At 64.5% G+C, this 227073-nt stretch carries 213 protein-coding genes, 6 rRNA genes and 12 pseudogenes (1 of these 231 only partly in view); 86 read left to right on the forward strand and 145 right to left on the reverse strand.

The features are described 5' to 3' along the window. Positions 1–23: 23 nt before the first annotated feature. The 3 genes from rrf (ACQCS0_RS00005) to ACQCS0_RS00015 form a co-directional block, all read right to left on the reverse strand. A 5S ribosomal RNA gene (rrf, locus tag ACQCS0_RS00005) occupies positions 24–140 on the reverse strand. 236 nt (positions 141–376) lie between these two features. Beyond that, a 23S ribosomal RNA gene (locus tag ACQCS0_RS00010) occupies positions 377–3524 on the reverse strand. Between the two features lie 548 nt (positions 3525–4072). After that, a 16S ribosomal RNA gene (locus ACQCS0_RS00015) occupies positions 4073–5596 on the reverse strand. The 16S, 23S and 5S rRNA genes sit together here, the layout of an rRNA operon. A gap of 63 nt (positions 5597–5659) precedes the next feature. Between ACQCS0_RS00015 and ACQCS0_RS00020 the strand changes: the two genes are divergently transcribed. Continuing rightward, positions 5660–6016 (forward strand): hypothetical protein, encoded by a 357-nt coding sequence (locus tag ACQCS0_RS00020; RefSeq protein WP_426938968.1) that lies wholly within the window; start codon positions 5660–5662, stop codon positions 6014–6016. A gap of 288 nt (positions 6017–6304) precedes the next feature. Here the strand turns inward: ACQCS0_RS00020 and ACQCS0_RS00025 are convergent, their stop codons facing one another. From ACQCS0_RS00025 to ACQCS0_RS00035, 3 genes and pseudogenes are all read right to left on the reverse strand, one after another. Further along, positions 6305–6739, reverse strand: coding sequence for a class I SAM-dependent methyltransferase (locus ACQCS0_RS00025; RefSeq protein WP_354156525.1), 435 nt, complete (start codon positions 6737–6739; stop codon positions 6305–6307). A gap of 279 nt (positions 6740–7018) precedes the next feature. Then, positions 7019–7380, reverse strand: a pseudogene (locus ACQCS0_RS00030) (ISL3 family transposase); the annotation flags it as partial. Positions 7381–7625: 245 nt separating this feature from the next. Further along, on the reverse strand, positions 7626–7838 hold the full coding sequence (locus ACQCS0_RS00035; RefSeq protein WP_354224852.1) for a hypothetical protein: 213 nt from the start codon (positions 7836–7838) through the stop codon (positions 7626–7628). A gap of 14 nt (positions 7839–7852) precedes the next feature. Here ACQCS0_RS00035 and ACQCS0_RS00040 point away from each other — a divergent pair, with 14 nt between their 5' ends. After that, positions 7853–7984, forward strand: coding sequence for a hypothetical protein (locus tag ACQCS0_RS00040; RefSeq protein WP_354224854.1), 132 nt, complete (start codon positions 7853–7855; stop codon positions 7982–7984). Positions 7985–8434: 450 nt separating this feature from the next. Here ACQCS0_RS00040 and rrf (ACQCS0_RS00045) read toward each other — a convergent pair. From rrf (ACQCS0_RS00045) to ACQCS0_RS00055, 3 genes are all read right to left on the reverse strand, one after another. Then, positions 8435–8551 (reverse strand): 5S ribosomal RNA (gene rrf / locus ACQCS0_RS00045). Positions 8552–8787: 236 nt separating this feature from the next. After that, positions 8788–11934, reverse strand: a 23S ribosomal RNA gene (locus ACQCS0_RS00050). A 550-nt stretch (positions 11935–12484) separates the two neighbouring features. Continuing rightward, positions 12485–14006, reverse strand: a 16S ribosomal RNA gene (locus ACQCS0_RS00055). A 63-nt stretch (positions 14007–14069) separates the two neighbouring features. Here ACQCS0_RS00055 and ACQCS0_RS00060 point away from each other — a divergent pair. After that, a complete protein-coding gene (locus ACQCS0_RS00060) occupies positions 14070–14426 on the forward strand; it encodes a hypothetical protein (RefSeq protein ID WP_426938968.1) in 357 nt (118 codons plus the stop codon). A 295-nt stretch (positions 14427–14721) separates the two neighbouring features. Here the strand turns inward: ACQCS0_RS00060 and rpsN are convergent, their stop codons facing one another. The 5 genes from rpsN to ACQCS0_RS00085 all read right to left on the reverse strand — a co-directional run bounded on the left by rpsN (position 14722) and on the right by ACQCS0_RS00085 (position 17015). Beyond that, entirely contained in the window at positions 14722–15027 is a 306-nt protein-coding gene (gene rpsN, locus ACQCS0_RS00065) for a 30S ribosomal protein S14 (protein ID WP_026266887.1), read from the reverse strand. A gap of 4 nt (positions 15028–15031) precedes the next feature. After that, entirely contained in the window at positions 15032–15199 is a 168-nt protein-coding gene (gene rpmG / locus ACQCS0_RS00070) for a 50S ribosomal protein L33 (RefSeq protein WP_013602737.1), read from the reverse strand. Further along, complete coding sequence (gene rpmB, locus ACQCS0_RS00075) at positions 15199–15435, reverse strand: 50S ribosomal protein L28 (RefSeq protein ID WP_056342125.1); 237 nt, start codon at positions 15433–15435, stop codon at positions 15199–15201. The genes rpmG and rpmB overlap by 1 nt, the downstream gene beginning before the upstream one ends. Before the next feature lie 252 nt (positions 15436–15687). Next, complete coding sequence (locus tag ACQCS0_RS00080) at positions 15688–16449, reverse strand: SGNH/GDSL hydrolase family protein (protein WP_354156515.1); 762 nt, start codon at positions 16447–16449, stop codon at positions 15688–15690. A gap of 74 nt (positions 16450–16523) precedes the next feature. After that, a complete protein-coding gene (locus tag ACQCS0_RS00085; protein WP_354156516.1) occupies positions 16524–17015 on the reverse strand; it encodes a MarR family transcriptional regulator in 492 nt (163 codons plus the stop codon). Between the two features lie 82 nt (positions 17016–17097). Between ACQCS0_RS00085 and ACQCS0_RS00090 the strand changes: the two genes are divergently transcribed. Further along, positions 17098–17385, forward strand: a complete 288-nt coding sequence (locus tag ACQCS0_RS00090) for a YciI family protein (RefSeq protein WP_354156517.1) — start codon at positions 17098–17100, stop codon at positions 17383–17385. 78 nt (positions 17386–17463) lie between these two features. Here the strand turns inward: ACQCS0_RS00090 and ACQCS0_RS00095 are convergent, their stop codons facing one another. Both ACQCS0_RS00095 and ACQCS0_RS00100 read right to left on the reverse strand, forming a co-directional pair. Further along, positions 17464–18765, reverse strand: coding sequence for an ISL3 family transposase (locus ACQCS0_RS00095; protein WP_354156530.1), 1302 nt, complete (start codon positions 18763–18765; stop codon positions 17464–17466). A gap of 141 nt (positions 18766–18906) precedes the next feature. Next, positions 18907–19356, reverse strand: coding sequence for a TOBE domain-containing protein (locus tag ACQCS0_RS00100; protein ID WP_354224771.1), 450 nt, complete (start codon positions 19354–19356; stop codon positions 18907–18909). Between ACQCS0_RS00100 and ACQCS0_RS00105 the strand changes: the two genes are divergently transcribed. Beyond that, positions 19355–19501, forward strand: a complete 147-nt coding sequence (locus tag ACQCS0_RS00105) for a hypothetical protein (protein WP_354224775.1) — start codon at positions 19355–19357, stop codon at positions 19499–19501. The two genes, ACQCS0_RS00100 and ACQCS0_RS00105, sit on opposite strands and share 2 nt — an antisense overlap. 48 nt (positions 19502–19549) lie before the next feature. On the opposite strand, the pseudogene ACQCS0_RS00110 reads toward ACQCS0_RS00105, so the two are convergent. From ACQCS0_RS00110 to ACQCS0_RS00135, 6 genes and pseudogenes are all read right to left on the reverse strand, one after another. Continuing rightward, positions 19550–19896, reverse strand: a pseudogene (locus ACQCS0_RS00110) (ATP-binding cassette domain-containing protein); the annotation flags it as partial. A 23-nt stretch (positions 19897–19919) separates the two neighbouring features. Beyond that, on the reverse strand, positions 19920–20744 hold the full coding sequence (locus tag ACQCS0_RS00115) for an ABC transporter permease (RefSeq protein ID WP_354156323.1): 825 nt from the start codon (positions 20742–20744) through the stop codon (positions 19920–19922). Between the two features lie 66 nt (positions 20745–20810). Beyond that, the gene (locus ACQCS0_RS00120; RefSeq protein ID WP_426939968.1) at positions 20811–21614 is read right to left on the reverse strand and encodes an ABC transporter permease; all 804 of its coding nucleotides are present in this window, start codon (positions 21612–21614) and stop codon (positions 20811–20813) included. Positions 21615–21682: 68 nt separating this feature from the next. After that, complete coding sequence (locus ACQCS0_RS00125) at positions 21683–21913, reverse strand: hypothetical protein (protein ID WP_354156321.1); 231 nt, start codon at positions 21911–21913, stop codon at positions 21683–21685. Between the two features lie 272 nt (positions 21914–22185). Beyond that, on the reverse strand, positions 22186–22353 hold the full coding sequence (locus ACQCS0_RS00130) for a hypothetical protein (protein ID WP_354156320.1): 168 nt from the start codon (positions 22351–22353) through the stop codon (positions 22186–22188). A gap of 224 nt (positions 22354–22577) precedes the next feature. Further along, positions 22578–23441, reverse strand: a complete 864-nt coding sequence (locus ACQCS0_RS00135) for an SGNH/GDSL hydrolase family protein (RefSeq protein WP_354156319.1) — start codon at positions 23439–23441, stop codon at positions 22578–22580. Positions 23442–23868: 427 nt separating this feature from the next. Between ACQCS0_RS00135 and ACQCS0_RS00140 the strand changes: the two genes are divergently transcribed. Together ACQCS0_RS00140 and ACQCS0_RS00145 are read left to right on the forward strand one after the other, a co-directional pair. Then, entirely contained in the window at positions 23869–24150 is a 282-nt protein-coding gene (locus tag ACQCS0_RS00140; protein ID WP_354156318.1) for a hypothetical protein, read from the forward strand. A gap of 205 nt (positions 24151–24355) precedes the next feature. Continuing rightward, positions 24356–24793: a glycoside hydrolase family 16 protein gene (locus tag ACQCS0_RS00145; protein ID WP_354156326.1), complete on the forward strand. Its 438-nt coding sequence runs from the start codon at positions 24356–24358 to the stop codon at positions 24791–24793. 236 nt (positions 24794–25029) lie between these two features. On the opposite strand, the gene ACQCS0_RS00150 is transcribed toward ACQCS0_RS00145, so the two are convergent. The 8 genes from ACQCS0_RS00150 to ACQCS0_RS00185 all read right to left on the reverse strand — a co-directional run bounded on the left by ACQCS0_RS00150 (position 25030) and on the right by ACQCS0_RS00185 (position 36175). Next, on the reverse strand, positions 25030–26070 hold the full coding sequence (locus ACQCS0_RS00150) for a siderophore-interacting protein (RefSeq protein ID WP_354224773.1): 1041 nt from the start codon (positions 26068–26070) through the stop codon (positions 25030–25032). Beyond that, on the reverse strand, positions 26067–26882 hold the full coding sequence (locus tag ACQCS0_RS00155; RefSeq protein WP_354156316.1) for an ABC transporter ATP-binding protein: 816 nt from the start codon (positions 26880–26882) through the stop codon (positions 26067–26069). Before ACQCS0_RS00155 ends, ACQCS0_RS00150 begins: the two co-directional genes overlap by 4 nt. Before the next feature lies 1 nt (position 26883). Next, the gene (locus ACQCS0_RS00160) at positions 26884–27867 is read right to left on the reverse strand and encodes an iron ABC transporter permease (RefSeq protein ID WP_354156325.1); all 984 of its coding nucleotides are present in this window, start codon (positions 27865–27867) and stop codon (positions 26884–26886) included. 122 nt (positions 27868–27989) lie between these two features. Beyond that, positions 27990–29111, reverse strand: coding sequence for an iron chelate uptake ABC transporter family permease subunit (locus tag ACQCS0_RS00165; RefSeq protein WP_354156315.1), 1122 nt, complete (start codon positions 29109–29111; stop codon positions 27990–27992). Between the two features lie 10 nt (positions 29112–29121). After that, a complete protein-coding gene (locus ACQCS0_RS00170) occupies positions 29122–30213 on the reverse strand; it encodes an iron-siderophore ABC transporter substrate-binding protein (protein ID WP_354156314.1) in 1092 nt (363 codons plus the stop codon). 180 nt (positions 30214–30393) lie between these two features. Next, a complete protein-coding gene (locus tag ACQCS0_RS00175; protein ID WP_354156313.1) occupies positions 30394–33873 on the reverse strand; it encodes an ATP-binding protein in 3480 nt (1159 codons plus the stop codon). Continuing rightward, a complete protein-coding gene (locus ACQCS0_RS00180; RefSeq protein ID WP_354156312.1) occupies positions 33870–34712 on the reverse strand; it encodes a DUF4194 domain-containing protein in 843 nt (280 codons plus the stop codon). The genes ACQCS0_RS00175 and ACQCS0_RS00180 overlap by 4 nt, the downstream gene beginning before the upstream one ends. Before the next feature lie 2 nt (positions 34713–34714). After that, complete coding sequence (locus tag ACQCS0_RS00185; RefSeq protein ID WP_354224680.1) at positions 34715–36175, reverse strand: DUF3375 family protein; 1461 nt, start codon at positions 36173–36175, stop codon at positions 34715–34717. Positions 36176–36492: 317 nt separating this feature from the next. Here ACQCS0_RS00185 and ACQCS0_RS00190 point away from each other — a divergent pair, with 317 nt between their 5' ends. The 3 genes from ACQCS0_RS00190 to ACQCS0_RS00200 all read left to right on the forward strand — a co-directional run bounded on the left by ACQCS0_RS00190 (position 36493) and on the right by ACQCS0_RS00200 (position 39756). After that, entirely contained in the window at positions 36493–36792 is a 300-nt protein-coding gene (locus ACQCS0_RS00190; protein ID WP_354156310.1) for a hypothetical protein, read from the forward strand. Positions 36793–36855: 63 nt separating this feature from the next. After that, a complete protein-coding gene (locus tag ACQCS0_RS00195; protein ID WP_354156309.1) occupies positions 36856–38886 on the forward strand; it encodes an acyl-CoA dehydrogenase family protein in 2031 nt (676 codons plus the stop codon). A gap of 51 nt (positions 38887–38937) precedes the next feature. Then, positions 38938–39756 (forward strand): hypothetical protein, encoded by an 819-nt coding sequence (locus tag ACQCS0_RS00200; RefSeq protein ID WP_354156308.1) that lies wholly within the window; start codon positions 38938–38940, stop codon positions 39754–39756. An 85-nt stretch (positions 39757–39841) separates the two neighbouring features. Here ACQCS0_RS00200 and ACQCS0_RS00205 read toward each other — a convergent pair whose 3' ends face one another. Continuing rightward, complete coding sequence (locus ACQCS0_RS00205; protein ID WP_354156307.1) at positions 39842–40243, reverse strand: YchJ family protein; 402 nt, start codon at positions 40241–40243, stop codon at positions 39842–39844. Between the two features lie 230 nt (positions 40244–40473). On the opposite strand from ACQCS0_RS00205, the gene ACQCS0_RS00210 reads away from it, so the two are divergent. Both ACQCS0_RS00210 and ACQCS0_RS00215 read left to right on the forward strand, forming a co-directional pair. Then, positions 40474–41229, forward strand: coding sequence for a hypothetical protein (locus ACQCS0_RS00210; protein ID WP_354224678.1), 756 nt, complete (start codon positions 40474–40476; stop codon positions 41227–41229). Positions 41230–41320: 91 nt separating this feature from the next. Then, on the forward strand, positions 41321–42325 hold the full coding sequence (locus tag ACQCS0_RS00215; protein WP_354156305.1) for an aldo/keto reductase family protein: 1005 nt from the start codon (positions 41321–41323) through the stop codon (positions 42323–42325). A gap of 482 nt (positions 42326–42807) precedes the next feature. Here ACQCS0_RS00215 and ACQCS0_RS00220 read toward each other — a convergent pair. Then, positions 42808–43344: pseudogene (locus ACQCS0_RS00220) on the reverse strand (cytochrome c oxidase assembly protein); the annotation flags it as partial. 81 nt (positions 43345–43425) lie between these two features. Between ACQCS0_RS00220 and ACQCS0_RS00225 the strand changes: the two are divergent. From ACQCS0_RS00225 to ACQCS0_RS00245, 5 genes are read left to right on the forward strand one after another with little or no spacing between them, the layout of a single operon-like run. Continuing rightward, positions 43426–44196 carry a phosphatase PAP2 family protein gene (locus ACQCS0_RS00225; protein ID WP_354156304.1) on the forward strand — a complete coding sequence of 257 codons (771 nt, stop codon included), beginning with the start codon at positions 43426–43428 and terminating at the stop codon, positions 44194–44196. 25 nt (positions 44197–44221) lie between these two features. After that, positions 44222–44920, forward strand: a complete 699-nt coding sequence (locus ACQCS0_RS00230; RefSeq protein WP_354156303.1) for a VTT domain-containing protein — start codon at positions 44222–44224, stop codon at positions 44918–44920. A gap of 4 nt (positions 44921–44924) precedes the next feature. Next, the gene (locus ACQCS0_RS00235; RefSeq protein ID WP_354156302.1) at positions 44925–45593 is read left to right on the forward strand and encodes a response regulator transcription factor; all 669 of its coding nucleotides are present in this window, start codon (positions 44925–44927) and stop codon (positions 45591–45593) included. Further along, positions 45586–46584: a HAMP domain-containing sensor histidine kinase gene (locus tag ACQCS0_RS00240; protein ID WP_354224676.1), complete on the forward strand. Its 999-nt coding sequence runs from the start codon at positions 45586–45588 to the stop codon at positions 46582–46584. The genes ACQCS0_RS00235 and ACQCS0_RS00240 overlap by 8 nt, the downstream gene beginning before the upstream one ends. Before the next feature lie 43 nt (positions 46585–46627). Continuing rightward, positions 46628–47008, forward strand: a complete 381-nt coding sequence (locus ACQCS0_RS00245; protein ID WP_164204101.1) for an RNA-binding S4 domain-containing protein — start codon at positions 46628–46630, stop codon at positions 47006–47008. A 1-nt stretch (position 47009) separates the two neighbouring features. Here the strand turns inward: ACQCS0_RS00245 and ACQCS0_RS00250 are convergent, their stop codons facing one another. Continuing rightward, on the reverse strand, positions 47010–47516 hold the full coding sequence (locus ACQCS0_RS00250; protein WP_354156300.1) for a hypothetical protein: 507 nt from the start codon (positions 47514–47516) through the stop codon (positions 47010–47012). Between the two features lie 118 nt (positions 47517–47634). Between ACQCS0_RS00250 and ACQCS0_RS00255 the strand changes: the two genes are divergently transcribed. Then, entirely contained in the window at positions 47635–48252 is a 618-nt protein-coding gene (locus ACQCS0_RS00255; RefSeq protein ID WP_354156299.1) for a uracil-DNA glycosylase, read from the forward strand. Positions 48253–48284: 32 nt separating this feature from the next. Here the strand turns inward: ACQCS0_RS00255 and ACQCS0_RS00260 are convergent, their stop codons facing one another. Together ACQCS0_RS00260 and ACQCS0_RS00265 are read right to left on the reverse strand one after the other, a co-directional pair. Continuing rightward, a complete protein-coding gene (locus tag ACQCS0_RS00260) occupies positions 48285–49529 on the reverse strand; it encodes a HipA domain-containing protein (RefSeq protein WP_354156298.1) in 1245 nt (414 codons plus the stop codon). Continuing rightward, positions 49526–49792, reverse strand: a complete 267-nt coding sequence (locus ACQCS0_RS00265; protein ID WP_354156297.1) for a helix-turn-helix transcriptional regulator — start codon at positions 49790–49792, stop codon at positions 49526–49528. The genes ACQCS0_RS00260 and ACQCS0_RS00265 overlap by 4 nt, the downstream gene beginning before the upstream one ends. Positions 49793–50315: 523 nt before the next feature. Here ACQCS0_RS00265 and ACQCS0_RS00270 point away from each other — a divergent pair. The 9 genes and pseudogenes from ACQCS0_RS00270 (at position 50316) to ACQCS0_RS00310 (ending at position 59080) form a co-directional block, all read left to right on the forward strand. Next, positions 50316–50738 (forward strand): annotated as a pseudogene (locus ACQCS0_RS00270) (alanine:cation symporter family protein). Next, positions 50683–51631: pseudogene (locus tag ACQCS0_RS00275) on the forward strand (alanine/glycine:cation symporter family protein). Before ACQCS0_RS00270 ends, ACQCS0_RS00275 begins: the two co-directional pseudogenes overlap by 56 nt. Positions 51632–51793: 162 nt before the next feature. After that, entirely contained in the window at positions 51794–52528 is a 735-nt protein-coding gene (locus ACQCS0_RS00280; protein ID WP_354156296.1) for a FadR/GntR family transcriptional regulator, read from the forward strand. A gap of 29 nt (positions 52529–52557) precedes the next feature. Beyond that, complete coding sequence (locus ACQCS0_RS00285; protein ID WP_354156295.1) at positions 52558–53631, forward strand: asparaginase; 1074 nt, start codon at positions 52558–52560, stop codon at positions 53629–53631. Positions 53632–53638: 7 nt separating this feature from the next. Then, complete coding sequence (locus tag ACQCS0_RS00290; RefSeq protein WP_354156294.1) at positions 53639–55063, forward strand: aspartate ammonia-lyase; 1425 nt, start codon at positions 53639–53641, stop codon at positions 55061–55063. Positions 55064–55086: 23 nt separating this feature from the next. Then, entirely contained in the window at positions 55087–56622 is a 1536-nt protein-coding gene (locus tag ACQCS0_RS00295) for an amino acid permease (RefSeq protein WP_426939969.1), read from the forward strand. Between the two features lie 177 nt (positions 56623–56799). After that, entirely contained in the window at positions 56800–57048 is a 249-nt protein-coding gene (locus ACQCS0_RS00300; protein WP_354155703.1) for an SCO4226 family nickel-binding protein, read from the forward strand. Positions 57049–57144: 96 nt separating this feature from the next. Further along, the gene (locus ACQCS0_RS00305; protein ID WP_354155702.1) at positions 57145–57633 is read left to right on the forward strand and encodes a universal stress protein; all 489 of its coding nucleotides are present in this window, start codon (positions 57145–57147) and stop codon (positions 57631–57633) included. Positions 57634–57763: 130 nt separating this feature from the next. Next, positions 57764–59080, forward strand: coding sequence for a GNAT family N-acetyltransferase (locus ACQCS0_RS00310; protein ID WP_354155701.1), 1317 nt, complete (start codon positions 57764–57766; stop codon positions 59078–59080). Positions 59081–59149: 69 nt separating this feature from the next. Here ACQCS0_RS00310 and ACQCS0_RS00315 read toward each other — a convergent pair whose 3' ends face one another. Together ACQCS0_RS00315 and gluQRS are read right to left on the reverse strand one after the other, a co-directional pair. After that, positions 59150–59761 carry a bifunctional (p)ppGpp synthetase/guanosine-3',5'-bis(diphosphate) 3'-pyrophosphohydrolase gene (locus ACQCS0_RS00315; RefSeq protein WP_185261923.1) on the reverse strand — a complete coding sequence of 204 codons (612 nt, stop codon included), beginning with the start codon at positions 59759–59761 and terminating at the stop codon, positions 59150–59152. Between the two features lie 9 nt (positions 59762–59770). Continuing rightward, positions 59771–60688 (reverse strand): tRNA glutamyl-Q(34) synthetase GluQRS, encoded by a 918-nt coding sequence (gluQRS, locus tag ACQCS0_RS00320; protein WP_354155700.1) that lies wholly within the window; start codon positions 60686–60688, stop codon positions 59771–59773. 326 nt (positions 60689–61014) lie between these two features. Here gluQRS and ACQCS0_RS00325 point away from each other — a divergent pair, with 326 nt between their 5' ends. Further along, positions 61015–61473 (forward strand): Lrp/AsnC family transcriptional regulator, encoded by a 459-nt coding sequence (locus tag ACQCS0_RS00325; protein WP_354155699.1) that lies wholly within the window; start codon positions 61015–61017, stop codon positions 61471–61473. A 171-nt stretch (positions 61474–61644) separates the two neighbouring features. Here ACQCS0_RS00325 and ACQCS0_RS00330 read toward each other — a convergent pair whose 3' ends face one another. Then, entirely contained in the window at positions 61645–62100 is a 456-nt protein-coding gene (locus tag ACQCS0_RS00330) for an Lrp/AsnC family transcriptional regulator (protein WP_282330248.1), read from the reverse strand. A 105-nt stretch (positions 62101–62205) separates the two neighbouring features. Between ACQCS0_RS00330 and ACQCS0_RS00335 the strand changes: the two genes are divergently transcribed. Continuing rightward, positions 62206–62859 carry a LysE family translocator gene (locus ACQCS0_RS00335; protein ID WP_354155698.1) on the forward strand — a complete coding sequence of 218 codons (654 nt, stop codon included), beginning with the start codon at positions 62206–62208 and terminating at the stop codon, positions 62857–62859. A gap of 3 nt (positions 62860–62862) precedes the next feature. On the opposite strand, the gene ACQCS0_RS00340 is transcribed toward ACQCS0_RS00335, so the two are convergent. The 5 genes from ACQCS0_RS00340 to ACQCS0_RS00360 form a co-directional block, all read right to left on the reverse strand. Continuing rightward, complete coding sequence (locus ACQCS0_RS00340; protein WP_354155697.1) at positions 62863–63828, reverse strand: hypothetical protein; 966 nt, start codon at positions 63826–63828, stop codon at positions 62863–62865. Positions 63829–63863: 35 nt separating this feature from the next. Then, the gene (locus tag ACQCS0_RS00345; RefSeq protein WP_426939970.1) at positions 63864–64364 is read right to left on the reverse strand and encodes a DUF456 domain-containing protein; all 501 of its coding nucleotides are present in this window, start codon (positions 64362–64364) and stop codon (positions 63864–63866) included. A 120-nt stretch (positions 64365–64484) separates the two neighbouring features. Then, on the reverse strand, positions 64485–65684 hold the full coding sequence (locus ACQCS0_RS00350) for a malic enzyme-like NAD(P)-binding protein (protein WP_354155695.1): 1200 nt from the start codon (positions 65682–65684) through the stop codon (positions 64485–64487). A gap of 290 nt (positions 65685–65974) precedes the next feature. Then, entirely contained in the window at positions 65975–66583 is a 609-nt protein-coding gene (locus tag ACQCS0_RS00355; RefSeq protein WP_354155694.1) for a TetR/AcrR family transcriptional regulator, read from the reverse strand. Positions 66584–66685: 102 nt separating this feature from the next. Further along, on the reverse strand, positions 66686–67990 hold the full coding sequence (locus ACQCS0_RS00360) for an MFS transporter (protein WP_354155693.1): 1305 nt from the start codon (positions 67988–67990) through the stop codon (positions 66686–66688). 140 nt (positions 67991–68130) lie between these two features. Between ACQCS0_RS00360 and rraA the strand changes: the two genes are divergently transcribed. The 4 genes and pseudogenes from rraA (at position 68131) to ACQCS0_RS00380 (ending at position 71069) form a co-directional block, all read left to right on the forward strand. After that, positions 68131–68628 carry a ribonuclease E activity regulator RraA gene (gene rraA, locus ACQCS0_RS00365; RefSeq protein ID WP_354155692.1) on the forward strand — a complete coding sequence of 166 codons (498 nt, stop codon included), beginning with the start codon at positions 68131–68133 and terminating at the stop codon, positions 68626–68628. A gap of 128 nt (positions 68629–68756) precedes the next feature. Then, positions 68757–70406, forward strand: a complete 1650-nt coding sequence (locus tag ACQCS0_RS00370; RefSeq protein WP_354155691.1) for an MDR family MFS transporter — start codon at positions 68757–68759, stop codon at positions 70404–70406. 95 nt (positions 70407–70501) lie between these two features. Then, positions 70502–70815: pseudogene (locus ACQCS0_RS00375) on the forward strand (MFS transporter); the annotation flags it as partial. Positions 70816–70847: 32 nt separating this feature from the next. After that, positions 70848–71069 carry a hypothetical protein gene (locus ACQCS0_RS00380; protein WP_354155705.1) on the forward strand — a complete coding sequence of 74 codons (222 nt, stop codon included), beginning with the start codon at positions 70848–70850 and terminating at the stop codon, positions 71067–71069. A 109-nt stretch (positions 71070–71178) separates the two neighbouring features. Here the strand turns inward: ACQCS0_RS00380 and ACQCS0_RS00385 are convergent, their stop codons facing one another. From ACQCS0_RS00385 to ACQCS0_RS00395, 3 genes are read right to left on the reverse strand one after another with little or no spacing between them, the layout of a single operon-like run. Further along, complete coding sequence (locus ACQCS0_RS00385; protein ID WP_354155690.1) at positions 71179–72342, reverse strand: mannitol-1-phosphate 5-dehydrogenase; 1164 nt, start codon at positions 72340–72342, stop codon at positions 71179–71181. Further along, positions 72342–74396 carry a PTS mannitol transporter subunit IICBA gene (locus ACQCS0_RS00390; protein WP_354155689.1) on the reverse strand — a complete coding sequence of 685 codons (2055 nt, stop codon included), beginning with the start codon at positions 74394–74396 and terminating at the stop codon, positions 72342–72344. Before ACQCS0_RS00390 ends, ACQCS0_RS00385 begins: the two co-directional genes overlap by 1 nt. A gap of 49 nt (positions 74397–74445) precedes the next feature. Then, positions 74446–75174 carry a TetR/AcrR family transcriptional regulator gene (locus tag ACQCS0_RS00395; RefSeq protein WP_354155688.1) on the reverse strand — a complete coding sequence of 243 codons (729 nt, stop codon included), beginning with the start codon at positions 75172–75174 and terminating at the stop codon, positions 74446–74448. 159 nt (positions 75175–75333) lie between these two features. Here ACQCS0_RS00395 and ptsP point away from each other — a divergent pair, with 159 nt between their 5' ends. Next, positions 75334–77019 carry a phosphoenolpyruvate--protein phosphotransferase gene (gene ptsP, locus ACQCS0_RS00400; protein ID WP_354155687.1) on the forward strand — a complete coding sequence of 562 codons (1686 nt, stop codon included), beginning with the start codon at positions 75334–75336 and terminating at the stop codon, positions 77017–77019. Positions 77020–77080: 61 nt separating this feature from the next. Further along, positions 77081–77359, forward strand: coding sequence for an HPr family phosphocarrier protein (locus tag ACQCS0_RS00405; RefSeq protein WP_354155686.1), 279 nt, complete (start codon positions 77081–77083; stop codon positions 77357–77359). Here ACQCS0_RS00405 and ACQCS0_RS00410 read toward each other — a convergent pair. Beyond that, positions 77325–78110, reverse strand: a complete 786-nt coding sequence (locus ACQCS0_RS00410) for an alpha/beta hydrolase (RefSeq protein ID WP_354155685.1) — start codon at positions 78108–78110, stop codon at positions 77325–77327. The two genes, ACQCS0_RS00405 and ACQCS0_RS00410, sit on opposite strands and share 35 nt — an antisense overlap. Positions 78111–78160: 50 nt before the next feature. Between ACQCS0_RS00410 and ACQCS0_RS00415 the strand changes: the two genes are divergently transcribed. Next, entirely contained in the window at positions 78161–78556 is a 396-nt protein-coding gene (locus tag ACQCS0_RS00415; RefSeq protein WP_354155684.1) for a helix-turn-helix domain-containing protein, read from the forward strand. Positions 78557–78607: 51 nt separating this feature from the next. Here ACQCS0_RS00415 and ACQCS0_RS00420 read toward each other — a convergent pair whose 3' ends face one another. After that, positions 78608–79825 (reverse strand): helix-turn-helix domain-containing protein, encoded by a 1218-nt coding sequence (locus tag ACQCS0_RS00420; RefSeq protein WP_354155683.1) that lies wholly within the window; start codon positions 79823–79825, stop codon positions 78608–78610. Between the two features lie 233 nt (positions 79826–80058). On the opposite strand from ACQCS0_RS00420, the gene ald reads away from it, so the two are divergent. After that, positions 80059–81177 carry an alanine dehydrogenase gene (ald, locus tag ACQCS0_RS00425; RefSeq protein WP_354155682.1) on the forward strand — a complete coding sequence of 373 codons (1119 nt, stop codon included), beginning with the start codon at positions 80059–80061 and terminating at the stop codon, positions 81175–81177. A 158-nt stretch (positions 81178–81335) separates the two neighbouring features. Here ald and ACQCS0_RS00430 read toward each other — a convergent pair whose 3' ends face one another. The 6 genes from ACQCS0_RS00430 to ACQCS0_RS00455 form a co-directional block, all read right to left on the reverse strand. Then, positions 81336–82406 carry a Gfo/Idh/MocA family protein gene (locus ACQCS0_RS00430; RefSeq protein ID WP_354155681.1) on the reverse strand — a complete coding sequence of 357 codons (1071 nt, stop codon included), beginning with the start codon at positions 82404–82406 and terminating at the stop codon, positions 81336–81338. Positions 82407–82533: 127 nt separating this feature from the next. After that, entirely contained in the window at positions 82534–84252 is a 1719-nt protein-coding gene (locus ACQCS0_RS00435; RefSeq protein ID WP_354155680.1) for an ABC transporter family substrate-binding protein, read from the reverse strand. Positions 84253–84301: 49 nt separating this feature from the next. After that, the gene (locus tag ACQCS0_RS00440) at positions 84302–86533 is read right to left on the reverse strand and encodes a dipeptide ABC transporter ATP-binding protein (RefSeq protein WP_354155679.1); all 2232 of its coding nucleotides are present in this window, start codon (positions 86531–86533) and stop codon (positions 84302–84304) included. Beyond that, positions 86530–87504, reverse strand: a complete 975-nt coding sequence (locus tag ACQCS0_RS00445; RefSeq protein WP_354155678.1) for an ABC transporter permease — start codon at positions 87502–87504, stop codon at positions 86530–86532. The genes ACQCS0_RS00440 and ACQCS0_RS00445 overlap by 4 nt, the downstream gene beginning before the upstream one ends. A gap of 2 nt (positions 87505–87506) precedes the next feature. After that, positions 87507–88490: an ABC transporter permease gene (locus ACQCS0_RS00450; protein ID WP_354155677.1), complete on the reverse strand. Its 984-nt coding sequence runs from the start codon at positions 88488–88490 to the stop codon at positions 87507–87509. A gap of 361 nt (positions 88491–88851) precedes the next feature. Beyond that, complete coding sequence (locus ACQCS0_RS00455) at positions 88852–89460, reverse strand: helix-turn-helix domain-containing protein (protein WP_354155676.1); 609 nt, start codon at positions 89458–89460, stop codon at positions 88852–88854. A 122-nt stretch (positions 89461–89582) separates the two neighbouring features. Between ACQCS0_RS00455 and ACQCS0_RS00460 the strand changes: the two genes are divergently transcribed. From ACQCS0_RS00460 to ACQCS0_RS00480, 5 genes are all read left to right on the forward strand, one after another. Next, positions 89583–90140, forward strand: a complete 558-nt coding sequence (locus ACQCS0_RS00460) for an NADPH-dependent FMN reductase (protein ID WP_354155675.1) — start codon at positions 89583–89585, stop codon at positions 90138–90140. 216 nt (positions 90141–90356) lie between these two features. After that, positions 90357–91211 carry a hypothetical protein gene (locus ACQCS0_RS00465; RefSeq protein ID WP_354155674.1) on the forward strand — a complete coding sequence of 285 codons (855 nt, stop codon included), beginning with the start codon at positions 90357–90359 and terminating at the stop codon, positions 91209–91211. Between the two features lie 56 nt (positions 91212–91267). After that, a complete protein-coding gene (locus ACQCS0_RS00470) occupies positions 91268–92572 on the forward strand; it encodes a PLP-dependent aminotransferase family protein (protein ID WP_354155673.1) in 1305 nt (434 codons plus the stop codon). A 53-nt stretch (positions 92573–92625) separates the two neighbouring features. Then, positions 92626–93054, forward strand: a complete 429-nt coding sequence (locus ACQCS0_RS00475; protein WP_185261955.1) for a universal stress protein — start codon at positions 92626–92628, stop codon at positions 93052–93054. Between the two features lie 157 nt (positions 93055–93211). Continuing rightward, positions 93212–93559, forward strand: a complete 348-nt coding sequence (locus ACQCS0_RS00480) for a hypothetical protein (RefSeq protein ID WP_354155672.1) — start codon at positions 93212–93214, stop codon at positions 93557–93559. A gap of 12 nt (positions 93560–93571) precedes the next feature. On the opposite strand, the gene ACQCS0_RS00485 is transcribed toward ACQCS0_RS00480, so the two are convergent. The 5 genes from ACQCS0_RS00485 to ACQCS0_RS00505 form a co-directional block, all read right to left on the reverse strand. Beyond that, positions 93572–94180: a phosphatase PAP2 family protein gene (locus ACQCS0_RS00485; RefSeq protein ID WP_354155671.1), complete on the reverse strand. Its 609-nt coding sequence runs from the start codon at positions 94178–94180 to the stop codon at positions 93572–93574. Positions 94181–94208: 28 nt separating this feature from the next. Beyond that, a complete protein-coding gene (locus ACQCS0_RS00490; protein WP_354155670.1) occupies positions 94209–95699 on the reverse strand; it encodes a 2-oxo acid dehydrogenase subunit E2 in 1491 nt (496 codons plus the stop codon). Between the two features lie 66 nt (positions 95700–95765). Next, on the reverse strand, positions 95766–96746 hold the full coding sequence (locus ACQCS0_RS00495) for an alpha-ketoacid dehydrogenase subunit beta (protein WP_354155669.1): 981 nt from the start codon (positions 96744–96746) through the stop codon (positions 95766–95768). Then, a complete protein-coding gene (locus ACQCS0_RS00500) occupies positions 96746–98026 on the reverse strand; it encodes a thiamine pyrophosphate-dependent dehydrogenase E1 component subunit alpha (protein ID WP_354155668.1) in 1281 nt (426 codons plus the stop codon). The genes ACQCS0_RS00495 and ACQCS0_RS00500 overlap by 1 nt, the downstream gene beginning before the upstream one ends. 149 nt (positions 98027–98175) lie before the next feature. Continuing rightward, positions 98176–99294 (reverse strand): histidinol-phosphate transaminase, encoded by a 1119-nt coding sequence (locus tag ACQCS0_RS00505; RefSeq protein ID WP_354155667.1) that lies wholly within the window; start codon positions 99292–99294, stop codon positions 98176–98178. A gap of 83 nt (positions 99295–99377) precedes the next feature. On the opposite strand from ACQCS0_RS00505, the gene ACQCS0_RS00510 reads away from it, so the two are divergent. Next, positions 99378–99806 (forward strand): phage holin family protein, encoded by a 429-nt coding sequence (locus ACQCS0_RS00510; protein ID WP_354155666.1) that lies wholly within the window; start codon positions 99378–99380, stop codon positions 99804–99806. Between the two features lie 9 nt (positions 99807–99815). Here ACQCS0_RS00510 and ACQCS0_RS00515 read toward each other — a convergent pair whose 3' ends face one another. Together ACQCS0_RS00515 and ACQCS0_RS00520 are read right to left on the reverse strand one after the other, a co-directional pair. Then, positions 99816–101255, reverse strand: a complete 1440-nt coding sequence (locus ACQCS0_RS00515) for a hypothetical protein (protein ID WP_426938993.1) — start codon at positions 101253–101255, stop codon at positions 99816–99818. Continuing rightward, complete coding sequence (locus ACQCS0_RS00520) at positions 101255–101557, reverse strand: hypothetical protein (protein WP_354155664.1); 303 nt, start codon at positions 101555–101557, stop codon at positions 101255–101257. The genes ACQCS0_RS00515 and ACQCS0_RS00520 overlap by 1 nt, the downstream gene beginning before the upstream one ends. 189 nt (positions 101558–101746) lie before the next feature. Here ACQCS0_RS00520 and purB point away from each other — a divergent pair, with 189 nt between their 5' ends. The 6 genes from purB (at position 101747) to ACQCS0_RS00550 (ending at position 107191) form a co-directional block, all read left to right on the forward strand. After that, on the forward strand, positions 101747–103189 hold the full coding sequence (purB, locus tag ACQCS0_RS00525) for an adenylosuccinate lyase (protein WP_354155663.1): 1443 nt from the start codon (positions 101747–101749) through the stop codon (positions 103187–103189). Between the two features lie 179 nt (positions 103190–103368). Then, positions 103369–104040, forward strand: a complete 672-nt coding sequence (locus ACQCS0_RS00530) for a histidine phosphatase family protein (protein ID WP_354155662.1) — start codon at positions 103369–103371, stop codon at positions 104038–104040. 97 nt (positions 104041–104137) lie between these two features. Then, positions 104138–104641 carry a GNAT family N-acetyltransferase gene (locus ACQCS0_RS00535; RefSeq protein ID WP_354155661.1) on the forward strand — a complete coding sequence of 168 codons (504 nt, stop codon included), beginning with the start codon at positions 104138–104140 and terminating at the stop codon, positions 104639–104641. A gap of 76 nt (positions 104642–104717) precedes the next feature. Then, on the forward strand, positions 104718–105152 hold the full coding sequence (locus tag ACQCS0_RS00540) for an acyl-CoA thioesterase (protein WP_082575848.1): 435 nt from the start codon (positions 104718–104720) through the stop codon (positions 105150–105152). A gap of 107 nt (positions 105153–105259) precedes the next feature. Then, complete coding sequence (locus tag ACQCS0_RS00545) at positions 105260–105886, forward strand: thymidine kinase (protein ID WP_354155660.1); 627 nt, start codon at positions 105260–105262, stop codon at positions 105884–105886. Positions 105887–106411: 525 nt separating this feature from the next. Next, positions 106412–107191: an ACT domain-containing protein gene (locus ACQCS0_RS00550; protein WP_354155659.1), complete on the forward strand. Its 780-nt coding sequence runs from the start codon at positions 106412–106414 to the stop codon at positions 107189–107191. A gap of 80 nt (positions 107192–107271) precedes the next feature. Here ACQCS0_RS00550 and ACQCS0_RS00555 read toward each other — a convergent pair. Continuing rightward, a pseudogene (locus tag ACQCS0_RS00555) lies at positions 107272–107889 on the reverse strand (IS1634 family transposase); the annotation flags it as partial. Between the two features lie 69 nt (positions 107890–107958). On the opposite strand from ACQCS0_RS00555, the gene ACQCS0_RS00560 reads away from it, so the two are divergent. Next, positions 107959–108756 carry a LysR family transcriptional regulator substrate-binding protein gene (locus tag ACQCS0_RS00560; protein ID WP_426939971.1) on the forward strand — a complete coding sequence of 266 codons (798 nt, stop codon included), beginning with the start codon at positions 107959–107961 and terminating at the stop codon, positions 108754–108756. 97 nt (positions 108757–108853) lie between these two features. Here the strand turns inward: ACQCS0_RS00560 and ACQCS0_RS00565 are convergent. The 5 genes and pseudogenes from ACQCS0_RS00565 to ACQCS0_RS00585 form a co-directional block, all read right to left on the reverse strand. Next, positions 108854–109048, reverse strand: a pseudogene (locus ACQCS0_RS00565) (2-oxo acid dehydrogenase subunit E2); the annotation flags it as partial. Positions 109049–109593: 545 nt separating this feature from the next. Beyond that, a complete protein-coding gene (locus ACQCS0_RS00570; RefSeq protein ID WP_354155655.1) occupies positions 109594–109800 on the reverse strand; it encodes a hypothetical protein in 207 nt (68 codons plus the stop codon). A 310-nt stretch (positions 109801–110110) separates the two neighbouring features. Next, positions 110111–111550 carry an amino acid permease gene (locus tag ACQCS0_RS00575; RefSeq protein ID WP_354155654.1) on the reverse strand — a complete coding sequence of 480 codons (1440 nt, stop codon included), beginning with the start codon at positions 111548–111550 and terminating at the stop codon, positions 110111–110113. 234 nt (positions 111551–111784) lie between these two features. Next, positions 111785–111958 (reverse strand): annotated as a pseudogene (locus ACQCS0_RS00580) (M18 family aminopeptidase); the annotation flags it as partial. Further along, entirely contained in the window at positions 111894–112232 is a 339-nt protein-coding gene (locus ACQCS0_RS00585; RefSeq protein ID WP_354155653.1) for a hypothetical protein, read from the reverse strand. The gene ACQCS0_RS00585 and the pseudogene ACQCS0_RS00580, both read right to left, overlap by 65 nt. A 487-nt stretch (positions 112233–112719) precedes the next feature. On the opposite strand from ACQCS0_RS00585, the gene ACQCS0_RS00590 reads away from it, so the two are divergent. The 5 genes from ACQCS0_RS00590 to ACQCS0_RS00610 all read left to right on the forward strand — a co-directional run bounded on the left by ACQCS0_RS00590 (position 112720) and on the right by ACQCS0_RS00610 (position 117876). After that, on the forward strand, positions 112720–114078 hold the full coding sequence (locus ACQCS0_RS00590) for an MFS transporter (protein WP_354155652.1): 1359 nt from the start codon (positions 112720–112722) through the stop codon (positions 114076–114078). Between the two features lie 109 nt (positions 114079–114187). Beyond that, positions 114188–114871: a GntR family transcriptional regulator gene (locus ACQCS0_RS00595; RefSeq protein ID WP_354155651.1), complete on the forward strand. Its 684-nt coding sequence runs from the start codon at positions 114188–114190 to the stop codon at positions 114869–114871. Next, on the forward strand, positions 114868–115683 hold the full coding sequence (locus tag ACQCS0_RS00600; RefSeq protein WP_354155650.1) for an aspartate/glutamate racemase family protein: 816 nt from the start codon (positions 114868–114870) through the stop codon (positions 115681–115683). Before ACQCS0_RS00595 ends, ACQCS0_RS00600 begins: the two co-directional genes overlap by 4 nt. A 10-nt stretch (positions 115684–115693) precedes the next feature. Continuing rightward, positions 115694–117139 carry an amidohydrolase family protein gene (locus tag ACQCS0_RS00605; protein WP_354155649.1) on the forward strand — a complete coding sequence of 482 codons (1446 nt, stop codon included), beginning with the start codon at positions 115694–115696 and terminating at the stop codon, positions 117137–117139. Positions 117140–117147: 8 nt separating this feature from the next. After that, positions 117148–117876 (forward strand): aspartate/glutamate racemase family protein, encoded by a 729-nt coding sequence (locus ACQCS0_RS00610; RefSeq protein ID WP_354155648.1) that lies wholly within the window; start codon positions 117148–117150, stop codon positions 117874–117876. 48 nt (positions 117877–117924) lie between these two features. Here ACQCS0_RS00610 and ACQCS0_RS00615 read toward each other — a convergent pair whose 3' ends face one another. From ACQCS0_RS00615 to ACQCS0_RS00635, 5 genes are all read right to left on the reverse strand, one after another. After that, the gene (locus tag ACQCS0_RS00615) at positions 117925–118842 is read right to left on the reverse strand and encodes a diacylglycerol kinase family protein (RefSeq protein ID WP_354155647.1); all 918 of its coding nucleotides are present in this window, start codon (positions 118840–118842) and stop codon (positions 117925–117927) included. A 49-nt stretch (positions 118843–118891) separates the two neighbouring features. Next, on the reverse strand, positions 118892–120265 hold the full coding sequence (locus ACQCS0_RS00620) for an NAD(P)(+) transhydrogenase (Re/Si-specific) subunit beta (protein WP_354155646.1): 1374 nt from the start codon (positions 120263–120265) through the stop codon (positions 118892–118894). After that, positions 120262–120627 (reverse strand): NAD(P) transhydrogenase subunit alpha, encoded by a 366-nt coding sequence (locus ACQCS0_RS00625; protein ID WP_354155645.1) that lies wholly within the window; start codon positions 120625–120627, stop codon positions 120262–120264. Before ACQCS0_RS00625 ends, ACQCS0_RS00620 begins: the two co-directional genes overlap by 4 nt. Beyond that, positions 120627–121835, reverse strand: coding sequence for a Re/Si-specific NAD(P)(+) transhydrogenase subunit alpha (locus ACQCS0_RS00630; RefSeq protein ID WP_354155644.1), 1209 nt, complete (start codon positions 121833–121835; stop codon positions 120627–120629). Before ACQCS0_RS00630 ends, ACQCS0_RS00625 begins: the two co-directional genes overlap by 1 nt. Before the next feature lie 216 nt (positions 121836–122051). Then, entirely contained in the window at positions 122052–123128 is a 1077-nt protein-coding gene (locus ACQCS0_RS00635) for an ATP-dependent DNA ligase (RefSeq protein ID WP_354223359.1), read from the reverse strand. Positions 123129–123367: 239 nt separating this feature from the next. Between ACQCS0_RS00635 and ACQCS0_RS00640 the strand changes: the two genes are divergently transcribed. Then, entirely contained in the window at positions 123368–123604 is a 237-nt protein-coding gene (locus ACQCS0_RS00640) for a hypothetical protein (protein ID WP_354155642.1), read from the forward strand. An 87-nt stretch (positions 123605–123691) separates the two neighbouring features. On the opposite strand, the gene ACQCS0_RS00645 is transcribed toward ACQCS0_RS00640, so the two are convergent. The 3 genes from ACQCS0_RS00645 to ACQCS0_RS00655 all read right to left on the reverse strand — a co-directional run bounded on the left by ACQCS0_RS00645 (position 123692) and on the right by ACQCS0_RS00655 (position 125426). Further along, positions 123692–123979, reverse strand: coding sequence for a MoaD/ThiS family protein (locus ACQCS0_RS00645; protein ID WP_354155641.1), 288 nt, complete (start codon positions 123977–123979; stop codon positions 123692–123694). Continuing rightward, positions 123972–125108, reverse strand: coding sequence for an exo-alpha-sialidase (locus ACQCS0_RS00650; protein WP_354155640.1), 1137 nt, complete (start codon positions 125106–125108; stop codon positions 123972–123974). Before ACQCS0_RS00650 ends, ACQCS0_RS00645 begins: the two co-directional genes overlap by 8 nt. 117 nt (positions 125109–125225) lie before the next feature. Next, positions 125226–125426 carry a hypothetical protein gene (locus tag ACQCS0_RS00655; protein WP_282330364.1) on the reverse strand — a complete coding sequence of 67 codons (201 nt, stop codon included), beginning with the start codon at positions 125424–125426 and terminating at the stop codon, positions 125226–125228. A 274-nt stretch (positions 125427–125700) separates the two neighbouring features. Between ACQCS0_RS00655 and ACQCS0_RS00660 the strand changes: the two genes are divergently transcribed. The 6 genes from ACQCS0_RS00660 to ACQCS0_RS00685 all read left to right on the forward strand — a co-directional run bounded on the left by ACQCS0_RS00660 (position 125701) and on the right by ACQCS0_RS00685 (position 131254). Beyond that, on the forward strand, positions 125701–126441 hold the full coding sequence (locus ACQCS0_RS00660) for a hypothetical protein (protein ID WP_354155639.1): 741 nt from the start codon (positions 125701–125703) through the stop codon (positions 126439–126441). A 102-nt stretch (positions 126442–126543) separates the two neighbouring features. Beyond that, positions 126544–127269: a class F sortase gene (locus tag ACQCS0_RS00665; RefSeq protein ID WP_354155638.1), complete on the forward strand. Its 726-nt coding sequence runs from the start codon at positions 126544–126546 to the stop codon at positions 127267–127269. A gap of 56 nt (positions 127270–127325) precedes the next feature. Continuing rightward, positions 127326–127844, forward strand: a complete 519-nt coding sequence (locus tag ACQCS0_RS00670; RefSeq protein ID WP_354155637.1) for a universal stress protein — start codon at positions 127326–127328, stop codon at positions 127842–127844. A 333-nt stretch (positions 127845–128177) separates the two neighbouring features. Further along, positions 128178–128525 carry a metal-sensitive transcriptional regulator gene (locus ACQCS0_RS00675; RefSeq protein WP_354155636.1) on the forward strand — a complete coding sequence of 116 codons (348 nt, stop codon included), beginning with the start codon at positions 128178–128180 and terminating at the stop codon, positions 128523–128525. Between the two features lie 62 nt (positions 128526–128587). Beyond that, entirely contained in the window at positions 128588–128818 is a 231-nt protein-coding gene (locus ACQCS0_RS00680) for a cation transporter (protein ID WP_354155635.1), read from the forward strand. 24 nt (positions 128819–128842) lie between these two features. Continuing rightward, positions 128843–131254: a heavy metal translocating P-type ATPase gene (locus ACQCS0_RS00685; protein ID WP_354155634.1), complete on the forward strand. Its 2412-nt coding sequence runs from the start codon at positions 128843–128845 to the stop codon at positions 131252–131254. A gap of 20 nt (positions 131255–131274) precedes the next feature. On the opposite strand, the gene ACQCS0_RS00690 is transcribed toward ACQCS0_RS00685, so the two are convergent. Then, positions 131275–131547, reverse strand: coding sequence for a DUF2277 domain-containing protein (locus ACQCS0_RS00690; protein ID WP_282330314.1), 273 nt, complete (start codon positions 131545–131547; stop codon positions 131275–131277). 71 nt (positions 131548–131618) lie between these two features. Between ACQCS0_RS00690 and ACQCS0_RS00695 the strand changes: the two genes are divergently transcribed. Next, the gene (locus ACQCS0_RS00695) at positions 131619–131885 is read left to right on the forward strand and encodes a WXG100 family type VII secretion target (RefSeq protein ID WP_426939972.1); all 267 of its coding nucleotides are present in this window, start codon (positions 131619–131621) and stop codon (positions 131883–131885) included. 77 nt (positions 131886–131962) lie between these two features. Here ACQCS0_RS00695 and ACQCS0_RS00700 read toward each other — a convergent pair whose 3' ends face one another. Next, positions 131963–132967 carry an EamA family transporter gene (locus ACQCS0_RS00700; RefSeq protein WP_426939973.1) on the reverse strand — a complete coding sequence of 335 codons (1005 nt, stop codon included), beginning with the start codon at positions 132965–132967 and terminating at the stop codon, positions 131963–131965. Between the two features lie 71 nt (positions 132968–133038). Between ACQCS0_RS00700 and ACQCS0_RS00705 the strand changes: the two genes are divergently transcribed. Beyond that, positions 133039–133584: a CGNR zinc finger domain-containing protein gene (locus ACQCS0_RS00705; RefSeq protein ID WP_354155631.1), complete on the forward strand. Its 546-nt coding sequence runs from the start codon at positions 133039–133041 to the stop codon at positions 133582–133584. Positions 133585–133662: 78 nt separating this feature from the next. Here ACQCS0_RS00705 and ACQCS0_RS00710 read toward each other — a convergent pair whose 3' ends face one another. The 4 genes from ACQCS0_RS00710 to ACQCS0_RS00725 form a co-directional block, all read right to left on the reverse strand. After that, positions 133663–134034, reverse strand: a complete 372-nt coding sequence (locus ACQCS0_RS00710) for a hypothetical protein (protein ID WP_426939001.1) — start codon at positions 134032–134034, stop codon at positions 133663–133665. A gap of 105 nt (positions 134035–134139) precedes the next feature. Then, positions 134140–134730, reverse strand: coding sequence for a hypothetical protein (locus tag ACQCS0_RS00715; protein WP_354155629.1), 591 nt, complete (start codon positions 134728–134730; stop codon positions 134140–134142). 25 nt (positions 134731–134755) lie between these two features. After that, the gene (locus ACQCS0_RS00720; protein ID WP_354155628.1) at positions 134756–136108 is read right to left on the reverse strand and encodes an MATE family efflux transporter; all 1353 of its coding nucleotides are present in this window, start codon (positions 136106–136108) and stop codon (positions 134756–134758) included. Positions 136109–136168: 60 nt separating this feature from the next. After that, complete coding sequence (locus ACQCS0_RS00725) at positions 136169–136366, reverse strand: hypothetical protein (protein WP_426939974.1); 198 nt, start codon at positions 136364–136366, stop codon at positions 136169–136171. A gap of 22 nt (positions 136367–136388) precedes the next feature. Here ACQCS0_RS00725 and ACQCS0_RS00730 point away from each other — a divergent pair, with 22 nt between their 5' ends. Next, positions 136389–137357, forward strand: coding sequence for an acyl-CoA thioesterase (locus tag ACQCS0_RS00730; RefSeq protein WP_426939975.1), 969 nt, complete (start codon positions 136389–136391; stop codon positions 137355–137357). Between the two features lie 24 nt (positions 137358–137381). Here the strand turns inward: ACQCS0_RS00730 and dnaB are convergent, their stop codons facing one another. Further along, positions 137382–138764, reverse strand: coding sequence for a replicative DNA helicase (gene dnaB / locus ACQCS0_RS00735; protein ID WP_058930676.1), 1383 nt, complete (start codon positions 138762–138764; stop codon positions 137382–137384). A gap of 688 nt (positions 138765–139452) precedes the next feature. Here dnaB and ACQCS0_RS00740 point away from each other — a divergent pair. Both ACQCS0_RS00740 and ACQCS0_RS00745 read left to right on the forward strand, forming a co-directional pair. Then, entirely contained in the window at positions 139453–139908 is a 456-nt protein-coding gene (locus tag ACQCS0_RS00740) for a hypothetical protein (protein ID WP_426939003.1), read from the forward strand. 2 nt (positions 139909–139910) lie between these two features. Beyond that, positions 139911–140483 carry a hypothetical protein gene (locus ACQCS0_RS00745; RefSeq protein ID WP_185262009.1) on the forward strand — a complete coding sequence of 191 codons (573 nt, stop codon included), beginning with the start codon at positions 139911–139913 and terminating at the stop codon, positions 140481–140483. A 73-nt stretch (positions 140484–140556) separates the two neighbouring features. Here the strand turns inward: ACQCS0_RS00745 and ACQCS0_RS00750 are convergent, their stop codons facing one another. Together ACQCS0_RS00750 and ACQCS0_RS00755 are read right to left on the reverse strand one after the other, a co-directional pair. Further along, the gene (locus ACQCS0_RS00750) at positions 140557–141183 is read right to left on the reverse strand and encodes an FMN reductase (protein WP_354155624.1); all 627 of its coding nucleotides are present in this window, start codon (positions 141181–141183) and stop codon (positions 140557–140559) included. Positions 141184–141394: 211 nt separating this feature from the next. Further along, positions 141395–141652, reverse strand: a complete 258-nt coding sequence (locus ACQCS0_RS00755; RefSeq protein ID WP_426940209.1) for a PhzF family phenazine biosynthesis protein — start codon at positions 141650–141652, stop codon at positions 141395–141397. Positions 141653–141800: 148 nt separating this feature from the next. On the opposite strand from ACQCS0_RS00755, the gene ACQCS0_RS00760 reads away from it, so the two are divergent. Both ACQCS0_RS00760 and ACQCS0_RS00765 read left to right on the forward strand, forming a co-directional pair. After that, entirely contained in the window at positions 141801–141995 is a 195-nt protein-coding gene (locus ACQCS0_RS00760; protein WP_354223333.1) for a hypothetical protein, read from the forward strand. A gap of 138 nt (positions 141996–142133) precedes the next feature. After that, positions 142134–142919 carry a tyrosine-type recombinase/integrase gene (locus ACQCS0_RS00765; protein ID WP_426939976.1) on the forward strand — a complete coding sequence of 262 codons (786 nt, stop codon included), beginning with the start codon at positions 142134–142136 and terminating at the stop codon, positions 142917–142919. A 53-nt stretch (positions 142920–142972) separates the two neighbouring features. Here ACQCS0_RS00765 and ACQCS0_RS00770 read toward each other — a convergent pair whose 3' ends face one another. The 6 genes from ACQCS0_RS00770 to ACQCS0_RS00795 form a co-directional block, all read right to left on the reverse strand. After that, positions 142973–143584, reverse strand: a complete 612-nt coding sequence (locus tag ACQCS0_RS00770) for a DUF305 domain-containing protein (RefSeq protein ID WP_354155622.1) — start codon at positions 143582–143584, stop codon at positions 142973–142975. Positions 143585–143981: 397 nt separating this feature from the next. Then, positions 143982–146111 carry a heavy metal translocating P-type ATPase gene (locus tag ACQCS0_RS00775; protein WP_426939977.1) on the reverse strand — a complete coding sequence of 710 codons (2130 nt, stop codon included), beginning with the start codon at positions 146109–146111 and terminating at the stop codon, positions 143982–143984. Between the two features lie 57 nt (positions 146112–146168). After that, positions 146169–146486, reverse strand: coding sequence for a heavy-metal-associated domain-containing protein (locus ACQCS0_RS00780; protein WP_426939978.1), 318 nt, complete (start codon positions 146484–146486; stop codon positions 146169–146171). 338 nt (positions 146487–146824) lie between these two features. Further along, positions 146825–147205: a sulfocyanin-like copper-binding protein gene (locus ACQCS0_RS00785; protein WP_426939979.1), complete on the reverse strand. Its 381-nt coding sequence runs from the start codon at positions 147203–147205 to the stop codon at positions 146825–146827. Positions 147206–147210: 5 nt separating this feature from the next. Further along, positions 147211–147396, reverse strand: a complete 186-nt coding sequence (locus ACQCS0_RS00790; RefSeq protein ID WP_426939980.1) for a hypothetical protein — start codon at positions 147394–147396, stop codon at positions 147211–147213. Continuing rightward, positions 147393–147650, reverse strand: a complete 258-nt coding sequence (locus ACQCS0_RS00795; protein WP_354223296.1) for an SHOCT domain-containing protein — start codon at positions 147648–147650, stop codon at positions 147393–147395. Before ACQCS0_RS00795 ends, ACQCS0_RS00790 begins: the two co-directional genes overlap by 4 nt. A gap of 104 nt (positions 147651–147754) precedes the next feature. On the opposite strand from ACQCS0_RS00795, the gene ACQCS0_RS00800 reads away from it, so the two are divergent. After that, positions 147755–147982: a hypothetical protein gene (locus tag ACQCS0_RS00800; RefSeq protein WP_354156456.1), complete on the forward strand. Its 228-nt coding sequence runs from the start codon at positions 147755–147757 to the stop codon at positions 147980–147982. Positions 147983–148077: 95 nt separating this feature from the next. Here ACQCS0_RS00800 and ACQCS0_RS00805 read toward each other — a convergent pair whose 3' ends face one another. From ACQCS0_RS00805 to ACQCS0_RS00815, 3 genes and pseudogenes are all read right to left on the reverse strand, one after another. After that, on the reverse strand, positions 148078–148788 hold the full coding sequence (locus ACQCS0_RS00805) for an HAD family hydrolase (protein ID WP_354156457.1): 711 nt from the start codon (positions 148786–148788) through the stop codon (positions 148078–148080). A gap of 136 nt (positions 148789–148924) precedes the next feature. Next, positions 148925–149101, reverse strand: a pseudogene (locus ACQCS0_RS00810) (universal stress protein); the annotation flags it as partial. An 18-nt stretch (positions 149102–149119) separates the two neighbouring features. Next, positions 149120–149401, reverse strand: coding sequence for a hypothetical protein (locus ACQCS0_RS00815; protein ID WP_426939981.1), 282 nt, complete (start codon positions 149399–149401; stop codon positions 149120–149122). A gap of 126 nt (positions 149402–149527) precedes the next feature. Here ACQCS0_RS00815 and ACQCS0_RS00820 point away from each other — a divergent pair, with 126 nt between their 5' ends. The 5 genes from ACQCS0_RS00820 (at position 149528) to ACQCS0_RS00840 (ending at position 157180) form a co-directional block, all read left to right on the forward strand. Further along, positions 149528–150583, forward strand: coding sequence for a zinc-dependent alcohol dehydrogenase family protein (locus ACQCS0_RS00820; protein WP_354156458.1), 1056 nt, complete (start codon positions 149528–149530; stop codon positions 150581–150583). Positions 150584–150861: 278 nt separating this feature from the next. Next, positions 150862–151176, forward strand: coding sequence for a cation-transporting P-type ATPase (locus tag ACQCS0_RS00825; RefSeq protein WP_354156459.1), 315 nt, complete (start codon positions 150862–150864; stop codon positions 151174–151176). A 52-nt stretch (positions 151177–151228) separates the two neighbouring features. Next, the gene (locus ACQCS0_RS00830; protein ID WP_354156460.1) at positions 151229–153661 is read left to right on the forward strand and encodes a phosphoketolase family protein; all 2433 of its coding nucleotides are present in this window, start codon (positions 151229–151231) and stop codon (positions 153659–153661) included. A gap of 1 nt (position 153662) precedes the next feature. Beyond that, positions 153663–156878, forward strand: coding sequence for a beta-phosphoglucomutase family hydrolase (locus ACQCS0_RS00835; RefSeq protein WP_354156461.1), 3216 nt, complete (start codon positions 153663–153665; stop codon positions 156876–156878). Positions 156879–156928: 50 nt separating this feature from the next. Next, positions 156929–157180, forward strand: a complete 252-nt coding sequence (locus ACQCS0_RS00840) for a hypothetical protein (RefSeq protein ID WP_354156462.1) — start codon at positions 156929–156931, stop codon at positions 157178–157180. Between the two features lie 243 nt (positions 157181–157423). Here ACQCS0_RS00840 and ACQCS0_RS00845 read toward each other — a convergent pair whose 3' ends face one another. The 21 genes from ACQCS0_RS00845 to ltrA all read right to left on the reverse strand — a co-directional run bounded on the left by ACQCS0_RS00845 (position 157424) and on the right by ltrA (position 172525). Continuing rightward, complete coding sequence (locus tag ACQCS0_RS00845; RefSeq protein ID WP_354156463.1) at positions 157424–157852, reverse strand: universal stress protein; 429 nt, start codon at positions 157850–157852, stop codon at positions 157424–157426. After that, positions 157849–158445: a V-type ATP synthase subunit D gene (locus tag ACQCS0_RS00850; protein WP_354156464.1), complete on the reverse strand. Its 597-nt coding sequence runs from the start codon at positions 158443–158445 to the stop codon at positions 157849–157851. The genes ACQCS0_RS00845 and ACQCS0_RS00850 overlap by 4 nt, the downstream gene beginning before the upstream one ends. Then, a complete protein-coding gene (locus ACQCS0_RS00855) occupies positions 158442–159956 on the reverse strand; it encodes a V-type ATP synthase subunit B (RefSeq protein ID WP_354156465.1) in 1515 nt (504 codons plus the stop codon). Before ACQCS0_RS00855 ends, ACQCS0_RS00850 begins: the two co-directional genes overlap by 4 nt. After that, on the reverse strand, positions 159953–161689 hold the full coding sequence (locus tag ACQCS0_RS00860; RefSeq protein ID WP_354156466.1) for a V-type ATP synthase subunit A: 1737 nt from the start codon (positions 161687–161689) through the stop codon (positions 159953–159955). The genes ACQCS0_RS00855 and ACQCS0_RS00860 overlap by 4 nt, the downstream gene beginning before the upstream one ends. Then, positions 161689–162279, reverse strand: a complete 591-nt coding sequence (locus ACQCS0_RS00865; protein ID WP_354156467.1) for a hypothetical protein — start codon at positions 162277–162279, stop codon at positions 161689–161691. The genes ACQCS0_RS00860 and ACQCS0_RS00865 overlap by 1 nt, the downstream gene beginning before the upstream one ends. A 26-nt stretch (positions 162280–162305) precedes the next feature. Continuing rightward, positions 162306–162530 carry a V-type ATP synthase subunit F gene (locus tag ACQCS0_RS00870; RefSeq protein WP_354156468.1) on the reverse strand — a complete coding sequence of 75 codons (225 nt, stop codon included), beginning with the start codon at positions 162528–162530 and terminating at the stop codon, positions 162306–162308. A gap of 13 nt (positions 162531–162543) precedes the next feature. Beyond that, the gene (locus ACQCS0_RS00875) at positions 162544–162978 is read right to left on the reverse strand and encodes an ATP synthase subunit C (protein WP_354156469.1); all 435 of its coding nucleotides are present in this window, start codon (positions 162976–162978) and stop codon (positions 162544–162546) included. Beyond that, positions 162975–164306 carry a V-type ATPase 116kDa subunit family protein gene (locus ACQCS0_RS00880; RefSeq protein WP_354156470.1) on the reverse strand — a complete coding sequence of 444 codons (1332 nt, stop codon included), beginning with the start codon at positions 164304–164306 and terminating at the stop codon, positions 162975–162977. The genes ACQCS0_RS00875 and ACQCS0_RS00880 overlap by 4 nt, the downstream gene beginning before the upstream one ends. Then, entirely contained in the window at positions 164293–165237 is a 945-nt protein-coding gene (locus ACQCS0_RS00885; RefSeq protein ID WP_354156471.1) for a hypothetical protein, read from the reverse strand. The genes ACQCS0_RS00880 and ACQCS0_RS00885 overlap by 14 nt, the downstream gene beginning before the upstream one ends. Further along, the gene (locus ACQCS0_RS00890; protein ID WP_354156472.1) at positions 165234–165713 is read right to left on the reverse strand and encodes a hypothetical protein; all 480 of its coding nucleotides are present in this window, start codon (positions 165711–165713) and stop codon (positions 165234–165236) included. The genes ACQCS0_RS00885 and ACQCS0_RS00890 overlap by 4 nt, the downstream gene beginning before the upstream one ends. Continuing rightward, positions 165701–166168, reverse strand: a complete 468-nt coding sequence (locus ACQCS0_RS00895; RefSeq protein WP_354156473.1) for a Tn3 family transposase — start codon at positions 166166–166168, stop codon at positions 165701–165703. The genes ACQCS0_RS00890 and ACQCS0_RS00895 overlap by 13 nt, the downstream gene beginning before the upstream one ends. A 132-nt stretch (positions 166169–166300) precedes the next feature. Next, positions 166301–166756, reverse strand: coding sequence for a hypothetical protein (locus ACQCS0_RS00900; protein ID WP_426939982.1), 456 nt, complete (start codon positions 166754–166756; stop codon positions 166301–166303). A gap of 5 nt (positions 166757–166761) precedes the next feature. Then, positions 166762–166947, reverse strand: a complete 186-nt coding sequence (locus ACQCS0_RS00905; RefSeq protein WP_426939980.1) for a hypothetical protein — start codon at positions 166945–166947, stop codon at positions 166762–166764. Further along, positions 166944–167201, reverse strand: coding sequence for an SHOCT domain-containing protein (locus ACQCS0_RS00910; protein WP_354223296.1), 258 nt, complete (start codon positions 167199–167201; stop codon positions 166944–166946). Before ACQCS0_RS00910 ends, ACQCS0_RS00905 begins: the two co-directional genes overlap by 4 nt. A 288-nt stretch (positions 167202–167489) precedes the next feature. After that, entirely contained in the window at positions 167490–167942 is a 453-nt protein-coding gene (gene rplI / locus ACQCS0_RS00915) for a 50S ribosomal protein L9 (protein WP_282330324.1), read from the reverse strand. A gap of 17 nt (positions 167943–167959) precedes the next feature. Then, positions 167960–168199: a 30S ribosomal protein S18 gene (gene rpsR / locus ACQCS0_RS00920; protein ID WP_003800144.1), complete on the reverse strand. Its 240-nt coding sequence runs from the start codon at positions 168197–168199 to the stop codon at positions 167960–167962. Between the two features lie 128 nt (positions 168200–168327). Next, positions 168328–168918, reverse strand: coding sequence for a single-stranded DNA-binding protein (locus ACQCS0_RS00925; protein ID WP_354156521.1), 591 nt, complete (start codon positions 168916–168918; stop codon positions 168328–168330). Between the two features lie 73 nt (positions 168919–168991). Next, a complete protein-coding gene (rpsF, locus tag ACQCS0_RS00930; RefSeq protein ID WP_011693941.1) occupies positions 168992–169297 on the reverse strand; it encodes a 30S ribosomal protein S6 in 306 nt (101 codons plus the stop codon). A gap of 300 nt (positions 169298–169597) precedes the next feature. Next, positions 169598–170842 (reverse strand): IS110 family transposase, encoded by a 1245-nt coding sequence (locus ACQCS0_RS00935; protein WP_426939954.1) that lies wholly within the window; start codon positions 170840–170842, stop codon positions 169598–169600. A 205-nt stretch (positions 170843–171047) separates the two neighbouring features. Further along, positions 171048–171380, reverse strand: a complete 333-nt coding sequence (locus tag ACQCS0_RS00940) for a group II intron maturase-specific domain-containing protein (protein WP_426939983.1) — start codon at positions 171378–171380, stop codon at positions 171048–171050. Next, complete coding sequence (gene ltrA / locus ACQCS0_RS00945; RefSeq protein WP_426939984.1) at positions 171377–172525, reverse strand: group II intron reverse transcriptase/maturase; 1149 nt, start codon at positions 172523–172525, stop codon at positions 171377–171379. Before ltrA ends, ACQCS0_RS00940 begins: the two co-directional genes overlap by 4 nt. 1178 nt (positions 172526–173703) lie before the next feature. On the opposite strand from ltrA, the gene ACQCS0_RS00950 reads away from it, so the two are divergent. The 3 genes from ACQCS0_RS00950 (at position 173704) to ACQCS0_RS00960 (ending at position 179165) form a co-directional block, all read left to right on the forward strand. Further along, positions 173704–176397 (forward strand): AAA family ATPase, encoded by a 2694-nt coding sequence (locus ACQCS0_RS00950; protein WP_426939985.1) that lies wholly within the window; start codon positions 173704–173706, stop codon positions 176395–176397. 455 nt (positions 176398–176852) lie between these two features. Continuing rightward, on the forward strand, positions 176853–177473 hold the full coding sequence (locus ACQCS0_RS00955) for an acetyltransferase (RefSeq protein WP_354156291.1): 621 nt from the start codon (positions 176853–176855) through the stop codon (positions 177471–177473). Positions 177474–177488: 15 nt separating this feature from the next. Beyond that, positions 177489–179165, forward strand: coding sequence for a family 16 glycosylhydrolase (locus ACQCS0_RS00960; RefSeq protein WP_354156290.1), 1677 nt, complete (start codon positions 177489–177491; stop codon positions 179163–179165). Between the two features lie 48 nt (positions 179166–179213). On the opposite strand, the gene ACQCS0_RS00965 is transcribed toward ACQCS0_RS00960, so the two are convergent. The 10 genes from ACQCS0_RS00965 to ACQCS0_RS01010 all read right to left on the reverse strand — a co-directional run bounded on the left by ACQCS0_RS00965 (position 179214) and on the right by ACQCS0_RS01010 (position 189979). Then, positions 179214–180266, reverse strand: a complete 1053-nt coding sequence (locus ACQCS0_RS00965) for a hypothetical protein (RefSeq protein ID WP_354156289.1) — start codon at positions 180264–180266, stop codon at positions 179214–179216. Then, on the reverse strand, positions 180263–180478 hold the full coding sequence (locus ACQCS0_RS00970) for a hypothetical protein (RefSeq protein ID WP_354156288.1): 216 nt from the start codon (positions 180476–180478) through the stop codon (positions 180263–180265). The genes ACQCS0_RS00965 and ACQCS0_RS00970 overlap by 4 nt, the downstream gene beginning before the upstream one ends. After that, positions 180475–180816 carry a hypothetical protein gene (locus ACQCS0_RS00975; protein WP_354156287.1) on the reverse strand — a complete coding sequence of 114 codons (342 nt, stop codon included), beginning with the start codon at positions 180814–180816 and terminating at the stop codon, positions 180475–180477. The genes ACQCS0_RS00970 and ACQCS0_RS00975 overlap by 4 nt, the downstream gene beginning before the upstream one ends. Continuing rightward, the gene (locus ACQCS0_RS00980) at positions 180813–182612 is read right to left on the reverse strand and encodes a glycosyltransferase (RefSeq protein WP_426939986.1); all 1800 of its coding nucleotides are present in this window, start codon (positions 182610–182612) and stop codon (positions 180813–180815) included. The genes ACQCS0_RS00975 and ACQCS0_RS00980 overlap by 4 nt, the downstream gene beginning before the upstream one ends. Further along, positions 182612–183892 carry a polysaccharide biosynthesis protein gene (locus ACQCS0_RS00985; RefSeq protein WP_354156285.1) on the reverse strand — a complete coding sequence of 427 codons (1281 nt, stop codon included), beginning with the start codon at positions 183890–183892 and terminating at the stop codon, positions 182612–182614. Before ACQCS0_RS00985 ends, ACQCS0_RS00980 begins: the two co-directional genes overlap by 1 nt. After that, positions 183882–184712 (reverse strand): glycosyltransferase, encoded by an 831-nt coding sequence (locus ACQCS0_RS00990; protein ID WP_354156284.1) that lies wholly within the window; start codon positions 184710–184712, stop codon positions 183882–183884. The genes ACQCS0_RS00985 and ACQCS0_RS00990 overlap by 11 nt, the downstream gene beginning before the upstream one ends. 1 nt (position 184713) lies before the next feature. After that, a complete protein-coding gene (locus ACQCS0_RS00995) occupies positions 184714–185808 on the reverse strand; it encodes a hypothetical protein (protein ID WP_354156283.1) in 1095 nt (364 codons plus the stop codon). A gap of 64 nt (positions 185809–185872) precedes the next feature. Beyond that, positions 185873–188131, reverse strand: coding sequence for an Ig-like domain-containing protein (locus tag ACQCS0_RS01000; RefSeq protein ID WP_354156282.1), 2259 nt, complete (start codon positions 188129–188131; stop codon positions 185873–185875). Then, on the reverse strand, positions 188128–189099 hold the full coding sequence (locus ACQCS0_RS01005) for a glycosyltransferase (protein WP_354156281.1): 972 nt from the start codon (positions 189097–189099) through the stop codon (positions 188128–188130). The genes ACQCS0_RS01000 and ACQCS0_RS01005 overlap by 4 nt, the downstream gene beginning before the upstream one ends. Positions 189100–189127: 28 nt before the next feature. Continuing rightward, on the reverse strand, positions 189128–189979 hold the full coding sequence (locus ACQCS0_RS01010) for a glycosyltransferase family 2 protein (protein ID WP_354223274.1): 852 nt from the start codon (positions 189977–189979) through the stop codon (positions 189128–189130). A gap of 800 nt (positions 189980–190779) precedes the next feature. On the opposite strand from ACQCS0_RS01010, the gene ACQCS0_RS01015 reads away from it, so the two are divergent. Both ACQCS0_RS01015 and ACQCS0_RS01020 read left to right on the forward strand, forming a co-directional pair. Next, on the forward strand, positions 190780–190956 hold the full coding sequence (locus ACQCS0_RS01015) for a DUF7594 domain-containing protein (protein ID WP_426939502.1): 177 nt from the start codon (positions 190780–190782) through the stop codon (positions 190954–190956). 275 nt (positions 190957–191231) lie between these two features. After that, positions 191232–191555 (forward strand): family 16 glycosylhydrolase, encoded by a 324-nt coding sequence (locus ACQCS0_RS01020; protein ID WP_426939011.1) that lies wholly within the window; start codon positions 191232–191234, stop codon positions 191553–191555. Between the two features lie 200 nt (positions 191556–191755). Here ACQCS0_RS01020 and ACQCS0_RS01025 read toward each other — a convergent pair whose 3' ends face one another. From ACQCS0_RS01025 to ACQCS0_RS01080, 12 genes and pseudogenes are all read right to left on the reverse strand, one after another. After that, entirely contained in the window at positions 191756–193099 is a 1344-nt protein-coding gene (locus ACQCS0_RS01025) for a M18 family aminopeptidase (RefSeq protein WP_354156278.1), read from the reverse strand. 10 nt (positions 193100–193109) lie between these two features. After that, positions 193110–193403, reverse strand: a pseudogene (locus tag ACQCS0_RS01030) (3,4-dioxygenase subunit beta); the annotation flags it as partial. Beyond that, positions 193343–193888: pseudogene (locus ACQCS0_RS01035) on the reverse strand (sensor histidine kinase); the annotation flags it as partial. The pseudogenes ACQCS0_RS01035 and ACQCS0_RS01030, both read right to left, overlap by 61 nt. A gap of 65 nt (positions 193889–193953) precedes the next feature. Beyond that, a complete protein-coding gene (locus tag ACQCS0_RS01040) occupies positions 193954–194841 on the reverse strand; it encodes an ABC transporter permease (protein ID WP_354156277.1) in 888 nt (295 codons plus the stop codon). 14 nt (positions 194842–194855) lie between these two features. After that, positions 194856–195818 carry an ABC transporter ATP-binding protein gene (locus ACQCS0_RS01045; RefSeq protein ID WP_354156276.1) on the reverse strand — a complete coding sequence of 321 codons (963 nt, stop codon included), beginning with the start codon at positions 195816–195818 and terminating at the stop codon, positions 194856–194858. A 173-nt stretch (positions 195819–195991) separates the two neighbouring features. Beyond that, positions 195992–197488, reverse strand: a complete 1497-nt coding sequence (locus ACQCS0_RS01050) for a phosphatase PAP2 family protein (RefSeq protein WP_354156275.1) — start codon at positions 197486–197488, stop codon at positions 195992–195994. Between the two features lie 43 nt (positions 197489–197531). Beyond that, positions 197532–198728, reverse strand: coding sequence for an MFS transporter (locus ACQCS0_RS01055; protein ID WP_354156274.1), 1197 nt, complete (start codon positions 198726–198728; stop codon positions 197532–197534). After that, entirely contained in the window at positions 198725–199498 is a 774-nt protein-coding gene (locus ACQCS0_RS01060) for a DeoR/GlpR family DNA-binding transcription regulator (RefSeq protein WP_354156293.1), read from the reverse strand. Before ACQCS0_RS01060 ends, ACQCS0_RS01055 begins: the two co-directional genes overlap by 4 nt. Positions 199499–199543: 45 nt before the next feature. Further along, positions 199544–201226: an ATP-binding cassette domain-containing protein gene (locus tag ACQCS0_RS01065; protein ID WP_354156273.1), complete on the reverse strand. Its 1683-nt coding sequence runs from the start codon at positions 201224–201226 to the stop codon at positions 199544–199546. A gap of 98 nt (positions 201227–201324) precedes the next feature. After that, positions 201325–203313, reverse strand: a complete 1989-nt coding sequence (locus ACQCS0_RS01070; protein ID WP_354156272.1) for a penicillin-binding transpeptidase domain-containing protein — start codon at positions 203311–203313, stop codon at positions 201325–201327. 55 nt (positions 203314–203368) lie between these two features. Then, the gene (locus ACQCS0_RS01075) at positions 203369–204808 is read right to left on the reverse strand and encodes an NAD(P)/FAD-dependent oxidoreductase (protein ID WP_354156271.1); all 1440 of its coding nucleotides are present in this window, start codon (positions 204806–204808) and stop codon (positions 203369–203371) included. Then, positions 204801–206267, reverse strand: a complete 1467-nt coding sequence (locus tag ACQCS0_RS01080) for a glycosyltransferase 87 family protein (protein ID WP_354156270.1) — start codon at positions 206265–206267, stop codon at positions 204801–204803. The genes ACQCS0_RS01075 and ACQCS0_RS01080 overlap by 8 nt, the downstream gene beginning before the upstream one ends. Positions 206268–206438: 171 nt before the next feature. On the opposite strand from ACQCS0_RS01080, the gene ACQCS0_RS01085 reads away from it, so the two are divergent. Continuing rightward, positions 206439–207968 carry a glycosyltransferase family 39 protein gene (locus tag ACQCS0_RS01085; RefSeq protein WP_354156269.1) on the forward strand — a complete coding sequence of 510 codons (1530 nt, stop codon included), beginning with the start codon at positions 206439–206441 and terminating at the stop codon, positions 207966–207968. Positions 207969–208024: 56 nt separating this feature from the next. Here the strand turns inward: ACQCS0_RS01085 and ACQCS0_RS01090 are convergent, their stop codons facing one another. The 3 genes from ACQCS0_RS01090 to ACQCS0_RS01100 form a co-directional block, all read right to left on the reverse strand. Beyond that, positions 208025–208147, reverse strand: coding sequence for a hypothetical protein (locus tag ACQCS0_RS01090; protein ID WP_354156268.1), 123 nt, complete (start codon positions 208145–208147; stop codon positions 208025–208027). Positions 208148–208738: 591 nt separating this feature from the next. Further along, the gene (locus ACQCS0_RS01095; protein WP_354156267.1) at positions 208739–209323 is read right to left on the reverse strand and encodes a histidine phosphatase family protein; all 585 of its coding nucleotides are present in this window, start codon (positions 209321–209323) and stop codon (positions 208739–208741) included. Further along, positions 209320–210828 carry a CCA tRNA nucleotidyltransferase gene (locus ACQCS0_RS01100; protein WP_354156266.1) on the reverse strand — a complete coding sequence of 503 codons (1509 nt, stop codon included), beginning with the start codon at positions 210826–210828 and terminating at the stop codon, positions 209320–209322. Before ACQCS0_RS01100 ends, ACQCS0_RS01095 begins: the two co-directional genes overlap by 4 nt. A 207-nt stretch (positions 210829–211035) precedes the next feature. On the opposite strand from ACQCS0_RS01100, the gene ACQCS0_RS01105 reads away from it, so the two are divergent. The 5 genes from ACQCS0_RS01105 (at position 211036) to trxA (ending at position 217094) form a co-directional block, all read left to right on the forward strand. Further along, positions 211036–211536: an NUDIX hydrolase gene (locus ACQCS0_RS01105; RefSeq protein ID WP_282330366.1), complete on the forward strand. Its 501-nt coding sequence runs from the start codon at positions 211036–211038 to the stop codon at positions 211534–211536. A gap of 92 nt (positions 211537–211628) precedes the next feature. Continuing rightward, complete coding sequence (gene murJ, locus ACQCS0_RS01110; protein WP_354156265.1) at positions 211629–213764, forward strand: murein biosynthesis integral membrane protein MurJ; 2136 nt, start codon at positions 211629–211631, stop codon at positions 213762–213764. Positions 213765–213945: 181 nt separating this feature from the next. Next, positions 213946–215526, forward strand: a complete 1581-nt coding sequence (locus ACQCS0_RS01115; RefSeq protein WP_354156264.1) for an ABC transporter substrate-binding protein — start codon at positions 213946–213948, stop codon at positions 215524–215526. 247 nt (positions 215527–215773) lie between these two features. Then, on the forward strand, positions 215774–216730 hold the full coding sequence (trxB, locus tag ACQCS0_RS01120) for a thioredoxin-disulfide reductase (protein WP_354156263.1): 957 nt from the start codon (positions 215774–215776) through the stop codon (positions 216728–216730). Positions 216731–216767: 37 nt separating this feature from the next. Then, on the forward strand, positions 216768–217094 hold the full coding sequence (trxA, locus tag ACQCS0_RS01125) for a thioredoxin (protein ID WP_354156262.1): 327 nt from the start codon (positions 216768–216770) through the stop codon (positions 217092–217094). A gap of 5100 nt (positions 217095–222194) precedes the next feature. Here trxA and ACQCS0_RS01130 read toward each other — a convergent pair. The 6 genes from ACQCS0_RS01130 to yidD all read right to left on the reverse strand — a co-directional run. Then, on the reverse strand, positions 222195–223508 hold the full coding sequence (locus ACQCS0_RS01130; RefSeq protein ID WP_354155903.1) for a ParB/RepB/Spo0J family partition protein: 1314 nt from the start codon (positions 223506–223508) through the stop codon (positions 222195–222197). 65 nt (positions 223509–223573) lie between these two features. Further along, complete coding sequence (locus ACQCS0_RS01135; RefSeq protein ID WP_354155904.1) at positions 223574–224641, reverse strand: ParA family protein; 1068 nt, start codon at positions 224639–224641, stop codon at positions 223574–223576. Between the two features lie 86 nt (positions 224642–224727). After that, entirely contained in the window at positions 224728–225378 is a 651-nt protein-coding gene (gene rsmG, locus ACQCS0_RS01140; RefSeq protein ID WP_354155905.1) for a 16S rRNA (guanine(527)-N(7))-methyltransferase RsmG, read from the reverse strand. 20 nt (positions 225379–225398) lie between these two features. Next, on the reverse strand, positions 225399–225965 hold the full coding sequence (locus ACQCS0_RS01145) for a R3H domain-containing nucleic acid-binding protein (RefSeq protein WP_354155906.1): 567 nt from the start codon (positions 225963–225965) through the stop codon (positions 225399–225401). After that, positions 225965–226939: a membrane protein insertase YidC gene (yidC, locus tag ACQCS0_RS01150; RefSeq protein WP_354155907.1), complete on the reverse strand. Its 975-nt coding sequence runs from the start codon at positions 226937–226939 to the stop codon at positions 225965–225967. Before yidC ends, ACQCS0_RS01145 begins: the two co-directional genes overlap by 1 nt. Positions 226940–226955: 16 nt before the next feature. Beyond that, on the reverse strand, positions 226956–227073 hold the end of the coding sequence (gene yidD, locus ACQCS0_RS01155) for a membrane protein insertion efficiency factor YidD (protein WP_354155908.1). It continues 278 nt past the right edge of the window; 118 of the gene's 396 nt are visible here — the last part of the coding sequence; its start codon lies off the right edge, out of view; its stop codon occupies positions 226956–226958.

The raw sequence follows: 227073 nt of genomic DNA on the forward strand, positions 1-227073 counted from the left end.
GGGGTTCTCGACCTGTAATGATGTTCCGGCGGTGACCTACTCTCCCACACCCTCCCGGGTGCAGTACCATCGGCGCTGTGGGTCTTAGCTTCCGGGTTCGGAATGGGACCGGGCGTTTCCCCCACGCTATGACCGCCGTAACCCTTTTACCCGTCACACCCCGAGGGGGTGTGTGGGAAATCAGTGGTTACAACATGCTTTGCTGCAACTTTTGGTTGCAGGTGTGGTGTTGTTATTATGTTGTGTTTTTTGTTCCCTGCAACGAACCCGTGTCGGGTTTGTTGTTTGGGAACCACATAGTGGACGCAAGCAGTCTTGTTATCTTTTTACCACCCGTTGTTGCAAACCTCTTTTGAATAGGTTTACGGGGTGGTGTGTGGTGTAAGTTATCGGCCTATTAGTACCGGTCAGCTTCACGAGTCGTTAGTCCTCGCTTCCACATCCGGCCTATCAACCCAGTGGTCTGGCTGGGGGCCTCTCACACACAAGGTGTATGGAAATCTCATCTCGAAGCGAGCTTCCCGCTTAGATGCTTTCAGCGGTTATCCCATCCGAACGTAGCTAATCAGCGGTGCACTTGGCAGTACAACTGACACACCAGAGGTTCGTCCGTCCCGGTCCTCTCGTACTAAGGACAGCCCTTCTCAAATTTCCTGCGCGCGCAGCGGATAGGGACCGAACTGTCTCACGACGTTCTAAACCCAGCTCGCGTACCGCTTTAATGGGCGAACAGCCCAACCCTTGGGACCTACTCCAGCCCCAGGATGCGACGAGCCGACATCGAGGTGCCAAACCATGCCGTCGATATGGACTCTTGGGCAAGATCAGCCTGTTATCCCCGAGGTACCTTTTATCCGTTGAGCGACGGCCATTCCACAATGTACCGCCGGATCACTAGTCCCGACTTTCGTCCCTGCTCGAGATGTCTCTCTCACAGTCAAGCTCCCTTGTGCACTTACACTCGACACCTGATTGCCAACCAGGCTGAGGGAACCTTTGGGCGCCTCCGTTACTTTTTAGGAGGCAACCGCCCCAGTTAAACTACCCATCAGGCACTGTCCCTGACCCGGATTACGGGCCGAAGTTAGATGTCCAAAGTGACCAGAGTGGTATTTCAACGATGACTCCACCCGAACTGGCGTCCGGGCTTCAACGTCTCCCACCTATCCTACACAAGCCACTCCGAACACCAATACCAAACTATAGTAAAGGTCTCGGGGTCTTTCCGTCCTGCTGCGCGTAACGAGCATCTTTACTCGTACTGCAATTTCGCCGAGTTTATGGTTGAGACAGCGGGGAAGTCGTTACTCCATTCGTGCAGGTCGGAACTTACCCGACAAGGAATTTCGCTACCTTAGGATGGTTATAGTTACCACCGCCGTTTACTGGGGCTTGAATTCTCAGCTTCGCCGTGAGGCTAACCGGTCCTCTTAACCTTCCAGCACCGGGCAGGAGTCAGTCCGTATACATCGTCTTGCGACTTCGCACGGACCTGTGTTTTTAGTAAACAGTCGCTTCCCCCTGGTCTCTGCGGCCCCGATCCCCTCCCACCAGCATGTGGTGTTCAAGGTTGGGGCCCCCCTTCTCCCGAAGTTACGGGGGCATTTTGCCGAGTTCCTTAACCATAATTCTCTCGATCGCCTTAGTATTCTCTACCTGATCACCTGTGTCGGTTTGGGGTACGGGCGGCTAAAACCTCGCGTCGATGCTTTTCTCGGCAGCATAGGATCACCAAATCCCCCCGTGAGGGGGTCCCATCAGATCTCAGGCATCATGAACAGCGGATTTGCCTACCGTTCGCCCTACATCCTTAGACCGGGACAACCATCGCCCGGCTTGGCTACCTTCCTGCGTCACACCTGTTAATACGCTTGCCTCCCAGGATCAGGTCCCGCGCTCCACCAAAACCCACATCACCCCAAAAGGGTGGGCGGGCAGGTATCGGGCGGTTAGTATCCCCTGTTCAACATGGACGGTTTTTCGCCGGTACGGGAATATCAACCCGTTGTCCATCGACTACGCCTGTCGGCCTCGCCTTAGGTCCCGACTTACCCAGGGCAGATTAGCTTGACCCTGGAACCCTTGATCATTCGGCGGACGGGTTTCTCACCCGTCTTTCGCTACTCATGCCTGCATTCTCACTCGTGTAGGCTCCACCGCTGGTTTACACCGCGACTTCACTGCCCACACGACGCTCCCCTACCACTCCAGACGCCTGAACCAACCCACAAGGGGCGGCTTAGCTAATATCTGAAATCCACAACTTCGGCGGTGTACTTGAGCCCCGCTACATTGTCGGCGCGGAATCACTTGACCAGTGAGCTATTACGCACTCTTTTAAGGATGGCTGCTTCTAAGCCAACCTCCTGGTTGTCTTCGCAACTCCACATCCTTTCCCACTTAGCACACGCTTAGGGGCCTTAGTTGGTGGTCTGGGCTGTTTCCCTCTCGACTATGAAGCTTATCCCCCACAGTCTCACTGCTGCGCTCTCACTTACCGGCATTCGGAGTTTGGCTGACGTCAGTAACCTTGTAGGGCCCATTAGCCATCCAGTAGCTCTACCTCCAGCAAGAAACACGCAACGCTGCACCTAAATGCATTTCGGGGAGAACCAGCTATCACGAAGTTTGATTGGCCTTTCACCCCTACCCACAGCTCATCCCCTCCATTTTCAACTGAAGTGGGTTCGGTCCTCCACGACGTCTTACCGTCGCTTCAACCTGGCCATGGGTAGATCACTTCGCTTCGGGTCTAGATCACGCCACTGCAACGCCCTATTCAGACTCGCTTTCGCTACGGCTTCCCCACACGGGTTAACCTCGCGACGTAACACTAACTCGCAGGCTCATTCTTCAAAAGGCACGCCGTCACACCCATACAGACAAGCTGCAGATGCTCCGACGGATTGTAAGCACACGGTTTCAGGTACTGTTTCACTCCCCTCCCGGGGTACTTTTCACCTTTCCCTCACGGTACTGGTCCGCTATCGGTCATTAGGGAGTATTTAGGCTTATCAGGTGGTCCTGACAGATTCACACGGGATTTCTCGGGCCCCGTGCTACTTGGGATACTCTCCAGGCGGCACAAAACATTTCGGTTACGGGGCTCACACCCTCTCTGGCCGGCCTTTCAAGACCGTTCACCTATGCCTGCACATCACACCTCACCAGTCCGGCAGAACTGATACGGAAAGTCCCACAACCCCGCCCATGCAACGCCCGCCGGCTATCACACATGGAACGGTTTAGCCTGATCCGCGTTCGCTCGCCACTACTAACGGAATCACTATTGTTTTCTCTTCCTGCGGGTACTGAGATGTTTCACTTCCCCGCGTTCCCTCCACACACCCTATGTGTTCAGATGCGGGTCACCAGGCAGATCGCTCCCCTGGCGGGGTTTCCCCATTCGGAGACCCTGGGATCAAAGTCCGGTTATCGACTCCCCCAGGCTTATCGCAGATTCCTACGTCCTTCTTCGGCTCCTAATGCCAAGGCATCCACCGTGTGCTCTTAAAAACTTGACCACAAAAGATCAAAACGCTAATTTTCGAGAGAACCACGAAAACCACCCGGACACCACCACCACAACCCCAAAAGGCCACAGCAACAGACGCCCGGACAGATCCAGGTTCATATATTCTTGGAAATTGCTTCTTATAAAAGATGCTCGCGTCCACTATGTAGTTCTCAAACAACAACCCCAAACCACACACCCCACACACAACCCCAAAAGGTCAACCATGCGATCGATGCAGCCAGGAAACCAGAAACAAACAAACCCGACAAAACACACCACAACCCAAAAGGCCGCAGCACATCCCACCGGCCCTGTTGCCTCAGGACCCAACAGTGTGCCAAACACTAAACCACCCACCCCCAACCCACACCGTTCCAGGACACCCTCAAGAGGACATCCGTACTAGGCAAGGAAAGAAACAAGCAGCCGCTATCCGTTGATATTCCACCCTTGAGCACCCGCCGCAGAACAATCGTCTGCGCAACGGGCATATACTCCTGACAACCCCACCACACGGACAGTACATCCGGCGCGGTGGCTGTAGGTGCTCCTTAGAAAGGAGGTGATCCAGCCGCACCTTCCGGTACGGCTACCTTGTTACGACTTAGTCCCAATCGCCAGTCCCACCTTCGACAGCTCCCTCCCACAAGGGGTTAGGCCACCGGCTTCGGGTGTTACCAACTTTCGTGACTTGACGGGCGGTGTGTACAAGGCCCGGGAACGTATTCACCGCAGCGTTGCTGATCTGCGATTACTAGCGACTCCGACTTCATGGGGTCGAGTTGCAGACCCCAATCCGAACTGAGACCGGCTTTTTGGGATTAGCTCCACCTCACAGTATCGCAACCCTTTGTACCGGCCATTGTAGCATGCGTGAAGCCCAAGACATAAGGGGCATGATGATTTGACGTCGTCCCCACCTTCCTCCGAGTTGACCCCGGCAGTCTCCTATGAGTCCCCGCCATAACGCGCTGGCAACATAGAACGAGGGTTGCGCTCGTTGCGGGACTTAACCCAACATCTCACGACACGAGCTGACGACAACCATGCACCACCTGTAAACCGACCGCAAGCGGGGCACCTGTTTCCAGGTATTACCGGTTCATGTCAAGCCTTGGTAAGGTTCTTCGCGTTGCATCGAATTAATCCGCATGCTCCGCCGCTTGTGCGGGCCCCCGTCAATTCCTTTGAGTTTTAGCCTTGCGGCCGTACTCCCCAGGCGGGGCACTTAATGCGTTAGCTACGGCGCGGAAAACGTGGAATGTCCCCCACACCTAGTGCCCAACGTTTACGGCATGGACTACCAGGGTATCTAATCCTGTTCGCTCCCCATGCTTTCGCTCCTCAGCGTCAGTTAATGCCCAGAGACCTGCCTTCGCCATCGGTGTTCCTCCTGATATCTGCGCATTTCACCGCTACACCAGGAATTCCAGTCTCCCCTACATCACTCTAGTCTGCCCGTACCCACCGCAGATCCGGAGTTGAGCCCCGGACTTTCACGGCAGACGCGACAAACCGCCTACGAGCTCTTTACGCCCAATAATTCCGGATAACGCTTGCGCCCTACGTATTACCGCGGCTGCTGGCACGTAGTTAGCCGGCGCTTCTTCTGCAGGTACCGTCACTTTCGCTTCTTCCCTACTGAAAGAGGTTTACAACCCGAAGGCCGTCATCCCTCACGCGGCGTCGCTGCATCAGGCTTTCGCCCATTGTGCAATATTCCCCACTGCTGCCTCCCGTAGGAGTCTGGGCCGTGTCTCAGTCCCAGTGTGGCCGGTCACCTCTCAGGCCGGCTACCCGTCGTCGCCTTGGTGAGCCATTACCTCACCAACAAGCTGATAGGCCGCGAGTCCATCCAAAACCACAATAAAGCTTTCCACCCCCCACCATGCGATGAGGAGTCATATCCGGTATTAGACCCAGTTTCCCAGGCTTATCCCAGAGTTAAAGGGCAGGTTACTCACGTGTTACTCACCCGTTCGCCACTAATCCCCCCACAAGTGAGGTTCATCGTTCGACTTGCATGTGTTAAACACGCCGCCAGCGTTCATCCTGAGCCAGGATCAAACTCTCCGTTGAAGTAAAACAAAAACGAACACAACCAACACCCCCGGAAATAACGGAAGAAGAAAGCTGCAAAATTTGAAACCAGCTGTAAAAACCAAACCCAATCCACGGGGTGGACAGGCCTGGCCAAAACAACCAATCAATAAAACAATTGGTATCAACAAACTTGGCACACTATTGAGTTCTCAAACAACAGACACACCCGGCACCACCACAACCAAACAAACGGCCGTGGATCGCTCCGGAGCAACTTTTCAAACTTACCCGGTTTCCCGCCCCGATGCAAATCCATATTCCAGGACCCACACCAGCAGAAAACACATCCCCACCAAACAAAGGCGCCCAAAAGAACAACCAACATTTGGTCTTGAATTAGGGGGTTTGGCCGCCCGCGGTAACCAGCTCTTCGCTGTTCCCCTCGCGGCGACTTAGAAAACAATACACCCACCCAACCCCCACCGCAAATCCACCCCCACCGGCCCCTATGCCTCCAGAATCCGCGTCGTGGCGGGGAATCCGGAGGGCTCACCGGGGTCCGGTACAGTATTCGGCCAAAACGGGCTTGTGTTCACTGGATCACATCAAGCGGGGAATGGCCAGCAGCCGGGACCGCAAAGGCTGTGGTGTCTCCGGTGCCAGCTCGGAACGTCTGCCTTGTTGTAGGTTCGCCCTATCATGCGCCTGTGCGCATCCCCGTTGGCCAGGTCTCCTAAGAACGGCTCAGGCATGAGCGCTGATAGCGGTATGCGGCCGATACCCGGGATCAGTTTGCTTCTGATGCAAGATGGTTTCGAAGCCGGCGGCACAGAGCATCATGGTCAGTGCCGCCACGGGCCAGGAGTATGCAGGCGATACAACGTCTGGAAATCTCGCGATTTCGTAGCCTTCAAACAGACCTAGCAGGAGAAGCCCGCAAGGAGTCAGGCGCCGTGCCAGCTCCCGGAGAATGGAGGGAACCTGGTCGGGTGCAAAGTGGATTAGCGAGTACCAAGCCAGGATGCCGGATGCATATCCTTCGGGAACCCCGAGACTCGTGAGGGAGGCGACGCGGAACGGGATGCCGGGGAAGGATGCCTCTGCTTGCTTGATGAACGCCGACACCAAATCGATTCCTTCGACCGCCGCCCCTTGGTCCGCGAGGAACTTGGTCCAAATGGCCGGGCCCGCATCCTACATCCAGCACGGGCCCCACCAGAGGTGCGACCCAGTCAGCTACGAGCTTCAGATCAGCTGGATGAGAGGACTCCACCGACCCACATCTGGCTGTGTAATCGGCAGCTCTCTTTAAGTACGCGGTCTCAACCTCTGCGTCCGTCATGCAGCCACCTTACGGTGGGCAGCAGGAATCGATGCTTCCGGCAAGAGTTTGCCTCTTCGCGTGAGGTGCCTCTACAGGCAGGTGCGGCCGCGGTAGCCATGGATGACCTGCTGGACCCCCTCACGGATCGGGGTGAGGTCGATCACCGCGGTGACGTACTTGCCACCACGCCTGGTGTGGCGCCACACGTACCCGAAGTCGATACACCGGTGCCGGCGCATCGTGTCATTGAGGACCTTGGGACAAGCGACCAACGGCTTGTGCGCCAACTCCCGGGTCACCTTGTCCGTGCAATGCTCTCAAGCCAGCAACGTCGGCACCGCCGGTCGATCGAATCGCGGGGGCTCGACGAACCGACCGCCAGCACCGCGCGATCGGGCTCGAGCCGCTGCCCGGTGACCTTCAGACGCAACTCGTCGAGCGGACAGAACGTGTTCAGATCAGGGGGTAGCGTCGAGTACGTCGAGGTTTCCTGGATAGAAGGCGTAGGAACCTCCATCAATTGGAGCCTCGCGCCGGTCACGATCCTGTCGAAGTGATCCATGACTGAAGCTCCCTCGCGGGCACGTACTTTAAAATGCGATCTCAGACGGCACCGCTTGAGCAGGTTCTTTGGGCCGGCCGCGACGCTCCACCTTGACCACATGCCGGGCGCCGGAGCCATAATCGGTCTGGGCACCAAAGCGGTGCCGCAGAGAAGAGCCGGCGGATGGTGCCGCCGGCTCAGAGGAGTCCACGAATGACGAAGAACCTGATCTCGTTCCCCGGTGAGGCCATGGTATGCCCGAGGACGACTTGGAGGCGGTAGTCGAAGCCTCGCATGCCGTCATCGACGAGGCCAAAGCGGCGGGCGTGTACGTCTTCGGCGGCGGGATCGATGAGGGCGTAGACCCGGTGCTCGTGGCCGGCTACGGCACCGTCACCATACGGTCGCATACCCAGGCCACAAGGTGCCCAACGGCCGGTACACAGTACTCGAGCTGCCCTCGCGGGCAGCGGCACTCCAATGGGCCGCGAAGATCGCCGTCGCCTGCCGCTGCCCGCAAGAGCTCCGGCAGTTCCAGTACGACCCGGCCAGCTGACGAGGGCAACCCCAGTCAGAGTCGTCCGTGCGTCGCGCGCCCATTATGAAAGTGTGCAGCAGCGCCAGGGCTGGTGACCTCGACCGACGACACCTCGATGGCCTACTCGTCGATCGGAGTCGCTCGACCTCTGCCTTACGTCGGAGGCCAGCTCAGCCATCTCGAGCTGAGTTGGGAGCTGTCGGAGGAGCGGGCCTTCTACGAGCGCCTTGCCGAGGGTTGTCGGCTCGTACGATTACGACACTGTTGGATGCCGGCGGGTTGGGTGGGGTGCCGACCGGGGCTTGCTGCGTGTGGTGGGTGGGGTGTCGGATTTCATTGCCGGGCGGGGTTCTGTGTGCAGGCTGGCGGGTGTTTGTGGTCTTGGGCGGGTGGTTTTTGGGGGTTGGGTGGTTAACGTGGGAGAACCCCCCAACCTGGTGGTTGGGGGGTTCTCGACCTGTAATGATGTTCCGGCGGTGACCTACTCTCCCACACCCTCCCGGGTGCAGTACCATCGGCGCTGTGGGTCTTAGCTTCCGGGTTCGGAATGGGACCGGGCGTTTCCCCCACGCTATGACCGCCGTAACCCTTTTACCCGTCACACCCCGAGGGGGTGTGTGGGAAATCAGTGGTTACAACATGCTTTGCTGCAACTTTTGGTTGCAGGTGTGGTGTTGTTATTATGTTGTGTTTTTTGTTCCCTGCAACGAACCCGTGTCGGGTTTGTTGTTTGGGAACCACATAGTGGACGCAAGCAGTCTTGTTATCTTTTTACCACCCGTTGTTGCAAACCTCTTTTGAATAGGTTTACGGGGTGGTGTGTGGTGTAAGTTATCGGCCTATTAGTACCGGTCAGCTTCACGAGTCGTTAGTCCTCGCTTCCACATCCGGCCTATCAACCCAGTGGTCTGGCTGGGGGCCTCTCACACACAAGGTGTATGGAAATCTCATCTCGAAGCGAGCTTCCCGCTTAGATGCTTTCAGCGGTTATCCCATCCGAACGTAGCTAATCAGCGGTGCACTTGGCAGTACAACTGACACACCAGAGGTTCGTCCGTCCCGGTCCTCTCGTACTAAGGACAGCCCTTCTCAAATTTCCTGCGCGCGCAGCGGATAGGGACCGAACTGTCTCACGACGTTCTAAACCCAGCTCGCGTACCGCTTTAATGGGCGAACAGCCCAACCCTTGGGACCTACTCCAGCCCCAGGATGCGACGAGCCGACATCGAGGTGCCAAACCATGCCGTCGATATGGACTCTTGGGCAAGATCAGCCTGTTATCCCCGAGGTACCTTTTATCCGTTGAGCGACGGCCATTCCACAATGTACCGCCGGATCACTAGTCCCGACTTTCGTCCCTGCTCGAGATGTCTCTCTCACAGTCAAGCTCCCTTGTGCACTTACACTCGACACCTGATTGCCAACCAGGCTGAGGGAACCTTTGGGCGCCTCCGTTACTTTTTAGGAGGCAACCGCCCCAGTTAAACTACCCATCAGGCACTGTCCCTGACCCGGATTACGGGCCGAAGTTAGATGTCCAAAGTGACCAGAGTGGTATTTCAACGATGACTCCACCCGAACTGGCGTCCGGGCTTCAACGTCTCCCACCTATCCTACACAAGCCACTCCGAACACCAATACCAAACTATAGTAAAGGTCTCGGGGTCTTTCCGTCCTGCTGCGCGTAACGAGCATCTTTACTCGTACTGCAATTTCGCCGAGTTTATGGTTGAGACAGCGGGGAAGTCGTTACTCCATTCGTGCAGGTCGGAACTTACCCGACAAGGAATTTCGCTACCTTAGGATGGTTATAGTTACCACCGCCGTTTACTGGGGCTTGAATTCTCAGCTTCGCCGTGAGGCTAACCGGTCCTCTTAACCTTCCAGCACCGGGCAGGAGTCAGTCCGTATACATCGTCTTGCGACTTCGCACGGACCTGTGTTTTTAGTAAACAGTCGCTTCCCCCTGGTCTCTGCGGCCCCGATCCCCTCCCACCAGCATGTGGTGTTCAAGGTTGGGGCCCCCTTCTCCCGAAGTTACGGGGGCATTTTGCCGAGTTCCTTAACCATAATTCTCTCGATCGCCTTAGTATTCTCTACCTGATCACCTGTGTCGGTTTGGGGTACGGGCGGCTAAAACCTCGCGTCGATGCTTTTCTCGGCAGCATAGGATCACCAAATCCCCCCGTGAGGGGGTCCCATCAGATCTCAGGCATCATGAACAGCGGATTTGCCTACCGTTCGCCCTACATCCTTAGACCGGGACAACCATCGCCCGGCTTGGCTACCTTCCTGCGTCACACCTGTTAATACGCTTGCCTCCCAGGATCAGGTCCCGCGCTCCACCAAAACCCACATCACCCCAAAAGGGTGGGCGGGCAGGTATCGGGCGGTTAGTATCCCCTGTTCAACATGGACGGTTTTTCGCCGGTACGGGAATATCAACCCGTTGTCCATCGACTACGCCTGTCGGCCTCGCCTTAGGTCCCGACTTACCCAGGGCAGATTAGCTTGACCCTGGAACCCTTGATCATTCGGCGGACGGGTTTCTCACCCGTCTTTCGCTACTCATGCCTGCATTCTCACTCGTGTAGGCTCCACCGCTGGTTTACACCGCGACTTCACTGCCCACACGACGCTCCCCTACCACTCCAGACGCCTGAACCAACCCACAAGGGGCGGCTTAGCTAATATCTGAAATCCACAACTTCGGCGGTGTACTTGAGCCCCGCTACATTGTCGGCGCGGAATCACTTGACCAGTGAGCTATTACGCACTCTTTTAAGGATGGCTGCTTCTAAGCCAACCTCCTGGTTGTCTTCGCAACTCCACATCCTTTCCCACTTAGCACACGCTTAGGGGCCTTAGTTGGTGGTCTGGGCTGTTTCCCTCTCGACTATGAAGCTTATCCCCCACAGTCTCACTGCTGCGCTCTCACTTACCGGCATTCGGAGTTTGGCTGACGTCAGTAACCTTGTAGGGCCCATTAGCCATCCAGTAGCTCTACCTCCAGCAAGAAACACGCAACGCTGCACCTAAATGCATTTCGGGGAGAACCAGCTATCACGAAGTTTGATTGGCCTTTCACCCCTACCCACAGCTCATCCCCTCCATTTTCAACTGAAGTGGGTTCGGTCCTCCACGACGTCTTACCGTCGCTTCAACCTGGCCATGGGTAGATCACTTCGCTTCGGGTCTAGATCACGCCACTGCAACGCCCTATTCAGACTCGCTTTCGCTACGGCTTCCCCACACGGGTTAACCTCGCGACGTAACACTAACTCGCAGGCTCATTCTTCAAAAGGCACGCCGTCACACCCATACAGACAAGCTGCAGATGCTCCGACGGATTGTAAGCACACGGTTTCAGGTACTGTTTCACTCCCCTCCCGGGGTACTTTTCACCTTTCCCTCACGGTACTGGTCCGCTATCGGTCATTAGGGAGTATTTAGGCTTATCAGGTGGTCCTGACAGATTCACACGGGATTTCTCGGGCCCCGTGCTACTTGGGATACTCTCCAGGCGGCACAAAACATTTCGGTTACGGGGCTCACACCCTCTCTGGCCGGCCTTTCAAGACCGTTCACCTATGCCTGCACATCACACCTCACCAGTCCGGCAGAACTGATACGGAAAGTCCCACAACCCCGCCCATGCAACGCCCGCCGGCTATCACACATGGAACGGTTTAGCCTGATCCGCGTTCGCTCGCCACTACTAACGGAATCACTATTGTTTTCTCTTCCTGCGGGTACTGAGATGTTTCACTTCCCCGCGTTCCCTCCACACACCCTATGTGTTCAGATGCGGGTCACCAGGCAGATCGCTCCCCTGGCGGGGTTTCCCCATTCGGAGACCCTGGGATCAAAGTCCGGTTATCGACTCCCCCAGGCTTATCGCAGATTCCTACGTCCTTCTTCGGCTCCTAATGCCAAGGCATCCACCGTGTGCTCTTAAAAACTTGACCACAAAAGATCAAAACGCTAATTTTCGAGAGAACCACGAAAACCACCCGGACACCACCACCACAACCCCAAAAGGCCACAGCAACAGACGCCCGGACAGATCCAGGTTCATATATTCTTGGAAATTGCTTCTTATAAAAGATGCTCGCGTCCACTATGTAGTTCTCAAACAACAACCCCAAACCACACACCCCACACACACAACCCCAAAAGGTCAACCATGCGATCGATGCAGCCAGGAAACCAGAAACAAACAAACCCGACAAAACACACCACAACCCAAAAGGCCGCAGCACATCCCACCGGCCCTGTTGCCTCAGGACCCAACAGTGTGCCAAACACTAAACCACCCACCCCCAACCCACACCGTTCCAGGACACCCTCAAGAGGACATCCGTACTAGGCAAGGAAAGAAACAAGCAGCCGCTATCCGTTGATATTCCACCCTTGAGCACCCGCCGCAGAACAATCGTCTGCGCAACGGGCATATACTCCTGACAACCCCACCACACGGACAGTACATCCGGCGCGGTGGCTGTAGGTGCTCCTTAGAAAGGAGGTGATCCCCGCACCTTCCGGTACGGCTACCTTGTTACGACTTAGTCCCAATCGCCAGTCCCACCTTCGACAGCTCCCTCCCACAAGGGGTTAGGCCACCGGCTTCGGGTGTTACCAACTTTCGTGACTTGACGGGCGGTGTGTACAAGGCCCGGGAACGTATTCACCGCAGCGTTGCTGATCTGCGATTACTAGCGACTCCGACTTCATGGGGTCGAGTTGCAGACCCCAATCCGAACTGAGACCGGCTTTTTGGGATTAGCTCCACCTCACAGTATCGCAACCCTTTGTACCGGCCATTGTAGCATGCGTGAAGCCCAAGACATAAGGGGCATGATGATTTGACGTCGTCCCCACCTTCCTCCGAGTTGACCCCGGCAGTCTCCTATGAGTCCCCGCCATAACGCGCTGGCAACATAGAACGAGGGTTGCGCTCGTTGCGGGACTTAACCCAACATCTCACGACACGAGCTGACGACAACCATGCACCACCTGTAAACCGACCGCAAGCGGGGCACCTGTTTCCAGGTATTACCGGTTCATGTCAAGCCTTGGTAAGGTTCTTCGCGTTGCATCGAATTAATCCGCATGCTCCGCCGCTTGTGCGGGCCCCCGTCAATTCCTTTGAGTTTTAGCCTTGCGGCCGTACTCCCCAGGCGGGGCACTTAATGCGTTAGCTACGGCGCGGAAAACGTGGAATGTCCCCCACACCTAGTGCCCAACGTTTACGGCATGGACTACCAGGGTATCTAATCCTGTTCGCTCCCCATGCTTTCGCTCCTCAGCGTCAGTTAATGCCCAGAGACCTGCCTTCGCCATCGGTGTTCCTCCTGATATCTGCGCATTTCACCGCTACACCAGGAATTCCAGTCTCCCCTACATCACTCTAGTCTGCCCGTACCCACCGCAGATCCGGAGTTGAGCCCCGGACTTTCACGGCAGACGCGACAAACCGCCTACGAGCTCTTTACGCCCAATAATTCCGGATAACGCTTGCGCCCTACGTATTACCGCGGCTGCTGGCACGTAGTTAGCCGGCGCTTCTTCTGCAGGTACCGTCACTTTCGCTTCTTCCCTACTGAAAGAGGTTTACAACCCGAAGGCCGTCATCCCTCACGCGGCGTCGCTGCATCAGGCTTTCGCCCATTGTGCAATATTCCCCACTGCTGCCTCCCGTAGGAGTCTGGGCCGTGTCTCAGTCCCAGTGTGGCCGGTCACCTCTCAGGCCGGCTACCCGTCGTCGCCTTGGTGAGCCATTACCTCACCAACAAGCTGATAGGCCGCGAGTCCATCCAAAACCACAATAAAGCTTTCCACCCCCCACCATGCGATGAGGAGTCATATCCGGTATTAGACCCAGTTTCCCAGGCTTATCCCAGAGTTAAAGGGCAGGTTACTCACGTGTTACTCACCCGTTCGCCACTAATCCCCCCACAAGTGAGGTTCATCGTTCGACTTGCATGTGTTAAGCACGCCGCCAGCGTTCATCCTGAGCCAGGATCAAACTCTCCGTTGAAGTAAAACAAAAACGAACACAACCAACACCCCCGGAAATAACGGAAGAAGAAAGCTGCAAAATTTGAAACCAGCTGTAAAAACCAAACCCAATCCACGGGGTGGACAGGCCTGGCCAAAACAACCAATCAATAAAACAATTGGTATCAACAAACTTGGCACACTATTGAGTTCTCAAACAACAGACACACCCGGCACCACCACAACCAAACAAACGGCCGTGGATCGCTCCGGAGCAACTTTTCAAACTTACCCGGTTTCCCGCCCCGATGCAAATCCATATTCCAGGACCCACACCAGCAGAAAACACATCCCCACCAAACAAAGGCGCCCAAAAGAACAACCAACATTTGGTCTTGAATTAGGGGGTTTGGCCGCCCGCGGTAACCAGCTCTTCGCTGTTCCCCTCGCGGCGACTTAGAAAACAATACACCCACCCAACCCCCACCGCAAATCCACCCCCACACCAGGTCGAAACCCCGCCATTCCGGGCCCAAAGCCAGCATCGGCACCCAAAACCGGGCACCGTCGTCGTTCGTGACTTCTGTGTGCTGCAGCACAACGGCCATCGCCGCGGCGAGGACCTCGACGAGCTCGATCGCCAGAGGGGCGCAACCACCGAGGACAGCCCGATCACCGGAAGCCTTAAACGCAGAAGGGCCGGCAACCAAACGGTTGCCGGCCCTTCTTAAGCAGCTGGATTCAGCAGTGCTGGATTACCAGGAAGACTTGGTGATGCCCGGGAGCTCACCACGGTGGGCCATGTCGCGGAAGCGAACACGGGAGATACCGAACTTCTGGAAGGTACCGCGAGGACGGCCGTCGATGATGTCGCGGTTACGCAGACGGACGGGCGACGCGTTACGGGGAAGCTTCTGCAGGCCGAGGCGTGCTGCTTCGCGAACTTCGTCGGTCGAGTTGGGGTCAACCAGAGCCTTCTTCAGTTCGAGGCGCTTTGCAGCGTAACGCTCAACGATGACTTTACGCTGTTCGTTCTTTGCGATCATTGACTTCTTAGCCATGTGTTTAGCGCTCCTCTCGGAATTCGACGTGCTGACGGATCTTGGGATCGTACTTCTTCAGAACCATACGGTCCGGGTCGTTACGACGGTTCTTCCGCGTCACGTAGGTGTAACCCGTGCCCGCAGTCGACTTGAGCTTGATGATCGGACGTACGTCCTTGTCCTTAGCCATTAGAGCTTCACTCCCCGAGCAAGGATGGCGGCGACGACTACGTCGATGCCGCGCACGTCGATGGTCTTGATGCCCTTTGCAGAAAGCTGCAGAGTGACGTTACGGCGCAGGGACGGAACCCAGTAGCGCTTCTTCTGGATGTTCGGATCGAACCGACGCTTGTTGCGACGGTGCGAGTGCGAAATGCTGTGCCCAAAGCCCGGCTCGGCTCCGGTCACTTGGCAGTGTGCTGCCATGACTTCTCCTCAAAATTGAATGTAATGATCCGCATATCTGCTGCAGGATCATGCGGCTAAGTGCGACCCAAAGTGATCAGGGTGAACGGTTAGTCACGCAACTTGAGCCCCTAACTACCGGCTACCCTGGAGAAAATTACCGGGCCACCGGAGCAATTGCGCACGCTCCGCGCACTTAGCGCTCACCAAGTCTACGAGTTCACGCAATTAAAGACCAATCCGGGCCCGGACGGTGTATAGGAGGGCGCTGCTTCATAGGCGCGTGAGCTGCGCGTACTTGGGTGCCAGGCCGTCCCCCGAAGACTTACCAGTGACGCGGCGGACCACCCACGGTCCGGCAAATTCGCGCACCCACCGGGCGTTGGCGCGGATGGCTTCGGCCCGGTTCAGCTCGGGCACGGGGGTCATGGGCGGGACATCGATCGAGTTTTCGTGCTTCAGGACCGTGAGGACGCGGTTGGCCATGTTGGCGTGCCCGGCAGCAGACATGTGCATCCGGTCCTGGGCCCACATGCCCCAGTCGTAGTACTCGTTGAAGCGCCAGTAATCCACCAACAAGGCGCCGTGGTCCCCGGCAATGCCGCGGATCAGCTCGTTGTAGATGGCGGTGCGGCCGCGCATGGTGCTGAACACCTTGGAGCCCCGCGCGTCGAAGCCGGTGAACATCACCACAGTGGCGCCGGTGGCCGCCAGCTTGCGGATGCCGGCGTCGTATTCCGCCAGGAGATCGTCGATGTCGATCTTGGGCCGCAGAATGTCGTTGGCGCCTGCGTAAACGGTCACCAAGGTGGGGTTCAGGTCGACGGCGGCGTCCACCTGATCTGCCATGATCTGGCGAAGCTTCCTGCCGCGGATGGCCAGGTTGGCGTAGCCGAAGCCGGGATCCGCCGCGCCCAGCTGCTCGGCCACGCGGTCCGCCCAGCCGCGGACACCGTTGGGACAGCTGGGATCGTCATCCCCGACCCCCTCCGTAAAAGAGTCGCCGAGCGCTACATATCGGGTCGAAAAGTCCATGGCGTCAGTCTTTCATCTGTTGCCGGGAGCAACCAAGGCGGGCCTGCCCGGAGGGTGGCGGTCCGAGCGACGGCTTATGGCCGGCTTTCAGCCTCGCGCAGGATCCAGTGGTCATCGTCCAGCCGGGCCACGATCTTTTCGCCGATGCGGGCGAGGTCATTGACGTCGCGTTCCGTCAGGGCGTCCAGCAACTTGGCGCGGACTGCCTCCACGTGGCCCGGTGCGAGCGCCTCCAAAGTGGCCATCCCGACGTCGGACAGGTGTGCGGTGGTGACCCGGGCATCTCGGGGGTGCGGACGCCGCTCCAGCCATCCGCGCTTCTCCAGTTTGGAGACCACGTGCGAGAGCCGGGACAGCGACGAACTGGTGCGGGCGGCCAGCTGGCTCATCGGCAGGAAACGGCCCTCGGCCTCCGACAGCATGGCCATGACGTTGTAATCGAACAGGGACACCTTGCCGGCGGTGTGGAGCTGGTTGTCCAAGGCAGCCGGCAGCAGCGTGTTGATGCTCAGGAGTGCCAGCCAGGCACGTCGTTCGTCGGCGTTGAGCCAGCGCGGTTCGGTCATGCGTCCATTCTAGAAGCAGAGCGTCGTTGAGCGTTCAAGTGACGCACCGGTTCCCCTGGACCCGTCCGAGTAGGCTGGCTTTATGTTTGTTGTATCGCTGACCTACAAGGTGCCCGAAGACATTGTGGACTATCACCGCCCTGCCCACATGGCCTGGGTTAAGCAGGCGTTCGACGACGGCGTGTTCCTTGCGTCCGGACGCCTGGTTCCGGCCGTGGGCGGTGTGCTGTTGTCCAAAGCCAACCGAACCACACTGGATGCTGCGTTGGCCAAGGACCCCTTCTACAGCAACGGTGTGGCCGAGTTCGAGGTCATCGAATTCACTGCCACGACCGTGGCGGCGGGTTATGAAAACCTGCTGGACACCTAGGCCTCTGGCCCCTGGCCCCTGCGCCAGCAGGCTCCGGGAAACTGCCCTGCATTCCGGCTCTCCTGACTCTTCCGTGGGTCAATTTCGGCCGGGGAGCACCGGTTTGTGACCGCCGAGGCTGAGCATCGCGAGGGCGATGAGTGCTTCGGGTGATTTGAAGCCGAAAGCGATGCGGGTGATGAGTCTGATCTTCGTGTTCATCGATTCGACTCGTCCGTTGGAGAGCCCATGCTCGATCGCGGCGAGGATCGCGGCGCGGTGGTTGACGATGCTGCGTTGGAGCTTCACGAACGCGGGGATCCGGCACCGGCGCGCCCAGGCGACCCATTTATCGAGGGCTTCGGCGGCTTCGTCGTGGGGCAGTTTGAAGATGACCCGGAGTCCTTCCTTGAGGTAGTAGGCCCGGCCGAGGGTGGGGTTGGTCTGCACGATCCAGGCGAGCTTGACCTGCTGCTTCTCGGTCAGGTTCTCCGGGTTCTTCCAGAGCGCGTAGCGGGAGTTCTTCACACCGGCTGCGCGGGCACTGTCCGGGCGGGGCGGCGCGTCTTTCGCTGGCCGGCCGCGGCCGCGCCTGGCCTCGGTGGTCCGGGCTGCCTTTCGGGCGTCGTTCCACGCGGCCCGGCGCACCTCGTCGAGGGCTTCGGTGGCCCATTTGACGACGTGGAACGGGTCGGCGCAGCGGACCGCATTCGGGCACCGCTGGGCCACGACAACGGCGATCCACGCGGCCCCGTCGGCGGAGACGTGCGTGATCCGGGCGCAGCGTTCTGCCCCGATGGCGTCGAAGAACGTGCCCAGGGTGGCCTTGTCTTGGCCCGGGGCCGCCCAGACCAGCCGGCCGCTGTCGTGGTCGACGACGACGGTCAGATACTTGTGGCCGCGCTTGTAGGAGATCTCGTCGATGCCGATCCGCCTCAGGCCGGCGAACTGGTCGTGGAGCTTCTCCGTGTCGTTCCAGACCCGGGTGATGATCGCGCCGACAGTGCGCCAGGCGATACGCATCAGCTCCGTGATGGCGGTCTTGGACGTTTGCGTGGCCAGCCAGGCGACCTGCGCGTCGAAATGGTGGGTGTGGCCGGCCTGATGCCGGGCCCAGGGCACGGCGGCGACGCTCACGCCGTGGACCCGGCAGGACACCCTCGGGGCGTCGGCTTCCAACTCGACCCGGATCGTCCCGGCGTCCAGTGCCCGCCAGCGGCGTCGACCCTGGCCCTGGTCGTATTTCGGGCAACGGCGGCGGCAGATCCCGCACCGGTTCCGCATCGAGCCTGTCGGCCTGACAGAGGCGACCAGTATCCCCGTTTCCTCGTCCAGATCGATGGCCTCGACGACCGTTTTCTCGACACCGAGCAGAGTTCGCCATAGTCTTGCATTTCGCACGCCGTTTTCCCGTCTGAAAGTTTCTGTTCCTTGAACAGTCAGAAACCTAGACAGGAAGCGGCGTGCGTTCGTTAAGGCGCGCTGAAAACGCCCACGGAAGAGTCAGGAGAGCCTGCATTCCCGGCAGTTCCCCGGAAGTACCTACTGCTCCAGAACCAGCAGCTGCGCCTTGTCCGGCTCCCAGGTCACGAACAACTCCGCGACTGGCGCGGGCAGACCCGTCGCATCTGAACTGAGTTCGCGCCCCTGGAGCTCGTGGCCGCCGGCCGTCAGGCGGTGGCGCACCGTGGCGCCCACGTTGGTCGAGGAGACCAGGGACGCCTTGCCGCAGTTGTCCGTACTTGCCTCGGAGCTGAACTTGAGGTTTTCCGGACGGATGGACACGGCGTATTTCTCGCCGGTGACGCCGCGGTCGCGAACCCTGCCCAGGCCCAGGCCGCCGAGGTCAACCAGCGCCTCGCCATCCTTGCGTTCCAGGACGATGCACGGGATGAGGTTTGTGTCGCCCAGGAAGCTGGCCACCCAGTCTGTGAGCGGGTGGTTGTAGAACTCTTCGGGCGGGCCCGAATGGACGATCCTGCCGTCCTTCATGACCACGATCCCGGTCCGACATGGCCTCGTCCTGGTCGTGCGTGACGAAAAGGACGGAGATGCCCAGGCTCTTCTGCAGCGTCTTGATCTCTTCCTGCATGTGTTCGTGGAGCCGCTTGTCGAGGGCAGCCATGTGCTCGTCTAGGAGAAGTGCGGCGGGGTTGAACACCAGGGAGCGGGCCAGGGCCACACGCTGCTGCTGCCCGCCGGAGAGCTGGCGTGGCTTGCGGTCGTCCATCTTGCCCAGGCCCACGCGTTCCAGCGCGCTATCGGCGCGTTGTCGCCGTTCGGCCTTGGGCACCTTGCGCATCCGGAGCGCGAACTCCACGTTTTGGGGGCGCTCATGTGCGGGAAGAGGGCGTAGTTCTGGAACACGACGCCCAGGTCCCGGTCGCGGGGCGGGAGCGAAGCCACGGGCTTTCCGTCGATCAGGACGCTCCCGGACGTGTGCTCCTCGAAGCCGGCAACCATCATCATGGTGGTGGTCTTGCTGGATCCGCTCGGTCCCAGCAGGGTGACGAATTCGCCGGGTTCCACCACCAGGTCCAGTTCGTCGACGGCAACTACGTCGCCGTACGTCTTGCGGACCTGCCGGAGTTCAATGGAACCCTGCGCGGACGCCGGATGACTTGGAACAACAGCCCCAGGGTGGCCACGGTGACCAACAGAGCCGAGGACACCGCGATCTTGGGGGTCAGGTTGAACTGGATGTCGGTGAACATCTTCACGGGCAGGGTGGTGGCGCTGGGCGACTGCATAAACAGGGACATGACGGTCTCGTCGATGGAGACCGAGAAGGCGAACAGCGCCCCGGAAACCAGCCCAGGCAAGATGACCGGCAGGTAGACGTGCCGGAACACGGACAGCCATCCGGCGCCCAGGCTCTGCGCCGAATTGACCAGCGCCGGGTTCAGTTCGGCAAGGCTGGCACGCGTGGTCAAGTACACGTACGGGGTGGCGATGACGGCATGCGCCAGGCCGATGGGGAGGATGCTGCCCAGCACGCCGATCGAGATGAAGAACTGGTAGAACGCCAGCGCCAGCACCACGGTGGGGACGATCATAGGCGCCAGGATCAGCCCGACGACAGCCTGCTGGCCCGGGAAGTTGCGTCCGTGCAGGCCGATCGCCGCGGTCGCGCCGAGAATCACACCGATCACGACGGCGATCGCTGCAGATTGGAGGCTGGCCGTCAGGGCCGAGGTCCAAGCCTTATCAGCGAAGAAGCCGGCGACGGCGGCGAACGAGATTCCTTCGGGCGGGAAGGTGATGTAGCGGCTGTCGTCAAGAGCAACAGGCACCACGATCGCCGTCGGGACCACCAGGAACAGGAACACCGGAATGGAAAGCAGCGTCAGCAGTCGCTGCCGGGGATTAGTTGTCTCCATGTTGGCCTCCCGCCTTGAACACTCGCTGGTAGATGGCAACGAGGATGCTGACCAGCACTGTCAGTATCACGGCCAGGGCCGCGGCCCGGAGAAGTCGGTGAGCTGGCGCGCGTAGTAGTCGATCTGGTTGGCGATCATCATGTCGCCGGGTCCGCCCATGACAAACGGGGTGATGAAGAAGCCGGTGCTGATGATGAACACGAGCAGGCCTGCCGCGGAGATGCCCGGCGTGCTGAGCGGCAGGGTGATCCGGCGGAAGATTGAGGCTTCCTTGGCCCCGAGCGAACGCGCCGCCAGGGTAAGCCGGTCATCGATGGAGGTCAGCGAGGAGAAATTCGGGAACACCGCACACGGGAGCAGGCAGTGAACCATGCCGATGATCACGGCCAGCCGGTTGTGCAGCAGCTCAATGGGAGCATCGGTGAGGCCCACCGTCTGGAGGCAGGAGTTCACGATGCCGTTGTCCTGAAGTAGCACGGCCCGCGCGAAGTTCTTCACCAGGATGCCGGTCCAGAAGGGCAGCAGCACCACGGCGAACAGGATCACGCGGGTCACCGTGCCGGATCGCCACAGCACCAGGGCAATGACGTAGCCCAAGACCACGGTGACGATGGTGGATGCCAGGCTGACGCTAAGGGTGTTGATCAGGGAACGGACCACCAGCGGGTCTTCGAGAACGCGCTGGTAGACGTTGCCGATGAAGCTCGAGCCCACCAGTTTGCCCAGCGGGCTGAGGAACAGTACGACGTCGAAGGCCAGGATCGGGGCCAGCAGCAGCCACCAGGTGGTGCACCGCCGTCGTGGTTTCTCCTGCTCCGGCGCCGCGGCGCCACCCTCCGGACGCGCGCGTTGCAAGGTCGCGTTGCTCATGTCAAGCTCGTGGACAGCGAGACCTCACCCGAGGTGAGCTGCTGGATGGGCTCCTGGTTGGCCGCGTGTTAAAGCAGGCGGTCCTTGCCGGGGTGGTGGCCCAGCACGCGCAGGGCCCGATCGACGTCGAGCGGGTAGATCTGGCCGAACGGCACGCCGTCGACCAGGAGTGCGGCCTCCAGCACGGAGCTGTCCGAGAGCTGGTTGTAGACCGAGCGCTTGGTATCGTACTTGCCCTGGTCGAATAACTGCGCCCAGTCCTTGGGGGCCTGCGCAACGGGGATGCCTTCTGGTCCCAAGCCATCACAAACAGGAAACTCAGGTACTTGATGCCGTACTCCGCCTTGGCGTAGCCGGGCAGGCCCTTATCGCTGATGATGTCGTAGTCGAACGGCTCCAGGAGGCCTTCTGGCACGGCCGTTTCGTATTCCGGGGCGGTGATTTCCACGAGGTCCCACTGCACGTCCCCGGACTGCACCTGGGCCTTGAGGCAGGCCAGGCTGGTGTTGGCCAGCAGCGTGGTTTGGATCCCCGACTGCTTGGAGAAGGGGTCCAGAATCGTCTGGGTCAGCTAGTCATTGTAGGAGCCGCCGTAGGAGGTGACCGTGACTGTCTTGTTGGCTGCCGCGCTATCGGCGGGCTTGGCCCCGCAGCCGGACAATGCCAGGCCTGCGAATGGGGTCAACGCTGCTGCTTTCAGGAGTTTCCTGCGGTCAAAATGAAGGGAACTGTCAGTCATCGCGGTGGTGCCTCTCAAGGCTGTGGCCCTCCCGGCGCACGCCAAAGGACGCCGTGTGCCGAAGCGGCAGGTTGGGGGGATTGCGCGTTCACGCTAGCATCCCGACGGCGGCGGTTCACGCCCCCCCAAACGGTCCACGCAGCGCTGAGCGGACTATAGCTGACGCGTTGAGTCGTCGTCAGTGCCGCAACAGGATCTGTGATGTTGCACACAAGTCAAGCTGTTTACAAATCACTTGCTTTCGGGCTGTTCTTGAGCACCGCGGCCCGGTCCATCAGCTTCTTCAGCCCGCGCTTCCGCGGCACCTTGACTGGCTCCGGCCAGCGCGGCGCCAGCGCATCCCCCAGCGTGACGCCCCTGATTTTGCGGCCAAAAAGCGGCAGCACCCAGTCATTAACCCAACGACGCTGCCGTTGTTCCCACTCCCGGAGGCTGAGCCGCGCCGGCGGGTCCCAGTCCTTGAGCCGGATTTTGTGGGGCACCCCGAGCTGGTCCAGCACCTGCCCTGCGAGGTACTTGTGGCCCGCCTTGGACATGTGAAGACGGTCCGAGTCCCACATCCGCCGGTCATGGAAGGCGTCCAGGCACCAGTAATCCACCAAGACCGTCTCGTATGTCGCAGAGATCTCACGGACTCGCTGGTTGTAGACGGTGTTCCGCTTCTTCAGCAGCTCCAGAACGGCCGAGACTTTGACGTCGAAGCCCGTGAACAGGATCACCGTGGCCCCGGTCCCGGCGAGTCGCGCCACGAGGTCCTCGTACTCGTCCATCAGGGCAGCCATGTCCGTGCCGATGTCCAGGATGTCGTTTCCGCCGGCGTACAGCGTGATCAGCGTGGGCTTCATGGCCAGCGCCGGTTCCAGCTGCTCGGTGATGACGTGACGCAGGCGCTTGCTCCTGATGGCCAGGTTGGCATATTCCCACCCCGGCTCAGCCTTGGCCAGCTTCTCCGCCACCCGGTCAGCCCACCCCCGGACCCCGTTGGGCAGCCGCTCATCCCGGTCCCCAACACCTTCTGTAAACGAGTCCCCCAAAGCAACAAACACCCGCCGGCCCTCACGGTCCGAAAGTAAAGGATTAGAACCCATCCACTGAAAGTAACCACCCAAAGAAACGCCAAGGTAAACGGACAGCAACAAAATGTGCAGAAGGGTTGAGACCTAGAGGCAGAGCGCGAGGGAGCGTTTGCAGTGCCGGGTATTAGGCGTGTCCATCAAGCCGCCGCCTCTGATCATCAGCCGCTGCTCAGCCTTTGTCACATTTTTGCGACCGATGGTCACGATCAGGTAACGTTGCCCGCTGGCCCTAATGCAGGGCCCCGGGCGCCCGATCACTGGACCCCCGATGCGCCCCTTCGGCGCCTGCTAGCTCCGGCCCTGCCAAGGGGCCCAAGGATGCTTTCCGCACTCGTCATCGTCTCAAGTGCATCAGTAGTTTCTTCCAGTCCTAGCCCGGAGGTATCTTGTTCAAGAAAATAGCCATCATAACGACCATGGGTGCGTTGTCCCTGACAGGATGCGGCCTAGCCCCTACGACCGATGGGGCGCCTGCCCCATCCTCGGCTGGCCGCGCGTCCGCACCTGCCACTCCAGCCCCAACTGCCGCAGCCACGGCGTCTTCAGCCGCAGCGTCTCCGGCGCCCACGGCTTCAAGCAGCGGCCAGACCCCCGCTTCGGCGGCGGCAACCCCGGCGGCAACCGTCACCCCGCCGCCGGCGCCTGCGCTGGCCGCGGCCCCGGCCCCGGCCCCGGCGACAGTGGTGCCCCCAACCAGCCAGAGTCTCGCGACGACGGGTGACGGTGCCCAGGCAGCTACCGTCTTCGGTTGGGGCCCGGTCCTGACGGGCGACGAATTCTCCAACACCGGCGCACCGGACCGGACAAAATGGAGTGTCTATAACAGTGCTGGGCATGCCGGCAAAGGCCTGCGCAGTCCCCAGGCTTGGTCGGTTGCCAACGGCGTGGCCACCGTTAGCGGAGACGCAGCCGGCACCACGGGGGGCATGTCGGCAAAGTTCGCGGAACAAAAGTATGGTCGCTGGGAAACGCGCATGAAAACCAATTCACGGGACCCGAAATACCACCCGGTCCTGATCCTCAACAACAACGCTGCCCCGAACTGTGCCGAGATCGATTATGCCGAGGGCAGCACAGTCACCTCCGTGATGAGGTTCTTCCTGCACTACGCCTGTGGTGGAGCGGATTTCCAGACCACAACGGCGACCCCCGTCGATAGCACACAGTGGCACAACTACGCGGTGGAGTGGACCCCGGCCGGCATCAGCGGATACGTCGACGGAGTAAAGACCTTCACTGACACGAACCCGGCGCACCAGCCCTCTGTCGCCATGAAGCAGACATTGCAGCTGGATTGGTTCCCGGACGGCGCCGCCACCAAGCCCTCGCAGATGCAGGTCGATTGGGTCCGCGTCTACCGGTGAGACAGGCCTTTCCGGCTGAGGGCTCGCCGGGGAACGGTTTGGAATAGCCGCGGGGCCGACTCCCAGGGTGCCGCAAGCCTCTGAGCGGCAACGAAGTAAATGAGAAAGACCCACCGGGACCTGGCGAGTTCCAGCAGTTGCAACACCCTGACTTTCGGGAGTGGCAACGACCGTGGTTCGTTAAGGTGATGATTCATCAAGATCCCGGTGGTAGGGGAAGGGCCAGAAGCGCTCGGCTAGACCTCGGCCTTACCCTGCCGCCAGTACCCCATGAAGGCGACCTGCTTGCGGTCGATACCGACGTCGCGTACAAGGTACCGCCGCATGTCCTTGATAACGGCGGCCTCGCCGGCGATCCAGGCATAGAAAGGCATGGCGCCGGCGGGCATGGCGGGGTTCTTGGTGGCCTCGATTTCGGCTGTCTCCATCCGCGCGGGCGTCTCCCAGAGGATGTCCACGTCCACGTTGACGTCTTCGGGCTCCGGGCCCGCGCCGCCGTCGGACGCTTTGATGCCCACCCAGCCGGGAACGGGGACCGCCGCCCGCACCGCCTGCTGCAGCAGCTCGCCGTGCGGGCGTGAGCGGCCGATGGCGGCACCGCGGGCAAGCCAGGTGATGTCGATGTCGGCGTCTGTCTTGAGGTCGAGGAAGTCGCCTGCCTCCGGCACTTCCAAGAGGGCGTGGCCGCTCATGTAGGACGGCACGCTTTCGAGGATGGCGGAGATGGCGGGAATGGCGGTTTCGTCGCCGGCGAGCAGGACACGCTGGGCCATTCCGGGCCGCCACTCGATGCCGCCGTAGGCCTCGGCGGTGTAGCACTGGGCGGCACGGCTGTTGGGGCCGATGAGGGTGATCACATCGCCCGGCTTGGCGTTCAGGGCCCAGTTCGCGGCCGGACCGCCGTGGCCGTCCGCGTCCAAATGCATCACGAAGTCAACGTCAATTTCCGGATACACGGCATCAAGCCGGGACTGGCGGACCGTGTACGTGCGCATCGAGCCGCGCACAGCGGGGTCCATCGCAAGCCATTCCCGGTACCAGCCGGCCTGCTCCATTTCGAAGACCGGCAGGGGCAGTTGTGTGCCGTCGGATGCCAGGGACGGGATCATCAGTTTGATCCGGAGGTCGAGGGTGTCGCCGTTAACGCCGAAGTCCCGCAGCGAGTACCCGCCAAAGGTGATCCGGAGGAAGTTGGGACTCAGCTCCTGCACCGAGGAAACGATCACCTCGAAGGCCAGGGTCATGGGCTCGGTGGCGGCGATGTCGCGGGTCTTCATGAAACGAGCTCCAGTTCGGTTGCGGTGCTGTGGTGGCGGCCGATGGGGATAATCAGTGGCGTGCCCGAGACGGGATCGGGAATGACCCGGGACGCCAGGCCGAAGACGTCCCGGACCATCTTTTCGGTGACAACGTCAAGGGGGTCTCCCAGGGCCACAATCTCGCCGCCCTTCATGGCGATGACGTGGTCCGCGTAGCGTGCTGCCAGGTTCAGATCGTGCAGGACGATAGCCACGGTGGTGCCGCGCTTGCGGTTCAGGTCCGTGACCAGGTCCAGGACTTCCACCTGGTGCGCCAGGTCCAGGTAGGTGGTGGGTTCGTCCAGCAGGAGCACCTCGGTTTCCTGGGCCAGCGCCATGGCGATCCAGACCCGTTGGCGCTGACCGCCGGAGAGTTCATCGACGTTCCGCTCAGCGAGTTCCAGCGTTTCCGTTGCCTCGAGCGCGCGCTGCACAGCGGCGTCGTCCTCGGTGCTCCAGTGGCGGAAGAAGCCCTGGTGCGGATACCGGCCGCGGCCCACGAGGTCGCGGACGGCGATGCCGTCCGGCGCTGTGGGGTGCTGCGGGAGGAGGCCCAGGGTGCGCGCCAGTTCACGGGCCGGGCGGGCGTGGATGTCCTTGCCGTCCAGCGCGACCACGCCGGCTGCCGGTTTGAGAAGGCGGGACAGGCCGCGGAGGAGGGTGGATTTACCGCAGGCGTTGGCGCCCACGATCATGGTCACCTTGCCTTCGGGGATTTCCGCCGTGAGGCCGTCCACCACGCAGCGCTGGTCGTATTTTAGGGTGAGGTCCTGGGCGCTAAGAACGGCCATGTCAGGCATCCTTTCGGTTGGCCGTGACCAGAAGCCACAGCAGGAACGGGGCGCCGAGCGCGCCGGTGATAACGCCGACGGGCAGCACGGTGCCGTCCAGCACCAAGGGGGCAAGGTTGGCCGCGAAGTAATCGGCGGTGAGGACAATCAGCGCACCCACCAGGGCCGACGCCGGGAGGCTGGCTTTTAGGGTGAAGCGCCGGGCGATGGGCCCGGCCAGGAAGGCGACGAACGAGACGGGCCCGGCAGCCGCCGTCGCCACTGCGACGAGTGCGACGGCGGTGACCACCACGGCGAGGCGGGTGAACCCGACATGGATGCCCAGCCCGGCCGCGGCGTCCTCGCCGAGTTCGAGGATGCGCAGCGGCCCGGCGAGGGCGATGACGGCGGGGACCAGGACCAGGAGCGCGAGTGCGAGCATGCCGGCCCGGTCCCAGTTGGCGGAGTTCAGGGAGCCGTTGAGCCAGACGAGTGCGTCAGCCGCGGTGCGGATGTCCGCGCGGGTCATCATGAAGTTGACTACCGCATGCAGGGCGGCGGCGATGCCCACACCGGCCAGAACCAGCCGGTTGCCCGCGGCGTTCCCCCGGTTGCCGCCGACGGAGCCCAGTGACGGACCGCGGGAGATGGCGTAGATCAGCGCTGCGATGCCCAGCGCGCCGCCAAGCGCCGCCCCGGACACGGCGGGACCGGTGGCGCCGAAGATCACGATGGCGGTGACCGCGGCCGCGCTTGCGCCGTAGCTGATGCCGATCACGTCCGGGCTGGCCAGCGGGTTGCGGAGCATGGTCTGGAACAGGCCGCCGGAGAGCCCGAACGCTGCGCCGATCATTACGCCGATGACGGCCCGGGGCAGTTTGTTCTCCATGACGATGAAGCTTGCGCCGGGGATTTTCTCGCCGCCGGTCAAGTGCCCGATGAGGATCTTGAAAAAGTCCGGAACAGTCACGGTGTAGCTACCCAAGAGGACGTACACGGTGAACATGACCACAACGCCGAGGGCCACTGCGGCGGTCCGCCCATGTTGTGCTATCAGCTTTGGTCGTTTTAACTCGGTTTTGGCAACCGGAAGTGATAGGTCAACGGGGGGTTTGGTTTCGACGAGGTTCACAGGCCGGCCCCGTTGCCACGGCGGATGAGCCAGACGAAGACGGGCGCACCCACGAGTGCGGTCATGATGCCGGCCGGGACCTCGCCGGGAAGCAGCACGACGCGGCCGATGATGTCCGCGCCGAGCAAAAGTGCCGGCGCGAGGACCAGGGAGAACGGCAGGATCCAGCGGTAGTCGGGGCCGGTGAGTGAGCGGACCGCGTGCGGAATGACCAGACCAACAAAGCCGATGGGTCCTGCCAATGCCGTCGCGGAGCCGCACAGGAGCACGATGCCCAGTGCGGTCACCCCACGCGTCAGGCCCACACGCTGGCCGAGCCCGCGGGCGATGTCATCACCCAGCGCGAGGCTGTTGAGGATGCGGCCGGTGCCGAGAATAATGACTGCCCCGACGGCGAGGAACGGGAGGCCCGGGAGCACCATTGCCCAGTCGCGGCCGGAGATTCCGCCCACCTGCCAGAAACGGAAGTGGTCCAAGGTGTCCTGGCTGGAGACGAGAATGACACTCATCAGGGAATAGTGCCCGGCGCTGAGCGCGGCGCCGGCGAGGGCGAGCTTGACCGGCGTCGCGCCTTCCCTGCCCATGGACGCGACGAGGTAAACCACGACGGCGGAGGCTCCGGCGCCGATGAACGCGAACCAGATGTAGCCGCTCAGGGAGGTGACACCGAAAAGGTAGATGCCGCTGACCACGGCCAGCGCGGCTCCGGCGTTGACGCCCATGATGCCCGGATCTGCCAGCGGGTTGCGGGCAACGCCCTGCATAGCCGCGCCGGCCAGGCCCAAGGCACCGCCAACGAGGATTCCGAGGACGGTGCGGGGGATGCGTGCGTGGACCACGGCGTGGTCGCCGTTGGCGGCGTCGAACTGGGTGAGCGCTTGCCACACAGTGGCCAAGGAAAGGCCCCGGGCGCCGATGGCCAGGGACGCTGCGGCTAACAAAGAAAGTACGACGACGGCGGCCAGCAGCCAGGCAGCTTGCCTCGTTCTGGCCTTCCCGCCGTCGCCAGCCCCTCGACCGGCGCGAACGGACACTTGGGGCCCTCGTTGCGACCCGACCGGGGCCCCAAGTGTCCGTTCGCGCTGTCCGGCGGGTGCCGCCGTCGTACTCTCCGTCATTGGGCGGTGCTTACTTCACTGCATCCGCTGCGCGGGCGATCTGCGGGAGGAACGTGTCCAGCGCCCACGGCAGACTCAGCGGCGAGGAGGCGGAGATTGCCAGGACCAGGCTCTTGTCCGCGTCGGCAACGAACGCGCCGTTCTTGACGGCCGGAATCTGGCCCAGCAACGGGTCAGCCTTGACGGCCGCAGCGGTGGCGGCATCCTCAACCGAGCTCAGGAAGATGTCGGCCTCAAGTTCGTTGGCCTTCTCGGCGGACCACGTCACAAAGACGTCCTTGGAGCCGGCGGAAGCCTTCTCGGCGACCGGGGCCAGCTTCATCCCGATGGCTGAGAGGAACTTCGGACGGTTGTCATTGGCGGTGTAGAAGCCCGTGGACGTGAGGTCTGCGGGATCGGCGTAGCCGTAGATGAAGCTCTTGCCAGCGATCTGCGGGTACTTGGCAGCCTCGGCCTTGACGGTGGCCTCCGTGTCGGCAATGAGCTTGGTAGCCTCAGCCTCCTTGCCCAGCACCTTGCCGATGATGGAGGTTGAATCCTGCCAGGAGGTTCCGTAGGCAACCTCGGGGTGGGCCACCACCGGTGCGATCTCGCTGAGCTTTTTGTAGTCCTCTTCGGTCAGGCCGGAGTATGCGGCCAGGATGACGTCCGGGGTGAGCTTGGCGATCTCGGTGAAGTTGATGCCGTCGGCCTCGGAGAACTGGACCGGAGCCTTGTCGGAACCGAAGCTGGCGCCGAGCTCTTTCAGCGCCGCATCCTTCCACGGAGTGGAGCCCTGCCCGTTGCCGCCCCATTCGTTCTTCGGGACGCCCACCGGGACAACGCCGAGGGCAAGGGCAACGTCGTCGTTGACCCAGGAAACGGCGACTACACGCTTGGGCTGTGCCTTGACGGTGGTTTCACCGAAGACGTGCTTGATGGTGACGGGGAACTGCGAGCTGCCGGAGCTGGCGCTGCTGGCGTCCGAGGTGGAGGACGCAGGGCCGGTGGAGCAGGCGGACAGTGTGAGTGCCGCGGCGGCGAGAACGGCCGTTGCCTTGCCGGCTGATTTGAACAGCGTGCGGCGGGTGGCGCTCGGGCCGGGGAAGAGGGGGGAAGTCACGGAACTCCTTAGGTGAATGATGCGAACCTAAGTAAGGGTAGCCTAGCCTGCCCATAATTAGAAAAGCTTTGTATTGCGTAATTAATAATGTCCATCCAATAGCAACGCGGGGTCACATATGGCCCTTCCCGGCGGGAATTTGGGCGTAATGTGACCCCGCGTTGGGGTATTGGAGACGGGTCAGCGGAGCACGATGTCCACGGGGTTCGCCTCGGACCGCCACTGACCTTCCGCGCCGGGCCTGGGCCGGATCACCGGGGCGGTGAGCACGCCGGAGCGGTTGGTGCGCTTGTCCCGCAGGATCTCGGTCACCGAGCCCAGGTGCCGGGACAGGTCGATCACGTTCTCCGGGGCGGCCAGGAGCAACTGGAATCCGAACTCGTGCAGCGCCTTGATCCCGGCGCCGGCAAACTCCTCAGAGGCCAGCACAAACGCCTCATCCATCATCACGGTGCCGTAGGTGGTGAATCCCTGCTCGGCTATGCCCAGCTGATAGCTCAGCGCCGCGGCCATAATGAACGCCGTGAAGCGCTGCCGCTCGCCGCCGGACATGGAGCCGGTGTCCGCGTGCATGTAAACGTCGGTCCGCTTGCCGCCGCCACTCTTGGCGCCCTTTCCGCCTGACGCCGGCCCGGTCACGTCCCGGTGTTCCTTGCACTGGATGAACAGGTGCCCGCGGACGTCCAGCACTTCGGCGCGCCAGCGCCGGTCCTCGGGGGTGGGTGAGCCCAGCCGCTTCACGAGCGTTTCGAGGGTCTTGTACCGGGCGGTGAGCTCGGCGTCGTCGCCTCCCCCCGCTTCCGGGCCGGAACCCGCGCGGGCGGGCCGCGTGTGCCGGGCCTTCAGCGCGTTCTGGATGGCGTCCTTGAACTGCTTGGCCGTGGCCGGCAGGGTCTGCTTGATGTCCAGCTCCAGGAAGCTGCCCTCATGGAAGTTGACCTCGGACAGGATGCCGTTGAGCGGCAGGATACGGCTGGTGATGGACCGCCGCTCCTCGTCCAGCAGGTGCAGCAGCGTGCTGAACGATTCATGCGTGCGCTGGTTGAAGAACTGCCGGAACTCGGACTCCTGGGCGGGCAGGCCGTCGCTGATGATGGCGTGGTAGCGGCCTTCGAACTCCCCCGCGGCCCCGATGGAGGTGCCGTGGTCCGCGGAGATCGCGGAGCCCCACTCGCGCACAAACCCCTCGAAGATCCGGGTCAGCCGCTCGGATGTTGCCTGCCCGCGCGTCTCGGCGGCGTGTAGCTCCCCGAGCAGCGCCGTCCGGACGCGGTTGGCCAGGTTGTCCAGCTCATGCATCTCGCCGACGTCGCCGAAGTCGGTGAAGTACGGTTCCAGCGCGGTGACGGTGGCGGCCGACGGCGGCGCCTGCTCAAGGCGGGCACGCGCGGCTTCCAGCAGCGAATCGGCGGCGCTCATTTGCCGGTCCAGTGCCTTGTATTCGCTCTGCAGGACGGCTGCGGCCTCGGTGCTGGCCTGGTGCTTCTGCCGCGCGGTTTCGATGTTGGCCCGCAGCGGTTCCAGGTCGGCCTGGGCCGCGAGGGCATCCTTGAGCCGCTGTTCAATCCTGGCAAGTTCATCGGCGGCCACGGCCGCGGAGACCTGTTCCCAGGGCCGGTGGTCCTCCGCGATCCGGCGGAGGGCGTCGAGCTGCCGGCTCATGCCCTGGTGCGACTCTTCACGGCTCTGCGCCAGCTCGGCGGCCTTGGCGAGTTCCTGCTGCAGGTCCTCCACCTGGGCGGCCACGAGTTCCAGCTTGGCGGCGTTATCGAACCCGAGTACGTAGTCCTGGCGGCTGGTGAAACGGTCGTCCTTCTCCACCGTGTGCCGGTTGCGTTTGACCACGCCGCCCAGGCTCAGTCCCTTGTCCAGGGCGGCCAGCTCGTTGGGGTCCTCGACGCACGGGTAGGCGAAATCCAGGGCGATCCGCTCCCGGATCCATTCCCCGGCGTCCGCCACCGCACCGCTGGCGAGGATGTCCAGCTTGGTGAGCAGGTCGCCGTCGCGCGCGTCCTCCACGGCGAGGGCGCCGCCAGCGAGCGGCTTGGACACGTCCACCGCGCGCAGGGCGCCACGTACCTTGTTGTCGTTCAGGTAGCGGGTCACCGCGGCGAAATGTTCGCCGGGGACCAGCAACGTGGTGGCGAGGTTCCGGAGCGCGCGCTCCGCGGCGGGCCGCCACTGTTCCTCCCCATCGGCGAGGTCCATCAGCTCGCCGCCGAACGGCATCCGGTCTTCAGGAACGCCGGTGGCCGCGGCGATTGCCGCCCGGTTTTCAATGCTCGACGGCGGCAGCAGGGACTTGCGCGTCTTCAGCGACAGCAGCTCCTGCTGGGCTGCTGCCAGCTCACGCTTTTTGGTGGCGTGGCCGTCGAAGGCTTCGAAGCGGAGCTCTTGCAGGGCCTGCGAGTCATCCTTGAGCTCGGCCGACCTAGCGGCAGCCTGCTCGTGGGCCTGTTCCCAACCCGCATCGGTCCACTCCAGCTGCAGGCCGGCGTCGGACAGTGCCTTGCGGGCCGCTTCCTCGACCTGCTCGCGGAGCCGCAGGCCAAGCTTGGCGTTGTCCAGCGACTGCTCGATCGCGGAGATCGCGTTGCCGCCCTGGTTGTTGTAATCGGTCTCCAGCTGGCGCAGTGCCTTGGCCAGCCCGTCGCGGATGGAACGTTCCCCGCCGAGCTCCTTGGCTTTCACCTGGGCCAGGTCCTTGAACCGGGCAAGGGTCTTCTGGTGCACCGTGACCGCGAGCTGCTGCTTGTAGGCTTCGAACTCCTCGCCCGACAGCTCGCGGAGCCGGTTTGCGTCCAGGAGCGACTGCGCATATTCCTTGTTCAGACCTGGCACCGGGGCCAGCTGGTCGCGCTGCTGCCGCACATCCTCCAGCCGCTGCCGGATGGACATCAGGTTGCTGAACTCCTCCACCACGTCGTCCGCCGCGGCCAGCGTGGCCGGGGCGTCCAGGACCTGGTCACGGAAGAACGTATTAACGCTGCCGCCCAGGCCCTTGCCGGCCTGGATTACCCGCAGCAGGGGCAATGCCTGGTCCGAGCTGATGCCCAGGAGGCGGCGGAAACGCTCCGCGAAGGCCTTGTGCACATCGAAGATCTGGGCGTCCGGAAAGATCGTCTCCAACGCAGCTTTGGTGAAGCGCTTCTCCGCGATGTCCTCGATGGCCGGCAGGTCCAACGGCTTGCTGTCGATCACGTAGAAACGCCCGACGCTCGACTCCGTGCCGTTTTTGGGCAGGTCAAACAGTGCCGACACTGTGATGCGCGTGCCCGCGGCGTTATCGAACGTCAGCGCGACGGCGGACCAGGTGGCACCGGGGCGCTGGAACGCACTGGCCGAGCCTTCGCCCACCGCTTTGTCGCCCACCTTGCCGCGCATATAGGTAAACGTGGTCCGCTTGTCCTCCACGGCACCGCCGGCACGCTGGGCCGCGGCCTCGTTGGAGCGCGGCCGGGCATCGAAGACCCGCAGCATGGCATCAAACAGCGTGGACTTGCCCACGCCCGAGTTGCCCGTCAGCAGGGTTCCGTTCCGGTCCACGTGCATCGCGTGGGCCCCATGGAACGTGCCCCAGTTGACCACCTGCACCAAAGCCAGGCGCATCTGGCCGGGGTTCGTGAGGTCGCCCATCGGCAGCATGGTTGCGATGCTCACTTGGCTTCCTCCGTTTCGGGGGTCGAGGCCGTGGCGGCATCGTCATCCTCGGCACCCGGGTCGGAGTCGAGCTCTATCAGTGCTTCTGTGCCTGTGGGGTCCGTGGTGGCTGCAACCAGGGCTTCGATTTGGGCAGGGATGTCGCCGATGTTTTCGAAGGGGAGAGCCAGCGGGAGGGCATTGGAGATGGTGTAGACATCCTCCAGGCCTGTGGTGAGGAGCAGTTGGCGGGCCAGGAGCTTGGTGATGGCCCGGGTGACCACGTCCGAATCCCGCAGCGCGTCCTGCTGTCCGGCGGGCTGATAGTGGGCCACAAGCTCAGCGAGTTCCTCGCGGGTGATGGTGGCATCGGTCTGGGCCGTGACGTGGCGGTCCAACAGCATCCGCAGGCGGAGCAGCACGATGGTCTCCACCCGGCTCAGGGCACGCTGCTGGCGCAGGATGCTTGATCGGCCACTGCCTCCAATGGCCTCAGGATCCACCGGGCGCAGGACGGCGATCTTGCGTTCGTGGTCCAGCTGCAGGCCCAGGAACAGCTCGGACAGGCGGCTGCGCAGGATGATCTGGTTGTCCAGCAGCGTGGTCCACAGCTTCTCGTCGCGGCCGCCGTCAACGTACGGACCCTTGAGCAGCTTGACCAGCGCCTGGCGCACCTTCATCGAGAGAACCCCGGTATCGCCGGGAAACAGTGCCGCACCGTCCACAAACGTGTCCCGGGGCGTGACTCCGGCACCCCTGGTGATTGAGCCTGTCGAAATCCCTTGCGCCTCGGGCTCGAGCACTTGGGTGTCCTCGCGCTCCTCAACGGGAGGTGCCGCCGTCGTAATTTCTTCAGTCATCGTCAATCCTTCTTGAGGGTGACCACCGGCAGGTACGCCGTGCGGGTGGTGCCGTCGATCTGTTCGTAGTCCAGGCCATCCCAGCCGTCGCGGTCAAAGGCCGCGCCTTCCTGGAGGGCGTGCGAGAGGAGTGCGCGGATGGAGTTGATGTGCTGTTCCTCCGGCGGGAGCTGTCGCCAGGCCTCGGCCAGGGTGGACGCGCCGGCCACGGCGGCCCGGATGGCGTCGGGGCGCGCCTTGCCCGTTCTCGGCGAGCGCACGCGGTCGGAGTCGCTGAAGGCGATGGGGTCCGCCAGCTTGGGCGGCACGGCGAACTCGTCCGGGTCGTACAGCTTGACCATGGCCAGCGATTCGAACCCGGCGTTGAACAGCACCGGACCTCGGACCAGGCCCGGCCGTTCGCGTTCATACGGCAGGGACCTGATGGCCTGCTCGGCTTCGCGCAGCACCTTGCGGAGACGGACGGACTGGCGGAAGTCGTCGCTCTGTACGTATGTGTTCAGGCTTTCGCTTAGCTTGCCGTAGATCCGCTGGATCTGGCTGTGCTGGTGGCGGAGCTCGGCCACCAGGTTCTTAAGCGTCTCGCGGTCCTCCGGCGAAAGGTCGTCGGCGAACTGCCGGCCGAGGACTTCGCTGATGGCCGAACGGAACCGGACCTGCTGCTGCGGGTCTTCCAGGAACGCGGTGAAGGAGCGGAAGGTCCTGCCCTCGGGACTCTGCCGCAGCCGCTTGTCCGCGTCAAGGACCTGCGCCATGGTGGCACCCTTGCTCAGCGACTCCTCGATGATCTGGTTGCGTAACTCGCCCACCAGTTCCTCGATGCGGTCGCGCATCTTTTTGTAGTCGGCGGGCAAGCTGGCGGCGAGGTCCAGGATGTTCCCGGCGGCTTCCACGGCTTCGTCGTCGTCCAGGAGGCCGTCAAAGTCGCCGGAGCTGATGTCCTGGATGAGCTGCTGCCGTTCCCCGATCTCGTCCGCGAGGGATTCCAGGCGGGCACTCTGGTCCGGGTTGGTCTCATTGGCCAGCTTCTCCACGTCGCCCAGGAGCGTGCCCAGCCGGGAACCATTCAGCGTGGAACGCTCGCTGGAGAGGCTGTCCAGGAAAGCGAGCACGCGGGCGGCCGGTTCCGTGACCTCGTAAACGATCTGCCCCGACTGGTTGCGGCGGGTCAGGAAATGTTTGCGCGTCCACTCGTCCGCATAGTTCCTGCCGGACGACGTGCCGATGGCGGTACCACCCGGCCCGGGTTCCTGGCGCCGGAGCTGCTCAAGGAAGGAGTCGACGTCGGCGTGGAACTCCTCGAGCGGAAGCTGCGGACGTGTGCGGGTAAAGGATGCCTGGAGCACCGCAATCACCCAGGGCGCCGAGCGTGTCAGGGCCCAGGCGGGTCCCTTGGTAAGGAGTTCGAGGTCCCGGAGCCGGGCACTGATCGCGTCAGCGGATGACCTGGCGGAGCGGGGCACGCGCTCTCCTTCAGCTGCTGGGGGATGGGTTGGGCAGCGCGGATCGCGAAAACTGCCAACTACAAGGTTAACGCAGACCCACCACAAGCAACGCGGGGTCACTTAGCGCCCATCACAGGGGTCAACACGGGCGCGAAGTGACCCCGCGTTGGTTGGGAACGGGGCCTCCGCGACCGCTCCGTGACCTACGGCCCGGTAGCATTGCGATCCCGTATCAACCCGCTCCCGAGGTGCGCCGGGTCTGGCTGAGTCCTGCGGCAACCCCCTACGCTCATGCTACTGATCTCAACCGAAGCAACGGCGCAGCAGGGGGAACAATGCAGTTCGACTTAAGTGCAGTGGAGACGGCCACCATGGTGTTCATCGGAACCCTGGTGTTTGCCCTGGTCCTGGTGGGTTTCGTCCTGACAGCAGGCTTCCTGGCCCTGGTCATGGTTGGCGTGGGCAAGCTCGCCTGGTTCCTCGCCGCCACGACGCTGCTGACGGTGGTCCACGAGATCAACAGCGGCTGGGACAGGCTGGTCCACCACGCCTCCACCGGATCCCCGGGGGACTTCCAGGGCCAGCCATCCCCTAGCACTGGAAGCTACCCGCGGGTAATGTTGAGAGACAGCTGAGGGGTTCTCCAACCCGGCGGATCCATGGCTTGAACCGGCCATCCCGGGCAGAGGAGATACCCCATGAGCTCCGCCACTGACAGTCCCGCCACGAACCCGCCCGCCACCCATCTTCCGGCCACCGACGCCCTGGACGCCGAAGTCCCCGTCGCAACCGCCAATATCGGGTCCGGAGCCACCGCGGCGGATGCCCGCGCCCTTGCTGAAGCCTCCCGCGAGCTCGACTGGGACCGGCCCAGCTTCGCCAAGGGACTCTACCTGGGGAATTTCGACCTCAGCCTCATCCACCCCTGGCCGAAAGCGAACGCCGATGACGTGGAACGCGGTGAGGCCTTCATGGAGCGCCTCACCGCGTACGCCCGCACCATGTCCGGGCGCGTGATCGAACGCGAGGCCCGGATCCCGGACGAGTACCTCCAGGGCCTGGCGGGCCTGGGCGTCTTTGGCATGAAGATCCCGCAGGAGTACGGCGGACTCGGCCTGTCCCTGGTCTACTACGGCAGGGCCCTGGCGCTGCTCGGCAGTGTCCACCCCAGCATCGGCGCCCTGATCTCCGCGCATCAGTCCATCGGTGTCCCCGAGCCCGTGAAGGTCTTCGGCACGCCGGACCAGAAACGCGAGTACCTGCCGCGCTGCGCCGCCGGGGCCATCACCGCATTCCTCCTGACCGAACCGGACGTTGGCAGCGATCCCGCCCGGATGGGCAGCACCGCCGTTCCCACGGACGACGGCGGGAGTTACGTTCTGGACGGCGTGAAGCTTTGGACCACCAACGGCGTGATCGCCGAGCTGGTGGTGGTGATGGCCGTGGTGCCGGCCCACACCGATGCGGACGGCACCGAACACAAGGGCGGCATCAGCGCCTTTGTGGTGGAAATGGACTCCCCCGGCATCACCGTGGAGAACCGCAACACCTTTATGGGGCTGCGCGGGATCGAGAACGGCGTCACCCGGTTCCACCAGGTGCGGGTGCCCGCGGCCAACAGGCTGGGCCGCGAGGGCCAGGGCCTGAAGATCGCGCTCACCACCCTGAACACGGGCCGGCTTTCCCTGCCTGCGTTGTGCGTCGCGTCCGGCCGCTGGAGCCTGAAGATCGCCCGGGAATGGTCCAACGCCCGCACCCAGTGGGGCCAGCCGGTGGGCAAACATGAGGCCGTGGGCAAGAAGATCGCCTTCATCGCCGCGTCCGCCTTCGCCCTGGACGCCGTCTTCGAACTGTCCGCGGAACTCGCCGACGCCGGACAGAAGGACGTGCGGATCGAGGCGGCCCTGGCCAAGCTGTGGTCCTCCGAGATCAGCTGCCGGATTGCCGATGAACTGGTCCAGATCCGCGGCGGCCGAGGCTTCGAGACGGCGGACTCCCTGGAAGCCCGGGGCGAACGCGCGGTTCCAGCCGAGCAGCAGCTGCGCGACCTCCGGATCAACCGGATCTTTGAGGGCTCCTCGGAGATCATGAAGCTCCTGGTTGCCCGCGAGGCCGTGGACGCGCACCTTGCCGCGGCCGGCGATCTCGCGTCCGTGGACGCGAGCCTGCAGGACAAGGCGAGGGCCGCCGTCGGGGCTTCCGGCTTTTATGCCCGGTGGCTGCCCAAACTCGTTGCCGGCGCCGGAATGGACCCCCGGTCCTACAGCGACTTCGGCAGGCTGGCCAAGCAGCTGCGCTTTGTGGAGCGGTCCTCGCGCCGGCTGGCCCGCCAGACGTTCTACGGCATGGGACGCTGGCAGGCGAAGCTGGAGTACAAGCAAGCATTCCTGGGCCGGGTGGTGGACATCGGCGCCGAGCTGTTCGCCATGGCAGCATGCTGTTCACGGGCCGAGATGATCCTTCGCACCACGCCGGAACATGCCGCCGCTGCCTACGAACTCGCTGAGGCCTACTGTGGGCAGGCCCGGGTCCGCATCGACGAGTACTTTGACCAGCTCTGGCGGAACACCGACGACGGCGACCATATCCTTTCGCGCAAGGTCCTGGCCGGGGATTACACCTGGCTTGAGGCGGGAGTACTGGATCCGTCGGAAGGCACCGGTCCGTGGATCGCCGATGCCACGCCGGGTGCGTCAACCAAGGAAAACCTGCACCGGAAGTACCGCTAGCAACTCATAAGCATCCTTGTTATCGCTGGTCACCAGTGGTTGAGTTGACGCATGAGCAACCAAACGGACCCAGAGGACAGATTTCCGCCGACGACGCGGAACGAGAATCTACGGAATGAAACTGCTCGTGACCAAGCCTTCGCCGGTGGTGAGCCCACGCGCGCCTTGGATCAGTCGCCGGCGCCCTATGCCGAGCCGGACTACGCCGAGCAGGGCTATGCCCCGGCTGCCCAAGCGCCGGTGGCCGACTCTTCAGTGCTGGATCCCCGCCTGACTGATCCGCGCCTGACTGATCAGCAGACGGCCGTAGCCAGGGAAAAGGAACAGTTCGGCGGCATCAAGGTGGGCTCGGCCTTTTTTGGCTGGCTCGCAGCCACCGGCATGGCTGTCCTGCTCACAGCCTTTGTGGCCGCAGCCGGAACTGCCGTGGGCCTGGCGAACAACACGGACGTAAACGACGCCGCTAACCAGGTAACGACGAACGGCACCGTCGGGATGGTGGGCATCATCGTCCTGCTGGCGATCCTGTTCGTCTCCTATTACTCCGGCGGCTACGTTGCCGGCCGGATGGCACGGTTTAACGGCGCCCGGCAGGGTTTTATGGTGTGGATCTGGGCGCTGATTGCCGCGGTTGTGATTGCTCTGTTGGGCATCATCGCGGGCCAGCAGTTCAATATCCTGGCCAATCTGAACAGCTTCCCGCGAATCCCCATCAACGAAGGCGAACTGACCCTCACCAGCATCATTGCCGCCGCCGTAGTGGCCTTGGTCGCGCTCGTCGGTGCCGTGCTCGGCGGCCTGGCGGGCATGCACTTCCACCGCAAGGTGGACCGGGCAGGCTTTACCCCGGACGAAACGTACAGCGGCTGAACGTACCGCAGCTGAGCCTTAGGAGGCCGACCGCGCGCGGGTGGCGGGCATAGGGCATTTTCCCTGGCGAGACGCAACAGGGCAGTCAGGCGAGCCTCACGGCGTCGACGTAGTACCAGCGGCGGTTTTGCCGGACAAAACGGCTGGTTTCGTGGTGGACTCCACGTTCGCCGTCTTGCCGGTAGTGAGCCTTGAACTCCACGGTTCCCTCAGTGTCCAACGGGCCGCCGCGGCTTGTGGACAGGATGTCCAGGCGGCGCCACTCCATGGCCGGGTCCAGCTCCAGATCCGAAGGCGCAGTATCCGGGTGCCAGGTTTTTCGGAGGTATTCGGTGTCCAGCAGGACAAACGCGCTGTAGCGGGAGCGCATCAGCTGCTCTGCCGTGGCCGCGTCGGCCCCGCCACCATGGAACCGCCCGCAGCACTCCGCGTAAGCCTCGCCGGACAGGCAAACGCACGGGCCGGCGTTAATCGGATTCTCGGGCATGGCGCTCCTGTCTCGGTTGGCCGGACCGCATTCCGGCGGCCTGGTGGATCCCTTTCGACTATAGGGCGCGGCCGGTGTTGTCATATCCGGTAACAGCTTCGAAACAACCTCGGACGAACCCCGCCCGGAGCCCGCCGGACGGAAAAATAGTCCGTAAGGTGGTAGGGGGCTGTTGCCCGTGGTGATGAGTGCCGGGACGGACTCCGCCGCCGGCAGAGAGGAGAGATGACATGGGAGATTCAACGACGATCGCTCTCAACCTGACTTTTTTCGGCACGCTCGGCCTGGCGTTCCTGATGTTTCTGGGCCTGTTCCTGCTGGTTGTCATCACCTTGCTGCTTGCCGGCGTCGGGCGGCTGTTTGCCTTGACCGCGATGGCCTTTTTCGGCCGGCTCCCGAAAAACGAAACCCTCCCCCTGGTCCGGCTGACCGGCGAGCCCGGGCCGCCGTCGGACGCCCCTCCTGCAACGCACGACGACGGCACTGCCGTGGCCGTAGTGAGCGAGTGGCGCAAGGCCCTGCGGAACGGCCGCAATTTGCTGAAACCCTCCGAACTTCGGCCCCGCTTCCACCATGCGGTGGCGCAGCACCCGATGCTTACCGCGGCCCGCAAGGAGCCGCCGGTTCTCGCCGAGGACTGGGCCGCGGCGGTGGCCGAGGCGGATGCCCGGGCCATGGCGCGCGCCCGTGCGGCCGCCCCCGAAATCAGGATCTCGGTGCGTGATCTTCCCGGTCCCTCCGTTCCCGTATCGGAGGTGGAGGCGGTGGCTCCGCTGGTGGAGTCGGCGCTGCATCAGGACAACCCAGGACCCGAGAACGCCAACCGCGACAACCTCACCCGTGAGGCCGCCGTCACTGGGGCCGCCCGCTCGTTCACGAAGCCGCCCGTCCCCGTACCGTTGTCCCCGCTGGATACCGGATCGCTGGTGTCGCTGTCCGGCCACGCGAAGGTCCTCAAGACCAAACTGCCTGCCGACCGACGCTAGGACCGCGGGGCGCCAAGGCGTCACGAACCGTCACTGCTCACAGTCCGGAAAGCCCTTACCCTGAGCAACTATCTCGGCTAACGTGGAAACCATGGAATTCAGATACCTCGGAAACAGCGGCTTCAAAGTCTCGGAAATCACATTCGGCAACTGGCTGACGCACGGCTCACAGGTGGAGAACGACGTCGCCACCCAGTGCGTGCGGGCCGCGCTCGACGCCGGCATCAGCACCTTCGACACGGCGGACGTCTACGCCAACACTGCGGCGGAAACCGTCCTCGGCGAGGCGTTGAAGGGCGAACGCCGGGAGTCCCTGGAGATCTTCACCAAGGTCTACGGCCCTACCGGCCCCAAGGGCAAGAACGATCTTGGCCTGTCCCGCAAGCACATCATGGAGTCCATCAACGGCTCGCTCAGCAGGCTGCAGACGGACTACGTGGACCTCTATCAGGCCCACCGGTACGACTTCGAGACGCCGCTGGAAGAAACCATGCAGGCGTTCGCGGACATCGTGCGGCAGGGCAAAGCGTTGTACATCGGCGTCAGCGAGTGGACGGCGGAGCAGCTCCGCGCCGGCCACGCACTGTCCAAGGAACTGGGCTTCCAGCTGATCTCCAACCAGCCGCAGTACAACATGCTGTGGCGCGTCATCGAGGCGGAGGTGGTGCCGGCATCCGAAGAGCTGGGTGTCTCCCAGATTGTCTGGTCCCCGATGGGGCAGGGCGTGCTGAGCGGCAAATACCTGCCCGGCCAGCCTGCACCCGCGGGCAGCCGTGCCACGGATGACAAGGGCGGCGCCCGGATGATCGAGCGCTGGATGCGCGATGACGTGCTCGCCGGTGTCCAGGACCTCAAGCCGATCGCCGCGGAAGCAGGGCTCACCATGCCGCAGCTCGCGGTGGCCTGGGTCCTGCAGAACCCGAACGTTGCCTCCGCCATTGTGGGCGCGTCCCGCCCTGAGCAGCTCGCGGACACTGTGGCCGCGGCTGGCGTGACACTGGAGCCGGAGACCATGAAGAAGATCGACGACGCCATCGGCTCGCTCGCCGAACGCGATCCGGCGCACACCAAGTCCCCCGCCACCCGCGAAGCCTAGGAGCGCCGCTCCCCCGGAACTCGCCGTCACCGGGTCCACCAGCTGGCTGGGCGGCCAGGTGGCCCGGCTGCTGGCCGACGCGGGCAGCGCGCAGCGGTTTCTGGTGCGCGACGCCGGCCGCGCGCCGGAGCTCGACGGCGCCGTTCCGGCCGTCACCAGTTACGCGGACGCTGCACAGGCACGGGCCGCCCTGGCCGGGGTGCATACCCTGTTCATGGTCTCCGCCGGCCTGCACTATGCGGGTCGCTTGAGCTCAGCCTCGGCGCCCTCAAACGGGACCCCGCCATCACGGTCCCCTGGAGACCGCCGTGGAGGTTGTTTTCACCGGCACGGACGCGGGGATGCAAGGCGGTGCCCGGCAGCAGTACGCACGCAGCCTGCCCATTCGTGAGACGCTGCGGCCCGACGTCGTGCTTGCCTACGAAATGAACGGCGGCGATGGGAAGCGCCATCAGCAGGCCCAGCAACGGAACGCCAACCGTCAGCAGCGCCCCCGCCACCGGATCCGTTCTCAGGGTGAAAAAGAACGGCGTGAGGAACGTCGCAAAAAGGGCCAGGTCCAGCAGCGGGGCGGCCAGCGAATTGCTGAAGAAGCGCACCACCCGGTGGGACAGCACGGTGTTCAGCCGTACGAGGCCCGCGGTGCGAAGCGCTGCACGGGCCCAGGGAGATGGGTTCCCCAGCCCTATCAGCAGCGGCACCACAAAGAGCAGCAAGGAGATCTTCAGCGTGAACGCCCACCGCAGGTCAGCGCTGTACACACCAGGGAAGCCGCAGGTCAGGACCGTCAGGGATCCCAGACCCAGCAGGTAGAACGCAGCGGTCCGCCACCACGGCCAACGGCGGCCATTGGCCATGGCCGTCCGGACGCCGAGCCCGTACAGCACACCGGCGGAAACAATGAGGATCAGTGCGGCCCAGCCGACCCGCCAGGCGCCTAAGACAACGTCGAAGGGGGCACAGGCCAAGGCTAAGGGATGTTCCTTGGAAAACGCCGGACGATCCATGACGGGCTTCATTCTTAAGGATTCCTTAAGCGCCCTGGAACAGACTGGTCCTCAAGCGGCCAGCCGGCCGCAGAGAGCGAGCCGGAGTATTTGATGCCTGACAACGTCCACAGCCAAAGTTTGCCCCGTGCCCGCGCAGACATCGTCCGCGGTGCCCGAAACGGCGCCGGAACGCGGCTCCTTGCACTGCCGCGGCCCCGGTTGTGGGCCTTGTGGGGGATCGTCCTGGCGGCCGCGGTCGTGGTCCTTGGCATCACCGTTGCCGACGTTCCGGGTATCAGCACTGACGAACTTGGTGTGGACCAGAACCTCAGCCAGCATCACGTTGCCCTGCTGACCGGCCTGGCCATGGCCCTGAACCTGCTGTTTGGTCCTGTGGCCGGGGTTCTGCTGATCGCCGTCGTCGCACTGTTCCTGCTATTGGTGCGCCGCAGTCCCGTCAATGCTGTGGCGTTTGGCTTGGTGGCGGTGTCAGGCTGGGCGGCGAGCGAATTCTTCAAGGTCCTTGTGGCCAGGCAGCGCCCGGATTCCGCGTTGCTGTTCGATCCGCTGGCACCGGAAAACGGTGCGGACAGTTTTCCGAGCGGTCACGTCACTTTCGCCGTGACTCTTGCCTTCGCCGTGTATTTCCTGGCCCGCGGGACGCGCTGGGCAAAGTCTGCGGCCGTTGCGGGCGTGGTTGTGGTGGCCGTCGTGGCGTGGTCGCGGCTGTACATCGGCGTCCACTACCCGTCCGACGTCGTCGGGTCGGTCCTGGCGGGCACCGCGGCTGTGATCCTCCTGAGCGGGTGCTGGAACTGGCTGGCGCCCCGGGTGTGGCAGCGGGTGCCGGTGAACGCGGTCACGCGTCCATTCCTGCCCTAAGACTCTCAGCCCGCAGAAAGGCATCATGCAGACATTTCATGCACTGGCCACGGTAGCCGCCGCCTCACCACTAGATCCCGCGGGGCTCCTTGAGGGCCTGGGGCCGGCCGCCCTGGCGGTCATCGCCGGGATGGTCTTCATCGAATCCGGAGTCCTGTTCCCGTTCCTGCCCGGGGACTCGCTCCTGTTCACGGCGGGCCTGCTTCATCAGCAACTGAACCTCACGCTCCCGCTCCTGATCGGCATCGTGTCCGTGGCGGCGGTGGCAGGCGACCAAGTGGGCTATTTTCTGGGCCGGAAGTTCGGCCGCCGGTGGTTCAAGGAAGACGCCCGGATCCTGAAGACCTCGCACCTGACCCGGACCGAGGAGTTCTTCCACCGGCACGGCGGTGGCGCGGTGGTAATGGCCCGCTTTGTGCCGATTGTGCGCACGTACGCCCCGCTGGCGGCGGGAATCGCCCACTACACCTACCGGAAGTTCACCCTCTGGAACATCGTGGGCGCGGTGGCGTGGTCGGCTTCCGTGATTCTGCTGGGGTCCTGGCTCGGGCACTTCGACATCATCGCCAACAACATCGACCTCATCGCCGTGGCCATGGTCCTGGTCTCCGTCATCCCGTGGGGCGTTGAGTACCTCAAGCGCCGGAAGAACAAGGGCACCGCCAAGGAATCCGCCGAAGAATCCGAGGAACGGCCCGTGGAAGCGCTGGCCACGGAAGAATAGACCCATGACACCAGATGCCCGGCCGTCCCTGCTTCTGGTTGAGGACGATCCCGTCCTTGGCCCGCTGATTGCCGAGCTGCTGGAAGACGACTATCGGATCAGCCTGGTGGCGGACGGAAGGCTTGGCCTGGGCGCCGCCCTCGGGGAGCCCTGGGATGTCCTGGTGGTCGACCGCGGCCTGCCCGGCATGGACGGCATCGCCCTGATCAGCGCCTTGCGGGCGAAAGGGATTTCCACGCCGGTGCTGATCCTCACGGCGCTGGGTGCAACGGATGAGAAGGTCCGCGGCCTCGATGCAGGGGCCAATGACTACATGACCAAACCGTTCGACGCCGGCGAGCTGGGTGCGCGACTGCGCGCACTGACCCGCAGCTACACCCAGCCCACGGTGAGTATCGGCGACTGGGAACTGAACGCCGTCGGCCGTTCCGTGCGGTCCGTATACGGGCCGCTGGTGACGCTGACCGCGAAGGAGTGCGAGTTGTTGGCGGCCCTCGCCACGGAGCCGGACCGTATCTTCAGCCGGGATGAACTCATCAGTGCCGTGTTTCCCTCCACCGACCAGCCGAGCGTGATCGATACCTATGTCCACCACCTGCGCCGCAAGATTTCCCGGAACGTGATCCGCACTGTCCACGGCGTTGGCTACCAGATCGGGGACGGCCATGAATGAACGACGCCGGGCCGCGGCAGACCCGGACCAGGCTACGCTCCGCAAGGCCTCACTAAGGATTGCCGTACGCATCAGTGCGGCGTGCGCCGTGCTGGTCCTCTGCCTGCTTGCGGGGGCTGCGATCTACCTGACCAACCAGCTGTCCCACCCCGAGCTGCCCGGCACGTCCAGCCAGGCCGCCGATTTTGCGTACCTTGACTACAAGGACCTGCTCAAAGCCCTGATCATCGCCGGCGCGGCGGGGATCGTCCTTGCCGGAGTGATCGGCTGGTTCAGTGCCCGCAGCGCCATCGAACCGCTGGGCGCCGCGATGGCCCTGCAACGCCGGTTCGTCCAGGATGCCAGCCACGAACTGCGCACGCCGCTGGCCATCCTGGACGCGCGGATCCAGCTCGCCCAGCGCGACACTCTTCCGGAGTCAAAGCCGGGGCAGGCGCTGGCACGGATCCGGCAGGACACCTCAGCCCTGACGGCAATTGTCAACGAACTGCTGTTGGCCGCAACGGGAGACACTGCAGAAACCCCGGGGGAACCCATTGATGTGGCGGGGGTGGTGGAGTCCGTGGCCGAGAGCGTCCGGACCATCGCTGACGGCCAGGATGTCAGCGTAGCTGTAACGGCGGACGCGCATCCGCTGGCGAGGATCGACGAAAGCAGTTTGCGCCGCGCCATTCTGGCCCTGGCTGACAACGCGCTGGCGCACACGCCGGCAGGCGGGACCATCACCCTCGCCGCGGCAGCGAGCCAGCGCAGCGCGGTGATCACGGTGACGGATACGGGAAGCGGGATCTCCGGCGTCGAGCGTGACAGGATCTTCGAGCGCTTCGTCAGGACACCGCGTCAGGACGGAACCAGGGCGCAACGCAGCTTCGGCATCGGGTTGGCGCTGGTCCGCGATGTGGCCACCGCCGCCGGCGGGACGGTGGAGATCGCCGGCACGGGCCCGGGCGGGACCACCATGCGGATCACGCTGCCGCTGGCCACGCCCTGAACTGCCGGTCCGGACGTCCCACGCCGTATACTCGGTGCCAGCCATGACCAGCCTTCCTGCCTCCCCCGCCAGCGTCCGCCTTGATGCGTGGCTGTGGGCCATCCGCGCCTACAAGACCCGCTCCGCCGCCACAGCCGCGTGCCGGGCCGGGCATGTGCGGCTCAACGGCAGCCCCGCGAAAGCTTCGGCCACACTCGTTACCGGCGAGACCGTGACGATCCGCATGTCAGGTTTCGAACGCATCCTCGAAGTCCGCCGTTTGATTGCCAAACGGGTGGGGGCCGAAGCGGCGTCGCACTGCTTCACGGATCACACCCCGCCCCGTCCGGTGGCACCGGCGTTGGGACTGCCGCAGCGGGACCGCGGGGCAGGACGGCCGACCAAGAAGGACCGGCGGGAGATGGAACGGCTTAAGGGCTCTTAGCTCAGTTCTTAAGCTTGGCCTGCACGAGGTTCGCGAACGGCAGCCGGCCATGCTCCGCAACGAAGGCTGCGTGATACGCGGCTTTGGCTTGGTTCACTTCTTCGGCAGGCAGCTCTTTCCACGCCAGGATGAGCTCATCCGTGTGCGTCAGCTGCCAGATGAGGCGGCCGTCCCAATGGCCCGGCGGCCTGCCCCGCCCAAAATCCAGGAACTCCTTGATCTGGTTCCGGAGGCCGCGGTTGCCCTTGCTTCCCGGCCCGGCTTTGCCAACGTAGAGAATGTCCGCACCGTCCACCCATTCCGCCAGAATGGCTGCCGCAGGCAGGGTGGGATTCTTTTTCTTGAAGGTCCCGGCGGTGCTGATCTTGAGGAAGTGCGGCTCGAACTCATTCGGCCGAAGAACGGCGAACACCCCGGTGCCCTGCGGAATCCTTATGATCTCAAGGCTGTCGAAGGCCCGGAAGCCGGCAAAGCCGTCGGACTTGAGCGTTTTCCTGTTCATCATCATGACGTTACTCGGACCGGCGCCGGTCCGAAGCAAACTTGCACTGCGCGCCTATAGGTCCAAAAGCGTAGAGTGGGTTCAGACGCCTGTTTCTGGACGCCGTGCTGCTGAGGGAGAGATCGTGACGATTGACTGGGACGAAAAAAAGGCCCTGCTACAGGAACCAAACATCGCGGCGGTAACGCAGCTCTGCGATGAACTGATGGAAAAGAAGCCAGGGTCCGTCGTCCCGTACATCGACCCCGTGCATGACGAGGACGAATGCCGGATCGTCAGCCTCCACGTCACTCCCGGCAAGGGCACCGAATCCGGCTTCGTCTCCCATTTCAACGACGACGAAGCCGCCCGCCGCGCCACCCAGATTTACGAACTTGCCGAGCTTGATCCGCGCTACGTGATGCCGTGGAATGCGTACCCCTGGGTGCGGGATCCGGAGCTTCCGTCGGCGCTGAACGTCCAGGAGAAGACCGACGGCCTGCGGCCCTTCCGGCAGTTCCTCAAGATCAACCGCCGTGTCTCCGCAGTCATCGCCCACGGCACGGACGCCTCTACGTTCCTCACCCTCTTCGAGAAGACCTACCATTCTTCCCTGAAGAACAGCGGTATCAAGATCTACAAGGCCAGCGCGCTCGGCGGGCGGGCCTTTGCTGTTTCCGAAGCAAAGCAGGAGGATCTCCTGACCAAGAGCGTGGACGTCTACAAGGACGCCATGCAGCGGGCAGGCATCCAGCACCTTTAGCCACGCACGACGGCGGCAGTAACCGCGGTGCCTCAGCCTTCCAGCAAGCGCCTGCGGTGCTTGAGCTCCTTCACCCACGCCCTGGTGACCATGTCCGGGAACGGCGGGCCGCCGCCGTCGTTCCTCTCCGGCCCAGCGAGCCCCGCGAACGCTGTGCCGGCCTCCAGATCGGTGATCAACGGCCCTGACGCTTTCAGGGCGAGCTCCAGCACCTGGGCAGCCGTGCGGTCTGTGAGCCCCAAGTCCGCGGCCCAGCCCAGAAAGTGGCGTCGGGAGATCCCGCTCCGCTTCCCGTTCAGGGTCAGCGCAAGGGTCTTGTCCCCGTAGACCACTGTGGAGGGAATGTCGTAGACCGGGGCGATGGTCCACTCCCCGTGCGGCTGCTGGACCATGGAAACGTTCTTGGCGTGCAGGTCCCCGTTGCCGCTCAGCCACGCAAACGCCCCCTGGATGGCGAGGTTCCGGAGTGCCGGGAGAGGCGCCGAGCAGTACTCGGCGAGTGCATGGCAAACCTGCCCATAAGCCACGTTGTACTTGTCTGCCGGGTAAAGCTTCAGGACCTGGGCCCCGTCCTCCACCGCCAGCCGCAGGACGTCGTCGGGGCCGCCACCGGAGACGGGCACCCTGTCGAAGCGTTCCACCAGAAGCCCGGGCCGGCCAGCGACATCGCGCATCAGCCGGACCCGGCTCAGCGGAATCCGCAGCCTGGCCGCGTAGCGGAACATGACCAGCTCGTTCTCCACTACATGCGGGAATTCGGGGGCGTTGAGTTTAAGGATGAACCGCCTGCCGGCGCTGGCCACGGGGAGCGAGATCATGCCGGCAGACAACTTGTCCTGCACCCCTGCCAGCGCCACGGGGTCGATCAGGTCCGGGTCGCCGAGCAACTTTTCGAAGTCAACCGGCAGTTTGGGATCCAGCTGGACAGCGTGCTCGTCCGGATCCAGCGCCTCGCCGTGGCCTACGATCTGGACGTCGCCCACCGGGTTACCGCCGGCCGCGATCAGCAGGGACAGGTCGTCGTCGGCGCTGGTCTTGATGGACCGCCGCAGCGCGTTGAGCCGGCGGCCTTCCGGCAGGAGGCCGGTGAAATAGGGAGGCGCCGCCCCCGCCGCTGAATCGACGGGTGCCCCGGTGAGCGGCAGGGAACTGGCGACGGCGGGTCCCCCGGATGCGAGGTACGCCGACAGGTAGCTGAACCGGGTGCCGCCGTCGTGGCGTTCGAGCCGCGCGGCGAGCACCCCGGCCTTGTAGATGTCGGCGATGCGGTGCGTCATGGCTTTGGTTCGCGATCGCTGGCGTGCCCTGCGAGCGCGCGGGCACCTTTGCCGGTCTTGGTGGTGATCCGGAGCTCGAGGCCAAGCGTGTCCAGGACGGCCAGTAGGGAATCCAGCTGGACGCTTGGCTTGCCCTGCTCAATGAACCTCACGAAGCGTTCCGAGACCCCGGTCATGTCGGCGACGTCCTTTTGGGTCAGGCCCAGCGCTAGGCGGCGCGACCGGACCTCCCTGGCCAATTGGTCGGCGATCGAGTCAGTCATGGCGCTCCAATAGGTACGATCGTGCCGTTCAGTCCCCGGAACTGCAGTTTACGTCGTCTCCGCCTGCCTGAACAGGCATCCACCGGCACGATCGTACCGCCCAGTTCAGGACTTGGGCGGGAGGTGATTATGCGCAGGCTCGAGGGCGGGCCCAAATTCGGAAATGTGACGTACTTAACATAGATTGATTCGCACAAGTTGTTGCTCAATCCCATGGGGACTTAGGCAGCAGAACTGCCGCGAGGGGAAACGGGCAAGAATCCAGCCCCAACCGTGAAGTCTGAATTAATGCAAGCAGCGCCTGACCGTTAGCGATGAGGCCGGCTGGCTGGCCTCCATTGAACAAACCACAGATGAAGGGTTCCGCCCGGCGGCTGAAGTTTTTTCCACCGTCGTCCTCTTCCCGATCACCATTGGCGAGATCAGCTTTCCGGCCGTGGTGGCCTGGCTGATCGCCGCTGGCATCATCATCAGCGTCCACTTAGGGCTCGTCCAGTTCCGCGGCCTGAAAGTCTCCTATGAAGTGGTTCGCGGCCGCTATTCGGCCAAGCACGATCCCGGAGAGGTGTCCCATTTTCAGGCTCGTACCTCTGCACTCTCCGGGACCGTGGGCCTCGGAAATATTGCCGGCGTGGGTGCGGCCATGGCGCACGGCGGTCCCGGCGCGACGTTCTAGATGATCCTGGCCGGCCTGCTGGGCATGGCTACGAAATTCGCGGAGTGCACCCTCGGCGTCAAGTACCGCCAAGTGCATGAAGACGGCACCGTCACGGGCGGCCCGTTCAAATACCTCCCCGTCGCTTCCCAGAAGTTTGGCACCGTTCCCGGGGACGATCCTTACCGGAATTTTTGCGGTCTCCATCCTGATCTTCGGCATCGCCGGCGGAAACATGTTCCAGGTCAACCAGACGTTCGCCCAGAGGCGAAACGTCACCGGTGGCGATGAAGGCTTCCTTGGGGGTGCCGGAGCTGCCGTGGTCTTCGGAGTCCTCGCGACCCTCGTTGCGTCGGTGATTCTAGGTGGCATGAAGTCCATCGGGGCCACCACCATCAAGCTGGTTCCGGCCATGGCATTTATCTAGGTACTGGCCTGCCTGTTCGTCATCTTCGTGAATTTGGGCCAGGTTCCGGCGGCCTTCGGCGCCATCATTACGGGCGCCTTCAACCCCTCCGGAATGGCAGGCGGCCTGGTGGGTGTCATGATCGTCGGCTTCCAGCGCGCGGCATTCTCCAATGAAGCCGACCTGGGCGGCGGCGATCGCCCACTCCACCGTCAAGACGCGCCGTCCCGTGAGCGAAGGGTTCGTTGCGATGTTCGAGCCCCTGGTGGACACCGTCATCATCTGCACCATGACCGCCCCGGCCATCGTCATTGCCGGAGCGCCGAGCCTCCAGGCAGGCATTGATCAGGTGCAGGCCGGGGACGGCGCGCCCGACGGCGTCATCCTCACCTCCCATGCGTTCGCCACGGTCCTCCCCTGGTTCCCGCTGGTCCTGGCCGTCGCAGTGTCCCTGTTCGCGTTCTCCACGCTTATCACCTGGTCTTACTACGGGTTGAAAGCCTGGGAGTACCTCTTCGGGCGCAGCAAGGCCTCAGAAGTCACTTATAAGTGCGTCTTCCCGTTCTTCACCGTCGTTGGCACTGTGCTGACTTTCACCCAGGTGCTGAACTTCGCCGATGCCGCCCTGTTCATCTGCGCGTTCATCAACCTGCTTGGCGTATACATGCTGCTGCCGGTGATCAAGCGCGAGATGAAGGCATACCTCGCGGATCGCAAGAGCGGAGACCTCCATAAGCTCGGGGTGGAGCTCGAAGACACCTCAGCGCCCCGCGGCTGAATCCGCGGCCGGGCAGCTGATTTCAGGCGCGGGCATGAACTGAATGCACCTACCCGGATTGCCCGGCGGGCCCCAAAACTCCCTACAGAGGTTCGGGGCCTGTCCCTTTTGTCCAAACCGGCAGGAGTTGACACCCAGTGTGACCCGTGCCATATTTTAAGTGTGAACCTGTCAGACAGCCCGACAGCAGGACAGCCTGCACCTCCGGCCAGCGCATCGCTCCCCGGAGCCCAGCCGCTCGCCCGGCTCAGCGCTGCCGAGGCGGTCTTTAACGCCGTTCGCTCCGACATCGAGTCCGGCAATGCAGCCGTGGGCGGCAAGCTCAGCTCCGAGGCTTCCCTCGCACAGCAATACGGGGTCAGCCGTTCGGTGATCCGGGAAGCCCTCCGGTCCTGTACTGCCCTGGGGCTCACCGTAACCAAGACGGGCAAAGGTACATTCGTCGTGGCCGACAAGGTCGCCAGCGACCTCACGCTCGGACACTACTCCGCCCGTGACCTCACCGAGGCCCGCCCCCATATCGAAGTTCCCGCAGCCGGCCTCGCCGCCCAGCGCCGGACCGGTGAAGAACTGGAGACGCTGCGCCACATCGTCGCAGCCATGAGCACGGAAACGGACCCTGAATCCTGGGTTGCCCTGGACTCCAGTTTCCATGCCCTCATTGCGCGTGCCAGCGGCAACAGAGTGTTCGCCAGCGTCGTCGGAGAGATCCGCGGCGCTTTGGCCCACCAGTCCGAAACCCTCAACTTGGTGGCCGACCGGCAACATGCCTCAGATGCCGAACACAAAGAGATACTGGCAGCCATCGAGGCAGGCTCCGCGGACGGCGCCAGCCAGGCCATGGCAGCGCACCTGCATGCCGTGGGCGCCGCGCTCGATTCCATCCTGAACAAATAGCTCCGCCCAAGTTACCCGCCAAGGAACCCATGCTCTCCCCTGCGCTTTCTGACGCCCACACTGCTGCACTGCTCCCGCAGCACGCCCCGCTAGTGCTGGCCACCCGTGACGGACTGGTGGAAAGCGTCCACTACGGCTCCGCCATCGCCACCGCACCTGATGGCTCAATCCTGGCGGCGGCAGGCGACCCCCTGGTCCCGTTTTACCCGCGCTCCGCGCTCAAGCCGCTGCAGGCGGTGGCCATGGTCCGTGCGGGCCTGGAGCTCCCGGCCGACCTCCTGGCCCTGACCGCGGCGAGCCACTCCGGCGGTGCCAAACACCGCGGCGGCACCCAGCGGATTCTCTCCTTGTACGGGCTTGCCGTAAGCGACCTCGAGAACAGCACCGACCTGCCCTATGGCGCCAGCGAGCGCGAGGACTGGCTGCGCAACGGCTTCCTTGCCACGCGCCTGACCCAGAATTGCTCCGGCAAGCACGCTGCGATGGCTGCCACATGCGTCATCAACGGCTGGCCCGTCAAGGGTTATCTCAACCCGGCCCACCCGCTGCAGCAGCTGATCGCTGCCACCGTCACCGAACTGACCGGCGAGACGCCCTTGGCCCGCAGTACGGACGGCTGTGGGACGCCGCTCTTCGCGCTCACCCTCCGCGGCATGGCCCGCGCTTTCGGCACCATCGCGGCCGCCGCAGCGCTTGCCGCAGTCAGCACTTCCGACGACAGCGGGACCGCCCCGCTGCCTGCGGAAGCCGCCGTCGGACTCGCCATGCGGCAACACCCCGACATGGTGGCGGGCGAGCGCCGGGACGTCACGGAGCTGATGCGGCTACTCCCGGGGGCGGTGGCGAAGGACGGCTTTGAAGGTGTGCAGCTGGTAGGCCTGCCGGATGGCCGCGCAGTTGCTGTCAAGATTTCCGACGGCGGCGACCGCGCCCGGATGCCAGCCACCGTCCATGTGCTTGCATCCCTCGGCGTAAACACCGCACCGCTCGCCGGCATCGGCACCGCCCCTGTCCTGGGTGGCGGCCACCAGGTGGGCCTGCTGCAGCCGACGGACTTCCTGCCTGCACTAACCCTGTCCACGCCCGCCAACGAAGCCCTGTGAGGACCCCATGACCAACTTGAGTACCTTGGATGCCGTCCCCGAGACCCGGTCCGAGCACGACCTGCTGGGTGACCGCGACGTCCCCGGCAACGCCTACTGGGGCGTCCACACACTCCGCGCCGTGGAAAACTTCCCCATCACCGGGCAGCCGCTGTCCTCCAACATGCACCTGGTGCGGGGACTGGCCGCCGTGAAGCTTGCCGCCGCCCGCACCAACCGCGAACTGGGACTGCTGGACGCCGAACGCGGCCAGGCGATCGAGCAGGCGTGCGCTGACGTGATGAACGGCCGGCTCAGCGACCAGTTTGTGGTGGACGTCATCCAGGGCGGCGCCGGGACGTCGTCGAACATGAACGCGAACGAGGTCATCGCGAACCGCGCCCTGGAAATCCTGGGCCACCCCAAAGGCGACTACGCCCGGCTACACCCCAACGATCACGTAAACCTCAGCCAGTCCACTAACGACGTCTACCCCACCGCCGTGAAACTGGGCACCATTTTCGCCGGCCGGGAACTGTTGGACGCACTGGCCGAACTCGAAGAGGCTTTCGCCGCCAAGGCACTCGAATTCCGTACCGTGGTGAAGATGGGCCGGACGCAATTGCAAGACGCCGTCCCCATGACGCTGGGCCAGGAGTTCGGCACCTATGCCATCACCATCGGCGAGGACCGGCTGCGCCTGGCCGAGGCGGAACTGCTCATCCACGAAATCAACCTCGGCGCCACAGCAATCGGCACCGGACTGAACGCCCCTGCCGGTTACACCGAGGCCGCCTGCCGGCACTTGGCCGAGGTCACCGGGCTCCCCCTGGTCACCGCCGTCGACCTCATCGAAGCTACGCAGGATGTGGGCGCCTTTGTGCACCTGTCCGGCGTGCTCAAGCGCGTGGCCGTGAAGCTCTCCAAGATCTGCAACGACCTCCGCCTGCTCTCCTCCGGCCCGCGCGCCGGCTTTGGCGAGATCAACCTGCCGGCCGTCCAGTCCGGCTCGTCCATCATGCCCGGCAAGATCAACCCGGTGATCCCGGAAGTGGTCAGCCAGGTGGCCTACGAAGTCATCGGCAACGACGTCACCATCACCATGGCCGCCGAAGCCGGGCAGCTCCAGCTCAACGCTTTCGAACCCATCATTGTCCACAGCCTCCACAAGAGCATCTCCCACCTGGAGGCAGCCTGCCGCACCCTCACGGCACGCTGCGTCCGGGGCATCACCGCAAACACCGAGCACCTGCGGCTCACCGTGGAACAGTCAATCGGCCTGGTCACCGCGCTTAACCCCCACCTTGGCTACGCCACGGCAACCGCCATCGCCCAGGAAGCCCTTGCCACCGGCAAGGGCGTTGCAGAGCTCGTTCTGGAACACGGGCTGCTCACCGCCGATCAGCTCACGGACCTCCTCAGCCCGCAACGCCTGGCCAACCTCAGCAAGTAACCCACCCCCAAAAAGGACACCGCATGACAACTCCCCAACAGGACACCGCCCAAAGGCAGGTCATCACGGACCACACGGTCCCGCCCCAGGCGCACGCCACCGAATCGGCGCTGCACGCGGAGGACAAGGGTTATCACAAGAACCTCAAACCGCGGCAGATCCAGATGATCGCCATCGGCGGCGCGATCGGCACCGGCCTGTTCCTCGGCGCCGGCGGCCGCCTCAACGCCGCCGGCCCGTCGCTGGTCATCGCCTACGCCGTCTGCGGCTTCTTCGCGTTCCTCATCCTGCGCGCCCTGGGCGAACTGGTCCTGCACCGCCCCTCCTCGGGCTCGTTTGTCTCCTACGCCCGGGAATTCTTCGGCGAGAAAGCCGCGTTCGTCTCCGGCTGGTTCTACTGGATCAACTGGGCCACCACCACCATCGTGGACATCACCGCCGCCGCGCTCTACATGAACTTCTTCGGCCACTACATCCCCTGGATGGCCGAGGTCCCGCAATGGGCCTGGGCCCTGATCGCCCTCGTGGTGGTCCTCGCCCTGAACCTCGTCTCCGTCAAGGTGTTCGGTGAGCTCGAGTTCTGGTTCGCCCTGATCAAGGTCGCCGCCCTGGTGGTCTTCCTCGTGGTAGGCACCTACTTCGTCATCTTCGGCACCCCCGTGGACGGCCAGCCGGTGGGCCTGAGCCTGCTCTCGGACAACGGCGGCGTCTTCCCCAACGGCCTGCTCCCCATGATCATCCTGATGCAGGGCGTCCTGTTCGCCTACGCCTCCATCGAACTCGTGGGCACCGCCGCCGGCGAGACCAAGAACCCCGAAAAAATCATGCCCAAGGCCATCAACTCCGTGGTCTTCCGGATCGCCGTCTTCTACGTCGGCTCCGTCATCCTGCTCGCCCTCCTGCTGCCATACACCTCCTACGAAAAGGGCGTCAGCCCGTTCGTGACGTTCTTCGGCTCCATCGGCATCCAAGGCGTGGACGTCATCATGAACCTCGTGGTCCTCACCGCCGCGCTCTCCTCCCTCAACGCCGGCCTATATTCCACCGGCCGCATCCTACGCTCCATGTCCGTGAACGGCTCCGCCCCAAAGTTCGCAGGCCGGATGAACAAAGCCGGGGTCCCCTACGGCGGCATCGCCATCACCGCCGGCGTGTCCCTCCTAGGCGTCCCGCTGAACTACCTGGTGCCAGCGGAGGCCTTCGAGATCGTGCTGAACGTCGCATCCGTGGGCATCGTCATGACCTGGGCAACCATCGTGCTCTGCCAAATCCAGCTACAACGCTGGGCGAACAAAGGCTGGCTCCAGCGCCCGTCCTTCCGGATGTTCGGCGCCCCGTACACCGGCTACCTTTCACTGCTGTTCCTGGCGGGCGTGCTGGTCATGGTGTTCATCGAATCCCCGCTCACCATGCTCGTCACGGCCATCGCCTGCGTGCTGATGGTATTCGGCTGGTACGCCTGCCGGCAACGAATCCGCGAGATCGCCGAAACCCGCGACGGATTCACAGGCACAGCCCCCGTCATCGCCAACCCGCCCGCGGAGACCTTCAAGAAGTAGCGCCCTGCCGGCCCAAACAGCCGTGACGCCCGACGGCGGCACCCGGGTTCTGTAGACACGGAACCCAGGTGCCGCCGTCGTCACTTCCGCAGTCCTCTTGACGCCTGACCGGCGCAGGTCTAACGTCGGCCGCATCCTGCTGTTTCAACGTCGAACCCAGTTAAGGAGCACAGTTTCATGCCGGAATTCATGGATGTTCATCGCAATATGACCGGAATCACCCAGGAAGCACTTCGCGAGGCCCATAACGCCGATCTTGCCATCCAGAGCGACGAGAAGGTTGACTTCAAATCTGCTTGGGCCGATCCCGAGTCGGGCCTGGTTTACTGCCTGTCCGAGGCTCCCTCAGCGGACGCTGTACGGCGAATCCATGAGCGGGCAGGCCACCCCGCCGACGAGGTACACCCCGTTCCGATCAAGGTCTGACCAGCCAGCAGAGTTCGACGGCGGTAGGCCCGGTTCCACTCACACGGAACCCGCTGTTCCGCCGTCGTCGGTTTCCACTCTCCAAGGAGGACCGTGATGGACACTTCGGAAGCCACAATTGTTGTCGGGGTGGACGGCTCCGATTCCTCGGTGCAGGCGCTGCGTTTCGCGGCACGGCTGGCGCCTGCTCTCGACGCCCGGATCCACGCGGTGGCTTGCTGGGACTTTCCGCAGATGTACGCCGGCTACGTTCCGCCGGACTTTGATGCCTTCGAAGCGGCCGCTGCCAAGACCCTGGCCGATGCGCTTGGCAAAGCATTCGGGCCGGACCTTCCTGTGAACGTCAGGCAGGAGCTGGTCCGCGGCCCTGCGCCTGCCAAGCTGGTCGAAGCCGGTGCGGACGCCGCGATGCTGGTGGTCGGCCGCCGCGGGCACGGCGGAGTCATGGGTATGCATCTGGGATCTGTGAGCTCAGCATGCGTTTCTCACGCTGCCTGCCCGGTCCTCGTAGTGCATACGGACCCAAGCCACCGTCCCCACCGTCTCTGGAAAGGCTCCAAGGGCGAAAAAACATCGAGGCTGTAGGCCCGGATCCGCCCGGGCGTAATGCAACGCTCCCGCAACCCCCTACGGGAGGCGATCGCCTATGCTCAGCAGAGCGCTTCACACGCGACCTCTGTGAAAGTTCAACGACGAACCACCCGGGAGACACAGCATGACCAACTGGCGCATCAGGGATTTCCATTCAGCAGACCTGGACGGCATCCTGCACCTCTGGGAGTCGCTCAAAGACTCAGATGTGGAACCCGTCTACGCCCTCTCCGAGGTGTTGGCATCCTGCGAGAAGGACCACGCGGTAGTAGCCGTGCAGGGTGATCAGGTGGTGGGCGCCGCCGTCGGACGCGCCGCGCATGACCAGGGCTGGATCGTCTTCCTGGCCACGCTGCCGGAATACCGCGGCCGCGGGATCGGCACCTCGCTGCTCGCCGCCGTCGAAAACCGGATGGCCCCGCACGGCCTCAACAAGCTCTCCGCGCTGATGCCGGAAGCGGAAACCCGGGTGGAGGCCTTCCTCAGCCGCGGCTTCGCGCTCAAGAAGAACCTGCGCTATTTCGAGCGGACCATCCCCGTCCAGCGGCAGGAACTTGGCGCGCTGGGCCAGCTGGGCGGCCGGATCCTGGCCCGCGACCTGTGGGAGAACGTGGCCGGCATGCGCAAAGAAAAGGAACTCCTGGAGCGCCGGCTCGTCCTGCCCCTCGCGGAGGCCGACCTCGCCGATGAATACGGTGTGGTGCCGCCGCGCGCCGTGGTGCTGTTCGGCCCTCCCGGGACCGGCAAGACCACGTTTGCGAAGGCCATCGCGTCCCGGCTCGAGTGGCCGTTCGTGGAGGTCTTCCCCTCCCGCCTCGCCTCGGACCCCAAGGGGCTCGCCGGGGCCCTGCGCGAAACGTTCCTCGAGATCGCGGAGCTGGAGCACTGTGTGGTGTTCATCGACGAGGTGGAAGAGATCGCGTCCCAGCGTTCGGGCGAGCCGCCGTCGCCCCTGCAGGGCGTCACGAACGAGCTCCTGAAGATCATCCCGGCGTTCCGCGAACAGCCCGGCCGCCTGCTCGTGTGCGCCACCAACTTCATCCGCGCCCTGGACACCGCCTTCCTGCGCCACGGCCGGTTCGACTACGTCATCCCCATCGGCCTCCCGGACCGCCAGGCCCGCGACGCCATGTGGCAGCGCTTCATCCCGGCCACCGTGGTGGACGATGTGGACGTGGAGCTCCTGGTGGAACGGACAGAGGGCTTCTCCCCCGCGGACATCGAGTACGCCGCGCGCAGTGCCTCCCAGCGGGCGCTGGAAAAGGCCGTGTACGACGACGGCGGCGCGGCTTCGGGCGGTAACGGTTCAGTCCGCGAGGCGGTCCGGAAGGGGCCCTGCACGCAGGACTACCTCGACGCGATCGGCGATACCCGGACCACCGTCAGCCAGGAGGTCCACGAGCTGTTCCTTCAGGACATCGACTCGCTGGGTCGCGTCTAAGCTAGGCAACGCGGGGTCAGGTACGGCCCATGTTGGGCCCTGGCATGGGCGCAAAGTGACCCCGCGTTGCTAGGGAGCGTCGTCGTACGTCAGGTTCTCGTAATCCGTGTCGTCTTCGTCGTCGAGCCTGTCGTCCAACTCCTTCAGCAGCCAGGGATTAACCCGGGCAAGGATCTTCCGGACTTCCTCGACGTCGACGGCGGCATACAGCACGGGACGGGCGTCCCGGTACTTGGTGACGGGCGGCTTGTCCGGCCATTTCGCGGCGAGGGCCCTGACGCGTTCGGGCAGGGAATTGTGGGCGTTGTCCGCGATCTTCACCAGGGCCGCGTCGTGGTCCTCGGCAATGAAATGCATCCCGGCCTGATAGTCATCGGGATTATCATGCAGCCGGTTGGTGACCCGCTCGATGATGTCCGCTGCCCGCTCGGAAACGCCCATGTCCAGCAGCGCTTGCCGTGTGATGGGGGTGTCCTCGGCAATGTCATGAAGGTAACCGGCAATCCGGATATCGTCGTCGAAGTCAGCCAGCGCATCACCTACCGCAATCACATGGTCACGGTAAGGGCGCTTGAGCTTGTCCTTCTGCCGGTTGTGGGCCACCTCGGCCAGGACCTTCGCGGTCTCGACAGTGAATCCCGGTTGAGGGAGTTTGGCTTCAGTGAATTCGGGTTCCGACATGGCTTAAGCCTACGCGCCGGGCTGCAGGTGTCTGTTCGCAGGCCTAGAGGGGCCGCTCCACACCCACGGTTCCCGCGGCAGCCCTGACGGCCTGAACGTTGCGAGGGCTTGCTCCAGCGTCCCGGAAGCAAGTCCCAGGGACTGCAGGATGAGGTTCCGCACGTCGGCGGCGGAAACGCCCGCGCGGGAGAGGTCGCCCAGTGTCACGGCGCCATCGCGCTTGGCCAGCCGGGCGCCGTCGGAATTCACCACCATCGGCACGTGCGCATATTCCGGAATAGGAATATTCAGCAGCAGTGCTAGATACGCCTGCCTTGGCGTGGACGGCAGCAGGTCATCGCCCCGCACCACCTGGTCGATACCCTGCGCGGCGTCGTCCACCACGACAGCCAGGTTGTAGGCGGTAACACCGTCGTTGCGGCGGAGGACAAAATCATCCACCACGCCGGTGAACTCCCCATGCAGCAGATCCTGCACGGGGTACTCCGTTGTTCCGGCGCGAAGCCGGATGGCGGCCGGCCGCGTGGAGCGTTTGAACTCCAGCTCAGCAGGATCGAGGTCACGGCAGGTGCCCGGATAGGCGCCCTGCGGCGCGTGCGGCGCTGACGGCGCCTCCTGGATTTCACGGCGCGTGCAGAAGCATTCATAGGTGAGCCCTGCAGCAGTCAGCCGCCCGATCGCCTCGGCGTAGATGGCAGCCCGGTCCGCCTGGCGCACGACGGCGCCGTCCCACGTCACGCCCACGGCCTCCAGGTCGCGGAGCTGCACTGCCTCCGCGCCCGCCCGCGCCCGGTCAAGGTCCTCGACGCGAAGCAGGAAGTCGCGGCCAGTGGACCGGGCAAACAACCAGGCGAGCATCGCGGTGCGGAGGTTCCCTACATGGAGTTCACCGGACGGGCTGGGGGCAAAGCGGCCGGCTGGGGTCATGTGTCAACCCTAGTCCGGACAGCACAAGAGCCCCTCAGCTACCGATGCCTTCGCAGGATCCGACGTCGGTGGCTCAGGGGCTCTTGCCGTGTGTGCAGAATGACCGTGGTGTGAACAAGTGTCAATCAGCGGCGTCCTCCTTGCGGGAGGCGGTGTCCAGTTGCCGGGTGGTGTGCCGGTGTTCCTGTAGCCTGCGGGGTTCGGCGGTAGCCTTAGCCCTTGTTGCCACAATTTGAGCAGCCGACATACAGTTGGCGCAAGAGGCATGCATTTTGTTGGTCAGTCTGACTAATAGCAGCCACAAACCCCGACAGGAACTGATCAGTTTGCAACAATTGGACGCCACGGACAAACGCATCCTCCATGGCCTGGACGAGGACCCCCGCGTCCCCATCATGGCGCTGGCCCAGCGGCTGGGCCTGGCGCGCGGAACCGTCCAGTCGCGCCTGGAGCGGATGACGGCGTCGGGCGCCCTTCGTCCCAACAGCAGCCGCGTGGTCCCCTCCGCTTTGGGCCGGGGTGTGGCTGCGGCCGTCAGCGCCGAACTGGACCAGAGCCACCTCAACGAAGCGATCGCCGCGCTCCGCAAAATCCCCGAAGTCCTGGAATGCCATGCGCCTGCCGGCGATACCGACCTGCTGATCCGCGTAGTGGCCACCAGCCCGGACGACCTCTACCGCGTGTCCGAGGAGATCCGGCTCTGCCCCGGAATCGTCCGCACCTCCACCAGCATGTTCCTGCGCGAAGTCATCCCGTACCGGACCACCGGGCTGCTGCAGGACTGAATTCCGTCATTCCGGGCCCGCACTCAACCCCGCACGGGGAGCGCTCCCCATCGCCCGCGAGGACGCATCGCAGCTAGGCCGGCACGGGCATCCATTCAGGGAGAGACATGGCGGGGAACTTTTATGGCGGCGACGTGGCTGGCGTGGGGCGGCCGGCGCGATGAGCGCGCGCTACACCGGCGGCCCTGCATTGGACTTCAGGTTCTTCATCACCAGCGTGGAGGTCAGTCGCTCAACCCCGGGCAGTGACGTGAGCTCGGCGTCGTAGAAGCGCTGGTAGCCGGGCAGGTCCTCGGCGATGACCTTCAGTAGGTAGTCCGGGGAGCCGAAGAGCCGCTGCGCCTCCACGATGTTCGGATTGTCCGCCACTCGGTTCTCAAAGATCTCCATGGTGGAACGGTCCACCTGGCGCAAAGTGACAAACACAATGGCCTCGAAACCCAGCCCGACGGCGGCTGGGTCGATGTCCGCTTTGTAGCCGCGGATCACCCCCGACGTCTCGAGGTCCCGTAGCCTCCGGTGGCACGGCGCCACCGTGAGCCCGACCTTCGCGGCCAGGGCCGTGGCAGTTATCCGGCCATCCTCCTTGAGGTGGCGCAAGATATTTCTATCGATATGGTCAATCACGCAAATATCTTACCAATTCCGGCTCGAATCGAGCGAAAAGGGTAAGCACTTATGGCCGGAAACTTCATAAGGTTTGTCCTGTACCTAATCGGACAGGAGCCCGCCATGAATCCCCAGTTGTTTTTCGCCTTCGTGCTGGTGGCGATCGCCCTCGCCTGTACCCCCGGCGTGGACTGGGCATACTCCATCACGGCCGGTCTGCGGCAGCGCAGCTTTGTCCCGGCCGTGGCCGGACTTTGCGGCGGCTACGTCCTGCATACACTGCTGATGGTGGCAGGTCTCGCGGCCCTGCTGTCCGGCCTGCCGGGCGTTCTGGGCTGGCTTACGGTGGCCGGGGCGTGCTACCTGCTGTGGTTGGGCATCAGCACCCTTCGTTCCTGGCGAGGCGCCTCCTTCAGTGCAGCAGACGCCACCGGGAAGCCCACCAACCAGCTGCACACTTTCCTTCAGGGCATGGGCACCAGCGGCATCAACCCCAAGGGGCTGCTGTTCTATGTGGCGCTGGTGCCGCAGTTCGTCAGCCCGGAGGCCTCTCTCCCGGTCCCTGTCCAGTCCGGCCTGCTGGGCCTGACCTTTGTCTTGCTGGCCGGAACCGTCTACACCTTTGTGGCGCTGTTGGCCCGCAAACTCCTGCAGTCCCGGCCCGGCGCCGCGCGGACAGTCACTCTTGCCAGCGGTATCATCATGGTTGCGCTGGGGGTCGGGCTCCTCTCAGAGCAGCTGGTTCCCCTGGTTGCCGGGCTCACCGCTCAGGCGTAACGCCTATTTCCCGTCCAGGTTGTCCCATTCCTGCTCCCACAACCGGCGCTCGTCAACGTCCTTGCGGATGACTTCGAACGTCTCCAGCGCTGCTGGCCGGCCGCGGAGCCAGTCCCGCGGATTGAGTGACTTGCGGCCGTTGTCCAGCACCAGCAGGGCGCGGTCGGTGAGGGCGTCGTTGCGGAGCACCGCGTCCGTTTTCCGGCGACGAAGGACCTCCTTCAGGGCGTCGTGCGCTTGCGCGTGGGCTCCGAGCCGCCGCAACGCGCGCCCGCGGAGCAACAGGAGGGCCGCCGAAAGGTCGTCGGAGTTCAGCAGGCCCTCGGTCCAGATCACCACTTCCTTGTCGCGTCCCAGCGCGAACGCCAGCGCGCAGCGCGCCAGCGCTGTAGGCAACGACGGCGGTAGCCCGGCCACCGTCTGCAGCGCGGCTTCCAGCCGCCCCGTCTCCCGCAGGGAGTGCGACAGGGCCAGGAAGACCGATTCCTGGCTGAACAGCACGGGGACCTCGATGCGCTCGGCAACCTCCACCCGGGTGACCACCCGCGTGAGGTACGTGGCCGCGTACTGGTTGGCGTCGTCGTCGTTCCTGATCGACAGGCCCCGCTGGAGGAGTTCGGACCCGCGCAGGTAGCCGCCGTGCTGGTACGCCAGGAGGCCAGCCATCACGGAACATAGTCCGGCCCAGCCCGGATACGCGCGGCCCACGGCGATGAGCCGCTCTGGTTCCCTACTGCTGAAGATGGCATCGTGCACGGCCTTGGCCGCTTTTCCGGGCATCAGCTTGAGCCTGGGGACCTCGCCGTCCACGGCGATCAGCGCGGCGTCCCGGCCGCCCAGCACACCGTGGATCAGCCCGCCCACGCTGCCGGCGAGCTCCCGGACGGGGGTCTGCATGTGGGCACTCCCGAACGGCGTCAGGTCACGGGCGTCCCGGTAGATCGGTCCTCTGAAATCCCCCGCGGTCATCTCTCCATGCTACGTGGCAGACCTATGTGCGCGAGCTATGTGGCAGCGGCGACCCAGAGCCCGATCACCCAGGTGCTGGCCGCAAGGCACGCCAGCCCGAACTCCACCAGCATGCCCAGCCCGGTCGCTTTGAGGGCGGCCCAGCTGGTGGACGTTGCCGTGCCGAGGTTCCGGGTGCGGACGAATTCACTGAGCAGCAGGCCGGCGGCGAAGCCCACGAAGAGCCCCACCACCGGGATGATGAACATGCCGGCCACACCCGCGGCCAGGCCGACTACCACGCTGTGGTTTGGGATGCTGTGCTGCCTGAGCTTCCGTCCGGTCAGTACGGCGCTGGCTGCCATGCCAGCCAGCACAAACACCATTCCCACCGCGAAGACCACCCAGCCCGTGGTCCCGGCGCCGCCCCAGATGGCCCACGCCAGCAGGCTGAGCCCGATCAGGAAGCTGCCGGGCAAGATGGGGATGATGGTGCCCGCCACCCCGACCAGGATCGCCAGGCCGCACAGGATGCTGACCGCGGTTTCGGAGTTCATGAGCCCCAGTTTAGGGCGGCGGGGCGGTCGGCTTCGCCGCTTAACGCCCGACGGCGGCGCGTCCCCCTTGCGCGGGGAGGCACCACCGTCGGGCGTTGCGGCAGTGTGTGGCTGCGGAGGTTACTCGGCTTCCACGGCAGCGGCGACGGCCGCCGTCACTGCCGGGGCAACGCGCGGATCCAGCGGGCTGGGCACGATGTAGTCCACCGAGAGGTCAGCTTCCGCGAGCTCGGCAATGGCGCGGGCCGCGGCAAGCTTCATGGCGGGCGTGATCCGGCGGGCACCGGCGTCCAGCGCACCGCGGAAGATTCCGGGGAAGGCCAGGACGTTGTTGATCTGGTTGGGGAAGTCGCTGCGGCCGGTGGCCACCACGGCGGCGTACTTGACGGCCACCTCGGGCAGGACTTCGGGGTCCGGGTTGGAGAGGGCGAACACGATGGAAGCGGCGTTCATCAGCTTGAGGTGCGCCTCGTCCAGCTTCGAGGAGGAAACCCCGATGAACACGTCAGCACCGAGCAGCGCTTCGCCGGGGCCGCCCGTGACACTGCGGGGGTTGCTGCGCTCTGCCATCTGGGACTTCTTGCTCTGCGGGTCGGCGGCGACGTCGGCCCGCTCCCGGTTGATGACGCCCTTGGAGTCGAGCAGGACAACATCCGTGATGCCGGCGGCGAGCAGGATTTCGGCGACGGCGATGCCGGCGGCTCCGGCGCCGGAAACCACTACGCGGAGGTCTGCGAGTTCGCGGCCGGTGACCTTGGCGGCGTTTGTCAGGGCGGCGAGGGCCACTACGGCGGTGCCGTGCTGGTCGTCGTGCATGACCGGGCAGTCCAGGGCTGCGATGAGCTTTTCTTCGAGTTCGAAGCATCGCGGCGCCGAGATGTCCTCGAGGTTGACCGCGCCGAAGCTCGGGCGGAGACGGACCAGGGTTTCCACGATCTCGTCAACGTCCGTGGTGTTCAGCACCAGGGGAATGGAATCGAGCTCACCGAAGGTCTTGAACAGGGCGGACTTGCCTTCCATCACGGGCAGTGAGGCGGCCGCGCCGATGTTGCCCAGGCCCAGCACCGCGGTGCCGTCGCTGACTACAACCACCAGGCGCTGCGCCCAAGTGAGGGTCTTGGCAAGTTCCGGGTTGTTGTGGATTGCTCGGCTGACCTCGGCTACACCGGGGGTGTAGGCGATGGACAGGTCCCGCTTGTTGGACAGCGGGACCGTGCTGGTCACCGAAAGTTTGCCGCCCTGGTGGGCCTCGAAGATCTCGGCCTCGGTCAGGGCAGTTGCAGCTGAATGGTCTGTAGGTGCGATTACGTCAATGGACACGTCGTTGTCTCCTGGTGCTAGCCGTGGGCGCACGGCGCGTAAGGGCTTAAGCGCAGGGAGGCTCAAGGTGGTCATGTTCGGCGCTTCGTGGACCCAATGATGGCGGGCCCGGTGTGAAGCCCTTGCAGATGCGGGTTGCCAGCCACTCCGGTCCTGCAATACTAAACAGCGCTCACGCCCCCGAAAGCGCATTCGGTGGTCCCAAGGCGTGCCAAATCGTTTAATCAGGCGCTTTTGTGACCCACATCACCGAATAAAGACGAATTTCTTGGTTCTCTGGTCTAGACCAGTTACGCGGATCGATGGGCGGCGCGGGCCCCGGCAGCCACCGGAGCAAGCAGCGTGCAGGCCTTTTTGAGGTCCTCTTCGGCCTCAAAAAGCGATAGCCGGCGGTTGCGGACGGACTGGACCAGACCAGTGACGGTCAGCAGGAGCACCCGGGCCGCTACGGCGTCGTCGGAGGCGATGGCCACCGCCGTTTCGCTCAGCGCATCGATTTCATGCAGGAGTTCCGTGGTGTCCTTGTCCTTGAGGTAGACGCAGCGGCGCAGGCACTGCTCGACTGCCGGCTGCATCACCCGCATATGGAAAATTTCCATGACCACACCGGCGAGGGCCTTGCCACCGAAGCTGGCCGCTGATGTGCGGGCCCGGCCCTGAAGCTCGTCCAGCTGCTGGCGGTAGAGGGACAGCATCAGGTGGTTGGCGGTGGGGAAATACCGGTAGACGGTTCCCAGCGGCACGCCGGACTTTTCCGAAATTTCCGCGAGGTCCACGGACTCCAGCCCCTTGCGGGCACACCCTGCGGCAGATTCCAGGACGCGCGTGTAGCGCAGCCGCTGGCGCGGCGTGGAGGGCCGGGCGGCCATGGACGGATGGGCTGAAAGTGTCTCGGGCATCAGAATTCCGGGGTTGTGTTCTCATGGTGCAGCGGCAGGGAGAGTCCTCATCCCCCGGGCGTGCAGTCCGCCTCAACTATACGGCACGGGCAAATGCCGAAATCAGTCGACCCCCTTGATTTTGACCACGAATACGGCTCCCAGCAGGCCGATGATGGCCGCCGTGATGAACAGCGTGAGGTACCCGCCGAAGTACGTCACGGCAAGGAATGCGAGGACGGGCGCGAACACCTGGGGCAGCGAGTTGGCGACGTTGATGACGCCCATATCCTTGCCACGATCGGCAGCCTGCGGCAGCACCTGCGTCAGCAGCGCGAAGTCGACGGCAAGGTAGGCGCCGAACCCCACGCCCAGGATGCCGGCTCCGATAAGGGCGCCGGTCCACACCGGGAAGAAGGCCATTGTCAGGCCCGCGACGGCAATGGTGGCGGAGGACCCGATCACAAACGGCTTCCGCCGGCCCAGCCGGTCGCTCCACGGCCCCGCAATCACCGCAGTAATCATCACCATCACCGCGTAAACGCCGGTTAATGTCAGGACGCCCAGGGCCGGGTCCTCGTGCTTGAGGACGTCCCGGAGGAAAAAGAGCAGGTAGACGATGGTCATCTGGTTGCAGACGTTGACCAGGAAGCGGGTGAGCCAGGCCCAGGCGAAGTCCGGGTAGCGGGCCGGGCTGATCCAGAAGCCGCGCAGGAAACTGCCCCAGGTGAACGGTGGGCGGGCTTCACGCGGGAGCGGCGGATCGTTCCGGTGGAAGAGGTATGGCAGCACGGAGAACAGCAGGGCAGCTGCACACATGGTGTACCCCACCATGAAGTTTCCCGAGACCACGGCCCCGAAGACCGCGCCGAGGAGGATGCCCACGGTCTGGCCCATGGCCGCCAGGCCTCCCACGCCACCGCGCTGCGCCACCGGCACCCGGTCCGGGACAGCGGCGGTGATGGCAGCGTACGCAGCGTTGGCGCCCAACTGGACCAGACACCAGAACAGGACCATCAGGGCCACAACGGTGGCACCGGACATCGCCAGCAGGGCAGCGGTGGCCAGGATGGCGCCCGCCAGAACCCAGGGCGCACGCCGGCCGAAGCCTGCGACCGTCCGGTCGGACAGTGCACCGAACAGCGGATTGGCCACCAGCGACACGGCGGCGCCGCACCCTGTCACGAGAGACAGGATGGCTTCCTTGTTGGCTTCGTCGATGCCGATGGCCTGCTGGCCGATAAAAATGTTAATGGGACCAAAGAAGGCCGCGTTAATGCCGACGTTGACCAGCACCAGCCCGGTGACCCAGCGCGCGGTGACCTTCGTCGTCGGCTCGGCGAGGGCCGCCGTCAAGCTTTCCGGGCCCGTCCCGGGAACCGACGAAGCGCTGGGATCCGGCGCTGCGGGTGTGTCGGACAGGCTCATGCTGGTTCCCCCTGGAACGGTTGGTGATTCTGAAAATCAGACTATCGTGGGCTGCATCGCCCCGCTTGTTATACGGCGCCTGCCTTGTGCGGCTATGCACAGCGGGCAGTCCACCACGACATTGCACACCTGGAGATCCAATGACCGCATCTGCTGCAGGCAACACCACCAGCCCCGTCAACACCGCGGACCTGTACGACGAACGCGGCGAGGAACTGGCGTCCGTCTCACTCCAGTTCCAGTCCTTCGGCGGCCGTTCACACTTCAGCGGCCCCGTGCGGACCATCCGCTGCTTCCAGGACAACGCCCTCGTCAAGTCCACACTGGCCACCCCCGGCAACGGCGCCGTGCTGGTGGTGGACGGCAGCGGTTCGCTGGGCACCGCACTGATGGGGGACATGATCGCCGAGACCGCCGTCGCGAATGGCTGGGCCGGCGTCGTGATCAATGGCGCCATCCGCGACCGCGAGGCGATCGCCCAACTGGATCTTGGCGTCAAGGCGCTGGGCAGCAACCCGCGCAAGAGCGCCAAGACCGGCGCCGGAGAGGTTGACGTGGATGTAGTGCTCGACGGCGTGACCTTCCGTCCCGGCGTCAGCGTCTGGTGCGATCCGGACGGCATCCTCGTGGAGCGCTGATTGGGTCCCCCGGCTGCGGGGGTGGGACGGGCTTGAAAAGAAATATCTGGCAGCGGGAATGAAGCGGGGACTTATATAGTTACTGAAAGCAACTATCAAGCGTGATCCCTTTCTTTCCTGGAGAAGCCATGTCCAAAACAACCGCTGTGCGTGCCGCCGGCGAAACCCTGACACAGCGTCAGATCGTCACCGTGATGGTGGGGCTGATGCTGGGCATGTTCCTGGCATCGCTGGACCAGACCATTGTGTCCACTTCCATCTACACCATCGCCAACGACCTCGACGGGCTGTCCCTGCAGGCGTGGGCCACCACCGCCTACCTCATCACCTCTACCGTCAGCACGCCGCTGTACGGCAAGCTGAGCGATATTTTCGGCCGCCGTCCGCTGTACCTGATCGCCATCGTCATTTTCCTGGCCGGCTCGCTCTATGCCGGTTCAGTGCATTCCATGACGGAACTGGCCATCGCCCGCGGCGTCCAGGGCCTGGGCGCCGGCGGCCTGCTGGCCCTCGCGTTGACCATCATCGGGGACATCGTGTCCCTCAAGGAGCGGGCCAAGTACCAGGGCTACTTTATGTCGGTGTTCGGCATCTCATCCGTGCTCGGCCCGGTGGTGGGCGGCGCGTTCGCAGGGTCCGCCAACATCCTCGGCTTTGACGGCTGGCGCTGGGTGTTCTTCATCAACCTGCCCATCGGCCTGGCAGCTCTGACCGTGGTGTTTATGTTCCTGCACCTGCCGGCCAAGCATGTGAAGCAGAAGATCGACTACTTCGGCGCAGCAGCCATCACGCTCGCCATCGTCCCGCTGCTGCTGGTGGCGGAACAGGGCCGCAGCTGGGGCTTTACGTCGCTGAACTCCTTCCTCTGCTACGGCCTCGGCGCTGTGGGCATCATCTGGTTCCTGCTGGCTGAAAAGCGCGCCGGGGACTACGCCCTGATCCCTCTCCGGCTCTTCAGGAACGCTACCTTCGGCCTGTCCTCGCTGCTGAACTTCATCATCGGCATCGGCATGTTCGGCGCCATCGCCATGCTGCCCATGTACCTGCAGCTGGTCAAGGGCCTCACACCCACCGAAGCCGGCCTGATGATGATCACCTTCACACTGGGCATCCTGACCGGTTCCATCACGGCAGGCCGTACCATTTCGGCGTCGGGCACGTACCGGATCTTCCCGATCGTGGGTACGGGGATCCTCACCGCCGCCGCCCTGACCATGGGCCTGTCCCTGGGCGTGGACACGGGCTTGTGGGTTCCCGGCGTGATCGCCGTGTTCTTCGGCATGGGACTGGGTTTCTGCATGCAGCCGCTCACCCTGGCCATGCAGGTCTCCGTGCCTCCGAAGGACATGGGCGTGGGCACGTCCTCCGCCGCGTTCTTCCGCTCCATGGGCGGTGCTGTGGGAACGGCCGTGTTCATCTCCATGCTGTTCAGCCTGGCCGCAAGCCGGATCGCCGACACCATGAAGTCAGCCGTGTCCAGCTCCGACTACCAGGCCGTGCTGCGCGACCCGGCCGTCGCGGCGGACCCGGCCAACGCCAAGCTCTACGAGTTCTTCCAGAACGGGGCATCCAACGAATCACTCAATGACACCAGTTGGCTGCACTCGGCCAACAGCGTGCTCACGCGGCCCATTACGGAAGGCTTCGCGTACGCGATCGACACCGTGATGATCACCGCGGCCGTCCTCACCGGGATCGCGTTCCTCATCAGCTTCGCGCTGCCGAACAAGAAGCTGACGGACCCGAAGGTGGCCAAGGAGTCCGTCCCGGCGCATTGACTGCCCTGTTCCGGGACTGAAGACGACGACGGCGGGGCGGCCCGCCGCCAAGGAGCAGACAACCGCCAAGATCCCGCAGCAGGTGATCTTGGCTGGCCCTCGCAGGCTCGGTAGGCGGCGTCCTGTTCGGCTTCGCCTTCGGCGTCTGGAACCTGATTTTCTGGCGCCTGGTGGGTGGCCTGGGCATCGCTGCAGCAGCTGGCCATCACCACCGGTATTTTCGCCGCGCTCCTGTCCGACGCACTCTTCGCCACCACCGCCGGCGGCGCTGTCCGGCCAGAAGGGCTCGCTCACCATCTCGGTGGCAACCTCCATCACCAACATCCTGGTCACGCTGGTGGCCATCGCCCTGGTGGAACGGATCGGCCGCCGGCCCATCCTCCTGGCAGGCTCCATCGGCATGGCTGTCTGCCGGCAACAACTCTGCGGACAGGAATCATTGTGGGCGCCGTCGGCGCCGTCTCGATCATCCTTGCACCTCAAATCATGCAAACACTGCTGTTCGGGCCGGCCTACTCACAGGCGCTGGGCATGGTCCTGCAAATAGTCTTCCAGCTGGTCACCCTGTTTTTCCTGCCGTTTTCCGCTGCCTTGATAGCCGCCTCACTGGTCATGCCCCATCTGGACGGTGCGCTTGCCCTGGCGACGAAGGCGGACTCCTGATGCGCGCGGGTCACCAAAACAGGTAATGCACGACGCCGGCACTCAGGTGAGTGCCGGCGTCGTGATTGCGAGAGGGTTTCCGAAAAACCCGCAGGAAGTGAGAGAGGGTTTAGGCGGGTGCCTTGGCCTCTTCCGCCTGGCGTTCTTCCACCAGAGTGGACACGGCTGCGAACAGGGGGTGCTCCGGGGCCAGCCCGGTGATCCTGGCCGTGGCGTCTTGCGCCGATGAGGACCCAAGGATCTGCGCGATCTCGGTAGCCTCGGCGTCAGCGGGGTCGCTGAAGCGCAGTGCCGCGGCGATGGCACCCAGGAGCGCCTCGGGCACGATCCCGCGTTCGGCCAGTTCAGCCGCGGGGCCGATGAACCGTTCGTGCCGGCTGAGCTTGCGCATGGGGGCGCGGCCCACCCGGTTCACGGTGTCGGGCAGGTGCGGGTTGGAGAACCGGGCCAGGATCTTCTGGACATAGGCTTCCTGCTCGTCGTTGTTGAAGCCGTGCTTGGCCACGAGGAGCTGCTTGGTCTCTTCCAGGACCGCGCGGACGTCCTCTGCCACGTCCTGGTCGGCCATGGCGTCGGAGAGTTTCTCGAGGCCTGCTTCGAACCCGAAGTACGCGGCGGAGGCGTGGCCGGTGTTCACGGTGAAGAGCTTCCGCTCGATGTAGGGCGAGAGCTCGTCCACAAACGTTGCGCCCGGAATCACCGGCGCAGCATCGCCGAATGCGGTCCTGTCGATGACCCACTCGTAGAACGTCTCCACGGTGACGTCCAGGCCCTGCCCCGGCTCCTGGTTGGGCACAATCCGGTCCACGGCGGTGTTCGCAAACACCGCAAGGGAATCCAGGGGGCCGGCGGCGTCGTCCCAGAGCGCGCCGACTTCGGCCCGCAGGATGTCCGTGGCGTTGATGGCGTTCTCGCAGGCCATGACCTGCAGCGGCGCCAGCCCGGCAGCCCGCGCCGCGATGCCCTTGGTAATGGCGGGCGCCACGAACTTCAGGATGTGTGGCCCCACGGCGGTGGTGACGATGTCCGCCGTCGCGATTTCCCGTACCAGCTCCGCTTCCTGCGTGCCGGAGTTCAGCGCGCGGAAGTTGTCCACCGTCCGGAGGGTGGGGTTCTCCCCCACCTCGTGGACGTTGTAGCTGTCTGCGGCCGCCAGCTGGTCGATAAGCGCGTCCGCGACATCCGCGAACACCACCTCATAACCGGCTTGGTGCAGCAGCAGCCCCACAAAGCCGCGGCCGATGTTCCCGGCTCCGAAATGTACTGCCTTCACTATGCGTTCACCTTTCCGAACAGCTCCAGGACTTCCTCAGCGGACGTGGCTGCTTCCAGCTGGGCCACCTGGGCATTGTTGGTGAAGACCTTCGCGATGGAGGAAAGGATGTGGAGGTGTTCGTTGTTGATGCCCGCCACGCCAACCACGAACTTGACCTGCTTGCCGTCCCAGTCGATGCCGTCCGGGTAGCGGATGACTGACACCGCGGACTTCAGGATGTGGTCCTTGGCGGCGTTGGTGCCGTGCGGGATGGCCAGGAAGCTGCCCATGTAGGTGGACACGGATTCCTCGCGTTCGTGCATGGCCGCGAGGTAGCCCTCGTCCACGGCACCTCGGGCCAGGAGGAGCTGCCCGGCTTCGTCGATGGCGGCGTCGCGGGAAGTGGCGGTGCCGTTGAGGATGACGCTGTCGGCCACGAGGATGTCCGACGGCGCCGCAGTCTCCGCAGCCGCGACTGGTGCCGTACCGCTGCCAACGGCCGGTACCGCGTCCACTGGGGCACTGGCGACGTGGGCCCCGTGGCCGGCAGCAGCACCGGCGTCGGGCGTTGCGCCTTCGGTGTTGTGCTCCTTGACCAGCTCCACAATCTCGTCATACCGCGGGCTGTTCATGAAGTTATCCACGGAGAAGTGCGCAGCACTGGAGGTGACGGGCTTGGCGCGCTCGGTCAGGTCCTGGTGGGTGATCACAACGTCGTAGGTGTCGCTGAGGTTGGCGATAGCGGCGTTGGTGACCTTGACTTCCGGGAACCCGGCCGCCTTGATCTTGTTCCGCAGCACGGATGCTCCCATGGCACTGGAGCCCATACCGGCGTCGCACGCGAAGACGATGTTCTTGATGGGGCCGGCGAGGACGGCCGTGCCCACCCCTGAACCAGCGCCGCCGCCGCCGGTCAGCATGGATGAGATGGAGCTCTTTTTGCCCTTCATGGCTTCCATCTTGGATGTGGCGTCGGTCAGTTCCGTCTCGTCGCTGTGCTTGGTGGTCTTCAGAATCACCGAGGCCACCAGGAAGGACACCGCGGTAGCAAGCAGAACCGCGAGTATCACTCCGACGTAGCTGTCACGGGAGGTCTGGGCGAGTACTGCGATGATCGAGCCAGGCGCAGCCGGCGCTACCAGCCCGGAGCCGGTGACGGCCAAGGTGGCAATACCCGTCATGCCGCCGGCGATCGCGGCCAGGATCAGCAGCGGGCGCATCAGGACGTACGGGAAGTAGATTTCGTGGATGCCGCCAAAGAAGTGGATGATGGCGGCACCAGGGGCGGAGCCCTTGGCGAGGCCGCGGCCGAAGAACATGTACGCCAGCAGGATGCCGAGGCCCGGACCGGGGTTCGCCTCGAGCAGGAAGAGGATGGACTTGCCCTGTTCCAGCGACTGCTGGATGCCCAGCGGAGTCAGCACGCCGTGGTTGATGGCGTTGTTCAGGAACAGCACCTTGGCAGGTTCAATGAAAATGCTGGTAAGCGGCAGGAGGCCGTTGTTGACCAGGAACTGGACCACGTTCCCGGCCCCGGTGCTGAAGGCCTGGACCAGCGGCGAGATGCCGTAGAAGCCCAGCATCGCCAGCAGCGCACCCCAGATACCGGCGGAGAAGTTGTTCACGAGCATTTCGAAGCCCGGGCGGATCTTGCCCTCCCACAGGAGATCGATCTTCTTCATGGTCCAGCCGCCCAGGGGGCCCATGATCATGGCGCCGATGAACATCGGGATGCCGGCGCCGACGATCACGCCCATGGTGCCGATCGCGCCCACCACACCGCCGCGGACGTCGTAGACCATCCGGCCGCCGGTGTAGGCGATCAGGAGCGGCAGCAGGTACTTGATCATAGGACCAACCAGGCCTACATAGGGAACTCCCTCGGCATTGGTGCCGAAACCGCCAAGGGCAGGTACGGGAATCCAGCCCTTCTCAATGAAGAGGGCGGTAATAAGGCCCCAGGCGATGAACGCGCCGATGTTGGGCATGATCATTCCGGACAGGAACGTCCCGAACTTCTGGACGCCGACCCGCACGCTGGTGCGGGGTTTTGCAACTGTCTGTGTTGCCATGTGCTTTCCTAACCGTCATTCCTGCGGCTGTGCAGGCTGGATTCGATACTTACGACGACGTGCTGGTAGAGATACGGTGAAGCCATTCGAGGAAAAGTTTGAGTTCCGAGCTGGAGAGCTGGTCGGAGTGCGATGCCTGAAGCGCGGCATTCAGGGCAATCGCTGCCACCACCACAGAGGACCTTGCGGAGTCTTCCGTGGCCGCCCCTTCGGCTTGTGCCGCGGACACCGCAAAGATCATGGCGTCCCGGGTCATGGTGGACAGTTCGAGGTTACGTTCGGCGGCGGGCTCCGCAATCAGCATGAGCGTCACACCCACATTGGCGGCCAGGATAGACCTGGCCGCTTCCCGTGGCTGGACATTCAGCTGGCCCGCTGCCGCAGCCTTGTTCAGCATCTCCTCCATCAGCGCCTCGGCATCGGCGACGATGGCGGGGCGGCTTTCGGGGCGGATATTGCCGAACATCACCAGGTACAGTTCCGGCTGCTTAAGTCCGAACTGGACGTGGTTGTCCCACATCCTCCGGATATCCTCCAATGGATTTCCGGACGGGGCGAAGTCTCTTTCGCCCGCGACATACTCCTCAAAACCTGCGGTGACGACGGCGTCGAAAAGGCCTTCCTTGTCACCGAAGTGGTGGTACAGGGTGGGCGCCGTTACCCCTGCCAGCTGCGTGATCTGGCGAGTGGACACGGATGCTCCGGCGGATTTTGCAAGCAACTCGGCGGCTGCATGCAATAGCCGCATTTTGGGGGGAAGCTGGCCATCCAAACTCATAGCCGCTACCCTATCACCTATAGCATTGCTATATGAACTGAATCACATATAATTTTTTCAGGCACGTTTCCGCCCTCGCACATAGTGGTCGCGGCGGCCCCGGCATGGCGCCGGAGAACCTAGGCGGGCCTGGCTACCGGCAGAGAATGAGGACCTTCAGTGCAGAACTTCCCAGGAGTTGGCGTCAGCCCCGGCCGCATCATCGGGACCATCCGGCAGATGCCCAAACCGATCAGCGAACCCCCCGCAGGCGAGCAGCTGGCCGGCGGTACCTCCGCCGAGGAAGCCACGGCCTCGCTCAAGGCAGCCTCGCAGGCCGTCCACGACGAACTGAAGGCCCGGGCCGCCCACGCATCCGGAGACGGCAAAGCAGTCCTGGAAGCCACGGCACTGATGGCCAAGGACACCATGCTGATAAAGGGTGCGGCCAAGCTCGTTGCCCGCGGCCTCTCGAGCGAGCGCGCCATCTGGGAATCCGGTTCCTCCGTTGCTGAAATGCTTCACAACCTGGGCGGTTACATGGCCGAACGCGCCACCGACGTCCTGGATGTGCGCGCCCGGATCGTCGCCGAGCTGCGCGGGGTGCCCGCGCCCGGCATCCCTACCTCCAGCACGCCATTCATCCTCGTCGCCGAAGACCTGGCACCGGCGGACACCGCCACCCTGGACCCGAACAAAGTGCTGGCACTCGTTACAGCGGGCGGCGGCCCCCAGTCCCACACCGCCATCATCGCCCGCTCCCTTGGCCTGCCTGCCGTGGTGGCAGCCGTAGGCGTGGACGAACTCCCGGACGGCACGGACGTCTATGTGGACGGCGCGGCCGGCACCATCACGGCTGAGCCCGACGAGTCACTACGTGCCGCAGCGGAAGCATGGGCGGCCACGGCTTCCCTGCTGGCGGAGTTCAGCGGCACGGGCACGACGGCGGACGGCCACCTGGTGCCGCTGCTCGCCAACGTTGGCGGCGGCAAGGACGCCGAGGCGGCCGCGAAGCTGGGCGCCCAGGGTGTGGGCCTTTTCCGCACCGAATTCTGCTTCCTCGAACGGGACTCCGAGCCCAGCGTTGAGGAACAGGCCGCTGCCTACAAAAGCGTTTTTGATGCGTTCCCAGGAAAGAAAGTGGTTCTGCGAACGCTCGACGCCGGCGCCGACAAGCCGCTTCCATTCCTGACCGACTCCACGGAGCCCAACCCGGCCCTGGGCGTCCGCGGCTACCGCACGGACTTCACCACACCCGGTGTGCTGGACCGCCAGCTGGAAGCGATCGCCTTGGCCGAGAAGCAGTCCGAAGCGGACGTGTGGGTCATGGCCCCAATGATCTCGACGGCGCAAGAGGCGGCCCGCTTCGCCTCAATGTGCGCCGACGCCGGCATCAAGACGCCCGGCGTGATGGTGGAAGTGCCTTCCGCCGCGCTCACCGCCGAGGCCATCCTGCGCGAGGTGGGCTTCGCAAGCCTGGGCACCAACGACCTCACCCAGTACGCCATGGCGGCCGACCGCCAGCTGGGCCCCCTGGCCAACCTCAACACGCCCTGGCAGCCGGCCGTGCTGCGTTTGGTGGGATTGACAGTGGAAGGCTCCCGAGCGGAAGGCCACAACAAGCCCGTGGGCGTATGCGGGGAGGCGGCCGCTGACCCGGCCCTCGCCGTCGTACTTACGGGGCTGGGCGTCAACACGCTGTCCATGACCGCGCGGTCCCTGGCCGCTGTGGCCGCGGTACTGAAGACCGTCACGCTGGCAGAGGCGCAGCAGCTGGCCAAACTGGCCCTCTCCGCGCCCAGCGCCACCGAAGCCAAGGCCTGGGTACGGGAAAAGCTGCCCGTCCTCGAAGAGCTCGGCCTCTAAGCGCCTGCAGCTCCAGACAGCCAGCCCACCAACCACCAAGAAGCACCCGCCAGGAGGAACAATGCCAGAACGCATCGCCACCATCGCCAGCCGCTCCGGCCTGCACGCGCGCCCCGCTGCGCTGTTTGCGGACGCCGCCGGAAACGTGGGAGTGGAAGTCACCATCGCCATGCAGGGCGACCCTGAGGACGACGCACTGGACGCTTCGAGCATCCTGTCGCTGATGACTCTGGGCGCCGCCAAGGGCGACGTTGTGGTGCTCCGGGCTGAAGGTGACGGAGCGGACGCGGCCCTGGATTCGCTGGTCAAGCTCCTGGAAACGGACCTCGACGCCGAATAGGGGCCCACCCGGTGATCGCGGCGGCGACCGTCCCCGGGGCAGTGTGCTGGAAAACGTGGCCATGGCCGGGTATCTCCGTCGCGCTGCCCTGGTGGGCCTGGGCGGCCAGCCTCTCGCACCAGTCGCGCCCGGCCACTGGGTCTTGGCTGCCGCGAAGCACCAGCAGCGGCTGGCTGACTCCGCGGATCCTGGCCTCAAGGGGGTACCGCATCATTACGGGCAACTCGGTGAAGTACCAGCGCGGGCCGGCCCGGAAGTAGTCCGCCAAAACGATGGCATTCGCGGACGGGCTCTCGCTGAACATGGCGTCGCGGGTCAACGCCAGCGCCTGCCGCGCAACTGACTTTCGGCGGGGGTCCACCACGGGGCCCATCAGAACTACGCCGGCCACGAGTTCCGGCTCTTGGAGTGCGAGTTCGACGGCATGCTGGGTTCCCATGGAATGCCCGATCACGACGCATGCCGTTACCCCCGCTTCGGCAAGCGCAGCCCGCACGAAAGCAGCATACTCACCCACCGGCACCTGGCGCCGGGGCTTGGGCGCGTCGCCAAACCCTGGGAGATCGAAGGAGTAGACATCAGCTGCGAGCGCCAGCTCCCGGTGCAGCCGCGCGAAGTAGCGGTGGGAAACGCCGATCCCGTGGAGCAGGACATACGTCGGTCGCGCCACATCGCCCACTGGCGCCACGGAACGGTACAGCCTGCCCGCCAGTCCGCCGGATTCAATGTCCTTACCATCACTGAGCCTCACCCCGCGAGCTTACAGCCGCCGCCCGGAAGCGCGCGGGTTAGGCTTCTGGCATGGCACTGATAGCTCCGAGAATGACTGCTGCGCTTCCACCCGAGGACGCAGGGAAACTTCAACGGGCCCTGACGGGCGGCAATGACATCACGGTCTTTGTGGACGGAACCGTCCACCGGCTGACGCCCCAGGCGAGGGACGCCGTCGTGGACATCCTCAGCCGGTTCAGCCGCGGCGAAGCGGTGACCGTGAGCAGTGTGGAGGAAATGCTCACCACATCCCAGGCCGCCGAACTCGCCGGGATTTCCCACACGTACCTGCGCAACATGACCGATCGCGGCGAGATTCCTGTGGAATACCGCGGCACACACCGCCGGATCAGGCTCGCGGCCATCATGGCCTGGCTGGAACGGCAGAAGAAACTGGATCAGCAGGAGAAGCCAGCGCAGGCCTAGCTCAGGGCTGGATCCGGAGTGGGCTGCCCCCGGGGTGGCCGCCTCCGCGCGTTAGATCCGCGGGCGCGACGCCCAGCGCCGCATTTTCAGTGCCGCATGGAGTTCCAGCCGGGACATCCCCCTCAGCGGGTCCACGCCCAGGAGCTGCCGGATGCGGCCCAGCCGGTTGTAGATGCTGCTGCGGTGCAGGTGGAGTTTGGTGGCCACGTCCTGGACCGAACCGTCGTTGTCATAGATGAGCTCCAGAACGGGGAGCAGCTCATCGTTGCGGTCGTGGTCCTCCAGCATTCGCATATAAACGGACCCGGAGTCAGCCCAGGCCCCGGCTCCCCCTCCCGCCGATGCCAGCAGCTGGTACACCCCGGTGGCACGGCAGTCCACCAGTTCGCCGAGCTGGGGGTCCACGGCTGCCGCCTGCGCCGCCAGCCGGGACTGCCCGTACGCCTCGGCAAGCTCCCGCGGCTTGGCAAAACCCTCGCTGATGCCAAGGATGATGCGGTGCACCGGCCGGCCCGAACGCTTGGCCAACTCCAGCTGGTAGTGGACCAGTACCTGGGCATGGTTGGCCCGGCCCACCGTCTCACGGAACAGCACCACCGAGTGGGTTTCCGTGCCGGCGCTGAAAAGTGCCACGTCCACTCCAACCGTCGCCTGCAGCGCCGCCGACCGGTGGATCAGCATGGAGGCGATGGGGTCCGGACCGCCGGCCCAGCCATCGGCGTCGAGCACTGTGACCATCTGCCACGGCCCCTTGCCCTGGATTTCCTTCCACCCCGCCACGGCGGCCACGGCGTTGGCATCGCCTGAACAGGCTGCCAGGAACTCGCGTTCGCGGCCCCTCCTGAACTCGGATTCGGCCGTGTTGGACTCCAGCAGCAGGCCGGAGAGCCGCTCCACCTGAGGTGCCACATCCGGCAACTGCGTGAGGATCGCCGTCGGATTTTCCTCTGCCGAGTCCTGCTGCACCCACAGGTAGCCGACACGGAATCCGCGCACCATCAAGGGAACACACACCCGGCCCAGCATCCCGAGCTCCTGGTTGGCGGGAATCACTACCGGGCGGACCGCCGTGGCGATGCCGTGGGAAAGCTGCCAGGCGCTGACATCGGCCGGGACGCGCTTGCTCAACAGGAAGTTCACCCGGACCCGGTCCGCATGGGACTGGTTGGAGCTGTAAGCGAGCAGCAGTCCGTCAAGGTCCTCCAGGGACAGTCCCCGCCCTAGCTTCTGCGCCACCTGCTCAACGAGTTGTTCCACGTCCTGCTGCATGGGGTAACACTACTGCTCCAGCCAGCATCCCGGCGAACGAACAGCAGGCGACACCTGACGTTCTCACGCTGTACATATGTCGAGCAATGAAACTAGAAAAACCCGAACTGACGCGGAGCCTGGACGCCGCCGGCCTTGCTTTCCTGTCAGTTGGGTCACAACCGGATTTATTCTGGAATCACAACTTCCCCCGCAATTTCGGGCCTACCCGCCCTGAGAATATGGAGCCACAAATGATCATCGGTGTCCCCAAAGAGATCAAGAACAACGAATTCCGCGTCGCCATCACCGCTGCCGGCGTTCACGAGTTCCGCACCCACGGCCACACGGTCCTGGTGGAGCGCGGCGCCGGCCTGGGCTCAGGGATCACGGACGAGGAATACGCGATCGCCGGCGCCGAAATCGTGGCCGAGGCAGATGATGTCTGGGGCCGGGCCGACATGGTCATGAAGGTCAAGGAACCCATCAAGGCCGAGTACCACCGCTTCCGTAAGGGCATGATCCTCTTCACCTACCTCCACCTGGCCGCCGAGCCGGAACTCACGCAGGAACTCATCAACTCCGGCGTCACCGCGATCGCCTACGAGACCGTGCAGGAAGGCCGCACGCTGCCGTTGCTGGCCCCCATGTCCGAGGTTGCCGGGCGCCTTTCCGTGCAGGTAGGCGCCACCTCCCTGATGGCACCCGCCGGCGGCAAAGGCGTCCTGCTGGGCGGCGTACCGGGTGTCCGCCCGGCGAAGGTGGTTGTCCTCGGCGCCGGCGTGGCAGGCACCAACGCCGCCGCGATGGCCCTGGGCCTGGGCGCCGACGTCACCATCCTGGACATCAACATCAACCGCCTGCGCGAACTCGATGCCCAGTACCAGGGCCGGCTCAAGACCGTGGCCTCCAACAAGTACGAGATCGAAAAGTCAGTGGTGGACGCAGACCTGGTGATCGGCTCCGTCCTGATCCCCGGCGCCAAGGCCCCCAAGCTCGTCACCAACGAACTCGTGGCCCGCATGAAGCCCGGCTCCGTGCTGGTGGACATCGCCGTGGACCAGGGCGGCTGCTTCGAGGACACCCACCCCACCACGCACCAGGAACCGACGTACAAGGTCCACAACACGATCTTCTACTGCGTCGCCAACATGCCCGGCGCAGTTCCGAACACCTCCACCTACGCGCTGACCAACGTCACCCTGCGTTACGCAGTGGCCCTGGCCAACCTGGGCGTCCGGGCCGCCTTCGACCGGGACCCGGCCCTCGCCGCCGGCCTGAATATCGCCGGCGGCCACGTGGCACACCACTCCGTCTCCGAGGCACACAACCTGCCCCTCGTGGCGGACTGGCACGAACTGGTTTCTGCGTAGTACTAGGTTCGTCCCGCTGCGCTGGACGACACACATCCTCGGCGTGCTGCTCCTCCGTCGCTAGGGCCCACGCCAGCAGGGTTCCCTGGCCGAGCTTGCGAGGTTGGGGTGCTGGTGGGGAGCACGCTTTCTGGATGGCTGCCGTTCGGCGTTTGTGGTTAATCCCTTACAGCGGCCAGTTCGCGTGCCTTTTCTATTAATTTGAGGACCTCGACGGCGTCTGCCGGGTCTACCGGGAGGAGCAGCGCTGAGGTGGTGCCGCCGTCGTCGATCTTGGCTGCCAGCAGCCTGTAGAACTCGGGGTAGGCGCCTCGTTCGGTGGGCAGTGGATTGAGGTGGCCGTCGCGGCCCAGGGACCCTGCCCATTCCAGTGCTTCAACCCCGTATTCGGGGTCCAGCGGGCCGCCGCCGGCAACAATGTACGGTTCCTGCGGATCGATCCCGTGCTTGGTGAACCCGCCAGCGGATCCGAGAATGCGGAACCGCGGACCCTGCTGGGCGCAGAGCATGTTCATGCTCAGGTGGCTGGTCACCCCGGAGTCGTGGTTGAGCACCAGGAAGACGTCATCGTCCACCTTCTCGTGCGGACGCCGCGCCTGCAGTTCCGCGTAGGCCACGGTAGCTGGACCGAAAAGCAAAAGCGCCTGATCGATAAGGTGCGTGCCGAGATCGAACACCACGCCGCCGCCATCCGCTGCTGTGGCGCTGGCTTTCCAGGCCTTCGAGATGTCCGGGGACCAGCGTTCAAAGCTGGATTCAAAGCGGGTCACGCTCCCCAGCGCTCCGCCGGCCAGCAACTTCTGCACGGTCAAAAAATCGCCGTCCCAACGCCGGTTCTGGAAGACCGTGAGCACGCGGCCCAGCCGCTGCGCGAGGGCGATCAGTTCCAGCGCCTCGGCACTGCTGACGGCGAAAGGCTTGTCCACCACAACATCCAGCCCAGCCTCCAGCGCGGCCTTTGCCAACGGAAAGTGAGTGGCCGGCGGGGTCCCCAGCACCACAAGGTCAAGGTCACCGGCCAGCGCAAGCACCGCGTCGCCGTCGGGCACTGTTTTGACGCCCGGGTACCGCCGCGTCGCGGCAGCCTGCCTCCCGGCGTCGGACGTGGCGATAACGTCCAGCGAGTAGCGGGGATCTGCCGCGATGAGCGGCGCGTGGAAAACGCTGCCGGACAGGCCATAGCCGACGACGGCGGTGCGGATACGGCGTTCGGGTTCAGTCCAGGTCATAGAGCAAAGTTACCTCCACGCCGGCCCGGATATCGCAATACAACGAAGGCCGGCAGTTCCCGTGTGCGGGTTGTGCCGGCCTTCGCGTGCAGCGTTTATTCAGATGGCGCAGTCTAGGCGGGAAGTATTACTTCTTGATCCAGCCCAGGGTGGACCAGTCCGGAACCTGGGAGAGGCTCTGGAACAGGGACGGGCCGTAGTTGGCCAGGCCGGTGCGGACGAAGGAGATCTGCGGGCCGTTCATCACAACACCCATGGAGAAGTACTTCGCCATGTGCTCCTTTTCAACGTCCATGGCTGCCTTGTTGCGCTCGGCGTTGTCCTCGATGGAGGCGAGATCGGCGATCTTCTTGTCCAGTTCGGCATCGCCCAGGCCGTTCAGGTCGGTCTTGGAGTCGTAGTACTGCTTGACGGCGTCCGTGGCGTCCGGGCCCACCGTGTAGCCGGAAACGCTAACATCGAAATCGCGTCCGCCCATGACCTTGCCAAAGTCGGCAGAGGCGCGCTGGTCAATGCCAACATCCATGCCGCCTGCCTGCAGCTGCTTCTGCAGCGTCTGGGTGAAGGCAAGGGTGGTGGGGTCGTCACCGAAGTTGCTGATCTTGAAGGCGGCGGGCTTGCCGTCCTTCTCCATGATTCCGGCGGCGTTGGCCTTGTAGCCGGCGTCGGTCAGTACCTTCTTGGCTGCATCCGGACCGGCCTCCTTAACGGGGTAGTTGTCCTGGTAGTAGTCGGAGAACGGCAGCAACATCATGGAACCGGAGCTGGGCTCCTCCCAGTTCAGCCCGTTGAAGCGGACCTTGCGCAGGGCGTCGCGGTCGACGGCGGCAAACATGGCTTTCCGGACGGCAACGTCAGTGATCTTCTTGGCATTGATGTTCATGCCGCCGGCGAAGAGACGCTGGCCGCGGCGGACCTCGGAGTCCTTGGTACCCTCCAGTTGCTTGTAGAGGGAGATGGTGTTGGCTGACATGGCGTCGATCTCGCCGTTCTTGAAGGCGGCGATCTGTGCGCTGGTCTCCAGCTGGCGGAAGACGACGTTTGCCAGGACCGGCTTGGTGCCCCACCACTTGTCGTTGGGAACCAGCGTAACCGTCTTGGCTGCGGTGTCGTACTGGTCCAGCTTGAACGGTCCGGCCATCCACTCGGGGTGCATCTCGCCGTTGAAGCCCTCGTTGAAGAGTTCAGGCGTGTTCACAGCAGGGTGGATCAGGCCGAAGAAGAGCGCATCCAGCGGGTAGACCGGCTGGGTGGTCTTGACAATGACTTCCTTGTCGCTGCTGCCGGCCTCAACTGACTCAACGAACTCGTAGGCTCCGGAGCTCACGATGTCGTAGCCGGCATCCGGGCTCTTCAGGATGTTCCAGGTGTTCTTGAAGGCCTTGACGTCGATCGGCGTGCCGTCGTTGTAGGTGGCCTTCGGGTTGACCTTGATGGTGACGGTCTGCTTGCCGTCCACCACCTTGCTCTCCACTGACTCGCAGAAGTCCTTGTTCGGCGTGGCCTTGCCGACGAAGTCGACCTTCCAGCAGCCGCCGATGCCGCCGCTGTTCACGGCCACCGGGTTCATGGGGATCTGCAGGGCGGAGTTGTCCGCACTGTTGCCGTTGTTGGAGAACCCGTTGAAGTCCGGCCCGATGTTGCCAAGCGGCAGCGTGACCTTGCCGCCGGGCTCAAGATCCGCCGCCGGCTTCTCGTTGATGCTGATGAGCTTGGCGAGGTCGCTGCCTGTCCCCTGCCCCTGAGCGGTTTCCGGTCCGGTGGGTGTTCCTCCACCGCCGCAGGCCGTCAGCGTCAAGGCTGCGGCAATGGCCGCTGCGCCGCCGATCTTGGTCAGATTCCTCATGGGTTTCCCTTCATAGGTGCGGGTGATGTTTGTGATGGGTCGAAAAAATCTAGGGTGCATGGGGTTCCGCTGTTTCGTGGACCGCCAGCATGTGCTCGTCCAGTTCGCCGTCCGGGAAGAAGCAGGCGAACTGCTGGTCCGGCGCGGGCACCGGACCGGCCTCCACAACCTGCACCGCCCCCGCAGGCTGCACGGATTCCAGCGGCGGCTCCAGCGTCAGGCACTGCTCCTGCTTCGCTGCGGGAAGCGCCGCGAAGACGGGGCAGCGCGTGGCGAAGTTGCAGCCCTTCGGAGCATCCAACGGGGACGGCAAGTCCCCTTGGAGGATGATCCGCTCCCGGGTGCGCTCGAACTGCGGGTCGGGGACCGGGATCGCGGACAGCAGCGCGCGCGTATACGGGTGGCGGGGGTTGTCGAAAACCCGGTCAACCTCACCGATTTCCACGATCTTCCCCAGGTACATCACCGCCACCCGGTTGGAGATATGGCGGACCACAGAGAGATCATGGGCCACCATCAGGTAGCTGAGGCCCAGCTCGGCGCGGAGCTTATCCAGTAGGTTGATCACGCCGGCCTGGACCGAGACATCCAGCGCGGACACCGGCTCGTCCAGGACCACCAGTTTGGGGTTCACGGCCAGGGCCCGGGCGATGCCGACGCGCTGCCGCTGGCCGCCGGAGAACTGGTTGGGGAACCGGTTGACGTGATCCGGTTGCAGGCCCACCAGTTTCATCAGTTCCATGATGCGTTTTTTGATGTCCGGCTTGCTGAGTCCGGCGTTCTGCAGCGGCTCGGCCAGGACCTCGTAGACGGTGAAACGGGGGTCGAGGGCGCCGGTGGGATCCTGGAAGACCATCTGCATTTCCCGGCGCATGGCGCTTTTGGTCCTGGCGGCGGCGGCCTGCTTGTTGCTGATGCCGCCGATGATCACCTCGCCGTCCTGGTCCTTATGGAACTCCATGATTTCGAGCAGGGTGGTGGTTTTACCCGAACCGGACTCCCCCACGATGGAGAAGCACTCGCCTTCGCGGATGTCGAAGCTCAGTCCGTCCACGGCCTTCACGGTGCCGATGCGCCGCCTGAGCAGGGCGCCCTTGGTCAGCGGAAAGTGCTTACGGACATCTTTGAGTTCCAAGACGGTTGAGCGTTCCCCGCGGGGGATCAGATCAAAGCTGGAGACCGGGACCGGCGGGGCGGAAAAGATCTCGTGGACATCCACGTCCGCGCCAAGGGAGCCGGATTTGATGCACGCCGCCTGGTGGTAGCCACTTCCCGGAACCGGGTCCAAGGAGGGCTCGCGGTCGAGGCAGGCATCGGTCACCAGCGGGCACCGCGGCGCGAAGGAGCAGCCGGTGGGGGTGTGGAGGAGGTTTGGCGGGATGCCGTCGATGGGGACCAGCGAGGATTTCTCCGCGACGTCCACTCGGGGCACTGCCCCGAGCAGCCCCATCGTGTAGGGCATCCGGGGATCGTAGTAGATGTCATCCACGCTGCCGGTTTCCACCGCCTTACCGGCGTACATCACCATGATGTCGTCGGCGATGCCCGCCACCACGCCCAGATCGTGCGTGATCATCACGACGGCGGCGCCAGTTTCCTCCTGCGCCGTATGCAGCACCTCAAGCACCTGGGCCTGGATGGTGACGTCCAGGGCCGTCGTCGGCTCATCCGCGATCAGTACGCGCGGGTTGTTGGCGATGGCGATGGCGATCATCACGCGCTGGCGCATGCCGCCGGAGAACTCGTGCGGAAAGGCCCTGAGCCTGTTCCTGGGGCTGGGAATGCCCACCATCGCCAGGAGTTCGACGGCGCGGGTTTCCTTCGCCGCGTTGCTCATGCCCGGGTTGTGGATGGTGAGGGCCTCAGTGATCTGGGCTCCCACCGTGTACACCGGGGTGAGGGAGGACAGCGGGTCCTGGAACACCATGGCGATGTCGTTGCCGCGGTAGGCACACATGGCTTTGTCGCTGAGGCCCAGCAGTTCCTTGCCCTTGAGCCTGACCGAGCCGGAGATCTGGGCAGTGGCGGGCAGCAGGCCCATGATGGCCAGCGACGTCACCGACTTGCCGGACCCGGACTCCCCCACGATTCCCAGGGTTTTGCCGGGCATCAGGTCGAAGTTGACGCCCCGAACGGCATGCACAGCCCCGTTTTCGGAGTTGAAGCTGACGTTCAGGTCCCGGACGGACAGGACAGCGTCCGACGGCGAGTGGAGGCCGGCGACGTGGAGCCTCTCGGCGGCGGTGGGGGCCGGGTCAGCCGGCTCAAGGAAGGTGCTCATTTGCTCTTCGTCTCTGCGCTGTTTTTCTTGGCCCGGCCAACCGAGCTGGAGCTCGGATCAAAAGCGTCACGCAGGCCATCGTTCATCATGGCCAGGGACCCCGTGAGCAGGAACATCACGGTCAGCGGGACCCAGAACATCCAGGGGAAGGTCTGGACCTGGGACGTGGCGCCGCCAATCAGCACGCCGAGGCTCACATCCGGCACCTTGATGCCGATGCCAATGAAGGAGAAAGCCACTTCGGCCAGGATGGCCCCGGTGACGCCGCGGGTGATGTCCAGGACCAGCAGCGATCCGATGTTGGGGACCAGGTGCCGCCACACGATGCGCCGCGGCGGGACGCCCATGTACTGGGCCGCCTTGACGAAATCCCGCTGCATCAGCGACATGGACATCGAGCGGATAAGCCGCGCGGTCCCCATCCAGCTGAACACCAGGAGCACGATGATCAGCAGGAGCCAGCTGGGGAGGTTCTTCTTCAGGCCGTCCCCTCCGCCGCTGGTGGCCACCGCCACCACCAGCAGGGCGGGCATCATGATGAGCGCCTCCAGGACGAAGAGCATCACCTTGTCCACTTTTCCGCCGAAGTAGGCCATGGTGCAGCCGTAGACCGCGGCGATCAGGACGGACACGAGGCCCACAACGAGTCCGATCAGGATGGAGATCCGGGTGCCTTCGACGGTCATGGCGTAGAGGTCGATGCCGGCCTGCGACGTGCCCAGGAAGTGGTCACCGGACGGCGGCATGCCGATATTGAAGGGGTCGAGAGTTTCCCTGTCCCAAGGCGTAAAGAACCCGCCGACGAAGGAGAAGAGGGTCAGGCCAAGGAAGATCGCCAGCCCTGCGACGGCTGTCTTGTTCCGCATAAATCGCCGGAAAATGATGGTGGACTTGGCAATCACTACATCGGCGCTTTCGAGGTGCGCTTCCTGCGCGACCGCTGCCGGATCAATGGCGTTGAGGTTGGTCATGGCTACTGCACCCTCACTCTCGGGTCCACAAGTGTGGTGGCGAAGTCGGCGAGGATGGCGCCGAGGGCGAAGATGACCGAGCCGTAGGCGAGGGTGGCCGTGGCCGCGTTAACGTCCTGCAGCGAGATGGCGTCAATGCTCCAGGAGCCCACTCCGGGCCAGGCGAAGATCTTCTCCGCGAAGAAGCCGCCGGCGAAGATAGCAGGGATGGTGAACGCGATGCTTTGGGCGACCGGGATGAAGGAAACCCTGAGCGCGTGCCGGGTGATGGCCTGGTTGCGCGTCAGCCCCTTGGCGCGCGCCGTCCGGACGAAGTCCGCATTGACGTTGTCCAGCAAGTATTGGCGCTGCGCGATCTGGTACGAACCCCAGCCGACCAGGGTGATGGCGATCGTTGGAACCGCATAATGACCCACCATGTCCACAAACTGGGCCCACCCGGGCTGCATGCCCGGCGTGGAGATGCCGGTCACGAAGAAGATGCGCTCCCCGACGGTTTCGTTGATGTTGATGGCACCGAGCTGCACCAGGAAGTAGGCAATGGGGGCGGGCACGATGTACGCGAGGTAGCTGTAGGAGGTGATCACCCGGTCCTGGAACTTGTACTGCCGGGCCGCCGAGTACACCCCGAGGGCGACGCCGATGACAAGGGTCAGGACGATGGATGCCAGGAAGAGCCGGGTGGAGATCCAGACGCGGTCCCCGAATTCAGCGTTGATGAATGCGCCGTTGGGGCTGCGTCCCCAGTCCCAGCGGGTCACGATCCCGGTGAGCCACTCCACGTAGCGCTCCCACGGGCTGAGGTCCGGGTCCAGGCCTTTCAGGCGCATGGAATTGGCTACTTGCTCGGGTGTGGGACGGGGAATCCGTTCCTGTTCGAGGAGCGCCGGCTTAAGCGAACTTACCGCCAGGAAATAGCCGGCAGACGTGGTCAGGAAAATCATGAAGACGTAGGTGATGCCGCGCTTGGCGAGGTACCTGATCATTTGGCAGCTACTTCAGGATCTTTGCCACCTGGACTATGGACGAACACTCCAAGGGGTCACCTTGGGCTGGCAACGGAGTTCCTGCCTTCACTGCATCCACGTTCCATATCCTTCCGATTTCCCCGGCCCGCAACGGGTCTCGCCGCCACCGGGTTTCCACCAGCGTGTAGCCGGTCTCCCGCGACCAGCTCAGGTTAAGTCCGGGTGGACTATGTTGCGGGTCACATTCCAGAGGAAACTACCACAGAGTAGCGTCTGGAATGCGGGCACCTGCGCGGAATCCGTGCCCGCCGTATCAGATTGTTATGAATAATTCAGTGGAATTGATGTGACTGGACGATTCGCCAGATTTAGGCGTAACCTACCGCCCGCGGACCACGCGAGTGACAAGGTCCCGCCAGGAATCGGTCAACCGCTCGGGCGCCAGACCTTGGGCGCGGACCGCGTGCAGGAGCCGGTCCGGATCCAGCGTGGCGGCTAGGGACATGGCCATCAGCAACGGGTCCGCATCCATGCCTGATTCCCGCAGGAGGTGCTCGATATGGCGCTGCCACAGTTTGACTGCCGGGACCTCGTAGCGGCCGTGGTGCGAAGACTCAGCAGCCCTCGCCAGGTCCCCGTGCTCCATCACATACGCGATCCGCTCCGCACCGAAGGCGATCAGCCGCTCCAGCCCCGGAGCGCCCGGCCCCAGTGGCGGAGGGCCGAACATAAATCGGGCTTGGAAGGCGGCCTCGGAATCGCTCAGCAACGTCATCATCAGCCCGGCGCGACTGCCGAACCGGCGGAAGACGGTGCCCTTGCCCACGCCGGCCCGCTCGGCCAGCCTGTCCATGGTCAGGGCATCCGGGCCGCACTCGGCAATCAGCTCCCGCGCCGCGCACAAAAGCCGCTCACGGTTCCGCGCAGCGTCACTGCGCTCAGCGGGCGGCCCGGAGAGCGAACCGGGTAGCAGTGGGATAAAGCTCACAGTCCATATCCTAGTCCCGGGAATAATAATCGGACTACGGTCCGTTTAGACAATGAAGGCATCAAGCCTCCACCCTTCCACCGGCCAGCGGTCCCGTCCGCAGCCTGACCCCAGGAGTCCATATGTCGAAGAGCACCGTTCTTACCCTTGTTGGCAGCCTCCGCGCCGAGTCCACCAACCAGAAGCTCGCCGAAGCCATCCAGCTGAACGCCCCCGAGCAGGTTGACGTAGTCATCCACGAAAGCCTGGGCAACATCCCGTTCTACAACGAGGACATCGACGTCGAAGGCCAGGTTCCCGCCGCTGCCGCCGCCCTCCGCGCGGCCGCCAACGAAGCGGACACCCTTCTCCTGGTGACCCCGGAACACAACGGCACGGTGCCCGCATCGCTGAAGAACGCCATCGACTGGCTGTCCCGCCCTTTCGGCGCCGGCGCCCTCTCCGGCAAGCCCACCGCCGTCGTCGGTACCGCATTCGGCCAGTTCGGTGGCGTGTGGGCCCAGGACGAAGCCCGCAAGGCTGTGGGCATTGCCGGCGCCCAGGTGCTTGAGGACGTCAAGCTCGCAGTCCCCGGCTCCATGGTCCGCTTCGCCGAGCTGCACCCGAAGGACGACGCCGAGGTAGTGGAGCAGATCAAGGGCGTCTTTGACGCACTCGCCGCCGCCCAGCCGGCAGCGTAAGGCAGCCGCACGCAGCGGCCATAAACAGCCAAATGCCCTGGCCACCGAAAGGTGTCCGGGGCATTTGTTATCTCGCCGTGAGCAGGAACGGGACCAGCCACCGAGCACGTGACCAAGTCTTGTTCCAACCGGTACCGCGCCGGCATTTCCAGGGCGGAGGGACCGCCGTAACGTTAAATGCACGGAAAGCATTGGGGACGGGAACGCGGTGCAGAGATGGCAGGCAGGCAGAGCGCCGGAAAGCTGATGGCGACGGCGGCAGCACTCACTCTTACGCTGTGGCTGGGAGGCTGCGCCCCCGCTTCGAACCCGCGTACCGGCAGCAGCTTCCCGGCCGGTGCAACTACGCTTGAACGCCCTGACCGCGCCCAGCAGCCCCTGGTTCCAGTTCCGCAGCCGCAGGCGCCCCCGCCAGCCACCGGTGCGCCCGCCGAGGCCACCGGCCCGTCCTCCGGCTCGCCCCCCGGGCCTTCAAGCCAAGCGTCAGACGGGGTTACGGCAACACCGGAGCGGAGCCTGGGCACCGGTCCAGCGTCCGGACCGGCTTCGCCCGGGACTGCCTCGACCGGCGGCGGTGCTGCACCCGGCGCACCTAAGGCGGCAAGCCCATCGCCGGCTCCGGAGCCCTCGGCGCCGCCCCCGGCCGTGCCAGCCCCTGGCCTGTCCGCCGGATTCCAGGCGGTGACCGCCTACTACGTACTGCTGGACGACGGCGGGGCCGGAGGTGTGCGCTTTGGCTGCAACGACAGCCTGGCAGGCGTCCGCCGTACCGTGGCCGGATCCGCGGAACCTTTGGCCAACGCCATGCGCGCCCTGCTGGACGGAGCCGCAGAACCGACGCCAGGGCTGTACAACTCCCTGTCCGGCTCAACCCTGACGTTCCTGTCCGGCACTTTCGACGGTACGTCTGTGACGGTCTACCTGTCCGGCTCGATCCGTCCAGCGGGGGTGTGCGACATCCCGCGCATCGAGGCCCAGCTCACACAGACTGCCGTAGCGTCGGTGGGCGCAATCCGCGCCGACGTTTACGTCAACGGCGTGGGGCTCGCCGAAGCATTGCGCCTCAACTAGGCCAATGGATCAACAGATGTTGCCTGATCAGCAACTTTCGGTTGTATGCTGAGGATGTGAGCCACGAAACACTTGATGCCGGCGCAGTGCAGCTACCGGCCGAAGCCATTGATGCCATCGAGCGCGCGGCCACGTCCGCCCACCGCGCCGCCCATCCCCACGAGGCGCTGTTTTCGGAACGCGCAGCCAACATTAAGCAATCGGCGGTCCGGGACGTTTTTGACATCTCGATGCGCCCCGGGCTGGTGTCCCTTGCCGGGGGCAGCCCCTACCTGCAATCCCTTCCGCTGGAGCGGCTGGCCGCCACGGCTGCAAGCATCATCGCCGACGAGGGGCTCACCGCCCTGCAATACGGCGGCGGGCAGGGTACCGAAGAACTTCGCACCCAGGTCTGCGAGGTGATGGCGGCCGAAGGAATCCTGGATGCGCTCCCGCAGAACGTCGTGATCACCGCAGGCTCCCAGTCGGCCCAGGATGTGGCCGTCAAGGTCTTCTGCAACCCGGGGGACGTGGTGCTGGTGGAGAATCCCACCTATGTGGGCGCCCTCAACACGTTTGAGGCCTACCAGGTGGAGGTGGCCACGGTGGAGATGGACGACGACGGCCTGGTGCCTGAGCTGCTGGAGGCCAGAATCGCCGCGCTCCAGACGGCAGGGAAGAACATCAAGTTCCTCTACACGATCCCCAACTTCAACAATCCCTCGGGGATTACCCTGGCGGAGAAACGCCGTCAGCGGGTTGTTGATATATGCCGGAACGCGAATATTCTGGTGCTGGAAGACAACCCCTATGGGCTCCTCCGGTACGACGGGAAACCACTGGAACCGCTCCGCGCGGCCAACCCCGCCGATGTCATCTACATGGGATCGTTCTCCAAGATCTTTGCCCCCGGCCTGCGCATCGGCTGGGCGTTAGTCCCGGAGCACCTTCAGCGGCGCTACTACCTTGCATCCGAATCCGTGACGCTGTGCCCGCCGACGCTGAACCAGATGCTGGTGTCCGCCTACCTCAGGGACTATGACTGGAAGGGCCAGATCGAGACCTACCGGGAACTGTACGCCGAACGATGCACTGCCATGCTCGCGGCCCTGGACGAACACATGCCCGCTGGCACCAGCTGGACCAGCCCGGAAGGCGGCTTCTTCGTCTGGGTCACACTGCCGGAAGGCGTGGACACCTATCCCCTGCTGCAGAAGGCGATCGACGCCGGTGTCGTCTTTATCCCCGGGGCTGCCTTCACCCCGTCTGATGCGCCGTCCAACAAGCTGCGGCTGGCGTTCAGCGCGGTTCCGCCCGGCGCCATCAAGGAAGGCGTCCGCCGTTTGGCACCGGTACTGCGGGAAGCCCTTGCAGCGCTGTAACGTTGGCCGGACTGAGTGTGGCCAAGAGTGAATCTGAACAAGGAGTACAAAGCATGAGCGGAATTATTGTTGTTGGCGTCGACGGCAGCGGCACCGCCAAGAAGGCCGCCGAATCGGCCCGGGACCTCGCCGCCGCCGTGGGTGCCTCGCTTCACGTCGTCTCAGCCTTCGACAGCGACCGTACCGAGATCTTCGGCTCTGGCAGCGACCAGTGGATCGTTTCCGACGCCGACGGTGCCGAGCATGTTGCCAAGACAGTGGCCGAGGCCCTGGCCGGTTCCATCAAGGTGACCTACTCGGCCGCCCGCGGCAAGCCCGCCGAAGCGCTCATCAAGGAATCCGAGCGCCTGGGCGCCACGATGATCGTTGTGGGCAACCGGCGGATGCGCGGCATCGGCCGGGTCCTGGGAAGCGTGGCCAACAGCGTGGCCCACAATGCCACGTGCGACGTCTACATTGCCAACACCTACGACGCCGACTAACTGACAACGGGACACGATGCACCGGCCGCACCGCGCGACGGTGCATGGTGTCCGTTCTCACCCCTTAAACGCCGGTTTCAGCACCCGGCCGGCGATAAAATGGAAGGGCCCTCAACGGAGCGGACAACCACTCTCCACTCCAGCCAAAGGGGCCCCCTTGCTAACTCTTCAGCGCCGCCAACTTGTAGGCCACGACATCCTCCTGGCCCGCCACGGCAACCACATCTGCTCCATGCGTGTGGACCGCGGCAACGGCCGCGTCATTGCCCTGCTGGATGACGGCTCCCTGGACAGTGCACCCAACCTCATCTCGCCGGGACTGCGCCTGCCGCAGACCCTCGAGAGCGTGCTGCGCAGCGACCGGAAATTCTTCGCGGCCATCGCAGGCGTTGCCCTGGTTCTTGGCGGCCTGATGTTTGCCACATCCGCTGCCTTGGCTGGCGCCATGGCGGGGAATCCCGAGATGGTCGAGATGATGACGGCCTACTCCGCCTACGGTTACTGACACCAGGCTCTGCTAGAGGAGCCAGCCGCGCAAAAGCCACCAAAGGCCCGCCATCACCAAGCCACCAAAAAGCGAACCGGCCACAACCTGCGCCAGGGTATGTGCACGGAGCACCACCCGCGACCAACCGACGGCGGGAACCAGCAGGAGCAACGGCAGCCAGGCCGGACCTAGCATCAGGACACAAATAACTGCCGCTGACGATACCGCCGCAGCATGCCCGCTGATCTTCCAGACGGGGCTCACCGCGGCCAGCACAATGATGCCGGCGATGATGGCCAGCACCATGACCATTACGCTTCGCGGGGCATTGGCGGCCTGCAGCACCACCAGCCCGGCGGCAACAAATCCAAGCGCCATCAGCAGCACGGGCGCGCGCTGTTTGCGGTTGCTGACGTGATGGTCCGTGACCTTGCCCAGCCGCACGAGCCCCAGGAGCACCAGGAGCGGCAGCACACACACAAACAGCGCGGCCAAGGCTCCATAGCCAATGGTGCCAGGGAATCCGGCCTCGACCACGGGGCTGATGAGGAGTTGTAGCGTCACCACCACCGGTGGTTGGAACACCTCAGTCAGCCACCTGGCTGCCCGGTTCCTGGACCGAACGGCAACCTGGTTCACGGTATTGATGCTCGTGGTCCCGGCAGCCCTAGTCCAGCAGGAGCGCCGGCTCCTCAAGGATCGCGGCGACGTCGGCCATAAAGCGGGCGGACAAGTCACCGTCCACTACGCGGTGGTCAAAGGAGCCGCCCAGCGTGGTGATCCAGCGCGGAATGACTTCGCCGTCCAGGACCCAGGGCTTCTGCTTGATGGTTCCGAACGCCACAATTGCCACTTCACCCGGGTTGATGATCGGGGTTCCCGTATCGATCCCCAGCGCACCGATGTTGGTGACAGTAAGCGTTCCGCCCTGCATTTCGGCGGGCTGGGTCTTGCCCGCCCGGGCCGTGGTGGCCAGGTTGTTCAGAGCCAGTGCCAGTTCCTTGAGTGACAGGTCCTGGGCGTCCTTAATGTTGGGAACCATCAGCCCGCGCGGGGTGGCTGCGGCGATGCCAAGGTTCATGTAGTGCTTGACCTGGATCTCGGCGGCGTCGGTCCCATCCACGTTGTCTACCCAGGTGGCGTTGACGCTGGGGTTCCGCGCGGCAGCCCAGATGACGGCCTTGGCCAGGATCAGCAGCGGGGAAACCTTGATTCCCTCAAAGTCGCGCGAAGCCTTCAGGCGCTTGACGAACTCCATGGTGCGGCTGGCGTCAACATCAACAAAGATGCTCACGTGGGGTGCAGCGAAAGCCGACTCCACCATTGCCTTGGCCGTCGCCTTGCGGACGCCCTTGACCGGAATTCGTTCAATCCGCTGGTCCTGCGGCTTGCCGGCCTTGCCCCAGAAGCCCTCCGCTTGATCCAGCTCTGCATCGCGCTGGGACTGGTAGCTGACCAGGTCCTCGCGCGTGACTTCGCCGCGGGAGCCGGTGGCCACCACATCGGCCAGATCGATCCCCAGATCCCGGGCGATCTTGCGGACGGGAGGCTTGGCCAGGACGCGGTTCACGAGGCCTGTAATGGTTCCACTGAGCGTGGGACGGTTGTCGATCAACCCGGTGTTTGTGCTTGGCGAAATCCGGGCGGGAGGGCCGGTCCGGGTCTCGACAGGCTCGGCCGTCGGGTTTTCGCCGGCACGCTCGCCCACGGGGACCGGGGCTGACCCGGTCTGGGCGGCAGGTGCCGACTTCCGGGGACGGCGCTTGACGGCGTCGGCCTTGGGGCCCGATCCCACCAGCGGACCGCCGGCCAGGGCACTGCCCGCCGTGCCGCCGTCGTCCGTGGAAAGCTTGCCGTACAAGGGCTGGACCGGAGTGGCGGGGGCCGGGACGTCAGCTGGCGTCGGGTCGCCGGAAACGGCGTCCGAGACGCTGATGATGGCGGTTCCGACGTCGATGGTCACTCCCTCGGGGACCAGCAGCTCGGTGACGGTGCCGGCGAAGGGGGATGGCAGCTCAACGAGCGACTTGGCGGTCTCGATCTCGCATAGGACGTCGTTGATGGCGACGGTGTCCCCCGGCTTGACCTTCCAGGAGACGATTTCCGCCTCAGTGAGGCCTTCGCCCACGTCGGGCAGGTTGAACTTGTTCAGAGTCATGGTGTCCTCTTTCGAGCCAAGCGTGAGCGGGAAGCGTGAGCGTGAGCGGGGGAAGGAGCCTGCGCCCTAGTAGGCCAGGGAGCGGTCCAGCGCCTCGAGGATGCGGTCGATGTCGGGGAGGTAGTCTTCCTCGACCTTCGCCACCGGGTACGGCATATGGAAGCCGCCCACCCGGATCACGGGAGCCTCCAGTGAGAGGAATACCCGTTCGCTGATCCGGGCTGCGATCTCGCCGCCGATGCCGCCGAACGTCGGCGCCTCATGCGCCACAACAAGCCTCCCGGTCTTCTTCGCGGACGCCGTGACCGTGTCGAAGTCGATCGGCGAAATGGAGCGCAGGTCGATGACCTCGATGCTGTGACCGTCCTCGGCAGCGGCGTCGGCGGCGGCAAGGGCCACCGGCACGAGCGGTCCGTAGGCCACCACTGTGGCGTCCGTGCCCTCGCGGAGCACATGGGCTTTAAACGGATCGGCAGATGCGCCGGGAGAATCAGTGTTGACCTCGCCCTTGAGCCAGTAGCGCCGCTTCGGTTCGAAGACGATCACGGGGTCCTGGCATTCCACTGCCTGCCGGATCATCCAGTAGGCGTCGTGGGCGTTGGACGGTGTGATGATGCGCAGGCCTGCGGTGTGGGCGAACAGCGCCTCCGGTGATTCCGAATGGTGCTCAATGGAGCCGATACCGCCGCCGTATGGGATCCGGACAACGACGGGAACGGTGAGGCTGCCGTTGCTGCGGGCGTGCATCTTGGCCAGCTGGGTGGTGATCTGGTTGAAGCCGGGGAACACAAACCCGTCGAACTGGATCTCGCAGACGGGCAGGTAGCCGCGCAAGGCGAGGCCGATGGCCGTGCCGATGATGCCGGACTCCGCGAGCGGCGTGTCCACCACGCGGTCCGCGCCGAACTCCGCGAGAAGGCCATCGGTGACGCGGTAGACGCCGCCCAGGGCCCCGATGTCCTCGCCCATAAGCAGGGCACGCGGGTTGTTGTCCAGGGTGGCGCGCAGGCCCTCATTAATGGCCTTGGCTATGGTCATGGTGGTCATCAGCGGGCCACTCCTGTCGCTGCGTCATCCGGGTCCGGGCTGCTGGGTTCAGCGCTGGGCTCCGGCGTCTCGGCGAAGCCTGCGCTGTACTCTTCAAACCAGGCCAATTCCTCGGCCACCAGCGGGTGGGCCTCGACATAGGTATTGGCGAAGGCCGTCCGGATGTCCGGGGTCTCGAGGTCGTACGTGGTCTTGCGGACGTAGGCGGCGAGTTCGTCGCCGTCGGCCTTGACCTGCTCAAAGAAGGCGTCATCTGCCAGCCCCTGGGCCCGGAGATACTTTTCCAGGCGGTCCAGCGGATCTTTGGCCCGCCACAGGGTTTCCTCGGCGGATTCCCGGTACTTTGTGGGGTCATCAGCAGTGGTATGCGCACCGACGCGGTAGGTAAAGGCCTCGATCAGCACCGGGCCCTTGCCCTCGCGGGCATGTTCGAGCGCCCACTCGGTCACTGCGTGGACGGCGATCGCATCGTTGCCGTCAACCCGGATGCCCGGGAAACCGTAACCTTTGGCGCGGTTGGACAGCGGTATGCGGGTCTGCACCGAGCTGGGAACGGAGATGGCCCAGTGGTTGTTCTGGCAGAAGAACACCACCGGAGCGTTGTAGGAGGCGGCGAACACCATGGATTCGTGGACGTCGCCCTCGGAACTGGCACCGTCACCGAAGTAGACCATCACCGCTGCCTTGGGCTCGACCGGCCGGTCCGCAGCCGCATCCGCGGCGACTGCAGCTGCCGCGAGCTTCTGGTCCCGCTGGATCCCCATGGCGTAGCCGACGGCGTGCGGCGTCTGCGCGGCCAGGACCAGGGTGTAGAGATGGAAGTTGGTGTCCTTCGGGTTCCAGCCGCCGTTTGAGACGCCGCGGAACTGGCGCAAGAGCTCGGCGAGGTCCACATTGCGGGTCAGTGCCACGCCGTGCTCACGGTAGGTGGGGAAGATGTAGTCCTGCGGCTGGCTGGCCCGGCCGGAGCCGATCTGCGCAGCCTCCTGGCCGGTCAGCGGGACCCACAGGGCCAGCTGGCCTTGGCGCTGGAGCGCGGTTGCCTCCACATCAAAGCGGCGGATCTTGGCCATGTCAGCGTAGAAGCCACGCAGCTTTTCACCGTCCAGCCGATCTGCATAGGCCGAAAAGACCGGGTCTGTCCCCAAGGTCCCGTCAGGCGCCAGCAGCTGCACCATAGGCTCGGCCGGGCTGCCCAGTTGGGCCTCGGCTTCAGCCTCGAGCTGGTCGTCTGCCGCTGTCTGATCGAACTCGGTGGAGGGCAGATGTGTGGCGCCCATACCGTCTCCTTGCTTGCCGCATGCGGATGCATTGCAATGTCGCTGGGATATATGCCGCTGGAGGAACGCATTCCCTTGTCGGCATATATATTGGCTTACTGGTCCTTACTTTATCTTCAGTAGGTGCCGCTCCTGATGCATGTTAAGCGCTAGGAACGTCGCGGCGCATTTGTATAGTGTGCACAGAGCTCAAGGAACCGACTGTTGGCCTCTGCCTCGCCGATGCTGACCCGCACGCCTTCACTGCCGAAGGCTCGCACCGAAAGCGCCTGTGTGCCCGCCAGTTCAGCAAATTCCGAACTGTTCTCGCCCAGGTTCAACCAGATGAAGTTGCCCTCCGCCTCGGGCACAAACCAGCCGAGCTCCCGCAGCCCGCTGGTTACGCGGGTCCGTTCGTCCACGATGCTTTGTACCCTTTCTACAACCAGCGGGTAATTCTGCAACGAGACGATGGCTGCTTTTTCAGCGATCTGTGACACTGAAAAGGGTGTGGCCGCGACGCGCAGGTACTGGGTCAGTCCGGGGTTCGAGATGCTGTACCCCACGCGCAGGCCCGCCAATCCGTGTGCCTTGGAGAACGTCCGGAGCACCACAACATTCGGGTATTTTCGGTACATTGCGATGCCGTCCACGGCATCATTGGCGCGGACGAACTCCTGGTAGGCCTCATCGATAACCACCACAACGTCGGACGGGACCGCCTGGATGAACCGCTCCGTCTCGGCAGTGGTCAGGACAGGCCCCGTAGGGTTGTTTGGGGTGCAAAGCAGGATGACCCTGGTGCGGACGGTCACGGCTGCAGCCATGGCGTCAAGGTTGTGGCGTCCGTCCGCCGTCAGCGGGATGCGGACGCTTTCCGCGCCCACCAGGCCCACGCTGATGGGATACGCCTCGAAGGACCGCCAGGCATAAATCACTTCGTCCGCTTTGCCGTCGTCGTTCTGGCCGGCGAATGTGGACAGCAACTGGTTCAGGGCACCGAGGCTTCCGGCTCCCGTGACAATGTCCTCGGCCGGTACCGCCAGGAACTCGGCGAGCGCAGCACGAAGTTTGCTGCTGAGGGGGTCGGGGTAGCGGTTGAAGTCCGTCTGGTTGGAAATCGCCTCCAGCACCTCCGGAAGAGGGGGCAGGGGGTTTTCGTTGGAGGAGAGCTTGTAGCTGGCCAGCCCGTCCACGGCGATGGGAGGCCTTCCTGCGGCGTAGCGGGGAAGCCGGCCAACCACGGGGCGCGGCCGGATTTCGCCAGGCAACATCTCTGATGAAGTCATGCAAACTAGCCTACTTCGCCTGACCGGCAGGGGTTGGGCGGGCGCACACGTGGGGCTCAGAGGCAGTGTGACAGCATGGGCGTATGCTCTCCTTTATTGTTCGAGTCCTCATCAACGGGCTGGCCCTCTGGATTGCCAGCTGGATACTGCCGGGCCTGGATATCTCTACATCGGCGACCACCGCGGCGGTAGCCAACACGGGCGTAACGCAGGGCACGGAGACCGTCGGCATCATCCTCGCGTACCTGTTCATCGGTTTGATCTTCGGTGTGGTGAACGCGTTTGTCCGCCCCCTGGTCAGCCTCCTGTCCTTGCCCATCACCATCCTCACGCTGGGCCTTTTCACCATCGTCATCAACGCCGCCATGCTGTATCTGACGTCCTGGCTCAGCAGTTACACGCCGGTGCATTTCACCATCGACTCGTTCTTCTGGACGGCAGTCCTCGCAGCCATCATCATCACGCTTATATCGCTGGTCGCGAACCGGGTTCCGGGCGGCCGCCGGCGCTAGCCCGGCGGATCACCGCGCCCGGCCGATCTCAGAGGGCCGTGGTGGGGGGTCGGGCGTGGGCTTCGTTACAGGTTCTTGTGGCTTCGAACGGGTCAGCGCGAAGCGGGTGGCAGTTGCCGTGCCGCCTGCCCCCAGGACGCCGCTCAGGACCGCGGTTGACGCCATAAGTGAAGGATCCTCGCTCACTGCAACCTGACGGGCGCCTGCCTGGTAGTTGCTGAGCCGATGGCCCGGACCGATGCCGAATTCACCACCTTCGGGCGTGGTGACGGGACTGTTGAGGGTCACCGTCACCCGGTTTCTGGCGTCCGGGTTCGGTGTGCCGTCAGCTCCGGGCACCCAATCCTGCCTATGCTCCAGATGGAGTGCAGTGACGCCGGCCTCCGGAACAATGCCCCCTACGGGAGACCCTGCAGTGAGCACATACTCCATGTCGTACTGGTTGAGGAACCCTTCGTCGGCCGCAAGGTTCATGGCATGGATTCCACCTTGGCTGTAGCCCACCGCCACGATAGGCGCCCCTCTTTCCGCGCCTGCATCCTGCAGGGCCCGCAACACCGCTGCGTTGATTTCTGCGGAGCTATGGCCCAGCCCTTCAACGATGCCGGCTTCATCGAACGGATTCACGCCGCCAATTTCACCTCCGGCCTGGGTTCCGGGAATGACCACCACATAGGCCTTTTGTCCCCCTTTATCCACTTCGACGACTTCGATGTAGCCTTCACCGCGTTCATCGATGATCTGCGCCCGTGCCAACAACGCAGCCGGAGAGCCGTCGAATTCAATGGGCAGCGTCTCCTTCTTTTCCAGCGTGACCGATCGCGGCTGAAGGATTCGGTTTGAACGCCCGGACACACCGGCGAGCAAAGGAACGGCGGCCGCAATATGCCTTCCCGCCGCGAGGTCTGCCGCGAGCGCTACCCAAAAGCGCTCCGGGGAGACTGCCAGCAAGGCGGCCATGGCCAAAGGGCCTGCGACGAGCTCCGTGACTTCCCTGTTGGGAACGAAGCCCAACCCGAGATCCCCCGCCTGCCGACCGAGAGTTTCCGTGCTGGTCAGGCCGCCGCCCATGCCGCGCCCGAAACCCGCCCAGGCTTCAGCCGTTTCGTAGTCCCGCTTGCTGGCGCGCACCTGGTTACTGATTCTCTGCAGCTCCGCGCGCACGGCCTGGACGCTCCACTGTGCCTCGCCGACGCCAATCAGGGCCGCCGTCCCGGTGGTTCGCGCTTCATCCTGGTACGGACACAGGTCTTCCCAGATGCGGCGCACCTCCACTTCCACGGCAGCCAGCTCCCCTGCAGCAGCGTCAAGCTTCTCCGCGCCGCCTATGAGCTCCTCCAGCTGAAAACTGATGCCGCCAACGCCGCCCCTGATTTCCATTCCGCCGTCCACGGCAGGTCCTGTCAACTGGATTGGTCCGCCGCTCCCGGACGGGGTTACCTCGGCCATCAGTACCGCCCCGCCGGGTTGCCGGCGGAAGCTCCCACCGCCTGCGCGTGGCGTCGCACCGAAGACAACGCGTCCTCGAGCCGCACGCGTGCCTTTCCGAGCGCCGTCTCCTGTAGGGCTACCGAATTCCGGTATGCCTGCCCCGCAGGCGACTGCCAGTCCAGGAGCTGGATCTCGCGAAAGCCGCCAAGGACCTTTTCCACCCTCCCCAAGCAAAGATCAACCCGGGCCGCCAACTGCTGAACCTCATAACCGCGGGACATGCATGCCGCCATGTCGGCTGCCGTCACGTCACTGCCCATGCCCGATCCCCCCTTCCGGCGACCCGTACGAATATCTGATCCGTCAACGCCAAGTCCCGAACCCCGACGCTACGCAAGGCCGCCCGCACGGCGGAAGCATCGCCGTCGGCTATGTGGACAAGTCGCGCCGTTGTGAACATCAGACGGTCGGCTTAAGCGGCACTGAAGAGTTCATGAAAGAATCAGCACATGCCTGAAACTGCCGCCACAGCTGATACCCGCACGCCCTCTGGACGCCTGGCCCTCGCCGCGTCACCGGACCAGATCGCCCTGGGCCCGCTGGACGGCCGTTACCAGTCCGCCGTCGCGCCCCTCGTTGACTACCTGTCCGAGGCAGCCCTGAACCGTGACCGTGTGGGCGTGGAAGTCGAGTGGCTCATCCACCTGACCAGCAATAACGTCCTTCCCGGCGCAGTCCAGCCCACCGCGGAACAGCAGAATAAGCTCCGCGCGATCGTGACCGAATTCAGCTCCGCCTCGGTGTCCGAACTCGCCGAAATCGAAGCGGTCACGGTCCATGATGTGAAGGCTGTTGAGTACTACATCGCCCGCCGTCTGCCCGCCATCGGCATCGAGAGCCTGACCGCCATGGTCCACTTCGGCTGCACGTCCGAGGACATCAACAACCTTGCTTACGCCCTGGGCGTCAAGGGTGCTGTTGAGGACGTGTGGCTGCCCGCCGCACGCGCCCTCGTGGCCCAGATCAGCAAGATGGCCGAGGACAACCGCGCCGTCCCCATGCTGTCCCGCACGCACGGCCAGCCCGCCACGCCCACCACGCTGGGCAAGGAACTGGCCGTCATCGCGCACCGCCTGAGCCGCCAGCTGGACCGGATCGCCAAGACCGAATACCTGGGCAAGATCAACGGCGCCACCGGAACCTACGCCGCCCACGTCGCGTCCGTTCCGGGCGCCGACTGGCAGCACGTCGCCAAGTCCTTCGTCGAGGGCCTGGGCCTGACCTGGAACCCCCTGACCACCCAGATCGAAAGTCACGACTGGCAGGCCGAGCTTTACGCTGACGTCGCCCGGTTCAACCGGATCCTGCACAACGTCTGCACGGACATGTGGAGCTACATCTCCATCGGCTACTTCGCGCAGATCCCCGTGGCCGGCGCCACCGGCTCCTCCACCATGCCGCACAAGGTCAACCCGATCCGGTTCGAGAACGCCGAGGCCAACCTGGAAATCTCCTCCGGCCTCCTGGACGTGCTGGGCTCCACGCTGGTGACCTCCCGCTGGCAGCGCGACCTCACCGACTCCTCCAGCCAGCGCAACATCGGTGTGGCATTCGGCCACTCCCTCCTGGCGATCTCCAACGTGGCCAAGGGCCTGGACCGCCTCGACGTTGCCGAAGACGTCCTCGCCGGCGACCTGGACACCAACTGGGAAGTCCTGGGCGAGGCCATCCAGATGGTCATGCGCGCCGAGGCGATCGCCGGCGTCGAAGGCATGGAAAACCCCTACGAGCGGCTCAAGGACCTCACGCGCGGCCAGCGTGTGGATGCCGCCCGCATGCAGGAATTCGTGCAGAGCCTGGGACTCTCCCCCGAGGCCGAGGCACGGCTTCTCGCCCTCACACCGGGCAAATACACCGGCATCGCGGACCAGTTGGTGGACCACCTCAAGTAAGCAGCCCGGTGGTCGAGTGTTCAGTAACCACCAGTCATAAACGTACGACGGCGGCGCCGGGTCCTTTGAGGGCCCGGCGCTTTCCTGCCACCCGAGGGCACCAGCAACCGGGCAGGAACGTACGACGTCGGCACGGCAGTCAGACGCCGGATCTCGCCGCCGGATGCGAAACTGGAGTAATGAAGCTGCTCCTCATCCGCCACGGACAGACCCCCGGAAACGTTCTCGGCCAACTGGACACCGCCCACCCCGGGCCGGGGCTAACAGAACTGGGCGAACGCCAGGCAGAGGCCATGGCACGGTCCCTGGCCAACGAGCAGATAGGCGCCCTGTACGCGTCCACGCTCCTGCGCACCCAGATTACGGCCGCCCCGCTGTCACGGCTCCACGGGCTTGAGGTTGAAATCCTGGATGGCCTGCACGAAATCGAGGCAGGGGCACTGGAGAAACTGACCGACCATGAATCGCACATGCGGTACATGGGCACGGTGTTTGCGTGGGCAGCCGGTGACCTGGACCGCAGGATGCCTGCCGGCCCGAACGGCCACGACTTTTTCGAACGGTTCGACGCCGCCATCAACCGGATTTCCGACCGCGCGGCCAGCAACGGGGGCCCCGCCGTCGCGGCCGTAGTGAGCCATGGCGCGGCCATCCGCACGTGGACAGGGCTCCGAGCCGCGGGCGCCGACCATGAGTTCGCCGCCCGGCATGTCCTGTCCAACACCGGCATCGTGGCCCTGGAAGGGGACGCCGGCGCCGGCTGGAAGCTGATCCACTGGGATGGGAGCCCGGTGGGCGGCCTCGCCCTTACAGATCCGACCGCCGAGGACCCCACCGGTACCCAGAGGTAGCGGCCAAGTTCTCCATCCCCTTACGCGCAGGAAACACGGCGTTAATGGTGGGCCCGTAGGCTTGTTCTGCATCACCCTTCGGCGAAACGAGGCAGTCATGCAGACCAATCCGCGGCTCAACATCCGTTCGGTCACCTGGTCCAACCCCGTGGGCGCCGATCTGCGCAGGGCCCAGCAGGCGGAACTGGACGCCCGCTTCGGTACCCCGGACCACGAACCGGGGACCCCGCCGTCGGGCGCCGACTGTGCAGTGTTCCTCGTGGCGTACGACAAAGGCTCGGGACAGCCCGTGGGCTGCGGCGGACTCAGGCTCCTGGACAGCGCCTCGGCCGAAATCAAGCGGCTTTACGTACTCCCGTATACGCGGGGATCAGGCGTGGCCAGCTCCATTCTGGCGGCGCTCGAAGCAGAGGCGCACCAGCAGGGCATCACGCGCATCAAGGCCGAAGCAGGCTCGGCGCAGCCGGACGGCCGGAACTTTTACGAGAACTCCGGCTTCGAATCCGTCCCCAACTTTGGCGCTTACGTGGGCGTGGAGCATTCGTACTGCTACGCCAAGTCGATTGACTCGCACAGCGCCGCCCACACTGCGATGGCCTGAGCCAAATCCGGGCGGCGGCCCGTTACACAACAACCGACACGACGTAACGTGCGCCGCGGCACGCTAACCTCGCCATATGGAATCCACGGACATCACCTTCCGCACGCGCAAATGGATCCGGCCGGAGGACCTGAACGCCAACGGAACCCTTTTTGGCGGAAGCCTGCTGAAATGGATCGATGAGGAAGCCGCGATCTACGCCATCCTCCAGCTTGGCAACGGCCGCGCCGTTACGAAGTACATCTCGGAGATCAACTTCGTGAGCTCCGCCGTGCAGGGCGACCTGGTGGAGATGGGCCTGACGGCAACGCGCTTCGGCCGGACATCCTTGACCATGCGCGCCGAAGTGCGCAACATGATCACGCGCCAGAGCATCCTCACCATCGAAGAGATCGTCTTCGTGAACCTCAGCCCGGCCGGCAAGCCCGAGCCACACGGCTACACCGAAATCACCTATGAGCGGGACCGGATTCCCACTCATCACCTGACCGAAACGCTCATCCAGGACTAACGACGGCGGGACGCGCCTTACGCTGGCCGGCCCCGCGTCACGGCACCACCATGGGCCCCTGGGTCGTACGGCATAGGATCGATAGCCGGACCCTTGAAAGGACTCTCTTGGCCAAGCTCTACTTCCGCTACGGCGCCATGAACTCCGGAAAGTCCACCGGACTCCTGCAGGCCGCCTTCAACTACGAGGAGCGCGGACAGCGCGTCCTGCTGGCCAAGCCCGGCGTGGACACCAAAGGCGATACGGACATTGTGTCCCGGCTGGGCATGACACGGTCCGTGGACTTCCTGTTGGCCGCCACCACCCCCGTGCGCGAACTCTTCGCCGCCCATGCGGCCGGCGATGACCCGGATGCTCTGCTGGAGCACATGGACCAGAAGCCGGTGGCCTGCTTTCTGGTGGACGAGGCACAGTTTCTGACGCCGGACCAGGTGGATGACCTGTTCCGCATCGCCGTCCTGGACAACGTCCCGGTACTGGCCTACGGCATCAGGACCGACTTCCTGACCCATGCCTTCCCGGGATCACGCCGGCTTCTGGAGGTGGCCCACACGCTGGAAGAGCTCAAGACCATTTGCCGGTGCGGGCGCAAGGCCATCTTCAACACCCGGCGGGTTGGCAACAAGGTGGTGTTCGACGGCGATCAGGTGGCCATCGACGGCCAGGACGTCTGGTACGAATCCCTGTGCGGGTCCTGCTACCTCGAGGAATCCAGCGGCCAGCTGGGCTCCTGAGGCCTGGCGCCGCGCCCGGCAACCCTCCCGGCTCCGGATTCCATCCGCCTCAGATCTCACCCGGCGAACCCGGTACCTGCGGCACCCGCGGCACCCGATGCCGGAGGACAGGTGCCAGCACCACGGCGATCCCGACGGCGGCACCGATCACCGTCTCGTCGAGCCCGAAGCCAGGAGATGGCCACTGAACAGCCGCCGGTCACTACCAGGGTGAGAAGCTGAATAAACACTCCCACAGCACAGCGGAGGGCCGGCCGGTGGTCCTTGTTTGCGGGAGCGATGCTGAAAATCTCAGCGAGGATCTTCACGTGCTGATGGCGCCTTCCTGCAGTCCAACCGGTACATCACTGGCGGCCGCGCGGACGTCCACATTGATCCTACGGCAGCCTGTTCCCACGATCGGAACTGCAGGGCAACGCCGCCGAAACACCACCCTGTGATCCTTGAGGCATGAAGCCCACCACAAGGAAGCCTGCCCCTAGGAAGCCTCCCGCGGCTGATTTGAGCTGTGAAGTCTGCGGCCTGATGCCGGAACCGACCAAGACCCGCCTGACCTTGGCCAACGTGGCCGTTATGCTCCCGATCGAACTGCTGGTCCATGCCCTCGTAGTGGAAACTCACCTGCCGTATTTTGCCAAGGTCCTGGTCCTCACGTTCACCGCCACCGTGCTGGTGATCTGGGTGGCGGAGCCCTCAGCCGCCCGGATCCTCCGCGGCTGGCTGCACGCGCCGGCCCTCCGGCACCACAGGAAGCTGGGCAGCGCACCGGCGTTGTGGCGGGCGCGAACGGTGCTCCAGGACCATCCAGGTTCGCTGCAGAAAATCACCCGGGCGCTGGCCCGACTGGACACCAACATCCTCAGCATCCACGTCCACCCGGTTGCCGGCGGCGTGCTGGACGAGTTTGTGCTCTCGGCGCCGGGGAACCTCAGTGAACGGCACCTGCTGGAGGCACTGCACGACGGCGGCGGCTCGCGGTCGCGGGTCTGGCCCACCACCGCATTGGCCATGGCGGACGGCCAGACTAAGGCGCTGAGCCTGGCGGCCCGGATCGCCGATGCCCCTGACGAGCTGCCGCTGGCCGTCGCCGAGCTGCTTCGTGCCCGCATCCTTACGCCTGCGGAGGCGGTCCTGGAAAAGGACGACGCCGGCGCCCGCCTGAAGATCCCCACGGCCTGGCACGGACCCATCACGTTCGCCCGTCCCGGCGAACCGTTCACACCCGCCGAGTCAGCCCGCGCGCACCGGCTCGCCGAGCTCGCCGAAATTTTGGCCCACCGACCTGCCGCCAGCTGCCAGCACTAGCGGGAGTTTCCGGGCTGCGGGTTGTTGAGGGAGTGTTTGTGCTGGTCAGCGGGGATTTCCCGGGTCCCTGAGTGTATGACCTAAGTCCGTGGGGCGTAGGCGTTCAGGCCGAAGAGCGTGCTGAGTTTGGCGGCCGTGGCGTCGTGGTCGGTGAGGATGCGGCGGGCCTTGGGCCGGCCGCCGGTGGAGGGGTAGAGCAGGACTGTTTCCTGGATGGATCCCAGTGATGCCAGCAGTTCCCGGACGCTGAGGTGGATGCCGGCCTGTTCGGCGTCGCGGCGCATCAGGTTGGCTATTGCCAGGGCCAGGACGCAGTAAGAAGGCGTGCACGCGGATCTTTTGCTCGGACCAGTGGAACATGGGCGAGAACGAGACGGTTTTGGTGTCTTTAAGCTAACGGAATCCGGCCTCCACCTCGGATTGGGAGCGGTAGCCGGCAACTACCTCGGCGATGGGCCAGTCGTCGTGGTCGGTGACCAGGATGCGTTTGCCGAAGAATTCTGTCTCCAGCTCCTGCCGCGCTTGTTCGTCGATTTTGAAGCCAGGCGGAACTCGGCGGGAGTCTGCCCGGTCAGGTTGGTGGTGATGACCCGGTCGACCCAGCGGGGCCGGGTGATCTTGGTGATGGCAGACTGAACCTCGTCTTTGCTGCGGCGGGTTTTGCCCCGGGCCAGGGTGGCGGCGAGTTCGCCGAGCTGCCGCGGCACGAAAACTGGAAACAAGCCAGGCTTCAGTGTCCGAGCTCATCGGCCGGCTGGAGCACGAGCTTGAACACAGGCTCTTTACCCGGGGGCGGGCGGCGTCTTTTACCCACCACGGCCGCCGTCGAACTGCAGGTGCATGCGCTGCAGTCCGTCACCTCGTTCGACACCGGCGTGGAGGCGCTGAAATCCATGTCATCACTCGAAGGAGGCGTCTGCACGTTCGGTGTCCTGCGGTACGGCGCCCACTACGACCCGGCCGACCTGGTGCAGCGCTTCCACCGTCGCTACCCCAAGGTAAAGGTGCGCCTCGTCGGGCTGAATTCCTTGGCCGTGGCGGAATCAGTACTGTCGGGAGAAATTGAAGCAGGGCTGATCGTCCTGCCCGTGGCAGAGGCTGGCCTTCAGGTCCGGCCCCTGTTCCGTGACGAAGTTTTTTACGTATCGGCCACCCGGAGTCCAACGCGTGGTCCGGTGACCATCGAGGAACTGACGGAATCAAAGCTGGTCCTGTATGACGCCTTCGCTGGCTGGCAAGACCCGACGAGGCGGCAAGTCCTGGAGCGAGCACGGCTCAAAGGGCTGAAAATCGATCCGGCAATCGAGGTGGAACATGTCGATACCGCCCTGGGCCTCGTCGCCACCGGAGCGGCGGATACCTTTGTCCCGCAGGCAATAGTCAACGGCCCGGGCTTTCCGAAAAACGTCCACGCGGTCCCTTTTGCCGAACCTTTGTATGACACGATCGCCCTGATCCAGCGGGAGGGTGCGTACCTGTCCCCGGCGACACGGAAGATGGCCCAGATGGCCGCGCGGACCCTGCTGGCCAGGGTGACTCCTGGACAAGACGTAAGGGGGGCGTAACCGTCCGCTAGCCCAAGGCTAGCCCCAACCGGCGGGAGCGAAAGGCACGGGTACGGCTGAGAGGCGAGTGTCACCGGCACAACTGCGTTCCGTCGCCTCACATGTCCGACAGAGCCGACCCCGGATTCTCGATCGCGTCGGCCACGTAGCGCAGGAATCCGCCCGCGGTCCCGCCGTCTCAGACGCGGTGGTCGAAGGTGAGCGTCAGTTTAGTTACTTTGCGGACGGCGAGTTCCCCGTGGACCACGCAGGGCTTGTCGATGATCCGCCCTAAGCCTGGGCTAGCGTTCTCGCGGGGGCCTGTACTCCTGGAGGCGTCCTAGCTTGTGAGCCCGGGAGAGGCCCGCGTGATCAGGAACAGATCCACCATAAGGACGGCAACACCACAGACCCTGACCTGCTGCGGTTCCTCTCACCCCTCGGCTGGGAACACACCAACCTCACCGGCGGCTACACCTGGCCGCGCGCCAACCACATCAAACCCGGCAAATACAGGCCACTACGACGATCGGTAAAACCTTAGTCGGATATTTCACTTTTTCACAAGCCACCCCTATATGGGCGGACGATGACGGCCCCCGGGGCCCCGGGTATACGGTGGCCGCACCGGGCCATTCGACCCCGAATTCAGTGAGCAGTCCGGTGCTTCACGGCAGGTAGACATTGTTCATTGAAGCCGTGCTGTCGCCCCAGCTGAAAGTCCCGTGCAGAAAAGTGCCGGCGGTCCAGCACCGGATATTTCCAGCTCTGCCTTGCGCCCGGTGGCGCGGTCGAACTCGTCCCGTGTGTGGGTCAGCTGGTTCAGCGGGAAACGGGCCGCCTCCGGAAAGTGCTGGGTCAGTTCCGAGGCGAGCGTGGACGCAAAGTGCCGTAACTGCGCCAGCCCTGGAGGGTGACGATCAGCAAGGCGTTTCCGGTGCCCCAGCGGGACCAGTCGGCCATCCAGAACGAGGCGAAGCAACTGGCGGGTTCGCCGGGAACCTGCACGCCGTGGCGGTACACCGGACGCAGCGCCAGGCCAGGATTGGCGCCGGCGAACGCCATGCTGCGTCGCCATGTTCCGGCGGGAAGTGAGCAAAAGCGCGGCGACGCCCGGTCCTCTGCCTCAGGCAGGTCCAAGAGTTAGCGGGCAGCCACTTGCGGCAGCCTGGCTGCCCCGGATTACCCCATCTCCGTGGCGGGCTTCCCTGGACGGGGCAGATCCAAGTGCCCGGATCCGTTCACGTTCAAACCAGCCCAGGTGTCCTTACGGCCGATTGCGCCGCCGGAATCTACCCACTTTTGGCTCAGAACGCACCATAAACCCGGGCGGGTTGAGGCGACTCGCCGCACGGACGCCTCAAAGCCGGGGAAATTACGACGCCGGGCCCGCGCCTGCGCCGACCGCTTCGGTTTCCGCCCCAGCTACCTCAGAGGCGTCGGCCGCAGCTGCCGAAACGGCCGCTGTGCCACCCTTCCGGTAGCGCCACACCCCGATGCCCACCACTATGGCAGCCAGTGCAACCGAAAGCAGCAGCGATTCGCGGGTTGCTTCCAGGATCAGCATGCCGATGATCAGGGCAGCGATGCTGGCAATGGCAATCCACGTCAGATAGGGGAAGAGCCACATTTTCAGGGCCAGGTCCTTGGCCGCCGCACCCATCCGGCGGCGCAGGATCAGCTGCGAGGCGGCGATCACCAGCCAGACGAACAACGCGATGGCGCCGGAGGTGTTCACCAGGAAGAGGAAAACAGTGTCCGGTGCCACGTAGTTAAGCCCCACAGTGACAAAGCCGACCACGGTGGAGGCCAGCACGGCAGCAGCCGGAACGCCGCGCTTGGAGATCTTCATCCATGACTTGGGCGCATCGCCTCGCCGGGACAGGGAGAACAGCATACGGCTCGCCGTATACAGGCCTGAGTTGAGGCAGGAAAGCACGGACGTCAGCACCACAATGTCCATGATGGTGCCGGCCCCGGGGATACCGAACAGCTCGATAACGGCAACATACGGGCTCTTGGCCACGTTGGCGGAGTTCCACGGCAGCAGGGTAACCACAATGGCGATGGAACCGATGTAGAAGACCAGAATGCGCCACACAGTGGACTTCACTGCCTTCTTGACGGCGTCCACCGGGTTCTCGGATTCTCCGGCGGCAATGGTGGCGATTTCTGCTCCGAAGAAGGAGAACACCACCACCAGGATGCCCGCCAGCACGGCCCCAGGCCCGTTGGGTAGGAAGCCGCCGTTTCCTGTCAGATTGCTGAGTCCCGGCGCCGGAACACCGGGAACCAGGCCGAGGATGGCGGCGATGCCGAAGAGCAGGAACAGCGCGATGGCGGTCACCTTGATGGAGGCAAACCAGAACTCGAATTCGCCGAACGACTTCACCGAACCCAGGTTGGTGAGTGTCAGCAGCACCATAAGCAACAGGGCCCAGACCCACTGATCAATGCCGGGCACCCAGCGGTGCATGATGGCTGCACCGGCCGTCGCTTCGATTCCCAGCACAATGATCCAGAACCAGGCGTACAGCCAGCCGATGCTGAATCCGGCCCAGCGGCCCAGTGCCTTGTCCGCATAGGTAGAGAACGAGCCGGTTTCCGGGTTGGCAGCGGCCATTTCCCCCAGCATCCGCATCACCAGTATGACCACCAGACCGGCGGCCATGTAGGCGATCAGGATGCCCGGGCCCGCCTGCTGGATGGCCGCGCCGGACCCCACAAACAGCCCCGCCCCGATCACGCCGGCAATGGCGATCATGGACAGGTGCCGTGGTTTCAGTGATTTTGAGAGCTGCTGGTCAGCGTGCATTGATGCGCCGTCCTTTGGTTGGTTTCCGGGTCCGGATCGGTTCAGCAATTCTGTGTCTCGGACCACATTCTTGTTTCACCCTAGACCGCACGCCAGCGCTGACCTCCTATGCAGTTACACAGATTACGTCAGGCGAAACCGGACATCCTCACAGCCGGGAACACCAGAAAGCAAGGAAAGTTTTCCGCCGGGCAATTATGAAACGAGGCGGAAATCTCAGTCCCGGATCGGAGCCTACGCCGCGGTCCGGAAAAACAGCCCGGCCACCTTCGCCAGCCGGTGCGGATCCCCGAGGCCGCAGAGGTCGCAGGCCGAGTGCATGGACAGCAGCGGCGCACCAACATCAACGGTCCTGATCCCCAGACGCGTGGCGGTGATCGGGCCGATGGTGGAGCCGCACGGCATTACATATGGGGCTCGGAATTTCCCGGAGCATCAGGAGCGCGACTCCGTGCCGGGCCAGCCTCTGGAGGACCTGCTCACGGAACGCAGTTGCTGATCGGCCGTCACCGAAGGCCAGCGGCCTGGTGCGTGCCGGCATGCCCGAGGCGCCTTCCATTGCCTCGGCGATGTCTTCGGCCTTGCCCAGATACCGCTGCGAGACGATCTTGGGTTTGCCATCGACCCGGGCGACTTCACGCAGGTAATAGTACGTTTGCCCGTTGATCGTCTTCCCATGCACGCTTGCCATACTTTAGGTCCAACACGGTTCGATCACGCCCGTCCACGACCGACACGCCTAAACGCGCGGGTCAGCGACGGAAATTATGAGTTTGGCCCGATCTTTTCGACTCCGGGAATCCGTTAGCCACGAAACTCCCGCTAGCGCCCAGGCACAAGGGCCCCGGCACTTGGCCGCCGTCGGACCTGACCCGGCATGGGGAAGGTCGAACCACACTTCTCCATGCCGCAGCGCAGCCAGTCACAATCCGTTTTTAAGGCCCACACCGGCGCAATTGAAGAAAAGCCTTGACAGTGGCGCGGGTCACTTCTATCTTTAATTTTGGGATCCCAAAACGGGATCCCAAAAGATTCAAGACATTTTCCGGCGCTTCCCACCGCGCAATCCGGAGCCACATTCTTCTATCACCCGCACACCCGCGGGCCATACTTTCCAAATTCCGGATCTCTCCGTTCCCCATCCGTAACTTCCCCGTGAAGGAGAAGCTGTGTCTATTCCGAACACCGAAACAGTAACCGCTGACGGCACCTTGAACCCCGCGACCAGCGGCGAACAGCAAAAGGACGGGATGCAACGTCGCACCAGCGTCCGCTGGAAAATGTTCCTGCTCCTGCTGGTCCTCGTCTCCGTGAACTACATCGACCGGGGATCCATCTCGGTCGCCCTGCCCATCATCCAGAAGGAATTCAACATGCCCCCGGAGCTCGTGGGCCTCCTGCTCTCGGCCTTCTTCTGGACCTACGCCCTGATGCAGATCCCGGTCGGCTGGCTGATCGACAAGTTCGGCCCCCGCAAAGTGATGACCGCGTCCTGCGTCGGCTGGGGCGCCGCGACGGCTGCCTCCGGCCTGGCCGGCGGGTTCCTCAGCATGTTCATCGCCCGGCTGGGCATCGGGGTCACCGAGGCCGGCGTCATGCCGGCCGGCGGTAAGCTGAACGCCATCTGGATGCACAAATCCGAACGCGGCCGCGGCGCCACCATACTTGACGCCGGAGCTCCCTTGGGCGCGGGGCTGGGCGGCATCCTCATCGCGGGCCTGATCGCATCGACGGGCAGCTGGCGGAGTTCCTTCATCATCGCGGGCGCCGCGACCGTGCTCATGGGCCTCGCCGTCTGGTGGTACGTTCGCGACAACCCGCGCCAGCACCGCGGAGTCAACGCCGCCGAGGCGGAATACCTTGAGGCCTCCCACGCGGCCGAGGACGCCGAAGCCGCACTCGACGGCAGCCAGGGGAAGCGTGCCCTGCTCCCCTACCTGAAGTTCCGTTCCTTTTGGGCCATGTGCTTCGGATGGCTGGGCTTCAACGGCGTGTTCTACGGCCTGCTCACCTGGGGCCCGCTCTACCTCGCCCAGGCCAAGGGCTTTGACCTCAAGACCATCGGCTGGTCCACCTTCGTGATCTTCGGGGCCGGATTCGTCGGGGAAATCCTGGGCGGCACCATCGCCGACAAATGGCGCAACTCCGGAGCTTCGGCCAACCTCGTTATGCGGACCCTTCTCGGTATCTCCAGCATCGTAGTAATCGGCGGCCTCATCGGAGTTACCATCGTTGCCGATTCGACGACCGCTGTAGTCCTCCTGTCCGTGGTCATGTTCTTCCTCCGCTGGGTGGGCCTGTTTTGGAGCATCCCCTCTATCTTGGGCGGCCGGACGAACGCCGGTGTCCTGGGCGGCGCCATGAACTTCAGCGGTAACATCGCCGGTTTCGTCACGCCGATAGCCGTGGGCCTGATCGTCGGGGCGACCGGCTCCTACACGTGGGCTCTGCTGTACTTCGTGGGATCCGCAATCATTATGGGCGCCTCTGTCCTGACGTTGAACTACAACAAGCGGCTTCCCGTCTAGGCCACCTGTATAGGACAACCGTCCAGGCCGGCCCGCCCTAAGCTAGGCCACAGCACCATCTTCCGGCCGCCGGGAGCGTAACGTCACCAAAGAATCCGAATGGAGCACCATGCTTACCGCCGCAGAGACCCAGGACAAGGAACGCCCCCTCCGCGAGACTGTCCGGGACACCCTCCGCACCAGGATCTTTGAAGGGCATTACGCTCCCGGCACACGGCTGGTGGAGCGTGACCTCGCAGCCGAGTTCAATGTCTCCCGGCTGCCGGTCCGCGAGGCGCTCCGGATGCTGCGCCAGGAGGGCCTCCTCAGCGACCGGGGAGCCCGCGGAGCCGAGGTCAGCTCACTCAGCCCCAAGGACGTGGAGGATCTCTTCGACGTCCGGCAGTCACTGGAGGTGCTGGCCTGCCGGCTTGCCGCCGTCCGCGCAACACCGGAGGACTTGGGCTACCTTGACGGCCTGCTGGAGGAGGCCGAACGCTGCCTCGCCAAGGGCGCCGTCATGGAAGCCCACCGGGCCAACAGCGAATTCCACGACGCCATCACCCGGATCGCGGACAACGGCTTCCTCAAATCCGCACTGGAACCGCTGCAGGGCCGCATGCACTGGCTGTTCCGGCACGTCAGCGACCTGCCCGAACTGATCCAGGAACACCGGGAATTGTCCGGCGCCATTGCCAGCGGCGATCCGGACCGTGCCGCGGCCCAGTCTGCGTCGCACATCGGCAAGTACCGCGAGCAGTTCCCCGACGACTTCCAGAAAACAGAACCCGCTCTTCACCGGAAGAAAAAATGAAACTCCTTATCATCAACCCCAATATCAGCCACGACGTTACGGCCCTGATTGAATCCGAAGCCCTCCGCTCGGCCGCACCGGACACCGAACTCGTGGTCCGCACGGCAGGGCACGGCGTCGAATACATCGAAACCCGCTTTGAGTCCCTGATCGCCGCCGGCGCCGTGGCAGAGGTCATCGCCGAATACACCGCAGACGCTGCCAGCAGCACCATCTCTGACGGCGCCTCACGCGGGGACCGCATCGACGGTGTTGTCGTGGCGGCCTTCGGCGATCCGGGCCTGCCTGCCCTGAAGGAGCTCACTGACGTGCCCGTCATCGGCATTACGGAAGCCGCCCTGTGCGCCGCTGCACTGCAGGGCCACCGTTTCTCCATCATCGCCATCTCGGACCGGATCAAACCCTGGTACTTGGACTGCGTGGAACGCTTCGGCCTCGGCGGCCGGTTGGCCTCCATCCGCTCCATCAACGAAAGCCTCAACGGCATCGGGTCCGTGCAGCACGACTTCAAGGAAACGCTGCTGGCACTCAGCCGGCAGGCCGTGACCGAGGACGGCGCCGACGTCGTGATCCTCGCAGGGGCGCCCCTTGCCGGGCTGGCCCGCGAACTTCGGGGCCAGATCCCGGTTCCGGTGGTGGACGGCATCTCAGCCGGCATCCGCATCGCGGAGGCCGTCGTCGGGCTTCAGTCCGGACCGCACCGGGCCGGGGCCTTCGCGCCGCCGCCGGTCAAGGCCCGCAACGGCCTCTCCGAAAACCTCGACGCCGCCATGGCCGCCGCCCAGTCCGCACACGCCGCTTCACAGCTTTAGGAGGACCCCGATGTCCCGCCAGCCCGACCTTGTCATCGCCAACGCCACAGTAGTTAACAGCTTCGGCCGCCAGAACGCCCACGTCGTGATCCAGGACGGCCTGATCACCCAACTCGTGGAAGCCTCGGAAGCCATACCCGCCGCCGAACGCACCATCGACGCCGCCGGCCGGCTGGTGATTCCCGGCGGCGTGGACGGCCACTGCCATGTGGCCCAGGTGACCGGACGCTTCCGCACCCTCGACGACTACCGCACCACTTCGACCGCGGCACTGTGGGGCGGCACCACCACGATCATCGACTTTGGCATCCCCCGGGACGCCCAGGAAACCCCACTGGCCGCCGTCCTGCACAAGAAGGAACTCGCCGTTGAGTCCCGCTGCGACGTTGCCCTACACGGTGCGGTGGTGAGCTGGGACGAAACCGTGCCGTGGCAGCTGGAGCAGCTCGCCGCCGAGGGCGTCCGGTCCGTCAAGATGTACACCACCAACCGCGGCAGCACCATGGCGGACGGGGACACCATCCTGAAGGTCATGCGCGAGATGGTCCGGCTCGACGGCCTCACCTACATCCACGCCGAACACGACCCCATCATCAGCGACTGCACGCAGCAGCACGCCGACGACGGCAGGATCGGTATCGAACACCTGCACCGCACTCGGCCGGAACTCGCCGAGGAAATCTCGGTCAAGGAAACCCTGGCCATGGCCGAGTACACCCAGGCCCCCGTGTACTTCGTACACCAGTCCACGCCGGGCGCCGTGGATCTGGTCACCGAGGCACGTGCCCGCGGACAGGAAGCCTATTCCGAGACGTGCCCGCACTACCTCACCCTCGATGACACGGTGTACGGGTCAGCGTTCCCGGAGTGGTACGCCTGCTGCCCGCCAATGCGCAGCCCCGAAACCGTGGCCGCACTCAAGGAACGGCTGGCCGGCGGCGCCATCCACACCGTCGCCTCGGACCACTCCTGCTACGACCTTTCCCAGAAGCGCGAGCGCACGGACGACGTCCGCGCCATGCCGCACGGTCTGCCCGGTGTGGAAACCCGGATGCCCGTCACCTTCACGGCCATGGCTTCCGCCGGCAGCTCGGTGGAAGAATTCGTAGAAGTCTTCGCCGCGGGTCCGGCCCGCATCAACGCGGTCCCCGGCAAGGGGACCATCGCCGAAGGCTTCGACGCCGACCTGGTGATCTTCGACCCCGCCAAGGAACGGACGGTCGACGGCGGCGCGCTGCACATGGGCACTGATTTCTCGCCGTTCGACGGCCGGACGCTCACCGGCTGGCCCGCCGTCGTGGTGTCCGCCGGGCGGGTGGTGCTCGACGGTGCCGGCTTCCACGATCCCGGCGCCGTGGGGCGTTTCGTGGCCCGCAACGGCTTCCGCGAACATCTCGCGTCCGCCGCGGATTCCGCCCGCGCCACCACCCCCGCAACCCTCTCCGCAGCAAAGTAGGAGCAGCCATGCCTTCCGCAGCACGCAAGACCCGCATCGGCATGATCGTGCCGTCCTCCAACACCTGCCTGGAGCCGCAGAGCTACCGCATCCTGGGCGACCGGGACGACGTCACCATCCATTTCACCCGGATCCCCGTCACCCGGATCGCCCTGGATGACTCCTCGGACAAGCAGTTCGACCCCGCGGTTATGCGCACCGCCGCCGAGCTGCTGGCAACGGCCGATGTGGATGTCATCGCCTGGAACGGCACGGCCGGCTCCTGGCTCGGCGCGGACCACGATCGGGAGCTGGCCGGCGAAATCACGGACGCGACGGGCATCCCGGCCACCACGTCCACGCTGGCCTATCTGGAGGCTTTCGAGTCCTTCGGCACAGAGCGGATAGGGCTTTTCACGCCGTACACGGAGGACGTCAACCGCGCGGTTATGGACTCCTACCAGCGGGACGGGATCAAGACCATCGGCCACCGCGCCCTGGGGCTGAGCGACAACGAGTCGTTCGCCCGGGTCACGGACGACGAGATGCGGCCGGGGTCGCTGGAGCTGGCCGCAGCCCGTCCGGACGCCCTGGTCTACCTCTGCACCAACCTGTACGGCGCCAACATCGCGGCGGAAGTGGAGGCAGAAACCGGAGTTCCGGTGCTGGACTCCGTGGCCGTGACGCTGTGGCACTGCCTCAAACTTGCCGGGTCCCCCTTGCTCGCACCGAGGTGGGGCAGGCTGCTGGCCGGCTAACGGCCAGGCAGCAGGTCAGTGGCTTGCTGTTCCAGCAGCCTGGTTGGGCTACATCCGGATGGTCAGCGCGCCGGGCTCAAGGGTCATCAGGACGTGCTTGCCGTCGCCTTCGTGGTCGCCGTCGAGCTGGTAGTCATCGTTGTGTTCGAGGGTGATCTCCACGGATTTGCCCTGGTAGTACTCCACGGACGTGTCCTTTCCGCGGCCCTTGCCGATCATGCCGGCGATCACGGAGAACCACCCGAGCTTCCCCCTCGGGGCCAGCACCGCGACGTCCAGCAGCCCGTCGTCCATCTTTGCGTCCGGGAAGATCTCGAGTCCGCCCTGGACCTTGCCGCAGTTGCCCACCATTACGCTGCGGACGCCGCGGTGCACCACGTCCTTGCCGTCGATCACGATGGTCGCCTTCACCGGCTTGCCCGGCAGGTTCCGGATGCCGGCGTCAACGTACGCCAGCCAGCCCACCTTGTCCTTGAGGTCCTCGTTGGTATCCGCCATGATGGTCGCGTCGTAGCCCACGCCGGCCATCACCAGGAAGACCTGCTCCTTGTCCGGGTCATTGCGGACGGCCCGGACCACGTCTATCTTCCGTTCGGTGCCCACCAGCGCCCCCGCCATGGCACCGTCAAAGTCCGTGACGTCCATGCCGAGGTTGCGGGCCAGCAGGTTTCCCGTGCCAAACGGAAGCAACCCCATGGGCACGTCGCCGCCGGACAGGACCTCGGCCACACACCGCACGGTACCGTCGCCGCCGGCGGCAATAACGACGTCGGCCCCTTGCGAGAGTGCCTCCTTCGCCTGGCCGACGCCGGGGTCCTCCTTGGTGGTCTCCAGCCAGATGGGCTCACCCCAGCCGTTCTCCGAGCAGTGCTTCGCCGCCAGGGCACGCACGTCGATGTCCACCGGCTTGGCAGGGTTGATGATGATGGCCGGGCGCTTGAGGGAAGTGGAGCTGTTGGCTGTCATGGTGTCCTTCGCTGACATGGGAATGTGGGCCTGGGGACAGCGTACTTCGTTACAGCGCTTTCACCGCGCCCAGCACCTTGGCGAGTGAATCCTTGGCGTCGCCAAAGAGCAGCGAGGTCTGCGGCTCGTACAGGAGCTCGTTCTCGATTCCGGCGAAACCGGGCCGCATGGAGCGTTTCAGGAAGATCACCTGGCGGGCGTCGGCCACTTCCAGGATGGGCATGCCGTAGATCGGCGAGCCGGAGGACGTCTTCGCTGCCGGGTTCACTACGTCATTGGCGCCCACCACCAAAGCGACGTCGGCCATGCGGAATTCGGAGTTGATCTCGCCCATCTCCTTGAGTGATTCGTACGGCACGTTGGCCTCGGCCAGGAGCACGTTCATATGCCCGGGCATGCGGCCGGCCACGGGATGGATGGCGAAGTCCACCTCGATGCCGCGGGCCTCGAGTGCCAGGGCCAGCTCGGCCGCGGTGTGCTGGCCCTGGGCCACGGCCAGGCCGTAGCCGGGGACGATGATCACCCGCTGCGCGTAGCCCAGAAGCACCGCGACGTCCTCCGCGCTGGAGGACCTGACGGGACGTTCGCTCACGGCGGTGGATCCCGCCGTCGAACCTCCCTTGAACGCACCGAACAGGATGCCGGCCACGCTGCGGCCCATCGCGGCCGCCATGGCCCGGGTGAGGATGGTACCGGATGCGCCCACCAGCGTGCCGGCCACCACCAGCAGCACGTTGCCCAACACCACGCCCGACGCCGCCACGGCCAGGCCGGTGAACGCGTTCAGGAGCGAGATGACAATGGGCACGTCCGCACCGCCCACCGGCAGCACCAGCAGCGCGCCGGCAGCCAGGCCCAGCACCATCAGCAGCACCGCAAGCGCCGGGGAACCGGTCAGGACGACGGCGCCGGCGGTGCCCACCGCTGCGAGCAGCACCGCGGCCATCACCACGGGGAGGCCCGGAAAAACGACGGGGCGGGTGGTCATCAGCTCTTGGAGTTTGGCGAAAGTGACCCCGGAGCCTGCAAAGGAAACGGCGCCCACCAGGAGGGTGAACACGATTGCGACGCGGACCCAGGGGTCGGCCGTATGGCTGAGTTCCAGCAGCGCCACCAGGGCTGCGGCGCCGCCGCCCACCCCGTTAAACAGCGCGACGAGCTGGGGCATCTGGGTCATCTGCACGCGCCGGGCCACCGGCGCGGCCACTGCGGTCCCCACCGCGATGGCACCGATGATCCAGGGGATGTTGTCCAGCCGGGCGGAAAGGAAGACCGTAACGACGGCGAGCAACGCACCGAACGCACCGATGAGGTTGCCGCGGCGGGCGGTCCGGGGCGAGCTGAGCCCGCGAAGCGCCAAGATAAAGAACACCGCGGCGGCGAGGTAGAGAAGCGAGGTCCAGACCGGATCGAGGAGAGTCACTTCGGGTCCTCCTTACCGGTGGATTCCTTGAGCGGGGATTCCTGGAGCGGGGCGCCCTGGACCGGGGCTCCATGGCTGGCGACGTCCTTCCGGGCACGGAACATATGCAGCATCCGGTCTGTCACCACAAAGCCGCCCACCAGGTTGGCGGTGGCCAGCACCACGGCGAGGAGCGCCACGGCCAGGATCCACGGGTCCGCGGCCTGCCCGGCCACAATGATGGCGCCCACCAGGATGATGCCGTGGATGGCGTTGGCGCCGGACATCAGCGGGGTGTGCAGGGTACTCGACACCTTGGAAACCACCTCGAAGCCCACAAACACCGCCAGCACGGTGACCGTCAGCAGGCTCATGCCGTCCATCAGATTCCCCCCTCTGTCTGGACCCTGTCGTTCTGCACCCGGGGCGCATGGTCGGGCAGGGCAGGCACAAGTGCCGCCAGAGCCTCGGCCGTGGGCAGGTGCCGCACCGCGCCGTCGTGCGTCAGGCACGCTCCGGCTACCACCTCGTCCGCGAAATCGGGGGCGACGGTGCCTTCCCGGATCATCAGTGCGAGCAGGTTGGCCACATTCTTGGCGTACAGCCGCGATGCGTCCTGCGCCATCGCGGACGGCGCATCCTTCAGCCCCACCAGCGTGACGTGGCCCTGACCGTCAGCGGTGGGCACCAGGATGTCCTCGCCGGGAACGGCACCCTCCACGTTGCCGCCGGACTCAGCGGCGAGGTCGACCACGACGGAGCCGGGGCGCATGCCCTGCACCATTTGGTGGCTAACGAGGAGCGGTGCGCGCCTGCCCGGGACGGCCGCCGTCGTGATCAGGACATCCGCCATGGCGACGTGCGGGGCGAGGAGTTCACGCTGCAGGGCGCCGCGGTCGGCGCTGAGTTCGCGGGCGTAGCCGCCCGATGCCTCCGCCGTTTCCAGATCAAGTTTGATGAACGTACCGCCCATCGACGCGACCTCGTCGGCGGAGGCGGGCCGGATGTCGTTGGCAGAGACCCTGGCCCCCAGCCGCTTCGCGGTGCCGATGGCCTGCAGCCCGGCAACCCCGGCGCCAAGCACCAGCACCCGGGCCGGCGGGACGGTGCCGGCAGCGGTCATGTACAGCGGGAAGAAGCGCGGGAGCCGGATGGCGGCTTCCAGCACGCAGCGGTAGCCAGCCACCAGGGCCTGGGAGCTGAGCGCATCCATGGACTGGGCCCTGGAGATGCGGGGCACCAATTCCAGGGCGAAGGCGGTCACGCCGGCCTCCACGAGCGCCTGCACGGTGGCGAGCTCGGACGACGGCGACGCCAGGCCAACGGTGACGGTGCCCCTTTTCAGGGCTGCCGCCGTCGGGGGTTCCAGCGGGCGGACGTGGACCAGGACATCGAGGTCACCGGGATCCAGGTCCTGGACGATTCGGGCACCGGAATCGGCGTAATCGTGGTCAGAATGGCCGGCGGCGGCCCCGGCTCCTGCTTCGATCAGGACCTCCAGGCCCAGCCCTGCCAGCTGCTTGACCGTTTCCGGCGTGGCGGCCACACGCTGCTCACCCTCATGCCGTTCCCGCGGTATGCCCAGTTTCAAACCGCCAACTCCCTTACGGACGTAGTTGGCTCGAGTCTATGGCGCCTTGCACGAACTGGCAGCTAATTCGCTCAGATTCGCATTTTGGGGGCATTTTGATGCCTGTTCGGGCAGACCCGCAAGAGCTAGCCGGCCGCCGGTTTACCGGAGAGGCAATCGGGTCAGGATCGTACGACGGCGGGCGACGGCTTGGGTGGCCTTCCGGGGACCGTGCGCCTACGGCCGTCCGGTGTCCAGGACCGAGGCAAGGTCGAAGCTGACCGGTTCCTCCAGCTGTCCGTAGGTGCATGATGCGGCGTCCCGGTCCGGCCGCCAGCGGTTGAACTGGGCAGTGTGGCGGAAACGCTCACCTTCCATATGGTCGTACCGGACCTCCACCACCAGTTCGGGCCGGAGCGGCACAAAGGACAGGTCCTTGCCGGCGCTCCACCGGCTGCCCTCGGCGTTCCGCGGTGTCCGATCGCCTTCCTCCTGCTTGGCCCATGCCCACGGGTGCCCGTCAAAGTCGGTGACCAGTTGCTGCAGTTCGGCAAAAAGCTCCTGCCGGCGCTTCATGGGGAAGGCGCCGATCACTCCCACGCTGGCCAGGCCGCCGTCGTCCTTGTACAGGCCCAGCAGCAGCGAGCCGATCACGTCCGGCCCGCTCTTGTGCACGCGGTAGCCGGCCACCACACAATCGGCCGTACGTTCGTGCTTGACCTTGAACATCACGCGTTTGTCCGGCTGATAGATACCGTCCAGCGGCTTGGCCACAATCCCGTCCAGGCCTGCGCCTTCGAACTGCTGGAACCATTGTTCAGCGACCGCTTTGTCCTGGGTTGCCGCCGTGAGGTGGACGGGAGCCTTGCTGCCCGCAAGCGCCTTTTCCAGCGCTGCCCGACGCTCGGCGAAGGGCCGGCCGGTGTAGTCGTCGCCGCCGAGGGCCAGCAGGTCAAAGGCCACGAACTTGGCCGGAGTCCGTTCGGCGAGGAGCTTTACCCGGCTGGCGGCGGGATGGATGCGCTGCTGCAGGGCGTCAAAATCCAGCCGGTCACCGGATGCCCCCACCAGGACAATCTCGCCGTCCAGCACACAACGGGGCGGCAGGTTCTCCTTCAGGGCCTCCACGAGCTCAGGAAAATACCTGGTCATGGGCTTTTCGTTGCGGCTGCCGATCTCCAGCTCATCGCCGTCACGGAAGATGATGGACCGGAACCCGTCCCACTTGGGCTCATAGCTGAGGGCCCCGTCGGGCATCCCGCTGACGGCCTTGGCGAGCATGGGGGGGACGGGAGGCATCACGGGAAGTTGCATAGTGCCCATTCTTGCCCGGGAGGGCCCTCGGCGGTAGGCCTGAACTGGCACGATGCCCAGCTGAAGGCCCCGGCGGGGTTTGACGCGTGGCATTCGCCGAATCCTGTGGTGCCAGCGGAAACGAATCGATCGCGGAGAACTAACCGGCTCCTAACGTTGAGGAAACCAGGGCGCAACATTGCCCAGCCACACTGGAAGTGCCGGCAAGCGCAGGCACCAGCTCCAGCCAGGAGGCACCCATGTTGAAGGAAGCCAGAGCCCATGTAGCAAGAGTCCGCGCCCTGGACCAGCTCCACCGCGGCGATGAAATCGAAGCCCGCCTCTCTGTAGGCCCCAGCTATGACGACGTGGTGGTCCGCCGAGGCAGCGTCCAAGAGACCGCCCCGGGCATCGGCGTTGTCTGGATCATGGACCACCACACCGGCATGCGGAAAGCAATCAATACGGACGAATGCAGCGTCTGGCGCATCGCTTGACCGGGCGCCGCCATTCCACACACCATCAGCACCACGACGCCGGGCCGTAGTCAGTTAGGACTGCCCGCCGTTATGGAGCCGCCTGGCTTAACCTCCGGCCACCGACTGGATGACCAGCACCTCTTGGCCGGGCGACACCTCGGTTTCCAAGCCTTGGAGCCGGCGCACTTCGTCACCGGCAACGTAAATATTCACGTAGCGGCGAAGTGCGCCGGTTTCGTCGCGCAGCCGCCTGGCCAGCACCGGGTAACCCGCGGTCACCGAATCCAGCAGGCTTCGCACCGTCACCGTCCCTTCGGCGGGCGCAGTCAGGATGGACTGCCCGCCAGCCAGCGGGTGGAGGATGCTGGGAAGAACTACGCTGATGTCAGGCACCGCGGGCCGCTGCCGTTTCCGGAACCGCCAGTCCAGCCGCAGAGACTACGGCGGCGCGGACACACAGGACGTCGGGGAGATGGCTGACAACCTCAGCAAACGTCTCCCCTTCATCCGCGCTGGCGTACACCGTGCCGCCGCGCGTTCCGAAGTAGACGCCGGCCGGCTCGGATGAATCCACGCCAGCGGCGTCACGAAGCACACTGTTGTACTCACCCTCGGGCAGGCCCGTGTCCAGGCGCTTCCAGGTGGCCCCGGCATCGTCCGTTCGGTGCACGGCAAGCTTCCCTTCGGGCGGGATCCGCTCGCCGTCGGCCTTGAGCGGCACAACCCAGGCGGTTCCTTCCCGGCGGGGGTGCGTCAGCATCACAAAACCGAAGTCGGCCGGAAGTCCCTCGGCGATGGAGTTCCAGTTTTCGCCGTTGTCATCCGTGCGGTAGACGCCGTGATGATTCTGCGCGTACAGCCGTCCGACCACCGCAGCATCGGCCGCGATCTTGTGGACGCACTGGCCGAACTCAGGATTGGGGTCCGGCATGAAGTAGGCCGAAATACCCTTGTTGCGGGGCTCCCAGGACTCACCGCCGTCGAGCGAGCGGTACACACCGCCGGTGCTCATGGCGACGTGGACGTTGTCCCCTGCCGGATTGACCACGATGGAGTGGGCGGCGGCGCCGCCGTAGCCCGCACCCCAGTCGCTGCGATGAGGGTGGTCCCAGAGCCCGCGGTTGAGTTCGAAATGCTCGCCGCCGTCGGTGGATTTCCAGACCGAGATCGGTTCGGCACCTGCCCATACCACCCCTGGCCGCGACTCTGCGTCCGGGTAGATCTGCCAGATGCGCTCCACTGCCGCGCCGGTGTGTTCGGGAAACGTGATGGCGCCCTGTTCAGGTTCGGTCCAGGTGGCGCCCAGGTCATCGGAGTGGGCCACAGTGGGGCCCCAGTGCTCGGACCTGACGCCCACCATGATCCGGGTACGGCCGTCCCGTGTGTCGATCCCGATGCTGGGGATTTCGCTCATCAGAAAATGCGGGCCGGAGAAGGACCAATGTTTCCGGTCCTGGCTGGTGGCCAGCCAGAGGCCTTTTTTGGTCCCGATTGCTAAGACAAAGTTCTCTGCGGTTGCCATGCACCCATGCAACCACCCCGACCGGAGGCCCGCAACGCTTTTCATCGCTATGTCGACTGGTCCGCGGGGACTGCTCCGGGTGTTAGGGCCCGGAGTGGCCGTGCCGGCGCCGGTGCGTCAGTCGACGAATTCGGACTGCGTCTCGATGAAATCCCAGTCGGCTTCGGTGAGCACAGCCACCGGGGTATCCGGGTGCGGGCCGCCGGCTTCGGCGATGCCCTGCAGCACCGGTAACGGCAGTTCCAGCGCACGGAGGTTTTCCCGCAGCCATTCCTTGGTTTGCAGATTCAGATCCAGCCACCACATGTAGATTTCCATGCCGGTCACGCACCTTTCGTATGCTCCAACGTTAGGCGCCGCCCTGTCCACGTTCAAGGGTGGCTGCACCCAGTAGCGGGCTCCCGTTTCCGCGTACCTACAGGTAACGCCGCAGGTCAAAGGAATAAAAAGACAAGTACCCGCTACCCGCGACCACACCCGTGCGCCGCCCTAGCCTGAATTTACAAGCAAGCTGACCGTGCTGCTGGGGCACTCAGAGTCACCGCTACTCCCCCTCATCATGGTCCGTTTCACACAACCTGGGGAGAAAACAATGAAACGTACCTTAGCAACACTGGGGGTCATGGGGCTGGGGCTGATCAGTCTGACAGCACCGGCCGTGGCTGCTCCTAATATGGTCATCGTCTGCCACGACGGCGCACAAACCGGAACGGGCTGGGACGCACTTCAATTCAATGTGAACGGCCTGAACGGCCACGGCGGGCATCCCACCGACATCATTCCGCCGAATACGTCCATACCAGGAGGGCTGAACTGGACGAACGCGGGAAAGATAACCTACATCGCCAACTGTGCCCCACTGCCTCCGGGTGAGGAACCGCCGGTCTATCCGCCCGTGGACCCGCCCGTCGTCGTGGTTGATCCTCCAGTTGTCGTGGTGGACCCGCCCGTCGTCGTGGTCGATCCACCCGTCGTCGTGGTCGATCCACCCGTCGTCGTAGTTGATCCTCCGGTTGTCGTGATGGACCCGCCCGTGTTGGTCCCGCCGGCCGTGGTGGAGACGCCGGTGGTGGAGTCGTCAGCCGTTGTCCAGACGCCGGTCACAACAGCTACCCCCACCGTGCAGACCCCAGCCGCAGCGGCGACCGTACAGACGCCTGCCGGCACCGGGACAGCAGCTGTCAGCCAGGGCACCAACCAGGGCTTCAACGCGCAGACCTCAGTGGGCGGAGCTGAAAGTGCTCCTACTTGGCTGATGGGCCTGGGCGTGATGCTCGGCGCCGGCGCACTGGTGGCCGTACGCCGCAGGTCCCTGGAACCAAAGGCAGACTAGGCCGCAGCTCGGACTGGGCCGAGCTGACACGCAGGGCGCCCCGCCAACTCAAGGCGGGGCGCCCTTCCTGTAAGCACATTTACCAACGGATTGAGGAGCATCGTGGCAAAGCAAACCGGACGGCACGAAGTGCCGAAACGGCCCCGCGGCTTGAACCGTGGAGACATCGCCATCCTGGCCTGCGGTGTCCTGGGCTTCCTGTCCTTCACGTTCGGTGGACCGCTGCTGGACCAGCATGGGGCCGCATCACCGGGAACCGGCACTGCCGGCTACTCTTCCGGAACCTCGTCGATCCAGCTGCCGTTGCCCTTGGCTGTTTCGGGCCAGGCCGCACCGACCGCATCCGTGCCAGCCGCAGCAGCACCCGTGGCCAGCGGGCCGGTCCTCCCACAGGCTTCGGCCCCGCAGCGGATCGTCTATCCGAAGGCTGCGATGGACACGGCCGTGCATCCGCTGGCTCCGGACAGCACCGCCGTCGAAAGCCAGACGATCGTGCCGCCCACCACCATGGACGGGTATTGGCTGACACCGTTCGGGACTCCCGGCAACGGGTCGGGCAACACCACGTACATCATCGGGCACAGCTGGGAGGGCCGGGACGCCCCTTTCAACCACCTCAGCTCCGCCGCCGCCGTCGGCGACACGTTCGACGTCGTCACCGACACCGGCACCATCCGATACCGCGTGGACAGCGTCACCACTTACGTCAAGGACAGTCTTAAAGACAGCCCCATTTGGGACATGGTGCCCAGCCGCCTGGTCCTGATCAGCTGCTACACGGAAGACCCGTGGGGGAAGAACGTGGTGGTCTCGGCGTCGCCCGCCTGAGGCGTCCGCTTCCGTCGGCCCTGTTCAAGCGCTCCGCGCAGGCACAGAATGGTCCTATGAGTCCCGAACGGTTCAGTGGCCCGCCGCCGTTGCTGGTGGGCGTGCTGCCCCAACAGCATCCGGAGGTGCTGAAGGCGGCCGCATCCCTCGCGGCCAAACTGGCAGCGCCGTTGCTGTGTGCTTATGTTGACGAGGCCAGCTACCTGGTGGAATGGGATCCGACAAGATCCGCGCACCGGCTGTCGCTGCACGCGGATAAGGACGACGACGATATCCGCTCTGTTACTACGGAACTCAGGGGGGTGATTGCCAAAGCCGTGGCCGATGCCGCCGCATCGGGCGCCCCCGTGGATTGGACATTGCGGACCCTCGCCGGGGATCCGGGCCGCGCCCTGGCCCGGCTCGCCGCTGAAAGCAACTCCCCTATGATCATCGTTGGAACGTCGGAGCGGGGCCTGACGCACCGCATCTCCGAACTGCTCAACGGATCAGTGGGACTCTGGCTGACGCATCATCAAAGCCGGCCCGTGTTGGTGGTTCCCTATCGGAGGCCGGCGCATCAGGATGATGCCTAAGCCGGGAGCCCGAACAGGCTCCTGAAGCCGTCGCCCCATCCCTCCGGGGAGGATTTCGGGGGACCGAAATAATAAAGCGAAAGTAGTTATTCGAGGTGGTAGCGGACGGCGGCACTGGCACGTATGCTAGTTTCAATCAGAGGGGTCCGGCCGCAGCGGCTGGTGCCTCTGCCCAAATGCTGCTCCGGAGTGCGTATCCCCCAATAACGCACTCCGGAGCTTTTTTGTGCCCTTTTACGGCCACGGAGACCCCGCACTCGTGTCGCACGCCCCCGACGCTGATACCCCCTGGGGGTACTTGCAATATACCCCCGCCGGGTATAAGTTGGCAGTATGGAACCTTCGCAGGAAACCTTGAGCCCACCTTCCGGCACTGACCCGACGCCTCCGCATGGCTACACCGCGAACAAAGACGCCTACCTTCGCCGGCTCAAGCGGATCGAGGGCCAGGTCCGCGGCATCGCCCGGATGGTGGATGAGGACAAGTACTGCATCGACATCCTGACCCAGGTCGCCGCGGTCACCAAGGCCCTGCACGCCGTGAGCCTTGGACTCGTGGAAGAGCACATCGGCCACTGCGTGGTGGGCGCCGCCGGGGAACCCGATCCTGCCCTTCGCGCTGAAGCCATCGACATCAAAGTCAAGGAGGCTGCAGAGGCTATCGGCCGCCTTCTTCGCTGACCACTGCCACTGACCACCCACTCAGGGCCGGCCACCGCCGGTCCCCTTTCAAGGAGCCAGCCATGAGCACCACCTCCACCACCGTCAACGTGTCCGGAATGACCTGCGGCCACTGCGTTTCGTCCGTCAGCGAGGAGCTTGAATCGCTCGCCGGGGTTGAAACGGTCGACGTCGAACTCAACGCCGGCGGCATTTCCACTGTCACTATCACCTCAAGCCAGCAGCTGTCGCCGTCCGAGATCGGCGAAGCGGTTGCCGAAGCCGGCTACCTGGTTGTAGCCAACGACGCGTAACGCTGACCGATCGGGGGATCCATCATGAGCACAGACCATCTCCATCATCACCCACAAAGCCGGGTGGTTGAACTGGACATTGAGGGCATGACCTGCGCCTCCTGCGTGAACCGCGTGGAAAAGAAACTGGGCAAGCTCGACGGCGTCGAAGCCTCCGTCAACCTCCCGCTGGAATCGGCCCACGTCACCGTCCCGGCCGGCATCACGGACCAGCAAATAGTGGACACCGTCAACGCCACAGGCTACAAAGCAAAGGTACGCCTCCCGCGCTACCCGAGCCAAAGTGCCGGCCACGAGCACCACGATCACGAAACGGAACACGACCACAGCGGCGACACGAGAGACATGCGGCAGCGTGCGTCTAAGCGAGGCACGAGCGAGCACGCCGAGCATGTGTCTCATGGCGTCGCGTCAGGCGACCACACAGACCACATGTCCCACGGCCCGGCCTCCTCGCAGCTACGGCCGCGCCTGATCGTGGCCGCGGTGCTCACCGTCCCCGTTCTCGCGATTTCGATGGTTCCGGCACTGCAGTTTCCCAACTGGGGCTGGGTAGCCGGGGTCCTGGCGCTTCCGGTGGTCAGCTGGGCGGCCTGGCCCTTCCACCGCGCTGCAGCCATCAATGCGCGCCACCTGGCGTCCACCATGGACACGCTTGTCTCGATTGGCATCGCAGCCGCCTACCTGTTCAGCGTGTGGCAACTCGCTGTGGATCCCGCCATGACTGAACATCCGGCCATGGTCGGAATGGAGTCCGCAGGCCTCTACTTCGAAGTGGCCGCCGTGGTCACCACCTTCCTGCTCCTCGGCCGGTTCCTCGAAGCCAACGCCAAGCAGAAGGCCGGCGACGCCCTCAAGGCGTTGCTGAACCTCGGCGCCAAGGACGCCACCATCCTTCACAAGGGCTCCGAGCATAAAGTCCCCGCCGATCAGCTCCGTGTGGGAGACGTGGTGGTGGTGCGCCCCGGCGAAAAGATCGCCACGGACGGAGAGGTGATCGACGGCATTTCAGCTGTTGACGCGTCCCTGCTAACCGGCGAATCCGTCCCGGTGGAGGTGGAGCCAGGCAGCAAAGTCACGGGCGCCACCATCAACACTTCCGGCCGGCTGCTCGTCCGGGCCACCCGTGTGGGCTCCGAAACCACGCTGGCACAGATGGCCCGGTTGGTCTCGCAGGCACAAACCGGCAAGGCTCCCATTGCACGCCTCGCCGACCGCATCAGCGCCGTCTTTGTCCCCATAGTCCTTTCCCTCGCGGTGCTCACCTTTGCGCTGTGGCTCGCGTTCAACGGACCGGTGATTGAACCTGCCGAGCTCAGGGCAGCTTTTACCGCAGCAGTCACCGTCCTGGTCATCGCTTGTCCGTGCGCGCTGGGGCTGGCCACTCCCGTGGGGCTGCTCACCGGAACGGGCCGGGGCGCCCAGCTGGGCATCCTGATCAAGGGCCCGCAGGTCCTGGAAGACACCCGCACGGTGGACACCATCCTGCTCGACAAGACCGGCACCGTCACTACAGGAAAACTCGCCGTGGGCAGTACCCTGGCCTTTGACGGCCACCAGGGCAGGGACGTGCTGCGGCTCGCCGGCGCCGTCGAAGCGGCATCCGAGCACCCGATCGCACACGCCATCGCGGCCGCCGCCCTCGAGGCGCAAACCGGGCACGACGACGGCGCGCGACTCCCCGCCGTCGAACACTTCCGTTCTGCACCCGGCGGCGGAGTGGTGGGAACCGTGGAAGGGCGCGTGATCTTGGCGGGCCGCACGGGCTGGCTTACGGAGAACGGCGTCCGCCCTTCCGGCGCGCAGATGGAGGCGCTGGCCACCGCAGAAGCCACCGGCGCCACGGCCATCTGGGTGGCAGTGGACGGCACCCCGGCCGGAATCATCAGCCTCCGGGACACTGTGAAACCGGGATCCGCGGAAGCGGTGGCAAAGCTGAAGGAGTTCGGGTTGCGCCCCATTCTGCTGACCGGGGATAACGCCGCGGCGGCTGCACAAGTCGCTGCCGCCGTCGGGATTTCCCCTGACGATGTCTATGCCGGCGTCCTGCCTGCCGGGAAGGTCGAGGCAGTCCGGCGGCTTCAGGCGGGCGGGGCCATCGTGGCGATGGCCGGCGACGGCGTGAATGACGCCGCCGCGCTGGCGCAGGCGGACCTGGGCATCGCCATGGGATCCGGTACCGATGTGGCCATCGAGGCGGCGGACCTCACCGTCATGGGCAACGACCTGGGACAGGTGGCACAGGCCATCGAATTGTCCCGGCGGACGCTGGCCACCATCAAGACCAACCTGTTCTGGGCGTTCTTCTATAACGCCATCGGCATTCCTGTGGCCGCCCTGGGCCTGTTGAACCCGATGCTCGCCGGTGCAGCGATGGCGGCGAGTTCCGTCCTGGTGGTGGCCAACTCGCTCCGGTTGCGCAGCTTCGGCAGGTAGGTCCTCAGGATGATATGTCCTCAGACGGTGCCGAAACGCACGGCCGCACGGGCCCGCGCTTTGGCGGCCTCCTCGTCCCGGCGCTTGGCAGGCGCGTGGGTGACCAGCGAATCCAGCAGGTGTTGGGTGATGTGGGCGATCTCGTGTACCGCCGCTTCGAAGGCGTCTTCGTTGGCCTTGGATGGCTTGGTGCTGCCACTGACCTTGCGCACATACTGCAGTGCGGCGGCATTCACCTCTTCAGAGGTGGCGTGCGGTTCGTAGTTGTGGAGGGTTCGTATATTCCGGCACATATGCCCATGCTAGGCTCTGGAACGCCTCGGATCGACCCCCCCCCCCCCCCCCAGCCCTGCATGGGCAAGCGGTGCCCATCGACAGTGTTTTGGGGCCGGGACAGCTCAGGACCCTTGGCAGCAGGCTGCAGGCCGGTGCCGGCGAGATCGAGCAGCAGCGGTCCAACCTCTCCCGCGTGCTGGACAGCATCAACTGGGAAGGCCCGGACGCCACCCACTTCCGTGGCGAATGGTCAGGCACGCACACCGCGGCGCTGAACCAGGTCATCCAGGCGCTGAAGGATGCCGGCCAGAAAGCCACCAAGAACGCCAACGAGCAGGACCAGGCTTCACGCTAACCGCAGAAGCTCTGACGAGGGGCCCGGACACAGCACAGTGTCCGGGCCTCCGCGGCATTTAACAGGTGCATCGGCACTCAGGGCACAGGTTCGACGTCGTTCGCGTGGTCCAGCAGGGCGGGCGTCCCGGTAACAGCTGCGGCCGTTCCGGAGCGCAGCTCGTCCAGCCGGACCAGGACCACGCCGCCCACAATGAGGGCGCCGCCCAGGAGTTGGATGGCGCCGGGAAGCTCACCCAGAAGCAGCCAGGCCCAGATCACGGCGAACAGCACCTCTGTCAGCGAGACGAAGGAGGCCACCTTGGAGCCAAGCGCGCGGGCAGCGATAATGCCGGACACGTACGCCAGGACCGTTGCCATGATGATCAGGCCACCCAGGGAGACCCACCAGGGCGTGATCCAGGGGCCCAGCCTGGTATCCGCGGTGCTGAAGACCATGGGAAGCAGTCCCGTGGCGGCCGCCAGCCACATACCGGCCGCCCCCACCAGCAGCCCTGCGGACGCCAGGACGATGGGCGGCAGGGAATCATTTTCCTTGGCCGTGATGAAGAAGTAGATGGCAAGGCATACGGCAGCGGCCATCCCCCACAGGACTCCGACGATGTCGATCTTGACCGTTCCGGTGAGGTCCAGCACCAGGATCAGGCCGCCGAGCGAGAGCACTGTTCCGCCGAAGGTCAACGCCCGTGGACGCTTCTTGCTCGCTCCCCACAGCCAAAGCACGATGAGGACGGGAGCCAGGTATTCAAGCAACAGCGCTACGCCCACGGAGAGGCGGGCTACGGCATTGAAGTAGAACAGCTGGCACGCGGCCACACCTATCAGGCCGAAAAGACCGATGGTGACCCAGTTGTCACGCAGCTGGTACCACCGGCCACGCAAGGCCAGAATCGCAGGAATTGCGAGAATCAGCGCAGCACCGGTCAGGCGGGCTGCCACGGCAGCGCCCGGGGACCACCCGGTTTCCAGGAGCGCTTTGGCGAAGGAGCCAGAGAGCCCGAAGACGGCAGAAGAGAACAACGCGATTCCAAGACCGGAGCCAAGGAATCCGCCCGCGGGTGCGGGGTTAGGGGCGGCAGTCACCGACGCCTCCTGTCAGGAGTAAAGTGGGGTAATGGTCCTGACATTACGCCCGCTCCCAGTAAGGAGTCAAGATGGTCTTTGCCCCTGACACCGAAATAGCCCTGCGCACCGTGGTCAACCTGATCAACACGGCCGCCAACGGACGCGAATTACTCGCCACGGTCGCGGAGCTGGATGGCTTCCTCCACTCCGAAGGGTTCAGTGGATCCCGCGACGGCGATGCGGCGGAGCTGTCGAGTGTCCACGAACTGCGCGGGCAGCTAGCCGCACTCTGGACTGCAGACGAAGACTCGGCTGTGGCGGGCGTCAACCGCCTTCTGCGCGAGGCCAACGCACTCCCCCAGCTGATGAAGCACGATGAGTGGGACTGGCATCTGCACGCCACCGCCAGGGACGCACCGCTGGCGGAGCGAATGGGCACCGAAGCTGCCATGGCTCTGGCGGACGTCATCCGGAGCAAGGAAATGGACCGCATGCTGGTGTGCGAGGCCGAGGACTGCGATGCCGTGGTCCTGGACCTCAGCCGCAACCGGTCGAAACGGTATTGCGACACCGGGAACTGTGCCAACCGAGCACACGTGGCAGCGTACCGGGCGCGGCAGGCGACGGTCCACTGAGCCAGCGGGGGGACCTGGGGCAGGACCGCGCCGCGAGGAGCCCGTGCGCGGGCAGCCAGCCTATGAGCGGTCGGTGCGCTAGGAGTGGCTGGAGCCGGGGCTCTCGGCGTCCGGAGCCTCAGAGGCGCCGCCGGCCTGGCTTGAGTCGTGTCCCCCGAATCCATGCAACGGCTTCCGCGCTGAACTCAGGTTGATGCCCGATCCCTTGCCCAGGTGCTCGGAGTTCTCTTTGTGGCTCATGGCCAGCATGGCCGCTATCACCAACGTGACGATGAACGCAATGCCGGCGCCCGTGAAGGCGAGGTCGAACCGAGAGGTCTTCGAACTGCCGCCGGAGGCGAAGATCAGCACCGCGACGAAGGCGAGGACGGCCCAGAACGCAGAGAACATCAGCGGCCCCTTCACCGAGGTCCGCAGATTGCGCGGTTTTCCTGGTTTCTGGTCTGCCAAGGTAGTTCCTCTCCTACAGCCACGCCGAAGGGCTTGCTGGTTCGAATGTGTGCGGGGTTGTTCCGGGCGCGTTTTCTACGCCGGGTAGAACCTTTCACTTCTAGTTTACGGCTTCCCGGGGGCGGCCCGGGAATCGTGCCTTAGCGTCAGCCCGGACAGGACCCAGAGCACACCGGAGATGATGGCTCCGCCGCCGGTGACGCCAAGCAGGGCATGGGCTCCGAGACTGATGAAGAAAGGCAGGATCGCCGCGGTACCAAGCCCGACGATGCCCGAGGCCAGCCAGTCACGGGCCAGCACGTGCCGGCCGCGATATCGGAGGCCGCAGTACAGCTCCACCGCTCCGGCCAGGCCAAGTCCCGCCGCGGCGACAACGCCGAAGACGCGGTCCCCGTGCAGCAGCGCCAAGGCAACGCCTGCGCCGGCCAGGGTCGCCCCGGCGGCGGAGAGGATTTTGCCAGGCATGCCGTCACGCGCGTAGCCGGTCTTCGGGATGGCCCAGAGGACCAGCAGTCCCGTGACCAGCAGATAGAGCCCGCCTGACCAGCCCATGACCTGCACCGATGGTCCGGCCCAGAAAATAGTCACGGCCCCGAAGACAAGTGCGGCCAAGGCCCGGAGCAATACCGGCTTCCACAGGTCTGCCTGCTGTGCGGTGCCGGCGGGAGCATCTGTGGGTGTCAGTGGTTGGTTCACCGGTCCAGTTTAGTGGCCGCCGGCCCTATGGCGAACCCAGCACCATCCAGCGGTCCGAGCGGGCACGCAGGCCCAGCGTCAGCGCCCGGGCGGCCATGTAGCCCAGCGCAAAAGAGGCCCAGAGCCAACCCAGGCCTGCAGCGGCGGACATGCCGGAGACAGCAACGGCCACCAGCATAGGCACGTAGACGGCGAGGTTGGCCACGCCTGCCAGTGCCAGATACTTGGCGTCGCCGGCGCCGATTAGCACGCCATCCAGGACAAAGACAAAACCCGCAATCGGCTGGCCGGCGGCAAGGATCCACAGGGCGTACGTCAGGACGGCCTGGACGCCGGCGTCTGATGTGAACAGCGCCCCGGCCCATGGCGCAGCGACCGCCAGCAGGGCACCTGTGACCACGCCGAATCCGGCACCCCAGCGGATCATTGTCTGGGTCAGCTGCCGCACCCTGACGGGATTGGACGCACCCAGTTCCTTGCCGATCAGGGCCTGGGCGGCGATAGCGAGGGCATCCAGGGCAAAAGCGAGGAAGGAGAAAATGGTCATGGCCAGCTGGTGCGCGGCAAGGTTGACGGCACCTTGCCCCGTGACCACAAAAACCGTGGCCAGGATGGCTACGCGCAGGCTCAGTGTGCGGAGCATGAGCCACGAACCGACGCGGGTCATCGCGCGGATACCGCTCCAGTCGGGCCACAGGCTGATGCCATGCCGGGCAGCATTTCGCTGGACCATCAGCAGGTAGACGGCCGCCATGGCCCATTGCGCCACACTGGTGCCTGCCGCCGAGCCCGCAACGGACCAGTCCAGCCCGTAGACCAGCCATAGGTTAAGGACAATATTCAAGGCAAAGCCTGCGGTGGCCACGAGCAGCGGTGTCCTGGTGTCCTGCAATCCGCGGAGGACACCGGTGCCCGCGAAGATGAGCAGCATGGCCACCAGGCCAGGCATCGACCAGCGGACATAGTCAACAGCAAATGAGCGCACATCACCCTCTGCCCCCATCAGGGACACCAGCGGTTCAGCGGCCCAAAAACCGGCCACCGCCAGGACTATGCCCAGCAGAAGAGCCAGCCAGACGCCGTCGCGCCCTGCCGCAAGCGCCTTGCCCAACTGGCCGTGTCCCATCGCGCGGGCCACCGCCGGGGTGGTGGAGTAAGCGAGAAATACCATCAGTCCGACGGCGGTGTGCAACACCGCGGAGGCAAGCCCCACGCCGGCCAGCTGGGCCACGCCGAGATGGCCCACAATGGCCGAATCCGCGAGCAGGAACAGCGGTTCGGCGATCAGTGCGCCGAATGCCGGCACGGCGAGCCGCAGGATTTCCCGGGCATGGCTGGCAGGACGCTGCACGGCGGCGGGGGCGGATTGACTGGGCACAGCTTCAGCCTAACGGCAGGCATCGACCACCTGGCGGCCCTGCTTCCGCGACGCCGGCTGTCATGACAAAGGACACAAGGCGGCGGCGCTTCCGGCCTGGTTGCCCATGCGCCCATAGGGGTCAGGGCTTGCAATCTTGGTGAAGGCCCCGCCGCGGTAGGCCAACATGCCGTCTTCACATCCCACCACCACGGTTTCCTCACCGGCAACCGCCTCGCCATGCACGCCGGGGTACTCCTCGCTGCGGAGCCTGAACACTGCGGCTCAGTATGATCGCAGCATGACTGACACCGCAGCCAACACCGTAACCCTCCGCTTCCTGGCCGCCCCCACGGATGTGGGCCACAGCGGTTCGGTGGATGCGGGGACCGTCCTCGAATGGGTGGACAAGGCCGCGTACGCTGCCGCCGTGGGCTGGGCCAAGTCCTACTGCGTCACCGCTTACGTGGGCAACATCCACTTCGCGGACCCGGTGAACAGCGGCGACATGGTGGAGGTGGAAGCCACCATCGTCTACACCGGACGCTCCTCCATGCACATCCGGACCGTCGTCTCATCAAGCGATCCCAAGGGCGGGCCGGCCACAATGCGCAGCCAGTGCATGGTGATCTTTGTGGCGGTCGGCGACGACGGCAAGCCGGTCCCGGTCAAGCAGTTCGAACCGGCCACGACAGCGGAGATCGAACAGCGGGACCACGCCCTGGCGCGGATCAACGTCCGTGAACGCATCGTCGAAGCCATGAACGCCCAGGAATATACCGCCGCCGGGACCGCCGAAGGCGTGACGCTGCGGTTCATGGCGGCCCCCACGGACGTGAACTGGGGCGGGAAGGTGCACGGCGGAATCGTGATGAAGTGGATCGACGAAGCCGCCTACGTCTGCGCGTCCCGCTACTGCGCCTTGGACACCGTGGCGGTCTTCTCCGGTGGCGTGCGCTTCTACCGGCCCCTGCTGATCGGCCACGTAGTGGAGGTCGAGGCCAGGCTGGTTTACACCGGGACCAAAGGCATGCACATCGCCGTACATGTGCGCTCCGGAGATCCGAAGGGCAAGGAACTGAACCTCACCACATATTGCCTTACGGTGATGGTGGCACGCGACGCGGCCGGCAACTCGGTCCCCGTCCCCAGCTGGGTGCCGATCTCGGCAGAAGATACACGGCTGCATGCCCACGCCCGCGAACTGCTCGAAATCCGTGGTACCGCACCGGGGAACCGGCTGCCCAACCACCTGCTGGGGCAGGGCTGAGCCAGCCAGCCCTGCCAGAGGGTCCTAGAAGCCGCTGCCGCCGGCGTCGGCCGCCATGTTGGCAAAGCGCGAGTAGTGACCCTGGAATGCCACCACGATGTCCTTGGTGGGGCCGTTACGGTGCTTGGCAATCAGGATGTCCGCCTCGCCCGCACGGGGGGATTCCTTGTCATAGACGTCTTCGCGGTGCAGCAGGATAACCATGTCCGCATCCTGCTCGATGGAGCCGGATTCACGGAGGTCAGAGACCATGGGCCGCTTATCCTGGCGCTGTTCGGAGCCGCGGTTGAGCTGAGATAGGGCGATGACGGGGACCTGGAGTTCCTTGGCCAGGAGCTTGAGAGCACGCGAGAACTCGGAGACTTCCTGCTGGCGTGACTCCACTTTCTTGCCGGAGCTCATGAGCTGCAGGTAGTCCAGGATCACGAGCTTCAGGTCATGCTGCTGCTTGAGGCGGCGGCACTTGGCCCTGATCTCCATCAGCGACATGTTCGGGCTGTCATCGATGAACAGCGGGGCATCATTCATCCGGCCCATGGTGGTGGCGATCTTGGACCACTGTTCGTCCTTGATCGTGCCCTTGCGAAGATCCTGCAGACCGATGGTTGCTTCGGCGGACAACAGGCGCATGGCAATTTCGTTCCGGCCCATTTCGAGCGAAAACATAACCGTGGCCAGGTTGTTCTTGATGGCCGCCGAGCGGGCGAAGTCCAGGGCGAACGTGGACTTACCAACTGCCGGGCGTGCGGCGATGACGATCATCTGTCCGGGGTGCAGCCCGTGGGTGAGTTCGTCGAGTTCGTAGAACCCTGTGGGCACACCGGTCATGCCTTCCCCGCGGTGTCCGGACGCTTCGATCTCGTCCACCGTGGCTTCCATGACGTCCTTGAGGACCACGTAGTCCTCTGCCGTGCGCCGCTCCGCCACAGCGTAAACCTCGGCCTGCGCCTGGTTGACCAGGTCCTCCACCTCGCCGTCGGAGCCGTATCCGAGCTGGACGATCTTGGTGCCCGCGTTGACCAGCCGCCGCAGAATGGCGCGCTCTGCCACGATCTCGGCGTAGTAGCCGGCATTGGCGGCCGTGGGGACGGTCTGGATGAGCTCATGCAGGTAGGCGGGCCCGCCGATCCTGTTGATCTCCGCGCGCTTGGTCAGTTCGTCCGAGACGGTAACGGCATCTGCAGGCTCGCCGCGGCCGTAGAGGTCGATGATCGCCTCGTAGATGGTCTCGTGCGCAGGCCGGTAAAAATCCTGGCCTCGGAGGATTTCCACAACGTCCGCGATGGCATCCTTGGACAACATCATGCCGCCGAGGACGGACTGCTCGGCGGGGATGTCTTGTGGCGGTTTACGGCTGCCTTCTGATCCGCGGGTACCCTCGATCGAGTCCAGGTGCGTTACTGACAAAGCTGCCGTCCTCCATAGTGTGCCGCGTCATAATGCGGCGAGTAAGTCATTTACCTGCCGGGCGCCATCCTGCGGGAGCTCCACGGGACGGCATGCGTTCAGGTCTATCAGCGGCCACCGACAATGAATCCCGACGGCCCCATTGAAATCTGTGCAAAGCGGAGTCTGCGCAGCGCGGGGGAGAGTTATCCCCATGTTCCACAAGTTATCCACAGCATGTGCTGCAGCGGCCGGGCCGACGGCCTCCACTGCGACGGCAGCATAGCTCCGCGACGGCGTCACAGCGCCCCAAAAGCAGGTATCCCGCAACGGTAGCCGCCCCCGCCCCAGCGGCCAAGCCCACAAGCCCGGAGGCCTGTGGATAACCTGTGCACTAACAGGCATAGCTTGTGCACAGCCTGTGGGTGAACCTGTGGAAACAAAAAAATTTTCGCTGGATACAAGCGTCTGAACTGGGAAAACGTCTTTTGAGGATGTGGACGAAATTCTTTTTTCCCCAACCTTCATCCACAGCTTTCAGCGCGGCGCTGTTGAAAGTTCCGCCCTTCCGGGCGCCTCGGCCGCCGGTTCATGCCCTATTGGTGATGCTGCACACGCCTCCCGGCATATTTTGACGCCGTAGCGAATCGGCTGTATGCAACGGCAGGAATGTGCTGTGGATAACGGGCATCTGGCATAAGCTCTGACTATGGGCGACGTACTGATGGTTTTTCTGCCGGCCGGCGTGTTGGCGGCAGTAATCTGGGCATTTACGACAGCCCTCAGACCGCGTGATTCCGGGACCTCCGACGCCGAGAAGTACCAGCAGGACCTGGCGAGGCGCTCTGCGGAGCACTATGCCGAGCAGGTGCGCGTGGCAACAGCCGTGCGTGCCCGCCTCGAGGCCAACACCCGGCCCAGCCAAAACGAACAGCAGCAATCGCAGCAGGAAGACCACGCCCGGGCGGCCCGGAGCGGGCAGTCCGGCGCGGGCGCCGGCCAATATGGCTATGCGGCGCTGCCCGGCGGGATTCTGGACCCTCAGCTGGCAATGCAGTTGCAGACGATGGCGCACGACGGGCACAAGATCCAGGCCATCAAACTCCTCCGCCAGGCAACCCACACCGACCCGGCGACAGCCAAAAAGTATGTAGATCGGCTTTAGAAATGGAATCGCTCGTGATCCCCGTCATCATCCTTGCGGTCGTAGCCGCCGGAGTCGCACTGGCAGCCCGGGCGGTCAGCAGGCGGCAGGCGGCCGTCAGGCAGGCCGGGACCGCCTCCGCGCCGGATCCGGTTGAGGTGGCCCGCCTGGCCGCCGCCAAGCTCTCTGAGGACCAGCACCGCAGGTTGTATGCGCTGATTGCCCAGGGACAGGCTATGGCGGCCATCAAGCTGTACTACGAGGCCACAGGAGAAGGCCTGCGGGCCTCCCGGGACGCGGTGGGGGCGTTGGCCGCGCATCCGCAGGCCTACCGCAGCCCCGCCGCTGAAGCGGCGGAGGCAGAGCCCGACGACGACGACACGCCCCAGCGATTCCCTTACCGCTACCGCGCCATTGCCAGCAAGGGCGACGTGACGCGTGAGGTCAGCAGCAACATGCTCAACGACGAGATCTACGGCCGCATCCGCACGCTGGCGCGCAGTGGAGATACCGAAGGCGCCGCCACCGCCCTGACCAAGCACTCGGACATCACCCTGAAGCAGGCACGCGAGTTCATCGCACTCCTGGACGACTAGGGCTCCTGGGCGGCTGCGCTTCAGGACGCCCGCACTCCCGAACCCCCGGTCGGCGGTAGGGGACGGCTGCGCACTAGCGTCCGCCGGAAATACCCGCCAGGAGCTGCTCGAACGGCAGGGACTCCAGGGCCGCCGACTTGCGGCCGGACTGGTCCCCCGCCAGGAGGGCGGCAAACTCAGCCGCAGCACGGTCAATCCGCGACGATAGGGGCGAGCCGCCGTCGTCCGTGTTTCCCCAGTCCTGGGGGCCTGCGAAAACAGCCGTTGCGGCCATCCGGGTGCGCAGGTAGCTGAACAGCGGGCGCATTGCGTACTCAAGGACCATCTGGTGGCGGTCCGTACCGCCGGTGGCACCCAGCAGGACAGCCTTCCCCTCCAGGGACTTGGGGTCCAGGACGTCGATGAAGGACTTGAACAGGCCGCTGTAGGAGGCACTGAACACCGGACTGACGGCAATGATGCCGTCGGTTGCCTCCACGCCGGCAATGACATCCGCCAGGCGCGGGGCCGCATAGCCGGTAACGAAGTTGTTGGCGATGTCCACCGCGAGGTCGCGGAGCTCAACGATCTCAACCGTCACCTCAAAACCGGCATCGGCGAGGCGGTGCTCCGCCACAGCGGCGAGCTGGTCGGCGAGCAGCCTGCTTGAGGACGGCACACCGAGGCCGGCGGATATTACGGTGATGCGGCGGGTTTCCACTTGGACTCCTGAGGTTCGTACGTCCCATGTTACATGCATTTGCATGTAACTGCATAACCGGCGACTGTCCGGGTTTATTCCACCGGCTCTACGGCTCCACCGTGCCGCGGATGCAAGTGATCGAACTGCCGCCCACCCAGACATCTTCGCCAAGAGCCTCCGGAGCGCGTCAGCGGTGGGGCAGCGAATGCCAGCCGTCCGCCGTCGCGCTTCACGCGGACCAGGCCGGCCGTGCGTTCCTGGACCAGGTAGTCGGCGTCGGAATGCGTCGGCGGAAGCAGGAGCGTGTCTCCGAGAGGTTCGTCCGGTTCGCTAAGCAATGCATGTGTTCCGTGCTGAGACCCACGGCGTCAAGAACCACTGCGAGCGGATTGCCCGGTAGGGTTTCGTCCGTGAATACGCCCACCGGGGTGAAGGGACGAGGGCAGTGCGCGGGGGTGAATTCCGACTCACCGCCGCAGGCTATCACCCTGGGCGGCCTGGCTGACAAGTGAGCCGTGCTCTGCGAGGGAAGCCTTCATATGGGCTCTGACGATGGTGGGCTTCTTTCTTATGTGGACACTGCGAGCCTCACCGCAGGTGAAGGCCGGGAACGTTGCACTTGGAAGGTGACGCAGATGCGGGTTGTAACGACCAGGTCCTCCGGGGTGGTTACCTCGGTGGAGCTTCATGACCGCGACGGGGCGGTCATGGCGCCCGTGGGCCGGTTCCTGCAGCACATCTTGGATTCTGGCGGGAGTCCGAACACAGCTTCTGCCTACGGGTTCGATCTGAAGAACTTATTCGAGTTCCTGGAGGAAACGGGAACGTAGTGGCAGGATTTCCGGCCCGCCATTGCGTTGAATTTCCTGGGATGGCTGAGGAAGCGCCCGAGTCGGCGGCCAGCGCAGCGGCTGGGTCTGGCGGTCACCGGATCTGAGGGGCTGCTGGCTGCCGCGACCGCCGGCCGTGTGTTGGCAGCTGTGTCGAGCTTCTATGAGTGGGCAATTGTCGCCGAATTGTTCGATGCAGAGAATCCGATGCGCCGGCAACAGGACGCGGCATTGGCCAGGGTGGCTGAGCGCCACCGCCCGTTCACGGGCGGTGCGAGCAGGCAGCAGCCGGTCCGGAGGCAGATCAGGGTCAAGCTGCCGTTGCGGCTACCGCGTCCGCTGGCCCAGCCCGTTGTCGAGGCGCTATTGGAGAGCATGACCTGCCTGCGGGATCTGGCGATGGTGCTGTTGATGCTCGACGGGGGATTGCGTCCTGGCGAAGTTCTAGGCCTGCACCTTGAAGACATCTCCTATGGCCGCCGGCGAGTGACGGTCCGCAAACGCGACGACCATCCTGGCGGGGCGAGAGGAAAGTCCCGCCAGGAACGCGTGGTCGATGTGTTGGAGCCCCGAACCCTCGATGCTGTCAACAGATATGTCCTGCGGGAACGCCCGTCTGGGTCCGTGAGCCCCTTTGTGTTTCTGGTGGGTGGGCACGGTGTCAGGGCCTGTGAACCGCTGTCCTACGCCGCGTTGGTGCGGATGTTCGCACGCCGCCTGGATGGGCTCGGGGTTCGGACCTCGGACAAAACACCGCATGCGCTGCGTCATACTCACGCGAGCTGGATGTGGGAGGCCGGGATGCGCGAGCTGGCACTTCAACGACGCTTGGGCCACGCATCTCCAGAGTCGACCCGGATCTATACCAGGGTCTCCGACGCCCAGGTCCGGGACGAGTACCGCGCCGCGCTGGGGAGCCTTTAGATGAGTTCTGGGGCCGCCGGGGACTTCGAGCGGTCATTTGAGACAGTTCCCGTTCAGAGGCTCGCCAGCAGGCCCTTCATCTCTTGGATTTCGGCTGTCTGGGAGGTCACGATTGCCTTGCTCAGCTGGATGGCGTCGGGGTTCTTGCCTTGGCTGATTTCAGTCTGGGCCATCGTCACGGCGCCTTCGTGGTGGGCGATCATCCGGGTCAGGAACAGCTTGGCCGCTTCGGTTCCCTGGGCGGCGTCGAGCTTCTTCAAGTCGCCATCGCCCATCATCCCGTCGCCCATGCCATGGCCGGAGGCCATCTGGGCCGGTTCGTTCCAGGTCTTGAGCCAGCCCGTCATCTGCTCGATTTCGGGTACCTGGGCAGCTTTGATCTTGGTGGCGAGTGCGGTGATCCGGGCATCCATGTCCTGTTTCTTGAGCATCATGTCGCTCATCTCCACGGCCTGGGCGTGGTGCGGGATCATCCCTTGGGTGAACATGGTGTCCGCCGCGTTGTGGTCGGCGGCGGCCGGGGCTGAGCTGGAGGACATCCCCATCCCGTTTTGGCCCATGCCCGGCGTGGTGCTGGCAGGTGCACTTCCGGAGGTCCCCGTGCAGCCCGCAAGGGCTATGACGGCGGCAATTCCAAGGGCAGAAATGGTCACGGTTTTCTTCATGGAGTTCAAGTCCTTTAAATCATCAAATCGGCGTTGTTGCACGCGACTCCGGATCACACGCCCATAACCGGCCTGAACAGCCGGCAGGTGTGTATCGGGTAAGCGGGGCGCGCCGGGCAGGAGACGGCGCGGCTTGGGCCGTTTACGTCCGGCTGATGGAGAGTTGGCCCGGAGAAGGACTTCGCGGAATGAACTCGTACCCGCTGGTGGGAACGCCGGTGATGGGCATGCCCAAAATGCCGGCGACGAATCGTCAGTAATCCCGCGAGAAGGGCTGCCCGGCGGAGAAACGCCGTGGCGCGCCTGGCTGAGATGGCGGTCATGGCGTTCCTCCTTCGCTGCGGTCTGGATGGTTTCAAGATTACTGGCCCGGGACGGTCCCGGGCGGCTGCAGGGTTCAGCGGACCTGGGCGGGGTTGAGTTTCAGCCGGCGCAGCAGCTGGGCGTTCAGGGCGACGACGATGGTGGAGATGGACATGAGTACGGCACCCGCGGCGGGGGATAGGAGGATGCCGGCGAAGGCGAGTACGCCGGCGGCCAGCGGGACGGAGATGATGTTATAGCCGGTGGCCCAGATGAGGTTTTGCCACATTTTCCGGTAGCTGGCCCGGGAGAGGTCCAGCATGGACAGGACGGCCCGGGGGTCGTTGCCGGCCAGGACGACGCCGGCGGATTCCATTGCGACGTCGGTGCCGGCGCCGATCGCGATGCCGACTTCGGCCCGGGCCAGGGCGGGGGAGTCGTTGACGCCGTCGCCGACCATGGCGACCTTGAGTCCGCGGGTCTGGAGTTCGGCGACCTTCTTGTCCTTGTCGGCCGGGAGGACTTCGGCGAAGACTTCATCGATGTTAAGTTCTTCGGCAACGGCGCGGGCGACCTGTTGGGCGTCGCCGGTGATCATCGCGACCTTGATGCCGCGGTCCTGCAGGGCTTTGACGGCCTGCCGTGATTCGGTGCGGACGGCGTCCTCGAGGCTCACAGCGCCGAGGACACGGTGCCCGTCAATGATGTGCAGGACGGCGGCGCCGCGGTCGATCCAGGCCTGGGTGGCGGCGGCCAGTGCTTGCGGTTCTTCCGCTTCGAGGTCGCGGAGCAGGGCCGGGCCGCCGACCTGGATGGTTTTGCCGTCGACCGTGGCGCGGACACCGCGGCCGGTCATGGACGAGAATCCGGTAGCCGTCGGAATCGCCAGACCCTGTTCCTGCGCGGCCCGGACGATGGCCCGTGCCACCGGGTGCTCGCTGTCCGCTTCAACGGCTGCGGCCAGTGCCAGGAGCTCGTCCCGGTCCACGCCCTCGGCGGCCGCGATGTCCTTGAGTGCGGGTTCGCCCCTGGTGAGGGTCCCGGTCTTGTCGAAGAGCACCACGTCGACAGTCCGCATGCGCTCCAGGGCCATCCGGTTCTTGATCAGGACACCGGCCCGGGCGGCCTGTTCAGTGGAGATGGCGATGACCAGGGGGATGGCCAGGCCCAGGGCATGGGGGCAGGCGATCACGAGCACGGTGACGGTACGGGTAACGGCGTCGGGAATGCTGCCCAGCAGCGACCAGACAATGAACGTGACGACCCCGGCGCCGGCGGCGAAGTAGAACAGGAACGCGGCGGCCCGGTCGGCCAGGGCTTGTGCCTTGGAGGAGGAGGCCTGCGCCTCGGCGACCAGGCGTTGAATCCCGGCCAGGGCGGTGTCATCCCCGACGGCGGTGACCTGCACGCGGACGGTATTGTCTGTGGCCACGGTCCCGGCGACGACCTTATCGCCGGGTGAGCGGAGGACGGTCCTGGATTCTCCGGTGATCATCGATTCATCGAACTCGGCCTGGCCGTCAACGATGGTGCCGTCGGCCGGCATCCGGGCTCCGGAGCGGACCAGAACGGTGTCCCCTGCCACGAGCTCGCTGACCTTGACGGTCTCCGTGCCCTCCGCGGTGATCCGGTCCGCTTCGTCCGGCAACAGAGCGGCAAGAGCGTCGAGCGCACCCCGTGCGGAGCCGAGGGCGCGCATCTCCATCCAGTGCCCCAGCAGCATGATCGCCACCAGCAGGGCCAGCTCCCACCAGAAGTCCAGGTCAAAACCGCCGATCCCCAGGCTGGTCACCCATGAGGCGACGAAAGCGACACTGATGGCCATGGCGATCAGCAGCATCATGGCCGGTTTCCGGCTCTTCAACTCCTCCAGGCCACCTTTGAGGAAGGGCTGCCCGCCGTAGAAGAAAATTACGGTGCCCAGCACCGGCGGGATCCAGACCGAACCGGGAAAGGTCGGGGGTGCATAGCCCAGCAGACCTCCGAACATGGGGCTGAAAAACACCACCGGCACCGAGAGTGCCAGGGTCACCCAGAACCTCTTCTTGAACATCGCCACGCTGTGGCCGGCGTGCTGGCCCTGTGTGTGCACCATGTGCTCGTCGTCCATGCCGCCGGCATGGCCGGTGTGGGCATCCGGTGCATGCGCGACGGCGGGCCCGCTGCGCGGAGCCCTTGGCGCGTCCTGCCGGCCGGAAGGTCCGTTGTGGTGGTCGTGGTCCATTGATGTGCTCCTTGGGAATTTCCTCCGGCACCGGGCGGCCCGCCCGGTGCCGCTGGACTACTCGCTGGTCGTTAAGCTGTATCCGGCGCAGGTCACGGCGTCCCGGACCGCGTCGCCGCTGGCTGTCCCGGCTACCGTCAGGCAGGACGTTCCCCCGGCGAGGAGCTCGACGGTCGCGGACTCCACCCCGTCCACGGCGGCGACGGCTTTTTCAACGGTCTGGACGCAGTGCCCGCAGGTGAGTCCCTCAAGCCAGTACACGGACCCGTCGGCCGTGGCCGGCGTCTGTGTTCGGGCCCCGGTCGAGCAGCAGCCGCGGCCGGACTGCTCCAGGGCGGCGAGGGGAAGGTCGGTCCGGGTGTCTGTTCCGCACATGTCAGCTTGGTCCTTTACGAGAAGGAGTGATGGGGTGCTGGGGTTGAACGGCTGTGACGGCCCGGGAAATTCCGTAGAGCCTGGACAAACCACTTCACTGACAACTCCCCAAATATACCCCTAGGGGGTATATCTTGGCAAGGGGGTCCCGGCGTGATGTCCCCCTCAGACAATGCGTCGACACGGGTGCCGGGTGAAACCCCGTCTACGGTGAATCCTGCGATCCCAGTCGACCGCGCGATCCATACGCCGCGAAAGGAATCAAGGGCTTGGCCGCTGCGGTCGCATGATCCCCGGCAGCGACTGTATTTGCTACATCCTGAACTCCCCGGGCGGGGCTAGGTGACCGTGAGCTGGGTGTACATGCCGGCGGCATAGTGGCCGGGGAGGTTGCAGACCAGTTCATATCGTCCTGGCGGCAGCGTGATGGTAACCCAGCCCGACGCGCCGGGAAGGATTCCTTGCCCCGTGCCTTCGGCGCAGGTGCTCGACGCTTCTCCGAGACTGCCGGCCTCATCGATTTTGGCGTCGCCGCCGATCGGACGGGTTCCGGGGACCTGGTCGGCAGGAAGGGGAAGAATGGCCAGTTCATGGCTGATGGTGCCCGCATTGGTGACCAGGAAGGACACCGTGCCGTGTGCCACCGTACTTCGGTCTGCCGTCATTCGCATGGCGCCGCCCATCATGCCGTTGCGCGGGCCCATCATGGGGCCGCCCATGTTGGTCAGTGAAACGCTGACGACCGGCCCGGGAAGATTCGGAGCCGCACACCGGGCGCGGGACAGAAAACCACTGCCCCCGGATTCACAAGATTGTCCACGACGCCCACCGCTACGAGCGAGAGCGCGGTCAGAAGGATCACGGCTGCGATCCCGAGGATGACCTGCCCGCGGCGGGAAAGGGTCTTCATTCCTGCCGCCTGAGTGCCGTGCGCCGTGCAGTGAACTCCTGCTCGTCGATTTCCCCGCGGGCGAAGCGCTCGTTGAGAATACGCTCGGCGTCGAGGTGCGGCGGCCGCGGAGCGGCCGGTCCCTCACCCGGATGGGTACGCCGGACCAGGAGCACAACGACAGTGACCACCCCGCCCCAGAAAATCAGCATCAGCACGGCCATGGCCACCCACGCGCCGACACCCCAGCCGTTCCCGTACCAGCCATCCATCATGATCAGACCTCCTCCGACGACCCTAGCGCCGGGCAGGCTCTCGGAACAGAGGCCTAATAATTTAGGCGGACGAGGAAGCCACCGCGGAGTTGGAATCGGTCATCATGGACGAACCCGACCAGCTCCTGCACTTCGCCCAGCTGCTGCGCGACCGGCTCCAAGTTCCGCGCTCCACGATCTACGGCCACCTCACCAAATCAAGCATCGGACGTCGGCCCACCGCCGGGGCCCTGGCCCGGCGTAACAGCAGTTCCGGCCAGAACCCCTGCTATCCGGCCCTCACCCCGCTTAGCATGACTTTCCCGAGCATTGGTCAAGCCCCATACCCGTAGCCGGCCTCTGCGTACGGCAGGGGCCGCAGCTCGAACACCCCGTTTAAGTAGGAGCCAGGCAAGCCGTGCGGCTCACCCTCGTCCAGGTTGGCCCGCTAGCCAATATGCCCGTTGGAGAGCGCGAACACTGATTCGGTCTGGGCCAACAGCCCGAGATCCAGACCTGTCTCCCGAAGACACCACGGTTCGGTCACAAAGTCCGGATGTCCGATCATGACCGGGCCGGAACGTCCATCATGTCGGACACGACGATGTCGGCGCCGTGGTCCAGAAAGGCCTGAGCCTGCCCAACCCGGTCCACCCCGATGACCTGACCGAAGCCACCGGCCCGGCCGGCCTCCACCGGCCAGCGAATCCCCAAAGACGGCACATTCGCCCGGTTTCATCCCCAGCGCGCGGGCCGCTGCCAAATATATGTCCGGTGCAGGCTTGCCCAACAGATTTTCGCGCCGGGCTGTGAGGCCGTCGATGAGCCGGCCAAAGAGGTCCTCAATGTTGGCGGCGGCAAGCACCGCCTGGCAGTTGGCGCTGGATGACACGACGGCGCAGCGCAGACCGCCTCGGCGAACCGCATGCACGAACCGCGCGGAGCCTTCAAACACCTCGACGCCGTCCTCGCGAATGCGGCGTTGCACAATCTCGTTCTTGGCGTTGCCGAGCCCGAACACAGTCCCGGTGCCGGCTGCATCATCCGGCTGACCCTCCGGCAGGGCGAGGTCCCGCGAGGCGAGGAACGACCGAGTACCGTGGGCACGGGATTTACCATCAACGTAGCGGTCGTAGTCGGCACCAGCTTCGAAGTGCACGAAGGGTGTCCGGCCGTCCTCGTTAGCACACCGTCCAAATCAAAGAGGCATGCCCGCAGACCCTTGTCCAAACCGCCGTCGTGGCGTCGGCCCGGACCGCAGGCTTCGCCGCGTCCGACCACTACCGGTGCCGGTGTCATGACCGGAGGCCTTCACGTCCGGGATCGGGGACGATGACGACCGGGCAGCGGGCGTGGGCCACCACATGCTGACTCACCGAACCAAGCAGAACCCCGGCGAAACCGCCATGGCCCCGGGAACCTACCACCAGCATGGCCGCGTCCTGGCCTGTACGAATGAGCGCTTCTGCGGGGTGTCCCTCGACGGCCTCTCACCTGATCTTCACCCCATGTCGTCCCGCGGCCTCTTGCCCGATCCTGGTTATCTCGGCGGTCGCTTCATCAGCCAATTGTTTCGCCGTTTCGCCGGAGGGACCGATCCGCGGGGTCCATGCGTTCGGGGCCGGGTAAAATTCGGGAGGTTGCCAGGCAAAGACCGCAAGGGTTGTGACGCCGCGTAGCTTCGCCTCCGCGAGTGCCCACTCCAAGGCCGCCACGCTGGCCCCGTGCAGCGCGAACCACCGCAGCCGACGGACCGCTTGATCCCCGGTCATGGAAGAAGGTCTGAAGGCGTGTTGCCCAGCAATCGGAGGTATACGCTTAGCGCAACTCGTGTAGAACAGCGATACCGCCGAACGCAGCTCTCGAGTGAGAGCCCTTGGCCGAACCAAGGAATGACGATGAAAGCACTTGTTTATCACGGTCCCGGCCAGAAGGCATGGGAAGACGTACCCGAACCCAGGATTCACAAACCGACCGACATCATCGTGAAGATCGAAACCACGACCATTTGCGGGACGGACCTCCACATCCTCAAAGGCGACGTTCCAGCAGTCGAAGACGGTCGCATCCTCGGGCACGAGGGCGTCGGCACGATCACTGAAATCGGATCGGCGGTGACAAGCCTCACGATCGGCGACCGCGTAATCATTTCTTGCATCTCCGCGTGCGGACATTGCGACTACTGCAAGCAGGGAGTACTCTCCCACTGCCTGGGCGAAGAGGGGGCTTCGGGCATCGGCTGGATTCTCGGGCACCTCATCGACGGGACACAGGCCGAATTCGTGCGCGTCCCGTACGCAGAGACTTCCGTTTACAAAATCCCGGACGGAGTCAGCCCGCAAGCGGGGACATTGTTGTCCGACATCCTGCCCACGGGCCACGAAATCGGCGTGCGGTATGGTGCTGTCAAGCCCGGTGACGTCATTGCCGTCATCGGTGCCGGACCCGTCGGACTCGCCGCTATCACCACCGCGCAGCTTTATGGTCCGGCCCGGATCATTGCGATCGACGTCGACCGGAACCGCGTGGAGCAGGCGAAACGGTTCGGAGCCACAGACAGCGTCGTGTCGACCGATGCCGACTGGAAAGATCAGGTGATGGCCCTTACCGACGGTCTCGGAGTCGACGTCGCCATCGAAGCGGTGGGAATACCGGAGACGTTCACCATGGTCCTGGACATCGTCAGACCCGCCGGTCACGTCGCCAACGCCGGGGTACACGGCAAGAGTGTGGACCTGCCGCTGGACAAACTCTGGATCTCGAACATCACCATCACCACGGGCCTGGTGAACACCAACACGACCGGCACCCTGCTCAAGCTCGTCGCGCAAAGGAAGTTGCCCGTGGACCAATTCGTCAGCCACGCGTTCGATCTCCATGACATCGAAAAGGCATACGACACCTTTTCGCGGGCCGCCGAAACAAAGGCGCTCAAGGTGATGCTCAACGCGTAAGCATCACCCAAGCACAGACGCCAAGCCTCTCGCACCCAATCTGCATGGGAAGTGATGCTGACGTCACAGGACGGAGCTACCGCGAGTGCGCAGATGCTCCAGGGATGCCGCCCGAGCCTGGCGGCCCGGGCGGGGACGGCCGGTGGTTCCCCGGCCCGATGAGTTGCGTTACGGCCTTCTTCTGCCCCGGCAGGCACGATGACCTGTTCGTTCGTTTGTGCCGTTTATGTCTGCACCGCGCTGGCACAGCCAGATCTCCCGGACCCAGGAAGGCCAAGATGATTTTCCAACGGCCCACGACCGTGGGGAGTGACCTGACGGGGCCGGAGCATGCAGCTGTCCGCTCTGCGGACACCTCCGAGAGAGCCGGGCTTTCTGCGCAGGAAGTTGCCGTGCGGGTTCAGGTCGGTTCGACCAACGTTATGCCCGACCGTTCCAGCCGGAGCCTGTGGGACATTTTCAGGGCCAACGTCCTGACCCTTTTCAACGCCATCGTCGCCGGCAGCTTCGTACTGCTCGTGCTGCTCGGTCAGTGGCGGAACGCGTTGTTCGGATTCGCGGCCGTAACGAAGCTGTCGGGTCAGTACATCTAGTCGCCGCCCCGGCGCCCCGTCCCCGTTCTTTCATCGACAGCTAGGACCACCTTTGACAGACCATCAGCTTCCGCAAACCGTGGAACCCGTGCTCAGCCCCGATCAGCTGGAGCGCATTCACGCTTGGTGGCGGTCCGCGAACTACCTCGCGGTCGGCCAGATCTACCTCATGGATAACCCGCTGCTGCGCGAGCCGCTGCGCCCGGAGCACATCAAGCCGCGGCTCCTGGGGCATTGGGGGACCACCCCGGGCCTGAATTTCATTTACGCACATCTGAACCGGGCCATCATGGACCGGGACCTGGACATGATCTACGTCATGGGGCCGGGGCACGGTGGCCCGGGGCCGGTGGCGTCGGCCTGGCTGGAAGGCACCTACAGCGAAACGTACCCGGATATTTCCCAGGATCTTGCCGGGATGAAGCGGCTGTTCCGACAGTTCTCCTTCCCTGGCGGCATTCCCAGCCATGTGGCTCCGGAGACACCGGGGTCCATCCACGAGGGCGGGGAGCTCGGCTACGCACTCTCGCACGCCTACGGGGCGGCATTCGATAACCCGGACCTCGTTGTGGCGGCCGTGATCGGTGACGGGGAAGCAGAAACTGGCCCGCTGGCCGCGAGTTGGCACTCCAACAAGTTCGTGGACCCCGGCCGGGACGGGACCGTCCTGCCGATCCTGCACCTGAACGGGTACAAGATCGCCAACCCCGCCGTCCTGGACCGGATCAGCCATGAGGAACTGGACTCGCTGTTGCGCGGGTACGGCCACACACCGTATTACGTGGAAGGTTCCGACCCGGAACAGATGCATCAGGACTTCGCCCGGACCCTGGATACCTGCCTGGACCAGATTCTTGAGATCAAGCGCGCCGCCCGTGAGGAGGACCGCACCGAACGGCCCCGCTGGCCCATGATCGTCCTGCGCTCTCCCAAAGGCTGGACCGGACCGGCTGAAGTCGACGGACTGAAGGTCGAAGGGAGCTGGCGTTCGCACCAGGTGCCCTTCACCCAGGCCCGCGAAAACGACAGCCACCGCGCCGTGCTCGAACAGTGGCTGCGCAGCTATCGCCCCGAGGAACTCTTCGACTCTGCCGGGGCACCCGTGGAGGCGGTCCGCGGGCTACACCCGGTCGGGGAGCGACGCATGAGCGCCAACCCCCACGCAAACGGAGGACTGTTGCTGCGCGACCTGCGCATACCAGAGTTTGCCGATTATGCCGTACCCGTGACCGATCCCGGCACCGGGGCCGTGGAATCGACCCGGGTCCTGGGCACGTTCCTGCGGGACATCATGGCCGCAAACATGGACAATTTCCGGGTCTTCGCCCCGGACGAAAACAACTCCAACCGGCTGGGGGCAATATTCGAGACCACCGACCGGGCCTGGAACGCCCGGACCGTTCCAGGGGATGACCATCTCGCCCGCGACGGGCGGGTCATGGAAATCCTCTCCGAACACACCTGCCAGGGCTGGCTGGAAGGGTATCTGCTCTCCGGCCGGCACGGATTCTTTTCCTGCTACGAGGCGTTTATCCACATCGTCGACTCGATGTTCAACCAGCACGCCAAGTGGCTGACCACAACGAACGGCATCCCGTGGCGCCGGCCGGTCGCCTCCCTGAACTACCTCCTGACCTCCCACGTGTGGCGGCAGGACAACAACGGGTTCTCACACCAGGACCCCGGATTCATCGACCACGTGATCAACAAGAAGACCGACGTCATTCGCGTCTACCTGCCCCCGGATGCCAATACCCTCCTGTCCGTTGCCGACCACTGCCTGCGCAGCCGCCAATACGTCAACGTCATCGTCGCCGGCAAGCAGCCGGAGCTGCAGTACCTGGACATGCAGAAGGCCATCGTGCACTGCACCAAAGGCATCGGCATCTGGGACTGGGCCAGCTCGGATGCGGATGGGGACCCTGACGTCGTCATGGGCTGCGCCGGTGATGTGCCAACAATGGAGACCCTCGCCGCCGCTGACATCCTCCGCGGGCGGTTCCCGGATCTGAAGATCCGGGTGGTCAACGTTGTTGACCTCATGCGCCTGCAGGACGACAAGGAAAACCCCCATGGCCTGCCCGGGCGGGACTTCGACGCCCTGTTCACTACCGACAAACCGGTCATTTTCGCCTACCACGGCTACCCGTGGCTGATCCACCGCCTCACATACCGCCGGACCAACCACGGCAACATCCATGTCCGCGGCTACAAGGAGGAAGGCACCACCACAACCCCGTTCGACATGTGTGTTCTCAACCAGCTCGACCGGTTTAACCTGGCCATCGACGTCATCGACCGCGTACCCGGGCTGAAGGATGTCTCGGCACATGTCCGCGAGGAGCTCAAGAACAAGCTCATCGAGCACCGCCAGTACGTCCGCACCCATGGCGAAGACATGCCAGAGATCAGAAACTGGCAGTGGCCGGGGGCACCCGCAGCCACCAACCAGCCGCCCAACGAGCCAGTCGTGGAGCCTGTCTAGGATGACCCGGGCCAGTCGCGGCGGCCCCGGGGCGCCCAACCTTTCCCGGCATGGCGCTGCGCTGCCGTTTGACGCGGTCCTTTTCGACATGGACGGAGTCGTCACGGACACCGCTGCCGTGCACGCGGCAGCCTGGAAGAAGCTCTTCGACGCTGTCTTTGCCGATCCGAGGCTGAATTCCGGCGGCAGGGTTGAGCCTTTCGACGAGGACGCAGACTACCGCAAATACGTCGACGGCCGGCAGCGTGAGGACGGAGTGGCTGCGTTCCTGGAATCACGAGGTATCAGGATTCCTGCCGGCTCCCCGGCAGACGGGGCGGACGTCTGGTCCGTCCACGGGCTCGGCGCCCGGAAGAACGACCTTTTCCTCGACTCCGTCTCCCGCGACGGCGTCCGCGCCTACCCGGGGTCCGCTGCGCTGCTGAACCGTCTGCGGGCCGGAGGTGTCCGGGTCGGTCTGGTGACGGCCAGCCGCAACTCCCGTGCCCTGCTGGCGGCGGTGAAGCTGGAGGCGGAGTTCAACGTGGTCGTCGACGGTCAGACAGCCGCCGAGAAGAACCTGCCGGGCAAACCGGATCCGGCCATGTTCCTCGAGGCGGCTCGCGAGCTCGGTGCGTCCCCGGAACGTACCGCGGTCATCGAGGACTCCGACGCCGGCATCCGGGCCGGACGCCGCGGCGGCTTCGGACTGGTCGTGGGCATCGACCGCAGCGGGCGCCAGGACAGGCTGGAAGCGGCGGGCGCCGACGTGGTCCTCGGAGATGTCGCGGAACTGGATCTGGGAGCCTCCAGCACCGACCCGTGGACGCTGGTCTACGAAGGGTTCGACCCGGCGCACGAGGGTCACCGCGAGGCGCTGACGGCTCTGGGTAACGGCTACATGGCAACCCGTGGGGCACATCCGGAGCACCGGGACGACGGGATCCACTACCCCGGTACGTACCTGGCCGGGGTCTATAACCGGATTTTGAGCAGCGTCCACGGCCAGAAGCTGGAAGAGGAGCATCTGGTCAACGTCCCGAACTGGTTGCCGGTGGACGTCAGCATCGGCGGCGGACCCTGGTGGTCCGCCAATGACATCCAAGCCTCCCATGAGCGCCGCGAACTGGATCTGCGGCGCGGCGTGCTGACACGTCGTGCCCTGCTGACCGGGCCGCAGGGACAGCGGCTCATCGTGGTGCAGCGGCGGCTGGTATCCATGCACAACCCGCATCTGGCGGCGCTTGAGATGACCCTGACGGCCGATGGCTGGAGCGGCACCGTGCGTGTCCGCGCGGGCATCGACGCAAGTGTGGCGAACACCAACGTCCGTGACTATGCAGGTATCGGCCAGCGGCACCTGACCGATCCTGAGTTTACGGAGATGGACAGCGGCACTGTCCTGTGCGAAGTCCAGACGAGCCAGAGCCGAATACGCATCGCCCTCGCCGTCCGGACCATGTTCCTGGGCGCCCTGGGGACAGAGCCCCGCGCTGCGGACACCGTCCGCCGAGGATATCGGCGGCAGTTTGACCTGCGGCTGGCCGACGACCAGCCGGTCACCATGACCCGGACTGCCGCGGTGGCTACGTCCCGGGACGGTGCCATCTCATCGCCCTCGACCGGGGTTCTGGCGGAACTCTCCCGCAGCAGGGACGACGGCGGCTTCGCCGCGCTCCTGGAGGATCACGAAGCAGCATGGCGGCGCCTGTGGGAGCGGTTCGCGATCACCCTTGACGCCGACCGGCAGTCCCAACTGGTGCTCAACCTGCACGTGTTCCACCTGCTGCAGACGGTCTCCGTCCACGCCGCCGCCCTGGACGCAGGCGTGCCGGCGCGCGGCCTCCACGGGGAAGGGTACCGGGGGCATGTTTTCTGGGACGAACTGTTCGTGTTTCCGGTGATCGGGCTGCGGCTTCCCGCCATCAGCCGGGCGCTCCTGGACTACCGTTGGAGGCGGCTCGGTGCGGCACGGGAGGCCGCCCGCGCGGCCGGCCTCCGGGGTGCCATGTTCCCCTGGCAAAGCGGCAGCGACGGACGGGAAGAGACGCCCCGGCAGCTCTACAATGCCAGGTCCGCCCGCTGGATGCCGGACAACTCCAGCCGCCAGCGGCACGTCGGCTTGGCGGTTGCGTTTAATGCGTGGCAGCACTTCCAGGTCACGGGAGACCTGGGCTGGTTGACGGCGCGCGGCGGGGAACTGATTATCGAAGTGGCCCGGATGTTCGCCTCCCTGGCCACCTATGATCCGGTGGAGGACAGATTCCACATTTCTGGGGTGATGGGACCGGACGAATACCACGACGGGTATCCGGATGCACCCGGAGGGGGCCTTCGTGACAACGCCTACACCAACGTGCTGGCTTCCTGGGTCTGCGAACGCGCCGCAGAGGTGCTGCACGTGCTCGCCGGTCATCCAGGCCGGGATCTGACCGACCGCCTGCACATCACCCCCGAGGAGACCGGTCTCTGGTCCCGTCTGGCCCGCCGGCTCGCCGTGCCCTTCCAACGGGACAATGTGATCAGCCAGTTCCACGGCTACGACGACCTGTCCGAACTGGACTGGCCGCGCTACCGTGCGAAGTATGGCAACGTCGGCCGGCTGGACCTGATCCTCGAAGCCGAAAACGACGAAACGAACCGGTACAAATTGGCCAAACAGGCAGACGTACTGATGCTGATTTATCTGCTGGCCCCCGCAGGGGTGATCGACCAGCTTCACCTTCTCGGCTATTCACTCACAGGTTCCGATCTTGAACGCACGGTGGAGTACTACCTCGCCCGCACCTCCGACGGCTCGACACTCAGCCGCGTGGTGCACGCATCGGTCCTCGCCCGGATCGACGGATCCCGTGCCTGGGAGGTCTTCCGTGAGGCCCTGGTCGCGGACCTGGACGACACCCAGGGAGGCACCACCCGGGAAGGAATCCATCTGGGCGCCATGTCCGGGACCGTGGACCTTGTTGTCAGGGCTTTCGCGGGCCTGCAGACGGAAGCGGATGCACTGACCTTTGATCCGAGGCTGCCCGGCCAGCTGGGCGACCTCGGATTCCAGGTGCAGTACCGGGGCCACCGGATTGAAGTGTCCCTGAACGCGGACACTCTTCAGATCCGGCTGCAGCCCGGCACGGCACCGCCCATCCGCGTCGGTGTCAAAAGAAGCTACGCGGTCCTCGCCGGCGGGGAAGGAAAGGAGTTCCCATTAGTGCCGCCGGGACGACAGGACCGTCCGGGCTGAAGGGCCACCATCGAAGATGCCGTCGCCAGCACAAGCGGCCAGGTACGCCAATGAATAAGACCAGAGTGGCAATCAACGGATACGGAGTCATCGGCAGGCCGGTAGCCGGCGCGGACCTGCTGCAGCCGGACACGGGACTGATCGGCGTCGCCGATATCATCACCGACTGGCGGATCCGCGGTCGCGGCTTGGACCTTCCCGGTGCCGGTGTTCGGCACCCTGTTGTCCATCGTTGTCCTTGGGGGAACGCCAGAGCAGTTGGAGCCTGGCCGGGACGGCCCCGGTTCTGGTCCTGGTTCTGATTCTGATGTCCATGGTTGCCCTTGTGCTGCCGCGAAGAAAGCCCGCCCTGCAAAGGCCTAACAGCTTCCCCGGCCTCCGGGCCCGGCATCAGCGCTGAACCAGCGGATGCCTTATCCGCGCACCCTGATCGTCCACGAGCGCTTCCTTACAGGACCGGTACGAAAGATGCTCTTCAAGAACTTCATGCCGGTAATATGCTCGATGCTTCTGACTTGTGAGCCTGGCAGGGGCCCTGGCCTGGCCTAGAGCGGGACCACCATTACGGGCACGCCGGAGAACTCTAGGACCTGCAGGGTGTGGCTGCCGATGTAGGGTGTTGCGCTGCCGGGCCGGTCCACCAGCGCCAGGACGATCAGGGCGGCGTGGACCTCGCGGGCGTCGGCCAGTATCTCGGCGGCCACCCGTCCGGTCCGCCGGCTGACAGACACGTCAAGGCTGGCCGCTGCCCCCAGCGCGGCCACATGGCGCAGGGCAGCCTCGGCTGCAGGATCCTCCTGCTTGGCCGGCGCGTCAAGGTCGAAGCTGCCCAGATGCCCCGACAGCGCCCCGGGGTTCTTGACCGTCACCACCCGCAGCTGCGCGCCGAGCCTTTTCGCGTAGCCCACGGCCACCTCGGCTGCCCGGAACGCCGCATGGGAGTCGTTCACCGCCACCAGGATCACATCGTTCACGGCGCAGCCTTCCTGTCCGCGGCCCACCGCAGCCGCAGGCTCTCTTCGAGTTCCTGCGCGTCCAACTGCCGCCGGATCTCCAGCAGCTCGTTTTCCAGCCGGGGGATCCACCGGTTCTCCACCGCCCGCTGCCGGGTGCGGGCTGCGGCGAGTTCCGCCGTCACCAGGATTTCGGCCCGCTGGACCGCCGCATACCGGACCCCGGCCTCCAGCGCCCTGCGGTGGACCGACGCCGCGTAGGACAACGCCGAGCTTCCGCCCGCCAGGGGAACTGCGGGGAAACTGCACTCCGGATCGTCCGGATACACCACGCCCATGGTGCTGATCCAGCGCAGCTGCACGGCGGCGGGGACCGGCGGCGCGGCGGCCGCGAGCTGCCCGCTTCCGTCCAGGGCGGCAGCGCGGCGCAGCCAGAGCGCGGCTTCGCCGGCCAGCTCCTCCCACTCCGCGCGGGCCCCTTCCGCCCGGAGCTGGAGCCGTTCCAGCTCGTCCGCCAGGATGTGCTGCTTGCGGTCCAAGAGGCGTGCGCCGTGCCGGGCGGTAGTCAGCCGCCGCTCCACCCGGACCTTACCCGCACGCCCCGTGCTGCTCATGGCCGGTCACCGCCTTCGGATCCGTCCCCGCCGGTAACGTCCCCGCCGGTCACGCCCTCGCCGGTCACGCCCTCGCCGGTCACGCCCTCGCCAGTATCGCCGGTATCACCGTGGGAGCCATCCGGGTGCGGGAGGTACCGTTCCAGGAAAGCGGTGGACACCATGGTCAGCTCCTGTTCCGGCAGCGCCGCCAGCGCCGCCCAGGCCCGGCCCAGGGTGTCGTCCAGGGTCCGGGGCTCGTCCCGCCCCTGGTTGAAAAGCCCGGTCTCCACCAGCGTCCGGTACCGGATATAGCTGCGGTCCGTTTCGCTCAGCGCCGCCGCACCCACCAGCTCCGCCAGTTCGGTGGCCTGCCGGGCACGGGCCATGGCGGCAAGCACCTGTGCCGCCACATCCAGATGGTCCTCGCGCGTCCGGTCCTTCCCGGCCCCGCTGCGCATCAGCCGCGACAGCGAGGACAGCACGTCCACCGGCGGGTAGATGCCCCGCGCCGCGATCTCCGGCGACAGGACAATCTGCCCCTCCGTGATGTAGCCCGTCAGGTCAGGGACCGGGTGCGTGATGTCCCCCGCCGGCATGGTCAACACCGGAACGATCGTCACCGAGCCCTCGTGGCCCTTGACCCGGCCACAGCGCTCGTACAGGGTGGCCAGGTCGCTGTACAGGTATCCGGGATAGCCGCGCCGGGCTGGGATTTCACGCCGCGCCGCGGACACCTCACGCACCGCCTCGGCGTAACTGGTCATGTCCGACATGATCACCAGGACGTCGTGGCCTTCGGTGTACGCCAGGTGTTCGGCGATGGTCAGCGCGATCCGCGGGGTGAGGATCCGTTCAATGACCGGATCGTCGGCGGCGTTCAGGAGGAGCACCAGTTCCTCGCCGGCGGAGCGTTCCTCCAGCCGGTCCCGCACGTAGGCGATGTCCGCGTGGGTCAGGCCCATGGCCGCGAACACCACCCGGAAGGACTGGCCGCCCGAGGTGGCCTGAGCCGCGATCTGGGTGGCCAGCGTCAGGTGCGGAAGGCCCGGCACCGAGAAGATGGGAAGCTTCTGCCCCCGGACCAGGGTGGTCAGCCCGTCGATGACGGAAATGCCGGTGAGGACAGGGTCCTGCGGCGGTTCTCGGAACACCGGGTTCAGCGGCCAGCCACTCACCGGAAGGGAGGCGGTGCCCATGACGGGAGGGCCGCCATCGAGCGCTTCCCCGCGGCCGTTGCAGACCCTGCCCAGCCAGTCGGTCCCCACCTGGATGTGCAGGGGCTGGCCCTCGAACCGGATCCGGATGCCGCCCAGGGACATGCCGTCGGTGCTTTCGAGCACCTGCAAGGTGGCCAGGTCCTGGTCCACTTCCAGCACCAGGCCGTGGCGGCGCCCGCCGCCGTCCATGTCGATGGTGGCGAACTCGTCCCAGCCCACGCCGTCGATCCCGCCAGCCACCAGCAGCGGCCCGCGGAGCTCCCGGATGTCCCCGTATGCAATCTGCCCGGCCAAGCCTTCGATGTTGCTCACTGCAGGGCCTCCAATGCCTTGAGTATCTCGGCGCTGCGGGCCGTCACCGCTGCCGCGTCCGCCGGCCCGGTTTCTTCGCGGGCCCGGAGGACCGGGCCCAGGTCAGCCTGCTCCACGGTGGTGGCCGCCACGCCGCGTTCCACAAGTTTCTGGCATGCATCGACGACGTCGAGCACCAGGTTCAAAAGGGCGGCGCCTTTTTCCGCGGAACAGAAGGCGTCGTTGGGACTCAGCGCGTTCTGCATTAGCACGCCGTCCCGCAGCAGCCGGCCGCCCAGCAGCACCATCCGTTCGTGGCCCGGCAGGGACGAGGTCCCGATGATTTCCGCCAGCTCGGCCAGGCGGTCCGCCTCGGCCAGCAGCGCGGCGGCGCGGGCCCGGCGCTCGGCCCAGCCCGGCTGCCCGTTGCCCGCATGCCAGCTGCCGATGGCTTCGGCGTCGCGGGCGAACGAGCCGGTCCAGCTCACAGCCGGGTAGTGCCGGGAGTAGGCCAGGTCCCGGTCCAGCATCCACAGGGACCGGACAAACCGCTGGGTATCCGTGGTCACCGGCTCGGTCATGTCGCCGCCGGCAGGGGAAACAGCACCGATCACCGTCACCGAGGCCGTCTTGCCGCCGAGCGTGGTCACCCGGCCGGCCCGTTCGTAGAAGGAGGCCAGCTCGGAGGCGAGGTTGGCCGGGTAGCCCTCCTCGGCCGGAAGGTCACCGTTGCGGTTGGCGAACTCGCGCAGTGCCTCCGCCCAGCGGGACGTTGAGTCCGCGATCACCACCACGTCGTAGCCCATGTCGCGGTAATACTCCGCCACGGTGATCCCGGTGAAGATGCTGGCCTCGCGCGCCATCATGGGCATGTTCGAAGTGTTGGCGATGATCACGGTCCGGTCGATCAGCTTTCCGCCGGTGCGCCCGTCCTCCAGCTGGGAGAGCCCGTCCAGGACATCGGCCATTTCGTTGCCGCGTTCCCCGCAGCCCACATAGACAATGACGTCGGCATCGCTCCACTTGGCGATCTGCTGCAGCATCATGGTCTTGCCGGTGCCGAAACCGCCCGGGACCGCGGCGGCAGCGCCCCGCGCCACCGGAAACAGCAGGTCCAGGACCCGCTGGCCGGTGTGCAGCGGCACGGTGCCGGTGTGCCGGGACCGGAAGGGCCGTGGCCGGCGCACGGGGCTTTGTTCGGATACGGCCACTTTGTGCCCGTCCACCACCGCGACCGTATCCAGGACGTGGACCGTGCTTTCCGGTGCGATCCAGCTGAGTTCACCGGACACACCGGCCGGCACCATGACGTGGTGCTCCACGGACCCGGACTCCGGCACGGTGCCCAGGACGTCCCCTGCGGAAACCCGGGTGCCCGCCGCCGCCGCCGGCTTGAACTTCCATTCGCGGGCCAGGACCGTGGGGTCCTCCGCGGAGCCGGACCGCTCGGGGGTCAGCCACATCGACGCCGATGACAGCGGGCGCAGGAGGCCATCGAACACCTGGCCCAGCAGGCCCGGGCCCATCATCCCGGACAGCTCCCCGCCGGTGGGGGCAGCGATGTCGCCGGCCTTCAGTCCGCCCGTGTACTCATAGGCCTGCAGTGTTGCCCGGCTTCCGGCGATGGCCACGGTTTCGGCACTGATGCGGCTGGGCCCCACGGCGATCAGCTCCAGCATGGACAGCGCTTCCACGCCCTCGATTTCCACCAGGGGGCCGCTGACCCGAACCACGGTGCCCTCCCGGCTGCCCATCAGCGGCTCCACAGTTGGCTCGCGGCGGGCAGGGATTCCAGGGTCATCCCGGCAAGCACGGGAAGGGAGAGGTCCAGGCGGCGCGACCCGGCCTCGGCGACCACGCCGCCGTCGGGGCTCTCGGTCACGCTGGCGTCCGGGCCGAGCAGCTCCCGGCACTGTTCTTTCAGCCGGGCCATCAGCTCCGGGTAGAGGGGGTCCCCGGTGAGCCCGACGGCGGCCTGCCGGACCTGGCGGTGGAGTTCCGTCCGGAGGGCATTGCCCTGGGCCAGGACGAGCTCGTGTGCCTGGCGGCGCGCCCGGGCCGAGCGCAGCGCGGTCTCGGAGCGGGCGGCGGCCTCGCCCTCGGTTGCCGCGGCGGCGAGGATGGCTGCGGCCTCGGCCTTAGCGGCCTCCAATAAGGCGGTGGCTTCTCTGGCGGAGTTGTCCCGGAATCCGGTGGCCTGCTTTTCCGCGGCCGCCCGGAGTGCGTTCCGGACCGGTTCCAGGGCGGCGTCCGACCCGGCGGGGAGGCCCGGTGTGGCCACGGCTGATTTTGCGCCGCTTGCCGTTCCCAACGTCGCGGGGCCGATGATGGGTGTTCCGGTCATGGGCACGGCCCTCCTTGGTGCGTCGGTCACCGCGGGAGCACCACGGTCAGGGGCGCGTGGGGAGCGGCCAGGACGGACTCCAGCGCCTGCGCGGAACGGGGCGTGAGGATAACCATGGCCGTGTCCCGGGGCAGGGTGCTCCAGGCGGCGAGGATCTCCTCAGGGGTGGAGCCCGCGAAGACGCTGACGCCTGCCAGCCGGAACCCGTCCAGCAGAGCCTGTTCACCGATCGCGGCGATGGTCTGGGGCATGGTCCCGGTTCCCTCAGGCCTTGCCGATAAGGATGATGGCAATGATCAGCCCGTAGATGGCGATGCCTTCCGCCAGGCCCACCACCACCATGGCCCGGCCGAAGATTTCGGGCCGCTCACTCATCGCTGCCAGCGCCGCGGAGCCGGTGTACGCCACGGCGAAGGCTGCACCGATGGAGGACCCTGCCACGGCGATGGCTGCGGCGATCAGGGCTGAGCCGCCGGCACCTGCGGGCGTGTCCGCGGCCGCCGCGGCGACGGCAGGGGCGGCCGCCGCCGCCGGACCTGCGCCCAACGCGCCGGCCAGCACGGTCAGAGCCCCGGCCATCACGGCGATATTCAGGGCCGCCAGGATCTTGAACGCGGACTTCCGCCAGCGCCGGACCGCCAGGATGGCGCCTGTTGCTGCGATGAGGAAAACGGGGATGGCGCCGAACCAAAGGTTCACGGGAGCTGCCTTTCAGCGGGGATGGAATGGATGGCCGGTTCTGCGGTGGGCTGGCCCGCAGTGATGGAGGACGCGGTGGGCGAGAGGTCCGGAGACCAGGGCCGGAACGGCCGGCCCTCGGACTGGAAGATCCGGGAAAACAGTTCGTAGTACTCCAGGCGCAGGGCCTGAATGCCGGCCACCAGGGCTTCCAGCCCGAAGGTGACGATATTTCCCACGAGGAACAGCAGGATGGCCGCGGCTGCGCGCCAGTCGGGAGCCCACAGCGCCGTAGTGCCGTTCCAGACCACCATCAGCAGGGCCGCGTGGGTCAGTCCGAAGGCGGCCAGACGGGCAAAGGAGACCAGGTTAGAGCCCAGCCGGATCACGGTGTCCACGAGTTCGATCACCGCCTGGAAGATGGCCGTGGCGCCGCCGCCGGCCTCGATGAAGAGGCCGATAAAGATGAAGACCAGCGCGCCGAGGGCTATCACGGCTGCCGCCAGGATCAGCACCCCGGTCCCGGTGCCCAGGCCCCAGACCAGAAGGCCCACGGCCAGGAACAGCAGGGAACCGGCGACGCCGGAACGGGCATAGAGCGCATACCCCCAGCCGCCCTCCCGGACACGGTTGATGGTGCCCATGGCGTAGGCGCCAGCCAGCAGGAACGCCCCCACGCCCAGCCCGGCCACCAGGAGCGGGACCGGATTCGCCAGCGGGTCGAGCCACAGCACCGGCACCAGGCCGGTGGGCCCGAAGGCCTCCCCGTACAGCGCGCCGAACACCATGGCGGCGAGCCCGGCCGCCCACACGAAAAGCCAGCTCCGCTGCAGTTTGGCGAGCACCTTGATCCGGCCGCTGCGCAGCAGGAGCCCGGCCACCAGCAAGATGGCGCCGTGCCCCACATCGCCGAACATCATGCCGAACATCAGCACATAGGCGAACCCGGCCAGGCGGGAGGGATCAAGGTCCGCATAGGGAACGGTCCCGTAGGTATCCACCAGCGTCCGGGAAACCCGGGCGCCGCCGTCGAGCATGGTGGGTGGCTGGATCCACCGCGGACGGGAGAGCGGGACCACTGCCCCTCCCAGCGGGGCGATGGCTGCCGCAAGGGCGGAGATGGCGTGCCGGGGCATCCATCCGGCCAGGGCCGCCGACGGTCCCGAGACGATGGCCGCGGCCGCCGCCTTCTCCAGTTCCTCGGCGCCGCTGCCCGGTGCGTAGGGGAGGTCCAGTTCGACGGCGCCGCTGCGGGCCACTTCCACGAGCATGCGCTGCCGGTCCTGCTCGGGCACCACCAGGGCCACCCGCTCCATGCGGACGGGGCCCTGGGATTCACGCCGCGGCATCGAGCACCTCGCTGGATCCGGAGCCGGCGGCAGCGGAAGTGAGCGCCGCCCGGACACGCCAGGCATCGGTGGACAGCACGGCGATGGCGCCGAGCACGACGTCCGGGCCGGGCATGGATCCGCGGAGCAGTTGGAAACCGTCCTTTTCCACCGCGGCGTGGAGCCGGGCTTCCGCGCGCCACAGCTCCTTGGGGGACGCGACACCCTGGAGTGCCGGCCGCAGCGACGGGGGCAGCGCGGCCGTGAACTCGGCGAGGCTGCGGGCAGTCTCCCAGGACCTGCCCAGGACGGGGCGCAGAAGGTGGACGGCGGGCGCCGGGGGTGTTCCGCCGTCGACCGTCAGAATTCGGGCTGCGGTGAGGGCGCACCGCGCACCGCACCACGGCCGAGCCGGAGCCGCGACGCCGGCCAGCCGCCGGGCCCACGCCACGGTGAGCGCGTCGCGCAGCGCGCCTGTGCCGGCAGTCGTTTGGGTGGCAGCGCCGACGTCGGCTCCCCACGCCGTGGCGGAAAGGACGCCGGCGAGCTCCTCACGAGATCCGGCAGCGGCCAGCCGGGGCCAGGCAGTGGCGAGGGCGCCCAGGTGATAGGGCTCGGGGGCCGCCGCACCGCCGGTGAGCCGGTGGGCCAGTGCCACGATGTTCTCGATTTCAAAAGTGCCTGCAGCGGCCCGGGCGATTGCGGTGCCGGAGGCCGGAAGCCAGCCGGCCAGCACGCGCAGCTGCCACAGGACTGTCTCCTGGACAGCGCGTTCGGCGGCTGCAAGCCCGGAGGCGCCGCGGAGCCGTTCCGCGTAGCCCGACTCCTGAAGGGAGGACAACGCGGACTCCACGGTGGGTTGGGCGGCCAGGGCGCGGCTGGCCCCGGCGCCCACACGGCGGTGCGCCATGGAACGCGCCCGCACGGTGGCAGCCACCCAGTCGGATTTCACTGGGGCCCGGCGTTGGTGGGTGCGGTGCTGCCCTGTGCGGTTTTGCCCGGGGCTGCGTTGGGCGGGGCCAGCAGGGTGTCCAGAACCTCGGTGACGACGGCGGGGATGCGCGCCCTGCCTGCCTCTTCCAGTGCCGTTGCTTCCTGGCGTGCCTGTTCCAGCACCTGCGCGTCGCTGTGGGAAGCGGCCTGTTCCACGCGGGCGGCGGCCTTTGCCCGCGCGGCACCGGCGTCGAGCCTGGCCTGGGACAGGATGGCGGCCGCCTGCGCGCGGGCGCGGACCACTTCCTCTTCCGCGCTGCGGCGTGATTCCTCCGCCAGCGCCGCATTTGCTGCGACGCCGTCCGCCAACGCGGCAAACACCGGCGCCAGTTCGGCCGCCGGACCCTGATCATCAGCAGCCGGCACACCCACCGGACCTGCAGCACCGGGAGCGCCCACGGGCCGAAACCGGTCCAGGATACTCAGTCGCGCCATGGCACCCCCTCGGAAATGTCCCTATAGCCACAGTCTAGGCACGGATCGGCTGCGCGACTGCACTGGGGAACATTACGAAGCCGGCCATAGTCCGCTGACCGGTTGATCCGCCACAGCTTGGCGTCGGGCAGGTCCGCGAGCACCGGGCGGTAGTCGTACCCCAGCAAGGTGACCAGTCCGAACACGATGTCGGAGTAGGAACCCTGGTCGGTGATCAGCACCTCGGGCCGGTGGCTGCCGCCTGGGTTGTGGAGCAGGTCCACGAAGTGAAGGGGGTCCTTCGGGGTACCCGACACCACCTTGGCTGCTAGCCCGACGGACTGATCGGAGATCATGTTCAGCCAGGTCACGCCCTTCTTCCGGTGGAAGTACTCCGGGTTTGGGCGGCCATCGACGGAGCAGACCGGCACGATGAACCGCTCCCGTCGGCGGCGGCCACCAGCCCACCGCCCCACGCCTGTGCCAGGTCGCTGTACGGGGTCGAGATAACTACGGGCGATATTAGCCGTCAGCCGTAGAGCCACCAGCAATGAAGGACCTTCAGACCTCCCGCGCCTGATTATCTTAGGACTCACCTCTATGTTTTCTCAGCGGGCAGGCACGCCTTTGGCCCTCTCCGCGCCCACTGTTGCCCCCGCGCGGCTCTTCCGGGCCTTGGTTGCACCCTCCTTGCCCATGGTTACCGTTGCGCTGGGGTGTGTGCCTTCGCTGCGTGCTGCGGCGAGGCGGCCGCGTATCTGGGTTTCATTCGCACCGGTGTTTGCCAGGGATTCCGAAAACTTCTCGTGGTGTTCGGCCGAGCCATATCCGGCGGCCGACGTGCTCTCCGCTTTCAGGCCCTGGTCTTTGAGCCGGTTGCTGTCGTTGCCGGTGACGCGGTTTTCGATCTCGTGGCCGACGCTTTCCATGCGGGCAAAGAGTTCCTTTTCGGCTCGTTCGTACCGGAAGGACACCGTGCCGTGTGCCACCGTACTTCGGTCTGCCGTCATTCGCATGGCGCCGCCCATCATGCCGTTGCGCGGGCCCATCATGGGGCCGCCCATGTTGGTCAGTGAAACGCTGACGACCGGCCCGGGAAGATTCGGAGCCGCACACCGGGCGCGGGACAGAAAACCACTGCCCCCGGATTCACAAGATTGTCCACGACGCCCACCGCTACGAGCGAGAGCGCGGTCAGAAGGATCACGGCTGCGATCCCGAGGATGACCTGCCCGCGGCGGGAAAGGGTCTTCATTCCTGCCGCCTGAGTGCCGTGCGCCGTGCAGTGAACTCCTGCTCGTCGATTTCCCCGCGGGCGAAGCGCTCGTTGAGAATACGCTCGGCGTCGAGGTGCGGCGGCCGCGGAGCGGCCGGTCCCTCACCCGGATGGGTACGCCGGACCAGGAGCACAACGACAGTGACCACCCCGCCCCAGAAAATCAGCATCAGCACGGCCATGGCCACCCACGCGCCGACACCCCAGCCGTTCCCGTACCAGCCATCCATCATGATCAGACCTCCTCCGACGACCCTAGCGCCGGGCAGGCTCTCGGAACAGAGACCTACGCCCCCGGCCAGCTGACACAAGGACCGCATGGTCCAAGTACCGTGGAAAAGCCTTCCAGAGAATGTCGTCCCAGTCTTGACGGAAGGACTTTGTCCACATAATCAGCGGCTACGGCAGAATTATGGCAGAGCTGCCCAATCCCTGACCTCGGTGTGAGGCACAGAAAAACCCCGTTGCCGGTGACGGCAACGGGGTTTTTCATGCAGTTTCAGGCTGCCTAGCCGGAAAGGCTACTTGCCTGCGACTACGTTGAGCTCGATCACAGCGGCAACGTCAGCGTGAAGGCGGACGTTGGCCTGGTAGGAACCAACCGACTTGATGTGAGTCGGCAGTTCAACCTTGCGCTTGTCGATTTTGCCAAGGCCAGCGGCCTCAACAGCGTCGGCGACGTCGGCCTGCTTGACGGTGCCGAACAGGCGTCCGGTCTCGCCAGCCTTGACGACGAGCTTGACCGGCTTGGCGGAGAGTGCAGCGGCCTGCTTCTGAGCGTCTTCCAGGGAAGCGTGCTCGCGGGCGGCGCGGGCAGTCTTGATGGACTCAACCTGCTTCTCGCCACCCTTGGACCAGGTCAGGGCGAAGTTGCGGGGCAGCAGGTAGTTACGTGCGTAACCGTCCTTGACCTCGACAACGTCGCCAGCGGCACCAAGACCGGTTACTTCGTGGGTCAGAATGAGCTTTGCCATGTTACTTAATCCCTTCCCTAACCGCGGCCAGCGCCGGAGTAAGGCAGCAGTGCAACTTCGCGGGCGTTCTTGATTGCCTGGGCGATTTTGCGCTGTTCCTGCACCGTGACGCCAGTGACGCGACGGGCGCGGATCTTTCCGCGGTCGGAGATGAACTTGCGCAGCAATGCTACGTCCTTGTAGTCGATGACAGTGATGTCAGCGGCCTTCAAGGGGTTGGACTTTGGTTTGGGCTTACGGAGTTCAGCCTTAGCCATCGTGGAGCTCCTATTCTATGGAGCCCGTGGATATTGATCCACGGGATGGTGGTGGTCCGACGGCGGCAGTCACGTCCGGTGCCTTGCGGCACTTTCGGTGGTCCCGGCGTCGGGCCTAAATGATTGGTTTAGAAGGGAGGTTCGGAATCGGGGCCGTTGCCCCAGCCGCCGCCTGCGTTGGAGACACCGGGCGTTGCCCAGGGATCCTCCTGTGCAGCGGGCTGGTTGCCGCCACCGAAGCTTCCACCGGAGTTGCCGCCCTGGTTTCCACCAGAGTTGCCGCCTCCGAAGCCACCGCCGCTGTTGCCGCCGAAGCCACCCTGCGCGCCGTTTCCGGCACCCCCACCGCCGGAGCGCTGGGTGCGGTTGACCTTGGCATTGGCGTAACGCAGGCTCGGGCCGATTTCATCGACTTCGAGCTCCATAACGGTGCGCTTTTCGCCTTCTTTTGTTTCGTAGGAACGGCTCTTCAAACGGCCGGAAACAATCACGCGCATGCCCTTGGTGAGGGACTCGGCAACGTTCTCGGCTGCTTCACGCCATACCGCCGCGCGGAGGAACAGGGTTTCCCCGTCCTTCCACTCATTGGACTGGCGGTCAAAGGTGCGCGGGGTGGAAGCGATGGTGAAGTTCGCTACTGCCGAACCTGACGGTGTGAACCGCAATTCCGGGTCATTGGTGAGATTACCGATGACCGTAATAGTGGTTTCGCCTGCCATCTACTGCCTCCTTGTTCGATCCTGGGTGAAGAATTCGATCCTGCGGGGTAAAGAATGAAAATTGGAGCTGAAGTTACTCAGCAACAACCTTCTGCTCTTCGGGGCGGGTGATCTTGGTGCGCATGATGGTCTCGTTAAGAGACAACTGGCGGTCAAGTTCCTTGGCGGTGTCCGGCTTGGCGGTGAAGTTCACCACGGCGTAGATACCTTCGGACTTCTTCTTGATCTCGTAAGCCAGCCGACGACGGCCCCAGATGTCAACCTTTTCGATGGTTCCACCATCGTTGGTGATGACGTTCAGGAACTTCTGAAGCGACGGCTCAACGGTACGCTCTTCGACCTCGGGGTCGATGATTACCATCAATTCGTAAGGACGCATATGTGAACCCACCTCCTTTGGGCTAAGCGGTTACGGCATTTCCGTAACAGGAGGTTCATTTGCGATGCCGTGCGATGCCCGGCCAACAAAACGGAGGCAGGGCGCAGCACAGACTTCAATATCTTAGTGCATTTGAACCGGATAGGCGATTCGCGCTTGACACAAGGCTAAGCGTCCTGGGACGGGCGCGGAAGCCGGGGGCGCCGCTATGTGGAAAACCCACCAACGGTCTGACATGAAAATTGCGGTGACGTTGTCCCGTTGACTGAATGATCTGGCGGTCGGCGTTTTGAGGCAGGATTATCCGGTGGGTTGCAGGGGCGCGAGGGTCACTTGGTAGCCCAGGGATTCGAGCTGTCCGATCGCGCGGGCCTTGGTCTTGGCAGGTGCTTGCAGCCTGAAGTAGTCGGCTCCGGGGTCTTTGTAGAGTTCCCCGGTGGTGAGCATGTGCCAGGCGGCGGTGAGCATGGCGTGTTCGACCGCGACGAGTGCTTTGGATGGCCCGCGCCGGGCGGCGAGGCGGGAGTATTTCGCGGAGAAGTAGGTGTTCTTCGAGCGTGCTGCCGAGAGCGCGGCGATACCGAGGGCTCCTTTGAGGTAGCGGTTGCCGGGGCGTGTCTTGGTGGACTTGACCCGTCCGGCGGATTCGTTGGATCCCGGAGAGGTGCCGGCCCAGGAGGCCAGGTGTCCCGCGGTGGGGAACACGGTCATGTCGGCGCCGGTTTCGGCGATGAAGATCTCCGCGACGGTGGTGCTGAATCCCGGGATGCTGATCAGGAGTTCCCGGGCGAAACGAAAGGGCGCGATCGCCTCCTCGATCCTTGCGCCCAGGTCCTCGATATCGGCGGTGTGGGCGTCGATCCGGTGCAGATAAAGTTTCGCCATGTAGCGGTGGTGGCTGCCAAACCTGCCGGTGAGCGCGTCGGTGAGCTCCGGGATCTTTGACCGCATCCTGCGCTGGGCAAGGTCTGCCAGGACCGCCGGGTCCTCTTGCCCCTCGATCAGTGCCTGCAGCATCAGCCGTCCCGAGACCCCGGTGATGTCCGAAGCTACCGAGGAGAGCTTGATGCAGGCGTCCTTGAGGAGCTTCTCCAGCCGCTGGATCTCCCGGGTCCGTTCCCGGGTGATGACGGTCCTGGCCCGGGTCAGGTCGCGCAGTTCACGGATCGGCGGCGGGGGCACGAACGAGGCACGGACCAGCCCGTGGGCGCCCAGATCCGCGAGCCAGGCAGCGTCGGAGACATCGGTTTTGCGGCCCGGGACGTTTCTGGCATCACGGGCGTTGACCAGGATGACGTTCAGGCCCTCGTCCTCGAGCAGGTAGTAGAAGGGACGCCAGTAATCACTGGTCGCTTCCATCACCACCAGGCTCACCCGCTCCTTCAGCAGGTGTTCCTTCAGGTCCAGGATCTGTCCGGTCATCGCACCCCACGTGGTGACCGTCGACGCGGTTGCCCTGGCCCCCCGCCCCTGGACACGGATACAGACCTTCGCATCCTTCTTCGAAATATCAATACCCGCACACCGCGGGTGCATCACTTCCATCTCGGATCACCCTTCCCAATCATTCCGGCAGGAATCAAAGTGCATGCGTTCCGGGGAAGGCGGATAAAACAACAAATCTGACATTCGGTTGGGTCGGACCGCAGCGCCCTGCCGGGATTGCTCCCGGTGGGTTTCTGCGGCCCGCCCGCCGAACCCGGCGTGCGCCTCTCAACGCACCGGGCTCTCCACGTGTCGTGACCGTTGGTCAGCCGCTGCTGGCGGCTGCCGGTTTGGTTGTCCAGGGGGTCGCGATGGTGCTGCCGCGGTAGCGGTAGCGGGTCACTGCGACGCTGGATGCGCCGGTGAACACGACCCCCTCATGGGCGATCCGCCATCCCTGGTCACAGAAACGGCGGCGCACCTCCTTCATGCTGACCCGGCTCTTGCCCTTATATTTCGTGCGTATCCAGCTAACGATCCGCCACCAAGCGTGGCTATCGAGTTGCTGGAATACCCGCGAGGACACACCGTGCCGGAAGTAGTTCGCCCATCCCCGCAACATCCGGTTGAGACTGATAATCAACTCTCCCAGACTCATGTGCAGGGTTGACCTACGCGTCTTGTAACGCACCTTGTCCTTGGCCGACTGGACGGCCTTCTTCGAAGGTGTGGTGTAGACGCAGCGTCTCTGTGTTCCTCGTTTCCGTCGGCGATGGATATGGAAACCGAGGAAGTCGAAACCCTCGTAATGTGGACCACACGGGTCTTCTCCGGAGACAGCCGCAACCCCATCGGGGCTAGCACCTCGGCCACATCCTCCCGCAACTCCTCAGCGTGCCTGCGTTCTCCAGACACCATCACCACGAAGTCGTCCGCATAGCGGACGATCTTCCAGTTGCCGAGGCCATTCCGCTTGCGTTTGGCCCGCTGCTGGTCGGTTCCCATCTGTTCTCGCCGTTGCTCATCAAAGTGCTCGTCCAACGTCGATAACGCGATGTTAGCCAGCAGCGGGGAGAGTATCCCGCCTTGTGGGGTGCCGCTCAGCGTTTCCTCCCGCTGCCCGGAGGTCGTCATGACCCCGGCCTTCAAGAACGCTTTGACCAGCGCCAGGACCCGCTTGTCCTTGATCCGATGCCGTATCCGTTCCATCAACGGCGTGTGCCCGATTTCATCGAAACACGCCTGGATATCGGCTTCCAGCACCCACTCATGCGAGTGACTGGCCAGAAAATGGATCTCGGCAATTGCGTCCTGGGCCCTGCGGTTAGGTCGAAACCCATACGAGCACGGTTTGAAATCCGCCTCGAAAATGGGTTCCAACACCGCCTTCAGGCTCGCCTGGACCACCCGATCCACGACGGTGGGGATACCCAGCTTGCGCAGTTTCCCGCTCGCCTTCGGTATCAGCACCTGCCGCACTTCGACCGGCTCGAACTCGCCTGACTTCAGCAAGGCACGAACGTGGCCCAGGAAGGCCTCCACCCCAATCCGGGACTCGACCCAAGCCACCGTGGCCTGGTCCACCCCCGGAGTCCGTGCCCCGGCGTTGGAGGACACCCGTTCCCACGCGTGCACCAGAAACGCCGGATCATAGACAAGGTTAAACAGGTCACCAAACTGGCGATAGAAATCCTCTTTCGCCCAACGATGCAACTTAATCTGCATGCTTCGTACCGCCCAGAAAGCCGAATCAGCATCCGGCCACTGCACGGCGCCGGTATTCACCGGCGCTTCTTCGAACATTGCAACCTCTCGTTAACTGACACGCTGCCGCCCTTCCCCATGTGCGCGGGCTTTCCCCGGCTCGGAGTACTACGGCGGCTCCGCCCCACCCCTAACCTTCGGCCGGCATCAGGCCTATCCATCCCTCCATCTCCCTGGCCGGGAGTGGGTAATGGAACGGTTACAGATGGTTCCCACGTTCACTGTCGTCCGATTAACGGGTTAGGCACCCGGCTCTACCCCTGCGGCATCGCCACGGCTACGCCGTAGACATTCACCGTGGCCTCCCAGCCGCGAAGAGCAAGCCGGACCAGGAGTCCCCCGCCCGAAATGAGGGGCGGGCGTGCACCGCATACCAGCCCACATCCACCGGATTGGAGCTGGCGTTGCCTGAAGAGGCGTAACGACACCGGTTCCTCTCGTATACCTTCCCGTCTCGCTCACCGGGCCCGGCCCATCCGGCAGTACTGAACCGGCCCGACTTTGTCGAGGCTGCTCCCACCGGTTCTCGGTGATCCCCGAGAACGGCTGCCTGCAGCTTCACTCCACCGCTACGACGGCGAAGCGACGAAGGTCTCCCACCTCCATACGTAACAAACAGCGCCTCGTGGCGCACTGCTCCAAGGCAACAGTCCACGGTCCCGCGGACAACAAAGCTGTGCCCTCCACCACCAAACTAACCCACAGGCTCACCGGCACCATAGACGAATCGGGGTCGACCGAAACACACACATCAAGTCTGTCCCCTGAGCGTCTGCCAGCACCAGATATCCCTGGGAACAGACCTGACACGGCCAAATTTTCCGTCCCCACGGCGGAGCGAAGCGCACCTCAGAAACTAACCCGGGCATCGCGTCCCGTCACGCCAGGCATACTTTTGGACCGCCCGACGTCGTGCTTCCGTGCCATTGCGCGGAACCGCGGCGGCAGGAGCGCCAAAAGGGGTGCTCCGCGTGACGCGCATGGTGGCAAGTAGGAAACGACACCAGCTAGGTATTGTACTTAGGGCGTTGCGGCCGTAATTACTGTGGTGCAGCGAACCCGGCGCGGCTATATTGGCATCCAACGGCTGGGTACCGTGCTGGACGCAACGCCGCGGCCAGGAAACCGGCCCGAACGATCATGAAAATGACCGGACGGGCCTCGTCAACTTGAAGCTCAAGCGGTATTGGTCTCCTTCTTCGATGGATGGGGACCACATGTCTTTAATAGGCCGAAGCGAGGAGTTGGACCGAATCCTTTCTGTGATCCGAGGGCCCCAGGAATCCGCCCTGACGGTTGTGGGCCGGCGCGGCGTGGGAAAATCCGCGCTGCTGTCCGAAATCCCTCGGCTCTCGGATTACCGGACAATTTTTCTGCGGGCCAGCGCGTCGGAATCCGATTGGCGGCTTTCGGGCCTCACTGCCCTCCTGACAGGAATCGATGACCCCGCCCTCAACCGGTTCACCGACGAACTGCTCCGCGATTCCACCGGGGCAATGGACGTTCCCACCGTATCCACGATGCTGCTTGACGGGTTGCACCAGCGCGCGTCCTCCCGGACAGTGATCGTCATCGACGACGCAGACCAGCTGGACCCCAGTAGCCAGGCTGTGATCGGATACCTGGCCCGGCGCCTGTCAGGAACGGACATGACACTGTTCATCAGCGTCCGGGAGGAGGCGGGGGACAGCCCGTTCACAAGCCTGCCTTCACTGACGCTGAGGGCCATGAGCTACAACCACACTGTCCGGATGCTGGAGTCGATTCCGGCGCGGCAGACCGCCGCGGCGGCGGTCCACGCGGTTGCCGCGGCAACTCAGGGCAACCCTCTCGCCGCCGTCGAACTTTACACCTGCCTGCTTGAACGCCAGGCCGAGGGGAAGTACGCCCTCCCGGTTCCCTTTCCCTGCAAGGGAAGCTTTGAATCGGAGTTCGCCGCCACAGTCGGAGGGCTGACGCCTTTTGCACGGCACGTCCTGGACCTGCTTTCACTGTCCTGCCGGAGCGACATCGCAACGCTGGAAAAGGTTTACAGCGATTTGTGGCCCGGAATCGATGAGCTGCTGGCCTGCGGCATGGCCAGCAGGACCGGGCCGTATCTCCTGATCCAGGACCAGTTGCTCCGTGGATACGTCTTTGCAGCCATGACACCGACGGTGCGGACAGCCAATCACCGCGCCATGGCTGAAGCAGCAGCCGAAACGGACCCTTATGCCCGCAGGTGGCACCTGAGCTTTACTTCGCTGGAGCGCCAGACGCCGTTTGGCCTCCTCCGGTTTGCCGTGGACCTCGTCCGCAGCGGGGAAGTTGCCTTTGCCGTGGAATACATTGAACGTGCCCTTACTATCAACCCCTGGGAAGCGGAAACTGCCGCCCGCCTCGCCAATGTGGCCGAGCTGCTGTTCAACAGGGGCGAATTTGTCTACGCCAAGCGCTATCTTGAATGGGCGCAGCGGGTAACGCGAAACCCCGCGCTGATCCTTCGCCTGACCGGCCTTGCCTTCGAAATCCAGTTCATCCAAGGTACCGCCGTGCGCCCCAGCATGGTGCTCCGCCTGGTCAAGGACTTCGGGCAGCACGATCCTGCGTTCGCCGCTAACCTGCTGGCCGTCGGCTCGCTCTACTATGCGGAACGCTGGGAGCTGGAGGATGCCGTCGGCCTCCTGCGGTACGCCGACCGGTTCCAGGACTCCGCTTCCGCGGACTGCCTGATGGTTGCGGGCCGCGCCAAGCTGCTAATCGAGGCAATCGGCGGAAACACGGAGCACGTCCACCACAAGTGCGACGCCGTTGGCGGCGCGAGAGTGGCAACCCTCCTGGTGCAGGGCCGCGCCCTGAGCTACGCCGAACACTACGGGCTCGCCAAGGAGGCCTTCGCCGTGGTCCGGCATTCTGTTGAGGCGAGCAACATCAACTGGCGTGAAACCGCAGACTTCCTTGCCGTTGACAACGAGATCCGCGCTGGCAACGTCCGGACAGCGGTCAAACTGATCGAAGACCTCGAACTCTCTGAACCCGAGACCAAATATCACCGCGGAATGCGCCATATCTTCCGGGTTTGGCGGGCCCACGCGCTCGGCGACGAAGCGCTGGCGCGCGTTTACGTGGCGCAGGCGCAGTATTTTTCCAGTGCGGAGAGCCACCTGGCCACCACTGCCCAGCTGGCCGCCTGCCAGGGACATTTTGCCCTCATGCGGGGCAACCTTGCGGAATCATTCGCGCAATTGTCCCGGGCTGTGGAGATCGGCATGTCCTTCGGCAACCCCACGCTCCTGCGCTGCGAGGCAGACTTAGTGGAGGTCCTGGTCCGGCTGGGGCGGCACAGGGAAGCAACCCAGACGCTTTTCCGCCTGGAGAGCCGCGCGGTAGGACTGAGGTCCCCGTGGCTCATGACAGCCGTCGCCCGGAGCCGCGCTATGCTGGCCGACGGCGAACAGTCCCTCCAGCTGTTCAGCCATGCGCTGGAGAGCAGGAACGCCCACGAATCCGTCCTCGAACGGGCCAGGACGCTGCTCTGCTATGCGGAGCGGCTGAAAGCCTTTGGCCGCCTGCGTGATGCCCGGGACGGCCTGCTGCGTGCGAAAGTGATGTTTGATGAGGCCGGCGCAGATGCCTGGACCCAGCACGTCGATTCCTTGTTACTGGACGAGCGGGTGGAGCCAGCCCGCACGGGCGGCAACCCCGCCATGCTGATACTCGCCGACCACGAAAAGGCGTTGGCACAGATGGTGGCCCGGGGCCTGCGCAACAAGGAAATCGCGGCCACTCTGTACGTCTCAGTCCGCACGGTGGAAGTGCGTCTTACCGCGATCTACCGGAAGCTCGGAGTGGAATCACGTGCCCAACTCACGGCCCTCGCAGCAGGCAAGGAAGCCGCGGCACGGGAGCCGTACGTCCTGCCTGTCCTCTAGGACGAAACCCGCCGGACAGTTTCCACAGCGTTCCCGTCCCGCACCCACAGAGCCCGCTCGTTTCCCTGCCAAAGCCGCGGGCGCCGGACTAATGTGGCAGCACGGGCAACACTCGGGGAAAGAAAGTGACATGAGGATCTTCGCCAATCCGTTCCAAGTCCCCACCCCCCGGCAACCGATCCGGAAACTCAGAATCGCCGTCGTCGGGACTGGACACTGGGGGACCAACCTGGCCCGCAACCTGCATGCGAGCCCGGACTGGCAAGTCGCAGCCATATGAACCGCGCCAGCAAACTAGCTGCCACGCTGGGGGGACATTCCCGCGATGGACGTGCGTCACGCCGTCGCGGGCTTAGCGATAGGACCCCGATACTCCCCGTCTTCCATGAACTGGATATCGACGAAATGAACCGCATCATCGCCAGCATCCGGGCCGCCACCGGTGAGGTTGGCGCGTGAGCGAACTCATCCTGCTCCCCGCCAGCGGACTGGCCCGGGAAGTGTTGGCCATGGTGCGCAGCAGCGGCCAGTACGACGCACTCGGGTTGCTGGATGACGACGAGGAATTATCCGGCACATCGGTGGACGGCGCCCCGGTGCTCGGCACCATTGAAGATGCAGGGAAATTCACCCATGCCCTGCTGCTTGTGTGCCTCGATTCCGGCAGCGCCCGTGAGTCCGTGGTGGAACGGCTGACTGAACTGGGCCACACAGAGAGCCGCTACGCCACTGCCATCGACCCCATCGTCCGGCCCCCGGAGGGCTGCCGGATAGGCAGGGGCAGCATCCTGCTGCCGAACGTCACCCTGACGGCGTCTGTCACCCTCGGGGAGCATGTTGTTGTCATGCCGGGGGTCACGTTCACGCACGACGACGACGTGGCGGACTTCTCTACCTTCACAGCCGGAGTTTCCCTGGGCGGGGGCGTGCGGATAGGGCGGGCAGCGTACCTGGGCATGAACTCAAGCGCGCGGGAACGGACGTCGGTGGGAACCTACGCCACGATCGGAATGCGGGCTGCCGTATTGAGCAACGTCCCGGACGGTGGCGCTGCCGGCCCTCTCATGAGATTCTGACGTATGCATAGACACTTGGTCGCCCTTGGGGTGGCGGCAATCTTCCTGGCCGGCTGCTCGGCCCCTTCACCTCAACCGGAAGTAACGACGGCGGCGCCGACCGCCACTTCAGCATCAGCCACGCCGACCCCTACTACGCCAACGACGGGATCTGCCGCGACAGATCAGAACTGGGGCACGCCGACCGCTGGCGATGAGTTCGACTACACCGGTGCACCGGACGCCTCGAAATGGTCCGTGTACAACAGTGTGGGGCACGCGGGGAAAGGCATCCGGAGTCCCCAGCAGGTCACGGTAAACGGTTCCGAAATGGTCATTACCGGGACACCGGAAGGCACCACCGCTGGAATGAGCGCGAAGTTTGGGCGCCAGAGGTACGGCCGGTGGGAGGTGCGCGCGGCGGGTTCGGGTGACAACGAGTACCACATGGTGTCGCTCCTGTGGCCGGATAGTGGGAATTGGCCGTGTGACGGCGAAGTTAACTACGCGGAGACGACGGGCGTTTGGAACCTCATCAAATTCTTCTACCACTATGGATGTTCGAACTCGCAGACGTCGGCGGCCAAGGATCTGGACGTTAGCCAGTTCCACAACTACGCGGTTAACTGGTCCCCGAACGGGATCGTCGGCTACGTCGATGGGGTGAAGTGGTTTGAGGACAACGACCCCGCGCACCAGCCTCCCGGTCCGATGCACCAGACGCTACAACTGGACTGGCTCCCAGACGACACTGCTAACGGCGCTGGCGAGATGCGAGTGGATTGGGTTCGCGTCTATGCGGCTGCCAGTGATACTCCCCCGCCGGGGTCATCAGGTGAGTCGTTTGATTTCGCCGCCACCGGGGATATAAACCCTGCTGGTAACACGTCGGCCACGTCGCACAGTGGTAAGAACGCGGCTAGCATCATCGCCGGTCTCAACGACGGTTCGCTGGACAACTTCCTAGCGCTCGGCGATTTCCAGTACGACGAGGGCACCTGTTCCGCGCTCGGGTCATACAACCGGTTGTGGGGTCCGGCGAAGGCCAAGACGTACTGGACCACTGGACCGAATCATGATGTTGAACCCGGCAAGAATGACGACGTTGACCGGTACATGGATGGGCAGTGCGTGTCCACGGAGAAGAGCGCGACGAACTCCGATCTTGGACGGTTCCAAGACGCTCTCGACTGGTATTCGTTCGACAAAGGCAACTGGCACATTCTTGTAGCGCCTACGGCCACATGGCGTTATGACGCTACGCGGGCGCAGGCGATGACCTCGGAGATGGATGCCAACCTGAAAGCGGCGAAGACCGCTGGAAAGCATCTGGCGGTTATCTACCATGATCCGTATTTCACCAGCAACACGTCGAGCCACACGCGCTTCTCTCAGGCGAAGCCGTGGATTGACGTGTTCTGGGAGAACCGCGTTCGTGTGCTGCTGTCCGGCTCTCAGCACAATTACGAGCGGACCTGCCCGATTAACAACGCGGACCAGTGCGTTGCGGACGGGATGCAACAATTTCAGGTGTCCACTGGTGGAATCGGCCTCCGGGAGTTCACCAGTAACCCCTCTTATGTGCAGCGGAAATTTAGCGACACATGGGGTCACCTACGGATGAGCCTCAAGGCTGACGGCTCTTACACCTGGGAATTCCGTCCCGTTTCCGGCGGAATGCAGACTGACAGCGGGGCTCGAAGCCCTGGCTAATTCATCGGTTCCGATCACCGCCGGTTAGCGCGTTGACACGCGCACGGCTCAGCCACCGTCCGGACGCCAGTACCGCAGCCCGCCGCTGGTGGTGCCGTCGCGGGCGACGTCGACCACGGCGTACGGGAACGCCCGAGGGTCCGACTGGTCAGGTCCGCGGCCGCGGACTTCCGAAGACCACGTGCCGGTGTTGACGTACCTGGTGGGGCACGCCTCGAGCGCCGACTCTAGGGCCCGGTGGGTGTGGCCCGAGACGTACCAGGCCACCCCGGAACCGTGCGCCTCCAGGGTACGTGCGAACCGGCCCGCTGCAGCAGGTGCCTCCTCGCCGGTGACTCTGCGCCCGGCGGCCGCGAGCACCATACGGGTCGCTGCGACCGGGAGCGCCGATACCGTCCGGAACCGGGACAGGCGCGCCAGGTCCCGAACGGCCACCCCGTCGAGCGCGAGCCGCAGTGACTCGGTCTGCAACAGCTCGTCGTACGCGGGCTCCCGGACGCGGCGTTCCGCCCGCTCGGACGCCAGGCAGGCCCGGGCAACGGCCCCGGCACGGCTCAGGCGCGACTTCGACGGATGGGCGTTCCAGGCGGCGAGCGGTGGCAGGTTCAGCTCGTCGGTGCCGTTGACCGCCGCGCGGAGCACCTCTGGCATCCGGTGCAGCGCGTGGTGCTGGTGCCCGTGCTCAGCCACGAGCACGTCGGGCACGTGCAGGAACCACGGGTGTATCCGGACGCGCGAGGGCTCGATGGGTGACAGCAGCGCTGACAGTCGGGCGGCAACCGCGGGCCTGGCCAGCTCCACGTCGTGGTTGCCGCAGACGAAGTGCAGCTCCACGCCGCGCGCCGCACACGCCTTCAGCGCCGAGAACGTGTCGGGGTGGCGGGCAAGAATGGACTCGAGCCGGGCCAGGCTCTCGTCCTGGGCGAACCCAACCAGCTCGAACGTGTCACCGACGAAGGCGACGTGCTGCTGCGGACCGGGTGCTGGGAGCACCTCGCGGCGCAGGAACTCGGGCAGCACTGTGCCAGGGCGCCGGGGGTCGTCGTCCGACGCGCCCAGGTGGAGGTCGCTGAGGAGCCACCACCGCGCCGCGCTGCTCACGTGAGCATTCCCAGCACGCGTGGAAGGAAGAGGAGCAAGTACACCGTCCACATGACTGCGACGACCCTGGGGCTCACTGTTCGGCCGAGGAGCCTCGGGCGTGCGGGCTGTCCGGTTTCCGGTCCGGCGCGTCGGACCTCGAGCGCGATGAGGGTGATGAGCAGGGCGGCAGTCGCCAGCAGTCCCGCCAGGTTGATCATGACGTCGATCATGACGCGGCCTCCTGTCGTGCGCGTGCCAGGCACGCGAGGATGGTGATGACGCCCATCGTGACGACGCACGCCTGCCACGACCACACAGCGAGGTAGAACATTGTCGTGGACACCGCCGTGAGCGTGGCGAGGCCGAGCGCCAGGACAAGCAGCGTGCCGAGCGCGAGGTCGGTCACCGGCGTGAGCCGGGCGAGTGCCTGCCCCGGGAGCAGGACGAGGACGGCTATCGCGGCGACCGCCTGCAGCGGTGTCGGCAGCCCGACGAGCGTCACCAGCGACAGCGCGACAGCCGCGAGACCGAGCGCCACCGTGGGCCGGCGGACGCCGCCGCCGCTCATGGCGCCACCACCCGGTACACGCGTGCGTCGGCGTTGCTGAACGCGAGCTCCACGCCGCTCTGCCTGCTCAGCCACTCCTCCAGTTCGGCGAAGCCGCCCGGGCTGCTCTGGCCAGTGAGTACGAGACTCGCCTCCGACGAGCGCGTAAGCAGCAGGAAGGCGCCTGCGGAATTGCGCCGGGCGTAGTCGTAAACGAGTGGGCCGCACATCGCCGTCGACAAGTCGGACGGGCACAGCTCCTCGATCGTCCGGTACCGGTGTTCGAGGTAGGCCTCGCTGCGCCACGGCGTGGGGTGGGCAGCCGAGATGACCGCCGAGCCCGGGGGCGCTAGACGCTGCGCGGTGGCGACGGCGGCCATCTCGCCGTCGGTGAAGACGTCATACTCGGCGTTGCCGAATCGGCCTGTTATGGTCAGCACGGCCAGCAGGAAGCAGGTGAGCGCAAGGCCGCCCGCCGCGCGGGCGGAGGGGCGTGTGCTCCCGTCCGTGGGAAGCAGGACCGAGCACGCCTGCATGGCGATGAAGGGCAGCGCGAACAGCGAGACGCGGATGAGCATCTCCCCGCCGTACGACTGCACAGGGAAGAGCAGCAGTGGGGTGACGGCGAGGAGGACCACCCGGATGTCGATACGCCCTCTGCGCCAGTCGCGCAACGCCCCCGCCGCGGCGAGCGCCCAGAGTATGAGGGTGAGAACGATCCGGAGCTGCACCACAAGCACGTGCCCGGCGCTCCCGCTCACGCGGTCGACGACGTTCGCCGCGATCGCGGTCTGCAGTCCTGCGCCCGCCAGGGGCGGGTGCCCGATGAGGTATGCGCTCGCGGGATAGGCGAGCCAGAGCGCCAGCAGGACTGCAGTGATCAGGGGCAGCCGGCTCGGCCAGACACGACCGCTCAGGGTAAGAGCGGCGATGGCGATGAGCACCAGGAACGGCGTCAGCTGATGGCTTGCGCAGATGACCACGACGAGCAAGAGGGTCCCCGCGAGCGCGCTCACCCGGTGCCCCGGCCGGGGCTCGGCGGGCGAACGGCCTTGCCACCACGCCGCCAGGTCGGCGCGGCGGAAGCCTCGGAACTCGGGGGGCCGCGCGGCCAACGGGCCGATGACCAGCGCGATCACGACGAGGTACAGGAAGAAGCCGAAGGCCTGGGGAGACAGGTAGTCCTGGTCCTGCCAGTTGCCGAGGCAGAAGACCCAGAGCACGAGCCAGCGCCGTCGCGGATCGCTCGTCAGATAGCGCGTCAGCACGCCCAGGGCAGCGAGCCACAGACCCATGTTCAGCACCGGTGCCCACAGGGCAACGGTCACCGGGTCGAGACCGGTCGCCCGGAGCACCGTCGCCAGGAGGGCGAAGAAACCGGGCCAGTTGAAGTACGCGTCGATCTCCGGGTCGATCCCCTCGTTTTGGGAGAGGGCGTCGGCGATGCCAAGATGACGGAACGCGACCTCACCGCGCGGTACGTCTGTAACGAAGGCTGCGGTCCCGAAGAGCACGAGCACGAGCACCACGACGAGCCACAGCATGACCGGGCGGCGCGCCGGGCCCGCGGCATCGCCCCGCAGCGCTACGACGAAGGCGACGTTCAGAAGCAGGACCCCGATCCAGAACGGGTAGGGCAGTACACCGACGAGCCCCACGTCGCTGTTCACTGGCAAGGCCACCGTGGAGGCGGCCCACACGACAAGAGCCAGCGACACGGCTCCCGCCAATGCGCACCACACGTCACGGGACTTCCAGCGTCCTTGGGTGCGTATGGTGCGTATGGTTCGGATGGTCACGTCAAGCCCCCTGGTCATTATGCGTCCTTAGTGATGCGCCGCAGGACGGCGAGCAGCCGGAGGCCGACTGCCCCGGCGCCGATGGAGAGCACCACCAGCCACGCAAGGGCCATGGCGCTGGGGCCGCTGTCTGCGGCCCACAGCGCTGACGCGCAGAGGGCGACTCCGAGCGTCACGCCGACCACGATCGCCTCAGTGTAGCGACCGCGGGCCCGGCACACGGCGTTGTAGGCCTGCAGCACCGCGTACGGCACCAGTCCGGCAGCCAACCAACGCAGGGCGCCAGCGGACGAGTCAGCGTACCGCTCCCCCAGCAGACTGAGCAGCGGGTGGGCGAGGACGACGAGGACGGCGGCACCCAGACCTCCTACGGCGAGCGACCAACGCAGACTCGCCCAGGTGGTCGAGACCAGGCGGTCCGGGTCACGGACGCCCTCGGAGAACTGGACGATGCCCATCAGCATCGGAGCGGAGTAAGCGGCCCAGGCCATCATCCATGCGGGATACCAGTAGGCAGCTGCCTCCGGCGCCACCATGTGCGCGAGCAGGAGCGGCAGCACCAGCCCGGGCGCGCGCTCGGTAAGGGTGAGGAGTTGGTACGGAAGGCCCACCGCCAGCAATGGACGGCCGCGCGCCGAGCGCAAGGACGGTCGTGGCCGGTAGCCGACCAATCTTCGCAGCTGGACCGCACCGACGACGCATGCCACGGCCGTCCCGAGGGTCCAGCAGGCCATCAGCACGTCGGCGGAGGCGCCATGCGCCCCCCAGGCCACGAGCGCCGCAGCCCCGAGTGAGACCCCGCCGCCCAACACGTACCTCAAGGTCGCGCTGGCACCGCGTCCCAACGCGACGAGCGCCTGGTCCAGCACGATGACCAGGGTGCCGGTGACGGCAGCCACGAGGAACGTGAGCCAGAACAGAACCGATACCACGGCCGTGTCCGGCGTTAGGGCCGACTGCAGCACGAGGTAGCCCAGGGCCAGCACGGTGCCGGCGACCCCCACGATGGCGAACGCCGCGTCCAGCACCCGCGCGGGCGGCTCCCCCCGCCCCACCGCGACGATCACGGCCGAGCCCGCACCCAGCACCGCGAGCTGCGTGCAGATCATCACCGCCGCGACAGCGGCCATGGTGAGCCCGACCTCACGGTCGGACGTCGCGCGAGCGGCCACGACCCAGAAGGCGAAACCCGCGCCCGTCTGGGCGGCCTTGCCCACGATGAGGCCAAGCGAGCTGCGCAGGGCGGAGTGCCGGACCGTCGGGGCGTCCGTGACAGCGGTCCCCCGCTCAGCGCTCACGACGCAACCCCTTAGCCAGGCCGGCGTAGTTATACCAGCAGAAAGCGACGTAGTAGCGCAGCCACCGAGGCTGGCCCGCGGCCAGGCTCAAGGCGCTGCCCCGCACTGCCGCGGCGGCGGGCAGCAGCGCCAACCTCGCACCACGCCAGCCGTGCTTGCGGACCATCCGTCCCAGTCCCGTTCCGTCCATAAGGAACTGGTCAAGCGCGAAGTCGAAGTCGTCAGCGGCGAAACGATGCTCAACGAAGACCCGGCTTGACACCGCCGTTTGCAGCCCTGACTCCCGCATCCGCCAACGCAGCTCGATATCCTCCCCCGACTTGAATGAGTCATCGAAACCCACGCCCAGCATCAGGTCACGGTCAACGACCGTCGCCACGAGCCCGAACCAGTTGCGGCTGCGGCCGGTGCGATGATGATGCGCCAGCGCCTGCCCCCAATAGCCCGGTCCAGCGACACTCTCCAGACCGGCCTGGAGGGCGTCGTAGCCGCCCTCCACCAGCTCCGTGAGCAGGTCCGCGACCCCCGTGGGCCCGAACACGACGTCGGAGTCGACAAGCAGGACCCAACGGGTGCTGCTGCTCCGTACACCGAGCGTTCGTGCCCATGGCAGGCCGCGGCCCTCATCACTCAGGACCCGGGCACCGGCCGCGAGGGCGAGGTTGACGGTGTGGTCGGTGGAGCATCCGTCCACCACGATGATTTCGGCGACACCGGACTGACGCAGGGCCTCCAGACAGCGCGGGAGCATGTGCTCCGCGTTGCGGGCCGGAACGACCGCGGTGATCTCGGCAGGGCTGTGACCCTCTGTGTCCCGCATTTCAGACCTCCTCGTCGAGGACCGAGGGCAGCAGCTCCTCAAGATGCCGGACGATGTCATCCGACGCCTCATCCGCCGAGTACACGGAGGGCACCTGCAGCAGGTGGCACGGACGTCCGTCGAGCGCCTTGCTCAACACGAGCCCCTTCGCAGCGAAGTGCTCGCGCCACGGGACGACGGACGTGGCCGCCAGGCCGGTCACGACCCGCTGCGAGAAGCCCGCCATCTCGATGTGGAAGTTGCCGATCATACGGTCAACCATCCAATCGGTCGTCCGCTCGACGATCCGAGACCGGGTGCCCTCGAAGCGCTCGATGTAGACGGCGGCCGCGAGCGGGGCCGAGGTCGTCACTTCCCGCCCCGGGAACGCGGTCCCCGCCTCGACCATGCGGTGCTCCGGCGACCATCGCCGGGAGAAGTCCGCGAGGCGCGGATAACGGATGACGTACGGATGCACCACCGTTGTGAGACGGCCGACGCTCCCCGAGAGCCGTGACGGGACGAGGGGCTTCCGGACACCTTCGAACAGGTGCGGGTAGATGTCCCGGTGGTGCGGCTTGATGAACATCGGCTTCGCGTAGCCGAGCAGCGTGGCGTCTTCGGCGAGGAAGGCCCAGTCATCACCCATGAACGACCACCCCTCACGCCGCATCAGCTTGGCGGCGGTGCTGGTCTTGCCGGTTCCCCCGGCCGCGGGAAGCGCGACCGCGTGACCCCGGTAGGCCATCGTTGCCGCATGGAACATGGCAGCTCCTCGAGCGACCATGGCGGCATCGAGGACAGGGACCACAGAGGTCAACAGTTCACCCGATCCGTGAATGCGCCATTGCTCTGCGTCCCTCACAACCTGGACCCGATCGGCGTTAAAACGCACACTGTTGTCCGTGTACGCCAGCTCGTGCTCGAGCAGACCCGCATCCGGCATCGGCTCCGGCTGGTCATCGACGACGATGTCCGCCGGCCGTTCGATGTCGGTGGCGAAACACGCCAGCATGGTCCGGAGCTGGTGTGCTGCCGGCGCCGTTGCGTCGACGCGGATCGTGACGCGGCCGTGGATGTCGAAGTGCAGTGCCTTCGTCTGGGTCTTGCTCTTCATGATCGTCCCCTGTCTGGGTTGTCGGTGGGATGGGGTTTTTGGGTGGCGGACTGCGGCCCTGGGGTTATTGAGCGCGGAGAGCGACGAGCCAACCGGCCCATTCGCGCAGCGAACCGCTGCTCCACACCCAGGACTTGCTGCCCGAGGAACCGGCGGTTGCCTGAAGGCCATCGTCAAGCTCAGTGCGCTTACCACCAAGGTCATACACTTCCGCCATGTCTGACGGGCCAGCGATCGCGATGGTGGTATTGCTTGAGTTGATGGCGACTGCGCCAACGAGCATAGCTCCGGCGGTCGTTGTGGTGACCCCAGGAACCGAGCCCGTGGATGCAGCGGTGGCAGACGCGGCTACCGAGGCTGTTGTGTCCAACGGAGTTGTGGTGTTCACTCCGGAGTAGCAGCTGATGCCGCCACCGCTAGCGACCGACCCTGCAGTGGTCCACGTGTAGCTGGCAGGTTCGGACGAACCCATGACGTGGTAGTAGCCATACAGATGTGGGTTGGCGATCGACGTAATTGCGGCAAACTGCGTCCAGCCGGTCGGGGCCGCTGAAACGGTCGAGCCGTTGAGCGCCAATGAGGCGACACAGACCTGGCCTGCCGCGGCCGAAGCGGGTTTGGTAATTGTGTGGCTCGTGGTACTCGTGGTGTTAACCAATGTGCTCATGCCTCGGCGCTGAATCCCTGTCTGACCACCCGCGGGAGCCGTGGTGAAGGTCCACGTCTTGTCCGACGCCAGCGCGTTACCGGCAACATCCTTCACCCCACCGGAGCCACCCTTGATCGTCGCCGTGTACGTCGTACCCGGCGCCAGATCCGCACCCGGATTCAACGTCGCAACCTTGCTTGTGCTGTCGTACGACACAACGGCCGGCACCGTCGTCGTCCCCGCCGTCAACGTGAACGTGCTCGACGTGACCGTCGCCGCATCCATCGCCTCCGAGAACGTCCCCGTCACATCCGCCGTCACCGCCACACCCGTCGCACCAGCAGCCGGAGACGTACCCGCCACCGTCGGAGCCGTCGTATCACCACCGATGGGGGGGTCGTAATAGTGCCAGTACCTGCTTGTGGCGTTCACATCGGCGAGCACCAGCAGACCACTGTTGGCCGTGCCCCGCGCCGCACTGTTGAGGTTCTGCTTCGTGGACGTCACGTTGTGGACATACTGGTCGGCGTGCACAATACGAGCCGTCTTCGCGGTGGTGAAGCTGATGTTATTCAGCGGCGAGGACTTCTCGTAGATCGCACCCCCCGAGGTGGTGCAGACACCAGCGTTCGTCGTGCCACTCGGCTTCGGATAGCTAGCGAAGGTACGCAGCATCTGCGTGCTCTCATCAATCAGGACGATCACCCGGTTCGGGCACTCCGACACAGTCGCGATCGGGTAGGCCGACCAGGTCGTACCACTCAGTGCCAACAGCTGGATCAGCGGCTGCGGCGCCGAGGTGAATGAGGTCTTGACGGCGGCGAAAACCCGGCCACCCGAGGAGTCCAGCCACTTCAGGTTCATATGGTCATCACTGCTGCGCTGCCCCGACACCGCCGCCACAGGAGTGGACCAGGCGGTGTTCGACGCTCCATCGACGTGGTAGCTCCAGTACATGCCGTCGGTGGCATCACCGACCTGCCGGCTCCACATCACACCCATCTTGTTCCCGTCGAACGCGATCACAGCCGACGTGTCGTCCACAGACACGTTGCTCAACGCCGCCGGATGCGCGAACGGCGTCCCCCACGTCTTGCCATCCGTGGCAGTGACGTTCAGATAGATCCGGTTCGCCTGCTGCCACGTGGCCCACACCCGACCAGTCGAGTCCTTATCGATGGACAGGGTCTCAACGCGGTAGTTATTGATTTTTGTAGTACTCAGCAGCGAGTACTTCTTTGTACTTGAGTCGTAGCTGTAACGCCGCATCGTCGACGGGAAGTTCGGCTGAGCCGGCAGACCGTCGTTGACGAACTTATAGCTCGCCACAAACAACGTCGTCCCGTCCCACAGCACGTCATGATGGGTGTTCGCCCGCGTCTCCGTCGCCACACCGGTATTGACCCACGAACTCGTCACGGCATTGAACCGGAAGATATGAAAATCCGAGCTGGCGGTGTCCCACAGATTCCCCCACCAGAGCCCGTCATTGAACCATAAGGAATTCGTCTGCCGCTTCGTACCCGTCGGCGTCCCCGTCCCCGAATGCGACGGACCCTCGACCCCAACATCACCCGGAGCGGCCGAAGCCGCCACCGGCACCATCAGAACACCCAGCGCAAGCAGCAGCGCTGTCAGCAGTGCATGGAACCGCAGATTCCGTTCCTGCCTCACTGGACTTCCCTCCACGGTGCGCCCACCAGGGCAGTCCCGGACAGCGGGCGGCCTTTGATGTGGGCGGTCTGCCGGCCGCGCACGTACCCGGCGGCCGTGCACGCGAGGACGGCAATGACAGCTCCCGCACGTCCCAGGCCCTGGGGGTTGTCGCCCCGGCCCCAATCGCGCACTCCCGCAAAAACGGCCCGTGGCAGGACGCTGCGGACGTACCGCCGTTCCGGGCCCAGGGCCCGCTTCCGGCCCACGATCTTGCTGACCTCCGCTTTGGAGATCCCCTCGGACCAGGACCTCGAAAGCATGTATCGCAAGGTGCACCTCTCCGCCGGGACGTGGTGACGCACCAAAGCTGCCGGTTCATAGACGATCCGTGATCCGGGTGAACCCATCCTTGAGCGGATGCAGATCTCTGTCTCCTCGCAACCAAGGGGCAAGATGCCTTGGCGTCCCAGCGAAAGGTTGAAGCCGCCAACCTGGCGCAGGACCTCCAGGCGGAAGGACATGTTTGCGCCGATAACATTCCGGACCTCGGAGGCCACCTTGGGCATTCCACGGTGGCTGCATCCAACGATCCAGTCGAGCTCTTCACCGAAGTAGCCCGGCCGGCCCTTTTCCCACACCGGTTCGACACGCCCGCCGACGGCCAGCACGTCGGGGTCGTCGTACATGGCGAGCAACCGTTCAAGCCAGTCCGCAGCTGCCTCGGCGTCGTCGTCGAGGAAGGCCACAATGTCAGCGTCGGCCAGGCCGACACCGGTATTGCGTGCTCCGGACAGCCCGCGTGGACCGGTGCTCTCAACCACGGTCACGTCATCAACAATTTCCGTTAGCCTCTCGTAGAGGTCCTCGTTGTGGTCAATCACCACCAGGACTTCCTGGGGTGCAACTGATTGGGCCCGGACGGACTCTATGACGTCCAGCAACCAGTCCCAACGCCTTTCGGTGTAGGCACAGATGACAACTGACACGCTCGGTCGTCCAAAACGATCCAGCATGCTAGCCTCCCCGAATAACGGAGAGAACTGTCTGGGGATCAGTAGGCGTCCGCGGAACGCTGACATTTGCGTACGCGTACTTCACCCGCCGGAGGGACTCAGGCCTGGCGCCGGCGGTGGGGGACTCCCACATGGTGCATTCGCGTGCCAGCGTGCCCAGTACGCGCCACCCGTCGCGGAACGTCTGCAGATTCGACGCGCCGGAGATGCGATCCAGCTCCAGGCTGGGAACTTCGGCAATCCGCAGACCGGCCTTAGCCGCACGGACAATCAGCTCGGTCTCAATTTCAAAGCCGTCCGATTCCAACTGCAGGATCTCAAGGCATTCCCGTCGAAACGCTATGTATCCATAGCAGAGGTCGGAGTAATTGCTGTGTAAGACAGCATTGGCTAACCCGGTCAGCGCGCGGTTACCGGCCTTCCTCAGGCGGGTGAGGTCTTCGGACCCTCCCCCGGTGACATGGCGTGAGCCCTTTACGAAGTCGTAATCGTGTTGAAGCGGGGAAACGAACCAGCCAATCTCCTGGGGATCCATGCTGCCATCCGCGTCCAGCATGACGATGATGTCTCCAGAGGCTGCAGCAAACCCGGAGCGAAGGGCCACGCCTTTTCCCTTCCGCTGCTCATTGACGATGACAAGGTTGTCGCGGATGGCTTGGGCTACGCCCACTGTGTTGTCGGTGGAACGGCCATCGACGATCACAACCTCGTCCACATACGAGGGCATACGGCGAAGAACCCACGGAATATTTTTCGCTTCGTTCAAGGTTGGAATGACCACGCTGACTGAAGCCTTGGTGGCCTCGACAGCCGGCATCGCGAATGTAATTGGGAGCTGGGTGGAAATGGACAAATACCTCACCACTTCATGACGTTTGCGGATTAGTCAACGCTCTGCTCGGCTGGGAAGTCGAGCGCGGCTTTGGCGCTTTATCCGGTCATGGTCTGGTCTCTGGCCCCAGCTCTCATTAGCCTTCGACTCTGGCCGTGATGAGAGCCTACGGCCTGCCTGACGCAGAGTCACCAGTAGCAGGTACTCACTTTTGCGCGGTGGGTCAACGCGTTCCTTCACCGAGTACGGGGATTTATCCGCGGGTCAAAATATTAGGTATAGGGGTTATCTTTCAGCCCACATTTTAGGTATAGGGGATTTCAAGCAATCATCACGCCCTGAGTCAAACGCTCGTCACGGCCATGATCGTGGCAGGATCCCTCTTGGCTACTTCCCCGGTGGCGCAGGGGCTGAGCCCGACTACGGGACCCCCAGCCTGAGTTATTTCGGTGTGGCTAACCCGCTTGCCTCGGATAAACCGCAAAGCAAACTGTGGTGGAACAACCGCATGGGACAACGGGTCCAACAAGATTATTATTCTTTTGATAATGGGGCGGGCTGATGTTCTGGCGTAAACGCGTAGCGGTTGCATCATCCATTCTGGTTGCGTTCGCATCATTACTCCGACAACGGCAAGCGCCGCAACGACGATCTCGCCGACCATGGACACCTACGTACAGGCGGACTGAAGCGACCACCAACTTTGGGGCTAGCGTCCGTTTGTCTACAGAGGGCCGTGCGAACCACTGGCGGAACACCCTCCTACGGTTCATTGTTCAAGTTCCCGCTAGCGAACATGTTGTTTCGGCTAAATTGCGGGCATATCGGAGACATCCACAACTTCCACTGAGTTCGCGGATGTTTACACTACGTCTGGCGGCTGGACCGAGACGGGAGCTACCTGTAATAACGCACCAGCACGCGGGACGTGGCGGAGGAAGGCTGGCGGGTTCGCTGCCGGCTCTTGGGTTGAATGGGATGTTACCAAAGGGCGTTAGCGCAATGGGTGGCGAGCAGAACTTCATGCTGGAAAGCAACGCGCGGAAGTGGATCGGGTTCAAGTCGAAGGAATCTTCGAATTCCGCCCTGCGTCCAAGGCTGGCCGTGACGACCGCGCCTGACACGGTAACACCTACCGAGGCGGCGGTAGTCCATGGTTGGGGCACGCGTGGAACTGGAGACGAGTTCAATTAAGTGGTGCGTTCACAACAGCGCCGGGCATGCTGGTAACGGAACTCGGAGCCCACAGCAGGTCACGGTGGACGGTTCCAAAATGGACATGACTGGAACTCCGGATAGCACGACCGCTGGAATGGGCGCGAAGTTTGCAAACCAGAAGTACGGGCAATCGGAAGTCCGTGCGGCCGGGTCCGGCGATAACGAATACCATATGGTGTCCATCCTGTGGCCGGCTAGTGAGAATTGGCCGGGTGACGGCGAAGTTGACTACGCGGAGACGACTGGCGCCTGGAACGTCATCAAGTACTTCCACCACTACAGTTGCTCAAACTCGCAGACGTCGGCGTCCAAGGCTCTGGACGTTAGTCATTTCCACAACTACGCGGTTGACTGGTCTCCGAATGGGATCGTCGGCTAAGTCGATGGGGTGAAGTGGTTTGAGGACAGCAACTCCGCGCACCAGCCTCTCGGTTCGATGCACCAGACGCTACAACTGGACCGGTTCCGAGACAGCACTGCTAACGGCGCTGGCGAGATGCGAGTGGATTGGGTTCGCGTGTCTGCGGCGGCTGGAACGCCTACAGCTACACCCTGGCCCGACTGCCAGGCGAGAGCCGGCTACGCAGACCCCTTGGCTGCGGTTCGGAAAAACAGTTCCGTGACGGCGGCCAGCCGGTGCGGGTCCTCCACGCCGCAGAGTTCGCGTGCGGAGTGCATCGAGAGCAGGGGAACGCCGACGTCGACAGTCCGGATCCCAAGTCGGGTGGCGGTCAGGGGGCCAATGGTGGAGCCGCAGGGCATCACGTTGTTGGACACAAATTCCTGGTACGGCACCTTCGCTTCGCCGCACAGCCTGGCCCAGAACGCCGCGCCAGCGGCGTCCGTTGCGTACCGCTGGTTGGCGTTGATCTTCAGCAGCAGGCCGCCGTTCAGGACCGGATGGTTGGCCGGATCGTGCCGCTCCGGGTAGTTGGGGTGGACGGCGTGGCCCGCATCCGCGGAAACGCAGAACGACGCCGCCAGTGCTTGCCGCCGCTGGCTCACCGACGCACCCAGGCCGTCGGAGACCCGCACCAGCACGTCCTCAAGAATGGGTCCGCATGCTCCCGAACGTGAATTCGAGCCGATTTCCTCGTGGTCGAACGCCGCGAGGACGGCGATCGGCGCACCCTTACCCGGGGCACCGGCGGCGGAAGAAGCCGCATGCGCGATAAGCGCCGCGAGCCCGGCGTGCGTCGCGGACAGGTTATCAAGGCGCCCGGAGGCGAAGAACTCCCCGTTGGCCCCGAAAACCGCAGGTGCCTGCGTGTCTGCAATAACGACGTCGTACCCTCCTATCCTGGCAGGATCAACGGAAGCGCCGCCAGGGACTTGCGACGCCAAAACCGCCAGGAGGTCGACGTCGGCGGGATTCCCCAGGCCCCACACAGGGTTCATGTGCCGCTGCTTGTCCAGGGTCAGGCCGTCGTTCACCGCACGGTCAAGGTGGATGGCCAGCTGCGGGAAGCGGAGCATCGGGCCGGTGGCGGTGAGATGTTCGGTGCCGTCCAGCATGACCAGCCGGCCCGCCAGCTGAAGTTCGCGGTCCAGCCAGGAGTTCAGCAGCGGCCCGCCGTAGACCTCCACCCCGGCCTGCAGCCAGCCAAACGCTCCGGTGGTGGGCTTGGGCTTGAGCTTGAACGACGGGGAGTCAGTGTGGGCACCGAGGATATTGAACCCGGTGGTGGGTCCGGCGTCTTCCGGGACCACCCAGGCGATCAGCGCGCCGTCGCGGACCAGGTAGAACGATCCGGCCCCGCCGGCCCAGGGCTCTCGCTCGCCCAGGCCCGTGAACCCGGCCTCATCCAGCCGCCGGGCGGCCTCGTGGACGGCGTGGAAACTCGACGGCGATGCGCTGACGTACGCGCCAAGGTCCTGGATGTGTTCAACGGCACTGGAAGCGGCGGCGGAAGGTGAAGGCATGCTTCCGAGTCTAAATGGTCACATTGAGCCCGGCGGTGTAGCCGGCGCCGGCGGATCCGGTCATGGTGGCCAGCTGGTAAATGCCGCCGTCGTCCCCGAAGACGTTGTCCGACTGCAGCGTGGTGCGGGCCATGTTGCTGACACTGGCCTCGTAGCCGGGAGTGGCATAGACGTCCTCGCAGGCGGCCTTGGTCAGGACGATCTGCGATGCAGCCAGCACCTGACCGGCGGCCGTGGCGTTGCTCATGGACTCGAAGACTTCGAAGTGGATATGCGGCCAGCACCCGGAATAGGCACCGGGAAAGGGACCCTCTGTTTCCTGCGGGATCTCCACGCCGCACTCCGCGATCGCATGTCCGCCAGCGCGGTGCGGCCGGTCCGAGACAGTTCGCCAAGCACCTCGCCGGCGCGGTCGGGACTTTTCCGGACCACGACGGCGGCGCCATCGGAGAGGCTGACCATCACCGTCAGCGAGTGCGCCACGACGTCGTGCATTTCGCGGGCGATCCTGTTGCGTTCGTTGACGGACGCCAGGCTTGCCGTCCGCGCCACCCAGGCGGCGATTTCCTGCTCGTGCTCCCGCCGCTGCCGCACCGAGATGCCGATCCCGGTGGCGATGACGTTGGACAGGGCGATGGTGGCGATGCTGGTCAGGAGGTGGAAATCGCCGGGATTGCCGCCGGCGTCGTGGATGAAGGAACTCTCCATGGGGCCGACGGCGGCCAGCAGGTATAGCAGGGCCAGCGGCGCCGTGGCGGCGGCCATCGCCACCAGCGCGAACCAGCGCGTCGGCCTGACTGGCTTGCGCGTCCCCCACGGTGCCGCTTCGTTCATTCTCTGAGCCGGGTGTCCGCCTAGACGTCGCGTTTCTTGAGCACAATCATGGCCGGAACCAGGAACAGCAGTACGTAGCCCAGGAAAATCAGGCCGCCCTGCCAGGGATCGATGACGCCGTCGGTGTGGCCAATGGACAGGAACCGTCCGCCGGCTTCGCTGGGGAGGTACTGGGGCACGTACTTCCAGAAGTCACCCGGGATGAAGGTCATAAAGCTTGCCGCGATGGACACCACGAAGAACAGGCCTACCAGCACGGTGATGCCGCCGGCGGAGTTGCGGAGCAGCGCGCCGAGTGAGAGGCCGATCAAGGCCACGCCGGCAACGTAGAGTCCGCCCGTGAAGATGCTGTACAGCACGCCGTCCGTGGACCAGTCCAGGTCCAGGCCGAGGCCCTGGAACACCGGCATGGCAATCAGGAACGTGGCCACTGCGGCGATGGTGGTGATGACGTAGGAGATCACGGCGAGCAGGATTGCCTTGGCCACAAAGGCCGGCGTGCGGCGCGGGACGGCGTTCATCGTGGAACGGATCATGCCCGTGGCGTATTCGGACGAGATGAACAGGACGGCCAGCGAGCCCAGGACCAGGATGCCGATCTGCAGGCCGGCATTGGGCAGGTTGTACAGGTCAAAACCAGATCCCGGCGGGAAGGACTGCGCCATCATTTCGGGCGTCAGGGCCTGGCCCTGGTCCCGCGCCCGCCGGGCCATTTCGTCCAGGAAGGAGAACCGGATCAGTACGGCAAGGGCTCCGACGCCGACAATCGCCACCAGGGTCAGGAACAGCAGGATGCGGGTGGACATCAGGGAGAACAGCTTGATCCATTCGGACCGCAGCACACCGCCGAACGTCACTCCCTTGGTGCCAGCGGTGGTGCGGACACGGGAAGTTTGGGTATCAGTCATGGTGGTCATCGTCCTTACTTTCCTGCCGTTGCCGGGGCGGTTTCCGGAGCGAACTCGCCGCCGGGTCCACCGGTCAGGTGTGAGTGGTATTCCACTTCGTCCTTGGTGAGATCGAAGTAGGCGTCTTCCAGAGACGACTGCTGCGGGGTGAGTTCGTAGACGAGGACCCGGTTGTCCAGTGCCACCTGGGCGATCTGGCGCGCGTCCAGGCCCGTCACTTCCAGGGTTTCGGGCTGGTCCTGGTCCACCGTCACGCCATCGCCGGACAGCAGGGCTAAGAGCTGGGTGGCTGCGGACGTGCGGACCAGAGTCTTGACCTGACGGGAGCCCGCAATGATGTCCTGCACGGGGGCGTCCGCAATGATCTTGCCGCGGCCGATCACGATCAGGTGGTCTGCCGTCTGGGCCATTTCGCTCATGAGGTGTGAGGACAGGAAGACGGTTTTGCCCTGCCCGGCGAGGTAGCGGACCAGGTTGCGGACCCACAACACACCTTCCGGATCGAGGCCGTTGACCGGCTCATCCAGGATCAGGGTCTGAGGATCGCCCAGGAGCGCGTTGGCAATGCCCAGGCGCTGGCCCATGCCCAGCGAGAAGCCGCCTGCCTTCTTTCGGGCCACGGCCTCCAAACCGGTCATCTCGATGACTTCATTCACCCGGGATGGGGGGATGTTGTGCGTCGCCGCCATCGCCCGCAGGTGGTTGTAGGCGCTGCGGCTGGTGTGGACCGCTTTGGCGTCCAGCAGCGCTCCGACCTCGTGCAGGGGGGCCTTGTGGTCGGCGTAGTGCAGGCCGTTGACTGTCACCGTGCCCGACGTCGGGCGGTCCAGTCCCATGATCATGCGCATGGTGGTGGATTTGCCGGCACCGTTCGGGCCAAGGAAGCCCGTTACTTGCCCTGCCTTGACGGTGAAGCTGACGCCGTCAACCGCCGTCTTGCTGCCGTAGACCTTGGACAGGCCGGTTGCCTCAATCATGGAAATGTTCCTTAGAACAGCAGCCGCGTGGCTGCGGGATGCGTGGAAGTTTCGTTTGTACGCTCCACGCTACCGACGGCACGGCCGGATTTCGCCTGCCTCAGGGATGATTCAGGGTCGAATCAGGGTAGTCCGCACGGATGATTAGGGGTCCCCTCCGGGTCTCAGCCGCCTTAGGTGCGGGGCGAGTAGTACGTCAGGGCGCGCGGTTCCACCCGGATCCGGACGCTGCGCACGCCGGCCAACGCTTCGCCGTCAACCGCCAGCGCCATGGGGGAGCCCTCCGACTCAATCTGGACCGCGCTGGCTTCCCGCAGGTGGGTGATCCGGGACGTCGCTACCGTGCCCGTCAGCACCGACCACAGGAGCCGGAGCCGGGCAAAGGATTCGTCGGCAGTGATCATCCGGACATCCAGGACGCCATCGTCCAGCACCGGCCGCGACAAGGGCGCGTGGTCCCGGGGGTAATAGCGGCCGCGGCCGATGTACGCGATCCAGAGTTTATGCCGGACACCGTCCACGATCAGGGTGGTGGGTGTTCCTGCGGCGAACGTCCGGAACATTGCCACCACGCCGGCCAGCGGTTTGCCGAGGGCTGGCTGCAGCTGTTCCCTGCGCCGGACGAGATTGGGGTACAGGCCGACGCTGGCCGTGTTCAGCATGACCAGGTCAGCCGTTTCCGGATTGCCCGCTAGCCCGCGCTCCACGGTCACAATGCCGACGTCGGCGCGTGCGGCGTCACCCGCTGCCGCGGCCGCTACAGCGTCCTTAAGGTTGGCGGTCCCGGTGTCCCGAGCGAAGTGGTTGAGGGTCCCGCCCGGGAGCACCAGCAAGGGAAGGGAATGTTCGACGGCGGCCGCGGCCGCCGTGCCTACGGTTCCGTCCCCGCCCCAGACACCAAGGGCCTGGGTGTCCGGGTGGGAAGCGGTGGCCTGGATAGCCTCGTCCAGACTCTTACCCCGCTCAATCGTTTTTATATACGCGTTGGGGAATACTTCTTGGAGGGCGTCCGCTGTCTGTTCCGTGAACGAGCCGCCCAGGGTATTCACCACGATGCTGAGGCCTTCACCGCCTGGCAGCGAGGGGGCTTCGGTTACGGTGCGGGACACACCGGGAAACGGTGGCCGGACTGGCCACCACTTGCGCGTCACCAATGCTGCCCCTGCGCCGATCGCCGAACCGAAGACCACATCCGATGGCCAATGGGCGCCGGTATGGACACGCGAGTAGGCCACCCCCAATGCCACCGGCGCAAGTGCCGCACCGACAACCGGCTTGATCATCCCGGCGCCGAGCGCGAAGGCGATGGCCGAGGCCGAATGCCCCGATGGCATGGATGAACTGGTGGGCTGCGGTTGGACGAACCGGAAAACCGGCAGATGCTCCGGGAGCGGCCGTGCCCGCGGAAGCAGCGTCTTGAACACCACATTGGTCACAGCTGATGCCACCGCTTGGGCGATCAGCCCGTGCATCGCGGCCCGGCGGGGCTTGCCGGGAAACGCGGCCATGACCGCCGCTGCCGCCACCCACAGTTTGCCGTGCGTGGCGGACGCCGAGAGGCGGCGGAAAAACGTATCGTGGTTTCCACCCGGGAATGACGACACACCGCGGACCAGATACCGGTCAACTCGGCTGATCAACCCGGGTCCTTTGCGCAGCACTCTGTACATCACCCCACCTTATTACCGGTGGTCCCATCCTCCTTGGAGGTCCCTACTTGGAGGCCAGGGGTTTCGCGGCTCCGGCGAGGAGGAATGCCACCACGATCGGGGCGAGAATCGCCAGGAGTGCCAGATGGATTCCCGTGAGGTCACCCAGGTAGCCCAGCAACGGCGGGCCGGCGAGGAAGGAAACATACCCCAGGGTGGATACAACCGAGACCCTCGCCGCAGCGTGCTTCGGATCATCGGCAGCAGCGGACATCCCCATGGGGAACGCCATCGCGGCGCCCACACCCCACAGGGCAGCACCAACGCCGGCCAGCCAGAAGTTCCCCGCGAGCACAAACAGACACAGGCCTCCAGCCGCGGCTGCCATGCTCGCCCGGAGCACCACAACACGTCCGTGGATGTCGATCGCACGGCCGCCGAAAAGCCGCATGGCTGTCATCGCCAGCACAAACAAGGCGAACATCAGAGCGCCGGTCGATTCCGAGGCACCCAGTCCGTCTACGGTGGCCTTGGCGATCCAGTCGTTTCCGGCCCCTTCAGTAAGTGTTGCACCCAGGACCACAACACCTATCAGCAGGGTGCGGCTGTCGCGCCAGGCAGAAGGCCCTTTCACGGTCTTCGGCTCACCTTCCACCGGAAGGGCGTGAGCTATGTGCGGGAGGAAGTAGCGGGGCGCCACGAGGGCCACTACCACCACCACGCCGGCGATGGCCAGCAGGTGCAACGGCAGGCCAACACCGATCGTTGACAGGCCCGCCCCGATCAGCGCCCCCAGAAAGGCCCCGCCGCTGAAGGCCGCATGGAACTGCGGCATGATGGTGCGCCGAAGCTTGTGCTCGACGTCTGCCCCTTCAATATTCTGGGAAACGTCCCACAGCCCGACGCCGATGCCGAAGAAGAACAGCGCAACGGCAGTGCCCTGCACCGATTCCGCAGCCAAGGACAGTGCAATGCCCACCCCGGCCAGGGCTGACAGCAAACCGCCTGCTCGCACCGCATTGGCGGTGCCGATCTTCCCCACCACAAGTCCCGCCGTCGGAAGGGCCAGTAATGAGCCGACGGCAATACACAGTAGAAGCGTGCCCATCTGGCCGGAGGTCAGATGCAGCGTCTCGGTGACGGCGGGGATCCTGGCGGCCCAGCTGGCAAAAACAAAGCCGTTGATACCGAAGACCACAAAAGTGGCGGCTGCGGCTGCCTTAAGGGACGGCCCGGCAGTCGTGCTGGTGTTGATGCTCATGCTTTGACTACTTCCACCGAGAGCTTGTTGAGGTGTGCGAGTTCGTCCGCACTCAGGTCTTTGTCTGTGACGATCACGTGTACTGCGTCCAAGGGGGCAACCAAGGCCATCGCGGTGGCATTCCACTTGGCACCGGCGCAGGCAACAATCACCCGCGCCGCCGATTCGAGGCCGGCCCGTTTCACTGCGGCGTCCTCCAGATCATGGGCCAGGAGGCCGTCCTTGAGGTTCAAGGCGCAGGGCGTGACCACTGCCGTGTCGAAGCGCAGGGACCGGATGTTGGCTTCCGCGAGCGGTCCGCGGAACGACAACTCGCCGGGTACCAGGCTTCCGCCGGGGAGCAGCAGGGCAGGACGCTGGCCCGCATGCGGGTCGCCGTCTGTGACCGTTGCCAGGGAGCGCATGGACATGGGCATTAGCGTGAGTTCGCGCCCGCGGAGGACGCGGGCAATTTCCGTGGCTGTGGTGCCGCTGTCCAGCCACACATGTTCGCGCTCCCCCAGCAGTCCGGCCACAGCGACGGCGATCCTGACCTTCACAGCCTGATCTTCGAGTTCGCGCTGGCCGTAGCCGGGGTTTTCGCCGCGGGCAATAAGGCTCCTGGCTCCGCCGTGGACCCGGCGAAGCACGCCATGCGATGCGAGCAGCTCAAGGTCCCGCCGGATGGTGGCGCCCGATGCGTCGCACGCCAGGGTCAGCTCCTCCACCGAGACCTCGGTTTTGCGGCGCAGCAACTCCCCGATCAGGCGGTGCCGCTCTTCTGCCTTCATGCTCATATGATAGCAATTCTTGATCATATGAACATTACCTGACGCTTAGCGGGCGCGCTCGACCCGCTTTTCGTCCCACACGGGCTCGGGGGACTCGTAGACGCGGCCGTCGGAACCAAACACCAGGAACCGGTCGAAGGTGCGGGCGAACCAGCGGTCGTGGGTGACAGCCAGGACGGTTCCCTCGAAGTGGTCGATGGCCCTTTCCAGTGCCTCGGCCGAATGGAGGTCCAGGTTGTCCGTGGGCTCATCCAACAGCAGGAGCGTGGCGCCGGACAGCTGCAGCAGCAGGATCTGGAACCGCGCCTGCTGGCCGCCGGAGAGGGACTCGTACTTCTGCTCCGACTGCGATGCCAGTCCGTAGCCGTCCAGCGCGCCGGCGGCGGCCTCACGTCCCAGACCGGACCGGTGCTCGTCGCCGCGGTGCAGGATCTCCAGCAGGGTCTTGCCCAGGAGGTCGGGCCGGACGTGGGTCTGGGCGAAGAAGCCAGGCCGGATGCGGGCGCCAAGTTTCACGGTGCCTTCGTGCGGCACTTCGGCAATATCGACTTCGGACACGGGGAGGTGCTCGCGTTCGGGGTCCGTCCCGCCCGTGGCCAGCAGCCGCAGGAAATGGCTCTTGCCGGAGCCGTTGGAGCCGAGCACACCAACGCGGTCCCCAAACCACACCTCGGTGGAGAACGGTTTCATCAGCCCGGACAGTTCCAGTTTCTCAGCCACGACAGCTCGCTTGGCGGTCCGGCCGCCCTTCAGTCGCATGCGCACGTTCTGTTCGATCGGCAGTGCCTCGGGCGGCCCGGCCTCGAGGAACTTGGCCAGGCGCGTCTGGGCGGCCTGGTAACGGTTGGCCATGTCGGAACGGAAGGCCGCCTTGTTCTTGTACATGTTGACGAGTTCCTTGAGCTTCACGTGCTCCTCGTCCCAACGCTTGCGGAGCTCCTCGAAGCGGGCGTTCCGGTCGGCGCGGGCGTCAACGTAGGAGCCAAAGCCGCCGCCGTGCACCCAGGCACCTGCGCCATTGATACCCGGTTCGAGGGTCACGATGCGCCCGGCCGCATTGTTCAGCAGCTCGCGGTCGTGGCTGATGAAGAAGACAGTTTTTTTGGACTCATTGAGCTTGTCCTCAAGCCAGCGCTTGCCCGGCACGTCCAGGTAGTTGTCCGGCTCATCGAGAAGGAGCAGCTGGTCGGGGCCGGCAAACAGGGCCTCCAGTACCAGGCGCTTTTGCTCGCCGCCGGAAAGGCTCGACGCCGGGCGGTGCTGCGCACGGTCGAAGGGCAGTCCGAGGGCGGCCATGCAGACCTCGTCCCAGACGGTTTCGACGTCGTAGCCTCCTGCGTCTCCCCAGTCCGCGATCGCCTGGGCGTACCGCATCTGGGAGGGCTCGTCGTCGTGCTCCACCATCGCGAGCTCAGCTGCGTCCACTTCCTTGGCAGCGGCAGCCAAGGCCGGCGGGGCGGCGGAAACAAGGAGATCGCGGACCGTGGATTCGTCCCTGACCTGACCGACGAACTGGCGCATGATGCCCATGTTTCCGGAGCGCCCGATCACACCTTCATCCGGAACAAGGTCGCCGGAAATGATCCGGAAGAGGGTGGTCTTGCCGGTGCCGTTGGGGCCGATCAGGGCTGTTTTGGTGCCGTCCGGGACTTTGAAGGTCACGCCGTTGAGCAGTTGGGTGCCATCGGAAAGGAAGTAGTCAATACCGGAAATGTCTATGTGTGCCACGCCAACAATCTTCCCACGCCCGCCCCACACGGGTTTTTGTCCAGATAATGTGCCGTTGCCGCCACTTTGCGCCGATTATCTGGACAATAACCCGAGGGTTAACCGGCGGCGGTAAGGAACTGCTTGAGCAGAGGCCCGGACGTGGTGGCTCCAAGGCCGCCGTCCTCAACAAAGACGGCCACGGCCAGGTCACCGTGGACAGCCACGATCCAGGCGTGCGTCTTGGGCGGGTTCTCGTTGCCGAACTCCGCCGTGCCGGTTTTAGCGCCCACCGGCGCGCCCGGAACGGTCGACAGGAAGCCGGCATGGCCGGACGTCACCACTGCCCGCATCATGTCGGACAGCGCCGCCGCCTCGGCGGCAGTGATCGGCTGACCGGACGCCTTGGACGGCGCCTCGGGTGCAACGGTCGACGACGGCGCACCCGCGTCCGCCGTCGCCGCGCCGGAGGTGTCTGCCGCGGCTGCGCCGGCGTCGGGGTTCAGGACCAGCTGCGGGGAAACGGGGGATCCCTTGCCCACGGAGCCGGCCATGATGGCCGCCGCCAACGGGGACAGGAGCACCTTGCCCTGGCCGATCATCGAGGCGGCGTGTTCGGTGCCGGCAGCCTCGCCCGGAACGGACCCGAGGAACGCCGCGGCGCCCAGCGAGGGGGCCTCCACGGCCACGCCCATAGCCACGGCGGCGGCCTCAAGCTGGGCCTGCGTGACTGTGTCACGCGCGGCGATGAACGCCGTGTTGCACGAGTGGGCAAAGGCATCGCGGAGTGCCACCGACCCCAGGGAGGTTTCCGGGTAGCCTTCCGCGTTCTTGAACGTGCGGCCGTCCACGCTCAGGGTGGGGGTACATTCCACCTTCGAATCGGGCGTCAGTCCGTTGCGGAGCATGGCGAGGGAGTCGATGATCTTGAACGTTGACCCGGGCGCGTACTGGCCCAGCATTGCGGTGTTGTAGCCGTTGCTTCCCGGGCCGGAGGCCGCAACGAGCACCGCACCGGTTGAAGGACGGAGCGCCACTATGGCCGACGCCGGTCCCACTCCGGCAAGGGTGCTCTCTGCGAGTGACTGGAGGTTTGGATCCAGCGTGGTTTTCAAAGGCGTGCCCGGGGTCGGGGCCATCTCGAACACCACCCTGCGGGGATCTGTTCCCGCGGCCTGGATCTGTTCGCGGGTGAGGTCGGCCCGCTGCGCACGGATCACCACGGCGTCGGTGCCGCGGAGTTGTGCGTCGTACTGCTGCTGGAGCCCGCCGATGCCGGTCACGTCTCCGGCGGTCAGACCGCCGCCAGAGGCCTCGATCTGTTCCGCCGTGGCCTCTCCCACGGTGCCGAGGACTGCTCTCGCGAACGTGCGGCTGGGCGCCAGCGGCTGGACTTCGGGGACGGCGCGGGCACCAGGAATGGCCGTGATCTGCGCGTCCGTGACGGTGCGGCCCTCGTCACGGAGGGTGATGGCCCGGACGAACGCCTCCGGACCGGAGGCCGCAACCTGTTGGGCATAGGTGGCGGGATCCACGCCCACCAGTTCGGCCAGTTTGGTGGCTGACGCGGCGGCGTCCCCGGACCCCAGCAGCAGCCTGTCAATCCCCACGTTCACCACGGGCCGGTATGTGACAAGCTTCGCGTCGCTGGCGCCCAGGATGTCGGCGCGCTGCGGCGACTGCGTGCCCTTGCTCAGGATTTCGCTGTCGCCGAGCCCCGGGACCAATGTGGCCGGGTTCCAAACGGCAAGCCATTTGTCCCCGGACTTCGTGAACTTTGCTGAGACCGTGTATTTCCACTCGCCGGTGCCGATTTTCCAGGTGTAGTTCAGCGGAACGGCCGCAGTGTCACCGTCCAGCGTGAGTTCACCGGCCGCCACAGTGGGCTTGTCCGGATCCAGCGCCTTGAAGATGTCCTGGACCTGGTGTTTGGCCACCCCGGAATCCTTGCCGTCAAAGGCGACCGAGCCGACGTCGAGCGTGGAAAGCGCGGACGCAAACTCCTTGGCGACGCTTTCAGCACCTCCTCTGCCGTCGTCGCAGGCAACCAGCGAGGCGCCGAGAATGAGTCCAGCTATGGCAAGTGACAGTTTTTTTGAGTTCCCCACCGCGCTATTATGCCCCGATTTCTGCCATACCTGCTGTCACCGTTCCGGCCTCGGCTCAGAGGCTGAGCGAGGGAACCTCAAGACCAAACCGGTCCTTCAAAGCATGTTTCGCCGCAAAGTACCCTGGCATCCCTGTCACTCCGGGGCCAGGCGGCGTGGAGGACGAACACAGGTACACGCCGGGCACGGGCGTCCGCCACGGAACGCGGGAGACCACCGGGCGCTGGACAAGTCCGCGCACGTCCATGATGCCGGCACTGAAGTCCCCACCCACGTAGTTCCGGTTGTAACTGGCCAGCTCCGCCGCCGTTGTCACGTGTCGCTGCACCACCACGTCCCGGAACCCGGGCGCAAAGCGCTCCAGCTGTGCGGTCACGGCCTCACCCATGTCGCGGGTTGATCCGGCGGGTACATGGCAATACGTCCAGAGGATCTGCCGCCCGGCCGGCGCCCGGCCGGTGTCGAACCGCGATGGCTGGGCCACCAGAACGTACGGGCGTTCCGGGTGCCTCCCAGCGGACACGTCATTCTCCGCACCCGCAAGCTCCGCGCGCGTCCCGCCCACGTGCACCGTGCCGGCGTCGCCCAGCTCCTCAGCCGCCCACGGAACGGGACCGGACAGGATGAAGTCCACCTTGCAGGAACCGTTCCCATAGCGGAACGTCTCCAGGGACTGGCGGTACTTGGCCGGGAGACTGTCGCCGGCAATGGCCAGAAGCCCCTTGGGGGCCACATCCAGCAGAGTGGCCCGCGCGCCGCGGAGTTGTTGGAGGCCCTCAATCGGCGCCCCCGTATAAATTACCCCGCCGTGGGCACGGATGTCGGCTTCCAGCGCGGCCGCAATGGAGGCCGATCCGCCCAGCGGAACCGGCCATCCCTGAGCGTGGGCCAGGGCGGTGAGCATAAGCCCGGCACCGGCAGAGGCCAGGGAGGGCAGCTGCGAGACCGCATGGGCAGCCACGCCACTGAGCAGTGCAGGCGCAAGCTCCTCCTTAAACCGGGTGTTCCACAGCCGCGATCCCTGCTCCAGCGTCCGCAGCCCGAAGAGCACCGCCGCCGGGGGATCCCGGGGGATTCTGAGCAGCTGGTGCTGCGTCAGATCCATCACGCCGCCAATGCGGTCAACGAGCGGGCCAAGAAGCCGGCGGTAGGCGGCGCCGTCCCTGCCCAGGCCTTGGACCGTCCGTTCGATGCTGTGGTAGCCGAGGGCCGCCCGTCCGCCGTCGAGCGGTGATCCGAACGAAAGCTCCGGCACCACCAGGTCTATCCGGCGTGCCAGCTCGAAGTCACGGAAGAAGGGGGACGCCAGTGCCATGGGGTGCACGGCCGAGCAGATGTCATGGAAGTGCCCCGGCTGCATCATTTCGGCGGTGCGGGTGCCGCCGCCGATGGTGGCCGCCGCCTCGTGGACTTCAACGGAGAGGCCAGCGCGCGCCATCACGACAGCTGCGGCCAGTCCGTTGGGTCCGGCCCCAACGACGGCGACGTCAGGCATGGTGCTTCGCCCGCCAAGGGAGTACCGCATGTGAGCTATGGAGGAGGCTGAACCGTAACCAGTCCGGCAGTCCGTCGAACGGCCCTCCCTGCGGATCATCAAGGTGGTGCCGGCGGACGGGATCGTACTCCGGGTCATGGATGTCCCACACAACCCGGAACATCAAATATGCCGTCACAAGCATATGAAGGGCTACGGCCATGACGTAGTAAGGCATGTCAATATTGTGCTGCGTCGGGCCCTGGCTGGTCACCTGCCCCAGGTACATCCAGACGGCTGCCCAATGCAGGCCTTCAACGCCCTGCCAAATGAGAAAATCCCGCCACCGCGGCCGGGCCAGCGCCACCAGCGGGATGAGCCACAGGACATGCTGTGGCGAATAGACCTTGCTGGTCAGGATAAAAGCTCCCACCATGAGGAACGCCAACTGGGCCAGCCGCGGCCGGCGTGCTGCTGTCAGCGCCACCACGGCGATCACGGCGCAGGCCAGCAGGAATACGGCCAGGGCCAGCCAGTTGATGGTTGCAGGATCCAGCACCGGCCAGCGCAGGCGCCGGGCCACCAGGTTGTACGCGAACCATAATGACCCGTAGCCGGATTCCCTCGTTTCGGTAAACGTGAAGAAGTACCCCCAGCCGGAGGGGTTGGAGACGGCCACAGGCACGTTAATGGCCAGGCATGCCGCTGCGCCGGCCCCGGCCGTGACCAGGAACCCGCGGATCCGCCCTGTCCGCAGGGCCAGGAGGAGGATGGCTCCGAGAACCAAGGCGGCATAGGGTTTGGTCGCTGCGGCCAGGCCAATCAGGATGCCTGCCAGGACCAGCTTTTCACGCGAAAAGCACAGCATTCCGAGCGCCAACAAGGCGACGGCCCACATGTCCCAGTTGATGGTTCCGGCCAGCACAATGCCGGGAGCCAACGCCACCATGGCCGCATCCCAGGGGCGCCGCTGCGCCATTCTGGCCGTAGCGAGCACCGTGACAATCCAGACGGCTGCAACCAGCGTGGCATTGACGTCGAAGTAACCGAGGATCCGCGCGTCACTGACGCCCTCGCCCGGGACCAGCCAGGCAGTCACGCCGGCAATGAGTCCCACCAGGACGGGATCTTCAAAAAGAGATCCCGGGCTCAGGATCGGGAACGTGCCGTCTCCGAGGCCGCGGTTGCGGAAGAATTCGGGGTAGTCGGAGTAACACGTGGAATAGAACTGGCCGGGGCTCGCCCAGCCGTTGGCCCGGCAGTAGCCCTTGATTGCAATGCCGGCCAACGCCGCCAGTACCGTCAGGATGATCAGGACACGTTCCACGGTAAATACGCCGGGGGAGATGAGGCCGGGCGCCGACCGGGCGCCCATCGGCCCGCCGATCAGTTCCGTGAAGTTCTTCAGCAGCAGGTCACTGCGGCTGGGAACTACCAGGCGGGTGCGCTGTACGTGCCCCGGCGGCTTCGTCTCCTGCATGCCTTTGAGCTTACCGGGACGCTGCCCTGACAGCCCGTGGGTTCAGCCCGTAGGTATAGGGTCGAATTCGCATGCTGGGCCGATTTGGTCCGGCCACGCGCGATATTCTCGCAGAGGAGCACGTCTCGGGTCAGGCTGCTTCCGAGAGACCTGGACCTCAAGGGGATTGTTGTGCTGAATCAACTGCCGGACGTTCCGGGGCGGCTCCAAGGGCAGAAGACTGTCCGGAGGGGTAAGCGGCCGCTGCCCGCGCGCGCCAACCCTTGGACGGTTCCAGCCGGCATCGGGCTGTTGGCGTTCTGCGTCGCTTTTGTCGGGTCCTGGATTCCCTCCTTCTGGGATGACGAGATCGCGACCATCTCCGCCGCCGGACGCAACCCAGCGGAACTCGTAGCGCTCCTGCAGTCTGTCGATGCGGTCCACGGGCTCTACTACTTCCTGATGCACGCGTGGACTTCGGTCTTCGGATTTTCCGAAGTGGCTATGCGGGCGCCGTCAGCGCTGGCCGTCGGTCTGGCATGCGCCGGAACGGTCGTTTTGGGGCGGAGGTTGGGGTCCGATGCCCTCGGCGTCGCTTCCGGCCTGGTGTTGGCGGTGCTTCCCAGGATGGTGTGGGCCGGCACCGAAGCACGGCAATCCGCATTCACAGCACTGTTGGCCGTCGCCCTGACCTACCTGCTGGTCAGAGCATGGAAGTCCAACCGCGTCATTGACTGGGTACTGTACGGCCTCTGTGCGGTGCTGGGGGTCTGGATGTTCATGTTCTTCGTCCTGGCCGTGGTGTCGCACGCTGTGGCCGCGATACTTCTCCGCCGGCGACAGCTCGCTACGATGGCGGCCTGCGCTGCCGCCGGTGCCGCTGCCCTGCCATTCCTCCTCCTTACGATGGAACAGAAGGCCCAGGTTGACTGGATCGAGAACCGTTCCCTGGCACAGACCATCAGCACCGCGGCCGTCAAGCAATACTTCTATGGAGAAGACCGCCCCACTGGGAATCTTCCGCCGAGCTGGATCCTGGCCTTCGTGGCACTTCTCGGAGTCGTTGAGACCGCCCTGATCGTCTGGGGTCTGTGGGCATCTCGCCGGACGCCAGCGCGGAGCCCGCTGTTAGTCCTTTGCCTGGCAGGCGTAGCCGTACCGATAGCCGGGCTCATGCTGGTGAGTATCGTCGCCCAGCCTGTATACGTGGCCCGCTACCTCACGTTCACAGCGCCCGCATTCGCACTCCTGGTGGGTTTGGGCATTGTCAGTATTCCGGCTCGACTCCCGTGGCTCCGCTATATTGCCATGATCGCCGTCGTCGCTGTGAGCCTGGTTCCCCAACTGACCATCAAGAGCTTGGTCAACGAACCGCCAGACACGGAGCGGAAGATCAGCGACTTCGTTGCGTCCGAATCCCCAGCACCGGCAGCCATGGTCTTTGAGTACCCGTATCTCCGTGACATGACCCTTGCCTATCCTGACGATTTCTCAGGAGTGCAGGATCTTTCCCTTGCCGACAGCCCCGCAGCGTCAGGAACCCTCTGGGGGGAGAACGCCGCGGTTGGACCGGACCGGCTGTCGGGCAAGGGAAACGTGTGGTTCGTCGGAGACGGCAGCGCCGAACCCGATGATCTGTCTGCGTTCGCATCGGCAGGGTGCACGGACACAGGAACGATGCCGTACGAGCGGCTGAAGCTGGTGACCTTCAACTGCCCCTAAGGGCCCCTCAAACTGTCCCCAAGAGGCCCCGCGCCTCAGTTCATTCCGCCCATACGCTAGTGCAACAGGACGAAAACGTCTCCGCGCCGCCGGTCCAGGAGTTGCCCGTTGAATTCCCGGCGGTCATTCCGGACAGGACGCCGCAGGGAGAACAATGCTTTCTTGATTCTCTTGATCATGGTGGTCACCTCCTTTCGGCGTAAAATTTGGCATGACAAATATGGCCATTTAATGCCAAAGCAATAACGGCATAATTAGGCAGGGAAATGCCCTGTGGTTATGAATAGATCGCAAATGCGAAGACGGAAGCGGCAGTGCAGACCCAAACAAAGAAGCTGAGTTCCGAACTATGGGGATGCTGCGTCGCCGCGCGGTCCATCCTGGAAGGGACGCCGCCAGGAGACGTCCGGCAGGCGTCGCCTAAGGCGAGCCGTCCAACGAGGATGGGCCTGGATATACCTCCTTGCAACGGAGGCCGCCGCATGGGCGGGATCAGTTGCGCAAAGGCTAGGAGGCAGGCACTCCGTTATGACGGCGCGCAAAAGCATCAGAGGCCGGGTTTGCGGTGACGGTCATCTTCCATCCGCTAGTCAAAGTAATCATTTTCCCAACCTCCTCTTCTGTTATGCCGCTGCCTCGGCCGACTGGCCTGGCACCGTGCGCCGTGACCCGGCAAAGACGCTCTGGGGTCAGGAATAAAATTACCCTACAAATGCGGCAATGCGCCACTTAATTCGCACAGCATTTCTATAAAGTTTATGAATGCTCTTTTAGAGTCCCCAGCGGACAATGGCCGGGGTCCGCTTATCCCAGCCGAGCGTGCAGACCTTCGCGGTTCCCAGAATGAAATGACGGCCCTCGGCAGGCGCTAGTTCCAGCCAGCGCGCGGTGAGGATCCGGGAGAAGTGCCCGTGCGCCACGATCAGCACGTTGTCCAGACCGGATTCCAGCACACTGGCCACAATCTTGTCGGCGCGGGCTGCCACTTCGTCCAGGGTCTCGCCATTGGGCACACCATGGGTCCAGATCAGGTAATCCGGATTGTCCTTGCGGATCAGGTCCGAACTGATGCCCTCATAGCCGCCGTAGTTCCATTCCACCGCCAGCGGCTCGTGCTGGGCGTCAGGGTAACCTGCCAGCTCCGCGGTACGCCTGGCGCGGCGCAGTGGGGACGTCAGGACCAAATCGAAGTCCACCTGGTCCAGCACCTTACGGGCCTCCACGGCCTGTTGCTCGCCTTCCACGGTCAGGGGCAGGTCGGTGAGCCCGGTGTATTGCCCGCTCTTGGACCACTCGGTCTCGCCGTGGCGCAGGATCCAGAGCTGGGGGCGGGGCGCGGTCATCGGGTTAATCATTTGGACTCCTCGTTCGGGGAAAGTTCGACGGCGGCGGGAGGCTCTGCTGCTTCCGGAACCGCGGGTGCTGCCTCGGGCTGCTCCGCCCACCAGGCGCGCAGCCGCGCTTCGGCGTCGTCCGGTTGCAGGGGTCCGTTTTCCATCCGTTCCTCCAACAGGAACTTGTAGGCCCGGCCCACCACGGGACCAGGCTTGAGGTTCAGGATGGCCATGATTTTAGCGCCGTCCAGATCGGGCCGGACCGCGTCCAGCGACTCCTGCGCGCGCAAAACAGCGATCCTGTCTTCCAGGTCGTCGTAGGCAAAGGCGAGGCGCTCAGCCTTCCGCTGGTTGCGGGTGGTGACGTCCGAGCGGGTCAGCCGGTGCAGCCGGTCCAACAGCGGGCCGGCGTCCGTGACGTAGCGGCGCACGGCCGAGTCACTCCACCCGGCGTCACCGTAGCCGTAGAAACGCATGTGCAGCTCTACAAGCCGGGCCACGGCCTTGATGGTGTCGTTGTCGAAGCGGAGAGTCTTCATCCGCTTCGCAGTGAGCTTGGAGCCCACCATGTCGTGGTGGCGGAAACTGACCGCGCCGCCCGGTTCGAAACGCCGCGTAGCCGGCTTCCCGACGTCGTGCATCAACGCTGCGAACCGCAGCACAAAGTCGGGGGCCGGCACGGCGCCGTCCGCACCCGTTTCCAGGGCAGCGGCCTGTTCCAGGACCTGAAGGGAGTGCTGGTAGACGTCCTTGTGGCGGTGGTGCTCGTCAGATTCCAGCCTCAGGGCGGACACCTCAGGCAACACGAACTCGGCGAGGCCGGTTTCCACGAGGAGGTCCACGCCGACCCGGGGGTGGGCACCGCAGATGAGTTTGACCAACTCATCACGGACCCGTTCGGCCGAGATGATTTTGATCCGCTCGGCCATCTGGGTCATGGCCAGCCGCACGTCGTCGTGCACGGAAATGCCCAGCTGCGAGGCGAACCGGGCGGCGCGCATCATACGGAGCGGATCATCTGAGAAGGAGGCCTCGGGTGAAGCGGGTGTCGCCAGGACGGCCGCGTTGAGATCCCGGACGCCGCCGAACGGATCAATGAGTTCAAGCGACGGGAGCCGCAGGGCCATGGCGTTGATGGTGAAATCGCGGCGCAGGAGATCGTCGGTCAGGGAGGTGCCGAAGGCCACCACGGGCTTGCGCGACTCCGGATCGTAAGCCTCGGCCCGGTACGTGGTGATCTCGATCTGGAAGCCGGCTTTCCGCATTCCGATTGTCCCGAAGGCCCGGCCGATTTCCCAGAAGTTGTCCGCCCACTTCTTGATCAGGGCAACTGTCTGGCCCGGCGTGGCGTCCGTGGTGAAGTCCAGGTCCGGTGAGGTGCGTCCCAGGAAGAGATCCCGTACCGGTCCGCCCACCAGGGACAGCTCGTGGCCGGCGTCGACAAAGCGCTGCCCGAGCTCCAGGACAACCGGGTCAACCTGGAAATCGACGGTGTTGGAATCAATCTTGTGATGTGCGTGCGCCATAGTTACTTAAGCTTGTCAGAAACCAGCGGCTTGGCAGGCCAAAATCTCCTCAAGATCGCTCCTATTCGCCTGCAGCCCTTCAAAGTGCGTCATACGCAGTCCACTTTGATGTCATGTTCCGGTCATCATGATCGGACAAGAGTCGTTAGAGTGGACTCCATGGCCCATCCCGTACCGAGCGCTCCCGGCAGGAGGACAAACGCACCTTTGCCGTCGGCAATTGGTGCCCACGTCGCGCCTGCCCTGCACCCGGCCCCGGCCTCGCTCCCCACGGTGGAGGAAATTTCCGCCGGCGGCGTTGTGGTGGACACATCCGACGGCGAACTAAGGGTTGCGATCATTGCCCGCCTTAATAGGGGCGGACGGCTGGAGTGGTGCCTTCCGAAGGGCCATCCGGAAGGCAAGGAAGACAACGAGCAGGCAGCAGTGCGTGAGATTGCCGAGGAAACCGGCATCGAGGGCGACATCCTGGCCCCGCTCGGCAGCATTGACTACTGGTTCACTGTCAGCGGGCACCGTGTCCATAAAACCGTCCACCACTACCTGCTGCGCGCCAGCGGCGGCGAACTCACCATCGAAAACGATCCGGACCACGAAGCCGTGGACGTCGCATGGGTCCCCATCAAAGAACTGGCACGGAAGCTCTCGTTCCCCAACGAGCGGCGCATCGCGGACTTGGCCAGGGAAGTCCTGCCAGAACACCTCTAAGGCCGTCTCCGCCGGAAATGCGTGTATGCATACTCGGGCATATAGACTGCCCGTTGCGGCGCAAACGCCGTCCGGGTGAGACGATGAAGGCGATGTCAGCTACGAATCCCCCCTCCGATAAAGCAGGCTCTGCCGCCCCGAGCGGAACCGCGAGTGAAACGCGGTCCAGCGCCATCATGGCTGCCGGCACCTTGGTGTCCCGGTTCCTGGGCTTCGGCAAGACCTGGATGCTGGGTGCCGCGCTGGGCCTCGGCTCCACGGTTAACGACACGTTCATCAACGCCAACAACCTGCCCAACCTGATCTTCCTGCTGGTGGCCGGTGGTGTGTTCAACGCCGTCCTGGTACCTCAGATCATCAAGGCGAGCAAAGCCCCTGACAGGGGAGCGGACTACATCAGCCGGCTGCTGACGCTGGCCGTGCTCCTGCTGCTGGGCCTCACCGCGCTGGTCACTCTCGCTGCTCCGGGGGTAATTGAGCTGACCACACAGGGCTATTCGCCGCAGCAGAAGGCCCTGGCAGTTGCGTTCGCCTTCTGGTGCCTGCCCCAGATCTTCTTCTACGGCCTCTACGCCCTGCTGACACAGGTCCTCAACGCCAACGGCGCGTTCGGGCCGGCCATGTGGGCCCCCATCATGAATAACCTGGTGGCCATTGGCGGACTGGGCATGTTCATCTGGATCTTCGGCGAGAACGCCATGAATCCGCACACGCTGGACAACTGGGGCCCTTCCCAGACCCTGCTTGTGGCCGGCTTCTCAACCATAGGCGTGGTGGCCCAGACAGCGATCCTGCTGATCCCGGTGATCCGCCTGAGGCTGGGTCTCCGGCCCCGGTTTGGCTGGCGGGGAGTGGGTCTGGGCCAGGCTGCGAAGCTGAGCGTATGGACGCTCCTGACCGCCGCCGTCGGGCAGTTCGCGTTCCTGTACGTCATGCGCATCGCCACTATTCCCGGTGCCGAGCGGCTCCGGCTGACGGAAGCGGGGGATCCGGCGGCAGAGATGCTGCCCGGCAATGCCGTCCTGGAAGTCGCCAGCCAGCTGTACCTGCTGCCGCACTCGATCATTGCGCTCTCCCTCGCCACAGTCCTCTTTAACCGCATGACCCGTGCATCGCAGGACGGCAACCGTGCAGAACTACGCGACGCCCTCTCGCACGGTCTCCGCACCATGGCGGTGGCCACGGTCTTTGGAGCGCTGGCCCTCTTTGCGCTGGCCGGGCCGCTGGGCATGTTCTTCTCCGGTGGCCCGCGTCAGGACGGCGTGATGCTGGCCCAGACGCTCACCATCCTCGCGCTGAGTACCCCGTTTATGAGCGCTAACTTCATGATGTCGCGGGTTTTCTACGCCAACGAAGACGCCCGCACACCCTTTAATATTCAACTGCTTCTTGCCGTGGTTTACGTCGCCGGTGCGTTTGGGATCCAGTTCCTGCCGGTGGGCCAGATCATTTACGCCATCGCCCTGTTGTACATGGTGGGCAACATCCTCTCGGTGATCATCAGCGCCTTCTTCCTGCGCCGGCTGCTGGGCCACCTCGACGGGCCGCGGATCGCCAACTCGTACATCCGAATGGGCTATGCGGCGCTCGGTTCCGCGATCGCGGGCGCCGGGGCTTTGTGGCTGATGGGCAGCTACAGCGCGGACGGGTTCGCCTGGAGCGGCCGGCCCGCTGCGCTGGTGACCGTCATCGTGGTGGGTCCGATCATGTTGGTTGTCTATCTCTTCCTCCTCAAGATTTTCCACGTCGCAGAACTCGGCGATCTCATACGCCCTCTGCTGGGACGCCTGGGGCGCGATACCGGACCTTCGGGCGGCACCGGGGGAACGCCTGCGTCGGCTGCCGACGTTGCTTCAACGGAACATCCGACGCCGGAACGCGCCACGGTCTCAGTGGACACCGGCCTGATTCCCCGGATCTCCGGCGAATTCGACGCCGTGTCGTTCCGCGCAGGTCCCGTACCGGAACGCCAGGCGGCGCTTTTGGTGCCGGAAACTCTTCGGGGGGAACCCGGAATGCGTCCCGCCTCGGGTCCAGGAGAGGGTGTCCACGGGGAAACTACCTGGGGCACTGAACCCGCTGCGGAATACCTTCCCGTCGAAGACGTTCCCGGCACGGCACGGGGCGGGCTGCTGCACGACGAGATTCCCCTTCCCGGCCGGCGAACGTTCCAGGGCCAGGCCGGACAGAACCCCCATTTCAAGCCACGAGTGCCTCGAAAAAACTGATCTTCCCGCGGTTTTTGGTTGCCTGTCGACCACGTCGGCCATGCCCGATCGGCTAGGATCGACAGTGAACAGGGGTAGTTGCAGGCAAGCGCAGACCGGCTCGCCGGCTAGCTTTTGACCGGTTTCTGACCGGCGGCGTCATCATCTACGCCGGCATACCCGGACAGTCTAGGAGGAACACGTGTCCCACCCGATCGACGTTGGATCAGTACTTGGCGGCCGCTACAAGGTCACTGCCACGGTATTGACCTCACACGACCAGGATCTGGTGCTGGACGGGGTGGACCAGGTTCTCAACCGACCGGTCAGCATTCTGGTCGCCGGCCCGGATAACACCGAACAGGTGGCCCAGAGCGCCCGCGAGGTGGCTACCGGTGAGCGCCCGGGCAATGTCCAGGTCTTGGACCTCGGCGTCACCGAAGCCGCCACGTACCTCATCACCAACCACACGTCCGCGGCAGATCTGCTGGACCTCGTGGTTGCCTCCGACGCCCCTTACGTCGAGCCGTTCTTCACGGATACGCTGGGCAGCGAAATTTTCGGCCAAGCGCGTTCCCACGAGCCGGAACCGTATGACGACGAAGAGAACATCGACGCCGGTTACATCAGCTACGCGGACAATCACCCCAGCCAGGTTGACGCCTACCGCTCTGCGGCGCCGGTGGTTCCGCCGCGTATACCTCCGGTTGTTCCTGCGCGGCCGCCGCTCCGCCCGGCAGTCCGTCCGGCGTCGGGGTCTGCCAAGACCGGGGCCACAGCAGCAGGATCCTCAATGGGCACCGCTGCTGGCGCCACCGGCGCGCATCAGCACGTCACTGCGCCGCAACCAGTGCAGTCTGCAGAAAACCAGCCAGTTTCCGGATCCGCTGAGTCCAGCACCGGTGCGGGCTCCGATACGCCCAAGGTTTCCTTGTGGTCTGAGGACGACTATTCCACCGGCTCTCAGGACTCAGACTACGAGGAACCCGTGGACTCCCGAGCGCCCCAGCGCTCCGATCGTGCAGCGGGGTCCTTTCCGTCCCTTGCTCAAAACATATCTCCTGGGGCGGCAGTACCACCTTCCGGCGGGACGGATGACTATTACGACGACGACGAGCCCGAGCGTGAGCCCCGCTCCATGCGCTGGCTGGTGGGCGGCCTGCTTGCCGTGGTTCTGATTGCAGGGCTCGTCTTCGCGGTCACCAACTTGGGCAGTCTCTTTAAAGCGGGTTCTCAAGCCGCCCCATCCTCCAACTCTACGGGCGCCACACAGCCAACCACCGGGTCGGCCTCCGCCAACCCGAGCTCTGCACCAACGGCAGTACCGCCGGCAGTACCGCCCGTCATTGACAGCATCACCCGCCAGGGGGATTTTGACTTCGCAGCCACCTACGATGTCGATCTGGTGAAGGCGTTTGATGGCAATGTGGCCAGCTACTGGTCGGACATGGAATTTGCCACCGAAGGCTGGGGTGGTCTCGCAAGCGATGGCGTCCCATTGTTCATCAAGCTGAAGAGTCCGGCGAAGGTTTCCTCCATCACCCTGACTCAGCTCGGAGCCTCGGGTGGCAACCTCAGTGTCTTCACCAATGACCGTCCGTCACTGGACGGCGCCAAGATGGTAGGTACCAACAGCTTCACTTCATCTGATCTGACCATGCCGCTGGCCGAACCGGTGGAGGCACAGTACGTAATCGTGTCCATCAAGACACTTCCCAAGCTGGCCGCCCCGAAGACCCGCTACGGCTTTGGCATACGCCTTGCGGAGATCAAGATCCAATAAGGACACATGCGTCGTTCCTGTTGAGCCGCGGCTGTTCTGTCCGGAGCATTGCTCCGCGGTAACAGACGCGGCTTAGCTGTCTTCAGACGGTAATCTGATAGGGCATCCCGTCCAGTGGACGGTGTCATGACCGCTGATGGTTCCTCCGTTGGCGCGGCGCCCGGAATATTCACCACCAAGATTCAGTTGTGCCATGTGGCCGGCCGCAAAAGCCGGCGCATCGACTAAGGAAGAGGTTCACCGTTCAGTGAGCAACGCAGAAAACACCGCGTCCGAAGTACGTGATGTCATCATCGTCGGCTCGGGCCCGGCCGGGTACACGGCCGCTGTCTATACGGCGCGTGCCAATCTGAAGCCCTTGCTTCTGGCTGGATCAGTCACCGCAGGCGGCGAACTGATGAACACTACCGACGTCGAGAATTACCCGGGCTTCCCCGAGGGCATCATGGGGCCGGACCTGATGGAGAACTTCGAGAAGCAGGCAGCCCGGTTCGGAACGGAAATCCAGTTCGAGGACGTCACAGCCCTGGACCTCGATGGTGACATCAAAACTGTCACCATCGGCACCGGCGAGACCTTCCAAGCGCGGGCGATCATCCTCTCCACCGGATCCGCTTATCGTGAGATCGGCCTCCCGAACGAAAAGCGCCTTTCCGGACACGGTGTCAGCTGGTGTGCAACCTGCGACGGGTTCTTTTTTAAGGACCAGGACATTGCAGTTATCGGCGGGGGCGACTCTGCAATGGAAGAAGCCCTCTTCCTGACCAAGTTCGCCAAGTCCGTCACCGTTGTGCACCGACGCGACACACTCAAAGCTTCCAAGATCATGGCAGACCGCGCCATGGCCCATGACAAGATCTCGTTCATCTGGAACAGTTCCGTGGACGACGTCGTCGGAGGGGACAAAGTCACCGGGCTCAAGATCAGGAACCTGCAGGACGGCACCGTGTCCGACCTCGCCGTCACCGGCGTCTTCGTCGCCATCGGTAACGACCCCCGCACCGACCTGGTTAAGGACGCCCTGGAGATCACGGCGGCCGGCACCATCGCCGTCGAGGGCCGGAGTTCCAGGACCAGCATCGCGGGCGTCTTCGCCGCCGGCGATGTTGTTGACCCCACGTACCGTCAGGCCATCACAGCCTCCGGTTCCGGATGCGTTGCCGCGATCGATGTGGAACACTTCCTCGCAGACCTCCACGCGTAATTCGCGTAACCGCCATTCGAAGAGAGAGACAAGGGTTATGAGCAACGCTAAAGACGTAACAGACGCAAGTTTCCATGCGGACGTACTGTCCGCCGAGAAGCCAGTGATTGTGGATTTCTGGGCTGAATGGTGCGGACCATGCCGCAAGCTGGGACCCATTCTCGACGAGATCTCGGTCGAGTACAGCGAGAAGGTTAACGTCGTCAAGGTCAATGTAGATGACAACCCGGCGATAGCCGCCGAGTACGGCATTACATCCATCCCCGCCGTCTACCTTTTCCAGGACGGCCAGGTGAAGAGCACCGTTATCGGTGCGAGGCCGAAGCAGTTCTTCGAAAAGGAATTTGCGGACGTCCTGTCCTAGTCTGCTCTGGTGTCCCGGTCCTTCGTGGCCGGCAGCACCAGTCTGTGGCCACTGCTTCATCGAAGCAGTGGCCACAGTCGTTTGGGGCGTGCATACATTCGAGACTCAATAAAGTTGTATTCGCGACCTATTTGCTCCCAGACTTCACCGACTGATCCGGGTGCTCCTATATCCCAGCTCAGAGCCTTGGCGAATCAGTACGGGGACCGGGCGGCTGATATTAACCAGTCGGCTGAACTTAGGATGACCCCGGTAGGGTCCGACGCACCTGACTGTCTCGTTTCACGTGAAACATTGCAGCTCGGGATCCAACCAGTCCCACTGTTTTTGCTTTTCGGAGCAAAGCGCGAAAGCGGTGGTATGGAGTCCTGCTACCCGTCAATTCGGAACATCGTCTCGATTGCAGGGGCAAGAGGAGACGCCTCACCATCAAGCCGGGATGTTTCACGTGAAACATCCGTGAACGCTGCAGGAGAGCAGCGCATGCGTTTCTGTTTTTCCCGGAAAAAACACAATTCATATAAGACACCAAAAACCACAAATAGTTCGTAGTCCTGGGTCCCAAACACACCTGACCCACATGAAGCGTTTCACGTGAAACATCGTCCGATTCCGCAACAGCCGGCGTCCATTCCCTGATAGAAACCAGACTGCGCGCGGCTCCCACAACCATTGATCACATGGATCAGGGTTCGTGGAGAAGCGAACACCTTGCCCCTTAACTCAAAAACTGAATCTGCGGCCTCCAAATCAATGACCAGGGATCGTTTGGCAAATTAATTCAGATGAATATCAAGCAAAAGGACTGGAAGGGTCGATCCTCCATTGCTCGGGCAGCGATAGCGACGTGGAATATCGAGTCAATCGACTGCACCCTGGCCACATTCTGAACCCTCCATCAGTGTTGGTCCCGCTTTGATTGAATCAAACGCCAATTCTCCCAACCGCCCCGTCGGGAAGCGTCGGTACATAACGATGGTCCACCTGGCCTATCTGGTTAGAGATTCGGCCTATGGCTGCTGGTAGGCAACACTGATGGATTGGAAGAAGCCGACAAATTGGAAAAGACCATGGATACGAGTAGCAGTGATGCCTACAAGGGCGTGTTCTATGCCCAATCTCGCCAGATCTTCAGCGCGGGCACGAGCATGGTGGCTGTTGCTATCTGGCTTGACCGTAGACAACTCATACACGGTCGAAACCGCTCCAACCAGAGGTGTCCGTCTCCGTCGAGCCCAGCCTGCCACATGCAACCAACAGTTCAGCAAAACAGGCCTGACCAACGGGGGGAGGGCCTGCCACGCTATACGGAAACAGACGGAATGGATGCGGCACCCTAGACCTGGGAATTCGCGCTGCCTCTCCTAAGATGCCTCCAGCCAAGAATCAGAATCCGCACGGGGGTGAACGCCGCCTCCTGGCCTGCCTATCGACTGAACCGACACGGCCGCAGGCCTATCCCATACCTAACGCAGTGATCGCATCAATGACCCCCTTACCCCGACATCTTTTACGCGCCCTAGGCTAAAGGTCAGCGCAGCAGGCATCGAAACCGATGCCTCTCTGTTTCACGTGAAACACATTCAACGCTGGTCATATCTTCACAATTGCCCGGGTCACCACAAGATGTTTCACGTGAAACGAATTCAGCGGAGTGATGCCGTGGCTCACTGGATGGGACACCCCATCTCAGGCATCACGTAGGCTACCAGGCGGCCACACCAATGAATTGCCGAGTTGCCCATATCCATGTCAAAACCCGTGCGACCGATGAGAAGTCAACACATGCAAAACCACGAAGAACCCAAGTAAATCCGTGCAGCCGGCTGGGAGAGAACCATAGCCGCCACCCACGCGAGCGCTCTGCAGCCCACCGAACTACACAGTCTTGGTGGCCATTTGTATGCCCACCAACGGCTGAGCCTTCGCACATGTGCCGCAATGTGCTGAGAAGTCGGGGAACAACCAGCATAACCCTACCTGCGACACAGTCCGCTCAGCAGACGTGGGGACCCTCAGCGTAAACCAACAGAGACACGATCTACGCGGCCGCCCTTAGTCGATCGTTGCCTAGGCTCTCGGCCCTAGGCTCTCGGCAAATCCCTGCTTCCTAAGCGTCAACGCCTATAGTCCGGTGGAAAGATCGACCTGTGGAGGCGACTTACTGCCGGGAGATACAAAGTGTCCTGGCTACAGCTCCCGGTTAGATGGCCGCAATTGATGAATGCCTGGCAGGGTAGGGGACCGAACAGGGAACCAGACGCAGGCCCGGAACACAGGCTGTGTCGCGCATCCGAACCCTACTACTCGGCCGATCCTCTCGGGTGCATGTCGGTTTCAGTACTCGCCACTCGCCGTCCGCGCGCGGGCACCTGCGCAAGCTGCCACTGAAGCCAGTACAAGGCCCCATCGGCTTCATCCGAAGTATGGCTAACAGGTCTGCCACACGGCTATCCGTCGCGTGCGTATTCCACTGATACCGAAGTTATCCCCAAGCGTTATCCACATCGATATCCACAGACGGACCCACCGGTCCGCAAATTTGGACGATGCGTAGCTCAGTCAGCATTTCAGTTCATTGGCCACGCTCAAATCGGAATCTTGGCAGTGAACAACAACACGGAAGCGGAGCTCACTCATACGCGTATAGACATAAAGGACCAAAATCCAACAATTTGCGACTCTTTCCGAGAAAAAAGGACACTTGAGCGCGGGCTTGGTAATGTTTCACGTGAAACGGAACCGCAGTCGGTCTACGACACCTCGGCTGTCCGGTCGTTCCTTGAAGCGCTAATGTACGGTGAATCTCCCAGTGATCCTGGCCACTGAACAATCTTTCCACAAAGTTATCCACAGCGATATCCACGGTGCAATGCACGCCGTGCCGCCCTCGAGATGGTACGGCGTTTCCTCTTGTTGCGATGAAACTTTCTCACCCGACGATACACGGCGTGCTCACAACGCACATTCCTTCTGTGCGACTTCTTGGCCCATGGCCAGAGTGGCTCCAGTTTGGGGGGCCATGCCCATGCAGGTTCAGACCGTCAATCGCCTGAATTGGTGGCATTGGTGAATGGGTGCCGCTAAAGTCACGATCCGTTGAGTCCCCGCGAACGGACCGTCCAACCAACCACAAGCTTGCATCAGGCCGGACCACTCAGCCTAACCTCAGGTTCATTCCTCTGCCGTCCAATCCCAAAGCGGGCGGTTGCCGTCCACCTCGGGGTTGCGTCGTGTGGGGGAGAGACAGTCAAGCAACAGATTCCGGGACCCCGCTGTGCCGAGATGCCCCGACGAAGCCCAGACCGCTAAGAATTTTGCAGCGATATTCCTCGGTATACCCGTCGGATGCGGAAGCCGGTGACCCCCTTGGTAGCGCAAAGAACTGACATACATTCCTGAAGTTGATGTGTACTGTGCAGCACCGCAGATTCGATTCTGCGCCGTAAGTCATCTGCACCGCGAATCATTCAACGCCAGGCCGCATGGGGAATTCCTCGGGCATGTCTGTCTGTGCAGATGCACCTAATCCGATCACGCGGACCTCACCACCACTCAGCCGGTTCTTTAGGAGCTGCCCCACGAGCAGGGCATGTCACTGGCCGCTCTTCCATCAGCGACCTGGCAGCGATGGGATTCATTCTGTTCAGTATCTCCACCGAGGATGGAACACAGACATCGGACAAGGGTTCCGGGCTACGTGACCATGCTGGCCTTCTGGAGCGCCATGCCGCGCGCCAACAGGGCCCCAGACTGTGTCGAGCCGGTCCCCAGCGCATGTACTCCTCCGTGGGCACACGTCACCGCCAAGACCGCTGCTGGATGGGCTTCTGGAGACGGAGTCTACGATCTTCGTCGGCTAAGCACCATGAACCCCAGTTAGTCCGACGCGCTGGTAGCCCATTGAAGTGCTATGGCATCACAACGTATGGAAAGGAGTGGACAGAATGCGACAGTCTCGGTCGCTAACGCCCTCGTGATAGTCGGGCATCAGGATGGGGGATGGGCAGAGTCAGTCACGGCATATGTGCGTGGTCTGGCGTTTCACGTGAAACCACGTGGACCACTATCGTCGCAGGCCAGGTCCGTCCAGCAATCATTGTGGGGGTATCTCTTCTCGGCTCTCCGGAGAAACAAAGACGAGGCGTGTCGGGGTCGGCGCAGACTGACGATTCGGCTTTGTCCGACGCAAACATGCTGACAAGAGAGAGGCCATCCCGATACACAGATGTGGATCAGGTGACACTTCGGCAAGATCAGGAGTCGAGATCCTGGGCGGCGCCTCCAGGATTACCGTAGCCAGAGTCACTGACGCGATCTCGCACCACTACGGCTGGTGTTTCACGTGAAACAATGGGAAATCCATCCTCTACAGCCACACCTGCGCCGCCGGGTACCCTTTAAGGAAGGACCATCGAATCAAATAGCAGGTCCGAGGAACCCCGTTTTGGCACACCAGTCATACAGGATCAGCGAGCCAAGCAACCTACCGAGCAGGCAACGGCGTCTCAGACCACCAAACGCGTGGATAACCGGGGAGCCCTCCTGCCTCGCGGAAACGGACTGGCAATAGCGATAGGGATGAAGCCTCATCGCCGATGAGCCGGTTGGGAACCTAGTCGCACCGGAACAGAAACCAACAGCATCGACGCATCCTTCAACTATTACACGCCGCAAGACGTCTGCGGAGGAATACTGGGTCCTGTTTTCGGTTGGCGTTAACACCGCCCGGCGCTGCTATTATGCGAGCCGCCGGCCCAGACCTGCTGCATTTCGGCCAGCGCACACTCCTAGTGGGCCAGCAATCCTCACGCCGCCGGACTCCGGCACTGCCGGTGCGGCGGAAACACAACGCGTGACACCAGCCGGGTTAGTCCATGGCCACTGACGGTGCCGAACCCAAGTCGCACCACCAGCAGCATTCCAGCGATCTCTGGCGATACTCCATGTGACCGTGTGGCTCAGGAAGAACAGCCCTGCATTTTCCCCCGATATGGTCGGAACCAGAATCTACTCAGAGAACGTAGGAAGGGAATCGTTCCAGACGCGAAGAAGGGGCCTGTTTCACGTGAAACAGGCCCCTTCTTTTAGAGGTGAATACTAGTTTTCGGATCCTGGAGCAAGGACGTCCATGATGCGGTTCAGGTCTTCAACACTGGCGAATTCAATACTGACGCGCCCCTTGCGGACACCCAGAGAAATCTTGACGTTGGTGTCCAAGCGGTCCGACAGCGAGGATGCCAGGTAGTCCAGGCGCTCATGGCGGGCTCCCGGACGGGGGATGTTGTTCTTCGCGGGCTTCGCAGGATCCTGGTAAAGAGTGACGGCTTCTTCGGTTGCCCGAACAGACATACCTTCAGCCACAATCCTCTGGGCGAGGCGTTCCATGGCTGCCGCATCCGGGAGGGCCAGCAATGCACGGGCGTGGCCGGCAGAGAGAACGCTCGCCGCCACACGACGCTGAACCAGAGGTGGAAGCTTCAGCAGGCGCAGCGTGTTCGTAACCTGGGGACGTGAACGGCCAATGCGATCCGCAAGCTGCTCGTGAGTGGTCCCGAAGTCTTCAAGCAACTGCTGGTACGCAGCCGCCTCTTCGAGCGGGTTCAGCTGGCTGCGGTGCAAGTTCTCCAGTAGTGCGTCCCTGAGGAGGTCATCATCGGTGGTGTCCCGGACGATGGCGGGGATGGTTTCCATCCCGGCCGCCTGTACTGCCCTCCAGCGACGCTCACCCATCACCAGCTCGTACGGTTCTCCACCTTCCTCGGTTGAGGTACGAACCACAATTGGCTGGAGAACGCCAATTTCGCGCACAGAGTGGATAAGCTCCGCCATGTCATCTTCATCGAAGACTGAGCGGGGCTGTTTCCGGTTCGGATGGATGTCGGTGACCAAAATTTCGGCAAAACGCACGCCGGGGACTTCCACAAGATCTACACCGTTATCCGCCTTGCTCTCTGTTTCAGTAGCTTCAGGAACGGGCACAGCAGACACAGGGACCTCGGATAATGACACATCAGTCACGTCTTCAACCGGCGCGGTCCCAGCTTCCACCGCCGAGACAGCGACAGGGCTCGTGGCCGGAACTTTCGCAGGAGCCTTGGCCGCAACTCTCGCGGCCGGCGGTTTGTCGGCTGACTTGACGGACGGTTTAGCGGGGGAGGCCGTTTTTGGCGCAGCTGCCTTTTTCACTACCGCTACGTCGTTGGCCCCAACCGGCGCATTCGACGCGGAAGCATCCGAACCTGCTCCGCCATTCCCGGAGGTGTCGTCTGAGGAAACGACTTTCTTACGGCCTTCCGGAAAGAAGAGATCCACGGGCCGCGACACAGCGCTGCCATTGCCCGACGCACTACCGGCGGAACTTGGAATGAGTGCGCCAAGACCGCGGCCCAGGCCACGTCGCTTTTCGCTCATGGATAAATCCCTCCGATGGAAGAGTCAGAACTTGCCGGACTCCGGTTGTTGCACTTTTGAAGATTCTAACGTTCAGCGATTTCGGCTGCGGCTTCCAGGTAAGACAGGGCTCCACTGGAGGAAGGATCGTAGGTCATGACTGTTTGCTGGTAGCTCGGGGCTTCCGAAATCCGCACCGAGCGGGGGACTACAGCACCCAGGACCTGTTCCGGGAAGTGCAGGCGAACCTCCGCTGCCACCTGGGCGGCAAGGTTGGTTCGGCCGTCATACATTGTAAGGAGAATTGTGGAGACCACCAGATCCGCATTCAGGTGTTTCTGGATCATTTCGATGTTCTTAAGGAGCTGGCTCAGTCCTTCCAGGGCATAGTACTCGCACTGAATGGGGATAAGGACCTCACCAGCAGCGCAGAAGGCATTAACCGTGAGCAACCCAAGGCTCGGCGGGCAGTCAATGAAAATGTAGTCGAGGCGTTCTTCGCCATTCTTCGCCCGGGTCTTGGCATATACATCGATCGCCCTGCGAAGACGCTGTTCACGTGCCACCAGCGAGACAAGCTCAATCTCCGCACCGGCCAGATGAATGGTGGCAGGAGCACAGATCAGGTTACTAATGTCCGGGCAGGGGGCCACCACGTCGGCAAGAGCGAAATCGTTGATCAGGACATCGTAGATGCTGTCCACGTCGGCATGGTGCTCGACTCCTAGGGCGGTGGACGCGTTGCCCTGGGGATCGATATCAATGACCAGGACGTTCAGGCCAGCTGCGGCCAAGGCAGCGGCAATGTTCACCGTGGTGGTGGTTTTGCCGACCCCACCCTTTTGGTTGGACACCGTGAAGATGCGTGTTTTCTCCGGTTTGGGAAGGTTACGGCCAACCAGCCGTTCGCGGCGCCTGGTCTCGTGCGCGAGCTCCCTGGCGATAGGACTGGAATCATCCATGGTGTCCATGACGTTGGTCCTACCACCCGTTGTTGTTTCACGTGAAACAGAGGCAAGAGTTGCAATTTCTGCAACCGGATTAGGGTGGCTTTGCCCTCGTCCCGGCGCGGAACCCATGCCAGCAACTGATCGTGCTGACCCCAAAGACACAAACGGGGGTATCCGCTGTGTGGAGGCTTCGCTACTGGTCACTGGGACACACTCTCTCTCATTCGGCTTTTACTGCCGTTGTCTAGCCTAACCGCTTCGCCCCGCAGACCAAGGCTACTGGGCCCGGACTAGGAGTTCTTTCGGGACTTGTTGACGACGATCCGTACCACCGTGGTGGGTTCCTCCAAGAGGCTTTCACCGACAGTCACTACAGAGGTCTTGACGCCACCGAGCTTCCGGATAACCTTTGCTGCTTTTTCAATTTCCTCGGCTGCGCTGCGTCCCTTAATGGCCACAACCTCACCCTTACCGGCGAGAAGGGGGATGGTCAGGCCGGCCAGGTTGCTCAGCGCAGAAACAGCCCGGGCAGTCACAACGTCAGCGTTAACCATGCCGACCGCCAGTTCAGCGCGGGTCCGCATCACCGTGACGTTCGTCAAGCCCAGATCGTCCACCACTTCCTGGAGCCAGATCACCCGGCGTTCCAGCGGCTCGATCAGTGTCAGTTCGAGGTCCGGCCGCGCGATGGCGAGGCAGAGTCCGGGAAGTCCGGCTCCGCTTCCGACGTCGGCAACATGGCTACCGTGCGCGATTTCGGTTTCGATGACGGCACAGTTGAGGACGTGCCGGCTCCACAACCGTGGTATCTCGCGCGGCCCGATCAGCCCGCGTTCCGTTCCGGACGTGGCCAGGTGCTCTACATAGCGTTTGGCCAGGTCCAGGCGGTCACCGAAAATTTTCTCGGCCGCCAGCAATTCTGCTGCCGTGATGTCAACCATGATTAGCGGTTCAGCATTCTCTAGTCTGCGGATACAACGATGTGACGCCCGGCGCCTTCGCCCTCGGACTCGCTGACGAGTCCCAGGTCAGCGACGGCGTCGTGAACAATTTTGCGTTCGTAGGCACTCATCGGCTCCAGTGCCACGGCTTTGCCGGACTCCTTGACCAACGCTGCCGCGTCCTCGGCGATCTTCTGAAGGTGGCCGGCGCGCTGCTGGCGGTAGCCGTTGATGTCCAGCACCAGGCGTGAGCGGTTCTCCGTTGCGGAGAGGACGGCAAGCCTGGTCAGTTCCTGAAGAGCTTCCAGGACTTCGCCGTCTTCGCCTACGAGGCTGTCGAGACTGTCGGTTTCTTCTTCAGCAACGATGGAAATGTAGGTGCGGCCGTTCCGGACTTCGATGTCGATGTCGCCGTCGATGTCCGCGATATCCAGCAGCTCCTCCAGGTAATCGGCAGCAACGTCGCCTTCCTCTTCGAGTCGGCTGGCAGCGGATCCCTTGAGGGAAGCATCGGCGTCGGTCGCTGATTCGTCCTGATCGTCAATGATCTCGTCGGAAAGGGCGTGTTCGGTGCTCTCGGCTGACATTACTTCTTCTTCCTGTTCTTGCGCTGTGGCTGGACGCGCTGTCCCTTTAGCTCGATGGCCGCGGCTGCGGCTGCTGCCTCCGCTTCGGCGTCGGCCTTCTTCCCGCCCAGAATAGGCAGGGCCGGCAGGCCCTTGGCAGCCCGGCGTTCGGCAAGTGCCTTGGCGGCAGGGGATCCCGGCGTCGGCATGCGGCGGATGACAAAGAACTGCTGCCCCATGGTCCAGAGGTTGGTGGTGGTCCAGTAGATGAGCACGCCGATGGGGAAGTTAATGCCACCCACACCGAACACCAGTGGCAGGATGTAGAGCATCATTTTCTGCTGGCGCATGAACGGGCTGGCCATGGCCTCTTCGGACATGTTCTTGGCCATGATCTGCTTCTGGGTGATGAACTGCGAGGCCGTCATGGCCAGGATCATCACGATAGACAGGACCCAAACAACCACTTGGTCGCCGCCTCCGCCATGCAACAGGGATGCTGACAGTGGGGCGCCGAAAATGCTGGATTCGTCGAACTGCACCACTTGTTCGTGGCTCATCGCCCCTATCCCGATGCCCGTCTGGCGTGCAGCCGTAATGCCGGAGAGCACCTGGAACAGCGCAAAGAAGAACGGCATCTGGATCAGCATGGGCAGGCAAGCCGAGAAGGGGTTGGTGCCGTGCTTCTTGTACATGGCCATCTGCTCCTGCGCCATGGCCTGGCGGGAGAGCTGGTCGGTCTTGCCCTTGTACTTGTCCTGAAGTTTCTTCAGGTCCGGCTGCAGCAGCTGCATACCGCGCTGGGCCTTGATCTGCTTGACGAAGACCGGGATCAGGGCGGCGCGGATCACCAGCACCAGCCCGATGATGGACAGCGTCCAGGTCCAGCCATTGGCGGCAGGCAGGCCAATGGTGCTCAGGCCATCGTGGAATCCGATCATGATGATGGAAACCAGCCACTTGAACGGGGCCATTATTGTTCCAAAGAAGTCCATACGATATCCCTATTCGTCAGGCCGCAAGGCGGCCTTCTCCATCAGTCTGAGCAGCCAGGTACTTGTCCGGGTTGTTCAGCACAACAATTGTGGGGGTCCGGTGTTCGGGCCAGTGGCGGTGGCCGGCGGGGACA

The sequence above is a fragment of the Pseudarthrobacter sp. S6 genome, from assembly GCF_050156575.1.
GTDB lineage: Bacteria > Actinomycetota > Actinomycetes > Actinomycetales > Micrococcaceae > Arthrobacter.

Excerpts from the sequence above, each read along its gene's own strand:
- rpsR (WP_003800144.1), bottom strand. The coding sequence starts at position 168,199 with ATGGCTAAGGCTGAACTCCGTAAGCCCAAACCAAAGTCCAACCCCTTG.
- ACQCS0_RS00370 (WP_354155691.1), top strand. The coding sequence starts at position 68,757 with ATGTCCAAAACAACCGCTGTGCGTGCCGCCGGCGAAACCCTGACACAG.
- ACQCS0_RS00215 (WP_354156305.1), top strand. The coding sequence starts at position 41,321 with ATGGAATTCAGATACCTCGGAAACAGCGGCTTCAAAGTCTCGGAAATC.
- ACQCS0_RS00760 (WP_354223333.1), top strand. The coding sequence starts at position 141,801 with ATGCGGGTTGTAACGACCAGGTCCTCCGGGGTGGTTACCTCGGTGGAG.
- ACQCS0_RS00440 (WP_354155679.1), bottom strand. The coding sequence starts at position 86,533 with ATGAGCACCTTCCTTGAGCCGGCTGACCCGGCCCCCACCGCCGCCGAG.
- ACQCS0_RS00105 (WP_354224775.1), top strand. The coding sequence starts at position 19,355 with ATGACCACGATCCCGGTCCGACATGGCCTCGTCCTGGTCGTGCGTGAC.
- ACQCS0_RS00745 (WP_185262009.1), top strand. The coding sequence starts at position 139,911 with ATGGAATCGCTCGTGATCCCCGTCATCATCCTTGCGGTCGTAGCCGCC.
- ltrA (WP_426939984.1), bottom strand. The coding sequence starts at position 172,525 with ATGTTCGAAGAAGCGCCGGTGAATACCGGCGCCGTGCAGTGGCCGGAT.
- ACQCS0_RS00500 (WP_354155668.1), bottom strand. The coding sequence starts at position 98,026 with ATGGGCGCCACACATCTGCCCTCCACCGAGTTCGATCAGACAGCGGCA.
- ACQCS0_RS00300 (WP_354155703.1), top strand. The coding sequence starts at position 56,800 with ATGCCGGAATTCATGGATGTTCATCGCAATATGACCGGAATCACCCAG.
- ACQCS0_RS00305 (WP_354155702.1), top strand. The coding sequence starts at position 57,145 with ATGGACACTTCGGAAGCCACAATTGTTGTCGGGGTGGACGGCTCCGAT.
- ACQCS0_RS00935 (WP_426939954.1), bottom strand. The coding sequence starts at position 170,842 with ATGGAAGTGATGCACCCGCGGTGTGCGGGTATTGATATTTCGAAGAAG.
- ACQCS0_RS01060 (WP_354156293.1), bottom strand. The coding sequence starts at position 199,498 with ATGAAGGCAGAAGAGCGGCACCGCCTGATCGGGGAGTTGCTGCGCCGC.
- ACQCS0_RS01090 (WP_354156268.1), bottom strand. The coding sequence starts at position 208,147 with ATGATCAAGAGAATCAAGAAAGCATTGTTCTCCCTGCGGCGTCCTGTC.
- rsmG (WP_354155905.1), bottom strand. The coding sequence starts at position 225,378 with ATGGTTGACATCACGGCAGCAGAATTGCTGGCGGCCGAGAAAATTTTC.
- ACQCS0_RS00250 (WP_354156300.1), bottom strand. The coding sequence starts at position 47,516 with ATGATGATGAACAGGAAAACGCTCAAGTCCGACGGCTTTGCCGGCTTC.
- rraA (WP_354155692.1), top strand. The coding sequence starts at position 68,131 with ATGACCGCATCTGCTGCAGGCAACACCACCAGCCCCGTCAACACCGCG.
- ACQCS0_RS00165 (WP_354156315.1), bottom strand. The coding sequence starts at position 29,111 with ATGACGGAGAGTACGACGGCGGCACCCGCCGGACAGCGCGAACGGACA.
- ACQCS0_RS00180 (WP_354156312.1), bottom strand. The coding sequence starts at position 34,712 with ATGACTGAAGAAATTACGACGGCGGCACCTCCCGTTGAGGAGCGCGAG.
- ACQCS0_RS00625 (WP_354155645.1), bottom strand. The coding sequence starts at position 120,627 with ATGGACGGCATGAGCCTGCTGACGGTCACCGTGCTGGCGGTGTTTGTG.
- ACQCS0_RS00825 (WP_354156459.1), top strand. The coding sequence starts at position 150,862 with ATGATTTTCCAACGGCCCACGACCGTGGGGAGTGACCTGACGGGGCCG.
- ACQCS0_RS00780 (WP_426939978.1), bottom strand. The coding sequence starts at position 146,486 with ATGTGCGGAACAGACACCCGGACCGACCTTCCCCTCGCCGCCCTGGAG.
- ACQCS0_RS00840 (WP_354156462.1), top strand. The coding sequence starts at position 156,929 with ATGAATAAGACCAGAGTGGCAATCAACGGATACGGAGTCATCGGCAGG.
- ACQCS0_RS00835 (WP_354156461.1), top strand. The coding sequence starts at position 153,663 with ATGACCCGGGCCAGTCGCGGCGGCCCCGGGGCGCCCAACCTTTCCCGG.
- ACQCS0_RS00145 (WP_354156326.1), top strand. The coding sequence starts at position 24,356 with ATGTCGGCAAAGTTCGCGGAACAAAAGTATGGTCGCTGGGAAACGCGC.
- ACQCS0_RS00355 (WP_354155694.1), bottom strand. The coding sequence starts at position 66,583 with ATGCCCGAGACACTTTCAGCCCATCCGTCCATGGCCGCCCGGCCCTCC.
- ACQCS0_RS00405 (WP_354155686.1), top strand. The coding sequence starts at position 77,081 with ATGCCAGAACGCATCGCCACCATCGCCAGCCGCTCCGGCCTGCACGCG.
- ACQCS0_RS00235 (WP_354156302.1), top strand. The coding sequence starts at position 44,925 with ATGACACCAGATGCCCGGCCGTCCCTGCTTCTGGTTGAGGACGATCCC.
- ACQCS0_RS00995 (WP_354156283.1), bottom strand. The coding sequence starts at position 185,808 with ATGAAGAGCAAGACCCAGACGAAGGCACTGCACTTCGACATCCACGGC.
- ACQCS0_RS00925 (WP_354156521.1), bottom strand. The coding sequence starts at position 168,918 with ATGGCAGGCGAAACCACTATTACGGTCATCGGTAATCTCACCAATGAC.
- ACQCS0_RS01040 (WP_354156277.1), bottom strand. The coding sequence starts at position 194,841 with ATGACTGATACCCAAACTTCCCGTGTCCGCACCACCGCTGGCACCAAG.
- ACQCS0_RS01100 (WP_354156266.1), bottom strand. The coding sequence starts at position 210,828 with ATGGCGCACGCACATCACAAGATTGATTCCAACACCGTCGATTTCCAG.
- ACQCS0_RS00615 (WP_354155647.1), bottom strand. The coding sequence starts at position 118,842 with ATGACAGCCAACAGCTCCACTTCCCTCAAGCGCCCGGCCATCATCATC.
- ACQCS0_RS00770 (WP_354155622.1), bottom strand. The coding sequence starts at position 143,584 with ATGAAGAAAACCGTGACCATTTCTGCCCTTGGAATTGCCGCCGTCATA.
- ACQCS0_RS00315 (WP_185261923.1), bottom strand. The coding sequence starts at position 59,761 with ATGTCGGAACCCGAATTCACTGAAGCCAAACTCCCTCAACCGGGATTC.
- ACQCS0_RS00265 (WP_354156297.1), bottom strand. The coding sequence starts at position 49,792 with ATGACTGACTCGATCGCCGACCAATTGGCCAGGGAGGTCCGGTCGCGC.
- rpsN (WP_026266887.1), bottom strand. The coding sequence starts at position 15,027 with ATGGCTAAGAAGTCAATGATCGCAAAGAACGAACAGCGTAAAGTCATC.
- ACQCS0_RS00970 (WP_354156288.1), bottom strand. The coding sequence starts at position 180,478 with ATGATCGACGTCATGATCAACCTGGCGGGACTGCTGGCGACTGCCGCC.
- ACQCS0_RS00860 (WP_354156466.1), bottom strand. The coding sequence starts at position 161,689 with ATGGGCAGCCGGGAGGGCACCGTGGTTCGGGTCAGCGGCCCCCTGGTG.
- ACQCS0_RS01130 (WP_354155903.1), bottom strand. The coding sequence starts at position 223,508 with ATGAGCGAAAAGCGACGTGGCCTGGGCCGCGGTCTTGGCGCACTCATT.
- purB (WP_354155663.1), top strand. The coding sequence starts at position 101,747 with ATGCCTGAAACTGCCGCCACAGCTGATACCCGCACGCCCTCTGGACGC.
- ACQCS0_RS00980 (WP_426939986.1), bottom strand. The coding sequence starts at position 182,612 with ATGACCAGGGGGCTTGACGTGACCATCCGAACCATACGCACCATACGC.
- ACQCS0_RS00205 (WP_354156307.1), bottom strand. The coding sequence starts at position 40,243 with ATGCCCGAGAATCCGATTAACGCCGGCCCGTGCGTTTGCCTGTCCGGC.
- ACQCS0_RS00690 (WP_282330314.1), bottom strand. The coding sequence starts at position 131,547 with ATGTGCCGGAATATACGAACCCTCCACAACTACGAACCGCACGCCACC.
- ACQCS0_RS00650 (WP_354155640.1), bottom strand. The coding sequence starts at position 125,108 with ATGGCAACCGCAGAGAACTTTGTCTTAGCAATCGGGACCAAAAAAGGC.
- ACQCS0_RS00600 (WP_354155650.1), top strand. The coding sequence starts at position 114,868 with ATGAAACTCCTTATCATCAACCCCAATATCAGCCACGACGTTACGGCC.
- ACQCS0_RS00610 (WP_354155648.1), top strand. The coding sequence starts at position 117,148 with ATGCCTTCCGCAGCACGCAAGACCCGCATCGGCATGATCGTGCCGTCC.
- ACQCS0_RS00785 (WP_426939979.1), bottom strand. The coding sequence starts at position 147,205 with ATGGGCGGCCCCATGATGGGCCCGCGCAACGGCATGATGGGCGGCGCC.
- ACQCS0_RS00990 (WP_354156284.1), bottom strand. The coding sequence starts at position 184,712 with ATGCGGGACACAGAGGGTCACAGCCCTGCCGAGATCACCGCGGTCGTT.
- ACQCS0_RS00790 (WP_426939980.1), bottom strand. The coding sequence starts at position 147,396 with ATGAAGACCCTTTCCCGCCGCGGGCAGGTCATCCTCGGGATCGCAGCC.
- ACQCS0_RS00260 (WP_354156298.1), bottom strand. The coding sequence starts at position 49,529 with ATGACGCACCGCATCGCCGACATCTACAAGGCCGGGGTGCTCGCCGCG.
- ACQCS0_RS00245 (WP_164204101.1), top strand. The coding sequence starts at position 46,628 with ATGACCAGCCTTCCTGCCTCCCCCGCCAGCGTCCGCCTTGATGCGTGG.
- ACQCS0_RS00335 (WP_354155698.1), top strand. The coding sequence starts at position 62,206 with ATGAATCCCCAGTTGTTTTTCGCCTTCGTGCTGGTGGCGATCGCCCTC.
- ACQCS0_RS00705 (WP_354155631.1), top strand. The coding sequence starts at position 133,039 with ATGGTCTTTGCCCCTGACACCGAAATAGCCCTGCGCACCGTGGTCAAC.
- ACQCS0_RS00130 (WP_354156320.1), bottom strand. The coding sequence starts at position 22,353 with ATGACTGACAGTTCCCTTCATTTTGACCGCAGGAAACTCCTGAAAGCA.
- ACQCS0_RS00635 (WP_354223359.1), bottom strand. The coding sequence starts at position 123,128 with ATGCAACTTCCCGTGATGCCTCCCGTCCCCCCCATGCTCGCCAAGGCC.
- ACQCS0_RS00800 (WP_354156456.1), top strand. The coding sequence starts at position 147,755 with ATGGACGAACCCGACCAGCTCCTGCACTTCGCCCAGCTGCTGCGCGAC.
- ACQCS0_RS00570 (WP_354155655.1), bottom strand. The coding sequence starts at position 109,800 with ATGGCGTTCGCCGGCGCCAATCCTGGCCTGGCGCTGCGTCCGGTGTAC.
- ACQCS0_RS00730 (WP_426939975.1), top strand. The coding sequence starts at position 136,389 with ATGACTGACACCGCAGCCAACACCGTAACCCTCCGCTTCCTGGCCGCC.
- ACQCS0_RS00345 (WP_426939970.1), bottom strand. The coding sequence starts at position 64,364 with ATGAACTCCGAAACCGCGGTCAGCATCCTGTGCGGCCTGGCGATCCTG.
- ACQCS0_RS00575 (WP_354155654.1), bottom strand. The coding sequence starts at position 111,550 with ATGCACGCTGACCAGCAGCTCTCAAAATCACTGAAACCACGGCACCTG.
- ACQCS0_RS00135 (WP_354156319.1), bottom strand. The coding sequence starts at position 23,441 with ATGGGTTCTAATCCTTTACTTTCGGACCGTGAGGGCCGGCGGGTGTTT.
- ACQCS0_RS00535 (WP_354155661.1), top strand. The coding sequence starts at position 104,138 with ATGCAGACCAATCCGCGGCTCAACATCCGTTCGGTCACCTGGTCCAAC.
- murJ (WP_354156265.1), top strand. The coding sequence starts at position 211,629 with ATGTCAGCTACGAATCCCCCCTCCGATAAAGCAGGCTCTGCCGCCCCG.
- ACQCS0_RS00445 (WP_354155678.1), bottom strand. The coding sequence starts at position 87,504 with ATGACCAACCTCAACGCCATTGATCCGGCAGCGGTCGCGCAGGAAGCG.
- ACQCS0_RS00085 (WP_354156516.1), bottom strand. The coding sequence starts at position 17,015 with ATGACCGAACCGCGCTGGCTCAACGCCGACGAACGACGTGCCTGGCTG.
- ACQCS0_RS00940 (WP_426939983.1), bottom strand. The coding sequence starts at position 171,380 with ATGAGTCTGGGAGAGTTGATTATCAGTCTCAACCGGATGTTGCGGGGA.
- ACQCS0_RS00115 (WP_354156323.1), bottom strand. The coding sequence starts at position 20,744 with ATGGAGACAACTAATCCCCGGCAGCGACTGCTGACGCTGCTTTCCATT.
- ACQCS0_RS00595 (WP_354155651.1), top strand. The coding sequence starts at position 114,188 with ATGCTTACCGCCGCAGAGACCCAGGACAAGGAACGCCCCCTCCGCGAG.
- rpsF (WP_011693941.1), bottom strand. The coding sequence starts at position 169,297 with ATGCGTCCTTACGAATTGATGGTAATCATCGACCCCGAGGTCGAAGAG.
- ACQCS0_RS00775 (WP_426939977.1), bottom strand. The coding sequence starts at position 146,111 with ATGGACCACGACCACCACAACGGACCTTCCGGCCGGCAGGACGCGCCA.
- ACQCS0_RS00200 (WP_354156308.1), top strand. The coding sequence starts at position 38,938 with ATGAGCAACCAAACGGACCCAGAGGACAGATTTCCGCCGACGACGCGG.
- ACQCS0_RS00685 (WP_354155634.1), top strand. The coding sequence starts at position 128,843 with ATGAGCACAGACCATCTCCATCATCACCCACAAAGCCGGGTGGTTGAA.
- ACQCS0_RS00225 (WP_354156304.1), top strand. The coding sequence starts at position 43,426 with ATGCCTGACAACGTCCACAGCCAAAGTTTGCCCCGTGCCCGCGCAGAC.
- ACQCS0_RS00520 (WP_354155664.1), bottom strand. The coding sequence starts at position 101,557 with ATGGGCAGTGACGTGACGGCAGCCGACATGGCGGCATGCATGTCCCGC.
- ACQCS0_RS00675 (WP_354155636.1), top strand. The coding sequence starts at position 128,178 with ATGGAACCTTCGCAGGAAACCTTGAGCCCACCTTCCGGCACTGACCCG.
- ACQCS0_RS00820 (WP_354156458.1), top strand. The coding sequence starts at position 149,528 with ATGAAAGCACTTGTTTATCACGGTCCCGGCCAGAAGGCATGGGAAGAC.
- ACQCS0_RS00515 (WP_426938993.1), bottom strand. The coding sequence starts at position 101,255 with ATGGCCGAGGTAACCCCGTCCGGGAGCGGCGGACCAATCCAGTTGACA.
- ACQCS0_RS00230 (WP_354156303.1), top strand. The coding sequence starts at position 44,222 with ATGCAGACATTTCATGCACTGGCCACGGTAGCCGCCGCCTCACCACTA.
- ACQCS0_RS00640 (WP_354155642.1), top strand. The coding sequence starts at position 123,368 with ATGTTGAAGGAAGCCAGAGCCCATGTAGCAAGAGTCCGCGCCCTGGAC.
- ACQCS0_RS00975 (WP_354156287.1), bottom strand. The coding sequence starts at position 180,816 with ATGAGCGGCGGCGGCGTCCGCCGGCCCACGGTGGCGCTCGGTCTCGCG.
- ACQCS0_RS00160 (WP_354156325.1), bottom strand. The coding sequence starts at position 27,867 with ATGTTCACCGTGTACGTCCTCTTGGGTAGCTACACCGTGACTGTTCCG.
- yidC (WP_354155907.1), bottom strand. The coding sequence starts at position 226,939 with ATGGACTTCTTTGGAACAATAATGGCCCCGTTCAAGTGGCTGGTTTCC.
- ACQCS0_RS00540 (WP_082575848.1), top strand. The coding sequence starts at position 104,718 with ATGGAATCCACGGACATCACCTTCCGCACGCGCAAATGGATCCGGCCG.
- ACQCS0_RS01095 (WP_354156267.1), bottom strand. The coding sequence starts at position 209,323 with ATGATTAACCCGATGACCGCGCCCCGCCCCCAGCTCTGGATCCTGCGC.
- ACQCS0_RS00680 (WP_354155635.1), top strand. The coding sequence starts at position 128,588 with ATGAGCACCACCTCCACCACCGTCAACGTGTCCGGAATGACCTGCGGC.
- ACQCS0_RS00890 (WP_354156472.1), bottom strand. The coding sequence starts at position 165,713 with ATGGCGCGACTGAGTATCCTGGACCGGTTTCGGCCCGTGGGCGCTCCC.
- gluQRS (WP_354155700.1), bottom strand. The coding sequence starts at position 60,688 with ATGACCCCAGCCGGCCGCTTTGCCCCCAGCCCGTCCGGTGAACTCCAT.
- rplI (WP_282330324.1), bottom strand. The coding sequence starts at position 167,942 with ATGGCAAAGCTCATTCTGACCCACGAAGTAACCGGTCTTGGTGCCGCT.
- ACQCS0_RS00435 (WP_354155680.1), bottom strand. The coding sequence starts at position 84,252 with ATGAGGAATCTGACCAAGATCGGCGGCGCAGCGGCCATTGCCGCAGCC.
- ACQCS0_RS00190 (WP_354156310.1), top strand. The coding sequence starts at position 36,493 with ATGCAGTTCGACTTAAGTGCAGTGGAGACGGCCACCATGGTGTTCATC.
- ACQCS0_RS00285 (WP_354156295.1), top strand. The coding sequence starts at position 52,558 with ATGCTCTCCCCTGCGCTTTCTGACGCCCACACTGCTGCACTGCTCCCG.
- trxA (WP_354156262.1), top strand. The coding sequence starts at position 216,768 with ATGAGCAACGCTAAAGACGTAACAGACGCAAGTTTCCATGCGGACGTA.
- ACQCS0_RS00090 (WP_354156517.1), top strand. The coding sequence starts at position 17,098 with ATGTTTGTTGTATCGCTGACCTACAAGGTGCCCGAAGACATTGTGGAC.
- ACQCS0_RS00660 (WP_354155639.1), top strand. The coding sequence starts at position 125,701 with ATGAAACGTACCTTAGCAACACTGGGGGTCATGGGGCTGGGGCTGATC.
- ACQCS0_RS00195 (WP_354156309.1), top strand. The coding sequence starts at position 36,856 with ATGAGCTCCGCCACTGACAGTCCCGCCACGAACCCGCCCGCCACCCAT.
- ACQCS0_RS01080 (WP_354156270.1), bottom strand. The coding sequence starts at position 206,267 with ATGCAGGAGACGAAGCCGCCGGGGCACGTACAGCGCACCCGCCTGGTA.
- ACQCS0_RS00155 (WP_354156316.1), bottom strand. The coding sequence starts at position 26,882 with ATGGCCGTTCTTAGCGCCCAGGACCTCACCCTAAAATACGACCAGCGC.
- ACQCS0_RS00870 (WP_354156468.1), bottom strand. The coding sequence starts at position 162,530 with ATGCCCCAGACCATCGCCGCGATCGGTGAACAGGCTCTGCTGGACGGG.
- ACQCS0_RS00035 (WP_354224852.1), bottom strand. The coding sequence starts at position 7,838 with ATGCGACCGTATGGTGACGGTGCCGTAGCCGGCCACGAGCACCGGGTC.
- ACQCS0_RS00120 (WP_426939968.1), bottom strand. The coding sequence starts at position 21,614 with ATGAGCAACGCGACCTTGCAACGCGCGCGTCCGGAGGGTGGCGCCGCG.
- ACQCS0_RS00865 (WP_354156467.1), bottom strand. The coding sequence starts at position 162,279 with ATGACCGGAACACCCATCATCGGCCCCGCGACGTTGGGAACGGCAAGC.
- ACQCS0_RS00495 (WP_354155669.1), bottom strand. The coding sequence starts at position 96,746 with ATGACCACCATGACCATAGCCAAGGCCATTAATGAGGGCCTGCGCGCC.
- ACQCS0_RS01020 (WP_426939011.1), top strand. The coding sequence starts at position 191,232 with ATGGACATGACTGGAACTCCGGATAGCACGACCGCTGGAATGGGCGCG.
- ACQCS0_RS00420 (WP_354155683.1), bottom strand. The coding sequence starts at position 79,825 with ATGCAGCAGGACGTGGAACAACTCGTTGAGCAGGTGGCGCAGAAGCTA.
- ACQCS0_RS00530 (WP_354155662.1), top strand. The coding sequence starts at position 103,369 with ATGAAGCTGCTCCTCATCCGCCACGGACAGACCCCCGGAAACGTTCTC.
- ACQCS0_RS00140 (WP_354156318.1), top strand. The coding sequence starts at position 23,869 with ATGCGGCCTAGCCCCTACGACCGATGGGGCGCCTGCCCCATCCTCGGC.
- ACQCS0_RS00655 (WP_282330364.1), bottom strand. The coding sequence starts at position 125,426 with ATGGAAATCTACATGTGGTGGCTGGATCTGAATCTGCAAACCAAGGAA.
- ACQCS0_RS01055 (WP_354156274.1), bottom strand. The coding sequence starts at position 198,728 with ATGAGCATCAACACCAGCACGACTGCCGGGCCGTCCCTTAAGGCAGCC.
- ACQCS0_RS00295 (WP_426939969.1), top strand. The coding sequence starts at position 55,087 with ATGACAACTCCCCAACAGGACACCGCCCAAAGGCAGGTCATCACGGAC.
- ACQCS0_RS00510 (WP_354155666.1), top strand. The coding sequence starts at position 99,378 with ATGCTCTCCTTTATTGTTCGAGTCCTCATCAACGGGCTGGCCCTCTGG.
- ACQCS0_RS01145 (WP_354155906.1), bottom strand. The coding sequence starts at position 225,965 with ATGTCAGCCGAGAGCACCGAACACGCCCTTTCCGACGAGATCATTGAC.
- ACQCS0_RS01075 (WP_354156271.1), bottom strand. The coding sequence starts at position 204,808 with ATGCCTGACGTCGCCGTCGTTGGGGCCGGACCCAACGGACTGGCCGCA.
- ACQCS0_RS00395 (WP_354155688.1), bottom strand. The coding sequence starts at position 75,174 with ATGAGTTTGGATGGCCAGCTTCCCCCCAAAATGCGGCTATTGCATGCA.
- ACQCS0_RS00310 (WP_354155701.1), top strand. The coding sequence starts at position 57,764 with ATGACCAACTGGCGCATCAGGGATTTCCATTCAGCAGACCTGGACGGC.
- ACQCS0_RS01045 (WP_354156276.1), bottom strand. The coding sequence starts at position 195,818 with ATGATTGAGGCAACCGGCCTGTCCAAGGTCTACGGCAGCAAGACGGCG.
- ACQCS0_RS00240 (WP_354224676.1), top strand. The coding sequence starts at position 45,586 with ATGAATGAACGACGCCGGGCCGCGGCAGACCCGGACCAGGCTACGCTC.
- ACQCS0_RS00850 (WP_354156464.1), bottom strand. The coding sequence starts at position 158,445 with ATGAGCAGCACGGGGCGTGCGGGTAAGGTCCGGGTGGAGCGGCGGCTG.
- ACQCS0_RS00415 (WP_354155684.1), top strand. The coding sequence starts at position 78,161 with ATGGCACTGATAGCTCCGAGAATGACTGCTGCGCTTCCACCCGAGGAC.
- ACQCS0_RS00150 (WP_354224773.1), bottom strand. The coding sequence starts at position 26,070 with ATGAAGACCCGCGACATCGCCGCCACCGAGCCCATGACCCTGGCCTTC.
- ACQCS0_RS00450 (WP_354155677.1), bottom strand. The coding sequence starts at position 88,490 with ATGATCAGGTACCTCGCCAAGCGCGGCATCACCTACGTCTTCATGATT.
- ACQCS0_RS01050 (WP_354156275.1), bottom strand. The coding sequence starts at position 197,488 with ATGTACAGAGTGCTGCGCAAAGGACCCGGGTTGATCAGCCGAGTTGAC.
- ACQCS0_RS01025 (WP_354156278.1), bottom strand. The coding sequence starts at position 193,099 with ATGCCTTCACCTTCCGCCGCCGCTTCCAGTGCCGTTGAACACATCCAG.
- ACQCS0_RS00465 (WP_354155674.1), top strand. The coding sequence starts at position 90,357 with ATGGCAGGCAGGCAGAGCGCCGGAAAGCTGATGGCGACGGCGGCAGCA.
- rpmG (WP_013602737.1), bottom strand. The coding sequence starts at position 15,199 with ATGGCTAAGGACAAGGACGTACGTCCGATCATCAAGCTCAAGTCGACT.
- ACQCS0_RS00670 (WP_354155637.1), top strand. The coding sequence starts at position 127,326 with ATGAGTCCCGAACGGTTCAGTGGCCCGCCGCCGTTGCTGGTGGGCGTG.
- ACQCS0_RS00080 (WP_354156515.1), bottom strand. The coding sequence starts at position 16,449 with ATGGACTTTTCGACCCGATATGTAGCGCTCGGCGACTCTTTTACGGAG.
- ACQCS0_RS00900 (WP_426939982.1), bottom strand. The coding sequence starts at position 166,756 with ATGGGCGGCCCCATGATGGGCCCGCGCAACGGCATGATGGGCGGCGCC.
- ACQCS0_RS00905 (WP_426939980.1), bottom strand. The coding sequence starts at position 166,947 with ATGAAGACCCTTTCCCGCCGCGGGCAGGTCATCCTCGGGATCGCAGCC.
- ACQCS0_RS00490 (WP_354155670.1), bottom strand. The coding sequence starts at position 95,699 with ATGACTCTGAACAAGTTCAACCTGCCCGACGTGGGCGAAGGCCTCACT.
- ACQCS0_RS00100 (WP_354224771.1), bottom strand. The coding sequence starts at position 19,356 with ATGAAGGACGGCAGGATCGTCCATTCGGGCCCGCCCGAAGAGTTCTAC.
- ACQCS0_RS00950 (WP_426939985.1), top strand. The coding sequence starts at position 173,704 with ATGTCTTTAATAGGCCGAAGCGAGGAGTTGGACCGAATCCTTTCTGTG.
- ACQCS0_RS00910 (WP_354223296.1), bottom strand. The coding sequence starts at position 167,201 with ATGATGGATGGCTGGTACGGGAACGGCTGGGGTGTCGGCGCGTGGGTG.
- ald (WP_354155682.1), top strand. The coding sequence starts at position 80,059 with ATGATCATCGGTGTCCCCAAAGAGATCAAGAACAACGAATTCCGCGTC.
- ACQCS0_RS00430 (WP_354155681.1), bottom strand. The coding sequence starts at position 82,406 with ATGACCTGGACTGAACCCGAACGCCGTATCCGCACCGCCGTCGTCGGC.
- ACQCS0_RS00505 (WP_354155667.1), bottom strand. The coding sequence starts at position 99,294 with ATGACTTCATCAGAGATGTTGCCTGGCGAAATCCGGCCGCGCCCCGTG.
- ACQCS0_RS00740 (WP_426939003.1), top strand. The coding sequence starts at position 139,453 with ATGGGCGACGTACTGATGGTTTTTCTGCCGGCCGGCGTGTTGGCGGCA.
- ACQCS0_RS00390 (WP_354155689.1), bottom strand. The coding sequence starts at position 74,396 with ATGGCAACACAGACAGTTGCAAAACCCCGCACCAGCGTGCGGGTCGGC.
- ACQCS0_RS00815 (WP_426939981.1), bottom strand. The coding sequence starts at position 149,401 with ATGACCGGGGATCAAGCGGTCCGTCGGCTGCGGTGGTTCGCGCTGCAC.
- ACQCS0_RS00290 (WP_354156294.1), top strand. The coding sequence starts at position 53,639 with ATGACCAACTTGAGTACCTTGGATGCCGTCCCCGAGACCCGGTCCGAG.
- ACQCS0_RS00605 (WP_354155649.1), top strand. The coding sequence starts at position 115,694 with ATGTCCCGCCAGCCCGACCTTGTCATCGCCAACGCCACAGTAGTTAAC.
- rpmB (WP_056342125.1), bottom strand. The coding sequence starts at position 15,435 with ATGGCAGCACACTGCCAAGTGACCGGAGCCGAGCCGGGCTTTGGGCAC.
- ACQCS0_RS00550 (WP_354155659.1), top strand. The coding sequence starts at position 106,412 with ATGCCGGAACCGACCAAGACCCGCCTGACCTTGGCCAACGTGGCCGTT.
- ACQCS0_RS00795 (WP_354223296.1), bottom strand. The coding sequence starts at position 147,650 with ATGATGGATGGCTGGTACGGGAACGGCTGGGGTGTCGGCGCGTGGGTG.
- ACQCS0_RS00210 (WP_354224678.1), top strand. The coding sequence starts at position 40,474 with ATGGGAGATTCAACGACGATCGCTCTCAACCTGACTTTTTTCGGCACG.
- ACQCS0_RS00880 (WP_354156470.1), bottom strand. The coding sequence starts at position 164,306 with ATGCCGCGGCGTGAATCCCAGGGCCCCGTCCGCATGGAGCGGGTGGCC.
- ACQCS0_RS00460 (WP_354155675.1), top strand. The coding sequence starts at position 89,583 with ATGTCGAAGAGCACCGTTCTTACCCTTGTTGGCAGCCTCCGCGCCGAG.
- ACQCS0_RS00340 (WP_354155697.1), bottom strand. The coding sequence starts at position 63,828 with ATGACCGCGGGGGATTTCAGAGGACCGATCTACCGGGACGCCCGTGAC.
- ACQCS0_RS00360 (WP_354155693.1), bottom strand. The coding sequence starts at position 67,990 with ATGAGCCTGTCCGACACACCCGCAGCGCCGGATCCCAGCGCTTCGTCG.
- ACQCS0_RS00475 (WP_185261955.1), top strand. The coding sequence starts at position 92,626 with ATGAGCGGAATTATTGTTGTTGGCGTCGACGGCAGCGGCACCGCCAAG.